200 protein-coding genes and 1 tRNA gene (2 of these 201 running past the window's edge) are annotated in these 225,299 nt (G+C 66.6%); 84 read left to right on the top strand and 117 right to left on the bottom strand.

Annotated features, from left to right (window positions below; all coding sequences use genetic code 11):
- The 4 genes in view from ACJ7Z0_RS28845 to mltG are tightly spaced (each overlapping or abutting the next) and all read right to left on the bottom strand, a layout consistent with a single transcriptional unit that may run on beyond the window.
- Nucleotides 1-202: the 5' portion of a PilZ domain-containing protein gene (locus tag ACJ7Z0_RS28845; protein ID WP_093019562.1), read on the bottom strand. It extends 176 nt beyond the left edge of the window; only the first 202 of its 378 coding nucleotides appear in the window; its start codon is at nt 200-202; its stop codon lies off the left edge, out of view.
- Nucleotides 199-1,221, bottom strand: coding sequence for a DNA polymerase III delta subunit-related protein (locus tag ACJ7Z0_RS28840; protein ID WP_434792595.1), 1,023 nt, complete (start codon nt 1,219-1,221; stop codon nt 199-201). Before ACJ7Z0_RS28840 ends, ACJ7Z0_RS28845 begins: the two co-directional genes overlap by 4 nt.
- Nucleotides 1,218-1,886, bottom strand: a complete 669-nt coding sequence (tmk, locus tag ACJ7Z0_RS28835) for a dTMP kinase (RefSeq protein WP_434792594.1) — start codon at nt 1,884-1,886, stop codon at nt 1,218-1,220. The genes ACJ7Z0_RS28840 and tmk overlap by 4 nt, the downstream gene beginning before the upstream one ends.
- Nucleotides 1,883-2,917 carry an endolytic transglycosylase MltG gene (gene mltG, locus ACJ7Z0_RS28830; protein ID WP_434792593.1) on the bottom strand — a complete coding sequence of 345 codons (1,035 nt, stop codon included), beginning with the start codon at nt 2,915-2,917 and terminating at the stop codon, nt 1,883-1,885. Before mltG ends, tmk begins: the two co-directional genes overlap by 4 nt.
- A 121-nt stretch (nt 2,918-3,038) precedes the next feature.
- Between mltG and ygfZ the strand changes: the two genes are divergently transcribed.
- Together ygfZ and ACJ7Z0_RS28820 are read left to right on the top strand one after the other, a co-directional pair.
- Nucleotides 3,039-3,965 carry a CAF17-like 4Fe-4S cluster assembly/insertion protein YgfZ gene (gene ygfZ, locus ACJ7Z0_RS28825; RefSeq protein WP_434792592.1) on the top strand — a complete coding sequence of 309 codons (927 nt, stop codon included), beginning with the start codon at nt 3,039-3,041 and terminating at the stop codon, nt 3,963-3,965.
- Between the two features lie 151 nt (nt 3,966-4,116).
- Entirely contained in the window at nt 4,117-5,058 is a 942-nt protein-coding gene (locus tag ACJ7Z0_RS28820) for a hypothetical protein (RefSeq protein ID WP_434792591.1), read from the top strand.
- Here ACJ7Z0_RS28820 and ACJ7Z0_RS28815 read toward each other — a convergent pair.
- Both ACJ7Z0_RS28815 and ACJ7Z0_RS28810 read right to left on the bottom strand, forming a co-directional pair.
- Nucleotides 5,052-5,933: a YbgC/FadM family acyl-CoA thioesterase gene (locus tag ACJ7Z0_RS28815; RefSeq protein WP_434792590.1), complete on the bottom strand. Its 882-nt coding sequence runs from the start codon at nt 5,931-5,933 to the stop codon at nt 5,052-5,054. The two genes, ACJ7Z0_RS28820 and ACJ7Z0_RS28815, sit on opposite strands and share 7 nt — an antisense overlap.
- A complete protein-coding gene (locus ACJ7Z0_RS28810) occupies nt 5,930-6,895 on the bottom strand; it encodes an alpha/beta hydrolase (protein WP_434792589.1) in 966 nt (321 codons plus the stop codon). Before ACJ7Z0_RS28810 ends, ACJ7Z0_RS28815 begins: the two co-directional genes overlap by 4 nt.
- 68 nt (nt 6,896-6,963) lie before the next feature.
- On the opposite strand from ACJ7Z0_RS28810, the gene gbd reads away from it, so the two are divergent.
- From gbd to ACJ7Z0_RS28775, 7 genes are all read left to right on the top strand, one after another.
- Nucleotides 6,964-8,100, top strand: a complete 1,137-nt coding sequence (gene gbd, locus ACJ7Z0_RS28805) for a 4-hydroxybutyrate dehydrogenase (protein WP_434792588.1) — start codon at nt 6,964-6,966, stop codon at nt 8,098-8,100.
- A 151-nt stretch (nt 8,101-8,251) separates the two neighbouring features.
- A complete protein-coding gene (locus tag ACJ7Z0_RS28800) occupies nt 8,252-10,594 on the top strand; it encodes a type VI secretion system Vgr family protein (protein WP_434792587.1) in 2,343 nt (780 codons plus the stop codon).
- A gap of 55 nt (nt 10,595-10,649) precedes the next feature.
- Nucleotides 10,650-11,042, top strand: a complete 393-nt coding sequence (locus ACJ7Z0_RS28795; RefSeq protein WP_434792586.1) for a hypothetical protein — start codon at nt 10,650-10,652, stop codon at nt 11,040-11,042.
- A gap of 27 nt (nt 11,043-11,069) precedes the next feature.
- The gene (locus ACJ7Z0_RS28790) at nt 11,070-13,706 is read left to right on the top strand and encodes a DUF2169 family type VI secretion system accessory protein (RefSeq protein ID WP_434792585.1); all 2,637 of its coding nucleotides are present in this window, start codon (nt 11,070-11,072) and stop codon (nt 13,704-13,706) included.
- Nucleotides 13,703-14,839 carry a pentapeptide repeat-containing protein gene (locus ACJ7Z0_RS28785; protein ID WP_434792584.1) on the top strand — a complete coding sequence of 379 codons (1,137 nt, stop codon included), beginning with the start codon at nt 13,703-13,705 and terminating at the stop codon, nt 14,837-14,839. Before ACJ7Z0_RS28790 ends, ACJ7Z0_RS28785 begins: the two co-directional genes overlap by 4 nt.
- 137 nt (nt 14,840-14,976) lie before the next feature.
- A complete protein-coding gene (locus tag ACJ7Z0_RS28780; protein WP_434792583.1) occupies nt 14,977-15,591 on the top strand; it encodes a DUF3540 domain-containing protein in 615 nt (204 codons plus the stop codon).
- 17 nt (nt 15,592-15,608) lie between these two features.
- A complete protein-coding gene (locus ACJ7Z0_RS28775) occupies nt 15,609-15,995 on the top strand; it encodes a DUF4150 domain-containing protein (protein ID WP_307658431.1) in 387 nt (128 codons plus the stop codon).
- A 9-nt stretch (nt 15,996-16,004) separates the two neighbouring features.
- On the opposite strand, the gene ACJ7Z0_RS28770 is transcribed toward ACJ7Z0_RS28775, so the two are convergent.
- The 5 genes from ACJ7Z0_RS28770 to ACJ7Z0_RS28750 form a co-directional block, all read right to left on the bottom strand.
- Nucleotides 16,005-16,991 (bottom strand): tripartite tricarboxylate transporter substrate binding protein, encoded by a 987-nt coding sequence (locus ACJ7Z0_RS28770; protein ID WP_434792582.1) that lies wholly within the window; start codon nt 16,989-16,991, stop codon nt 16,005-16,007.
- A 91-nt stretch (nt 16,992-17,082) separates the two neighbouring features.
- Entirely contained in the window at nt 17,083-18,156 is a 1,074-nt protein-coding gene (locus ACJ7Z0_RS28765) for a patatin-like phospholipase family protein (RefSeq protein ID WP_434792581.1), read from the bottom strand.
- A gap of 4 nt (nt 18,157-18,160) precedes the next feature.
- Nucleotides 18,161-18,574 carry a type II toxin-antitoxin system VapC family toxin gene (locus ACJ7Z0_RS28760; protein WP_093019528.1) on the bottom strand — a complete coding sequence of 138 codons (414 nt, stop codon included), beginning with the start codon at nt 18,572-18,574 and terminating at the stop codon, nt 18,161-18,163.
- A gap of 12 nt (nt 18,575-18,586) precedes the next feature.
- Entirely contained in the window at nt 18,587-18,844 is a 258-nt protein-coding gene (locus ACJ7Z0_RS28755; RefSeq protein ID WP_434792580.1) for a type II toxin-antitoxin system Phd/YefM family antitoxin, read from the bottom strand.
- 65 nt (nt 18,845-18,909) lie between these two features.
- Nucleotides 18,910-21,288, bottom strand: coding sequence for a Tex family protein (locus tag ACJ7Z0_RS28750; RefSeq protein WP_434792579.1), 2,379 nt, complete (start codon nt 21,286-21,288; stop codon nt 18,910-18,912).
- 282 nt (nt 21,289-21,570) lie between these two features.
- Between ACJ7Z0_RS28750 and ACJ7Z0_RS28745 the strand changes: the two genes are divergently transcribed.
- From ACJ7Z0_RS28745 to ACJ7Z0_RS28730, 4 genes are read left to right on the top strand one after another with little or no spacing between them, the layout of a single operon-like run.
- A complete protein-coding gene (locus ACJ7Z0_RS28745; protein ID WP_434792578.1) occupies nt 21,571-21,927 on the top strand; it encodes a GIY-YIG nuclease family protein in 357 nt (118 codons plus the stop codon).
- On the top strand, nt 21,924-22,376 hold the full coding sequence (locus ACJ7Z0_RS28740) for a MarR family winged helix-turn-helix transcriptional regulator (protein WP_434792577.1): 453 nt from the start codon (nt 21,924-21,926) through the stop codon (nt 22,374-22,376). The genes ACJ7Z0_RS28745 and ACJ7Z0_RS28740 overlap by 4 nt, the downstream gene beginning before the upstream one ends.
- 45 nt (nt 22,377-22,421) lie before the next feature.
- Entirely contained in the window at nt 22,422-22,997 is a 576-nt protein-coding gene (locus ACJ7Z0_RS28735; RefSeq protein WP_434792576.1) for a DUF2239 family protein, read from the top strand.
- Nucleotides 22,994-24,409 carry an MATE family efflux transporter gene (locus ACJ7Z0_RS28730; RefSeq protein ID WP_434792575.1) on the top strand — a complete coding sequence of 472 codons (1,416 nt, stop codon included), beginning with the start codon at nt 22,994-22,996 and terminating at the stop codon, nt 24,407-24,409. The genes ACJ7Z0_RS28735 and ACJ7Z0_RS28730 overlap by 4 nt, the downstream gene beginning before the upstream one ends.
- Before the next feature lie 16 nt (nt 24,410-24,425).
- Here ACJ7Z0_RS28730 and ACJ7Z0_RS28725 read toward each other — a convergent pair whose 3' ends face one another.
- Nucleotides 24,426-24,902 carry a VOC family protein gene (locus tag ACJ7Z0_RS28725; RefSeq protein ID WP_434792574.1) on the bottom strand — a complete coding sequence of 159 codons (477 nt, stop codon included), beginning with the start codon at nt 24,900-24,902 and terminating at the stop codon, nt 24,426-24,428.
- Nucleotides 24,903-25,085: 183 nt separating this feature from the next.
- Here ACJ7Z0_RS28725 and ACJ7Z0_RS28720 point away from each other — a divergent pair, with 183 nt between their 5' ends.
- Nucleotides 25,086-27,152, top strand: coding sequence for a S9 family peptidase (locus ACJ7Z0_RS28720; protein WP_434792573.1), 2,067 nt, complete (start codon nt 25,086-25,088; stop codon nt 27,150-27,152).
- A 15-nt stretch (nt 27,153-27,167) separates the two neighbouring features.
- On the opposite strand, the gene ACJ7Z0_RS28715 is transcribed toward ACJ7Z0_RS28720, so the two are convergent.
- Nucleotides 27,168-27,506 carry an antibiotic biosynthesis monooxygenase gene (locus ACJ7Z0_RS28715; RefSeq protein ID WP_434792572.1) on the bottom strand — a complete coding sequence of 113 codons (339 nt, stop codon included), beginning with the start codon at nt 27,504-27,506 and terminating at the stop codon, nt 27,168-27,170.
- A gap of 84 nt (nt 27,507-27,590) precedes the next feature.
- Between ACJ7Z0_RS28715 and soxR the strand changes: the two genes are divergently transcribed.
- The gene (soxR, locus tag ACJ7Z0_RS28710) at nt 27,591-28,085 is read left to right on the top strand and encodes a redox-sensitive transcriptional activator SoxR (protein WP_434792571.1); all 495 of its coding nucleotides are present in this window, start codon (nt 27,591-27,593) and stop codon (nt 28,083-28,085) included.
- 34 nt (nt 28,086-28,119) lie between these two features.
- On the opposite strand, the gene ACJ7Z0_RS28705 is transcribed toward soxR, so the two are convergent.
- From ACJ7Z0_RS28705 to ACJ7Z0_RS28680, 6 genes are all read right to left on the bottom strand, one after another.
- A complete protein-coding gene (locus ACJ7Z0_RS28705) occupies nt 28,120-29,721 on the bottom strand; it encodes an MFS transporter (RefSeq protein ID WP_434792570.1) in 1,602 nt (533 codons plus the stop codon).
- Between the two features lie 150 nt (nt 29,722-29,871).
- On the bottom strand, nt 29,872-30,510 hold the full coding sequence (locus ACJ7Z0_RS28700; RefSeq protein WP_434792569.1) for a PqiC family protein: 639 nt from the start codon (nt 30,508-30,510) through the stop codon (nt 29,872-29,874).
- On the bottom strand, nt 30,507-32,150 hold the full coding sequence (locus ACJ7Z0_RS28695; protein ID WP_434792568.1) for a PqiB family protein: 1,644 nt from the start codon (nt 32,148-32,150) through the stop codon (nt 30,507-30,509). Before ACJ7Z0_RS28695 ends, ACJ7Z0_RS28700 begins: the two co-directional genes overlap by 4 nt.
- The gene (locus tag ACJ7Z0_RS28690) at nt 32,147-32,863 is read right to left on the bottom strand and encodes a paraquat-inducible protein A (protein WP_434792742.1); all 717 of its coding nucleotides are present in this window, start codon (nt 32,861-32,863) and stop codon (nt 32,147-32,149) included. The genes ACJ7Z0_RS28695 and ACJ7Z0_RS28690 overlap by 4 nt, the downstream gene beginning before the upstream one ends.
- A complete protein-coding gene (locus ACJ7Z0_RS28685) occupies nt 32,863-33,495 on the bottom strand; it encodes a paraquat-inducible protein A (protein WP_434792567.1) in 633 nt (210 codons plus the stop codon). The genes ACJ7Z0_RS28690 and ACJ7Z0_RS28685 overlap by 1 nt, the downstream gene beginning before the upstream one ends.
- Before the next feature lie 20 nt (nt 33,496-33,515).
- Nucleotides 33,516-34,904 (bottom strand): MFS transporter, encoded by a 1,389-nt coding sequence (locus tag ACJ7Z0_RS28680; RefSeq protein WP_434792741.1) that lies wholly within the window; start codon nt 34,902-34,904, stop codon nt 33,516-33,518.
- A 290-nt stretch (nt 34,905-35,194) separates the two neighbouring features.
- Between ACJ7Z0_RS28680 and ACJ7Z0_RS28675 the strand changes: the two genes are divergently transcribed.
- Nucleotides 35,195-37,063: a M48 family metallopeptidase gene (locus ACJ7Z0_RS28675; RefSeq protein WP_434792566.1), complete on the top strand. Its 1,869-nt coding sequence runs from the start codon at nt 35,195-35,197 to the stop codon at nt 37,061-37,063.
- The gene (locus ACJ7Z0_RS28670) at nt 37,060-37,533 is read left to right on the top strand and encodes a group II truncated hemoglobin (protein WP_434792565.1); all 474 of its coding nucleotides are present in this window, start codon (nt 37,060-37,062) and stop codon (nt 37,531-37,533) included. Before ACJ7Z0_RS28675 ends, ACJ7Z0_RS28670 begins: the two co-directional genes overlap by 4 nt.
- A 44-nt stretch (nt 37,534-37,577) precedes the next feature.
- Here ACJ7Z0_RS28670 and ACJ7Z0_RS28665 read toward each other — a convergent pair whose 3' ends face one another.
- From ACJ7Z0_RS28665 to ACJ7Z0_RS28655, 3 genes are read right to left on the bottom strand one after another with little or no spacing between them, the layout of a single operon-like run.
- On the bottom strand, nt 37,578-38,135 hold the full coding sequence (locus ACJ7Z0_RS28665) for a methylated-DNA--[protein]-cysteine S-methyltransferase (protein WP_434792564.1): 558 nt from the start codon (nt 38,133-38,135) through the stop codon (nt 37,578-37,580).
- A 21-nt stretch (nt 38,136-38,156) separates the two neighbouring features.
- Entirely contained in the window at nt 38,157-41,234 is a 3,078-nt protein-coding gene (locus ACJ7Z0_RS28660; protein WP_434792563.1) for an FAD-binding and (Fe-S)-binding domain-containing protein, read from the bottom strand.
- Between the two features lie 11 nt (nt 41,235-41,245).
- Nucleotides 41,246-41,941, bottom strand: a complete 696-nt coding sequence (locus ACJ7Z0_RS28655; RefSeq protein ID WP_434792562.1) for a GntR family transcriptional regulator — start codon at nt 41,939-41,941, stop codon at nt 41,246-41,248.
- Between the two features lie 123 nt (nt 41,942-42,064).
- Here ACJ7Z0_RS28655 and ACJ7Z0_RS28650 point away from each other — a divergent pair, with 123 nt between their 5' ends.
- The 3 genes from ACJ7Z0_RS28650 to ACJ7Z0_RS28640 all read left to right on the top strand — a co-directional run bounded on the left by ACJ7Z0_RS28650 (nt 42,065) and on the right by ACJ7Z0_RS28640 (nt 45,481).
- Entirely contained in the window at nt 42,065-43,306 is a 1,242-nt protein-coding gene (locus tag ACJ7Z0_RS28650; RefSeq protein ID WP_434792561.1) for a pyridoxal-phosphate-dependent aminotransferase family protein, read from the top strand.
- A gap of 117 nt (nt 43,307-43,423) precedes the next feature.
- Nucleotides 43,424-44,401 (top strand): Bug family tripartite tricarboxylate transporter substrate binding protein, encoded by a 978-nt coding sequence (locus tag ACJ7Z0_RS28645; RefSeq protein ID WP_434792740.1) that lies wholly within the window; start codon nt 43,424-43,426, stop codon nt 44,399-44,401.
- Between the two features lie 309 nt (nt 44,402-44,710).
- Nucleotides 44,711-45,481, top strand: coding sequence for a 2-keto-4-pentenoate hydratase (locus tag ACJ7Z0_RS28640; RefSeq protein WP_434792560.1), 771 nt, complete (start codon nt 44,711-44,713; stop codon nt 45,479-45,481).
- Here ACJ7Z0_RS28640 and ACJ7Z0_RS28635 read toward each other — a convergent pair.
- Complete coding sequence (locus ACJ7Z0_RS28635) at nt 45,430-46,392, bottom strand: LysR family transcriptional regulator (protein ID WP_434792559.1); 963 nt, start codon at nt 46,390-46,392, stop codon at nt 45,430-45,432. The two genes, ACJ7Z0_RS28640 and ACJ7Z0_RS28635, sit on opposite strands and share 52 nt — an antisense overlap.
- 99 nt (nt 46,393-46,491) lie before the next feature.
- On the opposite strand from ACJ7Z0_RS28635, the gene ACJ7Z0_RS28630 reads away from it, so the two are divergent.
- Both ACJ7Z0_RS28630 and ACJ7Z0_RS28625 read left to right on the top strand, forming a co-directional pair.
- On the top strand, nt 46,492-47,682 hold the full coding sequence (locus ACJ7Z0_RS28630) for an MFS transporter (RefSeq protein WP_434792558.1): 1,191 nt from the start codon (nt 46,492-46,494) through the stop codon (nt 47,680-47,682).
- Nucleotides 47,683-47,718: 36 nt separating this feature from the next.
- Nucleotides 47,719-48,756: an aldo/keto reductase gene (locus tag ACJ7Z0_RS28625; protein WP_434792557.1), complete on the top strand. Its 1,038-nt coding sequence runs from the start codon at nt 47,719-47,721 to the stop codon at nt 48,754-48,756.
- Here the strand turns inward: ACJ7Z0_RS28625 and ACJ7Z0_RS28620 are convergent.
- Both ACJ7Z0_RS28620 and ACJ7Z0_RS28615 read right to left on the bottom strand, forming a co-directional pair.
- A complete protein-coding gene (locus ACJ7Z0_RS28620) occupies nt 48,753-49,703 on the bottom strand; it encodes a helix-turn-helix transcriptional regulator (protein WP_434792556.1) in 951 nt (316 codons plus the stop codon). The genes ACJ7Z0_RS28625 and ACJ7Z0_RS28620 overlap by 4 nt on opposite strands.
- A gap of 75 nt (nt 49,704-49,778) precedes the next feature.
- Complete coding sequence (locus ACJ7Z0_RS28615) at nt 49,779-50,051, bottom strand: hypothetical protein (protein ID WP_434792555.1); 273 nt, start codon at nt 50,049-50,051, stop codon at nt 49,779-49,781.
- Between ACJ7Z0_RS28615 and ACJ7Z0_RS28610 the strand changes: the two genes are divergently transcribed.
- Nucleotides 50,040-50,855, top strand: coding sequence for a helix-turn-helix domain-containing protein (locus ACJ7Z0_RS28610; RefSeq protein ID WP_434792554.1), 816 nt, complete (start codon nt 50,040-50,042; stop codon nt 50,853-50,855). The genes ACJ7Z0_RS28615 and ACJ7Z0_RS28610 overlap by 12 nt on opposite strands.
- A 27-nt stretch (nt 50,856-50,882) precedes the next feature.
- Here the strand turns inward: ACJ7Z0_RS28610 and ACJ7Z0_RS28605 are convergent, their stop codons facing one another.
- Both ACJ7Z0_RS28605 and ACJ7Z0_RS28600 read right to left on the bottom strand, forming a co-directional pair.
- Nucleotides 50,883-51,752 (bottom strand): N-formylglutamate amidohydrolase, encoded by an 870-nt coding sequence (locus ACJ7Z0_RS28605; protein ID WP_434792739.1) that lies wholly within the window; start codon nt 51,750-51,752, stop codon nt 50,883-50,885.
- An 11-nt stretch (nt 51,753-51,763) separates the two neighbouring features.
- Nucleotides 51,764-52,744 (bottom strand): Bug family tripartite tricarboxylate transporter substrate binding protein, encoded by a 981-nt coding sequence (locus ACJ7Z0_RS28600; protein WP_434792553.1) that lies wholly within the window; start codon nt 52,742-52,744, stop codon nt 51,764-51,766.
- 150 nt (nt 52,745-52,894) lie between these two features.
- Here ACJ7Z0_RS28600 and ACJ7Z0_RS28595 point away from each other — a divergent pair, with 150 nt between their 5' ends.
- A complete protein-coding gene (locus ACJ7Z0_RS28595; protein ID WP_434792552.1) occupies nt 52,895-53,818 on the top strand; it encodes a LysR substrate-binding domain-containing protein in 924 nt (307 codons plus the stop codon).
- Here ACJ7Z0_RS28595 and ACJ7Z0_RS28590 read toward each other — a convergent pair.
- From ACJ7Z0_RS28590 to sctV, 14 genes are all read right to left on the bottom strand, one after another.
- Nucleotides 53,815-67,302: a hypothetical protein gene (locus ACJ7Z0_RS28590; RefSeq protein WP_434792551.1), complete on the bottom strand. Its 13,488-nt coding sequence runs from the start codon at nt 67,300-67,302 to the stop codon at nt 53,815-53,817. The genes ACJ7Z0_RS28595 and ACJ7Z0_RS28590 overlap by 4 nt on opposite strands.
- A gap of 34 nt (nt 67,303-67,336) precedes the next feature.
- Nucleotides 67,337-68,368: an EscU/YscU/HrcU family type III secretion system export apparatus switch protein gene (locus ACJ7Z0_RS28585; RefSeq protein ID WP_434792550.1), complete on the bottom strand. Its 1,032-nt coding sequence runs from the start codon at nt 68,366-68,368 to the stop codon at nt 67,337-67,339.
- A 9-nt stretch (nt 68,369-68,377) separates the two neighbouring features.
- The gene (gene sctT, locus ACJ7Z0_RS28580; protein ID WP_369656155.1) at nt 68,378-69,157 is read right to left on the bottom strand and encodes a type III secretion system export apparatus subunit SctT; all 780 of its coding nucleotides are present in this window, start codon (nt 69,155-69,157) and stop codon (nt 68,378-68,380) included.
- A 14-nt stretch (nt 69,158-69,171) separates the two neighbouring features.
- On the bottom strand, nt 69,172-69,657 hold the full coding sequence (locus ACJ7Z0_RS28575; protein ID WP_434792549.1) for a serine kinase: 486 nt from the start codon (nt 69,655-69,657) through the stop codon (nt 69,172-69,174).
- Nucleotides 69,654-71,006 (bottom strand): FliI/YscN family ATPase, encoded by a 1,353-nt coding sequence (locus ACJ7Z0_RS28570; protein WP_431131305.1) that lies wholly within the window; start codon nt 71,004-71,006, stop codon nt 69,654-69,656. The genes ACJ7Z0_RS28575 and ACJ7Z0_RS28570 overlap by 4 nt, the downstream gene beginning before the upstream one ends.
- A 2-nt stretch (nt 71,007-71,008) precedes the next feature.
- On the bottom strand, nt 71,009-71,647 hold the full coding sequence (gene sctL / locus ACJ7Z0_RS28565) for a type III secretion system stator protein SctL (RefSeq protein ID WP_434792548.1): 639 nt from the start codon (nt 71,645-71,647) through the stop codon (nt 71,009-71,011).
- Entirely contained in the window at nt 71,629-72,342 is a 714-nt protein-coding gene (locus tag ACJ7Z0_RS28560) for a type III secretion system protein (RefSeq protein WP_434792547.1), read from the bottom strand. The genes sctL and ACJ7Z0_RS28560 overlap by 19 nt, the downstream gene beginning before the upstream one ends.
- A gap of 10 nt (nt 72,343-72,352) precedes the next feature.
- The gene (gene sctJ / locus ACJ7Z0_RS28555; protein ID WP_431131299.1) at nt 72,353-73,132 is read right to left on the bottom strand and encodes a type III secretion system inner membrane ring lipoprotein SctJ; all 780 of its coding nucleotides are present in this window, start codon (nt 73,130-73,132) and stop codon (nt 72,353-72,355) included.
- Nucleotides 73,129-73,551: a hypothetical protein gene (locus tag ACJ7Z0_RS28550; protein WP_434792546.1), complete on the bottom strand. Its 423-nt coding sequence runs from the start codon at nt 73,549-73,551 to the stop codon at nt 73,129-73,131. Before ACJ7Z0_RS28550 ends, sctJ begins: the two co-directional genes overlap by 4 nt.
- Nucleotides 73,552-73,617: 66 nt before the next feature.
- On the bottom strand, nt 73,618-73,821 hold the full coding sequence (locus ACJ7Z0_RS28545; protein ID WP_434792545.1) for a hypothetical protein: 204 nt from the start codon (nt 73,819-73,821) through the stop codon (nt 73,618-73,620).
- Nucleotides 73,822-73,963: 142 nt separating this feature from the next.
- Nucleotides 73,964-75,133 carry an FHA domain-containing protein gene (locus ACJ7Z0_RS28540; protein ID WP_434792544.1) on the bottom strand — a complete coding sequence of 390 codons (1,170 nt, stop codon included), beginning with the start codon at nt 75,131-75,133 and terminating at the stop codon, nt 73,964-73,966.
- 2 nt (nt 75,134-75,135) lie between these two features.
- Nucleotides 75,136-76,914: a type III secretion system outer membrane ring subunit SctC gene (sctC, locus tag ACJ7Z0_RS28535; protein ID WP_434792543.1), complete on the bottom strand. Its 1,779-nt coding sequence runs from the start codon at nt 76,912-76,914 to the stop codon at nt 75,136-75,138.
- Nucleotides 76,911-77,177, bottom strand: a complete 267-nt coding sequence (gene sctS, locus ACJ7Z0_RS28530; RefSeq protein WP_093019443.1) for a type III secretion system export apparatus subunit SctS — start codon at nt 77,175-77,177, stop codon at nt 76,911-76,913. The genes sctC and sctS overlap by 4 nt, the downstream gene beginning before the upstream one ends.
- A gap of 45 nt (nt 77,178-77,222) precedes the next feature.
- On the bottom strand, nt 77,223-79,295 hold the full coding sequence (sctV, locus tag ACJ7Z0_RS28525) for a type III secretion system export apparatus subunit SctV (RefSeq protein WP_434792542.1): 2,073 nt from the start codon (nt 79,293-79,295) through the stop codon (nt 77,223-77,225).
- Nucleotides 79,296-79,594: 299 nt separating this feature from the next.
- On the opposite strand from sctV, the gene sctQ reads away from it, so the two are divergent.
- Nucleotides 79,595-80,740, top strand: a complete 1,146-nt coding sequence (gene sctQ / locus ACJ7Z0_RS28520) for a type III secretion system cytoplasmic ring protein SctQ (protein WP_434792541.1) — start codon at nt 79,595-79,597, stop codon at nt 80,738-80,740.
- 11 nt (nt 80,741-80,751) lie between these two features.
- Entirely contained in the window at nt 80,752-81,411 is a 660-nt protein-coding gene (sctR, locus tag ACJ7Z0_RS28515; protein ID WP_434792540.1) for a type III secretion system export apparatus subunit SctR, read from the top strand.
- Here the strand turns inward: sctR and ACJ7Z0_RS28510 are convergent.
- Nucleotides 81,338-82,072: an FMN-dependent NADH-azoreductase gene (locus tag ACJ7Z0_RS28510; protein ID WP_434792738.1), complete on the bottom strand. Its 735-nt coding sequence runs from the start codon at nt 82,070-82,072 to the stop codon at nt 81,338-81,340. The two genes, sctR and ACJ7Z0_RS28510, sit on opposite strands and share 74 nt — an antisense overlap.
- A gap of 109 nt (nt 82,073-82,181) precedes the next feature.
- On the opposite strand from ACJ7Z0_RS28510, the gene ACJ7Z0_RS28505 reads away from it, so the two are divergent.
- On the top strand, nt 82,182-83,105 hold the full coding sequence (locus tag ACJ7Z0_RS28505; protein ID WP_434792539.1) for a LysR substrate-binding domain-containing protein: 924 nt from the start codon (nt 82,182-82,184) through the stop codon (nt 83,103-83,105).
- 15 nt (nt 83,106-83,120) lie between these two features.
- Here ACJ7Z0_RS28505 and ACJ7Z0_RS28500 read toward each other — a convergent pair whose 3' ends face one another.
- A complete protein-coding gene (locus tag ACJ7Z0_RS28500; protein WP_434792538.1) occupies nt 83,121-83,774 on the bottom strand; it encodes a TetR/AcrR family transcriptional regulator in 654 nt (217 codons plus the stop codon).
- Between the two features lie 87 nt (nt 83,775-83,861).
- Between ACJ7Z0_RS28500 and ACJ7Z0_RS28495 the strand changes: the two genes are divergently transcribed.
- Nucleotides 83,862-84,710: an NAD(P)H-binding protein gene (locus ACJ7Z0_RS28495; RefSeq protein WP_434792537.1), complete on the top strand. Its 849-nt coding sequence runs from the start codon at nt 83,862-83,864 to the stop codon at nt 84,708-84,710.
- 18 nt (nt 84,711-84,728) lie between these two features.
- Here ACJ7Z0_RS28495 and ACJ7Z0_RS28490 read toward each other — a convergent pair whose 3' ends face one another.
- The 20 genes from ACJ7Z0_RS28490 to ACJ7Z0_RS28395 form a co-directional block, all read right to left on the bottom strand.
- Nucleotides 84,729-85,634 (bottom strand): SDR family oxidoreductase, encoded by a 906-nt coding sequence (locus ACJ7Z0_RS28490; RefSeq protein WP_434792536.1) that lies wholly within the window; start codon nt 85,632-85,634, stop codon nt 84,729-84,731.
- 106 nt (nt 85,635-85,740) lie between these two features.
- Complete coding sequence (locus ACJ7Z0_RS28485) at nt 85,741-86,679, bottom strand: glutathione S-transferase family protein (RefSeq protein ID WP_434792535.1); 939 nt, start codon at nt 86,677-86,679, stop codon at nt 85,741-85,743.
- A 37-nt stretch (nt 86,680-86,716) separates the two neighbouring features.
- Entirely contained in the window at nt 86,717-88,357 is a 1,641-nt protein-coding gene (locus tag ACJ7Z0_RS28480) for an isovaleryl-CoA dehydrogenase (RefSeq protein ID WP_434792534.1), read from the bottom strand.
- Nucleotides 88,358-88,447: 90 nt separating this feature from the next.
- Nucleotides 88,448-89,464 carry an NADP-dependent oxidoreductase gene (locus ACJ7Z0_RS28475; protein WP_434792533.1) on the bottom strand — a complete coding sequence of 339 codons (1,017 nt, stop codon included), beginning with the start codon at nt 89,462-89,464 and terminating at the stop codon, nt 88,448-88,450.
- Nucleotides 89,465-89,486: 22 nt separating this feature from the next.
- The gene (locus ACJ7Z0_RS28470; protein ID WP_434792532.1) at nt 89,487-89,951 is read right to left on the bottom strand and encodes a PaaI family thioesterase; all 465 of its coding nucleotides are present in this window, start codon (nt 89,949-89,951) and stop codon (nt 89,487-89,489) included.
- Nucleotide 89,952: 1 nt separating this feature from the next.
- A complete protein-coding gene (locus ACJ7Z0_RS28465) occupies nt 89,953-90,747 on the bottom strand; it encodes an SDR family oxidoreductase (protein ID WP_434792531.1) in 795 nt (264 codons plus the stop codon).
- A 53-nt stretch (nt 90,748-90,800) separates the two neighbouring features.
- Nucleotides 90,801-92,180 (bottom strand): DUF2252 domain-containing protein, encoded by a 1,380-nt coding sequence (locus ACJ7Z0_RS28460; RefSeq protein WP_434792530.1) that lies wholly within the window; start codon nt 92,178-92,180, stop codon nt 90,801-90,803.
- An 83-nt stretch (nt 92,181-92,263) separates the two neighbouring features.
- Entirely contained in the window at nt 92,264-92,500 is a 237-nt protein-coding gene (locus ACJ7Z0_RS28455) for a hypothetical protein (RefSeq protein ID WP_431131265.1), read from the bottom strand.
- Between the two features lie 2 nt (nt 92,501-92,502).
- Nucleotides 92,503-94,410: an acyl-CoA dehydrogenase gene (locus ACJ7Z0_RS28450; RefSeq protein WP_434792529.1), complete on the bottom strand. Its 1,908-nt coding sequence runs from the start codon at nt 94,408-94,410 to the stop codon at nt 92,503-92,505.
- A gap of 138 nt (nt 94,411-94,548) precedes the next feature.
- Nucleotides 94,549-95,724 carry an acetyl-CoA C-acyltransferase gene (locus ACJ7Z0_RS28445; protein WP_434792528.1) on the bottom strand — a complete coding sequence of 392 codons (1,176 nt, stop codon included), beginning with the start codon at nt 95,722-95,724 and terminating at the stop codon, nt 94,549-94,551.
- Between the two features lie 43 nt (nt 95,725-95,767).
- Nucleotides 95,768-97,243: a M20 family peptidase gene (locus ACJ7Z0_RS28440; RefSeq protein ID WP_434792527.1), complete on the bottom strand. Its 1,476-nt coding sequence runs from the start codon at nt 97,241-97,243 to the stop codon at nt 95,768-95,770.
- 26 nt (nt 97,244-97,269) lie between these two features.
- The gene (locus ACJ7Z0_RS28435; RefSeq protein ID WP_434792526.1) at nt 97,270-99,375 is read right to left on the bottom strand and encodes a 3-hydroxyacyl-CoA dehydrogenase NAD-binding domain-containing protein; all 2,106 of its coding nucleotides are present in this window, start codon (nt 99,373-99,375) and stop codon (nt 97,270-97,272) included.
- Nucleotides 99,376-99,604: 229 nt separating this feature from the next.
- Entirely contained in the window at nt 99,605-100,300 is a 696-nt protein-coding gene (locus ACJ7Z0_RS28430; RefSeq protein ID WP_055806516.1) for an ABC transporter ATP-binding protein, read from the bottom strand.
- 1 nt (nt 100,301) lies between these two features.
- The gene (locus ACJ7Z0_RS28425; RefSeq protein WP_431131254.1) at nt 100,302-101,084 is read right to left on the bottom strand and encodes an ABC transporter ATP-binding protein; all 783 of its coding nucleotides are present in this window, start codon (nt 101,082-101,084) and stop codon (nt 100,302-100,304) included.
- A complete protein-coding gene (locus ACJ7Z0_RS28420) occupies nt 101,084-102,400 on the bottom strand; it encodes a branched-chain amino acid ABC transporter permease (protein WP_434792525.1) in 1,317 nt (438 codons plus the stop codon). The genes ACJ7Z0_RS28425 and ACJ7Z0_RS28420 overlap by 1 nt, the downstream gene beginning before the upstream one ends.
- A 90-nt stretch (nt 102,401-102,490) precedes the next feature.
- Nucleotides 102,491-103,444, bottom strand: coding sequence for a branched-chain amino acid ABC transporter permease (locus ACJ7Z0_RS28415; RefSeq protein WP_055806507.1), 954 nt, complete (start codon nt 103,442-103,444; stop codon nt 102,491-102,493).
- A gap of 80 nt (nt 103,445-103,524) precedes the next feature.
- Nucleotides 103,525-104,766 (bottom strand): branched-chain amino acid ABC transporter substrate-binding protein, encoded by a 1,242-nt coding sequence (locus ACJ7Z0_RS28410; RefSeq protein ID WP_434792524.1) that lies wholly within the window; start codon nt 104,764-104,766, stop codon nt 103,525-103,527.
- Nucleotides 104,767-104,965: 199 nt separating this feature from the next.
- Nucleotides 104,966-106,195 (bottom strand): branched-chain amino acid ABC transporter substrate-binding protein, encoded by a 1,230-nt coding sequence (locus tag ACJ7Z0_RS28405; RefSeq protein WP_434792523.1) that lies wholly within the window; start codon nt 106,193-106,195, stop codon nt 104,966-104,968.
- A gap of 124 nt (nt 106,196-106,319) precedes the next feature.
- Nucleotides 106,320-107,963, bottom strand: a complete 1,644-nt coding sequence (locus tag ACJ7Z0_RS28400; protein ID WP_434792522.1) for a 3-(methylthio)propionyl-CoA ligase — start codon at nt 107,961-107,963, stop codon at nt 106,320-106,322.
- A gap of 120 nt (nt 107,964-108,083) precedes the next feature.
- Nucleotides 108,084-109,922: a carboxylesterase/lipase family protein gene (locus ACJ7Z0_RS28395; RefSeq protein ID WP_434792521.1), complete on the bottom strand. Its 1,839-nt coding sequence runs from the start codon at nt 109,920-109,922 to the stop codon at nt 108,084-108,086.
- Between the two features lie 150 nt (nt 109,923-110,072).
- Between ACJ7Z0_RS28395 and ACJ7Z0_RS28390 the strand changes: the two genes are divergently transcribed.
- The 7 genes from ACJ7Z0_RS28390 (at nt 110,073) to ACJ7Z0_RS28360 (ending at nt 116,038) form a co-directional block, all read left to right on the top strand.
- Nucleotides 110,073-111,149: an AraC family transcriptional regulator gene (locus tag ACJ7Z0_RS28390; RefSeq protein WP_434792520.1), complete on the top strand. Its 1,077-nt coding sequence runs from the start codon at nt 110,073-110,075 to the stop codon at nt 111,147-111,149.
- A gap of 63 nt (nt 111,150-111,212) precedes the next feature.
- On the top strand, nt 111,213-112,694 hold the full coding sequence (locus ACJ7Z0_RS28385; RefSeq protein ID WP_434792519.1) for a protein adenylyltransferase SelO: 1,482 nt from the start codon (nt 111,213-111,215) through the stop codon (nt 112,692-112,694).
- Entirely contained in the window at nt 112,691-113,101 is a 411-nt protein-coding gene (msrB, locus tag ACJ7Z0_RS28380) for a peptide-methionine (R)-S-oxide reductase MsrB (protein WP_431131236.1), read from the top strand. The genes ACJ7Z0_RS28385 and msrB overlap by 4 nt, the downstream gene beginning before the upstream one ends.
- 21 nt (nt 113,102-113,122) lie before the next feature.
- Nucleotides 113,123-113,665, top strand: a complete 543-nt coding sequence (locus ACJ7Z0_RS28375) for a septation protein A (protein WP_431131234.1) — start codon at nt 113,123-113,125, stop codon at nt 113,663-113,665.
- Nucleotides 113,662-113,937, top strand: coding sequence for a BolA family protein (locus ACJ7Z0_RS28370; RefSeq protein WP_434792518.1), 276 nt, complete (start codon nt 113,662-113,664; stop codon nt 113,935-113,937). Before ACJ7Z0_RS28375 ends, ACJ7Z0_RS28370 begins: the two co-directional genes overlap by 4 nt.
- Before the next feature lie 143 nt (nt 113,938-114,080).
- Nucleotides 114,081-114,866 (top strand): peptidylprolyl isomerase, encoded by a 786-nt coding sequence (locus tag ACJ7Z0_RS28365; protein WP_431131230.1) that lies wholly within the window; start codon nt 114,081-114,083, stop codon nt 114,864-114,866.
- A gap of 284 nt (nt 114,867-115,150) precedes the next feature.
- Nucleotides 115,151-116,038, top strand: a complete 888-nt coding sequence (locus tag ACJ7Z0_RS28360) for a proline dehydrogenase family protein (protein WP_434792517.1) — start codon at nt 115,151-115,153, stop codon at nt 116,036-116,038.
- Nucleotides 116,039-116,196: 158 nt separating this feature from the next.
- On the opposite strand, the gene purL is transcribed toward ACJ7Z0_RS28360, so the two are convergent.
- Nucleotides 116,197-120,192: a phosphoribosylformylglycinamidine synthase gene (gene purL / locus ACJ7Z0_RS28355; RefSeq protein WP_434792737.1), complete on the bottom strand. Its 3,996-nt coding sequence runs from the start codon at nt 120,190-120,192 to the stop codon at nt 116,197-116,199.
- Nucleotides 120,193-120,429: 237 nt separating this feature from the next.
- Here purL and map point away from each other — a divergent pair, with 237 nt between their 5' ends.
- The 3 genes from map to pgm all read left to right on the top strand — a co-directional run bounded on the left by map (nt 120,430) and on the right by pgm (nt 125,653).
- Nucleotides 120,430-121,254, top strand: coding sequence for a type I methionyl aminopeptidase (gene map / locus ACJ7Z0_RS28350; protein ID WP_431131226.1), 825 nt, complete (start codon nt 120,430-120,432; stop codon nt 121,252-121,254).
- A 37-nt stretch (nt 121,255-121,291) separates the two neighbouring features.
- Complete coding sequence (locus tag ACJ7Z0_RS28345) at nt 121,292-123,898, top strand: [protein-PII] uridylyltransferase (RefSeq protein ID WP_434792516.1); 2,607 nt, start codon at nt 121,292-121,294, stop codon at nt 123,896-123,898.
- A gap of 99 nt (nt 123,899-123,997) precedes the next feature.
- Nucleotides 123,998-125,653: a phosphoglucomutase (alpha-D-glucose-1,6-bisphosphate-dependent) gene (pgm, locus tag ACJ7Z0_RS28340; protein ID WP_434792515.1), complete on the top strand. Its 1,656-nt coding sequence runs from the start codon at nt 123,998-124,000 to the stop codon at nt 125,651-125,653.
- 22 nt (nt 125,654-125,675) lie between these two features.
- On the opposite strand, the gene ACJ7Z0_RS28335 is transcribed toward pgm, so the two are convergent.
- From ACJ7Z0_RS28335 to ACJ7Z0_RS28325, 3 genes are read right to left on the bottom strand one after another with little or no spacing between them, the layout of a single operon-like run.
- The gene (locus ACJ7Z0_RS28335; protein WP_434792514.1) at nt 125,676-126,734 is read right to left on the bottom strand and encodes an amino acid ABC transporter permease; all 1,059 of its coding nucleotides are present in this window, start codon (nt 126,732-126,734) and stop codon (nt 125,676-125,678) included.
- On the bottom strand, nt 126,731-127,729 hold the full coding sequence (locus ACJ7Z0_RS28330) for an amino acid ABC transporter permease (protein ID WP_434792513.1): 999 nt from the start codon (nt 127,727-127,729) through the stop codon (nt 126,731-126,733). The genes ACJ7Z0_RS28335 and ACJ7Z0_RS28330 overlap by 4 nt, the downstream gene beginning before the upstream one ends.
- The gene (locus tag ACJ7Z0_RS28325; protein WP_434792512.1) at nt 127,726-128,760 is read right to left on the bottom strand and encodes an amino acid ABC transporter substrate-binding protein; all 1,035 of its coding nucleotides are present in this window, start codon (nt 128,758-128,760) and stop codon (nt 127,726-127,728) included. The genes ACJ7Z0_RS28330 and ACJ7Z0_RS28325 overlap by 4 nt, the downstream gene beginning before the upstream one ends.
- 173 nt (nt 128,761-128,933) lie before the next feature.
- Between ACJ7Z0_RS28325 and ACJ7Z0_RS28320 the strand changes: the two genes are divergently transcribed.
- Nucleotides 128,934-129,332: a DoxX family protein gene (locus ACJ7Z0_RS28320; protein ID WP_434792511.1), complete on the top strand. Its 399-nt coding sequence runs from the start codon at nt 128,934-128,936 to the stop codon at nt 129,330-129,332.
- 35 nt (nt 129,333-129,367) lie between these two features.
- Here the strand turns inward: ACJ7Z0_RS28320 and def are convergent, their stop codons facing one another.
- The 5 genes from def to smc form a co-directional block, all read right to left on the bottom strand.
- Complete coding sequence (gene def, locus ACJ7Z0_RS28315) at nt 129,368-129,907, bottom strand: peptide deformylase (RefSeq protein WP_319432483.1); 540 nt, start codon at nt 129,905-129,907, stop codon at nt 129,368-129,370.
- Nucleotides 129,908-129,958: 51 nt separating this feature from the next.
- Entirely contained in the window at nt 129,959-130,405 is a 447-nt protein-coding gene (locus ACJ7Z0_RS28310) for a hypothetical protein (protein WP_434792510.1), read from the bottom strand.
- Nucleotides 130,406-130,519: 114 nt separating this feature from the next.
- Complete coding sequence (gene ligA, locus ACJ7Z0_RS28305; protein ID WP_434792509.1) at nt 130,520-132,604, bottom strand: NAD-dependent DNA ligase LigA; 2,085 nt, start codon at nt 132,602-132,604, stop codon at nt 130,520-130,522.
- Between the two features lie 22 nt (nt 132,605-132,626).
- Nucleotides 132,627-133,727, bottom strand: coding sequence for a cell division protein ZipA C-terminal FtsZ-binding domain-containing protein (locus ACJ7Z0_RS28300; protein ID WP_434792508.1), 1,101 nt, complete (start codon nt 133,725-133,727; stop codon nt 132,627-132,629).
- Nucleotides 133,728-133,741: 14 nt separating this feature from the next.
- A complete protein-coding gene (smc, locus tag ACJ7Z0_RS28295) occupies nt 133,742-137,257 on the bottom strand; it encodes a chromosome segregation protein SMC (protein ID WP_434792507.1) in 3,516 nt (1,171 codons plus the stop codon).
- Between the two features lie 113 nt (nt 137,258-137,370).
- Between smc and ACJ7Z0_RS28290 the strand changes: the two genes are divergently transcribed.
- The 4 genes from ACJ7Z0_RS28290 to ACJ7Z0_RS28275 all read left to right on the top strand — a co-directional run bounded on the left by ACJ7Z0_RS28290 (nt 137,371) and on the right by ACJ7Z0_RS28275 (nt 140,566).
- Nucleotides 137,371-138,132, top strand: coding sequence for a hypothetical protein (locus tag ACJ7Z0_RS28290; protein ID WP_434792506.1), 762 nt, complete (start codon nt 137,371-137,373; stop codon nt 138,130-138,132).
- A gap of 58 nt (nt 138,133-138,190) precedes the next feature.
- A complete protein-coding gene (locus ACJ7Z0_RS28285; RefSeq protein WP_431131200.1) occupies nt 138,191-138,505 on the top strand; it encodes a helix-turn-helix domain-containing protein in 315 nt (104 codons plus the stop codon).
- Entirely contained in the window at nt 138,502-139,800 is a 1,299-nt protein-coding gene (locus ACJ7Z0_RS28280) for a type II toxin-antitoxin system HipA family toxin (RefSeq protein WP_434792505.1), read from the top strand. The genes ACJ7Z0_RS28285 and ACJ7Z0_RS28280 overlap by 4 nt, the downstream gene beginning before the upstream one ends.
- 73 nt (nt 139,801-139,873) lie before the next feature.
- Complete coding sequence (locus tag ACJ7Z0_RS28275; RefSeq protein ID WP_434792504.1) at nt 139,874-140,566, top strand: P-loop NTPase family protein; 693 nt, start codon at nt 139,874-139,876, stop codon at nt 140,564-140,566.
- Nucleotides 140,567-140,617: 51 nt separating this feature from the next.
- Here the strand turns inward: ACJ7Z0_RS28275 and ACJ7Z0_RS28270 are convergent, their stop codons facing one another.
- The 8 genes from ACJ7Z0_RS28270 to ACJ7Z0_RS28235 all read right to left on the bottom strand — a co-directional run bounded on the left by ACJ7Z0_RS28270 (nt 140,618) and on the right by ACJ7Z0_RS28235 (nt 147,382).
- Entirely contained in the window at nt 140,618-141,121 is a 504-nt protein-coding gene (locus ACJ7Z0_RS28270; RefSeq protein ID WP_431131194.1) for a disulfide bond formation protein B, read from the bottom strand.
- Nucleotides 141,118-142,215: a sulfate/molybdate ABC transporter ATP-binding protein gene (locus ACJ7Z0_RS28265; protein ID WP_055806422.1), complete on the bottom strand. Its 1,098-nt coding sequence runs from the start codon at nt 142,213-142,215 to the stop codon at nt 141,118-141,120. The genes ACJ7Z0_RS28270 and ACJ7Z0_RS28265 overlap by 4 nt, the downstream gene beginning before the upstream one ends.
- 89 nt (nt 142,216-142,304) lie before the next feature.
- Nucleotides 142,305-143,198, bottom strand: a complete 894-nt coding sequence (gene cysW / locus ACJ7Z0_RS28260) for a sulfate ABC transporter permease subunit CysW (RefSeq protein ID WP_434792503.1) — start codon at nt 143,196-143,198, stop codon at nt 142,305-142,307.
- A 1-nt stretch (nt 143,199) separates the two neighbouring features.
- Nucleotides 143,200-144,090: a sulfate ABC transporter permease subunit CysT gene (gene cysT / locus ACJ7Z0_RS28255; protein WP_434792502.1), complete on the bottom strand. Its 891-nt coding sequence runs from the start codon at nt 144,088-144,090 to the stop codon at nt 143,200-143,202.
- On the bottom strand, nt 144,091-145,107 hold the full coding sequence (locus ACJ7Z0_RS28250; RefSeq protein ID WP_431131187.1) for a sulfate ABC transporter substrate-binding protein: 1,017 nt from the start codon (nt 145,105-145,107) through the stop codon (nt 144,091-144,093).
- Nucleotides 145,104-145,679, bottom strand: coding sequence for an RBBP9/YdeN family alpha/beta hydrolase (locus ACJ7Z0_RS28245; protein ID WP_431131185.1), 576 nt, complete (start codon nt 145,677-145,679; stop codon nt 145,104-145,106). Before ACJ7Z0_RS28245 ends, ACJ7Z0_RS28250 begins: the two co-directional genes overlap by 4 nt.
- A 20-nt stretch (nt 145,680-145,699) precedes the next feature.
- The gene (locus ACJ7Z0_RS28240; protein ID WP_431131183.1) at nt 145,700-146,341 is read right to left on the bottom strand and encodes a peroxiredoxin; all 642 of its coding nucleotides are present in this window, start codon (nt 146,339-146,341) and stop codon (nt 145,700-145,702) included.
- 126 nt (nt 146,342-146,467) lie between these two features.
- A complete protein-coding gene (locus ACJ7Z0_RS28235; RefSeq protein ID WP_434792501.1) occupies nt 146,468-147,382 on the bottom strand; it encodes a LysR family transcriptional regulator in 915 nt (304 codons plus the stop codon).
- A 130-nt stretch (nt 147,383-147,512) separates the two neighbouring features.
- On the opposite strand from ACJ7Z0_RS28235, the gene ACJ7Z0_RS28230 reads away from it, so the two are divergent.
- Entirely contained in the window at nt 147,513-148,160 is a 648-nt protein-coding gene (locus ACJ7Z0_RS28230) for an FMN-dependent NADH-azoreductase (protein ID WP_434792500.1), read from the top strand.
- Between the two features lie 75 nt (nt 148,161-148,235).
- Here ACJ7Z0_RS28230 and ACJ7Z0_RS28225 read toward each other — a convergent pair whose 3' ends face one another.
- On the bottom strand, nt 148,236-148,793 hold the full coding sequence (locus tag ACJ7Z0_RS28225; RefSeq protein WP_434792499.1) for an NADPH-dependent FMN reductase: 558 nt from the start codon (nt 148,791-148,793) through the stop codon (nt 148,236-148,238).
- Between the two features lie 179 nt (nt 148,794-148,972).
- Here ACJ7Z0_RS28225 and panE point away from each other — a divergent pair, with 179 nt between their 5' ends.
- Nucleotides 148,973-149,920, top strand: a complete 948-nt coding sequence (panE, locus tag ACJ7Z0_RS28220; protein WP_434792498.1) for a 2-dehydropantoate 2-reductase — start codon at nt 148,973-148,975, stop codon at nt 149,918-149,920.
- Here panE and ACJ7Z0_RS28215 read toward each other — a convergent pair.
- The 13 genes from ACJ7Z0_RS28215 to ACJ7Z0_RS28155 form a co-directional block, all read right to left on the bottom strand.
- Nucleotides 149,907-151,277, bottom strand: a complete 1,371-nt coding sequence (locus ACJ7Z0_RS28215) for an NAD(P)/FAD-dependent oxidoreductase (protein WP_434792497.1) — start codon at nt 151,275-151,277, stop codon at nt 149,907-149,909. The two genes, panE and ACJ7Z0_RS28215, sit on opposite strands and share 14 nt — an antisense overlap.
- Before the next feature lie 74 nt (nt 151,278-151,351).
- Complete coding sequence (gene epsC, locus ACJ7Z0_RS28210; protein WP_434792496.1) at nt 151,352-152,269, bottom strand: serine O-acetyltransferase EpsC; 918 nt, start codon at nt 152,267-152,269, stop codon at nt 151,352-151,354.
- 136 nt (nt 152,270-152,405) lie between these two features.
- Nucleotides 152,406-152,621 carry a TOBE domain-containing protein gene (locus tag ACJ7Z0_RS28205; protein WP_007829250.1) on the bottom strand — a complete coding sequence of 72 codons (216 nt, stop codon included), beginning with the start codon at nt 152,619-152,621 and terminating at the stop codon, nt 152,406-152,408.
- Between the two features lie 66 nt (nt 152,622-152,687).
- The gene (locus ACJ7Z0_RS28200; protein WP_434792495.1) at nt 152,688-153,977 is read right to left on the bottom strand and encodes an O-acetylhomoserine aminocarboxypropyltransferase/cysteine synthase family protein; all 1,290 of its coding nucleotides are present in this window, start codon (nt 153,975-153,977) and stop codon (nt 152,688-152,690) included.
- Nucleotides 153,978-154,011: 34 nt separating this feature from the next.
- Entirely contained in the window at nt 154,012-154,842 is an 831-nt protein-coding gene (locus tag ACJ7Z0_RS28195; protein ID WP_434792494.1) for an ATP-binding cassette domain-containing protein, read from the bottom strand.
- Nucleotides 154,839-155,816 (bottom strand): aliphatic sulfonate ABC transporter substrate-binding protein, encoded by a 978-nt coding sequence (locus ACJ7Z0_RS28190; RefSeq protein ID WP_434792493.1) that lies wholly within the window; start codon nt 155,814-155,816, stop codon nt 154,839-154,841. Before ACJ7Z0_RS28190 ends, ACJ7Z0_RS28195 begins: the two co-directional genes overlap by 4 nt.
- A gap of 11 nt (nt 155,817-155,827) precedes the next feature.
- Nucleotides 155,828-156,676, bottom strand: coding sequence for an aliphatic sulfonate ABC transporter permease SsuC (gene ssuC / locus ACJ7Z0_RS28185; protein WP_434792492.1), 849 nt, complete (start codon nt 156,674-156,676; stop codon nt 155,828-155,830).
- An 8-nt stretch (nt 156,677-156,684) separates the two neighbouring features.
- Nucleotides 156,685-157,854 carry an FMNH2-dependent alkanesulfonate monooxygenase gene (gene ssuD, locus ACJ7Z0_RS28180; protein WP_434792491.1) on the bottom strand — a complete coding sequence of 390 codons (1,170 nt, stop codon included), beginning with the start codon at nt 157,852-157,854 and terminating at the stop codon, nt 156,685-156,687.
- A 33-nt stretch (nt 157,855-157,887) separates the two neighbouring features.
- Complete coding sequence (locus ACJ7Z0_RS28175; RefSeq protein WP_434792490.1) at nt 157,888-158,040, bottom strand: hypothetical protein; 153 nt, start codon at nt 158,038-158,040, stop codon at nt 157,888-157,890.
- Nucleotides 158,037-158,993: a sulfonate ABC transporter substrate-binding protein gene (locus ACJ7Z0_RS28170; RefSeq protein ID WP_434792489.1), complete on the bottom strand. Its 957-nt coding sequence runs from the start codon at nt 158,991-158,993 to the stop codon at nt 158,037-158,039. The genes ACJ7Z0_RS28175 and ACJ7Z0_RS28170 overlap by 4 nt, the downstream gene beginning before the upstream one ends.
- 14 nt (nt 158,994-159,007) lie before the next feature.
- Nucleotides 159,008-159,142 carry a hypothetical protein gene (locus ACJ7Z0_RS28165; RefSeq protein WP_434792488.1) on the bottom strand — a complete coding sequence of 45 codons (135 nt, stop codon included), beginning with the start codon at nt 159,140-159,142 and terminating at the stop codon, nt 159,008-159,010.
- Nucleotides 159,143-159,246: 104 nt separating this feature from the next.
- Entirely contained in the window at nt 159,247-159,831 is a 585-nt protein-coding gene (gene ssuE / locus ACJ7Z0_RS28160; protein WP_434792487.1) for an NADPH-dependent FMN reductase, read from the bottom strand.
- Between the two features lie 132 nt (nt 159,832-159,963).
- Complete coding sequence (locus ACJ7Z0_RS28155) at nt 159,964-160,992, bottom strand: sulfate ABC transporter substrate-binding protein (RefSeq protein WP_434792486.1); 1,029 nt, start codon at nt 160,990-160,992, stop codon at nt 159,964-159,966.
- A gap of 137 nt (nt 160,993-161,129) precedes the next feature.
- Here ACJ7Z0_RS28155 and ACJ7Z0_RS28150 point away from each other — a divergent pair, with 137 nt between their 5' ends.
- The 5 genes from ACJ7Z0_RS28150 to msrA all read left to right on the top strand — a co-directional run bounded on the left by ACJ7Z0_RS28150 (nt 161,130) and on the right by msrA (nt 166,776).
- Entirely contained in the window at nt 161,130-161,402 is a 273-nt protein-coding gene (locus ACJ7Z0_RS28150; RefSeq protein WP_012748083.1) for an oxidative damage protection protein, read from the top strand.
- Between the two features lie 7 nt (nt 161,403-161,409).
- Nucleotides 161,410-163,251 carry a bifunctional tRNA (5-methylaminomethyl-2-thiouridine)(34)-methyltransferase MnmC2/FAD-dependent 5-carboxymethylaminomethyl-2-thiouridine(34) oxidoreductase MnmC1 gene (mnmC, locus tag ACJ7Z0_RS28145; protein ID WP_434792485.1) on the top strand — a complete coding sequence of 614 codons (1,842 nt, stop codon included), beginning with the start codon at nt 161,410-161,412 and terminating at the stop codon, nt 163,249-163,251.
- 79 nt (nt 163,252-163,330) lie between these two features.
- Nucleotides 163,331-164,233: a transglutaminase family protein gene (locus ACJ7Z0_RS28140; RefSeq protein WP_235505173.1), complete on the top strand. Its 903-nt coding sequence runs from the start codon at nt 163,331-163,333 to the stop codon at nt 164,231-164,233.
- A gap of 195 nt (nt 164,234-164,428) precedes the next feature.
- Nucleotides 164,429-165,934, top strand: coding sequence for an alpha/beta hydrolase family protein (locus ACJ7Z0_RS28135; RefSeq protein ID WP_434792484.1), 1,506 nt, complete (start codon nt 164,429-164,431; stop codon nt 165,932-165,934).
- 137 nt (nt 165,935-166,071) lie between these two features.
- A complete protein-coding gene (gene msrA / locus ACJ7Z0_RS28130) occupies nt 166,072-166,776 on the top strand; it encodes a peptide-methionine (S)-S-oxide reductase MsrA (protein WP_434792483.1) in 705 nt (234 codons plus the stop codon).
- A gap of 3 nt (nt 166,777-166,779) precedes the next feature.
- On the opposite strand, the gene ACJ7Z0_RS28125 is transcribed toward msrA, so the two are convergent.
- The gene (locus ACJ7Z0_RS28125) at nt 166,780-167,811 is read right to left on the bottom strand and encodes a class I fructose-bisphosphate aldolase (RefSeq protein ID WP_434792482.1); all 1,032 of its coding nucleotides are present in this window, start codon (nt 167,809-167,811) and stop codon (nt 166,780-166,782) included.
- 51 nt (nt 167,812-167,862) lie between these two features.
- Nucleotides 167,863-169,035: an NAD(P)/FAD-dependent oxidoreductase gene (locus ACJ7Z0_RS28120; RefSeq protein WP_434792481.1), complete on the bottom strand. Its 1,173-nt coding sequence runs from the start codon at nt 169,033-169,035 to the stop codon at nt 167,863-167,865.
- An 84-nt stretch (nt 169,036-169,119) separates the two neighbouring features.
- Between ACJ7Z0_RS28120 and ACJ7Z0_RS28115 the strand changes: the two genes are divergently transcribed.
- The 16 genes from ACJ7Z0_RS28115 to ACJ7Z0_RS28040 all read left to right on the top strand — a co-directional run bounded on the left by ACJ7Z0_RS28115 (nt 169,120) and on the right by ACJ7Z0_RS28040 (nt 186,418).
- The gene (locus tag ACJ7Z0_RS28115; RefSeq protein ID WP_431131142.1) at nt 169,120-170,013 is read left to right on the top strand and encodes a LysR substrate-binding domain-containing protein; all 894 of its coding nucleotides are present in this window, start codon (nt 169,120-169,122) and stop codon (nt 170,011-170,013) included.
- 146 nt (nt 170,014-170,159) lie between these two features.
- Nucleotides 170,160-171,125, top strand: coding sequence for a MurR/RpiR family transcriptional regulator (locus tag ACJ7Z0_RS28110; protein WP_434792480.1), 966 nt, complete (start codon nt 170,160-170,162; stop codon nt 171,123-171,125).
- A complete protein-coding gene (locus tag ACJ7Z0_RS28105; RefSeq protein WP_434792479.1) occupies nt 171,122-172,081 on the top strand; it encodes an isoaspartyl peptidase/L-asparaginase family protein in 960 nt (319 codons plus the stop codon). The genes ACJ7Z0_RS28110 and ACJ7Z0_RS28105 overlap by 4 nt, the downstream gene beginning before the upstream one ends.
- Nucleotides 172,082-172,104: 23 nt before the next feature.
- Nucleotides 172,105-173,982, top strand: coding sequence for a dipeptide ABC transporter ATP-binding protein (locus ACJ7Z0_RS28100; RefSeq protein ID WP_431131136.1), 1,878 nt, complete (start codon nt 172,105-172,107; stop codon nt 173,980-173,982).
- 67 nt (nt 173,983-174,049) lie between these two features.
- A complete protein-coding gene (gene gsiB / locus ACJ7Z0_RS28095; protein ID WP_434792478.1) occupies nt 174,050-175,600 on the top strand; it encodes a glutathione ABC transporter substrate-binding protein GsiB in 1,551 nt (516 codons plus the stop codon).
- Nucleotides 175,601-175,735: 135 nt separating this feature from the next.
- Nucleotides 175,736-176,656 carry a glutathione ABC transporter permease GsiC gene (gene gsiC / locus ACJ7Z0_RS28090; protein ID WP_434792477.1) on the top strand — a complete coding sequence of 307 codons (921 nt, stop codon included), beginning with the start codon at nt 175,736-175,738 and terminating at the stop codon, nt 176,654-176,656.
- Between the two features lie 10 nt (nt 176,657-176,666).
- Nucleotides 176,667-177,587, top strand: coding sequence for a glutathione ABC transporter permease GsiD (gene gsiD / locus ACJ7Z0_RS28085; protein ID WP_434792476.1), 921 nt, complete (start codon nt 176,667-176,669; stop codon nt 177,585-177,587).
- Nucleotides 177,588-177,605: 18 nt separating this feature from the next.
- Nucleotides 177,606-178,685: a P1 family peptidase gene (locus ACJ7Z0_RS28080; protein WP_434792475.1), complete on the top strand. Its 1,080-nt coding sequence runs from the start codon at nt 177,606-177,608 to the stop codon at nt 178,683-178,685.
- Nucleotides 178,682-179,500, top strand: a complete 819-nt coding sequence (locus tag ACJ7Z0_RS28075; protein WP_434792474.1) for a M55 family metallopeptidase — start codon at nt 178,682-178,684, stop codon at nt 179,498-179,500. The genes ACJ7Z0_RS28080 and ACJ7Z0_RS28075 overlap by 4 nt, the downstream gene beginning before the upstream one ends.
- A gap of 328 nt (nt 179,501-179,828) precedes the next feature.
- Entirely contained in the window at nt 179,829-181,634 is a 1,806-nt protein-coding gene (locus tag ACJ7Z0_RS28070) for a nitrite/sulfite reductase (RefSeq protein ID WP_055806316.1), read from the top strand.
- Nucleotides 181,631-182,026 (top strand): DUF934 domain-containing protein, encoded by a 396-nt coding sequence (locus ACJ7Z0_RS28065; RefSeq protein WP_434792473.1) that lies wholly within the window; start codon nt 181,631-181,633, stop codon nt 182,024-182,026. Before ACJ7Z0_RS28070 ends, ACJ7Z0_RS28065 begins: the two co-directional genes overlap by 4 nt.
- Before the next feature lie 21 nt (nt 182,027-182,047).
- The gene (locus tag ACJ7Z0_RS28060) at nt 182,048-182,680 is read left to right on the top strand and encodes a phosphoadenosine phosphosulfate reductase domain-containing protein (protein WP_434792472.1); all 633 of its coding nucleotides are present in this window, start codon (nt 182,048-182,050) and stop codon (nt 182,678-182,680) included.
- A gap of 46 nt (nt 182,681-182,726) precedes the next feature.
- Nucleotides 182,727-183,680, top strand: a complete 954-nt coding sequence (cysD, locus tag ACJ7Z0_RS28055) for a sulfate adenylyltransferase subunit CysD (protein ID WP_307579267.1) — start codon at nt 182,727-182,729, stop codon at nt 183,678-183,680.
- Nucleotides 183,680-185,017 carry a sulfate adenylyltransferase subunit 1 gene (locus tag ACJ7Z0_RS28050; RefSeq protein ID WP_434792471.1) on the top strand — a complete coding sequence of 446 codons (1,338 nt, stop codon included), beginning with the start codon at nt 183,680-183,682 and terminating at the stop codon, nt 185,015-185,017. Before cysD ends, ACJ7Z0_RS28050 begins: the two co-directional genes overlap by 1 nt.
- 43 nt (nt 185,018-185,060) lie before the next feature.
- Complete coding sequence (gene fdxA / locus ACJ7Z0_RS28045) at nt 185,061-185,390, top strand: ferredoxin FdxA (protein WP_055806301.1); 330 nt, start codon at nt 185,061-185,063, stop codon at nt 185,388-185,390.
- Nucleotides 185,348-186,418 carry an NAD(P)/FAD-dependent oxidoreductase gene (locus tag ACJ7Z0_RS28040; protein WP_434792470.1) on the top strand — a complete coding sequence of 357 codons (1,071 nt, stop codon included), beginning with the start codon at nt 185,348-185,350 and terminating at the stop codon, nt 186,416-186,418. Before fdxA ends, ACJ7Z0_RS28040 begins: the two co-directional genes overlap by 43 nt.
- Here the strand turns inward: ACJ7Z0_RS28040 and ACJ7Z0_RS28035 are convergent.
- Nucleotides 186,405-187,706, bottom strand: coding sequence for an aspartate aminotransferase family protein (locus ACJ7Z0_RS28035; protein ID WP_434792469.1), 1,302 nt, complete (start codon nt 187,704-187,706; stop codon nt 186,405-186,407). The genes ACJ7Z0_RS28040 and ACJ7Z0_RS28035 overlap by 14 nt on opposite strands.
- A 112-nt stretch (nt 187,707-187,818) precedes the next feature.
- Here ACJ7Z0_RS28035 and ACJ7Z0_RS28030 point away from each other — a divergent pair, with 112 nt between their 5' ends.
- Complete coding sequence (locus tag ACJ7Z0_RS28030) at nt 187,819-188,556, top strand: TetR/AcrR family transcriptional regulator (protein ID WP_434792468.1); 738 nt, start codon at nt 187,819-187,821, stop codon at nt 188,554-188,556.
- Nucleotides 188,557-188,627: 71 nt separating this feature from the next.
- Here ACJ7Z0_RS28030 and ACJ7Z0_RS28025 read toward each other — a convergent pair whose 3' ends face one another.
- Nucleotides 188,628-189,230 (bottom strand): DUF1326 domain-containing protein, encoded by a 603-nt coding sequence (locus tag ACJ7Z0_RS28025; protein WP_434792467.1) that lies wholly within the window; start codon nt 189,228-189,230, stop codon nt 188,628-188,630.
- 102 nt (nt 189,231-189,332) lie between these two features.
- A complete protein-coding gene (locus ACJ7Z0_RS28020; RefSeq protein ID WP_434792466.1) occupies nt 189,333-190,130 on the bottom strand; it encodes a DUF2182 domain-containing protein in 798 nt (265 codons plus the stop codon).
- A 425-nt stretch (nt 190,131-190,555) separates the two neighbouring features.
- Here ACJ7Z0_RS28020 and ACJ7Z0_RS28015 point away from each other — a divergent pair, with 425 nt between their 5' ends.
- Complete coding sequence (locus ACJ7Z0_RS28015; protein ID WP_434792465.1) at nt 190,556-191,902, top strand: purine-cytosine permease family protein; 1,347 nt, start codon at nt 190,556-190,558, stop codon at nt 191,900-191,902.
- Here the strand turns inward: ACJ7Z0_RS28015 and thiD are convergent.
- Nucleotides 191,856-192,716 carry a bifunctional hydroxymethylpyrimidine kinase/phosphomethylpyrimidine kinase gene (gene thiD / locus ACJ7Z0_RS28010; RefSeq protein WP_434792464.1) on the bottom strand — a complete coding sequence of 287 codons (861 nt, stop codon included), beginning with the start codon at nt 192,714-192,716 and terminating at the stop codon, nt 191,856-191,858. The genes ACJ7Z0_RS28015 and thiD overlap by 47 nt on opposite strands.
- 140 nt (nt 192,717-192,856) lie before the next feature.
- Here thiD and ACJ7Z0_RS28005 point away from each other — a divergent pair, with 140 nt between their 5' ends.
- The 6 genes from ACJ7Z0_RS28005 (at nt 192,857) to ACJ7Z0_RS27980 (ending at nt 198,274) form a co-directional block, all read left to right on the top strand.
- Nucleotides 192,857-193,948 (top strand): FAD-dependent oxidoreductase, encoded by a 1,092-nt coding sequence (locus tag ACJ7Z0_RS28005; RefSeq protein WP_434792463.1) that lies wholly within the window; start codon nt 192,857-192,859, stop codon nt 193,946-193,948.
- The gene (gene thiS / locus ACJ7Z0_RS28000) at nt 193,945-194,148 is read left to right on the top strand and encodes a sulfur carrier protein ThiS (RefSeq protein ID WP_434792462.1); all 204 of its coding nucleotides are present in this window, start codon (nt 193,945-193,947) and stop codon (nt 194,146-194,148) included. Before ACJ7Z0_RS28005 ends, thiS begins: the two co-directional genes overlap by 4 nt.
- 36 nt (nt 194,149-194,184) lie before the next feature.
- Nucleotides 194,185-195,006, top strand: a complete 822-nt coding sequence (locus ACJ7Z0_RS27995; protein WP_434792461.1) for a thiazole synthase — start codon at nt 194,185-194,187, stop codon at nt 195,004-195,006.
- Entirely contained in the window at nt 195,003-195,935 is a 933-nt protein-coding gene (gene thiE, locus ACJ7Z0_RS27990; protein WP_434792460.1) for a thiamine phosphate synthase, read from the top strand. The genes ACJ7Z0_RS27995 and thiE overlap by 4 nt, the downstream gene beginning before the upstream one ends.
- Before the next feature lie 10 nt (nt 195,936-195,945).
- Nucleotides 195,946-198,108 (top strand): TonB-dependent siderophore receptor, encoded by a 2,163-nt coding sequence (locus tag ACJ7Z0_RS27985; RefSeq protein ID WP_434792459.1) that lies wholly within the window; start codon nt 195,946-195,948, stop codon nt 198,106-198,108.
- Nucleotides 198,109-198,198: 90 nt separating this feature from the next.
- Nucleotides 198,199-198,274: transfer RNA gene (locus ACJ7Z0_RS27980), tRNA-Asn, on the top strand.
- 73 nt (nt 198,275-198,347) lie between these two features.
- Here ACJ7Z0_RS27980 and ACJ7Z0_RS27975 read toward each other — a convergent pair.
- A complete protein-coding gene (locus tag ACJ7Z0_RS27975; RefSeq protein ID WP_434792458.1) occupies nt 198,348-198,584 on the bottom strand; it encodes a hypothetical protein in 237 nt (78 codons plus the stop codon).
- 573 nt (nt 198,585-199,157) lie between these two features.
- Here ACJ7Z0_RS27975 and ACJ7Z0_RS27970 point away from each other — a divergent pair.
- A complete protein-coding gene (locus ACJ7Z0_RS27970) occupies nt 199,158-199,373 on the top strand; it encodes a hypothetical protein (protein ID WP_434792457.1) in 216 nt (71 codons plus the stop codon).
- 86 nt (nt 199,374-199,459) lie between these two features.
- Here ACJ7Z0_RS27970 and ACJ7Z0_RS27965 read toward each other — a convergent pair whose 3' ends face one another.
- Nucleotides 199,460-199,864 (bottom strand): GFA family protein, encoded by a 405-nt coding sequence (locus ACJ7Z0_RS27965; RefSeq protein WP_434792456.1) that lies wholly within the window; start codon nt 199,862-199,864, stop codon nt 199,460-199,462.
- 88 nt (nt 199,865-199,952) lie between these two features.
- Here ACJ7Z0_RS27965 and ACJ7Z0_RS27960 point away from each other — a divergent pair, with 88 nt between their 5' ends.
- The gene (locus ACJ7Z0_RS27960) at nt 199,953-200,909 is read left to right on the top strand and encodes a helix-turn-helix transcriptional regulator (protein ID WP_434792455.1); all 957 of its coding nucleotides are present in this window, start codon (nt 199,953-199,955) and stop codon (nt 200,907-200,909) included.
- A 2-nt stretch (nt 200,910-200,911) separates the two neighbouring features.
- Here ACJ7Z0_RS27960 and ACJ7Z0_RS27955 read toward each other — a convergent pair whose 3' ends face one another.
- The 5 genes from ACJ7Z0_RS27955 to ACJ7Z0_RS27935 form a co-directional block, all read right to left on the bottom strand.
- Complete coding sequence (locus tag ACJ7Z0_RS27955; RefSeq protein WP_369656274.1) at nt 200,912-201,214, bottom strand: hypothetical protein; 303 nt, start codon at nt 201,212-201,214, stop codon at nt 200,912-200,914.
- 31 nt (nt 201,215-201,245) lie between these two features.
- Nucleotides 201,246-202,718: a DegQ family serine endoprotease gene (locus tag ACJ7Z0_RS27950; protein ID WP_434792454.1), complete on the bottom strand. Its 1,473-nt coding sequence runs from the start codon at nt 202,716-202,718 to the stop codon at nt 201,246-201,248.
- Nucleotides 202,719-202,820: 102 nt separating this feature from the next.
- Nucleotides 202,821-204,152 (bottom strand): ATP-binding protein, encoded by a 1,332-nt coding sequence (locus tag ACJ7Z0_RS27945; RefSeq protein WP_434792453.1) that lies wholly within the window; start codon nt 204,150-204,152, stop codon nt 202,821-202,823.
- Nucleotides 204,149-204,808, bottom strand: coding sequence for a response regulator (locus ACJ7Z0_RS27940; protein ID WP_431131077.1), 660 nt, complete (start codon nt 204,806-204,808; stop codon nt 204,149-204,151). The genes ACJ7Z0_RS27945 and ACJ7Z0_RS27940 overlap by 4 nt, the downstream gene beginning before the upstream one ends.
- A gap of 53 nt (nt 204,809-204,861) precedes the next feature.
- Nucleotides 204,862-205,632: an IclR family transcriptional regulator domain-containing protein gene (locus ACJ7Z0_RS27935; protein ID WP_369656277.1), complete on the bottom strand. Its 771-nt coding sequence runs from the start codon at nt 205,630-205,632 to the stop codon at nt 204,862-204,864.
- 130 nt (nt 205,633-205,762) lie between these two features.
- On the opposite strand from ACJ7Z0_RS27935, the gene pobA reads away from it, so the two are divergent.
- Nucleotides 205,763-206,944 carry a 4-hydroxybenzoate 3-monooxygenase gene (gene pobA, locus ACJ7Z0_RS27930; RefSeq protein ID WP_434792452.1) on the top strand — a complete coding sequence of 394 codons (1,182 nt, stop codon included), beginning with the start codon at nt 205,763-205,765 and terminating at the stop codon, nt 206,942-206,944.
- On the opposite strand, the gene ACJ7Z0_RS27925 is transcribed toward pobA, so the two are convergent.
- The 3 genes from ACJ7Z0_RS27925 to ACJ7Z0_RS27915 all read right to left on the bottom strand — a co-directional run bounded on the left by ACJ7Z0_RS27925 (nt 206,941) and on the right by ACJ7Z0_RS27915 (nt 210,707).
- Nucleotides 206,941-207,360: an SRPBCC family protein gene (locus ACJ7Z0_RS27925; protein WP_434792451.1), complete on the bottom strand. Its 420-nt coding sequence runs from the start codon at nt 207,358-207,360 to the stop codon at nt 206,941-206,943. The two genes, pobA and ACJ7Z0_RS27925, sit on opposite strands and share 4 nt — an antisense overlap.
- Before the next feature lie 73 nt (nt 207,361-207,433).
- Nucleotides 207,434-208,345 (bottom strand): helix-turn-helix domain-containing protein, encoded by a 912-nt coding sequence (locus ACJ7Z0_RS27920; protein ID WP_434792450.1) that lies wholly within the window; start codon nt 208,343-208,345, stop codon nt 207,434-207,436.
- Between the two features lie 31 nt (nt 208,346-208,376).
- Nucleotides 208,377-210,707, bottom strand: a complete 2,331-nt coding sequence (locus ACJ7Z0_RS27915) for a xanthine dehydrogenase family protein molybdopterin-binding subunit (protein WP_434792449.1) — start codon at nt 210,705-210,707, stop codon at nt 208,377-208,379.
- 222 nt (nt 210,708-210,929) lie between these two features.
- On the opposite strand from ACJ7Z0_RS27915, the gene aat reads away from it, so the two are divergent.
- From aat to ACJ7Z0_RS27900, 3 genes are read left to right on the top strand one after another with little or no spacing between them, the layout of a single operon-like run.
- The gene (gene aat / locus ACJ7Z0_RS27910) at nt 210,930-211,685 is read left to right on the top strand and encodes a leucyl/phenylalanyl-tRNA--protein transferase (RefSeq protein WP_434792448.1); all 756 of its coding nucleotides are present in this window, start codon (nt 210,930-210,932) and stop codon (nt 211,683-211,685) included.
- Nucleotides 211,682-212,431, top strand: coding sequence for an arginyltransferase (locus tag ACJ7Z0_RS27905; RefSeq protein WP_434792447.1), 750 nt, complete (start codon nt 211,682-211,684; stop codon nt 212,429-212,431). The genes aat and ACJ7Z0_RS27905 overlap by 4 nt, the downstream gene beginning before the upstream one ends.
- Before the next feature lie 30 nt (nt 212,432-212,461).
- Entirely contained in the window at nt 212,462-213,304 is an 843-nt protein-coding gene (locus ACJ7Z0_RS27900) for an IclR family transcriptional regulator (RefSeq protein ID WP_434792446.1), read from the top strand.
- Between the two features lie 85 nt (nt 213,305-213,389).
- On the opposite strand, the gene ACJ7Z0_RS27895 is transcribed toward ACJ7Z0_RS27900, so the two are convergent.
- The 7 genes from ACJ7Z0_RS27895 to ACJ7Z0_RS27865 all read right to left on the bottom strand — a co-directional run bounded on the left by ACJ7Z0_RS27895 (nt 213,390) and on the right by ACJ7Z0_RS27865 (nt 222,603).
- A complete protein-coding gene (locus ACJ7Z0_RS27895) occupies nt 213,390-214,559 on the bottom strand; it encodes a serine hydrolase (RefSeq protein ID WP_431131059.1) in 1,170 nt (389 codons plus the stop codon).
- A 108-nt stretch (nt 214,560-214,667) separates the two neighbouring features.
- Nucleotides 214,668-216,206 carry a 2-isopropylmalate synthase gene (locus ACJ7Z0_RS27890; RefSeq protein WP_431131057.1) on the bottom strand — a complete coding sequence of 513 codons (1,539 nt, stop codon included), beginning with the start codon at nt 216,204-216,206 and terminating at the stop codon, nt 214,668-214,670.
- Between the two features lie 59 nt (nt 216,207-216,265).
- Nucleotides 216,266-217,969, bottom strand: a complete 1,704-nt coding sequence (gene leuA, locus ACJ7Z0_RS27885; protein ID WP_434792445.1) for a 2-isopropylmalate synthase — start codon at nt 217,967-217,969, stop codon at nt 216,266-216,268.
- Nucleotides 217,970-218,153: 184 nt separating this feature from the next.
- Nucleotides 218,154-218,978: a CDP-diacylglycerol--serine O-phosphatidyltransferase gene (gene pssA, locus ACJ7Z0_RS27880; RefSeq protein WP_093019125.1), complete on the bottom strand. Its 825-nt coding sequence runs from the start codon at nt 218,976-218,978 to the stop codon at nt 218,154-218,156.
- Between the two features lie 180 nt (nt 218,979-219,158).
- The gene (gene ilvC, locus ACJ7Z0_RS27875; protein ID WP_434792444.1) at nt 219,159-220,175 is read right to left on the bottom strand and encodes a ketol-acid reductoisomerase; all 1,017 of its coding nucleotides are present in this window, start codon (nt 220,173-220,175) and stop codon (nt 219,159-219,161) included.
- A 47-nt stretch (nt 220,176-220,222) separates the two neighbouring features.
- Complete coding sequence (gene ilvN, locus ACJ7Z0_RS27870; RefSeq protein WP_055800077.1) at nt 220,223-220,714, bottom strand: acetolactate synthase small subunit; 492 nt, start codon at nt 220,712-220,714, stop codon at nt 220,223-220,225.
- Nucleotides 220,715-220,818: 104 nt separating this feature from the next.
- A complete protein-coding gene (locus tag ACJ7Z0_RS27865; RefSeq protein ID WP_434792443.1) occupies nt 220,819-222,603 on the bottom strand; it encodes an acetolactate synthase 3 catalytic subunit in 1,785 nt (594 codons plus the stop codon).
- A 283-nt stretch (nt 222,604-222,886) separates the two neighbouring features.
- Between ACJ7Z0_RS27865 and ACJ7Z0_RS27860 the strand changes: the two genes are divergently transcribed.
- The 4 genes in view from ACJ7Z0_RS27860 to ACJ7Z0_RS27845 are tightly spaced (at most 15 nt apart) and all read left to right on the top strand, a layout consistent with a single transcriptional unit that may run on beyond the window.
- Nucleotides 222,887-223,453 (top strand): RNA polymerase sigma factor, encoded by a 567-nt coding sequence (locus ACJ7Z0_RS27860; RefSeq protein ID WP_055800071.1) that lies wholly within the window; start codon nt 222,887-222,889, stop codon nt 223,451-223,453.
- Nucleotides 223,450-223,878, top strand: coding sequence for a DUF3619 family protein (locus ACJ7Z0_RS27855; protein ID WP_434792442.1), 429 nt, complete (start codon nt 223,450-223,452; stop codon nt 223,876-223,878). The genes ACJ7Z0_RS27860 and ACJ7Z0_RS27855 overlap by 4 nt, the downstream gene beginning before the upstream one ends.
- A gap of 15 nt (nt 223,879-223,893) precedes the next feature.
- The gene (locus ACJ7Z0_RS27850; protein WP_434792441.1) at nt 223,894-224,754 is read left to right on the top strand and encodes a DUF3106 domain-containing protein; all 861 of its coding nucleotides are present in this window, start codon (nt 223,894-223,896) and stop codon (nt 224,752-224,754) included.
- A 14-nt stretch (nt 224,755-224,768) separates the two neighbouring features.
- A protein-coding gene (locus ACJ7Z0_RS27845) for an RDD family protein (RefSeq protein ID WP_434792440.1) crosses the window boundary here: on the top strand, nt 224,769-225,299 show its 5' portion. Its footprint extends 36 nt past the window's final position; 531 of the gene's 567 nt are visible here — the first part of the coding sequence; its start codon is at nt 224,769-224,771; its stop codon lies off the right edge, out of view.

Raw genomic sequence — 225,299 nt, 5'->3', positions numbered from 1 at the left:
GCTGTGGGTCTTCGGGCAGCGTCAGCAGCACGTAGACGTCGTCGCCCAGGCGGTATTCGCGCGAGGTCGGAATGAAGATGCCGCCCTCCGCAAAAAGCGGAATGTAGGCGGCATAGAGCGCGCCCTTTTCCTTGATGGCGAGCTGGATCACGCTCGGCCGTTGAGGCGTTGCGGCGGCGGCGGGGGCGACTGGTTGGTTCATGGGCGGCGAGGAGCTGAGTTTAGGGTGGTTCGCGCCTCGCTCACAAGCGCTTCCAGCATGAGGCCCGCATTGAAGGGGTGTTCGGCGGTTCTGGCCGCGTTGGCGAGCGACTTCGACCAGCGCGCCAGCGCCAGGTGCGAAGGCACGGCGGCCGGCAGGTCGGCCGGCTCGAAAAAGCGCGGCTCGGCGCCGCTGCCGACGGCCATCAGGTCGTGGCAGAGCTTTTGCAGCGCACTGATGGCCTGCGAGGGCGCCTGGTCCGCCAGCGCCGCGACGTCGCCACGCGAAATGGCCTTGGGCAGCAGCGACCAGGCCTTGGGCGACTGGCCGGAGCGCGCCAGCCGCAGCGCGTCGCTCGGCCGGCCGCCGGCAGTCCGCAGCAAGGCCGCCGCGTCCGCAGCAGGTACGTCGTGCGCCACCAGCCAGGCTTCGGCGTCGGCCGTGGCGGGCCATGGCAGCGTGAAGCCCAGGCAGCGGCTGCGGATGGTCGGCAGCAGCTGCCATGCGGCCTCGCTCGCCAGCACAAAGCGCACATCGCCGACCGGCTCCTCGAGCGTCTTGAGCAGCGCATTGGCGGTGATGGTGTTCATGCGCTCGGCCGGATACACCAGCACCACCTTGCCGCGGCCGCGCGCGCTGGTGCGCTGGGCAAAGCCGACCGCGTCGCGCATGGCTTCAACCCGGATCTCGCGGCTCGGCTTGCGCTTCTTGTCGTCGATGTCGGCCTGCGCCTTTTCGTCCAGCGGCCAGCCCAACTCCTGCATGGCCACCTCGGGCATCAGCACGCAAAGGTCGGCGTGGGTTCGAACCTCGATGGAATGGCAGCTCGGGCAATGGCCGCAGGCGGCACCGCCCTCTTCCGCCTTCGGCTGTTCGCACAGCCAGGCGGCGGCAAGCGCCAGCGCGAGTTCGTATTGGCCCAGGCCCGAAGGGCCCTGCAGCAGCCAGGCATGGCCGCGCTGGCGCAACAGCTCCGCGAGCGGCCGATGCAGCCAGGGCGAAAGCGCTTGCGTGCTCATGGTGCCGCCCCGCTTGCGGGTGCCAAGGCGCCGCGCGCGACAAGCGCGGTCTCGACCTGCTGCCAGACCTGGTCGCGCGTCTGGCTGGCGTCGATGCGTACGAAGCGCTCCGCATCGGCGGCCGCGCGGGCCGCGTAGCCCGCCGCAACGCGCCGGAAGAATTCAACCGGCTGCGACTCGAACTTGTCGGGCAAGCGAGCGCCGGCCAGCCGCTGGGCAGCGATCTCTGGCGCCAGGTCGAACCACAGCGTGATGTGAGGCTGCAGCAGCCGCGCCGCATCGGCGGGCCCTGCCCTGCCCTGCACCCATTGCTCCAGCGTCGACAGCACCTCTGTGTCGAAGTCGCGGCCCGCGCCCTGGTAGGCGAAGGTGGCGTCGGTGAAGCGGTCGCACAGCACCACGTCGCCGCGTGCCAGCGCCGGCTCGATCACCCGCGTGACGTGGTCGCGACGCGCGGCGAACACCAGGAGCGATTCGGTCAGCGGATCCATCGGCTGCTCGAGGATGAGGCCGCGCAAGGTTTCGGCCAGCGGCGTGCCGCCGGGCTCGCGCGTGCGCACCACCGTGCGGCCCTGTCCCCTGAAAAGCGCCTCCATCGCATCGAGATGGCTCGACTTGCCCGCACCGTCGATGCCCTCGAGCGTCAGAAACAGGCCTTCATTCATTGCGGAACCTTCGGTTTGGGTTCGCCACTGCTGCTTCCGCCACCGCGCTGGTAGCGGTTGACGGCGCGGTTGTGGTCGTCGAGCGAACTGCTGAACTGGCTGGTGCCGTCGCCGCGCGAAACGAAGTACAGCGACTTGCTTTGCGCCGGCTGCACCGCCGCCAGCAGCGCCGCCTTGCCCGGCATGGCAATGGGCGTGGGCGGCAGGCCGCCGCGCGTGTAGGTGTTCCAGGGCGTGTCGGCCAGCAGGTCTTTCTTGCGCAGGTTGCCGTCGAAGGCAGTGCCCAGGCCGTAGATCACGGTCGGGTCGGTCTGCAGCGGCATGCCGGTGCGCAGCCGGTTGGCGAACACGGCGGCAATCTCGGCGCGGTCCTTGGCTTTTCCTGTCTCCTTTTCGACAATGCTGGCCAAAATAAGCGCCTCATCCGCCGATTTGATCGGCAAATCGGCGGCGCGGGCCGCCCAGGCGGCCTCCAGCTTCTTGTCCATGGCCCGCATGGCCCGCTGCAGCAGCGCGATGTCGGTGGAGCCCTTCGAATAGGTGTACGTGTCCGGGAAAAAGCGGCCCTCCGGGTGCACGCCGGGCCGGCCCAGCTTGGCCATCAGCGCGTCGTCGGGCATGCCGATGGTTTCGGGCTTGAGTTGCTCGGCCTTGGCCAGGGCCGCACGCACCTGCCGGAAGTTCCAGCCCTCGACCAGCACCAGGCTGCGGGTGGCTTCTTCGCCGCGCACCAGCACGTTGAGCAGCATCTTGGGCGTGATGCCGCGCTCCAGCTCGTAGCTGCCGGCGCGAATCTGGCGGTCTTGCCCCGAGATACGGAACCAGAAATACAGCAACTGCGGCGGCACGTCGGCGCCGGCATCGGCCACGGCCTGCGCAACGCCGCGCGGCGTGGTGCCGGGCTCCACGGAAAGATCGAGACTGGGTGCGGGCAGCTTGAGCGGCTGGTGCACCCACCAGAGTCCGGCGGCGCCGAGGCCGAGCGCAGCCAGGGCGGCCAGCAGAAAAAGCGTGAGGAAGAAGCGGCGCACGGGTCCGATGAATGAGCGGAGAAAAGAAAAACGAATCGGGCGAAAAGTCGGTGGCCTTGCGGGAACCGGGGCGGATTCCCTGCGGACCGGACGGAACGGCTGCGACCATGATAATTCAGCGATGACTACTGTCGTTCTCAATGGTGTTACCGCTCTTTCCCACCTTGGCGTGATCCGCGCCGAGGGACCCGATGCCGCGAGCTTCCTGCACGGCCAGCTCACCCAGGATTTCGCGCTGCTCGGCGCCGCCGAAGCCCGCTTGGCCGCGCTTTGCACGGCCAAGGGCCGCGTGATCGCGAGTTTTGTCGGCATCCGGCCGCAGCCCGACCTGGTGCTGCTGGTCTGCAGCCGCGACATCCTGGCGGCCACGCTCAAACGCCTGTCGATGTACGTGCTGCGCGCCAAGGCCAAGCTCACCGACGCCACGGAGCAATTCGCGCTGTACGGCCTTGCCGGTACCGCGCTGGCCGCCAACGGCCTCGATGCCGCGGCGCTGCCCGGCCAGCGCACGGCCATCGGCGAAGACATCAGCGCGGTGTCGCTCTATCCAGCCGACGGCGTGCCGCGCGCCATGTGGATCGCGCCTGCCGGCAGTCCGGTGCCCGCCGGCTCGCCGCTCGACGCCGAACTCTGGCAGTGGAGCGAGGTTCGCAGCGGCATCGTGACCTTGACCACGCCGGTGGTCGAGGCCTTCGTGCCGCAGATGATCAACTACGAATCCGTGGGCGGCGTGAACTTCAAGAAGGGCTGCTACCCCGGCCAGGAGATCGTGGCGCGCAGCCAGTTCCGCGGCACGTTGAAGCGCCGCACCTACCTCGTGCAGGCCAATGCGCCGGTGAGCGCGGGGCAGGAAGTGTTTGCCGCCGCCGACGCCGAGCAGCCCGTGGGCACGGTGGCGCAGGCCGCGCCGGCACCCGGTGGCGGCTGGGCCGCGCTGATCTCGATCCAGATCTCGGCCCTGGAAACCGGTGGCCTGCATGCCGGCGGCGCCGACGGGCCGGCGCTCACCGTCGAGCCGCTGCCCTACCCGTTGCTCGAAGACATCTAGTCTTTTTTTCGAATCCCCCAGCGTCCGAAGACACGGACGCCTGGCGCCGCCCCGAAAGAGGCTGCGCCATTTTTTTGCGCGCGTTTAACCCTGCCGCTGGTGCTGCCCCGTAGAAGCCGTACCGATCCACTCCTGGCAAGGAAGAACCATCATGAAGCGCAGACTCCTCATCTCGACCGCCCTCGCCTGGGCCGCCCTCTCGGCCTGCGCCGAAAGCCCGGTGCGGCCGCCCCCGCCGCCTTCTGCATACGACCGCATCGGCTCGCTGATGCAGGTCAGCGTGGTCGATCGCACGACCGGCCGCGAACTGTCCATCTACCGCCACCGCGGCGAATACTGGGTCGCCGGCCGGCCCGGCGCGCGCTACGCCATCCGCGCGCGCAATGCGATGGGCGAACGCATCATGGCCGTGATGTCGGTGGACGGCGTCAACGTCGTCACCGGGGAAACCGCGGGCGTGCTGCAGAACGGCTATGTTTTTTCGGGTGGCGAGCGCAGCGACATCACGGGTTGGCGCAAGAGCGACTCGCAGATCGCGGCCTTCGAGTTCACGTCGATTGCCAATTCGTACGCGAGCCGCACCGGCCGTCCGGACGACGTGGGCGTGATCGGCGTCGCCATGTTCCGCGAGCGGGTGCCTGTGCCGCCTCCGCCGCCCATCGCGCTGCCGCGCCGCGACGGCAGCAGCAGTTCCAGCCGCGAGATGGAGCGCCGCAGCGAGGCGCCCTCGGCCGTGGCGGAGGCCGCGCCGGCCGCACCCGCGGCACAGGCCCGTTCCGCCGACAGCGCCTTGGGCGCCGAATCCTCCGCGTCGGCGAAAGGAGGATTGGCCCGGCCATCACCGCCGGCCCCGAGCCTCGGCACAGCGCACGGCCGGCGCGAGACCTCGCACGTCGGGCACACCACCTTCGAGCGCGCGCAGTCCACGCCCGACGAAGTGGTCCGCATCCGCTACGACAGCCGCGAGAACCTCATTGCCGCGGGCGTGATCCCGGTGCCGCCGCCCCCGCCGCGCTGGCCGCGCCCCGAGGGCCCATCGGCCTTCCCGGGTTCGGAGATGGGCTACGTGCCCGACCCGCCGGCGCGCTACTGACCCAGCGCGCGCCGCATCTCGATGTGCGGGATGCCGGCTTCCTCGAAAGGCTCGCCGTGCACCGTGTAGCCCAGCCGCGCATAGAAGCGCTCCGCGCTGCGCTGCGCATGCAGCCCGATCTCGCGGTCGCCGCGCGCCTTGGCGGCGGCCTCGAGCGCCTGCATCACCGCGGCGCCGTGCCCGCCGCTGCGCAGCACACGGTGCACGGCCATGCGGCCGAGCATCGCCGTGCCGTCCACGGCGTTCAGCAGCCGGCCGGTCGCAATCACCTGTCCGAGCCGGTTGCGGGCCACCGCATGCAGCACCACTTCATCGTGCTCGTCCCATTCCAGTTCCTTGGGAATGTTCTGCTCCTCTATGAAGACCGCGCGGCGCAATGCGCTCGCACCTTCGCCCATGGTTTTCCAGTCGCCCGTCTCCACCGTGCGCATCGGCTCGCCGGCTTCGAAGCCCGTGAGAATTTCGCGCAAGGCAGGCGGCACCGGCTTGGAGGTCTGCGTGGTGGGGTCGGCAAACACATAGACGAGTTCGCATCCCACCAGGTACTGGTCCTGCCGGAAAAGCGCGCCGTCGAAGACGATGGACGAGTTGCCGATGCGCGCGCACTTCATGGCCACGTCGATCACGTCGTCCACGCGTGCGGAAGCCCGAAAATCCACGGTCGCCTTGCGCACGTAGAGATCGCCGCCCAGGGAATGCATGGCCTCCTCGTACGGCAGCGCGAGCGCGCGCCAATAGTCGGAAATGGCCGTGTCGAAATACATCAGGTAGTGCGCGTTGAACACGATCTTCTGCATGTCGACTTCGGCCCAGCGCACGCGCAGGCGGTGAAAGAAGCGGAAGTCTTTTCTCTGGGGTACGGTTTCTTCGGTCATGGTTTCAGTGCCTCTTTGAGTGCGCGCGCCGCATCGTCCTGCGCTTGCAGCGCCTCGGGAATCGCGCGGCCCATTTTCAGGAATTCGTGGATCACGCCGCGGTAGATCTCGATATCGACCGCCACGCCCGCGGCGCGCAGCTTGTCGGCATAGGCAATGCCTTCGTCCACCACGGGGTCGCATTCGGCCAGGCCGATCCAGGCCGGCGCCAAGCCGTCGACGTCGTCGGCCAGCAGCGGCGCAAAGCGCCAGTCGTCGCGGTCGGCCGGCGTGCGCACGTACTGGCCGAAGAAATAGTCGATCAGCGCCTTGGTGAGCAAGGGGCCATCGGCGTAGCGTTGGTGCGAGGCAGTGTCCTGGTGCGCCGTGGTGCCGGGATAGATCAGCATCTGCAGCGCGAGCGGCAGGCCCGCATCGCGCGCAAGAATGGCGCACACCGCGGCCAGGGTGCCGCCGGCGCTGTCGCCGCCCACGGCAAGCCGGCTCGTGTCGAGGCCCAGGCGCGCGCCTTCGTTCGCAATGAAGGCGAACGCATCCCAGGCGTCGTTCGAAGCGGTCGGAAACTTGTGCGCGGGCGCCAGCCGGTAGTCGACCGACACCACCGCGCAGCCGCTCTTCATGCTCAGCACGCGGCACAGCGTGTCGTGGGTGCGGATGTTGCCCACCGTGAAGCCGCCGCCATGAAAGTACACCAGCGCGGGCAGCTTCTCGCGCGATGGCGCATAGAGCCGCATCGGCAGCTCGAAGCCGTCGCGCACGCGAACGCCGATGTCTTCGACGCGCGCGAGCTCGGGCTTGGGCACCTCGAGCACGCCGGCGCCTTTTTCGTACGAGGCCTTGGCCTCCTCCGGGGTGAGTTGGTCCAGGCTCGGATGGCCCGCCCGGGCCATGCGTTCGACCACGCTGGCCATCCTGGCGGTCAGCAATGTGCCCGACGCGACAGCGCCAAGGGTTTTATTCATGTGCAAGACTGTTTGCTCTTGTTAGATTCGAATGGTCGGCAATCGTACTGCCCCACGCATTCACGCCCATGGCCCTCATCCAATACCTCACCCAGATCCAGTTCGAGTTCGGCGCCATCAAGCTGCTGTCCAGCGAGTGCGCGCGCATCGGCATCAACCGCCCGCTGATCGTCACAGACGCGGGCGTCCGTGCGGCCGGGGTGCTGCAGAAGGCGCTCGATGCCATTGCCGATCTGGAAGTGGCGGTGTTCGACCAGACGCCCTCCAACCCCACCGAGGCCGCCGTGCGCGCGGCCGTCGAGCTGTACCGCAGCGCACGCTGCGACGGGCTCATCGCCGTGGGCGGCGGCTCCGCCATCGACTGCGCCAAGGGCGTGGCGATTGCCGCCACGCACGAAGGCCCGCTCAAGACCTACGCCACCATCGAAGGCGGCTCGCCGAAGATCACCGATCGCGTGGTGCCGCTCATTGCGGTGCCCACCACCAGCGGCACCGGCAGCGAAGTGGCGCGCGGCGCCATCGTCATCGTCGACGACCACCGCAAGCTCGGTTTCCACAGCTGGTTTTTGATGCCCAAGGCTGCCATCTGCGACCCCGAGCTCACGCTCGGCCTGCCGCCCAAGCTCACGGCCGCCACCGGCATGGACGCGATTGCGCACTGCATGGAAACCTTCATGTCGGCCGCCTTCAATCCACCGGCCGACGGCATCGGGCTCGACGGCCTGGAGCGCGCCTGGCTGCACATCGAACGCGCCACCAAGGACGGCAGTGACCGGGAAGCGCGCCTCAACCTCATGAGCGCCTCCATGCAGGGCGCCATGGCCTTCCAGAAGGGCCTGGGCTGCGTGCACTCGCTGAGCCACAGCCTGGGCGGCGTCGACCCGCGGCTGCATCACGGCACGCTCAACGCCCTCTTCCTGCCCGCGGTGATCCACTTCAATGCCGGTGCCGAGTCGGTGCAGAAGGAGCAGCGGCTGCAGCGCATGGCGCAGGCCATGCACCTCGATTCGGCTGGCGATCTCGGCGATGCGATCCGCGACATGAACGCGCGCCTGGGCCTGCCCAAGGGCCTGGCCGAAGTGGGCGTGACGCCCGGCATGTTCGAGCAGATCATCGACGGTGCCATGGCCGACCACTGCCACAAGACCAATCCTCGGCTGGCTTCGCGGGGCGACTACAAGGCCATGCTCGAAGCCTCGATGTAGCGGCTCGATGGAGGCCCTGTAAGGGCTTTGTTTGCGCTGCGTCTACAGAGGGCAGAGCCTCCGCGCGTCATGTATATGACATAAGGAATTTCTAGACTGGCATTCGAAGGCTTCGCATCCGCAGAAGCCCCAAGGGTCAGGGAAATTCCGAATGATGCGTACCGTCCAGGTTCACACCGTACTCAGCGCCGAGCAGCTCAAGTTTCGCGCCATGCGGGGGCACGAAGGACTGTCGCAGTTGTTCGAGTTCGAGGTCGACATGGTCAGCACCAGCTTCAATCTCGACCTGAAGAAGCTGCTGGGCACTTCGCTCACGCTCGAACTCACGGACGGCGGCGCGCCGCGCTTTCTCAACGGCACGGTGGTGCGCTTCGAACTCGTGGGCCGCGCCAACGAAACCGGCCGCCACTACGTGTACCGTGCCCTGGTTCAGCCCTGGCTCTGGTTTCTCACGCGCACCACCGACTGCCGCATCTTCCAGAACAAGAGCGTGCCCGAGGTGCTCGACGAAGTGCTGGGCAAATACGGCTTCGAATTTGAAAAGCGCCTGACGGGCAGCTACCGCCCCTGGGAATACTGCGTGCAATACCAGGAGAGCGACTTCGCTTTCGTGAGCCGCCTCATGGAGCACGAAGGCATCGCCTACCACTTCGAGCACACGAACAATTCGCACCTGCTGGTGCTGGCCGACGACACCGGCGGCTACGGCAAGCTGCCGGGCTTTGCCACCATTGCCTATCGCCCGCGCGACCGGGTGCTCCATGCCATGGAGCCCTGCATCGACCAATGGCGCATCTCGGAGCAGATCACCTCGGGCCGCGTGATGCTCGACGACTTCGACTTCAAGAAGTCCCGCGCCTCGCTGCAAAGCGTGCGGCAAGACCCCAAGGGCCACGATCATTCGAGCTACGAAGTCTACGAATGGCTGGGCGGCTACAGCGAGCACCAGCAAGGCGACACCTACGCGAAGATCCGGCTGCAGGAGCTGCAGTGCGCGCACGAACTTGCCGCGGGCCACACCAACGTGGTGGGCATGGCGCCGGGCTATCTGTTCGAGATGACGCATTGCCCGCGCGAGTCGGACAACCGCGAGTACCTGGTCACCGAAACCCGCTACGACCTGCAGGAGCCCGAATACTCCACCGGCGGCAGCACGGAATCGGTCTGCCAGTTCGACTTCACGGTGCTGCCTTCGAACGTGCCCTACCGGCCCGCCCGCAAGACGCCCAAGCCGCGCACCAATGGCCCGCAAACCGCCACCGTGGTCGGCCCGGAAGAAATCTGGACCGACCGCTTCGGCCGCGTCAAGCTGCAGTTCCGCTGGGACCGCTATGGCCAGTCGGACGAGAACAGCTCGTGCTGGGTGCGCGTGTCCAGCAACTGGGCCGGCGCCAACTACGGCACCATGCACATGCCGCGCGTGGGCCAGGAAGTGATCGTCGATTTCATCGGCGGTGAGCCCGACCGCCCGATCATCACGGGCCGCGTCTACAACAACGACCAGATGCCGCCCTGGGAGCTGCCCGCCAATGCCACGGCCAGCGGCATCCTCACGCGTTCGAGCACGGGCGGCGCGGCCAACCAGGCCAACATGCTGCGCTTCGAGGACCGCACGGGCGCCGAGCAGATCCTGCTGCATGCCGAGCGCAACCTCGACGTCGAGGTGGAAGCCGACGAAACGCACACCACCGACGGCACCCGCACCACGGTCATCGGCGGGCATGAATCGTCGACCTACAAGAGCGGCGAAACGCGCGACATCACCGCGGGCGCGAAAGAAACCATTACCGGCGGCGACACGCGCGACGTGACCGGTGGCTTCAGCGAAACCGTGACGGGCGGCGTCACGCAGACCATTTCGGGCGGCAAGAAGCGCACGCTCAGCGGCGGGCTGAACGACACGATCACGGGTGGCGTGAAGCTCGCGATCACCGGCGGCTTCCACGGCACCATCGACGGCCAGGAGATCCGCTTCGTGAGCGGCGGGCGCAACGACACCATCAACACCTCGAACACCGTGCTGGTCGACGGACCGTCGAGCACCACCGTGACGGGCCCGACGGTCCACACCTCGCCGGACGTGACCTTCAACACGACGAACCACATCCACAACACCACGCAGCACGTCATCAACACGAACGTCTACGCCACCACATCGAACGTCTACAACAACTTGGCGATCAGCTACACGAACAACTCGCAGACCTACACCAACAACTACGCCAAGAGCAGCGACTGGCGCCTGTCGCGCTCGGGTGGTGCGGGGTTCCGCTTCGGTGCCGTGGGCATGTCGCTCGACTTCTGGGGTGCTCGCCAGCAGTTCTACGGCATCAACTCGCAGTACTCCGTGCTCAAGGTCGACCTGCTGACTTTCAAGATTGCCAACAAGGGCATCGACATCACCAACGAAGCGGTGCAGGTCGGCAAGGCAGCCGTGCGCTTTTTCGTGGACGGCATGGCGGCCTATGCGCAGGCCATGCATCTTGTCATGTGACACTTGCGCCATGCTTGAATGGGAGACGCTTCTCTGGATTTTCTTCGGCATAGTGATGACTGCGGTCGTCGTTGGGGGCGTCGGCGCCATCGGCTACATGCGCAAGGAAAACCGCCACTATTCCGCAGAGGCAAAACTCTGGCCTGCGCTGGCGCAGGACGGGCAGCCCGCCGACGGCGTAGTCCGCAATGTGCGAATGCATCCCAACAACATGACGCGCGGCGGCTCCAGCGGGCAAACCGTCCGGGCCGTGGTGCTCGAGGTCGACTACACCGACAGTGCCGGCGTGGCTCGTGCCGCATCGATTCCCACCTTTGTCGAAGACGCGCTGGTGCCGCAATTCCTCGAACCGCAGAAGGCCATCCACCTGCGCTACGACGCGGACAATCCGGCACTGGTGGCCATTGACCGCGAACGCACGCCGCTGGAGCTTCCTCGTGCGCGCTGAGCGCAGGGGTCCGCGGATGCCGCACCCATGAAAACCGTCAAACCGCTTCGGCTGAGCGTAACAACCCGTCCGTTCCTGCGCCAGGGCGATCAGCGCCTTGCGGTGACGACGCTGTGCATGGTGTCGATGAGCGGAAAGCCCGTGCTGACGCCGGAGCCCGAGTTCTGGAAGACGCTGTCCGAAGAGCTGGGTCCGACGACTGCCATCGACCTGGGTATTCCCAAGGTGCGCGCCGAGATACTCGCCACGGGTTTCGCCTACACCGCGCACCAGGACGAAAAGACGCTCTGCGCCGCAAGGCTGCAGGTCGCCGGGTTGTCGAAGGACCTGACCGTCTTCGGCGACCGCTTCTGGGTGGGCGGCCGCCCCACCCCGCCGCAGCCGTTCGACGCAATGCGAATCGATTGGACGCGTGCCTATGGCGGTCCGGACTTTGCGGACAACCCGCTGGGCCGCGGCCACGCGCTGGAGATGGTCGATGACCTCGAAGTGCAGCGCCTGCCCAACATCGAAGATCCGGCGCATCGCCTGCATCATCCGCACGACCAGCCGGAGCCCGCCGGCTTTGGCCCCATCGACATCGCTTCGCCGCGGCGCATGCGCCTCATGGGCAGGCAGTATGACGCGCACTGGCGCGCCCATCTCTTTCCGGGCTTTGCCAGCGACATGGACTGGCAGCTCTTCAACGCCGCGCCGGCCGGTCAGCGGTTTCCTCAGATGGAGATTCCGCCAGGAGCGCCCTACGCGATCTGGAACATGCACCCCCAAGTGCCGCTCCAGCAAGGCCGCCTGCCCGGCTGGCGCGCCCTCGCCGTGATCGCGCGGCACCGCCTGCCCGGGCATGTCGAGGAAGTCGCCCAGCGCTTGACCACGGCCTGGTTCTTTCCGCATCTCGACCGCGTCGCGCTCGTCTTCCACGGCGAGACGCGCATCGAGGAAGACGATGCCTCAGACATTTCCCATGTGATGCCGGCGATCGAGATGCGCGATGCCCCGCGCGGCCTGGCGCACTACGCCGCCGTGCTGCGGCAGCGATGCGATCCGGAAAAAGGCGCGCTCTACATGTTCCGCGACAACGAGCTCGTGCCCGAAGAAGCGATCGGTCCGTGGCCTGATGAAGTCGGCAACCCGGAATCGGCGCTGGTGCGCAACATGCGCGAGCGCGGCGCACAGGGTCGCGAAGAGTTGAAGCAGAAGGCGATCGCGGCGGGGCACAAGGCACGCCACTTCAACGACCGCCGGCTTCCAGACCCCTTTACCCGAATGCCCACCCTGCGCGAACTACCCGAGTTCGTGGAACAGGCCGAGCGCTATGCCAGCACGCAGCGCGAGCAGGGAGCCGTCGAACGCGAGCGGCTCCAGCGCGAAGCTGATGCCAACGCCAGCGAGTCGAGGAAAGTCGGCTTCGACACCGGCAAGCTGGTGCGCGAGCACGACCGCACGCAATTGAAAGGTCCGCCCCGCGTCGACGGCGCGGCCATGGTGCGTGGGTTCGAAGGCATCCCCGCGGCAACCGGCACCGCGCCATTGCCCGCGAGCCAGATCGACGCCATGCGCAAGCTGGCGGAAAACGGCGAACGCGGATTGCTGGCTCTGTACCGCAGTTCCGCGCAGCACCAGGCACCCGTGGACGCCCTGCCCGCCGATCGCATGGCGGCGCTTGGCGCGCAGGTCGCCGCGGTTCTTGCCGGCAGCCGCGACTTCACCGACATGGACCTGACCGGCGCCGACCTGTCCGGCCTCGACCTGCGTGGCGCGTGCTTTCGGCGTGCGCTGCTCGAAGGAGCCGACTTGGCCCGCGCCAGGTGCGACGACGCCGACTTCAGCGACGCGGTGCTGGTACGGGCCCGGCTCTCCGGCGCAGGCTTTGGCCGCGCTGTCTTCCGCAATGCCAACCTGGCAGCAGTCGACTGCAGCCAAGCCGATTTCTCGCATGCGATCTTCGAAAGGACGACGCTGGAGAAGCTCAAGTTCGAGCAATGCAATTTCTCCTCGGCCCGCATGCATCATCTGCACATCATCGGATCGCAGCTGTTGCGCTGCAGCTTCGACGGAATGGACGCAGCCTACATCGGCTTCCTTTCGGACACGGTCATCGAAGACTGCAGCTTTCGGAACGCGAGCCTGGAAAAGGCCGGATTCATGGCGTGCCGGGTCGCCGGCCTGGACTTCTCGGGCGCCGAACTCGAAGCCTGCATGTGGACCCACACCAACGGCGACGACCGCATCGGATTCCAGCGTGCCCTGCTGCGCACCTCCTGCTTCGTGGGCAGCAGCAGCCTGCGCAACGTGAACTTCGAAGAAGCCACGCTGGTGCAATGCAGCTTTCGCGAAATACCCATGGAGGGCGCACGCCTCGCACGCGCCACGCTCGACACCTGCGACTTTTCTTCCTGCGACCTGACAGGCGCCGACCTGAGCGCCGTACAGGCCCCCGAGAGCCTGTTCATCCGCAGCAACCTGACGCGCGCCTCTCTGCGTACCGCCAATCTCATGACCACCAACTTCAACAAGGCCCGCCTGCTGTCCGCAGACCTTCGCGAGACCAATCTCTTTCGCGCCGACATGTCCCAGATCCAGATCGACACCATCACCGAGACGCACGGTGCCTACCTCGAGCAGACCAAGACCGTGCCGGCTCCGCGGGCGACACCCGTCGAATGAGCCCGCAGGAGCTGGTGTCCAAGGTCCGCAACGGAGTGCAATTGCAGGGAGAAGACTTCACCGGCATGCAGCTGAACGACCTGGACCTGTCAGGCGGCCTGTTCAGCGAATGCAGATTCACGCAGGCCGGGCTCGAGCGCGCGCGCTTGAACGATTCGGTGTTCGAGCGCTGCCGTTTCGACGGCGCGGCGCTGGCCGGCATTCAGCTGGACGGTGCGTCGCTCCTGCGCTGCAGCCTGCAAGACATGCAGGCGCCGGCCAGCCGATGGATCGGCACCGTTGTGGCTGAATCGGACTTGCGCGGCACGCGCGCAGAAGGCGCCGAGCTGAAGGAAGCGGCCTTCCAGGATTGCGAATTCCAGGGGGCGAGCTTCGAGCGGGCCAGGGTCACGAAGACGATCTTCAACGAGAGCCGCCTGGGCAACGCCGACTTTGCAGGCGCCGAACTCGCGACTGCCGTGTTCTTTCGATCAGACCTGCGCGAGGCGGGCTTTCGCGGCGCCGGCTTCCACAATGCCATCTTCTCGGAGGCCGACCTGCGCGGGCAGTCGTTCGCCGGCCAGTCGTTCACGCTCTGCCAGTTCGTGGATGCGCGCATGTCGAACTGCGTGTTCGACGAGGCGCGGCTCGTCCAGTGCAACTTCAAGGGCGCCGCCCTCGACGACGTGCGCATGCACCGCGTGCATGCACCGCAGTCTCTGTTCCCGCAAGCCAGCATGCGCAACGCAGACTGCCGCGCGGGAGTGTTCGACCAGTCGCTGTGGATCGATGCGCTGCTGTGCGATGCCGATTTTTCGGATGCGAGCCTCGAGCAGTGCGTGTTCCATCGCGCCCGGTGCGAGCGCGCCTCGTTCGCGGGGAGCCGTCTGACCTATGCAGATTTCTCGTATGCGGACCTGCGCAACGCCGGCTTCGAGAAAGCCCGATGCCACCGCACCCAGCTGCACCGCGCCCACCAGGACGGCTCCCGATGGAGCGACCGCGCCGGCGTACTCGATTCCGACCCCGATCTGTTCGAAGCCGAGAGGTTGGCCTGGCAACGTTCACCGCGCGCGGTCCGGCTCGACCGGGATGCCCGGGGCCTCATGCGGCTTGGCGACTATCCACCACCTGACGCAAAGGACACTGCATGACGATGGCGGCCCGGCCTCCTTCCCCCGCTGCACCTGCAGCACCGCCAGTATCCCGACCCGCAAGCGAGCTCGAACCGCTGCTGCGAAAGACCTCGCCGGCAAAGCGCCAACCGGCGTCGGCGGTGGCCGGCATATCGATGGCCACCGTCGTCGCGTGCGACCCCGACGGCGATTTCTGCGACCTGATGCTTGCCGACGGGCACCACCCCTTGCGCTGCCAGCGCGCCGCCAGCTGCCTGCTTGTGCCCGCACCCGGCGATACGGTCATGGTTGCGGGCCCGAACGACGAGGCGCTGTACGTGATTGCCGTCGTGGCCCAGGCCGACAAGCGCCAGGCAACGCTCGCGGTGGACGGCGATCTGCATTTGCAGTCGAAGCGAGGCGGCATCGCGATCCGCAGCGCGGGCGTGCTCGAACTCCAGTCGGACACGTCCATGGCCACGAGCGCGCCTCAATGGAAGCTCACGGCGGAGCGCGGCCAGTGCAATGTCTCGGAACTCGATTACCAGGGCGCGGAGCTGCGTTTCAGCGTGCTGGTCACCCGCTTCCTGGGGCGCGCCTGCGAAGTCGTGCTCGACCGGCTTCACCTGTTCACGCGCTCGAGTTTCCGCATTACCGAGGAGGCCGAGCACGTGCGCGCCGGGCACATCGACATCCAGGCCTCGCAGACGCTTCGGCTTCATGCGAAGAACACCCTGGTGACCAGCAAGGAGCTGGTCAAGGTCGATGCCGAACAGATCCACATGGGTTGATTGAAGGAGCCTTACGCATGTTTGCCAACGCACAGATGATGGGAATGGACCTCGCATTTCCAGATGTCTGCAAGACACCGCCCGCGATTCCCGTTCCGTATCCCAACTTCGCACTCGGCCCAACGGCCATTCCCAACGCCTGGAACATCCTCTACGGCGGCACGCCGGCCCACAACCTTGCAACCACCACGCCCATCACCAACGGCGACAACGCGGGCGTTCTGATGGGCGTGGTGTCTCAGACGGTGATGGGCCCTTCGCGCCACATCACCGGCGCATTCACGGTGCTGCTGAAAGGTTCACCCTGCACGCGCATGACCAGCCTCTCGGTGCAGAACCGCTCCAACATCGTCGGCATGCGGATCGTGCCCAGCCAGTTCAAGGTGCTGGTGCTCGCGGCCTGAGCTCTTCTCCTATTCCGCCTTCACGCCCGCCGTGCGGATCACCTTCGCCCACTTGGCGGTTTCGGCGGCAATGAAGGCATCGAACTCCTCCGGCGTGCTGCCCGCCGGGAACGTGCCCATGGCGTCGAGCTTGGCGCGCGTCTCGTCGCTCTTGATGATGCGCGCCACCTCTTCGGACATGCGCTTGACGATGTCGCGCGGCGTGCCGGCCGGCGCCAGCATGCCGGCCCAGGTGCTGCCGGTGAAGCCCGCGAAGCCCTGTTCGATGAAGGTAGGCACATCCGGAACGGCGGACAGGCGCTTGTCGCCCGCCACGCCGATGAGCCGCACCTTGCCGGCCTTGGCCTGGTTGATGAGGCCGGTGGGCGCGTCGAAGAACAGCTGGATCTGCCCGCCCATCAAGTCGGTCAGCGCGGGCACCGCGCCACGGTACGGAATGTGGATCATGTAGGTCTGCGTGAGCGACTTCCACAGCTCGGTCGTCAGGTGTGCGGCCGAACCGTTGCCCGATGAGCCGAAGCTCACCTTGCCGGGGTTGGCGCGTGCGTAGTCGATGAGTTCGCGCGCGGTCTTGAACGGCGCATCGACATTCACCGCGGCCAGCAGCGGCGACACGCCCATCAGCGACACGCCCGTCAAGTCCTTGCGTGGGTCGTAGGGCAGCTTGGGATACAGCGTGGTGTTGGCCGCGTAGGCCGCAATGACGACGCCGAAGGTCGTGCCGTCGGGCGCGGCCTTGGCAATGGCGTCGACGCCGATCAGGCTGTTGGCACCGGGCTTGTTGTCGATGAGCACCGGTTGGCCGAGCCGCGCCTGCAGCCCGACCTGCACCAGCCGCGCCATCTGGTCGGTGAACCCGCCCGGCGTGTAGGGCACGATGATGCGGATCGGCTTGTTGGGCCAGGCGCTTTGCGCCAGCGTGGGCATCGGCAAGGTCGCGGCCGCCGCTGCGGCGGCAAGGGTGAATCGGCGGCGTGAAATTCGGGCCTGCTGCATGAGTGGCGGCTTTCTCTGGACAAGAGTGAGCTGGCCATTCTCGAAGGCGCTGCGCGTGCGCACCCTTGGGGTTTGCCCCGGCGGGGCCTGTTCAGAGTGGCAGGATGTCCCGCGTGCGACCGGTTGCGAGCCAGCCCTCGAACTCCTCCGAAAGCCGCTCTGCCTCGCGCACGGCCTTGCTCCACGCGCCGATGCGGGCCTGCGGATCGTTCGCGAAATGGATGAAGTCCTTGCGGTCGGGCAGCTTGCCGTTGGGCAGCGAGCGCACCCAGTCGGCATCGGGCGCGAGCACCACCATGCGGTCGAGAAAGCCGGTGGACTTGTGGCGCCAGCGCAGGCCCTTGTCGAGCCAACCCGGCACCACGGCCCGCTGAAAATGCGGGTACAGCACGATGCCCTCGTCGGTCGGCTGGTAGTCGAGGTGCAGGTGGTAGTCGGTAATGCCGCCATCCCAATACGCACCGCGCGGCGCGCCCGGAATGTCGTGCACCGCGGCAAGCAGGAACGGTATCGAGCACGATGCCTGCAGCACCAGGTTGAAGTTCTCTTGGCTCAGCGCATGCTGGCGCGTGCGGAAATCCTTGGTGCCGAACGGCAGCGCCGCGCCGGGTGTGGAAAACACGCAGCGTTCGAGCCATGCGCCCAGGCCCTTGCGGTACAGGCTGTTGGTGGCAAAGGCGCCCAGGTAGCCGAAGGGCGTGCGCGCCCTGCCCTCGCGACCGAGGATGTGGCGCCCGCGCGAAGTCACCACATGCAGCCGGTAGCGCGAATGGTTCAGCACCTCGCCGATGCGCCCACCGTAGAAGTCGATAAGGCTCTCGGCAAAGCGCGCGCTCAGCTGGTTCGGGCTGAGCCGCTTCTGTCCCGGAGGCACGTCGAAGCGCTGGCGCACGTAGTCATATTCAAAGCGCTCAAAGGCCTTCTGCGGATCGGACAGGCAGGCGGTCGAAAGCCGCCACGCACCGATCGATGCGCCCACCAGGTGCACCGGCTGGCTCGACTGCGTGAGCCAGCGCCCGAAGATGAAACGGTCGAGCGGCCCGAGGACGAGGCCCTTCGGCCCGCCCGCCGCGCCGGGAATGGTGCGCACGTCCTGCGGGCGCAAGCCGTGCGCTTCGATGTGCTTGCGGGCAGCGGGGCCGGCGTAGATGCGCAGGGCTTTCATTTATTCATGCCGCGCTTGACTCGAACGGGTTGAAGACGTCGATACCGAAACCGGCGAAGTCGCTGACGTTGCGGGTCACGACGGTCAATGCATGCTGCTTTGCCGTGGCGGCAATCATTGCGTCTTCATATAGCGTGTTGGAACTGCGGTGCATCAGTCTGGCCCACAGCCTGAACGTTTCTGCGTCCATGGGCAGTACGTTGTACGAGGCGGCGACCAGGGCTGCCCATTGCTCGATCTCATCGGCCTTGGCGGCATCCTGCTCGCGCGTGATTTCGATGCCAGCCTGGATTTCGCCGATCGTCACCGCGGAAAGATGCAGGTTGCTGTCGGCGATGGGCGCGAGCCATGCGACGACCGCGCCGTGCGGTCGAGGCCGACGCAGTTCCGAGATGACGTTCGTGTCCAGCAGGTACATACCGCCCGCCCCTCAGCGGATTGGCGTGATGCGCCGCCGGCGTGCCGCGCCGCGCTGCGGAACGAGAAACTCGGTGCGTGCCTCGGCCGAGAGCAGCAACTCCTTGAGGGACGGCTTGGCCGTGGCATGCAATCGCCGCCACTCTGCCGCCGGTACCAGCACGGCGGCCTCGGCCCCCCGTTTGGTGACCATTTGCGGCCCGTCGGCGAGACAGGCCTCGAGAAACTCGCTGAAACGCGCCTTGGCGTCTTGCACGGGCCAGGATTTCATTTAGAGCCACCTTGTCAGACTAGTGTTCTGACTAGTTTAACAGGCGGCTGCAAACTTGCCTCGCCCTACTTTCGCAACCCCTGCAGCTTGGCAAACGCGCTCGCCATCTGCCCCGCAGGCTGCGGCGCGTTGTCGCGGCGCGCACCCTGCTGCTGCTGGCCGCGTCCCGCACCTTCGAAGCGGTTGTCGCGCGGGCCGTCGCGTCGCGCGGGCGCGGCATCCAGCTTCATCGACAGGCCGATGCGCTTGCGCGCCACGTCCACTTCCATCACCTTGACCTTGACGATGTCGCCGGTCTTGACGACCTCGCGCGCGTCGTTCACGAACTTGTGGCTCAGCTGGCTCACGTGCACCAGACCGTCCTGGTGCACGCCCAGGTCGATGAAGGCGCCGAACTGCGCCACGTTGCTCACGGTGCCCTCGAGGATCATGCCCTCGACCAGGTCCTTGATGTCGTCCACGCCGTCGTTGAAGCGCGCCACCTTGAAGTCGGGGCGCGGATCGCGGCCGGGCTTTTCGAGTTCGCCGAGGATGTCCTTCACCGTGATGACGCCGAACTTCTCGTTGGCAAACAGCTCGGGCTTCAGCGTCTTGAGCATCTCGGCGCGGCCCATCAGCTCGGCGATCGGCTTGCCGGTCTTGACGATGATCTGCTCGACCAGCGGATAGGTTTCGGGGTGCACGCCGGTGATGTCCAGCGGGTCGGCGCCGCCCCTGATGCGCAGGAAGCCCGCGCTCTGCTCGAAAGCCTTGGGGCCGAAGCCGGTCACGTCGAGCAGCTGCTTGCGGGTTGCGAACGCGCCGTTCGATTCGCGCCAGCGCACCACCGCCTTGGCCACGCTGGCCGACAGGCCAGACACACGCGACAGCAAAGGCACGCTCGCGGTGTTGAGGTCCACGCCCACCGAGTTCACGCAGTCTTCGACCACGGCCTGCAGCGTGCGGGCGAGTTCGCTCTGGTTCACGTCGTGCTGGTACTGGCCCACGCCGATGCTCTTGGGGTCGATCTTCACCAGCTCGGCCAGCGGGTCTTGAAGGCGGCGCGCAATGCTGGCGGCACCGCGCAGGCTCACGTCCACGTCGGGCATTTCCTGCGAGGCGAATTCGCTGGCGGAGTAGACCGAAGCACCCGCCTCGCTGACCACCACCTTGTCGACCTTCATCTCGGGCGCGCCGGCCTGTGCGGCCATCTTGGCGAGCAGCTTGATGAGGTCGGCCGCCAGCTTGTCGGTCTCGCGGCTCGCGGTGCCGTTGCCGATGGCGATCAGGTTCACGCCGTGCTTGGCGCAGAGCTTGCCGAGCGTGTGCAGCGAGCCTTCCCAGTCCTTGCGCGGTTCGTGCGGGAACACGGTGGCGGTTTCGACCAGCTTGCCGGTGGCATCGACCACGGCCACCTTCACGCCGGTGCGGATGCCGGGGTCCAGGCCCATCACGACGCGCGGGCCGGCGGGCGCGGCCAGCAGCAGGTCGCGCAAGTTGTCGGCAAACACCTTGATTGCGACCTTCTCTGCGTCTTCGCGCAGGCGGGTGAACAGGTCGCGCTCGGTGGAGAGCGCCAGCTTCACGCGCCAGGTCCAGGCCACGCATTTGCGGATCAGGTCGTCGGCCGGGCGGCCCGCATGGCTCCAGCCCAGGTGCAGCGCGATCTTGCCTTCGGCGATGCTGGGCTTGCCCGGTTCGGGCTCGACCGGCAGCACCAGCTTGGCATCCAGGATTTCGAGCGTGCGCCCGCGGAACACCGCCAGTGCGCGGTGCGACGGCACGCGGCCGATCGGCTCGTCGTAGTCGAAGTAGTCGCGAAACTTGGCGACGTCGGCGTTGTTTTCGTCCTTGCCGGTCATCAGCGTCGACTTGAGCAGGCCTTCGGCCCACAGCCATTCGCGCAGGCGCTGCACCAGGGCAGCGTCCTCGGCCCAGCGCTCGGAAAGAATGTCGCGCACGCCGTCGAGCACGGCCGGCACGGTGGAGAAATCGGGGCCCGGCTTGCCGTCGTCCAGCGTCGTGGCGGGCTGCAGGAAGGCCTTGGCTTCCACGGCGGGGTCGAGCGTCGGGTCGGCCAGCAGCTTGTCGGCCAGCGGCTCGATGCCGAACTCGCGCGCAATCTGGCCCTTGGTGCGGCGCTTCTGCTTGAACGGCAGGTAAAGGTCTTCGAGCTCCTGCTTGGTCGGCGCGAATTCGATCGCGGCGCGCAATTGCGGCGTGAGCTTGCCCTGCTCGTCGATGTTCTTGAGCACTGCGGCACGGCGGTCCTCGAGTTCGCGCAGGTAGGAAAGACGTGCTTCCAGTTCACGCAGCTGGATGTCGTCGAGGCCATCGGTGACCTCCTTGCGGTAGCGGGCAATGAACGGAACCGTGGCACCGCCATCGAGCAGTTCGATGGCCGCCTTCACCTGGTGCTCGCCGACCTTGATCTCGGCGGCGAGCTGGCGAATGATTTTTTGCATGTCTGAATGACGTCCCTGTCATGCACGCCCGGCCGGACCGGCGTGCTTGGCGAATAAAGCGTGGAAGTTTGCCATAGGGCCGAAGGAAAGCCCCCGCCGGCAACCCGCGCAATGGGTGCGGTGCTCACCCCTCCTCCGCCATCCCCTTCACCCTCCTCGCCGCCGCCCGACCGAACCGTCGGCTCGCAAGGGATGGCGGCGATTGCGCGAGGGGTAATTGCCTATTTTTACCCGGGTGTATTGTGCTTTTAATTTTACCCGGATAATATATGGAACATGAACATGCCCCAGGAGACGAGGCGCGCCCTCGCCAGGAAATACAAGGAAACGGTCCGCCCCGCGGGCGTCTTCGTCATCCGCAATACGCTCAGCGGCCGCCTCTACGTGGCCGCCAGTCTCGATGTGGAGGGAGCGATGAACCGCGCCCGCTTCGAACTCGGCCTGCGCTCGCACCGCAACAAGGCGCTGGTGCGCGACTGGGCCACGCACGGTGCGGCGAACTTCAGCTTCGAGGTGATCGACCGCGTCAAGGAGCGCGACGACCCCGCCTTCGACCGCGCCGCGGAACTTGAAAAACTTCTTGTGCTCTGGCGCGAGGAGCTTCAGTGCCACGGCGACCGGGGCTACGACGCGCCATGAGCATCGATCCGCTGGACTTGTGCCTCAACATCGGCCGCGCCCACGCCAGCTTGAACCTGAAGCTCCAGGAGCATCTGGGCGCCTTCCATGGCCTGAACTACGAAGATTTCACGCTGCTTCATCGGCTCCTGTGCGCCGAAGGCGGCTGCATGCCGGCGGCCGACCTTGCGCGATCCCTGGGGTTGCCGATCTCGGCGTTGGTTCGCAAAATGGTCCTGCTCGAAAAATCGGGGCTGGCCGAACGCACGGCCGGTGCGAATGGAGGCGGCCGCCACGCAACCATTTGCACCGGCGGCAGAAAACTGATGCAAGCTGCCGTCACGACCGCCCAAGCAATCTGCGCCGATACGGTGAAATCGCTGGCTGCTGAAAGCCTGTCGAAAATCAACGTTGCGCTCCTTGCGCTTTGCCACGACGGCACGCCGTCGACTGAGCCGTTCAACGGGTAGATTACGCACCCTTTCGACCGGCCCCGAAGAATAAAGAAATCCAACATGCCATCCGACACGCCACCCGGCAACCTGATTGTCTTCGCCTCCTTCAAGCGCATCGCCCAGGGAAGCACCGCCGACGTGCTCGCACAATTGCGTGACCGCAAGGACGACACGCCCTATCTCGTGTTCAACGAACAGACCGGTGAACTCCTCGACTTCGACGTACACAACCGGGCCGGCGTCGTGGCGCATGCGGCCAGCGCCGAAGCCCCTGAAGAAACCCCGCGCGGCGTAGGCCGCCCGAGGCTCGGCGTGGTCGCGCGCGAAGTCACCCTGCTGCCGCGCCACTGGGACTGGCTCAATCGTCAGCCCGGCGGCGCCTCGGTCGCACTGCGACGGCTGGTCCAGGAGGCGAGCCGCGTCAACGCCGACCGCGACGCCGTGCGCGCATCACGCGAAGCCACCTACCGCTTCATGACCGCGATCGCTGGCGCCCTGCCCGGCTTCGAGGAAGCCACCCGCGCGCTGTTCGCGGGCGAACGCGAGCGCTTCGAGGCGCTGATCGACTCTTGGCCCCCGGACCTGCGCATCCACCTTCAAAAATTGTCCGCCGCCGGCTGGAGCACCACCGCATGAGAGCAAGCTCCGAGAGCGCAGCCACCGGCCAGAGCGGCCTGCGCGGGACCCCGGTCGCACCTGTCGGTGCGCCGCGCGCGCTGTGGAAGACCTTCCTGTTCTTTCTTGCGCCGATGCTGCTCAGCAACATCCTGCAGTCGCTCTCCGGCACCATCAACAACATCTACATCGGGCAGATGATCGGCGTCGGCGCGCTGGCGGCGGTGTCGAGCTTCTTTCCGGTGATGTTCTTTTTCATTGCCTTCGTCATCGGACTGGGCGCTGGTGCGTCGGTGCTGATTGGCCAGGCCTGGGGCGCGCGCGATGTCGCCAAGGCCAAGGCCATCGCCGGCACCACGCTGTCGGTCGGCATGCTGCTGGGGCTGGCGGTGGCCGTGTTCGGCGGCGCCTTCACCACGCCGCTGCTCGCCTTCCTGGGCACGCCGCCCGACGTGTTGGCCGACTCCACGCGCTATGCCCGCATCATGCTGATCGCGATGCCCGGGCTATTCGTGTTCCTGCTGTCGACCGCCATGTTGCGCGGCGTTGGCGACACGGTCACGCCGCTGCTCACGCTGCTCTTTTCCACGGCGGCCGGCCTCATCGTCACGCCGGCACTCATTCGCGGATGGGGCGGCCTGCCGCAGCTCGGCGTTGCGAGCGCCGCCTGGGCCACGGTGGTGGGTTTCGTGGCCTCGACGCTGTGGCTGGGATGGCGCCTGCGCCGCCGCGGCAGTCCGCTTGCGCCCGATGCGGAATTCATCCGCCACCTGCGCATCGATCCCACGTTGCTGAAGGCGGTGCTCAAGGTGGGCGTGCCCACGGGGGTGCAGATGATCGTCGTCGCGCTGGCCGAGGTGGCGTTGCTCTCGCTGGTCAACAGCTACGGCTCCAGCGCCACCGCGGCATATGGCGCGGTGAACCAGGTGGTGGCCTACGTGCAGTTTCCGGCCATCTCGATTGCCATCACGGCGTCGATCCTCGGGGCGCAGGCCATCGGCGCGGGCCGTGCGGACCGGCTGGGCGCCATCGCCAAGACCGCGCTGCTGATGAACCTGGTGCTGACCGGCGGACTGGTGCTGCTGGGCTACCTGTTCTCGCGGCACCTGATGGGGTTTTTCATCACCAGCGCGCCGGTGATCGAGATTGCGCAGACGCTGCTGCACATCATGCTGTGGAGCCTCGTCATCTTTGGCATGGCCTCGGCCATCTCGGGGATCATGCGGGCCAGCGGGTCGGTGCTGGTGCCCACGGCCATCTCGATCCTCTGCCTGATCGGCATCGAGGTGCCCGTGGCCTGGTTCATGAGCCACCGCATCGGGCTCAACGGCATCTGGTATGCCTACCCCGTGACCTTCGGGGCGATGCTGCTGCTGCAGACCGCCTACTACCGCCTGGTGTGGCGCAAGAAGGCGATCCGGCGGATGGTGTAGCGGCCGCGGCGGCGGATCACTCGCCGTCGAAGGCTTTCTTCACCTCGGCGATGTCGAGCTTGACCATCTTCATCATCGCCTGCATGGCGCGGGCGGCCTTGGCCGGGTCCTTGTCCTGGAACATGCGAAGGATAGGCGTCGGCGCGACCTGCCACGACACGCCATAGCGGTCGGTGAGCCAGCCGCACTGCACCGGCTGGCCGCCGCCTTCGAGCAGCTTGTCCCAATAGCTGTCGACTTCGGCCTGCGTCTCGCATCTGACGAGCATCGAGATGGCCGGCGTGAACTTGTACTGCGGGCCGCCGTTGAGCACCATGAATTCCTGCCCGTCCAGCTCGAACATCGCGGTCAGCAGCGACCCCTTCAAGCTGGGGTTCTCATCGCCCCAGAGCTGCTTTTCGGTCATGCGTGAGTTCGGAAAGATGCCGGTGTAGAACTTCACCGCGTCTTCGCCGTTGCCGTCGAACCAGAGGCAGGGAACGATCTTCTGCATGGGAATCTCCTGAGTCTTGAATGATGAACCTGAAGGTTCAGTATCCAGGCAGCATGAGGTGCTTGTCAATCCCTCGGGACCACCGGCAGGACGACGCGGAAAGCCACACCCTTGTTCGTGCCACCGGCAGAATCCATGCGCGGACAAGACCGCGCATCAAGACATCCAAGAGGGACGAGGAACATGAGATACAGCAGAACCCCCAGCCGCTGGCGCATCGCCCTGGCTGCCGCCTGCGGCACGCTGGCGCTTCTTTCCGGCTGCGCCACCGGGCCCACGCACCCGGCGCTGGTTGCCGCGCGGCAGGACAACACGCTGCCGCCGCTCGTTCCCATGCGCCGCTTCGTCGCCAACATCGATGCGGTCAACGGCCATGTGCTCTCGCCCGACGGGCAGCAGCTCGTATGGTTTCAGGCGGTCGGCACCGACGTGGGCCTCGGCGTGCGCAAGACGGCCGACGCCGCCACGGTCAATAGCGCCAGCACCCGCACCTTTGCGACCGGCACGCTGGCGCGGCCCTTCGTGTCCGGGCCAACCTACTCGTGGCTGCCCGACAGCCGCCATCTGGCCTACCTCAAGGACTTCACGGGCGACGAGAACACGCAGATCTTCGTGCTCGACACCGAGGCGCCAGGCGCCAAGCCCTGGGCCGTGACGCCCTGGCCCGGCGTGCGCTCGGCCATGCTGGGATGGGGCGCGCCCGGCAGCGCCACCTTCTACTTCGCGAACAACCAGCGCGACCGCTCCAGCATGGACCTTTTCGAAGGCGATGCCCGCACGCGCACCGTGCGCGAAATTGCGCGCAGCGAACCCGACAGCCGCGTGATCTCGTGGTTCATCGACACCCGGCGCGAGCTCGCGGGCCGCATGCGGCAGCTTGGCAGCGCCGACGGCTCCGACCGGCTGCTGGAACTGCGCCAGCCCGACGGCGGCTGGCGCGCCTTCAAAACGGTGAAGGCTTTCGATTCCTTCTGGCCCCAGCGCATCGACCTCGGCGCCGGGCGGCTCTGGACGATGACGAATGTCGGCCGCGACAAGCTCGCCCTGGTCGAAGTCGACCTGGCCACGGGCGCGGAGCGGCTGCTGGCGGAAGATGCGGCGGTCGACCTCGACTACGGCGTGTTCCCGCCTCAGCAGGGAGCGCCGCTCGCGTACATATCTGAACCTGGCCGCCCCCGCATCGCCTATCTCGATGCCGCGCTGGGCAACGAAGTGGCCGCTGCCGTGAAGACGGCCCGGGAGCGCGGCTGGCTGAACGCCGAGCCCGTCATCACGCGCCCCGCGGGCATGGCCAACGACCAGCGCCGCATGGTGCTGCGTTCGACCACCGAGAACGGAACCGTGGAGCTGCTGCTCGACCGCGCGAGCGGGCAACTCACGCGGCTTACGCCGCCGCGCGAGCCGACCACCGATCTCTTCTCGCCCATGGAGCCCTTCTCGTTCAAGGCGTCCGACGGTCTCGTGATCCACGGCTACCTCGTGCGTCCGCGCGGCGTGCAGGGGCCCGCGCCGCTCGTGGTCAACATTCACGGCGGCCCGTGGACCCGCGACTCGTGGCAATCCGCGAGCTTGACGCCCACGCAGATGCTGGCGAACCGGGGCTATGCGGTCCTCTACGTGAACTACCGCGGCTCCGCCGGCTACGGGCGCGCCTTCATGATGGCCGGCGCCCACGAAACCAGCGGCCGGCTTCAGCGCGACATTGCCGAAGCCGTGCAATGGGCCATCGACCAGGGCGTGGCCGACCCGAAGCGCATGGCCGTGCTCGGCGGGAGCTTCGGCGGCTTTTCGGTGCTCACGCAGCTCATCCAGAAGCCGCACGACTACCGCTGCGGCATCGACGTGGTGGGCGTTGCCAACTGGCCCCGCGTGATCGAGAACTGGCCGCCGTTCTGGCGCAACCGCCACTACTTCGCGGCGTTCTTCGGCGACGTCGGCAAGCCGGAGGAGCGCGAGCGCATGCTGCGGGATTCGCCCATCTCGCAGATCGACCGCATCACGGCGCCGCTGCTCGTGATCCACGGCGCCAACGACGTGCGCGTGCTGCGGCAGGATTCGGACGAGGTGGTGGCCACGCTCCAGAAGCTCGGCCGGCCGGTCGAATACATGAGCTTTCCCGATGAGGGCCACAGCGTGCGCAAATGGCGCAACCGGCTCGCGCAATGGCGCAAGATCGAAGACACCCTGGCGGTGTGCCTCGGCGGCCGCAGCAACGGATTCGACTTCTATGAGCTGATGCCGCGGCAGTGAGCCGGGGCCAATCCCTCACTCGGCGCGGTAGAACCCCAAGTCAGCGCGCACGCCATTGCGCCGCACGAAGTCGGCCGGATCGAACCCCTCCTCTGCGAACTTCTTCTGCACGAAGCTCGTGGCCGTGGCCACGGCCTGCTCACTGGCCCACTCGACCACGGTCAACACGTTGAACTCGCCCGGCCCGCCGGTCTGGGTGAGCACCTGGTTGCGCACGCATCCCGGCAAGCTGCGCAAGGTTTGCTGAATGCGCTGCATCTGCGCGACGAAAGCGGGCAGCACCTCGGCCGGAACGATGAACTTGTCGACGCGAAAAACGGGTGTCGGAACGTTGGGGGTTTGATCGTTGGTCATGCTTTTTCCTTGAGATCGCGGGCACGAACTGCCCGCCGGAAAGCATTCTCAAACCTCAAGTAAAGTTGAGGTCAAGAGGTATTCATGAACAACGCTCTGGAACAAGCTGGCATCGCTCCCGTGCTGAGCGTCGGCGAAGTCGCGCGCCGCAGCGGCGTGACGGTATCGACGCTTCACTTCTATGAGTCGCAGGGGCTCATCGCCAGCACGCGGACAGCGGGCAACCAGCGGCGCTACGCGCGAGAGACGCTGCGCCGCGTGGCCTTCATCCGGGTTTCCCAGCGGGTGGGCATTGCGCTCGCCGACATTGCCGCGGCGCTCTCCAACTTGCCCGCCCACGCGGCGCCCAGCCGTGCCGACTGGGCACGGCTTTCCGCCAACTGGCGCGCCGACCTCGACGACCGCATGGCGCAGCTCAAGAAGCTGCGCGACACGCTGGACGACTGCATCGGCTGCGGCTGCCTGTCAATCGACCGATGCCGTCTGCGCAATCCGCTCGACAAGCTCGGTGCCGAGGGACAAGGCCCGCAGCGCCTGCTGGTGAAACGGAAGACCGGCAACGATGCAGACGTGAACTGAGAATGGGCGCCTTCCCCGAGAAGGCGCCATCCTTTCAGCCGCCGTTCCTGCGCTCCTTGGCAGGCCCGCCGCCGATCATCAGCCAGGCACTCAGCGCACTGAGCACAGCCAGCCCGGCGCTCAGCAGCATCACCCAGCGAAAGCCCGCCACGAAGGATTCGGCCACGGCGCGCTTCAGGGCCGCGGCGGTGGCCGCATCCACGCCCGGCGGCAGGGCGGCGCCGGCCAGCTTGCTGCGCTCGCCTTCGAGAAACGACGACACCTGCGCCGAGGCGCCCATGCCGCGCAGGCTCTCGGACAAGGCGCCGTCGAAGGCCCAGGCCATCACCGCGCCGAACACCGCAATGGCCAGCACCGCAGCCGCGCGCGACACTGCGTTGTTGACGCCTGACGCCACGCCGGCCTGCTCGGGTCCCACCGCATTCATCACGGTGGTCGTGAGCGGCGCCACGGTCACGGTCATGCCGAGGCCCAGCACCACCACGGCGGGAAAGAAGCCGCTCCAGTAGCTCGCGCCGACACCGGGCACCGCGAACAGCGCAAAACCCACGGCGGCAATCGCGGGGCCGATCACCAGCGGCAGCCGCGGGCCGAAGCGGTCGACCAGCTGGCCGGCCCAGCGCGAGAGCGCGAACATGATGAGGATGAACGGCAGCAGCGCGGCGCCCGCCACCGTGGCCGAGTAGCCCTGCACCTGGATCAGGTTGAGCGGGAAGAAGTACAACCCGCCACCCAGCGCCGCGTAGAGCAGCAAGGTCAGCAGGTTGGCACCGCTGAAGTTGCCGATGCGCAGCAGCGCCAGCGGCAGCATCGGCGTGCGTGCCTTGCGCTCCGCGGCAATGAAGCCCGCGCTGCCGGCAATGCCGATGGCCAGCGCCGCCAGCACCGCGGGTGAGTTCCAGTGCTGCGTGGGCGCCTCGATGAACGCGTAGACGATGCCGCCGAGGCCGGCGGTGGCCAGCAGCGCGCCGAAAAAGTCGAGCCCGCCGCTGGCCGACGAGCCATGGCTTTCGGGCACGTGGCGCCACACGATCCACATCACGAGCAGCGCCATCGGCACGTTGATGAGAAAGGCCCACGCCCACGAGAAATGATCGACCAGGAAGCCGCCGAGCACCGGCCCCGCGGCCGCCGTGATACCGCTGAAGCCCGACCAGGTGCCGATGGCCTTGCCGCGTTCCTTCTCGGGAAATGCGGCGCTGATGAGCGCAAGGCTGCCGGGCACCAGCAAGGCCCCGCCGATGCCCTGCGCCGCGCGCGCGGCAATCAGCTGCTGCACGTTGCTCGAGAGACCGCAGGCCACCGAGGCGATGGCGAAGATCCCCACGCCGATCGCGAATATGCGGCGCCGGCCGAAATTGTCGCCGAGTGCGCCGCCCACCAGCAGCAGCGCCGCGAGCAGCAAGGCATAACTCTCGACCACCCATTGCGCCTGGAACGCCGTGGCGCGCAGGTCGGCCTGAATGGCCGGCAGCGCCACGTTGACGACCGTGCCGTCGATGAAGGCCATGCTCGACCCCACGATGGCCGCGGCCAGCACCCAAGGCTTGGAGGCATCCGGGCAGGCGCCCTCCTGTGCCTTCGCGCCATGCAGGATCAGCGTTTCGTCGCAGGGCGCCTTTCCGATCTGTGCCATGGTGATCTCCGATCCATGCGATTCCTGTTTTGCTCCTTCCCCCTCTGGGGGAAGGTTGGGATGGGGGCAGCCTTCAACTGGGCGCCATGCTTGTGTGACCGCCGCCGTGCCCCCACCCCTGCCCTCGCCCAGAGGGGGAGGGAGAAAGAATCAGGGCGTGCATGCGGTCGCTGCCGCGTTCGCTCGCGCCGCAGCCACGCTGCGCGCGATGGCCGCCGCCGCTGCCGCGGTCACGCGCTGCGCGCCTTGCGCCACCGCATCGATGCCGCTTGCAACCGGCTCGCCCACGTTCAGCTGGCACGCCATCGTGCGGGTCTCGTCGGAGCGCCGCAGCGTCCAGTTGAAGCCCGCGTCCACGCGGCCGCCATCGACCGCATCGAACTGGCGCACCTGCACCGCGATGCGCCACACGGGCTGCGCCGTTTGCCTGCCGCCCTTGGTGACGTCGAGCGCACCAAGGCGCGCCGCGATGCCGCTGGCAAGCGCGTCCTGCAATTCGTTCTCGAACGACGCGGCCCAGCGGTGCTGCTCGAGCACGTCGACCTGTACGCCGCCATTCGGTCGGCCCACCACCATCTGCGGCCTTGCAAGCCGCTCGGGCACGGCCACCGGTGCCAGCTCGATGTACAGGGGCGCCGCGCTGCCGATGGTCGAAGGTGCCGCCTCCGCAGCCGGCACCGTGCTTGCCAGCGTGTAGTAGTTGTCGGGCTTGCTCGCGCAGCCTGCCAGAACGATCAGCGCTGCTGCAGCGGCAGCTGCAGCGAGCAGGAACGGTTTTCTCTTCTTCATTTCTTGTCGTCCGGTTTGCCGCGCAGCAGCGACTCGGGATGGCGTTCGAGATAGTCCGTCAGCACGCGCACCGAACCCGCGGCACGGGTGAGTTCCCGCAGCGTCTGGCGCATGTCCTGCTGTAGCGGCGAATCGTCGGCCAGCGTGCGTTCGGCGTTGTTGACGGTCTTGCGCACGTCCTTCATGGCGGCGGTGAGCTCGGGCGTCACGTCGGTGTTGATGCGGGTCACCGCCTGCTCCGTGCTGGCCAGCGTCTTGTTGAGCGCGGCGAGCGTGGTGCGCAGGTCGCCCGCAATCTGCTCGTAAGGCACCTTGTTGAGCTTGCTCGCAATTTCCTGCACCTGCGACTGGATCTCGTCGAGGCTGTTGGCAACGGTGGGCAGCTCGATCGGGTTCCTGTCCATGTTGATCTTCGCCGGCGGCGCCTTCGGGAAGAAGTCGAGCGCAACATAGACGGAGCCGGTGAGCAGATTGCCGTTGCGCAGCTGGGCGCGCAGCCCCTTCTCGGTCAGGAACCGCAGGCGCTCCTGCTGCGTGGCACGCGACTCTTCTCCGGATTCGCCCGCGCGGCGGCGCAGCCGGTCGGGGTACACCTGCACCAGCACCGGCATGCGGAACTCGCGCTCGGCGCGGTCGAACTCCACGCCGATCGATTTGACCTCGCCGATCACCACGCCGCGGAAGTCGACCGGCGCACCCGGCGAGAGGCCGCGCAGCGACTGGTTGAAGTACATCAGCAGCGTTTGCGGCGGACCATCGGGCTCCTTCATGGCCGTGGTCTCGTCTTCGGCCAGCGTGAAGGCCGTGTTCTCCTTGGCGAGCGGCCCCATGGCATCGTCCGGCGCCTTGAAGGCAATGCCGCCGAGCAGGATGGTGGCCAGCGATTGCGTGCGCAGCGTGAAGCCGCTGGCGCTCAACTGCGCATCGATGCCGCTGGCCTGCCAGAAGCGCGTGTTGACGCCCACGAACTTGTCGTACGGCGCGTTGACGAAGACGCGCAGCGTCACGCCGCGGCCGTCGCCGTCGAGCTGGTAGGCCGCCACCTGGCCGACCTTGATGCGCCGGAAATACACCGGCGACCCGACGTCGAGCGAGCCGATGTCGGTGGCGCGCAGCAAGAACTGCTGGCCCGAGGCATCGCGCGTGACGATGGGCGGCACCTCCAGCCCCTTGAACTCGCCCGCGGTTTCCTTCGACACACCGGCATCGGCGCCAATGTAGGCGCCCGACAGCAGGGTGCCCAGGCCGGAAATGCCGGAGGTGTCGAGCCGGGGCCGCACCACCCAGAAGCGCGAGTCTTCGGCGGTGAAGCCCTCGGCTTCCTTGTTGAGCTGCACCTGCACGCGCACGTGCGAGCGGTCGCGCGCAAGCCGCAGGCTCTGCACCGTGCCGATCTGCACGTCCTTGTACTTGACGGCCGTCTTGTTGGCCTCCAGCCCCTCCGCGGTCTCGAAGGTGAGCACGATCTCGGGCCCGCGCTCCATCAAAATCCTGACGATCAGCATCACGCCGACCAGCGCGGCCACGATGGGAATCAGCCAGATCAGCGAGGGCAGCCATTCGCGCCGCCGTACCACGCGCGGCGGAGGAAGGCCCGTCGGGGCCGGTTTGTCGTCGGGTCTGGCTTCTTCGTCACTCATGCTGGCTTTTCTTCCCTGTTGTCGAGCAGCGGCTGCTCGCGTTCACGTTCATGTTCGGCTTGCTGCTGCTGCCTGCTGTCCCACGAGAGCCGCGGATCGAAACTCAGCGAGGCCAGCATGGTCAGCACCACCACCGAGCCGAATGCCGCAATGCCCACGCCCGCGTTGATGACCGCAAAACCCTGGATCTGCACCAGCCCGGCGAGGAGCGACACCACGAACACGTCGAGCATCGACCAGCGGCCGATGATCTCGATGATGTGATAGAGCTTGGCCCGCTCGGGCCGCCGCCAGCCGCTGCCGCGCTGCGCCAGCAAGGCAAGCAGGATCAAGACCGTGAGCTTGAACAGGGGCACCAGGAAGCTCGCGATGAAGATGATGGCCGCGAGCCCGTAGGCGCCCGACACCCAGAAATAGATCACGCCGCTCAGGATGGTGTCGTACTGCGCGCCGAACAGCGTGCGCGTGATCATCACCGGCAGCAGGTTGGCCGGTATGTACATGATGCAGGCCGCGATGAGAAAGGCCCAGGTGCGGTTCAGGCTGTAGGGCTTGCGCGTGTACAGGCGCGTGCCGCAGCGGCCGCAGGCTTCGCCCTCCTGCGCGTCGCGCCAGACGGCATCGCAATGCGGACAGGCCAGGAGGCCGAGCGAGGCGGCCGTTGCAACCGGCGCTTCGTCTTGGTCATCTTCAACCGGGCGGAAGGGGCCGATCACCCCGTCTCCTCCTCGGGCTCGCCGGGCGGGCGGAAGGTCATTTCCCAGAAGGCATTGGGATTGAACGAGAGCACGGCGGTGAGCATGACCGTCAAGGCCATGAAGGCCCAGAGCGCCGGCCCGGCCACCACCGTGGCCATGCTCGACAGCTTCACGATGGCCACCAGCACGCCGAGCAGGAACACCTCGATCATTCCCCAGGGCCGCAGCATCTGCATGGCGCGCACCAGAATGGCAAAGCCTGCCGGCCGGTGCTCGCGCTGGAGCGGAACCAGCAGGTAGGCCAGGATGCACAGCTGCAGCAGCGGAAAAAGAAGCGTCGTCGCCAGCACCAGCAACGCCACGATCGACATGCCCTCCGTGCTCAGAACCACCACGGCGCCGGCCAGCGTGGTCTGGCTGCGCAGGCCCTGGAGCTCGATCTCGACGATCGGAAACAGGTTGGCAATGGCGAACATGATCAGGCACGCCACGGTGAGCGGCAGGATGCGGCGGTGCTGGTCGCCCGGATGGCGGTAGAGCTCGGTGCCGCAGCGGGCGCAGCGCGACACCTCGCGCGGCTGCAGGGGCGCACGGCTGAAGACCGCATCGCAGCCAGGGCAAACCACGGTTTCAGGTACTTCCGTCATGGGGCCGTACCCTAACCTATTCAGCCGTGGGGCCCCGCCGTTTTCAGCCGCAGGCTGCTGAAAACCGCCGCCACGCCCGCGCAACAGGCCGCCAGCACCAGTGCCACCACCGGCCCGTGGCCGCCGTGCGGGCTCCAGACGCTGAAAACGCCCGCCAGCACCACCGCTCCCAGCGTTTGCCCCGTGAGCCGCGCGGTGCCGAGCATGCCGCTGGCCGCGCCGCTGCGGTGCGCCGGCGGCGAGGTCACGATGGTGTGGTTGTTGGGCGACTGGAACAGCCCGAATCCGAGGCCGCACAGCGCCATGCGCCAGGCGATGTCGGCATTGCCCGGTTGCGCCGGCAGCGCGGCCAGCAACCCCAGGCCGACAGCGAGCAGGCCCAGCCCGATGCCGCCGAGCAGCCCGTCGGGGTAGCGCCCGATCAGCCGTCCCGCAATGGGCGCCATGGCCACGATGGCCAGTGGCCAGGCGGTGATGAGCAGCCCGGCCTCGATGTGGCTGCGGCCATACACCTCGAGCAGCAGAAAAGGCAGCGCGATATAGGCCAGCATCTGCGCGCAGAACGCGGCCACCGACGTGCCCATCGACAGTGCGAACACCGGAATGCGCAGCAGGTCGATCGGAAAGAGCGGCACCGCCAGCCTGCGTTGCCGCTGCAGGTAGACGAAGCCCACGGCCACGCCGGCCAGCAGGATCGCCCAGGCGGACGACGATGGCGCGCCGCCCTCGCGCACGCCGAGCCGGTCGACGCCGAGAAACACCAGCGAGAACATCAGCACGTTCAGCGCCACGTCGACCGGTGAGAAGCGCAGCCCCGCCGCGGGCGGCAAGCGGTTGAACGGCAGCGCCTTCATGCCCAGCGTGAAGACGAGCAACCCGAGCGGCACGTTGATCGCGAAGAGCCACGGCCACGAAGCCACCGAGAGGATGGCTGCCGCCACCGACGGCCCCGCCACCGACGACGTGGCCACCACCATCGAGTTGATGGCCATGCCGCGTCCCAGCAGCGCCGAGGGAAAGGTCAGCCGCACCAGCGCCGCATTCACGCTCATGATGCCGGCCGCGCCCAGGCCCTGGAAGGTGCGCGCGACGATCAGGGTGCCGAGCGAATCGGCAAAGGTGGCGCCGACCGACGACACGGTGAACACCGCCATGCCCACCAGGTAGACGCGCCGGTAACCCACCAGGTCGCCCAGCGACGCCAGCGGCAGCAGCATGACCAATGTGGCGATCTGGTAGGCGTTGACCACCCAGATCGCATGCGACGGGCTGGCCTGCAGCTCGCGCGCGATGCCCGGCAGCGCCAGGTTCACGATGGTGCCATCGAGCACGGCCACCATGATGCCGAGGATGATGACCAGCATCGCTCGGCGGCGCGCAGTGGGCTCGAGCCCGTCGACCGGCTGCATGGCGGCGGTGTCTTCGGATGCCGAGGCCTCGGCGCCCGGCAACAGGGCCCCCTTGAAGAACGGAGAAGAACGCATTGGACCGATTGTCGCGAAGGCCGGCATCCGGTGCTGGCGTGGGGTCGCCGGGCGGCCGTTGCTAATTCTGCACAAAGAGTACGACCTTGGTATTCACGCCTTTCGCATGGACGCCATCGGAGATTCGCAAGCATGCAAACGGTCGCTACGCTATCGCCTGTCCCGGACTGTCCGACACAACGAATCACAACAACCGCTTCCAGGAGCAGCACCCCATGGCCCTCGCCCGAACGATCCATGCCGACCTTTTACGCGTGTTTCTGTTGACCCTGGTGTCGCTCTTCGCCATTCCGGCGGCGACGCTGGTTTTTACGGAATACGTGCTGCGCACGGAAGACGCGGAGTTCCTGCAGGCAATCGAGAAACGCATCGCTTCCGACACCCGCCTGTCGGCCGAAGAGAAGGCGCAAACCAGCGAGTTCTACCGCAGCCATCCGCTCTCCAAGGCCTGCGAAGCCACCGCCGAGGAAGACAGGGAGTTCCACGACAAGGTGTGCAGTCCCAATTCGATGTACTGGCACTTCCACTGGGCCGACCGCGCCGCCCTCTGGACACTGGCGCTCGGGGCGGCGCTGCTCGCGGCGGCCCTGGTGCTGGGCGCCCTGGCCTTCGCCAACCGCGGCTTGCGCTACGCCAGCTTTGTCGCCGGCTGGCGGCTCATGACGGTGTCGAGCGCGGTCGAGGTCGTGCTGCAGAGCGCGATGCTGGTGTGGCTGTCGTTCTGGCTCACGGCGTACTTCTGGCAGAGCTACTACGTCAAGCTTATTGCCATTGCGGGCATCGCGGCCGCCGCAGCGGTGTTCTATGCGATCTACACGCTGTTCAAGAAGCTGCCCTCGGGCAACGAGATCGAAGGCGAAGTGGTCGCCGAGGCCGATGCGCCGCGCCTGTGGGAGCGCATCCGCCAGCTCGCCACCCGCGTGAAGACCGCGCCGCCCGACCAGATCGTTGCCGGCATCGATACCAACTTCTTCGTCACCGAAGCGCCCTGTCAGGTGGGCGGACGCACGCTGGACGGCCGCACGTTGTTCGTCAGCATTCCATTGCTGCGCGTGCTCGACCAGTCCGAAGCCGACGCGGTGCTGGCGCACGAGCTGGCCCACCTGGGTGGCGGCGACACCCGCAGCAGCGCCGCGCTCGGCCCCAAGCTGCAGCAGTTCGACCAGTACACCTGGAAGATGCGCAGCGGCGGCCTGACCATCGTCGCGCACTACCTGCTGCGCCTGTACCGAATGATCTTCGCCTTTGCCCTGGCGCGCGACAGCCGCGAGCGCGAATACAAGGCCGACCGCGTTTCCGCGAGCCTCACCGCGCCCGGCGCCATCGTTCAGTCGCTCATCAAGATCTCGGCCTACGCAAGCTACCGCAACGACGTCGAGAGAAAACTCTTTGCGCAGAACCAGGAGCACGACGGTGCGCTGGGCATCGCCGGCTTCGTGGCGGCCGGCCTGCCGCCCTATGCCAACTCGGAGGCCTTCATCGAAACCATGAAGACCGCCGACGTGCCGCATCCCTACGACACCCATCCGCCGCTGCTCGAACGCATGCGCAACGTGGGCCACCACGTGCCCGAAAGCGCCTATGGCGCCATCGTCGCGACCGCGCCGGAGGCTTCGTGGGCCGACGACATCGAGACCGCCGCCGCCATCGAGCAGCGGCTGTGGAGCGACTACGAACAGCGCTTCGTCCAGAACCACGAACTGAGCCTTGCCTACCGCTACGAGCCGGCCACCGAAGAAGAGCGCGCCGTGGTGCTGCGCCACTTTCCGCCGGTGGCGTTTGCGCTGAAGAACGACGAGAGCGTCGAAGTGAGCTACACGGGCCTGCATCAGAGCGTCGATGGCGGCTCGACGATCGGATGGGACGAAGTCAAGAACCTGACGTACCAGGACAATGCCTTCAGTGACATGCTGGTCGTCACGCACCATGACAAGGGCATGCTGGGTTCGCGCACCACCAAGGTGAAGGTGGGCGGCATCGGCAAGCAGAAAGAAAACTTCAAGGCTGCGGTCGGCCGCTATTGGCAGCGGCACCAGATCATGCGCGCGCAGCAGCAACAGGAACAAGCGTCGTCACAGCCATGACCGATTCCCAAAGCGTTCCCACTCTGTACCAATGGCTCGGCGGCAGCGAGGCGCTGCTTCGCCTGACGACGCGCTTCTATGAAAACGTCAAGGGCGATGCATTGCTGGCACCGGTCTTCGCCCACATGGACGCCGATCACCCGGCCCATGTTGCCGCCTTCCTGGCCGAAGTGCTGGGCGGCCCGGCCGACTATTCGAAGCATCACGGTGGGCATCCGCACATGATCCGGCAGCACCTGAACCGCCACCTGCAGCAGGAACAGCGGCGCCGCTGGGTCGGGCTGCTGCTGGAAACGGCGGACGAACTCGCGATGCCGGACGATCCCGAGTTTCGTTCGGCGCTGGTCGGCTATCTCGAGTGGGGATCGCGGCTCGCGGTCATCAACTCGCAGCCTGGCGCGGCCGTGGACGCGGAGGCACCCATGCCGCGATGGGGCTGGGGCGAAGTCAAGGGGCCGTATTCAGGCTGAGGGGGCCGAGCGCGCTCACCTCGCGCTGCGATTCCGCAGGCAGCCTAGAAAAGCGAAGCCATCCCGTTCGGCCGGGCGCCTTCGATGTCGAGCATGCGCAGTTTCGTCAGCGCGCCGCCGCCGGCTGAAAAGCCGCCGGGCTTGTTGCCCGCGGCCAGCACGCGGTGGCATGGCACCACGGGCGCGAAGGGGTTGTGGCCCATGGCTTGGCCCACCGCACGCGACAAGCCTTTGTCGCCGAGCTCGGCCGCGATGTCGCCATAGGTGCGCGTCTGGCCGGGCGGAATGCGCCGCGCAATCGCATAGATGCGCTGGTGAAATTCCGACACGCGGCTCATGTCGAGCACGATGTGGTGGAGGTCGTCGGACGCGCCGTTCAGCAGGCCCTGGATGGCCGCGATCGCCTGACGTGCGCTCTCGGGCGGGGCCGACTCGGACAGGTCTGCGAAGCGGCGGCGCATGCGGGCGCGCGTGGCGGCTTCGCCGTTGTCCTCGGGCAGTTGCACGCCGATGAGCCCGCGCGGACCCCAGGCCAAGGCGCAGGTGCCTATGGCGGTGTCGAACAGCGCGAAGCCGGATTCCTCCGTGGTTGCTGCATTCATCGCGCCATTGTGTGCCAGCCGCTAAATCTCCTCGGTCGGCGGGGTCTGCGGCGCAAGATGGCGTTCGAGCAGCACGGCCACGTGCACCGCCTCGCGCTGCGCGCCGTCGCCGATCTGGTGGCGGCAGCTGGTGCCGTCGGCCACCACGATGGCATTGGGCCTGGCGCGGATCGCCGGCAGCAGGCTGGCCTCGGCCATCTGCATCGAGACGTCGATGTGGCGCGCCTCGTAGCCGAAGCTGCCCGCCATGCCGCAGCAGGAGCTTTCGATCAGCTCGGGCTCGGCACCGGGAATGAGCCGCAGCACGTCCAGCACCGGGCTGACGGCGCCAAAGGCTTTCTGGTGGCAGTGGCCATGCAGCAGGATCGGCGCCGTGGCCGGCGTGAGCGCGAGCTTGAAGCGGCCGGCTTTCAGCTCGCGCGCAATGAACTCCTCGAACAGCAGGGCCTGCCTGGCCACGGACTCGGCCTTCTTGCCGAAGCCCATCACCAGGGTCTCGTCGCGCAGCGTGAGCAGGCACGAGGGCTCGAGCCCGACGATGGGAACGCCGGCCTCGGCCAGGGGCCGGAGCGCATCGATCAGCGCCTCGGCGCGGCGCTTGGCCTCGTCCACCATGCCGCTGGCCAGGAAGGTGCGGCCACAGCAATGGTGGCCGCCGCTTTTCTCGACCGTGTGCAGCGTGTAGCCCGCGGCCTTGAGCACGCGGGCCGCCGCCAGCGCGTTCTCGCTTTCGAAGGTGCCGTTGAAGGTGTCGACGAAAAGCACCGCGGCCTTGCCGCCGCTGGCCTGCACCGAAAGCACCCCCTCGCGGCTTGCGAACATGCCATGCATGTCGGCCTTGGCACGCCAGAAGGTGTCCGAGCGCCATTCGGGCAGAGACCGCCGTGCGGAAAACCCCAGCAGCTTTTCGCCCAGCCATGCCGCGCCGGGCAAGGTGTTGCGCAGGTTCATGAGCCACGACACGCGGCTCGCCCTGTGCGCATAGTCGGGCATGTAGGCCACCAGCTTGTCCTTGAGCGTGTGGCCATGGCGCTTCTTGTAGTGGTCGAGAAACTCGATCTTCATCTTCGCCATGTCGACGCCGGTCGGGCAGTCGCGCTTGCAGCCCTTGCAGCCGACGCACAGGTCCATGGTCTCGTGCATTTCTTCGCCGGTGAAGGCATCGGCTCCGAGCTGGCCGGAGAGCGCGAGCCGCAGCGTGTTGGCACGCCCGCGCGTCAAGTGCTGCTCATCGCGCGTCACGCGGTAGCTCGGGCACATGGTGCCGGCGTCGAACTTGCGGCAGTGGCCATTGTTGTTGCACATCTCCACGGCCTTGGCGAGGCCGCCGGTGCTGTCGCCGCCGGTGCCCGGGGCGGTGGTCTGCTCCGTGACGGGGTCGGCGTTGACGTTCCAGGCGGACCAGTCGAGCACGGGCTTGAGTTCGATGCGCCGGTAGGGCCTGGGTGCCGTGGGCGGCGCAAAACGGAACAGCGAGGCGTCGTCCATGCGCGGCGTATCGACGATCTTGCCGGGGTTGAACAGGTTGGCCGGATCGAGCTTCTGCTTGATGGCGCGAAACGCCTTGTTGATGGCCGGGCCGAACTGCCATTCGATCCATTCGCCGCGGCACAGGCCGTCGCCGTGCTCGCCGCTGAAGGCGCCCTTGTACTTGCGCACCAGTGCCGAGGCTTCTTCCGCGATGGCGCGCATCTTGGCGCCGCCGTCCGCGCGCATGTCGAGAATCGGCCGCACATGCAGCGTGCCGACCGAGGCATGCGCATACCAGGTGCCGCGGCTGCCGTATCGGGCGAACACCTCGGTCAGCGCATCGGTGTATTCGGCCAGGTGCTCGAGCGGCACGGCGCAATCTTCGATGAAGCTCACCGGCTTGCCGTCGCCCTTCAGGCTCATCATGATGTTGAGGCCGGCCTTGCGCACCTCCCACAGGTTCTTCTGGCGCCCGTCGTCGGGCATTTCGACCACGCTGCCGGGCAGGCCGAGATCGCCCATCAGCTCGACCAGTTGCTTCAGCTGCGGCAGCAGTGCGGCCTTGTCGGCGCCGGCAAACTCGACCAGCAGGATGGCTGCCGGCTTGCCGATCAGCGCAGTTTCCACGGTCGGCTTGAAGGCCGGGTTGGCAAGGCTCAGCTCGATCATCGTGCGGTCGACCAGTTCCACCGCCGTGGGGCCGAGCTTCACGATGTGCTGCGCCGCGTCCATGGCCGAATGGAAGGTCGGAAAGTTCACGATGCCCAGCACCTTGGCGCGCGGCAGCGGCGCGAGCTTGAGCGTGAGGCTCCGGGTGTAGGCCAGCGTGCCTTCGGCCCCGACCAGGAGGTGCGCGAGGTTCACGCTGCCGTCGGCGGTGTACGGCTTCTCGCTCTGGTTGTCGAAGATGTCGAGGTTGTAGCCGGCCACGCGGCGCAGCACCTTGGGCCAGTTGGCATGGATCTGCTCGCGATGCGCCAGCGCGAGCCCGTGCACGAACTTCGCGATGCCGGCCGCACGCGCGTCCAGCGTGGCCTGCGGACCGAACGCCACCAGCTCTCCGCTCGAGAGCCAGGCACTCGCACCCAGCACGTTGTGCACCATGTTGCCGTAGGCAATGGAGCGCGAGCCGCAAGAGTTGTTGCCCGCCATGCCGCCCAGCGTGGCCTGCGCGCTGGTCGACACGTCGACCGGAAACCAGAGGCCGTGCGGCTTGAGTTGCGCGTTCAGGTGGTCGAGCACCAGGCCGGGCTCGACGGTGGCGGTGCCCTCCTCCAGATTCACGTCGAGCACGCGGCGGAAATGCTTGCTGTTGTCGATCACCAGCGCGGCGCCCGTGGTCTGGCCGCACTGGCTGGTGCCGCCGCCGCGCGCGAGCACCGGCACCTTCAGGTCGCGCGCAATGTCGATGGCGGTGGCAATGTCGCCATCGTTGGTGGGCACGAAAGCGCCCACCGGCGTGATCTGGTAGATCGATGCATCGGTGGCGTAGCGCCCGCGCGAGCCGTCGTCGAACAGCACCTCGCCTTGCGTTTCCGCGCGCAGCCGCCGCGCCAGCGCCTCGCAGGTGTCGTTGGGCGGAAGAACAGTTCCGGCGGGCTGGATGTGGCTGGCGGGATCGACGCGCATGGTGTGTGGGCTCAGCTCGCCTTGTGGGCTTGGGGATAGATTTCGCCGGCCTGAAGCAGTGCCAGCACGGTGTCCCGCTTGCGTATCAGGTGCGCGACCAGCACCTTGCGCATGGCCGGCGCGTCGCGCGCGGCCAGCGCCTGGATCATCTGCTCGTGCTCTTCGACCGCGTGCTTCCACTTGGCCTCGTCCTGGTTGGTGCGAAAGCGCAGCGACTGCACGCGCGCATTGATCGAGCGGTAGGTGCTGGACAGCACCGGATTGCCCGCGGCCTCGTTGATGGCGGTGTGAATGCGCGCGTTGAGGCGGTAGTAGCCCGAGAGATCGCGCCGCGTGAAGCAGGCCATCATTTCGTAGTGCAGCGCGCGCACCTCGGCCAGTTCTTCGTCGGTGATGCGCTTGGCCGCCAGTTCGCCCGACATGCCTTCGAGCATGGCCAGCACCTCGAAGGTGTCGACCACGTCGGCCTCGGTGAGCTTCACCGCCACCGCGCCGCGGTTGGGCAGCAGGTCGACCAGCCCTTCGGCCGCGAGCAGCTTGATGGCCTCGCGCAGCGGCGTGCGCGACACGCGCAGCTGAAGGCACAACTCCCGTTCGTTGAGCTTGGCGCCCGGGGCAATGTGCCCTTCGACCAGCATCGTGCGCAGGCGCGCGGCCACTTGGTCATGCAGCGCAAGGCGCGAGATTTCGATGATTTCTGCAGTCATGTCTCTGTTTCCCTTGAATGCATTTTGAATGCAAAAACCTGCATCAACAATCCCCGAATACCAGGGTAAACCATCATGCTCATTTCATTTTTGAATGCAAAACTGAAAGCGAAAGGACAGTCCATGCTTCAACTCGACATCCATCCCACCGGCCGCCACTTCCTGCAGATTCCCGGCCCGAGCCCGGTGCCCGACCGCATCCTGCGGGCCATGAGCCTGCCGACCATCGACCACCGCGGGCCGGAGTTCGGCACGCTGGGGCTCAAGGTGCTCGGCGGCATCAAGCAGATCTTCAAGACCCGTCATCCGGTTGCGATCTATCCCGCTTCCGGCACGGGCGCATGGGAGGCTGCGCTCGCCAACACGCTCAGCCCAGGCGACCACGTGCTGATGTACGAGACCGGCCACTTCGCATCGCTGTGGCAGAAGATGGCCACGCGCCTCGGCCTCACCACCGAATTCCTCGCCTGGTCCGGCAAGGACGAGCAGCTGCCCGCCGCGCCCAGCTGGCGCCGCGGCGTGCAGGCCGACCTCATCGAGGCGCGCCTGCGCAAAGACACCGAAAAGAAGATCCAGGCCGTGTGCGTGGTGCACAACGAAACCTCCACCGGCGTCACCTCGGACATCGCCTCGGTGCGCCGCGCCATCGATGCGGCGGGCCACCCCGCGCTGCTGATGGTCGACAGCATCTCGGGCCTCGCGAGCGCCGATTTCCGGCACGACGAATGGGGCGTGGACGTCACCATCAGCGGCTCGCAGAAGGGCCTGATGCTGCCGCCGGGCATCAGCTTCAACGCGCTCTCGCCGCGCGCGCTCGAAGCCTCCAAGAGCGCGACGCTGCCGCGTGCGTTCTGGGCCTGGGACGAGATCGTGGAGATGAACAAGGACGGCTACTGGCCGTACACGCCCAACACCAACCTGCTCTACGGCCTGTCGGAGTCGCTCGACATGTTGCTCGGCGAGGGCCTGGACAACGTCTTTGCGCGCCACCTGCGCTGGGCCGCCGGCGTGCGCGCCGCGGTCAATGCCTGGGGCCTGCCGATCCAGTGCGCCGACCCGGCCGTGTACTCGCCCGTGCTCACCGGCGTGATCACGCCTGAAGGCGTCGATGCCGATGCGCTGCGCCGCCTCATCCACCAGCGCTTCGACCTCTCGCTGGGCACCGGCCTCGGCAAGCTCAAGGGCCGCATGTTCCGCATGGGGCACCTGGGCGACAGCAACGACCTGACGCTGGTGGCCATGGTGGCGGGTGTGGAAATGGGCATGAAGCTCTCCGGCATCAAGCTGGCAGGCAGCGGCGTGCACGCGGCCATGGACCATTTCGCAAGCCACGCCGCATCCGCGGCACTGCAGAAGGCCGCGTAGCACACGGACCTACTCGACACCGGCCGCAGCGCGTCGCTCGAACGGCGCGGCGGCCGTCACCTTGCCGGACTTGTCGGTCCGGCACGCATCGGATCCACCACACTGGAGACAAAGATGATGCAGAGACGTTCGCTGATTCAAGCCGCAGGCGCCGCAGCCGCCACGCTGGGCGTGCCCCGGCTCTTCGCGCAGGAGTGGCCTTCGGGGCCGGTGCGCATCGTGGTGGGCTTTCCACCCGGCGGGGGCACCGATGCGCTGGCGCGTGTGGTGGCCCAGAAGCTCACGACGATGTGGAACCAGCAGGTCATCGTCGAGAACAAGGGCGGCGTGGCGGGCGTGCTGGCGGCCGAGTATGTGTCGCAGCAGCCCAGCGACGGCAGCACGCTGCTCATGGCGCACATCAACAGCCACGCGCTCGCACCCAGCCTGCAGCCCAAGCTGCGCTACAGCGTGGAGCGCGACTTCGTGCCGATCGTGCTGGTGGGCGTCACGCCCAACCTCCTGATCGCCAGCCCGGCGCAAAAGGCGGTCACGGTGAAAGACATCGTGGCGGCCTGCAAGGCTTCGCCCGGCACGGTGAGCTTCGGCTCCGCGGGCGCGGGCTCGGCGCAGCACCTGGCGCTGGAAATGTTCAAGCTGCAAGCCGGCGTCGATGCAATGCATGTACCGTACAAGGGCAGTGGCCCGCTCTTGGCCGACCTGATGGGTGGCCAGATCCAGTACAGCTTCGAGACCATGACCGCGGCCACGCCGCACGTGAAGAGCGGCCGCGTGCTGGCCGTGGCGCAAACGCGCACCAAGCGCGCCAAGGGCCACCCCAACGTACCCACGATGCAGGAGCAGGGCTTTGCGGGCTTCGAGGCCACCACCTGGTACGGCCTTGCAGGGCCGGGCAAGCTGCCCGCGGGCATTGCCGAGAAGGTGAATCGCGACGTCAACGCGGTGCTTGCGATGCCCGATGTGCAGGAGCGTCTCGATACCTACGGCGCCGAGGACGGTGGTGGTTCGCAGGACAAGTTCAGGCAGTTCATCTCGACTGAAATTGCCAAGTGGGCGAAGGTGGTGAAGGACGGCAAGGTGCACGTTGAAACTTGACGCCGCGCCTTTGCTGGTCAGTGTTGTTCAGGGCGGCGCTCCCGCCGACGGGGTGCCTTGCTCCGCGGATGTCCCCCGGCCTGCGGCCTCCTCCTTTATTTCGCTGCGCAAGGCACCCCATCGACGGGATCGTTATTCAGAGCGGTTGTTGATCGGCGGTACACCAGCAGCGTGCCCTGGTGCACAGGGCGCCGGGTGCTCCCCGCAGCGAAATAAAGGAGGAGCCGAAGGCGGGGGACATTCGCGGAGGGGAGTACCCGGTGTCCTTTGCACGCACCCCGAAAAACGGCAACTGACAAAATCCCAAAAATGACCCCCTCCATCACAGCCCTAGCCGACGCGCTGATCGCAGCGCGCCGCAGCAATCGCACCCTCGACGCCGCGCTCTGGACCGACGCGCTGCAGGACGCAACTCAGGCCTACGAAGTGCAGGACGCCGTGGCGACCGCGCTCGGCTGGTTTCAAGGCGGCACTGTCCCGGGCTGCTGGAAATCCGGCGGCGGCTCCCGAGACGTGACGCTCACGCATGCGCCGTTGCCCCCGGCTGGCGTTCGCCAGAGCTCGGCCAATTTCGACGACCTGGCGTTTCACGCGCCCGGCATCGAGGCCGAAATTGCGCTGCGGCTCGGCAAGGACGTGACACCCGCCACGGCCGCGAAGCTTGACCACAACGATGCGGCTTCGCTGATCGACGCGATGGCGGTCTCGGTAGAGATCGTCGATTCGCGCTGGCAAGACCTGGCTGCCACGCCCGCATTGCTTCGGCTGGCCGACTCGCAGGTGCACGGCGCGCTGGTTCTTGGCGAATGGCAGCCCTATGCGGCCGTCGACTGGGCTTCGCAGCGCTGCGAAACGAAGGTCGGCAATGCGGAAACCGTGGTGCGCGAAGGCACCCATCCGCTGGCCGATCCGGCGTGGCTGCTGCCCATCTGGCTGCGCCACGTCACACGCCACGGCCAGACCGCGCCGGCCGGCACGGTCGTGACCACCGGCTCGTGGGTCGGCGTGCTGCCCTGCCGCCGCGGCGATCAGGTGACCGCGGAATTTGCCGGCATCGGCGCCGTGCGCTTGATCGTGTAGCGCCCTCCTCCCACGCCCGAGCACGCCACCAGAAAGTCGAGCACCGCGCGCACGCGCGCCGGCAAGGTACCGGCCTTGCCGATGTACACGGCGTGAATCGGCTCCACCTCGCCGGGGTTGAATTCTTCGAGCAGCGGCACGAGCCGCCCCGCATCGATGTCGTGCTGGATGTGATACAGCGACAGCCGCGCCACACCCGCACCCGCAATGGCCAGCTGCCGCAGGGTTTCGCCGTCGGCCGCGCGCACCGGCCCGGCCACGGGCAGAGAGATCATTCGCCCCTCCACGCGCAACGGCCAGTCGGGCGCGCTGCGCCGGTAGCTCCAGCCCAGGCGGTTGTGCGCCTCCAGTTCCTGCGGCGTATGCGGCGTGCCGTACTTGGCAAGGTAGTCGGGCGAGGCCACGATGGCCTGGCTGGTTTCGCCCAGGCGCCGCGCCACCAGGTCGGACGAAGGCAGCTGGCCCCATCGGATGGCGATGTCGGCGCGCTCGTCCATCAAATCGACGACGCGGTCGGTCAGCGCAATGTCGAGCGTGATCTGTGGGTGCAGCTCCAGGAGGCGCGGCACCAGCGGCACCAGCTTGTGATGCCCGAAGGACACGCTCGCATTGATGCTCACGCGCCCCCGCGGCGCAGCACCCGCGGCGGCGCAGCGCTCCGCCTCATCCATGTCGGCCAGCACGCGCGTGCTGCGTTCGTAGAAGTGCAGGCCCTCTGGCGTGAGCTGCAGCTTGCGCGTGGAGCGGTGCACCAGCTGGATGCCCAGCCGCAGCTCGAGGCGCGCGACCAGCTTGCTGACCGCCGAAGGCGTCATGTCCAGCAGGCGCGCCGCAGCGGAAAAGCCGCCGGACTCGACCACCTGCACAAAGGCTTCCATTTCGCCGGAGCGGTTGACGTCGATGCGTGGCATGTCGGTTCCTTGTGCCTTTTATTGTGAATTCAACTCACAAGTCCATATCCATGCGGCATTCTAGTCATCATTGAAAATAACCCGCACAGTAGAGCCATCATGCCAATCGCTCTACTCGCCCTCACCGCCGGTGCCTTCGGAATAGGCACCACCGAATTCGTCATCATGGGCCTGCTGATGCAGGTCTCGATGGATCTCAAGGTCTCCATCACGGCGGCCGGCCTGCTGATCTCGGGCTATGCGCTCGGGGTCGCGGTCGGGGCGCCGCTGCTCACCATCGCCACCCGCAAGCTGCCGCGCAAGACCGTGCTGCTCGCGCTGATGGCGATCTTCACGCTCGGCAACCTGGCCTGCGCGCTCGCGCCCAACTACGAGCTGCTGATGGCCGCGCGCGTGATCACCTCGCTCGCGCACGGCACCTTCTTCGGCGTGGGTTCGGTCGTGGCCACGGGCCTCGTGGCACCGGAACGCCGCGCGTCGGCCATCGCGATCATGTTCACCGGGCTCACCGCTGCCACGCTGCTGGGCGTGCCGGCCGGCGCCTGGCTCGGGCTGCAGTACGGCTGGCGCGCCACCTTCTGGGCGGTGACGCTGATCGGCGTGCTGGCTTTTGCGGTGCTCGCACTGTTCGTGCCGCGCGTCCGGGCCGAGGCCAAGGCCGCGCCGCTGCGCGACGAGCTCGCGGTGCTCGCACGGCCGCAGGTGCTGCTCGGCTTGGCGATGACGGTGCTCGGCTTTGCAGGCGTGTTCGTGGTGTTCACCTACATCCAGCCCCTGCTGACGCAGGTCACCGGCTTGCCGGAGTCGGCCGTGTCGCCGATCCTGCTGGTGTTCGGCGGCGGCCTGGCCGTGGGCAACATTCTTGGCGGCAGGCTGGCCGACAAGTCGACCATGCCCGCGGTGCTCGGCACGCTGGTGGCGCTCGCCGCCGTGCTCGGCGCGATGCAGTTCACCATCGGAACGCCGTTCACCGCCGTGGTGTTCGTCGGCCTGCTCGGCATCGCGTCTTTCGCGACCGTGGCACCGATGCAGCTGCGCGTGCTGGAGAAGGCTTCCGGCGCGGGCCAGAACCTGGCGTCGAGCCTCAACATCGCGGCCTTCAACCTCGGCAATGCGCTCGGCGCGTGGGCGGGCGGCGTGGTCATCGACCATGGCCCGGGCCTGCGCGCACTCGGCTGGGTGGCGGCGCTGCTCACGCTCGCGGGGCTGGCCATCGCACTCTGGAGCCGTTCGCTCGACCGGCGCGAAGGGCGCGCCTCCCCGGCCGATTGCGCCTCAGTGCAAGCCTGAGCCTCCACCTCTTTCATTGACGACAAGGACAACATCATGGAACAACGCTTTCTCGGCCGCTCCGGCTTCAAGGTCCCCGCCCTCGGCTTCGGCGCCGGCACCTTCGGCGGGCAGGGCCCGCTCTTCAGCGCCTGGGGCAACACCGACGTCGAAGGCGCACGCAGCATCGTCGACCTGGCGCTGAATGCCGGCGTGACCCTGTTCGATACGGCCGACGTGTATTCGAACGGCGCTTCGGAATCGATCCTTGGTGCGGCGCTCAAGGGCCGGCGCGACAAGGCCATCATCTCGACCAAGCTGGCGCTGCGCGCCGGCGACGGGCCGAACGACGTCGGCGCCTCCCGCCACCACCTGATCGCCGCGACCGACGCCGCGCTGAAGCGCCTGGGCACCGACTACATCGACATCCTGCAGCTGCATGCCTTCGATGCGATGACCCCGGTCGAGATGGTGCTCGACACGCTCGATGACCTGGTGCGCGCCGGTAAGGTGCGGCTCATCGGCGCGTCCAACTTCTCGGGCTGGCAGCTGATGAAGTCGCTCGCGGCCTCCGACCGGCTCGGGCTGCAGCGCTTCGTGGCCAACCAGACCTACTACTCGCTGATCGGCCGTGACTACGAATTCGAACTGATGCCACTGGGCATGGACCAAGGCGTGGGCGCCATCGTATGGAGCCCGCTGGGCTGGGGCCGCCTGACCGGCAAGGTGCGCCGCGGCCAGCCGCTGCCCGCCGGAAGCCGGCTGCACGAAACCGCCGGCTTCGCGCCGCCCGTGGATGACGAGCGCCTGTACCGCGTGATCGATGCCATGGACCAGGTGGCCGAGGAAACCGGCAAGACGCTGCCGCAGATCGCGCTCAACTGGCTGCTGCAGCGGCCCACCGTGTCGAGCGTGCTGATCGGCGCGCGCAACGAAGAGCAACTGAAGCAGAACCTCGGCGCGCTCGGCTGGCAACTCAGCGCAGATCAGGTCAAGCGGCTCGATGCCGCCAGCGCCGTGACCCCGCCCTACCCCTACTACCCGTACTGGAACGGGCAGTTCGCCGAGCGCAGCCCGGTGGCCGTGCTGCCTTAGCTCTCGTTGTGCACACCAAAGTCGCTGTCGCCCTGCTGCACCGCGTTGACCAGCTGCACGCGGTTGCGCGCGGCAAAGCGGCGGCGCAACTGGCGCATGTGGTAGTCCACGGTGTGGGCCGACATGTCGAGGCGGTTGGCGATCTCCTTGTCGCTGCGCCCCTGCAGCAGGTGCTGGAGGATGTACTGCTGCGTGGGCGAGATCTCGATGCGCGCCGCCGCGCTCGCTTCGCTCGGCATGCGCGAATGGCGCAGCAGGTACTCGTGAACGCTCAAGCCCAGCGTCAGGGCCTGGCCGACGACCTCGTCGGTGATCCAGCGGCGGCCCGGCTCGCTCGACTGCAGGCTGATGACGGTGTACTGGTTCACCTGCGTCGGCAGCGCGAGGCGGAACATCAACCCGCTGCGAATGCCGCTGGCGCGCAGGTCGTCGATAAAGCGCTGCCGCCGTCCCTCCGCGTCCTCGGTCACGGATGTAGCTGCGGACAATGGCGAGGCCTCGATCTGCTCGATGTCCCACACCAGCGGGAGACTGGAAGCCGGTACGCCCGGCTGCCGCAAATCAGTTTCGTAGAGGCGATGCGAAAAGTAGCGCTGCGTCCACTCGGGGTTTGCGTGCGCGGTGAAGAAGCTCAAGGGCCACCAGCGGCCGCGCAGGAAAGTGATCGTGCCGTAGCCAAGCCAATCGAAGCCCAGCGCATTCAACATCGCCTGGACAAGATCACGGCACTCCTTGCTGCCTGAAGCATTCAGCAGATCGCCGACGATGCCGGGCACGCCGTCCGCACGCCGGTCCGCCGATTGCGGCAGGTAGAGCTGGTCTTCCGAATAGAGCTGTGGAAACGGCCCTTCGAGCGGTGGCTCGGCGCCGTTTCCATATGCATTCGACGGCGGCGGTGAATCGAATTCGCGCGGATCCGGCAGCGCTATCGCTCCGGCGTGTTGCAAGAAAGTACCAACAATCATGAGAGGCCTGATGGAAGTGCCGCATGCATCGGTGGACGCTGCGGGGTTGGAGCCAAACTACCAAAGCGCGGCAATGCCGCCTTGTAAATTCTTAGCCTCGAGCACATTCGCCGGCGCCGGCGGGCGATGGCATCTCGCGCTGGCGCGCAACTGAATACCTTCGGGTGAATGCCCGCGGAGGCAGGCCGAGGGCTGGCATGCCGATTGCTCTTTTTCAACAAAACCAAGACGTTCAGGGAGCCCTGCTTTTCGATGGAACTCCTGGCTTCCCGCTACTGGCGAGATGCTGATCTCACAGGTCTTCAACTGACCGCCAACATGCTGCTGCATCACGAGATCCGGCCGCACAGGCACGTCGGATTCACGCTCTCGGTGTCCAACACCGAACTGCACGTGCGTACCTGCAACCGCGTGACGGTGGTACCGCCGGGCGCCCTGCTGCGTATCGCGCCGCAGGTCTGGCACTCGGTGCGAGCATGCGGCGTTCCGTGGCGCGAGGACGCGATGTACTGCAGCTCCGCCGTCGCCCGCTGCATCAGCGCGGCGCACGAGAGCACACGGTTGGCCCGCGTGGAAGACGATGCAGGCGTCTCGGTTTTTCTCGACGCATCCGAGGCCTTCGATTTTATCGAGTGCCATCGGCTCCTGTATGAACCCACGAGCACGGGCCTGGGCAATGAAGAAGACAACGCCGTGGGCCGCGCCCTGCTGCGCCAACGCCTGGCCCGGTGGATTCCGTTGCGCGCGCCGCCCGCGCGCGTTGTCGACAGCGGCGACGACCGGATGAACAGGCTGTATGAACTGATCGCGTCCGGCTTTCATCAGCGCATGACGCTGGACAGCCTGGCCGATGCGGCGGGCCTGCATCCGGTACACGTGCAGCGGCGCTTCAAGGGCGCGATGGGATTCACACCGCACGAAATGGTGGTGGGCCACCGCATCGAATACGCACGCGACCTCATTGCCGGCGGCGCGCGCGTCACCTACGCGGCGCATGCCGCCGGCTTCACCGACCAGAGCCATCTGCACAAGACCTTTCTTGGCACCTATGCGGTGTTGCCCGGCGACTACCGCAGGCTTTCGGCATTCGACGCCCTGCAGCCGCCCTCGGCCAGGAACGGCATTGCCGGGTAGAAGGTATCGGCGCTGCGGCATTGCCGGCTACTCCCTCCTCAACTGCAACTGCACGTGCGCCGCCACCGCGCCGATGGTGGCTTCGATGCAGCGCTGCAGCGCAGCGAATCCATCGTTCGGTTCGCGCGTTGCTTCGTTCATGTACAGCGGCCGGCGGATTTCGATCTGCAGGCTGTGGCGCTTCCTGGCGGGGTTGCCGATTTCGGCGATCAGTGCCACGCCCTTGTACGGATCGTTGCGCGCCACCGTATAGCCGTGGGCTCGCACGGTGGCTTCCACCACCTCCAGCAGCTCGGGGCCGCAGGTGGTCCCTTCGCGGTCGCCAAGCACGAAGTCCGCAAGCGGACGGGTCGATTGGATGCGCAGCTTCTCGTAGGCGTTGCCGGGCATCGAGTGCAGGTTGAGGTGCCACAGGGCGCCGAAGTCGGTTACCGCGCGCTTGACCGCGGCGAACAGCGCCACGTGATAGGGCTTCCAGTATTTCTCGATGCGCGACTGCACCGCGGCGGTCTGCAGCGGCCGGTCGTACAAGGGCTCGTCGGCCGCGATGCGGCTCCAGACCAGGCCGTAGCCCAGGCGAGATTTCTCGCCCGGGTTCAGCGGCAGCGGCCATGGTCCATCGAGCAGTTCGGGGTCCAGGTCGTCGATGGCCCGGTTGGGGTCGATGTAGGCGCGCGGAAACTGTGCGGCCAGCAACGTGGCGCCGTGTCTCGGCGCGGCGGCCCAGAGCGTGTCGACGTGGGTGTCCTCGGCCTGGCGCAGCTGCGCGAACGGAACGCGGGTGACAAAGTCCGCCGGGTACCGCGTGCCGCTGTGCGGCGAATCGCACACCAGCGGCAGCCGGGCCACGCCGGGCGGCGGATCGGCGACAACGACGGCCGGATCGCTGCTCTCCATGCTGCGCGCGCTCACAGCTTGATGTTCGCCACCTTGGCGATGCGCGCGTATTTGTCCATCATTTCGCGGATCTGCTGCGCGAACTGTGCCGGTGTATTGGCCATCGGCACGCCCGAGATGTCGACCGTGCGCTGCTTGAAAGCGGGGTCCTGCATGGCCTGGTGCGCGCTGGCCATCAGCTTCTCGACCACGGCAGGCGGCGTACCGGCAGGCGCGACCAGGCCGAACCAGCCACCCTCGCTCATGGCTTCGAAGCCGAGCTCGCGGTAGGTCGGCACATCGGGCAGCAGTGGCGAGCGTTGCGGCGACAGCACCGCCAGTGCGCGCAGCTTGCCCGACTTGATGTGCGGCAGCGACGACGGCAGGTTGTCGGTCATGGCGTCGACCGTGCCGGCCAGCGCATCGGCCGCCGCCTGGCCCGCGCCCTTGTACGGCACGTGCGTGAGCCGGATGCCCGCAAGGTCCATGAACTGCTCGACGTTCACATGTCCGAGCGAGCCGTTGCCGGGCGACGCGAAGGTGATCTTGCCGGGCTCGGACTTGGCCAGTGCGATGAACTCCTTCATGCTTTTAGCCGGCAGCTTGGGGTTGACCACGAACACGCTGGGCACCGACATCACGTTGGTGATCGGCTGAAAGTCCTTCACCGGGTCGTAGCTCAGCTTGGTGTAGACGGCCGGGTTGGCGCCATGCGTGCTCACGGTGGCCATGCCGATCGTGTAGCCGTCCGGCTCGGCCCGCGCCACCGCCGAAATGCCGATGGTGCCACCCGCTCCCGCGCGGTTGTCGACCACCACCTGCTGCCCGAGGATGACAGACATCTTCTCGGCCAGGAGCCGCGCGACGAGGTCGGTCGAACCGCCGGGCGAAAACGGCACGATCAGCTTGACCGGCTTGTCCGGATAGGTCGAAGCGCGGGCATCGGCAGCAGCGAGCGGTAGCCCGAAAGCAACGGCGCTGATGGCCAGCAGGAGTTCGCGGCGGTTGTTCATTGCGATTAAGTCGAAAGAAATAACAGGGAGACAACACACGGGCAAGGTGCCCTGGAGTGCGGCGATTATGTGAATCGTCCCCGCATGTTTGGGGTGACAATTGCGCCGCTTGCTATGACTCCCGCTCATAGCGGGCCACCCACTCCACCCATGCGCATCCGTTCACCGTCTCTGCACGAGTTGCACGCTTTTGCCAGCACCGCGCGTCTGGGCAGCTTCTCCAAAGCAGCCGACGAACTGTGCGTCACGCAGGGCGCGGTGAGCCGCGCGGTGGCGCGGCTCGAAGAAGAGTTGGGTGTGCGCCTGCTGGATCGGCATGGCCGGCTCAGCACATTGACCGACGCGGGCCGCGCCTACCTGGACAACGTGGGACCTGCGCTGCGGCAACTCGAGGCCGCCGCCGAAGCCGCCGGTGCGCCACACGGACCGCACACGCTGCGCCTCTCGGTACCGCCAACGCTGGCCACCAAGTGGCTGATTCCGCGGCTGCCCGATTTTCGCAAGCGCCATCCCGAGGTGGCCATTTCGTTCGCGCCCTATCGCCGCGACGATGCACTGGACAAGCCTGACATCGACGGCTGGATCCGCGTGCGCACCGGCAGCGCGCCGTGGCATTCGGCCGACATCCAGTCCGACTATCTCGTGGGCCGCGAGATCGTGCCGATCTGCCGGCCCGAAGACCTGCGCGGCCCGCTCGCATTGCGCCAGCCGCAAGACCTGTTGCAGCGCCCACTGCTGTTTCACGCCAACTACCCCGACAACTGGCGCCTGTGGTTCGACACGCAAGGCGTACCCGACGCAAACCCACGCCCCGCCGCCGACTTCGACCAGGTCGTGATGCTGGTGCAGGGCGTGATCTCGGGCCTCGGCCTCGCTGTGGTGCAGCGCTGCCTGATCGAGGACGAGCTCGCCGCGGGGCGCATCGCGATCCCGATCGACCAGGCCGCGCTGACGCCGCGCGGCTACTACGTCTGCGCGCCGAAGGGACGGCGCGAGACGCGGGGCATGCGGGTGTTCAGGGACTGGGTGCTGGCGCAGGCGGCGGCGCCGGACTCCTCCGTCACCTCGGCCTAGGTGCTCGCGCCCCGGTCCGGGCCGTCCTTTCTCTGCCCGAGCTTGCTCAGATCGATGAGCCCTTCGGGGATCTGCCTGCCGACGGTGCCGCCGGTGGCACGGAAACGCACGGTCTGATCGGGAACGAAGCGGCCGAACGCGTCCACTTGGCGCCCCGAAAGAATGGCTTCCAGGGGAATCGCATGCATCCCATCCGCGGCAACCTGCACGCTGTCACGGTCGGTGGTGTAGACGTAGGCGGCTTCCTCGCTTCCGTCGCGATCAAATGGGGCCGGCATGGGTTCGATCGCGGCCCACTTGGCGCCGGCCACCGTGGTGTGCACGCCATCGGGGGCCGGTATCTCCAGCCCGCCTGCTGCGATCACGCGTTCGGGCGACGACCCGACCACGAACTGCACCTTGCCGGCATTCGGCGTCTCTGGCGCCGGGCGTTGCGCGGCGTTGTGGCGCCCCGTGCGAGCCAGCTTCAGCGCCTGGCCCTCGTGATAGTTCTGCGCCAGCTCCCCACTGGAAACCTCCAGCGGATCGAAGCCGGTCACCGAACCGTCTTGCTCGACCAGGTGCTGTGGGTCGCCAGGGAACTTGTCCGCAGCATTCAGCCGATCAGTAAGGACGCCTGCGGTGCGCGCGGTGCGTTCGTTGAGCAGCTCGCTGCCCTCGCCGGAATAGGTCCGCATCTCCAGGTCCAGTTCCAGCCTCTTGCCCGCGAACGGGTGCCGCGGCATGACCAGGGCCAGGCGGTCGCCCACCAGGAAAGGCCCCTTGACGTCGACGAACCCCGACCCACCAGCCGCTTCGCGAAGCTCCCGCACCGCGGCCACTTCTCCTACCGCCGCGGCCATGCGGGGATGAAGCGTTGCGCCGTCGGGCAAGTCCACCAGCAGATGTGATTGGTCCGGATCGGGCGCGCGAGTTTGGCGGAAGATCTTGATCACCTGCCCTTCGCCGAACGGGTACACATCGGCGGAGCTGCCGCGGCCGAGCATGTCTTGCCCCGTCATGGCGACCACCTCGGCCCCCGTCATCGGTCGCCGAGTCCCATCCGCTTCGCGGACCATCAAGCGACGCACGGGCAACTCGGCGCCGGTGTCCGCGTCCCTCATCGTGACGGGCCGGCCTTCCCAGTCGATATCGATCGGCGCTCCCGGACGCATGTCCGTCGACGCCGCGAACCTGCCGAACCTGTCGATCGTGCGCGCGGCAATCAGCGCGTCGCCGGGAATGGCGCGCGTGCCGTCCGGCGCCGGGCGCGCCGCCAGCGCATCGCGCGCCATGCCCGCATCCACGGTGTAGATGTGCGGCACCGGCTTCGCCGGGCTGCCATCGGGCGGCGGCACATCGCGCATAGCCGCCCACTTGGCCGCCGCCACCGTGGGGTACAGGCCGCCCGGTGTTTCGCCGGAACCGGCGGGCAACTTCAACCCGCCCATCCGGCCCACTTCGTCGGGCGCCGGCCCCAGCGCGAACAACGCCTTGTCCGCAGTTTCGGGTGCGGCGCGAAGCGCGGCGTTTTGCCGGCCGGTGCGCGCCATCCGCGTGACCACGTTGTTGAATAAATCGGAGGGAGTCAACCCTTCATGGACCCCGGCAGGGTCATGCAGAACCGGCCGCCCCGTCGAGTCGACCATGAACTGCGGATCCCAAGGGTCCTTCCCGGCACGATGAAGACCCTCCGAGATCGCCGCAACCCCCGTCGCGGTGCGTTCGTTGAGAAGATCGGTGCCCGGTCCCGTAAGCGTGCGGGTGGCGGTGGCCCTCATCGCCGTGCTCGACTCTTCGTAGCGGGGCATCACCGTGACGAGGCGGTTGCCCACCAGGTAAGGCCCCTTGACGTCGATCACGTTCTCCGCGCCCGCGGCATCGGCCAGTTTCCGCAAGGCCGCCACCTCCTCGACCGCCCGCTTCATGCTGCTGTGGATCGTCGCGCCGTCCGGCAGATCGACTTGCAACTCGTCCAGAGCCATGCTGAAGCGACCGTCACGGATATCGCTGTCGGTGCGCAGGATCTTGATCGCCTGGCCAGTGCCGAACTCGTACACAGTGCCGTTCCCGCCCACGCCGATCTGCGGCCCCATCATGGCGACCACCTCGGCCCCGGTCATCGGCCGCCGCGTGCCGTCGGACTCGATCATCGTCAACCGGTGGGCCGAGATTTGGTCTCCGTCACTCGTCCTCAGCGCCACGGGCTGCCCATCCTCGAAATCGATCCTGGGATGCCGCGCCGCATTCTTGCTCGCATCCACGCCCATGTCCGCCTCGGTGAAGATGCGGTCCAGCGTTCGGCCGGGCATGGCCTCGGCATAGCCCATGTGCATGCCGACGCCTTTCTCGCCCTTGCGCTTGGGGTGCGGAATGTCGGCCAGCCCCTGCTCTTGCGCATAGCGCGCAATGCGCTGGTCGGCCGCACCGAGCGCGGCACGCAGCCCCGCTTCGTCGATCTGGCCCACGACTGCAGCAGACAGTTCGTCGCCGCCGGTTCGCAGCGGAACGACGGTGGCGCCGGTGGCCGCCAGTTCATCCGCGAACAGCGTGGCCATGGCCTTGAAATGAACGTTGGCGTGTTCGGCCACGTTGCCCATCGCGTGGTTGAGGCCGCCAAGATTCGCGATGTCAGCCGATACGTAGAAGCCGTTGTCGTCCGAACTGGCCACCAGGTCCTGCAGCCGGAGCACGGTATCGGCCTTCACGCCGGATTGACGCGCGTCATAGAAGCCCGTCACGCTGTCCTTGGCAGCATTCGCGTAGTGCAGCAGGCCTGTGAACTGCCGCGTGTCGAGGCCGGCGGCGCGGGCCGCATCGGAAAACTCCTGCAGCCTGACCGCGTCCGGATCGATCCTCGCGTGATCGTGCGAGCCCGTTGCGAAGCGTGTCGGATGGGCCGGCGTCAGGACTTCGGGTTGGCCTGATTCCGGCGCGCCGCGCGCTGGGCCTCCAGCGCGGTCTTCGCGCGCTGGCGCTCCTCGTCCACTTCCTGCTGCAGTTGCTGCAGGCGTTGCTTTCGTTGCTCCGGGCTCAGGCCGGTCAGTCCCAGCCGTTCGTCCCTTGTCTGTTGTGACATGCTGCTTGCTCCTGTCGACGCCTTGGTCGGCCTCGGTAAAGATGTGGTCCAGGGTCTTGTCGGGCGATACCGATGTATACCCGATGTGCAGGCCGACGCCGGCCTGGTCTTCGTGCTTGGGATGCGGAATGTCGGCCAGGCCGTGGTCTTCCGCGTAGCGTGAAACCTGCCGCTGCGTCGCCTCGACGGCATTTGCGAGCGTGGGTTCGTCGATGCCCACGACCACCACGCCGAGTTCGTCGCCGCCGGTGCGCATCGGCACCACCGTGGCATCGGTCGCGCCCAGACGCGTGGAGAGGATCTCGGCAAGTCCGCGGAAGTGAACGTTGGCGGCCTCCGCCACATTGTTCATCGCCGCATTCAGCCCGCCCAGGTTGCCGATGTCCGCCGACACGTAGTGCGCCTCGTCGCCGCTCTGCGCGACGTGCGCTTGCGCGCGCGCGACGGTGTCGGCCTTCAGGCTGGACAGCCGGGCATCGTAGAACCCGGTCACCGCATCGCGATGCGCCACGGTCCAGCCGCGCATGGCGTCGGCCTGCGTGGCGGTCAGGCCCAACTCGTTCGCCAGGGCGTCATAGGTCTGGCGGGCGACGCTGTCCGGATCGATTGCCGATGCGCCCCGCCCCGGGGTCACGTTCGCGGTCGCATCTCGGCTCGCGGCGTTGCTCGCTGCCGGGCCGGACGCTCCGGTGTCCTGGGCCGCACCGAGCCACGAGGCCGGATCCGGATGGCTGTCGATCAGGTTCTGGATATCGGCGGTCCACTTCTTCCTGCCGGCGCCGTCCGGCAGGTACAACCCGCGATCCGTCTCGAAGATCAGCACGTAGCGGTCGGCACCGCCGGTCACTGGCGAGCCCTGCTCCAGGCCCACGGCAATGGGGCCTCGGCGTGCCATCGACTCCTGGCCGAACAAACTTGTGTTGGCGTTGACGTGCGGCTCCATCAGCACGAGCGGGCCACCGCCGTGCACGCGTGCGTAGAAGGCCAGGACCTCTTCCCCTCGCCGCTTGCCCTCGGCGGCGGCCTCCTCGATGGTCAGCATCTTGCCGGCCTTGTTGGTGCCCGGCACCTGCTTCGCATCGGCGTTGAGATAGGTCGAAAACTGCCAGACATCGCCGCGCGCAACCAGCTCTTCGCGCGACACCTCGCCCGCGGGAAACTTGCCGTCGCGGTAGTAAGACGCGGGCAGCGTCTTCACATACTTGCCGTCGACCAGCGCCTCGCGATGCACCGCGATAATGCCGAGCGGCTTCTGGCCCAGCGGCGAGCCTTCGGCCGGATAGACGACATAGGCCATCCGGGTCCCGTCCTCCATTTCCTGCTGCCACTTGCGCGCCATGCCTTCCGGCCCGAGATTCTTGAAGTCGGGACTGACGGCCAGCTGCTTTTTCAGCGACGGCAGCACCGTGGACGCATTGCGGTCGCTGAACTGCTCCAGCCGCACCACCCTGTCCTCGATGCCCAGCACGAACGGGTCGATCCAGTTGTCGCCGACCCGCGCGCCCATGTTGCGCACATCGGCGCCAAGCGGCGCGTCGACGCGTTCGCCCCGGCCGTTGGGTGCGAGCCAGTAGCGCTTCTGCGCGTCGAAGTTCTCGTTGGCGTGGGGGCGGCCGGTCGAGACGTCCATCAGCGGCAGCTTCGGCTGGGCGCTGACGAAGTCGCCTTCGCCGAGTTCTATCTTCTCGCCCAGCTTGATGGTGCCTTCCACGGCATGCACGCGTGCGCCCAGCTTGTCGCCGAGCTGCAATGCGAGAGACTCGGGTACCGGCGCGGCCGGGTTCGCCATCTCGCCGGCGCGGCAGATGTAGAGCGCCACCTCCTGCCCGTCGGCATAGCCGGCCGCGCGCATGTCGGCGGCCATGCGCGCGGGGCTCGGCACATTCGCCTCGTCGGCCATCACGAGGAAAGCTTTCTCCGGCACCGCCACCTCGACGTCGCGCACCGGCACCGGGCGGCCGTTCACCGTGGCATTGCCCTCCAGGTAGTTGAGGTCGGCCGGGCGATGCACCAGCGGCTGGCCTTGCCACTCCTGTGGCCCGAGCCATCGGTGCGAGCGCGGGTCATTGCCGATCTGGGTATCGATCAGCGAGCGGTATGCCGCCGTGCCGGGACCGTCTTCGGCATAGCGGCTCACCGGCGTTTCGAAGATGGCGACATAGCGCGTCGGCGCTGTTTCACCCGGTGCGTGCGGGCCCTTCTCGTGCACCACGGCCAGCGGTCCGCCGCCGGCCATGCGCTCCTGGCTGACGAGGCTCTTGGCGTTGACGGTCTCCGGCCAGCCGAGTGCGGGCACGGCCTCGGGCGCGCCGGCATGCACGCGCGCATAGAAGGCGTCGATAGGTTCGCCCCGGCGTGTCAGCTCCGCCACCGCCAGATCCATCACCTGCTTCTTCGCGGCCGAGTTGACCACCCCGCCGGGGAACGGCGACTTGCGGTTCCGGGATGAAGCACGGTCGGCGCTGAGGTAGGTGGAGAACTGCCACACTTCGCCACGGTCGAGCAGCTCCTGCCTCCCCAGCCGGCCCGCCGGCGCCTCGCCCTTGTAGTCGGCGGAATCGCGCGTGCCAATGTAGTTGTCGCCGATCAGCGGTTCCTTGTGCACGGCAATGATGCCGAGCGGCCGGCGCTGCGCCGCGGAGCCGGGCGCGGGATAGATCACGAAGGCCATGCGCGTGCCGGCCTCGATTTCTGCGACCCATTTTTCCGTCATGCCGTCGGCCTTGAGCCGCATGTAGTCGGGGCTGTACTTCAACTCCTTCGCCAGGTAAGGCAGCACGTCGCGCGCATGCTGCGCATCGAAGGGCACCAGCTCGACCGCACGCTCTTCGATGCCCAGGTGCAGCGGATCGATGGTCTTGTCGCCCACCCACGCGCCCTTGTCGAGCACGTTCTGCGCGAACGGCGCCTCAGCCTCCTGCGTGCGGCCGCCCGGCTCGAGCCAGAAGCGCTTCTGCGCGTCGAGGTTCGCATCGGCCGTGCGGTGCGGCGCGTTCTGCGACACATCGGTCAGCGGCAGGTTCGGCCGCTGCGTGACGGCGCTGCCGCCGAGTGCGACTTGCTCGCCCAGCACCACGTCGCCATCCACCGCATGCACGCGCGCGCCGAGCTTGTTGCTCACGTCCCGTGCCAGCGATGCGGGCACCGGCGCATCGGGCCGCGCCGGCGTTCCTGCGTCGCAGAGGAAGATCACCACGTCCTTGCCTTCGGGGTGTCCCGCGGCGCGCACGTCCGCCGCGATGCGCTCGGCACTCGGCGGGTTGGCCCTGTTCGCGATGATCAGGATGCTGTCCGCCGGCACGGCGAGCTCGATGTCGCTGGCCTGCACCGGCCGCCCCTTGACTGTGACCTCGCCGTCGACGTAGTTCAGGTCCGCGCGGCGCAGCCCCGAGGGACGCGTCGCGGCCGCGGACCTCGCGGGCACCGCCTCGTCGGGCCGCTGCCCCGCCACCAGCGCCTGGGGTTTGCGTCCATTGCCGGGCTGCAGGCCCGTCAGCACGTCCACGATGTCCTGCGCCACGTCGGCGCGCAGGAACTTCGCATCGCCGATCGTCGGCTTGTCGCCGCCCGTGTGCTTTTCGCGCAGCGCGGCCACGGTGGCACGCTGCTCGGGGCCGAGAACCGTTTGCAGATCGTCGAAGAACTTGCCCAGCTGCTTCGTGCCGCCCGTCGGCACGAGCGGCGTCGAGCCGGTGAGCGACTGTTCGAGCAGGCGCGGGAACCAGTTCGGCACATCCACCGCGGCCGTGCCGTCCGGCGAGACCCTGACGCTGCTCGTGCCCCCCTTTGCCACCGACCTGGAGACGCCCGGCGCGTCCACGCCCATCTGCAGGCGGAACTCGGTGCTGCCCGCGAGCAGGCCCGCATGGAAGACCCTGGGCACCGGAAACACGGCGGTGAGCCGCAGCGATCCGTTGGAGTCGGGCCGGCCCCGGCCACCCGTCATTCCGTCGATCAGGTTGCCGCGGCCCGCCACGTGGTGCGGCGAAGGCTGCGAGCGCTGCGCCGATTCGGGCAGCATGTTGTAGGCGAAGCTCTTGACCCGGTACATCCCGCGCTCGAAGCCGCGCTCCAGCTTGTTGTCGGCAAAGATCACCCAGACGTTGCTGGTCGATTCGTGCGGCACCCGCCGCAGCTTGCCGGTCAGGTCGACGAGCTCGTTCTGCACCGGTTTGCCCGGCACCGCGGTGCGGTGATGGTTGCCGCCGCGCTCGGGAACGAAGACCAGCGCCTTCGCGGGGTCCACATGGCCTTTGGCGACCAGGTCCTTGAGGGCCCGCACGTTCGGCCCGGCGACGAAGTCGCGCACATCGATCGCCGTCGCGTCGTACAGTTTCGCGGCGTCCGCGTGCGGCACCACGACCTGCATCTTGTACTTCGCATCGGCGAAAGTCTTCTGGAACTGCTCGAAGAAGCGCGCGGGCACGATGTCGTCCTTGCCGATCACGTCCTTCAGCAGCATCTGCCAGCGCCGCTCCACCGACGCCGAGAACACGCCGTTGTAGCCCGTGATCTTCTTCAGCGCGGGAATGAACGGTGCGAACCGGCGATCCTCGATCACGCGGTCGAACAGCAGGCTGCTCGACACCTTCACATGGTCGCCCGGCGTGTTGCCGGCCTTGCCGCCCAGGAAGTCCTTCTGGCCTTCGGCCAGCGTGACGTGCTCGCCGTCGAGCTTGACGCTGAGCGTCACCTCCACCACCTGGCCCGAGCCGTCGGCAGCCGGCCCGACGACCTTGGCCGAGCGCATGTTCACGCCATAGCCTGGTGTTCCCTCGCCGAACATCTCCTTCTTCGCGATGCCGATCAGGTCTTTCGCGAACACGGTGAAGATGGTGTCGCGCGAAAACGGCAGCACACCCCATTGCAGCATGCTGGTGCGCCGGTATTCGTCGGGCCGCACCGCGACCGACAGCTCCTTGCCCAGCGCGTTCTTCAACGGCGCCGTGGAGCGCAGCTGGAAGCTGTCGTAGGCGCCCCGGGCGATCTCGCGAAAGTTGGTGCGCGTGCCGATGCCGGTGCTCACCGATTGCATCGTGGGCGAAGCGAGCCAGGGCTGGGCTTCGTTCACGTTCAGGCGGTTGCGCACCGTCAGGCCGACGCGCATGTCGCGCCGGGCGGCGCGCGCCTCGTTGCGCGCAGCCTCGAGCGCGACGGGGTCGGGCCGCGTGCCCGCGCCGTAGATGCCCACCATTTCGTCACCGCGCAGGTAGGACATGCGCTGGTCGTAGCCGTCGTAGGCGGGCTTCGCGAAGACGCTCTCGGGCGCGCGGGCCATCGCCGGCCTGCTTGCCTGCACGACGATCTCGGGCCGGCCCGCGCCGGGATTCGCGTTGCGTGTGATCCTGACGTTCTCCAGGCCCACGCCGCGCAGCCGCACGCGAATGGCGTTGTCCTGCGCTGCCTGGTGCTCCTTCTGCTGTTGCGCCTCGTCGCCCTTGCGCGTCACGCCGCCTTCGTCGGCGCCGTCCTTGCCGGCCTTGACCTTGCCGCCGCTGCCCGGCGCCTTCGGGTCCGCGGCCGAGGCGACGACCTTCTGCGTGTCCAGCGCCACGCGGAACTCGACCACGCCGCCCGGCGCGAGCGCCTCGGCGGCACGGGTGTGTGTGCCGAGCCCTGTCGCAAGATCCCGGGAGCTCGCGTTCACCACCACGAGGTGGTCGACGTCACGGCCTGCAAGACCCGGGAGATGATCCGTCTTGACGTTGATCGGGCGCGGCGCAACGCCAGTGCCGCCGCCAGGGTTTTGCGGCGCATGCACCTGCGGCACATGCGCCTGCGGGTCACCGGCCACCGGGACCGCAGGACTGCCCGCGTCCCCCACGTTGGCAGCATTCGCTGCAGCGACCACATTCGCAGGATTGCCTGCGTTCTGCTGCTGTTGTTGCTTCTGCTCCGCCGCCGCCGCCGCTGCTGCTGCCATCTTGCGCGCCATGTGCGGATGCAGCGCGATGTTGTTCACCGTACCCGGGAACGCCTGGATCCACGCCGCGGTGGTTTCGGCGTCGTTCATCAAGCGGCCGTTGTTGGTCAGCGAAATCAGATGGCCGGTGCCCCAGCTGCCGGCGGCGTCGTTCGCAAACTGCGCGGTTACCGCGCCACCGAACTTCGCCTTTGCGGCCATGCCTTTCATGGCGTTCGGCAACGGCGCAGCACCCGAGATCCCCCCGGTGATCGGCGCGGTCAGCAAACCTGCGGCCGAGCTGACGATGGCCGCCCCGATGCGCCTGTTACCCTCCTCCGAGGCGAGCTGGCCGTCGAGGCCGACATGCAGGGTGTCCACGCCCACGCGGCCGACCCCGTCGACGACCTGCGATTTCAAACCGGCGCGCGTGCCGATAGCCACCCGGTTGGTGAACTTGAGCGTGGTGTTGGCGCCGAGCTGCACGCCCTCCTTGGCCGCGAACTTCGCGGTCAGGGCCGCGCTGGTGCGCATGCCTGCGCCCACGCCGGTCGGCGTGACGGCGGCCGAGGCGAGGTCGACCACTTCGTCCTTGAACATGAACTTGGCGTCGTCCCAGGTGACGTCCCCCGTGGCCGCCTTGTAGCCGAACGTGAACAAGGAAGTGTGGCCGTCGGCCTGGATGTTGCGGCCCTGGGCCGCGGCCACCACGTCGCCCGTCGTGTCCCAGAGCTCGCTGACGGCGAAGCCGACGGCGATGCCCGCCGCCACGTTGCCGCCCGAGAGGATGGTGGCGCCGATGCCCGCGAGCGTCGAGGTGCCTATGCGCGCGGCTTCGTCCACCACGCTCCAGTATTCGTCGTTCTCCCTGGCCTCGCGGGTAAGGTCGACGGCCTTGAGCCCATAGGCGTCCATGAGCTCGTCTTCCTGATCCACGTACTCCGTGAGCGAGATCTCTCCCGAGGCCAGCTTGTCCTTGAGCCGCTTCACCGCATCGAGCTGGTCCTTCGTGTAGTCGAGCGACTCGTCGGCGGAATCGTCGAAGATGTCGCGCAGCCAGGTGTGGCCTTCTTGCGCTTTCTTGGACGTGTCGTAGTCATTCTGCACCCGCTCTTCGTCGTCCCAGCTGAGCTGGGTCAGTTCATTCTCGGCCCTGATCTTGATGCTTTTCGCCTTCTGCAGCTGCTGCCCCTGCTCGGACGACGCGAGAAGGTCTTCCTTCTCCTGCATGCGGGCCTCGGCGGCGCGCACGCTGCCGGGGATGGGACGCGCGTCGAAGGCTTCGATCTGCCTTTGCAGTTCGGGGTTTCGCGCCGCCCACTGTGCGATGAAGGCCTCCGCAGACTTCGCCTGCTGGCCCGTGCGCCCCAGCTTCAGATCCTGGATCTGCTGGCTGATCTTTTCTGCAGATTCCTCGTTGTCGTTGTTGTACTGCTGCTGCAGCTTCTTGAGCCCTTCCGGGTCCTCGCGTTCGGACACGGGCGACTTCGCAAGGAACTCGGTGTACTTCTTGTGCCCGTCGTCCAGCAGGACGCCGATCTTGCTCTTGGCAAGCCTGTCGGTGGCGTTGTCGAGCTTGTCCTGCTGTGCAAAGCTCTCCTTGAACGAGTTCGGGTTGGCATCGACCCACAGATCCTTTTTGTACTGCAACCGGTCGACCTCGCCTTTGGCCACGTGGCCATTGGCCGTGGCGCTCGCGATCGAGGCCTTGTCGTAGCGGATGCCGGAATCCAGCGCCGCGTCGCTGGCCTTGTTGCGGTTCAGCCAGGCGTCGCGCGCGGGCCGCCCCGCATCGGTGAGGTATTTGTCGCCATGCTCGTCCATCATTTCCTGCTGCTGGACGAAGGCCTTCCACGCCGCCTTGTTTTCCTCCTCGTCGTTGCGGTACGAGTGCCCGACGGGCGTTGCGCCCTCGGCCTCGCGCTTCTGGATCTCCTTCTCGTCGAGGCCGTTCCAGAGCCAGGTGCGCTTCCATTTCTGGAACTCCGTCTGCAGGTCGGCGTCGGCCTGCGCCTTGTCGTCCTGCTTCTGGGCCTTGTCGAGATCGGCCTTGGCCAGGTCCACCTCCTTGTCGGCCGCATCGACGAGCCGGTCGATGTGGTCCAGCCGCTCGAGCTGGTCGTCCAGCACCTTGGCTGCCTTCGACTGGTCCTTGCTGCCGGGCCGCGCATAGGCCAGGTTCTGGTAGGCCACGCGCGCGTCTTCGTCGACCAACACCTGCTGGCGCCTGGTGAAGGCCGCGGTGGCCTTGCTTTCGGCGATCTTGGCTTCGCCCTGTGCGTCCTTCTGCTGTGACACCAGCTGTTTGCGCTGCTCGACCAGGTCGGTCACCGGCTCGCCCATGCGCTTGTAGAGTCGGATGTCCTTGTCCAGGTCGCTGATCTCGCGGCCATAGCCATCGGCCTGGGCCGCCTTGTTCTCGGCCTCGTTCTGCAGGTAGCCGACGCCCCCTTCGACCTCGACCTTCTCGGACTTTTCGGTCTTGGGGTCCTTCTGCGTGACGGTGAACTTCGCCTTCTCGCCGATATCCTTGCGGCTCACGTCGCCGTGCTGCCAGTCCGTCGTCTCGACCACCACGCGGTTGGTGCCCGGGTCGTACAGCGTGCGTATCTCGACGTCGCCGTTGTCGGTGGTGGGCTCTCTCACGTCGACCGTGCCCTCGGGCAGGGCCGCGAGCACTTCGGCTTCGGTCATGCCGAGTTTCTTCGCGGTATCCGCCACGGATTTCTTGTCGTCGAAGATCGACTTGCGCGCCGCTTCGCCCGGGCCGTTCCTGGCATCGGGCTCACCCATCAGCACCGTGCGCCGGCCGTCCGCGCTCGTGGCCACCACCTGCAGCGTGCCGTCGCTCGCGGTGGTCTTCTCGAGTGCCGAGCCATCCTTGCCGAAGGTCTTCACGGTCGTGGGCACGCCCGTCACGACCATCTCCTGGCCGGGCTTGAGCGGCTTGCCGTAGTCCACGTCGGGGTTCAGTGCCAGCAGCTGCTCGAGCGTCAGGTCGGCGGCCTTGGCGACCTCCCGGTAGCCCTCGTAGTCGCCCACCGGGCGCGTGACCTCTGCGCCGGTCAGCGACGTGGTGGTGTCGGTGCGCAGGCCGTTCTCGTCGACCACGCTCACGGTGCGCGTGCCGGCGCTGCTGTCGAGGGTTGTGGTGGTCGTGTCGCCGGTCTTGGCGTCCTTCGTCGTCTGGCTGTAGCGCCCGCTGCCGTCTTCCTTCGCGTCGATGGCCTTCTGACCGCCGGGTGCCTTCGGGTCGGTGATGCTGCCCTTGACCGAAAGGGTGTCCTGCTTCGCGTCGCGGCTGTAGGTCAGCGAGGCGTCGCCGCGCTGGATGGTGGTGGCCTGCACGCCGTCCTTCGGCGCGGCCGTGGTGATCTTGACGCCCGCCGCGTTGGCCTCGGACATCACCTGGTCGACGCGCATCTTGCGGTCGCTCGCGATCTGCTCCACGCTCTTTCCGTCCGCAATGTCCGTCAGCGTCTTCTTCACCTGCGGCGTGACGACCGGCTCTGGCGACTTGAGGAAGGTGTTGAATGGCGACGTCGCGTTCGTGCCGGTGCCGGACGACAAGGTGGACGGCGGCACGAGCAGGCTGCCGCTGGTGGTTCCCGTGTTGCCAACGGTCAGCGTCGGGGTGAACAGCAGTCCGTTGCTGGCGGCCGGGTTGGTGGTGGCCTTCGGCGAGACCTGCAGCAGTTGCGTGAGCGGCGTTTGCAGCGGATCGTCGGCGGCCGGCGCGGGCGGCCCCTCGGTGCCTGTCGGCGCGGGCGGATTGCCCCAGAACTCGGTGTTCGCCTCTTCGCCGATCTCGCTGCCGAACTTCTTCGTCGCGGCGTCCGCCTCGCCGCGCAGTGTCTTGGCCTTTTCCTCGGCCTTGTCGAGCGCCGTGCGCTCCTTGTCGGTGATGGTGGCCGACGGGCGACCCGGCGTGGGCGTCAACTCGACGACCTTGGCCTCGGCGTCCTGCGCCTTGCTCTCCTTCTCCTGCGCGTCGAGAGAGAGCTTCGAAAGTTCGTTGGTCTTCTGTGCACCGTCGCGGTCGGTCTGGGCGCTCTTCACTTTCTCGTCGGTGTCCGCGGAGGCCTTGGCTTCGGGGCTTTTCTGCTGTTCCTTCTTCTGGTCGATCTTGGCCTTGAGCAGCGTCAGGTCCTTGTCGTTCAGGTTGGCTTCCGCGCTCGCGGCCTTGGCGCGTGCGTCTTCGAGCCCGGCGTCCTGCTGCGCCTTCCTGGCCTTGTTGGCGTCGGCCAGGTCCTTGGATTTTTGCGCCTGCACCTCCATGGCCAGGGCATGGTCCTTGGCCTCCTGGGCCTTGCGCTGCGCCTTGATGGCGCGCTCGCGGGCCTCTTCGGCCTGCCGCTGTGCCTCCTGGATCTTTGCGAGCAGCTCTTCCAGCTGGCGCTGCAACTCCCGTGCGCGGGCCGCGGCGTCCGACTCGGCCGAACTCGCAGGCTGCTGCGCCGTGTTCACGGGGTTGGGTACGTTCACCGGCACGCGTACGCTGCCTCCACCATCGGCAATCAACATGGCTGGTTCCTTTCGATCGTCGGTTTCTCGAGATTCATTCGCTGCCCTGCGCCCAGCGCAGCAGCTTGGCCACCGGCGCATACAGCGCGCGCGGGATCGGCTGGTCTTCGGGCACTTCGTCGTAGATGCGCTCGGCCAGCGCGGGCTCGAATTCGGTCGGTATCAATCCTTCGCTCGCGAAGCGCCGGATCTGTGCGGCGACCTCGCCCTCGCCGCGCGCGATCACGCGCGGCAGGTCGGTCTCGCCGAGGTATTGCAGGGCGACGGCCACGCGCGGCGAATGGATCACCGCCGACGCCGCGCGCACCCGGTCGTTGAGGCTCGCGTACACCGCCTCGAAATGGGCCGAGCGGCGGCGCGAGCGATTGATGGGGTCGCCCTCCATCTCTTTGTGTTCCTGGCGGATCTCCTCGATGGACATCCGGTGCTGCTTCATGAACTCGTGGTGCTCGTGCGCGTAGTCGACCATGGCCATCACGACGTAGATCACCACCGCCCAGCCGAAGGCAACCAGCACCATGTGCGCCGCGGCCGTCATGATCCCCTCGGGCCGCGCATAGCCCAGCTTGAGCGCCGTGTCGACGAAGCCGCGCACCACCACGAACATCAGCACGGCAAGCAACGCGGTCTTGGTGCACATCTTCAGAAGGTTGATGAGGCTGCGCGTCGAGAAGATGCGCGCCAGGCCCTCGGCCGGGTTCATGCGGTTCACGTCGGGCTTCAGGCGCTCCCAGGCCGCGACGCCCCCCACCTGGAACAGCGAGCCCACGATGCCCGCCGCGGCGGCAATGGCCATGATCGGCAGCGTGCCCCACACCAGCGTCTCGCCGGTGTGCAGCAGCAGTTCGGCAAAACGGTCGTCGGGCGCCGTCAGCAAGGTGGTGCTGGTCGCATGCAGCCACAGTTCGCGCAGCAGGTTGTAGATGAGTTGCCCGCCCAGCCACAGGGACACCACGACCACCACGAACACCACGGTCGAGGCCACGTCGGTGCTGAACACCACCTCGCCGCGCTTGCGCGCATCGCGCAGGCGCTTGGCGGTGGGGTCCTGGTCTTTCTCTGCCATGCTTCGCCGCTACAGGGTGGACCGCAGGAAATCGAGCACGCCGTTCTCGGGCCGCAGGAAATCCTGCAGCGACTCGTACACGAAGAACAGGAACAGCAGCATCATCAAATGCGCCAGCAGGCTCTTGAGGGGCTGCGCAAACACGAACACGTTGAGCTGCGGCGCCACCCGGCCCACCAGGCCCACGCCCAGTTCCACCAGCAGCAGCACCACGATGACGGGCGAGGCCAGCTTCACGATCCAGAGAAACAGCGTGTCGCCCTGGCGGATCGCGAACTGCTCGAGCACCAGGCCCAGGTTGGGAAAGAAGGAGCCGACCGGCCAGATGCGGTAGGAGTCGACGATCACGCCGAGCATCGCGAGCAGGCCGCCGGCCGACACGAAGAGCGTGATGACCATCCAGCCCAGGAATTCGCTGGTCGCGCCGTTCTCGTGCCCCGCCACCGGGTCGAAGAAAGAGGCGTTGCTGGAACCGGTCTGGAAGTCGATCAGGTCGCCCACGCTCTGGATGGCCCAGATGAAGATGCCGAAGCCCAGGCCGAGCAACACGCCGATCAGCGCCTCCTTGCCGGCAATGAACACCCAGGTGGCCATCGATGCGGCCGGCACCTCGCCCGCCACCGGCGACATGAAGATCGCGAGCATCAGCAGGATGCCGTTGCGCACGGTACCGGTGATCATGCCGCCCGACAGGAAAGGCACCACCGCGAAGATCGCGAACAGCCTCGGCAGCGTGAGCACCACCGCCGAGAAAAACTGCTCCATGTGACCGAGTTCGAAGCTTTCCATCGAATGCTCCACACTTAGGCCGGCCGGCGCATGGCCCAGGCCTGCGCGGTGCTCTCTTCATTCGTGTCTTCGATCCGCAGCTCCTGCAGGTGCAGGTGCTCGGCGCGCGCGCGCTGCTGCATCTGGCGGGCCTTCTCGACCTCGCCGTGGGCGGCGCGCAGCTGGCGCCGGCTTTGCTCCAGCACCTGTTCGCGCTCGGTGTGTGCCCGCCCGGCCTGCGCCGCGGCCTCGCCGGCCTCTGCGATCTGCGCATCGAGCGCACCGCTCCATGCGCCCGCATGCCGGAACTCCGCCACGCTGAACCGGCCGCCCGACAGCGCACCCCGGGTGGCCTCCCAGTGCTGCAGCTTGTTCTGCACTTGCTGCTGCCGCAAGGCCTCGGCCTGCCTCAGTCGGGCCTGGCTCTCCTCGGCGGCCGCGCGGTCGCGCGCAACCACGCCCATGGCGACGGTCTTCTGCCGCTCGCGCACGTCGGCCAGGAGCTTCCAGTCGCTGCTCATCCGGCGTGCTCCGTTCGCGGTGCGCCGCGCAGCAACGCTGCCAGCGATTGCTCGAAAGGCAGGCTGGTCTTCGGCGGCTGCGACAGGAAGTCGAGCATCGCGGGCCGCGCCCGTATCGCCTCGTCGGCCAGCGCATCGGTGCCCGGCCTGTATTCGCCGATCTGCACCAGCAGCTCCATCTCCTGGTACTTGGCCAGCAGGCTGCGAAAGTGCGCGGCCGCCGCGCAGTGCTCGCGCGAAGCCACCAGCGGCATCACGCGGCTGATGCTGGCCAGCACGTCGATGGCCGGGTAGCGGTTGGCTGCCGCGATCTTGCGCGACAGCACGATGTGCCCGTCGAGAATGGAGCGCACTTCTTCGGCGATCGGGTCGTTCTCTTCGTCGCCTTCGGTGAGCACCGAGTACACCGCGGTGATGGAGCCGGTCTTGCCCTGCCCCGCCCGCTCCAGCAGCTGCGGCAGCATCGAGAAGATCGACGGCGGATAGCTGCGCCGCGTCGGCGGCTCGCCGCTCGCGAGGCCGATCTCGCGCTGCGCGCGCGCAAAGCGCGTGAGCGAATCGACCAGCAGCAGCACCTTCTTGCCTTGATCGCGAAAGTGCTCGGCGATGGTGGTTGCCGCATAGGCCGACTTGATGCGCTCCATCGGCGGCCGGTCGGAGGTGGAGACCACCATCACGGTCCTGGCCAGTCCCTCTGGGCCGAGGTTGTGCTCGATGAACTCCTTCACCTCGCGTCCGCGCTCGCCGATCAGCGCGATCACGTTCACCTCGGCCGTCGAGCCGCGCGCCAGCATGCCGAGCAAGGTGCTCTTGCCCACGCCGGGCGGCGCGAACACGCCGATGCGCTGGCCTTCGCCCAGTGTCAGCAGCGTGTCGACGGCGCGGATGCCGGTGGCCAGCGGCGCGTCGATCATGCGCCGCGCCAATGGGCTCACCGGCTCGCGGTGCACCGGCAGGCGCGTGTGCGTGGCAAGCGGGCCGAGATCGTCGATGGGCTGGCCCAGTGCGTCGAGCACGCGGCCCAGCAGGTTTGCACCGACCGGGCATGCGTGGCCGCGGCCGGTGGGCACCACCTCGGTCAGCGCCGAGATGCCGGTGATCGGGCCCATCGGCGTGAGGATGGCCGTGTTGCCGCGAAAGCCCACCACTTCGGCCAGCAGCGGCGGCTCGCCGGGCGTGACCAGCTCGCACAGCTCGCCCACGTGGGCCTGGATGCCGGTGGCGTCGATCAGCATGCCGACCGCCTTGCTCACGCGCCCGCGCATGCCCACCGGCATCACGCGGCCGAAGACTTGCTCCAGGTCGGCGACGATGCCCAGCGCCGCATCGGGGGTGATGGATCCGGGCATGCTCACCGCCTTGCCTCCGCGCCGTCGGCCGTGCCGCCGCGTTCGACCGCACGCCGGAAGGCTTCGAGTTGCGCATCGACGCCGAGCTCGAGCGTGCCCGAAGCGGTCTGCACCACGCAGGCGCCGACAGGCAGCGCCGGGTCGGCGACGACGCTGACCGTCATGTTCCACTGCGCTTCGTCGCGCAGCCGGGAGAGCACCTCGCGCATGGCAGCTTCCTGCGCGGGCGCCACGCGCACGCTGATGAAGGGTTCGCTGCGGATCAGCGTATCGACGCGCAGCAATGCGGCTTCGAACAACGCTTCGGGCCGGGCGTTGGCAATGAACTTTCCCACGGCCTTGACCACGATCTGCGCCATTGCGCTGCGCAGCGAATGCAGTTGCCGCTCGGCGGCAATGGTCTCGGACACCAGTTGCCGCGCGTACTCGGCCTTGGCGCGCTCCAGTCCCTCTTCATAGCCCTGGCGGCGGCTGGCTTCGGCATCCTGAAGTGCCTGCCGGGTGATGCGGTGCGCCTCCCGGCGTGCGGTGTCCACCACCGCCGCCGCATCGAGCAGCGCCGCGTATTCGTTCTCCTTCAGTACCTTGCGCTCGCTCAGCAGCTGCAGGTTGTCGGTGGTGATCAGAAAAGCCAGTCCCATTGCGGCAGTCTTTCGGGAACGATGCAGGAGAGCATCAGTTCATTGAGTTGCGAGGCCTGGCGCGGCTCCAAGGCCGGCACGCTCAGGGCGGAGATGCGGCGCGGCAGCTTGTGCTTCAGGCGACCCTGCACGAGCGCCCCTTCGGACGCGGCGGCGCCCAGCAGCAGGCGGTAGCCGCGGTCGAGCACCACGCGGCCCGTGGCCAGGGGGCGCTGCTGGAGCACGGTGCCGTCCATGCGCAGTTCGGTGAGCTGGGGCACGCGGTCGAGCACGAAGTCGACGGCGTCGCGGTCGAAACGGCGCGCCTGGCGGCGGATCTCCAGGCCGGCACCGCCGCGCAGCCTGAAAAGCGGCAGGTGCGCGCAGAAGCCCAAGTACGCCGAGAGACGGCGCAGCGAGGCGGCGTCGAGCAGCGCGAGGCGCTTGAGCCGCGAGTCGAAGTTGTAGTCGGCCACGGTGCGCGATTGCACGGGTTCCGGGGCCTGCCGCCGGCGCAGCAGCTCGGCCAGCACGGCGCGGCCGGCGGGCCCCATGCGCGCCACCGACCGGTGCCGCGCCGGCCAATCCGGCGGCAGCCAGCTCGGATGCAGGTCGGCTTCGGGATGCAGGTTGAAGCGCATCACCAGGCGCACCAGGTCCATCGGGCCGGGCATGGCTGGAACAACGGGTTGCGGCGCTGCGGTCGATCCGGGCATGGGCGTGCGCTCAGCGCTTGTTGAGCACCTGGCGCCGCATCCAGGTGCGCCAGTCCTGGCCTTGGCGCCGCAGCAGCGTGGGCAGCACCATGAGGCAGACGGCGGCCAGCAACAGCAGGCCCAGCAGCACCATGGCGGTCTGCGTCGACAGAATGCCCAGCACCATGGGCGCGCCGGCCGCATGGCCCGCGGCCGCGGCGCCGGTGGTGCGGCGCGCCTCGAACAGCGACAGCGAGACCTGGTCGTGCGTGAGGCCTTCGATGCTGTGCGCCACCATGTCTTTCACGGCCGGTGCCAGCAGGCGCAGGTCCACATCGGGACGGTGCTTGATGAACACCGCCGCGGACGAAGGCCGGATCTTCTCGCTGAGCGGATCGTTGGCCGGGATGACCACGTGCACCCGTGCGGACACCACGCCGTCGACGTTGCGCAAGGTCTGCGACAACTCCTGCGACATGGCATAGATGTAGCGCATGCGTTCCTCCGAAGGCGTGGACACCAGGCCCTGCTTCTGGAACACCTCGCCCATGCTGACGTAGCGCTCGGCCGGCAGGCCCTGCACCCGCAGCACGTCCAGCGCCTGGCTCAGCCGGTCTTCCTCGACCTCGACCTGCCAGTTGCTGCCTTCGAGCTTGGTCTTGGCCGCGCCGATGCCTTCAGCCGACAGGGCCGCGACGATCTCGTTGGCCTCCTGCTCCTTGAGGTTGGAATAAAGCGCGACCTTGCAACCGGCCAATGCCAGCAACAGCACGAGCGCGGCCAGCCAGCGCGGGCGTGGGAGTGTCTTCATTGCTGGTTCTTCAGCAGGCTGCCGAACAGGCTGGTCGCGGCGCTGGCCAGCCCGGTGGAAATATGCATTCGCGCAAACATCATGTTGGCTTCCATGGCGTGGTCGGTCATCACGAACATGGTCTTGATGGGGTCTGCGAAATCGATGGACTCGAGCATGCTCTTGCGCATGTCCTCGATGGAGCGCACGTTGCCCGACAACTGCGCGGCCAGCGACTTGGCGGCGTCGCCTATCGCGCTGGGCGCGGCCGTTCCGCCCGGTGCCTGCACGCCCTGCATCATGTTGGCGAACATGTGCGTCTCGCCCGGCTCGAAGCGCGACGGGCTGGCGGTGGACTGCTGCGCAGCCTGTGATGAGGCGGAGGCCGCGGCTTCCGGTGGCGGTGCGCCAACGGCAGCCGACGCAATGGGATCGGTCATGTTTCACTCTCCTCGGAAAAGAAAAAGGGCCGCGCGAAGCCTCGCGGCTCCGCGCGGGCCTCACCGTCAGTTCTGCTTGGCGGACTGGCGGATGTCGTTGCCGGTGGACTTCGCCACTTCGGTGCCGGCGGCGTTGGCGCCGTTCACCGTCTGCGTCGTGGCGGCTGCGCCCGAGATGGTGGCGCCCGCAGCCATGCTGACGCTCATCAGGCGAGCCTGGTCGGCCGCGGCTTGCTGCATTTGCTGGATCGAGGTGTCGACTGCGCTCATGGTGAAACTCCTGTCAAAGGTTGAGGTTTTTTTCCGTTGCGGATGAAGGCGCTCCGCCATTCGGCGAAGCCATTCCATGCGGCGCACCGCGGTGCATCTGCGCATGAAATCGGGGGGCGCGGGATGAAGGAAAACATGTCCTTCACCTCGCGGGTTTCTTGTTGGGCACGCCGCCGCTCAGGACCAGCCCGTCGGCGTCGATGCGCTTCAGTTCGGCGCCGGAGCGCAGCACCGAACCCTCGTAGTAGCGGTTGCCGTTCGAGAGCTGGATGTGGCGCAGGCCCTCGCCGTCTTCGGTGATGCTCACCATGCGGGCCGGCAGCACGCTCTGCCAGCTGTCCCACTGGGCGCGCATGTCGTCGTCCTTGGTCTCGGCCTTGGGTTTCTCGCGGTACTGCACCTTGTCGGAAACCAGCACCGAGGGATGCAGGTCTTCGCTGAGGCGGCGGATCTTCTGCCGCACGGCCGCGTCTTCCACCGTGCCGGTCAGCGCCAGCCGGCCCTGCCCGGTGTAGGTCACGGCCACGCCGGGATCGTCGACATAGCGGCGCGCCTGCTCGACCATGTCCTCGGCCGAATGCACGTTGACGCTGACCTTGCTGCCGAAGCGCGCCATGGCGTCTTCCAGCGTCTTGCGGCGCTGCTTCGATTCCACGTACCCCTTGACGCCGAACTGTCCGCCCGGCGCCGCGATCACCTCGACCTCGGGGAATGGCACGAGCGCCTTTTCCACTTCTGCCAGGTTCACGCTGCCGCCGTTCATCGCGGCGCCGCCATCGCCGACCAGCGCCATGGCCGCGAGCCCGAGCACGGCCAGGAGCGCCACCACGCCGCCCACCCACAGGCCCAGCCGCTGCGCCCCCGCGCCCGGCTGCTGCGCCAGCGCCTCGCCTTCGGACAGTGCGCCGTGCACCGGCGCGAACATGCGGTCTTCCTGCGCACTGGCGGGATAGGTGCGGTCGAGCTGAAAGTCGATCTGGCCGACGCTCACGATGTCGCCGGCCACCACGCTCTTGCGCGGCTGCTGCATCTCCTCGCCGTTGAGGCGCGCCGAGGCGGTGCCCAGGCGCTGCATCGACACCACCAGCTCGCCGACGGTGAACGCGAGGTGGCGCGGCAGCACATCGCCGCCCGGCAGCATCACCTCGCATTCGCCGCCCGAGCCCAGCACGTTGATGCCGGGCTTGAGCACGATGGTGCGGCCCTTCACCGCGCCGCTCAGGAAGCGCAGGCACCAGCCTGTGGCCTGCGCGCCTTGCGGGGCCGCCGGCTCGGCACGGGCGTCGTCGTCGAACGGAACTTCGCCATTCATCGTCAACCTCCGGGCTCGGGCAGGGGCAGCATCGGCACCGAGGCCGTGGAGCCTGGCGTCACGAGGCGCGGCGTCAGCAGATAGAAGCGCTCCATGTTGGCCTGCTTCTTGTCGGTGTACCTGAAGAGTCCGCCCACGCCGGGAATGTCCTTCAGCAGCGGAACGCCGGTGATCGCATTGCTCTTCTCTTCCGACGAGTAGCCGGCGATCAGCAGGCTCGCGCCCTCGTCGACCAGCGCCTGCGTGTTGACCGTGCGGCGGCGCACGATCGGAATCTTGTCGACGGATTGCGGGCTCAGGTCGCCATCGACGATGTCGATCGACATCATCACGCCGCGCCCGGCCTTCTCTTCGATGATAAGCGGCGTCACGCGCACCGCGGTACCGGCGGTGATGCTGAACAGGCCCGCGTCCTGGAAGCCGTCCACGCGCACGTAGAACTCGCTCAGGTTCTCCAGCACCGCCTCGGTGTTGTCCAGCGTCATGACCTTGGGGCGGGCCACGAAGTTGGCGCTGCCGTTGGTGGCCAGCGCCGTCACGCGGGCGAGCAGGTAGTTGCGCGCGCTGTTGCCGATGGCCGCGGTGAACATGCCGCCCAGCGGGGTGAGCGGATTGCCCGTGGTGTCGAAGCTCCCGATCTGGCCGGCTTCGCTGCCGGTGCCGCCCCAGGTCAGCGGCCCGCGGTCGCCGCGGCCGGTCTGGAAGTCGGCGTGCCGCCCGTGCAGGCGCCAGTCGACGCCCAGGCTGCTGAGCGTGTCGGAGCTGATGTCCATGATGGTCACCTCGATCTCCACCAGCCGCGGGCGCGTGTCCATCGATTCGATCAGCCGCGCGTATTGCGCCATCTTGTCGGGCATGTCGCGCACCAGCACGGCGTTCATGCGCGTGTCGGCCTGGAACTGCGGCAGCTCGTTGCCGACGATGCTCGACATGCCGCCCAGCGTGGCCGCATCGCCGCCCAAGCCCGCGCCGGCAATGTCGATCTTGGGTGCGTTGATGGTCTCGCCGCTGCGCAGCTTGATCTGCCGGTTCGGCCCCACCGAGAGGGGCCCGCCGGTTCCGCGCCCGCCCCCACCGCCGCTGGAGGACTGGCTGCCGTTGCGGCCGTACAGGCTGCGCAGCACGTTGGCCACGCCCGGGATCACCGTCTCCTTGCCCGACCGGTTGATGCGGAAGTCGGAGGCCCAGGCGTACTTGAGCGGGAACAGGCGGATTTCGGCACCCTCGGCCATCGCCGTCTTCTGGTCCGCGAGCTTCACCGCCTGGCGCACCATCTCCACATAGCGACGCGGGCCGGTCACGTAGACGCTGGCGTCGCGCTCGCTGATGCTGAGCGGATAGCGCTCGTCGGAGATGTGCAGCCGCACCAGCGTCTCGGCAATGCGCCCGGCGTTCTCCGCCGCGATCGGCAGCACCTCGCTCTTCGCATCGGCGGCCAGGTCTATGAACAGAAAGGCACCGTCGAAATACCAGGTGAGCCCGTTGACCGCGCACACGCTGTTCAGGATGTTCTTCGCGGGCCCGTCGAACTTGCCGCTGATGACGCCGTTGACCTTGGGATCGATCACCGCCGTGATGCCCTGCGAGGAGGCCAGTTCGCGCAGGAAGTCGCCAAGCGGCTTCTCGTTGGCGACGATCTGGAAAGGCCTGTTCTGCCAGCGGAACTCCGCAGCCAGACTGTGCTGCACAAGCAGCAGCATGAGCACTGCGCCGCCAAGCATCATGAAGGCCTGCCGGCGGACGAGAACAAGGCGCGCAACGATCCGCATCGCGGCAGTCATGAGAGCGTTGTCAGCGACAGGAAGGCGCGCTCCGCGAAGCGCATCACGTCGCGCCCCAGCCAGCCGGCCGTGACGATGATCGCCACCATCACCGCGATGAGCCGCACCGACTGGCCGATGCTCTGGTCCTGCACCTGCGTCACGGCCTGCAGCACCGCCACGATGAGCGACGACAGCGTGGCCACCACCACCACCGGCAGCGAGATCCACAGCACGAGCAGCAGGCCCTCGCGCGTGATGTCCAGAATGTTCTGCGGTGTCATGGTGGGCTTCGGCTCCCTCGGGAAACAGGTCGTTGTTGTCGTTCATCAATGCGCTTGGGGATTGGTGATCCAGCCCACGGGTTGCAGGGCCACGTCGTCGTCTATTTCCTGGTAGGACAGCACCGCCATGTGCGGTGCCACCGGTTCGATCAGGTTCTTGATGTAGCGGCGCACGTCCGACGACGCGATGGCCACCACGCGGTTGGCCGTGGATCCCAGAATGCGGCGCAGCTGCTCGCGGATGTCCTGCGTGACGGCCGGGCTCAAGAGCAGCAGGTTGCCGCGCGGCGAACGCTCAATGGCGTTCTGCACGCGGTCGAGCAGGCTGGACTCGAACAGGATCGCCTCGAGCTGGCGGTTCGCGCCGACATAGCGGCTCGTGATGTAGCGCCCGAGATGGATGCGCACCAGCTCGGTCAGCGCAATGCCGTCCTGCTCCTTGGCGGCCCACATGGTCAGGCTCTCGAAGATGGCGTGCAGGTTGCGAATCGGAATGCCTTCCTGCAGAAGCCGGCGCAGCACCTCGGCAATGCGCTGCGCCGAGGCCACGCGCAGCACCTCGGCAGCAAGCTCGGGCGCATCGCGCTGCACCGAATGCAAGAGGCGCTGCACTTCCTGCAGGCCGATCAGGTCCTTCACGTGGCGGCGCACGGTGTGGTCGACATGCAGGCTCACCACTTGCGCACCGGTCCACGCCGTCATGCCGGGCTCCGGGTCCGGCACCCAGACAACCCGCGCGAAGGGGCCGAAAGGCTCGGCGACTTCCGCGCCCGGCGGGGTCGAGACCGCCTGCGCCGGGTCGAGCAGCAGCCACCCGGGTTTGAGCATGCCGCGGGCCACCGCCACGTCGTGCACCAGCACCTGGTACTCGTTGTCGGCCATGCCCTCTGCGTAGTTCAGCTGCAGCCGCGGAAAGATCGGCCCGAGGTCGGATTCGACCGAGTTCTTGACCAGCGACAGGTGCTGATCGAGCACGAAGCGGTCGACCGAACTGCGCAGGCCCGAAGACAGGCGCACCGCCAGCGGCGCGGCAATGGCGTGGTCGGTGTCGGTCTCTTCGGACGCCACGCCGTCGCCGTGGGAGATCCAGCCCGGCGTGTTGCGTTGCCGGCGCAGCATGCGCATTGCAAGGCCCAGTCCGATCAGGAGGGCAGCCAGCAGGCCGAACACCCATTTCGGAAAACCGGGAACGATGAGGAAGCTGGCCACCGCGAGGCCCGCGATGATGAGCGCGCGCGGATGCGCCATCATCTGCTCGCCGATCTGCTGCGCGAGCTGCGAATCGCGGCGGTCGCCGGTGCTCACGCGCGTGATGACGATGCCCGCCGCAATCGACACCAGCAGCGACGGGATCTGCGACACCATGCCGTCGCCCACCGTGAGGATGGCGTAGCGCTGCAGCGCACCGCCCAGGGTCATGTCGTGCATCAGCGTGCCGATGGCCATGCCCGCAAGAATGTTGACCAGCGCGATCACGATGCTGGCAATGGCATCGCCTTTCACGAACTTCATCGCGCCGTCCATCGCACCGTGCAGCTGGCACTCCTGCTCCAGCAAGCGGCGCTGCTTCTGCGCCTTGGCGGAAGAAAGCACGCCGGCGCGCACGTCGGCATCGATGCTCATCTGCTTGCCGGGCATGGCATCGAGCGCGAAGCGCGCCGCCACCTCGGCCACGCGCTCCGAGCCCTTGGCAATCACAATGAACTGCACGATGGCGATGATGAGAAACACCACGCCGCCCACCACCACGTTGTTGCCGACGATCAGCTTGCCGAAGGTCTCGATGATGTGGCCGGCATTGGCTTGCAGCAGGATCAGCTTGGTCGACGCGATGTTGAGCGCAAGCCGGAACAAGGTGGTGAACAGAAGCAGCGACGGAAAGGTCGACAGCGACAGCGCCGAAGGCACGTACATCGCGACGATCAACAGCACCAGGCTGATGGCCAGGTTGCTCGCAATCAGAAGGTCGAGCAGCGGCGTGGGCAGCGGCAGCACGAACAACGCCACCACCACCACGAGCAGGCCCGCGAGCAGCAGATCGTTGTAGCGGCCGGCATTGCCCAGCAGGTCGCGAAAGCTGCCGCGGTACGGTTGGAATGATCGCGAGGGACTCGCCATTGCGTCCTTGCTCTATTGAAACTCTTGGAGTTTTTGTTGGATGCGCATCGCATCGCGACGCACATCGAGCGTGAAGAACCTCACGTCGCGGTGGACTCTAAGCGCCGCCCTCCGTCCACGGCAACCACGAGTTCTCGTAAGTACGAAGGACCTGTGGCGTGCGCGGCACTACGCTTTTGCGTACTACCTGCGCCCTGCCCCTTTCGCTAAGCTGCGCCGACCCGATGCGAAGGTGTTCGCGTTGCTTGAAAGTACGTAGATAGTGACAAGACGCAGAAGTTGTTCGAACGAAAGCATGCATGCGGACCGGGCCTGCTGAAGCGGTGACCGAGCTCGGCGAGGCTCGCACCTTGCCTCGCGCCGATGCAGCGAATGTGCGTGCGCTCAACCGCCTCCATGCGGCGGCGCCTTGGCACGGCGTGGCGGCCAAGGGCGTGAGCTACCGGCTCGCGTGGCAGCACGACGAAGCCTTTGCCCACACCACCCGCGAGAGCTACAGCTTCAAGCTTGGCGCGCACATCGGCCATCTCGCCATGGATGCGCCGAGCATGCAGGCGCTGCTCGGCGAGCGCCGCATCGACCTGCTGCCGCGCGACCTGCGCTACATCCTCCTGGCCGACGCGCTTCACCCGGTGATCGACGCGCTCGAGAAAGCGCTGCGCCTGCATTTCGAATGGCAACCTTCGGCGGCCGAGGCGCGCTCCGCGCGTGATGGCCACGACACCCGCGACACCCGCGAGTGGCGCGAACAGCGCGAACAGCCGCTCATGCATTGCGACCCCGAGCGCGCGGCCTTCTTCGTTGCCACGCCATCGGACGGTGGCGCGATGCTGCGCGGCTGCGTGCAGTTCGACGATGCCGCCACGCTCGACGCCCTCGTGCCCGCGGCCACCGGACCTCGCCATGCCGTGCGAACGAGCGAGGCCTTCCACGCATTGCGCATGCCGGTGAGCTTCCGGCTCGGCAGCACGCCGATCCAGCTTCGCGAGATCAGCAGCATCCGCCCCGGCGACATCGTCGGCATCGAGCAATGGAGTTCTTCGGGTGCCGCGATCGTCGTTACCGCCGAGTTGGGAGGCCCCAGTGGGATACATCTCTCGGCCGTTGCCGAGGGCTCGCGCATCACCGTTCAGCAATCGAGAGACAGTGCCATGAAGCCAGATACGCCCGCCGATCCTGCGCCCGCCGCAGACAACGTCAACCTGCCGATCGACCGGCTCGATGCGCTGGAGGTGACGCTGCGCTTCGAGGTGGGCGAGCTGTCGCTGTCGCTCGGCGAGCTGAAGAGCATCCGTGCCGGCCACGTGTTCGACCTGGCCGAACCGCTCAACCGCAGCCCGGTGCGCATCCTGGCGCACGGCAACGTGCTGGGCAAGGGCTACCTGGTCGCCGTGGGCGACCGCCTGGGCGTGCGCGTGTCGGAGTTCGCTCCCGGCGAAGTCTGAGCGGGCTCCCCATGCAAGGCGGAATACCGGAGCCTCTCACACTCGTCGCGGTGATGGTCGCGTTCGGCTTCGCGACCTTCGCGGCGCTGATGGTGACGAGCTACACCAAGCTGGTCATCGTGTTCGGCCTGCTGCGCACCGCGCTGGGCCTGCAGCAGACGCCGCCGAACATGGTGCTGAACGGCATCGCGATCATCCTGACGGTCTACATCATGGCGCCGGTCGGCATGGACATTGGCGACACCCTGCGCAACCGCAACTTCGGCATCAAGGGCGAAAGCATGGGCGACATCATGGCGGTGATCGACGCCGCCAAGGTGCCCGTGAAGGAGTTCCTGCAGAAGCACACGCACGAACGCGAGCGCCAGTTCTTCCTGAAGTCGGCCTCCAACATCTGGCCGAAGGCGCGCGCCGAACAATTGCGGGACGACGACTTCATGGTGCTGGTGCCCAGCTTCACGCTCAGCGAGCTGACGCGTGCCTTCCAGATCGGCTTCATCATCTACCTGGTGTTCGTGGTGGTGGACCTGATCGTCGCCACGGCGCTGCTGGCGCTCGGCATGTCGATGATCGCGCCCACCACCATTTCACTGCCCTTCAAGCTGCTGCTGTTCGTGATGCTGGACGGCTGGACGCGGCTGGTGCACGGGCTGGTGCTGTCGTACCGATGAGCTGATCCACCAGGCGATCGACGGCCTCCTCGGCGCGCCGCAGCGACTGCGCCAGCTGCTCGCCGCCGAACTCGTCGCACTCCACCGCCGCCTCGACCACCTCGGTGATGCCGATGTAGCCGAACACCGAGCGCACGCTGCTCTCGGTGTGGTTCAGGTGCGCAATGCGGCCGCCGGGGTCGTAGCCGTGGTCGCCGCGCGCGCCGAGCAGCACCATGCGCTTGCCCGCGTCCGCGAGCATCGGCCAATACGGCACCGCGCCGCGCGCACGGTCGAAGCCGAAGGTACGGCCCACGCGCACGATGTTGTCGATGTAGGCCTTGAACTGCGCGGGCACGCTGAAGTTGTACATCGGCAGGCCCACCACGATCACGTCGGCGGCAACCAGCTGGTCGACGAGCCGGTCGCTTTCGGCCAGTACGTCCGCCATCCAGGGTTCGCGTTCGGCGGGCGGAGTGAAGGCGGCGTGGATCCAGCGTCCGTTGACGTGTGCGGGCGGATGCTGGCCCACGTCGAGATGGTCGATGCGGTCGTTCGGCCGGACCTTGCGCCAGCGCTCGACAAAGCGCGCAGAGAGCCTGCGCGTGTGCGAGCCGTGGGCGTCGATGTCCGACCGGCCCGGACGGGCGCTGGCGTCGATATGAAGAAGGTTCAGGTTCATGGTCTTCATGGATGAGTTGATCTATTCTGTCTTGCGCTGCCAGAATGGCTGCACGGGTCTTTAATCTAGAGATGAACCCATTCAGCGACAAACGATCATTTCTCCATCGATGAACGAAACTGGCTCATCCATCCGCCGGCCTCGCCGCCTGCCGCCGCTGCTCTCGCTGCGCGCCTTCGAAGCGGCTGCCGCGCACCTGAGCTTTCAGCGCGCCGCGCTCGAACTCTCGGTCACGCCCTCTGCCATCAGCCACCAGGTGCGCGCGCTCGAAGACACGCTCGGCCGGCCGCTGTTTCGCCGGCTCACGCGGCAGCTTGCGTTGACGCCCGCGGGTGAACGGCTCTTCGACGATCTGCGCGCCGGCTTCGATGCGCTCGAGGCTGGCGTGGAAAGGCTGCGTCAACCCGTCGCATCGCAGGCCGTCACGCTCACCACCAACACCGCCTTTGCCGCACGCTGGGTGCTGCCGCGCATGGCGGCTTTTCGCAAGGCCTGCCCCGGCATCGAACTGCGGCTGCATGCCAGCGACACGCTGGTCGACCTGGCGCGCGGCGACGCCGACATTGCGGTGCGCTCCGGCAGCGGCAACTGGCCGGGCCTGGTGGTGCGCGAGTTGATGTCCGAGCGCTACGCGCCGCTGTGCAGCCCGATGCTGGGCCTCAAGCGCGCGGGCGACCTGCCGAAGCACCAGCTGATCCATTCCGACTGGCAGCCTGGCGCGGTGGCGTCCGCGCCGTGGTCGAGCTGGTTCCGCGAAGCGGGCGTTGCGCCGCCCAGGGGCCGGTCGATGAAGGCCGCCGGCCTGTCGTTCTCGGACGAAACCCACGCCATCCTGGCCGCGCTCGCGGGCCATGGCGTGGCGTTGCTGAGCCTCACGCTCGCGGCGGAAGAACTGCGCAGCGGCGCGCTCGTGCAGCCCTTCGGGCCTGCGCTCGATACCGGGAGCTACTTTCTCGCGGTGGCGAATGGGCGGGAAGACGAAGCCGCGATTCGCGCCGTGTGGGAGTGGATCGCGTCGCAGGCCGCGGCGTGACCCGGCCGCCGAAACTCACGCCAGAGGGGTTGTGATTTCCCGCAGCGCCATGCGCTTGAACGCCTCCACCAGGGCAGCGCCTTCCGCGGGATCGACCGCGATGGCCAGGCGGATGGTGGCCTCGCCCATTTCCCAGATCAGAAAGGCGGCCTGCCCGATCCGCTTCGCGTTGGCGCGGCCGTGCACCTTGTGCATGGCGTCGGCCAGCATCTGTCCGCAGACGCGGCTCTCGGCAATCTGCAGCGTCAGCAATTGCCTGTCGGCCTGCATGCCGCTCCAGATGTCGCGCATGACGGGCCGCTCGTTGACGATCGCGTAGTACACGTCCACCAGCCCGGCGAACGACGACTGCAGGCTGGCGAGGTCGGTCACGTCCTTCAGGCCGTCCCGGATGCACTCCCGGCTGCGTGCGTTGATGCGCTCCGCCAGCATGCGGATCAGCGCGGATTTTTCAGGAAAGTACTGATAGAGCGATCCGATCGAAATACCGGCCGAGGTGGCGACCTCGCTCATCTTCAACTGGTCGCTTCCGCCTCGCACGATCAGCTCGGCAGCCGCTTCGAGGATGCGCTCCACGCGCGCCTTGCTCCGCTCCTGGATGGGGCTCTTTCTTGCCGTGGGCGGTTCCGCGGCTGCTACCCGAGAGCGCGGCGATGCGGTGCGGCTCATGGCTGCACCCTGGGGTTGACATTCAAAATGTGAGTAACTATCATTTTTTATATGAGCATTTCTCACATTATCTCAAGGAGTTCGAAAATGGCAATCAGCAGCACCCGGGATGATGCGCATCCCATTCTGGTACTCGGCGCCAACGGCAAGACCGGAGGCCGCGTTCTGGCGCGCCTCCGCGCCGCCGGGCACGCGGTGCGCGTCGGCTCGCGCTCCGCAGAGCCGCGCTTCGATTGGGAGGAGCCCGCAACCTGGAAATCCGCCCTGCAGGACGTCCGCGCCGTCTACGTGGCCTACCAGCCGGACCTGTGCGTGCCGGGCGCCGTCGAGACGGTGACCGCGTTCTTCGATGCGGCCGCCGAGGCCGGCGTCGAGAAGATCGTGCTCCTCTCGGGCCGGGGCGAACCGGAGGCCCTGGATGCCGAGAAAGCACTGCAAGCCACCTCGCTCGACTGGACCATCGTGCGCGCCAGCTGGTTCTTCCAGAACTTCAGCGAGAACTACTTTCTCGACGAGATCGTCGCGGGCGCCATCACCCTGCCCGAAGGGCTGGCACCGGAGCCCTTCGTCGATGCCGACGACATTGCCGACATCGCCGCCGAAGCGCTGGTCGATGGCCGCCACAGCCGCAAGCTCTATGAAGTGACGGGCCCGCAGGCGCTCAGCTTTGCCGACGCCATCGCGCAGATCGGCCAGGCCACGGACCGCGAGATCGCCTGCCAGATCATCTCGAAGGAAGCCTATGCCCAGGCACTGGCCGAAGCCGGCCTGCCGCCCGATGTTGCCGGGCTCGTGGTCTACCTGTTCAACACCGTTCTGGACGGCCGCAACACGCCCGTCGCCCACGGCGTGGAGCAGGCCCTCGGCCGCCCGCCGCGCAGCTTTGCCGCCTACGTTGCACGCACGGCCCCGACGGGTGTCTGGGGAGCGAAGTGATGTGCGGCTGCGGGCCGTTCAGGCCGCCCGCAACTGCTCCCGCAGCTTCTGCCCGATCTCGGGCCGCTCGAGGAACGGGTCTGCCGGGTTCTTGACCGCGACGATGTTCTCCATGCGGCTCTGCACATTGCCCAGCGCCTTGGGGTGGCTGAAAACGTAGAACTGGTTGTCGCTGATGGCTTCGAACACCTTGGCCGCGACTTCGGCCGCGGTGATCTTGCCGCTGCTCACGGCCTTGTTGCTCATGGCCTGGCCGATGAGCTGGCTCTTGGTGAGTTCGGCCTCCTTGGGCGCGTTGGGACGGTTGCGCTCGCTGCTGGTGATGCCGGTGGGCACGAAGTACGGGCACAAGAGGCTCGCGCCGATCTGGTCGGTGACCAGGTTCAGGTCCTGGTACAAGGTTTCGGTCAGGCTCACCACCGCGGCCTTGGCGGCGTTGTAGATGCCCATGTTGGGCGGCGTGAGCAGCCCGGCCATGCTGGCGGTGTTGGTGATGTGGCCACGGTAGGCGGGGTCTTTGGCGGCGGCTTCGAGCATCATGGGCGTGAACAGGCGCACGCCGTGGATCACGCCCCACAGGTCGACGCCGAGCACCCACTCCCAGTCGGCCACGGTGTTCTCCCAGACCAGGCCGCCGGCACCCACGCCGGCGTTGTTGAACACGAAGTGCGGCGCGCCGAAGTGCTCCTTCACGGCAAGGGCCAGGGCCTCCATCTGCGCGGCGTCCGACACATCGACCTTGCGCGCGAGCACTTGCGCGCCGGCGGCTTCCATCTCGGCCTGGGCCTTGTCGAGCGCATCCTGCTGCACGTCGACGAGCACGAGGTTCATGCCGCGCGCCGCTCCGATGCGCGCGCATTCGAGGCCGAAGCCCGAACCCGCGCCGGTGAGTACGGCCGTCTTGCCCTTGAAGTCCTGAATCATTTGCCGGTGTCCTTCTGCGTTGAATGTCTGTCTCTGACGTTGGAGCCGCTATTGAAATACGGAACGCGCGCCCGCGCAGTCACGAAGGTTCCCCGCTTGAAGGCCGTCAGGCCTCCGCTTTCTTGAGCACGTAGCCGATGCGCGGAAAGTGCACATGCACCGTGCCGATGCGCTCGCTGCTGCGCTCCAGCGTGTAGTGCGTGCGCGTGGCGGCCACCAGCGTGCCGGGGGTTTCCTCGAGGCCGAAGCTCTCGGCGCGCACGGTGACGGCGCTCCCGAGCGGAATGCCGTGGTCGTCCTGGAAGGTGCTGTCGGTCAGCAGCGTGTGCGGGGTGGCGGCCTTGGCGACGGCAATGGCTTCTTCCGGACTGAATTTCTCGATCGTGCCATGGCCGATGGCGGCCATGCGGTCCATCCAGTCGGTGACCGCGGGCGTGAGGTCGAGGATGCCCCGCACCGAGTCGATGCGGCGTGTGTACCAGAGCGGGTGGTAGGCGGAGAAATCGGCGATGCACGGCACCTCGCCCAGCAGGTAGGGCTTGTCGTCGAGCATGTCCGACAGCCGGCGCAGGTATGACTTGTAGGCGCTGGTGGCGTCCGCCGGGCGCAGCCGCGTCATGTTGGCCGCGCTCATCTTGCCGCGGTCTTCGCCGAAGGCCTTGGCCATTTCGGGCGGCGCCTTGGCGAACACCTCGGCTGCGCCCCTGGGCTGCAGGTTCCACGCCATGGCAGCCCAGAACAACGTGGTGTCGGCCCACTGCGCGAGGATGCGGGACATGCCCTTTTCGGGCTCGGGATAGAGCGTGGACTCGGGCTGCAGGTGCTCGAGCACGTCGGCGATGAGCGCGCTGTCGCAGTACATGTCGGCGCCGATCTGCAGGAACGGCGTCTTGCGGTAGCCGCCGGTGAGCACCTCCACCTCGGGCTTGGGCATGATGGGCGGAATGAGGACCGACTTCCAGGGCAGCTTCTTGGCGCCGAGGATGAGGCGCACTTTTTCCGAGAACGGCGAGGTGTTGTAGTGATGCAGGATGAGGTCGGCCATGTTGTTGTTCCCGTGGAGTGCTTGGATATTGCTGCGTTCAGAGCGGCTGCGCGCGCTCGATGATCGGATCGAAATGGGTGCCCGCGCCCAGTGTGCCGAAGGCGTTGCCCCAGTCGCCGCCAAGGCGCGATGCGCAGAAGGCGTCGGCAACGGCCGCCGGTGCGGTCTGCGCGAGCAGCGAAGCCTGCACCGCCAGGGCCACGTCCTGCGCCAGGCGGCGAGCCTCGGCTTCGGAGGCCATGGCCTCGATGCGGGCCGGCAGGGCGTCGGCCAGCCGGTCGAGCGCCGCATGCTGGCCGCGCGCCGGCGCCAGTTCTTCGGCGAGCGCGGCCACCGCATCGCCCTTGCGCAGGCCGCGCAGCAGGTCGAGCGCCATGATGTTGCCGGCTCCTTCCCAGATCGAATTGAGCGGCATCTCGCGGTAGATGCGCGCCATGATGCCTTCGCCGCCCTCTTCCACATAGCCGTTGCCGCCGAGGCATTCCATGGCTTCCTGGGCAAAGTGGCTGCCGCGCTTGCAGATCCAGAACTTGGCGACCGGCGTGAGCAGGCGGGCGATCAGCCGTTCGTGCTCGTCGTCCTGGTGGTCGAAGGCACGGGCCAGGCGAATGGCCAGCGCCGTCGAGGCTTCGCTTTCGAGGGCGAGGTCGGCCAGCACGTTCTTCATGAGCGGCTGGTCGATCAACGGCTTGCCGAAGGCATTGCGCTGGCTGGCGTGGTTGAGCGCAATGCTCAAAGCCTGCCGCATCAGGCCGCTGGTGCCCAGCGCGCAGTCGAGCCGGGTCATGGTGCCCATCTCGAGAATCTGCGGAATGCCGCGCCCCTCTTCGCCCACCAGCCATGCGCTGGCGCCGTGGAACTCGACCTCGGAACTGGCATTGGCCTTGTTGCCCAGCTTGTCCTTCAGGCGCTGGATGTGGAGGGCGTTGCGGGTGCCGTCGGGCAATACGCGGGGCAGGAAGAAGCAGCTCAGGCCGGCCGGCGCCTGGGCCAGCACCAGGAAGGCATCGCACATGGGCGCCGAGAAGAACCACTTGTGGCCGGTGATCGCATAGCGCTCGCCCCAGTCGTCGCTGCCGTCGCGCACGGCCTTGGTGGTGTTGGCCCGTACGTCGGAGCCGCCCTGCTTCTCGGTCATGCCCATGCCCATGGTCACGCCGGGCTTCTCCTTGACGAAGGCAAGCGCCGGGTCGTACCAGAGGCTGCCGAGCTTCGGACCCCAGTCAGCGTAGACGGCGGCATTGCCGCGCAGGGCTGGCGTGGCCGCATAGGTCATCGAGACGGGGCAAAGGACCGACGGCTCCAGCTCGGTGAAGAGCATGAAGCCGGCGGCACGCTGTACGTGCGGCGATTCCGAGATGCCGGTCCACGGGGTGCCATGCAGGCCCGCGCCGACCGCGGCCGCCATGAGCAGGTGATAGCTCGGATGAAACTCCACCTCGTCGATGCGCCGCCCGAAGCGGTCGTGCGTGTGCAACTCTGGCGTGTGGGTGTTGGCGAGCCGCGCATGCGCCTGCATCTCGGCCGAGCCGAGGGTGACCCCGAGCTCTTGCAACTGCGCCACATGCAACTGCGGCGCGTTGAACTTCAGCGCATCGCGAAGGGGCCGGTTGGTTTCGAAGAGGTTGTAGTCCACCAGCGGTTCGGGCTGGTTGAAGACCTCGTGCGTCGAATTCATTCGAATACCTCCGTGCTTCGCACTGCGGTGCACACCTGCTTGGACCGGCCCGGCGCGCATGACCGGACTTTCTGCCGTGCGTTCAGTTCATCAGATCAGCTTGACCAGTTGCTTGCCGAAATTCTTGCCCTTGAGCAAACCCAGGAAGGCCTCAGGGGCGGATTCGATGCCTTGTGCCACCGATTCTCGCGGCTTGAGCTTGCCGGTGCCCACCAGGGTGCCGAGCTCCGTCAGCGCCTCGGGCCACACTTCCATGTGCTCGCTGACGATGAAGCCTTCGATCTTCATGCGGTTGATGAGGATCAGCGCCGGGTTCGCAAGCGGCAGCGGCTGGCCGTCGTAGCCCGCGATCATCCCGCACAGCGCCACGCGCGAGAAGGCGTTGGCGCGCAGCAGCACGGCGTCGAAGATGTAGCCGCCCACGTTCTCGAAGTAGCCATCGATGCCGTTCGGGCAGGCTTCCTTGAGCGCGGCGCTCATGCTCTTCACGTCGGGATGCTGGCGGTAGTCGATGCAGGCGTCGAAGCCCAGCTCGTCGGTCACGTACTTGCACTTGTCCGGGCCGCCCGCGATGCCCACCACGCGGCAGCCGCGCGCCTTGGCCAGCGCGCCGAAGGCGCTGCCGACCGCGCCGCTGGCGGCCGTGACGACCATCGTCTCGCCGGCCTTGGGCGCAATGATCTTCACCAGGCCGTACCAGGCGGTGACGCCCGGCATGCCCACCGCGCCCAGGTAGTGCGACAGCGGCACGTGCGTGGTGTCGACCTTCTTCAGTGCGCCGGGCTGCGAGGCATCGACCACGCTGTATTCCTGCCAGCCGCCGAAGCCCACCACCTTGTCACCGGCGGCGAACCTGGGGTGCCTGCTTTCGACCACTTCGCCGGCCGTGCCGCCCTGCATCACCTGGCCGAGCGGCTGCGGCTGCGCATAGCTCTTCGAATCGTTCATGCGGCCGCGCATGTACGGGTCGAGGCTCATGAAGTGGTGGCGCACCAGCACCTGGTTGTCGGCCAGCGCGGGCGTCTCGGCGGTTACCAGCTTGAAGTTGCCGGCAACGGCCTCGCCATCGGGGCGGTTGTCGAGGTGGATCTGTTTGTTCGTAGGCATGAGTGTCTCCGGGGGAATGCAATTAATCGGTGGAAGGCGGGCGCATCGCGTTGGCGCTCGCGGGGCCGGTGGGCAGGCGGCGCTTCACGTACTTGAAGGTGCCGGTGGCATGCGCGCACACGCGCTCCAGCTCGTCGTAGATTTTGGCTTCCGTGAAGGCCAGCGTTGCGGTGCGGTGGATGAGCGTGCCGCGTGCGTGCAGCGGACCGACCGAAGGCTGCATGAAGCTGGTCTTCATCTCGATGGTGACCACGCCCATCTCGGGTGCCACGCTGCGTGCGGCGGCCGCCATGGTGATGTCGAGCAGCGTCATACAGGCGCCGCCGTGCGTCACGTCGAAGGTGTTCAGGTGCTCGGGCTTGGCCGTGTAGATGATCTCGGACTCGCCGCCCTCGAACTTGGTGAGCTCGAAACCCAGGTGGCGCGCAAACGGGATCTGGCTCGTGTACGAGCGGATGTTGATGTCGGTGGAATCTTTTTCGGCCATTTCAAGCACCGAGCACCACGCTGACGCCACCATCGACCGCCAGCCACTGGCCGGTGATGTGCTTGCCGGCATCGCTGGCGTACAGCAGCGCGATGCCCTTCAGGTCTTCCTCGTCGCCCAGGCGGCCGAGCGGCGCATGCGAGGCCATTTTTTCCTCGCCGAGCGACTTGATCAGGCCGGCGGCCATCTTCGTCATGAAGAAGCCCGGGCAGATCGCGTTCACGTTGATGTTGTAGCGGCCCCATTCGGCCGCGAGCGTGCGCGTGAAGCCGATCACCGCGGTTTTGGAGGTGTTGTAGGCCAGCGTCTGCATCTCGGGCGGATTGCCGTTGAGGCCGGCAATCGAGGCGATGTTGATGATGCGGCCGGTCTTCCTGGGAATCATGTAGCCGTTGGCGACGTGCTGCGACAGGATGAAGTAGCCGCGCACGTTGAGGTTCATCACCTTGTCCCAGGCCTCGACCGGATGGCTCTCGGCCGGCGCGCCCCAGCTGGCGCCCGCGTTGTTGACGAGGATGTCGATCGCGCCCATGCGCTGCAGCGTTTCGTCGGCCAGACGGCGCGTGTCTTCTTCCTTCGAGCAGTCGGCGGCGATCCAGCGCGCGTCGATGCCGGCCGACTGCAGCTCGGCTGCGGCCTGTTCCAGGTCGTCGGCCTTGCGTGAACTCAGCATGATCTTCGCGCCGGCTTCTCCCAGCGAATGCGCCATCTGGAGGCCCAGGCCGCGCGAGCCGCCAGTGATGAGGGCCGTCTTGCCGGTGAGGTCGAAGAGTTGCTTGGTGGTGCGGGGTGTCATGTCTGTTGTCTCCGGAACATGTGAAAGAAGGATTCGTGGCTTGCCTGCCGCCGCTACGAAGCGTCGCCGACGGCCTTGACGGCGGCGAGCTTGCCCGACGCCACTGCTTTTTTCAGCTGGCGCCAGTCGGCCTGGTTGACGTCGGCATAGGCCTCGGCAAAGTCTGCGAGCGCGGTGTTGAACGTCTTGGAGCGCCCGAGGTAACCGGCAATGGCCCAGGCGTCGCCGCCCTTGGCATGCGCGCGCGCCAGGCTGTAGCCGCAGGCCTCGGCAAACTCGACGAGATCGACCGGCTTGAAGTCTTCGAGCTTGTAGGACGCCTTCATGTCGCGCAGCTGGCGCACATAGAAGCCGCGTCCGCCGGACGCCTCGGCCCAGCCGAGGAAAACGTCGCTGGCGGCCTGCGCCAACCGCTGCCCCTGCACCACGCGCTGGCCGGGAGAGTTCGATCCCGGCGCCGGGCCCAGATGGGCCTCCAGCACCGATTCGCCGGCTTCCTTGCACTGCAGGAACAGAGGATGGGCCTGGTCGGCCACCATCAGCAGCAGGAAACAGCGCCGGCCCACCGAGCCGACGCCAGGCGTCAGCACCGCAACGTCGTGCAGCTCATAGCGATCGAACAGCCGCTGGCGTTCGGGCGGAAGGCTGGCGCGGTACTGCGCCAGGAACGCCGGCAATCCGGAGCGAAAGCGGCCGATCTCGCGCGCGGTGGCCTTGGCGTCGTGATAGACGAACGGCGGCCGGTCGCGCACCATGAGGCGGCCCTCCACCATCTCGGTCGCCTCTTCGGCAAACACGCGCGAGGTGCTGCGCCGGGCCTTCTTGATGACCGCAAGCTCGGTCGCATCCTCGGCACCGAGTTTCAGCAGCGTTTGGGACGTGAGGCGCGCGTACCAGGCCTCCAGCGTGTCCATTCGCGCGAAGCGGCGCATGCGGTCACGGTACGCCTCGGCCAGTTGCCGGACCGCGTCGCGCCCGGTGCGCGGCTTGAAGCCCAGATCGCGCGCGGCCACGACAAACGAGGTGGCGAGCCGGCGCACATCCCAGTCGAAGGGCCCCTGCAGGGTTTCGTCGAAGTCGTTGATGTCGAAGACCAGCGAGCGCTCGGGGCTGGCGAAGAAGCCGAAGTTCGCAAGGTGCGCATCGCCGCACAGTTGCGTCGCAATGCCGCTGTGCGGCAACCTGGCCAGGTCGTTCGCCATCAGGCTGGCGGCACCGCGGTAGAAGGTGAACGGCGTGGCCAGCATGCGGCCATGGCGGACCGGCACCAGTTCGGGCACCCGGCCGCGGTTGGACGCCTTCAGCCAGCCGAGCGGGCTGCGGCCTGCCGCATCGGGCTTGGGCGCCTGTGCCCACTGTTCGAGCGGAAAGTGCGCGCGCTGTGCGCGACCGTACGCCCGCCGATCCGCCGAAGTGGCCTTTGCGTCGGGCACACGGGGTTCAGGTTTCATAGTCCAAGCATTGCCGCGCTTCGCGACTGCGCCGATGTTCCGGATTCAGCATGGTCACGCCTTCCTTATTTGTCATTGAGGCGAGAGCGCACGTAGATGAGCGCAAAGCCCACCAGGGCGATCACCCCGCCTGGCACGGCCATCGACCAGCCGATGGCGGGCTCGGTGCGGCCCGTGGCAATGCCGAGGATCACGAGAAACAGGCCGCCGTAGATCAGGATCCAGATCCACTTCTCGAGCCGGGCGTGCGGCTTCGGGGGCTTGACGGGGTTCGGGGTGTTGTTGGGAGCGGCGTTGGCCATTATCAGAAAGCGTCCTCGGGCAATGCTGTACAGGTGGGGTCGCGGCTCTCGACCACATTGAGCCAGGCGCCGATTTTCGGCAGCTCGTAGTGGAAGAAATAGTCCGTGGCGCCAATCTTGCCAGCTGTTACGGCCCTGGCCTTCTCTGCGTCGATTTCCAGCGCTCGCCGCGCCACGTCCAGCCAGATCCAGGCCAGCACGGTATGGCCGAATGCCTGCATGTAGGGCACGGCGTTGGCCAGTGCGTCGGCCGGGTCGCCGGTGGACCAGGCGGCCTCGGTGGCAGTACCGATGCGCTGCAGGGCGGCGCCCAGCGCCTGGGCATGCCCCGCGAGCGCGGGCACCGTGGCCGCGCGGCCGATGGTGTCGGTGATGCGGCCGGCCAGCAATTGCAGGCCGCGGCCCTTTTCCATCAGCACCTTGCGGCCCAGCAGGTCGGCGGCCTGGATGCCGTGGGTGCCCTCGTGGATCATGTTCAGGCGGTTGTCGCGCCAATACTGCTCCACCGGAAAGTCGCGCGTGTAGCCATAGCCGCCATGCACCTGGATGGCCAGCGAATTGGCTTCCAGGCACCACTCGCTGGGCCAGCTCTTGGCGATGGGCGTGAGCACCTCCAGCAGCAGGCGCGCGTCGTCCGCGGCCTGCGCACCGCCGGTTTTTTGCTCGTCGACCAGCCGGGCGCAGTACAGCTCCAGCGCCAGCGCACCTTCGCAGTACGCCTTCTGCGCGAGCAGCATGCGCCGCACGTCGGCGTGTTCGATGATGCGCACCTGCGGGCTGGCCGAGTCCTTCACGACCTGGCTGCCGGCGCCCGTCTCGGGTTTCTTCAGGAGCCGGCCCTGCGGCCGCGCCTTTGCATAGTCGAGCGAGGCGTAGTAGCCGGCCATGCCCAGCATGGTGGCGGCCGTGCCGACGCCGATGCGCGCCTCGTTCATCATGTGGAACATGCAGTGCAGGCCCTTGCCGGGCTCGCCGACGAGGTAGCCCACCGCGCCCGCCTTGCCATCGACCGGGTACTTGCCTTCACCGAAGTTCAGGAGCGTGTTGGTGGTGCCGCGCCAGCCCAGCTTGTGGTTGAGGCCCGCGAGGGCCACGTCGTTCCTGCTGCCCAGCGTGACCTTCACGCTGCCGTCCCCCTCTCCCGCTTGCGGGAGAGGGCCGGGGTGAGGGTTCTCCACGTTCACCAGCCACTTCGGCACGATGAACAGCGAGATGCCGCGCGTGCCCGGCACCAGCTTGCCGCTGGCGTCGGGAATCTTGGCGAGCACGATGTGCACGATGTTCTCGGTCAGCTCGTGGTCGCCGGCCGAGATCCACATCTTGTTGCCCGTGAGCCGATAGCGCGGCCCGAGCGGATCGTTCTGATGGTCCGCGCCGTCGGGTACGGCGCGCGTGGCCACGTCGCTCAGCGACGATCCGGCCTGCGGCTCGGAGAGACACATGGTGCCGGCCCAGCGGCCCGAAAATTCGTTCTTGGCGAACACCTCCTTCTGCATCTCGGTGCCATGCACCATCAGCAGGTTGGCGTTGCCGCTGGTGAGCATGTTCGAGCCGATGCTCACCGAGGCCATCGCGAAGAAGCCGTTGGCCGCGGCCTGCAGCGTGTAGGGCAGCTGCATGCCGCCGATGTCGTAGTCCTGCGCCGCGCTCATCATTCCGGATTCGACGAAGGCCTTGTGCGCATCGTGCGTGGCCTGCGGCAATACGACCTTCTCGCCGTCGAAGTGCGGCTCCTGCGTATCGACGATGCGATTGGCCGGCGCATACTTTTCGCGTGCGATGCGTTCGCAGGTGTCGAGCACCGCGTCGAAAGTCTCGCGGGAGTGGTCGGCAAAACGCTCGCGCTGGCTCAGCGATTCCGCGTCGAGCCAGTCGTAGAGCAGGAAGTCGAGGGTGGGACGCAGGCTCATGATCGATCTCGGTGTGAATGGATGCGCGGGTCCTGTGCCTGGAACACCGCGGAAGCGGCTCAGCCGGCCCGCTGGTGTCCCCCCTGAACGGGGTTGGCGAAGGCGGCGGCGCGCTATGCGCCGCCGGCTGGGCGAGAGTTAAAGAACTTCAAACACGCCTGCGGCACCCATACCGCCGCCGATGCACATCGTGACCAGCACCTTCTTCGCGCCGCGGCGCTTGCCTTCGATGAGCGCGTGGCCCGTGAGGCGCTGGCCGCTCACGCCGTAGGGGTGGCCCACGGCGATGGCGCCGCCGTCCACGTTCAGGCGGTCAGCCGGGATGCCGAGCTTGTCGCGGCAGTAGATCACCTGCACCGCGAAGGCTTCGTTCAGTTCCCACAGGTCGATGTCGTTGACCGTGAGGCCCAGGCGCTTGAGCACCTTCGGAATCGCGAAGACGGGGCCGATGCCCATTTCGTCGGGCTCGCAGCCGGCCACGGCAAAGCCGAGGAAGCGGCCGAGCGGCTTCAGGCCCTTTTGCTCTGCGTACTTCTCGTCGACCACCACGCAGGCGCCGCCGCCGTCGGAGAACTGGCTGGCATTGCCGGCCGAGATCAGGCCGCCGGGCAGCGCCGGTCGGATGCCGCTGATGCCTTCCTTGGTGGTGCCGGCGCGGATGCCTTCGTCGTTCTCGATCGTGACTTCCTTGGTGCGCAGGCCCATCACGGGGTCGGCCACGCCGGCCAGCACGGTGATGGGTGCGATCTCGTCCTTGAAGCGGCCGGCTTCGAGCGCGGCGGTGGCCTTCTGCTGGCTGGCGGCGCCGTATTCGTCCATGGCGTCGCGACCGATGTTGTAGCGCTTGGCGACCTGCTCGGCCGTCTGCAGCATGTTCCAGTAGATCTCGGGCTTGTGCTTTACCAGCCAGGGGTCGGCCAGCATGTGCTTGTTGGCTTCGTTCTGCACGCACGAGATGCTCTCGACGCCGCCGGCCACGTACACCTCGCCTTCGCCCGCGATGATGCGCTGCGCGGCGGTGGCGATGGTCTGCAGGCCCGAGGAGCAGAAACGGTTGATCGTCATGCCCGAGGTGGTGACGGGGCAGCCGGCGCGCAGTGCGACCTGGCGCGCGATGTTGGAGCCGGTGGCGCCCTCGGGCGTGGCGCAACCCATGATCACGTCATCGACTTCGGCGGCTTCGATACCGGCGCGCGCGATGGCGTGCTGCACCGCGTGGCCGCCGAGCGTGGCGCCGTGCGTCATGTTGAAGGCACCCTTCCAGCTCTTCGCGAGCGGCGTGCGGGCGGTGGAAACAATGACGGCGCTGGTCATGGTGAGGTCCTTTGAAGATGGAAGGGAAAGAGGTTTGTTGTCGTCATTGCGCCGGCGCAGCGTTGGTGTTGCGCAGGAGCTGGTGATAGAAGCCGATCATCTCGCCGTAGTTGGAGATGGCCAGGCGTTCGTTGTTGCCATGGAAACGGGCCAGGTCTTCGCTCTTCATGCGGAACGGCGAAAAGCGGTAGACGGCATCGCTCACCAGACTGAAGTGGCGCGAGTCGGTGGCGGCGGTCATGAGGCCGGGGGCCACCACCACATCCGGAAACGACTGGCGCACCGCCTGTTGAATGGCGCGATAGCCAGTGCTGTCCGTCGGTGACACGGGCGAAGGCTCGGAGTTGCCGGGGTAGCGCTTGATCTTGATCTCGTCGTTGCCGAGCGCCTTGCGCAGGTGCGCCTCCACGCTGTCGATGGTGTCGCCCGGCAGGATGCGGAAGTTGACGGCAGCCTCGGCGCGGCCGGGCAGCACGTTGTCCTTGTTGCCGGCGCGCACGATGGTCAATGCGGTGGTCGTGCGAAGCATGGCGTTGCTGCTCGGGCTCTTCTGGAGTTGGCTGCGCACCAGTGGTTCGGTGAGCCACAGGTTGGAGAGCATCACGCGATTCATGCTGCTCATCTCCGGCGCGAGGGCACCGAACATCTGGGCCGCCACGCCTTTGATACCGCCGGGCATCTGGTTGGCTTCAAGCCGTGCAAGCGCGGCGCTCATGCTGCCGATGGCGCTGCGCTGCGGCGGCATCGACGAGTGGCCGGGGGCGGTGTCGAGCGAAAGAAAGAAGGTGCCATAGCCCTTCTCGGCCAGGCCGATGAGCGCAGCCGGCTTCGAAAGGCCGGGCAGCACGCCGTCGAGAATCAGCAGGCCTTCGTCGAGCACCCAGTCGAGGCGCACGTTGCGCGACTTCAGCAGCTCGGCAATGGGCCGCGCACCGCGCAGGCCGCCCACCTCTTCGTCGTCGCCCATCACGAGATACACGGTCTGCTTGGGCTTGAAGCCGCTGCCGATCAGCAGATCGATGGCCTCCATCTGCGCAAACAGGTTGCCCTTGTTGTCGAGCGTGCCGCGGCCCCAGACGTAGCCGTCCTTGATTTCGCCCGCGAAGGGGTCGACCGTCCACGCCTTCTCGGTGCCGGGCGCAATGGGCACCATGTCCTGGTGCGCCATGAGCGCGATCGGCTTGGCCGAGGCGTCGGTACCGATCCATGTGTAGAGCAGCGCCCGCTGGCCCACCACTTCCTTCTTGAGGGTGGCGTGGACCTTGGGGAACTGCTGTTCGAGGTAAGCGTGCAGCTTGTCGAACTCGGCCAGATTGGTGGCCGGATCGTCGAGGCTGGACACCGTGCGGATCGGAATCGCGCCGGCCAGTCGCTTGGCGGCGGCCTGCAGGTCCATCTCGAGTTTGGGTGCCGGCGCCACCGCCAGCTGCTGCGACGGCGTGGTCCAGGTCTTGACCGCCACGGCCGCCACCAGTGCCACAAGCACCAGCAGCAGCCCGAGAAAGATGCGTTTCAACATAGGCGGTCAGGGCTCCGGGTCTGCTGTCAGCTGAACTGCTTGCCTTCGGCCACCAGCTTCTGGATCAGCGGCGCGGGCTGCCAGAACTCGGCGTCGTCGCGCGGGTTCTTGGCAAAGCGCTTCATGGTTTCGGCCACGTTGTACAGGCCGACCTGCGATGCGTAGTGCATCGGGCCGCCGCGCCAGATCGGGAAGCCGTAGCCGGTGAGGTACACCATGTCGATGTCGCCCGACTTCGAGGCAATGCCGTCCTCGAGGATGTGCGCGCCTTCGTTCACCAGCGCATACACCAGGCGCTGCACGATCTCTTCATCGGAAATCTTGCGCGGCGTGATCCCAAGCTCCTTGCGGTGGTCCTCGATCATCTTGTTGACGAGGTCCGACGGAATCGCGTCGCGCTTGCCGGCCTGGTAGTCGTACCACCCTGCCCCGGTCTTCTGGCCGAAGCGGCCCAGCTCGCACAGCTTGTCGGCCGTGCGGCTGTACTTCATGTCGGGATACTCGACGGCGCGGCGCTTGCGAATCGCCCAGCCGATGTCGTTGCCGGCCAGGTCGCCCATGCGGAATGGGCCCATGGCAAAGCCGAACTTCTCGATGGCCTTGTCGACCTGCTGCGGCGTGGCGCCCTCGTCCAGCAGGAAGCCCGCCTGGCGCGAGTACTGCTCGATCATGCGGTTGCCGATGAAGCCGTCGCAAACGCCCGAGACCACGGCCGTCTTCTTGATCTTCTTGCCGATGTCCATGACGGTGGCGAGCACGTCCTTGGCCGTTTCCTTGCCGCGCACCACTTCGAGCAGCTTCATCACGTTGGCCGGGCTGAAGAAGTGCATGCCGACCACGTCCTGCGGACGTTCGGTGAACGAGGCGATCTTGTCGACGTCGAGCGTCGAGGTGTTGGAAGCCAGGATCGCGCCCTTCTTGGCGACGCGATCGAGTTCCTTGAACACCTTCTCCTTGACGCCGAGTTCCTCGAACACGGCTTCGATGATCAGGTCGGCGTCCTTCAGGTCGTCGTAGCTCAGCGTGGTGCTCAACAGCGCCATGCGCTGCTCGTACTTGTCCTGCTTGAGCTTGCCCTTCTTGACCTGCGATTCGTAGTTCTTCCTGATGGTGGCAATGCCGCGGTCGAGCGCTTCCTGCTTCATCTCGAGAATCTTGACGGGGATGCCCGCGTTCAGGAAGTTCATCGAAATGCCGCCGCCCATGGTGCCGGCGCCGATCACGCCGATCGACTTGATCTCGCGCTTGGACGTGTCGTCCGCCACGTCGGGAATCTTGGAGGCCGCACGTTCGGCCATGAACAGGTGGCGCAGCGCCAGCGATTCGGGCGTGAACATCAGCGATGTGAAGATGCGGCGCTCCTCGGCCATGCCGGCGTCGAACTTCATCTTCGTTGCGGCTTGTACGGCCTCCACGCACTGCAGCGGCGCGGGGTAGTTCTTCGACATGCCGCCGACCATGTTCTTGGCGAACTGGAAGTAGGCATCGCCCTGCGGGTGCTTGCACGGCAGGTTGCGCACCAGCGGCAATGCGTCGCCGCTCTTGCCGGCCACGCTCTTGGCGAAGGCCACGGCTTCCTCGAACACCGATTCGGGCGAGACGGTGAGCTTGTCGAAAAGCTTCTGGCCCGGCAGGCTGGCCAGCAGTTCGCTCTTGACGGGCTCGCCGCTCACGATCATGTTGAGTGCGGTTTCCACGCCAAGCACGCGCGGCAGGCGCTGCGTGCCGCCGGCGCCGGGGATGAGGCCCAGCTTGACCTCGGGCAGCGCGATGCTGGTGCCGGGAGCGGCCACGCGGTAGTGGCAGCCCAGGGCCAGCTCGAGGCCGCCGCCCATGCACACCGAGTGAATGGCCGCGACGATGGGCTTCGGCGAAGCTTCGAGCGCGAGGATGACGCTCAGCAGGTTGGGTTCCTGCAGCGCCTTGGGCGTGCCGAATTCCTTGATGTCCGCACCGCCCGAGAAGGCCTTGCCGGCGCCCGTGATGACGATGGCCTTGACGGCGTCGTCGGCATTGGCCTTCGACAACCCATCGGTGATGCCGATGCGGGTCGAAAAACCGAGACCGTTGACCGGCGGGTTGGTCAGTGTGATCACGGCGACATCGCCGAGCACTTTGTATTCAGCCGTCATGCTGCATTCCTTGGTGTGTGAAGAAAAAGAAGAAAAAGCACGAGTGTTCTTTTTCGAGGGATTCTAGGCGTTTCGCGTGGCCTCACAATGGCACGCAGTCGCTGCCGAGACAAGACTCATTAAAGGTTACAGCCCGTTCCAGGAACACCGCGGAACCGGCTCTGCCGGACCGCTGGTGCTGCCCCCGCAAGGGGGTGGAAAAAGCGTGCGCGAAGCCTGGGGGCGAGCCCTAGACTTCGAGCCACTCCTTGCGAGTGGTCGCATCGGCACGCAGGCTGTCGGGTGTGCCGTCGAACACGATGCTGCCGTGCCCCATTACCAGCGCACGGTCGGAGATCTGCATCGCAATGGTCAGCTTCTGCTCGATCAGCAGCACCGAAATACCCTTGTTCTTGAGCGTCTTCAGGTACTGCCCCACCAGCTCGACGATCTTGGGCGCGAGGCCCTCGGTCGGCTCGTCGATGATGATCAGGTCAGGGTCGCCCATGAGCGTGCGGCACAGCGTGAGCATCTGCTGCTCGCCGCCAGAGAGCACGCCGGCCTCGGTGTGCTGGCGCTCCTTCAGGCGCGGGAACATGCCGTACATGTCGTCGAACGACCAGCGGCTGCCCTTGCCCGAGCCCTTCTGCCCCAGCAGCAGGTTCTGGTGTACCGTGAGCTTGGGAAAGATGTCGCGGTTCTCGGGCACGTAGCCGATGCCCAGGTGGGCGATCTCGTAGGCTTTCCTGCGCAGGATGTCCTGGTCTTTCCAGCGCAGCGTGCCCTCGGCATGCACCAGGCCCATGATGGCCTTGGCGGTGGTCGAGCGGCCGGAGCCATTGCGGCCCAGCAGCGCGACGATCTCGCCCGCCCCGACGTTGAAGGAAACGCCATGCAGCACATGGCTCTTGCCGTAGTAGGCGTGGATGTCGTGAAGCTTCAGCATGTCAGTGTCCCTGGCCCTGGCTTTGTGCATCAGCGACCGAAGAGCCCAGGTAGGCCTCCTGCACCCGCGCATTGGCGCGAACAGCCGCCGGCGTGTCGAAGGCGATGACTTCGCCATACACCACCACCGCGATCTTGTCGGCCAGCCCGAAGACCACGCCCATGTCGTGCTCGACCGTGAGCAGCGTCTTGCCGACCGTGACGTGCTTGATGAGCGAGATGAAGTGCGAGGTCTCGGTCTTGCTCATGCCGGCCGTGGGCTCGTCCAGGAGAATGACGCCGGCGCCGCCCGCGATGGTCACGCCAATTTCGAGTGCGCGCTGCTCGGCGTAGGTGAGGTTCACCGCGTGCACGTCGCGCTTGCGCTCCAGGCCGATCTGCTTGATGAGCTCCTCGGTGCGCGCATTGGCGTCGTCCAGGTTCGAGAGAAAGCGCAAGAAGGTGTAGCGGTAGCCCAGGCTCCACAGCACCCCGCAGCGCAGGTTCTCGAACACGCTGAGCTTGGGGAAGATGTTGGTGATCTGGAAGCTGCGCGACAGGCCCAGCCGGTTGATCTCGAAGGGCTTCTTGCCGTCGATGCGCTCGCCGTTCAGCAGCACTTCGCCGCTGGTGGGCGCCAGACGTCCGCTGATGAGATTGAACAGCGTCGACTTGCCCGCCCCGTTCGGGCCGATGATGGCCACGCGTTCCCCGGCGTTCACCGCCAGGTCCACGCCGCGGATGATTTCGGTCTTGCCGAAATTCTTGCGCAGCGCCTTCAGTTCCAGTGCGTGTTGCGCGCTCATTACGCCGCCTCCCGACGTTTGATTTCTGCTTCGATTTCTTCCTGTGCCCGGCCCCAGACACGCACGAAGCGGCGGCGCGCCACCTCGAGTGCGCCGAGGCCGACCGCCAGGATGGCCGCCGCGACCAGCCAGCTTGCCATGCCCGACGTATCCAGCGTCACGCCGAAGAAGTTCAGGTTCGGGCCCATCGCCGCGTTGAGCTGGATGTGATAGATCATCTCGATGAGCGCAGCGGCGCCGACGACGACCGGCACCAGTGCCACCGCGAGTGCGATGTACAGCAGCCAGAAGCGGTTGAACTTGCCGAACTTGGCGACCCGCAGGTTCATCATCACCAGGCTGGCGATGCCGCCGGGCGCGAACATCACCATGAACACGAACACCAGGCCGAAGTAGAGCTGCCAGGCCTTGGAAAGCTCCGACAGCAGGATCGACGCGAACACCAGCAGCACCGCGCCGATGATCGGGCCGAAGAAGAACACCGCGCCACCCAGGAAGGTGAACAGCAGGTAGCCGCCCGAGCGGATGGCGCTCAGGCTGTCGGCCGCGTTCACGATCTCGAAGTTGATCGACGCCAGCCCGCCACCGATGCCGGCGAAGAAGCCGGCGATGATGAATGCGAAGTAGCGCACGCGCTGCGTGTTGTAGCCGATGAACTCCACGCGCTCCGGGTTGTCGCGCACAGCGTTGAGCATGCGGCCGAGCGGCGTGCCGGTGAAGGCAAACATGAGCGCGGTGCACACGAAACAATATGCGGCGATCAGGTAGTACACCTGGATCTGCGAGCCGAAGTTGAAGCCGAAGAAGGTTGGGCCGTAGACCCGGTCGGTGGTGATGCCGCCCTCGCCGCCGAAGAAGCTCGGGAACATCAGCGCCATGGAGGCCACCAGTTCGCCTATGCCCATGGTGATCATCGCGAAGGTGGTGCCCGACTTCTTGGTGGTGACGAAGCCCAGCAGGATGGCAAAGAACATGCCGGCCAGGCCGCCTACCAGCGGAATGGCCACGAGCGGAATCTGCAGTCCGCCCTTGCTGCCCATGTTCATCGCATGAATGGCAAGGAAGGAGCCAAGACCAACGTACACCGCATGGCCGAAGCTCAGCATGCCGCCCTGCCCCAGCAGGATGTTGTAGCTCAGGCAGATGATGATGAGATAGCCCATCTGCGAGAGCATGGTGAGGGCGAGGCTGCTCTTGAACACCAGCGGCGAGATGATCAGCACGACTGCGAACAGCGACCAGATCAGGAAGCGCCCGATGTTCCAGGGCTTGAAGCGGTAGTACTGCGTGGTCGGGGCTGCGGTCGTCGATGTCATTTCGGTTCCACCCTTTCTTGTGCCCTCTGCTGTCGCAAGAGGGTTGGCGCGAGGGTCGGCGGCGATGGTGGGGGACTGTGCTTGTGTCATTCAATCCTCCCGAGTGCCCAACAAGCCCTTGGGCCTGAAGATGAGGATCAGCACCAGGAACAGGTACGGCAGGATCGGCGCGACCTGCGAGATCGTGAGCTTGAGCAGCTCGTAGCCGAAGGTCTGGTCTGTCACGGCAACGCCCAGCATCTGCAGGCCGCCGGCAAACGACTGGTCCATGGCCACCGCGAAGGTCTGGATGATGCCGATCAGGAGCGACGCGAGGAACGCGCCGGCCAGCGAACCCATGCCGCCGACCACCACCACCACGAAGATGATCGAGCCCACCGACGCGGCCATGGCCGGTTCGGTGACGTAGGTGTTGCCGCCCACCACGCCGGCGAGGCCCGCGAGCGCGGCACCGCCGCCGAACACCAGCATGAAGACGCGCGGCACGTTGTGGCCCAGCGCCTCGACCATGTCGGGGTGCTTGAGCGCCGCCTGGATCACCAGGCCGATGCGCGTGCGCGTGAGCAGCAGCCACACCGAGATGAGCATCAGCACCGCCACCAGCATGATGAACGAGCGCGACTTGGGAAACTGCGTGCCGTAAAGCGAGAACAGCGGCCCCTGCAGCTGCGGCGGCAGGCCGTAAGGCACCGTCGAGCGGCCCCAGGCAAGCTGCACCAGCTCGAGAATCAGGTACGAAAGGCCGAAGGTCACCAGGAGCTCGGGCACGTGGCCGAACTTGTGGACCCGGCGCAGGCTGTAGCGCTCGAAGGCAGCGCCCAAGAGGCCCACCAGGAGCGGCGCGATGAAGAGCGCCGGCCAGAAGCCGATGATGCCCGACAGTGTGTACGCAATGTACGCACCGAGCATGTAGAAGCTGGCATGCGCAAAATTGAGCACACCCATCATGCTGAAGATCAGCGTAAGGCCAGAGCTCAGCATGAACAGCAACAGCCCGTAGCTGACGCCGTTGAGCAGCGAGATGACGAAGAATTCGACGTTCATCGGTCTTTCGTGTCGGTTGAAAAAGAAAAAGGCCCGAGTGGTGAAGTCGGGCCTCGACCGGTCAGCGCGCGATCAGGCAATCAGGAATTGTTGGGTCGCTTCATCTGGCACGAGGTGGGCGTGCTCGCGACGTATGGCTCGTAGTACTTCACGGGGACGAAGGTGTGACCCGTTCCTTCCGCGTCGATCGGGAATTTGCCTCCCGCCTTCTCCCACTTGGCGATGTACAGGCCCTGCTGCAACTGGTGATCGGCCTTGCGCATTTCGACTTCGCCGTTGAAGCTCTTGAACTTCATGCCTTCCAGCGCGGCAGCCACCTTGACGGGATCGGTCGATTTCACCTTGGCGAAGGCCTCGCTCAGCATCAGCAGTGCCGTATAGGCTGACGAGGTGTACAGGTCTTCCTTGAACTTCTTGTTGAACTCGACCGCCAGGCGCTGGATGTCGCCACCCATGTTGTAGTGGCCGTAGCTCACTTGGTACACCTTGCCGGCTGACGCTGTGCCCATCGCGGTCGGCGTGCCGCTCACGCTCCCGTAGTAGGTGTAGAAATTGACGTTGTTCAGGCCCGCATCGTTGGCCGACTTGATCAGCAAGGCGAGGTCGGAACCCCAGTTGCCGGTGATGACGGTGTCGGCACCCGACGCCTTGATCTTGGCGATGTAGGGAGCGAAGTCGCGCACCTGGGCCAGCGGGTGGAGATCCTCGCCGACGATCTGCACGTCGGGCCGCTTCCGTGCGAGGTTTTCCTTGGCGAACTTGGCCACCTGAACGCCATGCGCATAGTTCTGGTTGAGCAGGTAGACCTTCTTGACGTCCGGCTGGTCCTTCATGAAGGTGGTCAGCGCTTCCATCTTCATGGAGGTATCGGCATCGAGGCGGAAGTGCCAATAGCTGCATTTGCTGTTGGTCAGGTCGGGGTCGACTGCGGCGTAGTTGATGTAGAGCAGTTCCTTGCCGGGGTTGCGGGCATTGTTCTTCTCGACCGCATCGATGATGGCCAGCGCCGCGCCTGAACCGTTGCCCTGGAGCACGTAGCGGGCGCCCTGGTCCTGCGCCGAGCGCAGCGCGCTGGTGGTCTCTTGCGGACTCAGCTTGTTGTCGATGCCGATGATCTCGAACTTGACCCCGGCGGCGTTCTTCTTGTTGAACTCCTCGGCCAGGAACTGGTAAGTCTTGAGCTGGTTGGTGCCGACCGCCGCCATCAGGCCGGACAGCGGGTCGAGCCAGGCAATCTTCACGGTTTCACCCTTCTGCGCCAGCGCGCCGGTGGCGGCTGCGGAAAGGATGGCTGCTGTAGCGATTTTCAGAGCGAACTTCACGATCTATATCTCCTGGTCAAACCGTTCAAAAGGCCGCACGAGAGTACAAGCGTTTGCAGCCCCTCCCCTCAGGGAATGCCCGTAAGAGGGCGGCTGCAAAGGCCGTTTCTATCGCGCAGGCGACACTGCATTTCTCCAAGGTGCTACCGGCGGCTGAACCGGTGCTACCCAAGGGTAGAAAATCCGTTTGCAAAATGCCCTACGGGCGCTTCATCTGGCAGGTGGTGGGCGTGCTGGCCACATACGATTCGTAATACTTCACCGGCGCCATCGTGTAGCCCGTGTTCTCGGCGTCATAGGGGAACTTGCCACCCGCCTTTTGCCACTTGGTGATCCACAGGCCCTGCTGCAGCTGGTGGTCGGCCTTGCGCATTTCGATTTCGCCATTGAAGCTCTTGAACTTCATGCCTTCCATGGTGGCCGCCACCTTCACGGGATCGGTGGAGCGGGCCCTGACGAAGGCGGTGTCGAGCATCGCGAAGGCGTGATAGATCGACGTCTGCACCATGTCGTCGTTCATCTTCTTCTTGTATTCGCCCATGATCCGCTGGATGTCGCCGCCCATGTTGTAGTGGCCGTAGCCCACCACGAACACACGCCCGTCGGCGCCGGAACCCATGGCGGTTGGCGCCCCGGTGCCGTAGGCGTAGTAGGTATAGAACTTGACGTTCAGGCCCGAGTCGTTGGCCGACTTGATGAGCAGCGCGAGGTCGGAACCCCAGTTGCCGGTAATGACCGAATCGGCGCCGGAGGCCTTGATCTTGGCGATGTAGGGCGCGAAGTCGCGCACCTGCGCCAGGGGATGCAGGTCGTCGCCGACGATCTCGATGTCGGGGCGCTTGTCTTTCAGGTTCTGCTTGGCGAACTTGGAGACCTGCTGGCCGTGCGCGTAGTTCTGGTTGAGCAGGTAGACCTTCTTGACTTCAGGTAGGTCCTTCATGAAGGTGGTCAGCGCCTCCATCTTCATGGAGGTGTCAGCATCGAGGCGGAAGTGCCAGTAGCTGCACTTGCTGTTGGTGAGATCGGGGTCGACCGCGGCATAGTTGATGTAAACGAGTTCCTTGCCCGGGTTGCGCGCGTTGTGCTTTTCGAGCGCATCGATGATGGCCAAGGCGGGCCCGGAGCCGTTGCCCTGCATCACGTAGCGCGCACCCTGGTCCATGGCGGAGCGCAAGGCGCTGGTGGTTTCCTGCGGGCTCAGCTTGTTGTCGATGGCGATGAGTTCGAACTTCACCCCGGAGGTGTTCTTCTTGTTGAACTCCTCGACCATGAACTGCGTGGTCTTGAGCTGGTTGGTCCCCACCGCCGCCATCAGGCCGGACAGCGGGTCGAGCCAGGCGACCTTGACGGTCTCGCCCTTCTGGGCGAAAGAGGCTGTGGCGCTGAGCAGCATTGCGCAGAAAGCTACTGACTTGATAGCACGGGACATGAGGAGTCTCCAGGGATGATGGGCCGAGATCGCAGCGTACAAGCGCCCTTTTTTTCGCCGCACAGGGAATGCCCGCAAGCAGGGCCGCCAAGGCGGCCTGGCTATCGCGTGCGCGACAGTGCGGCTACGCGGTGGGCAACTTGTAGTCCTTCAACAGTTCGCGCAACTTTGTCTTGAGAATCTTCCCGGTGGCGCCGAGCGGAATCGCCTCGACGAAGACCACGTCATCGGGAATCTGCCACTTGGCTGTCTTGCCTTCGTAGAACTTGAGCAGCTCTTCGCGCGTGACCTCGGCACTGGGCTTCTTCACCACCACGACGATGGGCCGCTCGTCCCACTTGGGATGCGCCACGCCGATGCAGGCTGCCATGGCCACGGCCGGATGCGAGACGGCGATGTTTTCGATCTCGATCGAGCTGATCCATTCGCCGCCGGACTTGATCACGTCCTTGCTGCGGTCGGTGATCTGCAGATAGCCGTCGGGGTCGATGGTGGCAACGTCGCCGGTGGGAAACCAGCCGCGCCCCTGCTCGTCGGGAACGAGCGGATCGCCGCCTTCGCCCTTGAAGTATTCCTTCACGACCCACGGCCCCTTGACCAGCAGGTCGCCGTAGGCCTTGCCGTCCCAGGGCAGCGCCTTGCCGTCGCCGTCGACGATCTTCATGTCGACGCCGAAGATCGCGCGGCCCTGCTTCAGGCGGATCGCGAGTTGGGCATCGGCCGGCATGGCGAGATGCTTGTTCTTGAGCGTGCACAGCGTGCCCAGCGGGCTCATCTCGGTCATGCCCCAGGCGTGCAGCACCTCGACCTTGTAGATGTCCTGGAACGCGCGGATCATGGCCGGCGGGCAGGCCGAGCCGCCAATGACGGTGCGGTTGAGCGTGGAGAACTTCAGCTCGTTGGCCTGCATGTGGCCCAGCATCATCTGCCACACGGTGGGCACGCCGGCCGCGAAGGTCACGCCTTCGGACTCGATGAGCTCGAACACCGACTTGCCATCGAGCGCCGGGCCCGGGAACACGATCTTCGCGCCCACCAGTGCGGCCGAATACGGGATGCCCCAGGCGTTGACGTGGAACATCGGCACCACCGGCAGCACCGAATCGCGCGCCGAGATGCACATCACGTCGGGCAGCGCCGCAGCGTAGGCGTGCAGCAGCGTCGAGCGGTGGCTGTAGAGCGCCGCCTTGGGGTTGCCGGTAGTGCCGCTCGTGTAGCACATGCTCGAAGCGGAGTTCTCGTCGAAAGTGGGCCAGTCGTAGTCCGTCGATTGCCCGCTCATCCAGGCCTCGTAGCTCACGAGGTTGGGAATGCCGCTGTCGGCAGGCAGCTTGTCGGCATCGCACAAGGCGATCCACTTTCTGATGGTGCTGCACCTGGCATGCACCGCCTGCACCAGCGGCAGAAAGCTCAGGTCGAAGCACAGGATCTGGTCTTCGGCGTGGTTGGCGATCCATGCGATCTGGTCGGGGTGCAGGCGCGGATTGATGGTGTGGAGCACGCGGCCCGTGCCGCTCACGCCGTAGTACAGCTCCAGGTGGCGGTAGCCGTTCCAGGCCAGGGTGGCGATGCGGTCGCTGAACAGCAGTTGCTCGCCGTCCAGCGCATTGGCCACCTGCCGGGAGCGCGATGCGATCTTGCCCCAGGTGCTTCGGTGGATATCGCCCTCGACGCGGCGCGAGACGATCTCGGCGTCGCCGTGGTGGCGCTCGGCGAACTCGATCAGCGATGAGATCAAAAGCGGTTGGTCTTGCATCAAACCCAGCATCTAGAGACTCCTGTCATTTGTGAAATGGCTGCTAAAACTTTGCGGACAACGGATTCACTCAATCTTCGGCCATTCGCACAATGACAGAAACCCGCACGTGGAACTCGAGGGACACGGCGCCTACTGCACGCTGATCTTCGCCGCCATCGGCGTGGCGTCGAGCAGCAGGCTCGAAGGCCAGGGCGTCCAGTTTGTGCCGAGTTCGGCGGCGTTCGGATCGCCCTTTCGCATGAACGCGCCGACGCTGGCCATGACGGCGTTGGACAAGGCGAGCCGGCCCGGCTGGTTGGCCTTGGCGGCCATCACGCCGCTGAGCAGCGAGGGGCCGAAGTTGCCGAATACGAACGGCAGGTCGAAGGCGTGCGAGGCGCCATAGACGTCGTTCCACGGTGACGGTTCCTGCGCCCAATCGAGGCGGTAGTGCCAGATGTTGGACTGGCGCGTCTTCATCGTATTGAGGAGGTTGTCGCGATTGGCCTCGAAAAGATGCTTCGTGATGAGCCCCGTCGCCGCGTTGTAGCCCGTGACGGGGGTGTCTACCGGCAGGTAGAACGGATCGATGATGTCGGCCACCGTGAGCGAGGGCGCCGCGTCGGGGTCGAAGTTGAACATCATCGAAAAGCGCTGGGCGTCGTTGACGATCCAGCCGGACTTCGGAAAACCGATGGCCGGCAGCAGCGACGCGAAGAGCTTGCCCTCGTCGCGCGTGTTGCCCGCGAGCAAGGGCACCTTCACGTACTGGTCGGCCGCGATGGCGCCGATCGGGTCGGTGGGGATCACCGTGCCGTCGGGAATGGGCCCGACGGCCCCCAGGCCGGCGGCGACCACCGTGGCCAGCATGGCGCCGCCTTCCTGTGCGCGCAGGTAGTCGGCAATCTGTGCCGGGGTGCGCGTGCCGATGTAGGCCTTGGCGGCCGCCGCGTCGGCGACGGTGCCGTCGGCCACGAGCAGTTTCTCCAGGATGGCCTGGCCCTGCGCGAGCGAAACCGCGGCCGGCTGGAGCGAAGGCAGCGTGCCGGGCGGCAGGTTGCTTGCAAGCGAAATGCCGCCACTCATCTCGAAGGCCTTGTGGAACAGGCCCTTGGCCATCGGCGAAGTCATCACCGCCAGCAGGTTGGTGGCGCCGGCCGATTCGCCCGACAGCGTGACGTTGTTCGGATCGCCGCCGAAGCCCGCGACGTTGTTCCTGATGAAGCGCAGCGCCGCCATGTTGTCGAGCAGCGCGAAGTTGCCCGAGTCGTCGCCCGCGGTGCCGCCCGGCCGCAATTGCGGCAGGTTCAGGAAGCCCAGGATGCCCAGGCGGTAGCTGGCGGTGATGACCACCGCGTTGGCGTTCTTCGCCAGCGCGGCGCCGTCATACAGCGGGTCGGCCGTGTAGCCCGATATGTTGCTTCCGCCATGGACGAACAGCAGCACCGGCAGGTTCGCGTCGGTGGTGGCCGGGCGCCAGATGTTGACGAACAGGCAGTCTTCGCTGCCGACCGGCTTGCCCAGGTTGGTGCCGATGGTGGCGTCGTAGGTGTTGTTGGTGCCGGGACTGAAAAGCCGGCCGATCTGCAGGCAGGCGTTGCCGAACTTCGTGGCCGGGCGAATGCCGCTCCAGGCCGCGGGCTCGGCCGGTGCACGCCAGCGCAGCGCGCCGACCGGCGGTTGCGCGAACGGAACACCCTTCCAGAACCAGGTGCCCGTCCTGGCGCTGTCGTCCACGCCCTCGATCTTGCCGGCGGTGGTCTGGCGCACCATGGGGCCGTCGGCGGCCGGGGGCGGCGCAGCGGGCGGTGGAGGCGCGGGTGGCGCGACAGGAAGGAACGCAAACGACGAGCCCGAAGAACCGCCTCCCCCGCAGGCCGTCAAAGCCAGACACGCCGTCATGGCGATGGCCCGTGCAACCGCCACCGTCGTTCCTGCCGCCCGCTGGTCTTCTGGCCGTGCCTGTACTGCTGTCAGTGCCGTATCCATTTTTTGTCTCCACACCGGGTTAATCGGAATTCCTGCATCGGTGCCCGGTGGCCATACTCCGGCCGGCCGAACCCGCCAGAAAATTCTAGGAACGGACCGCGTTTCCCCCGCTATCGCAAGCGAGCCAATTCAATGACTTCAGGAACCTCCATGCCACACGCCCAGCGCAGGCCCCAACGCCGACCGGGCTGCGCGCAGCAGCCCGAGCTGCGGACCAGCTCGGCCGCGTGGCTCGAAGGCGTGCTCTCGATGTTCGAGGCCGAAGGGCTCGACGTGCCTTCGCTGCTGCGGGACGCTGGGTTCGATCCCGATTCGCTGCGCCGCCAGAACGCGCGCATTCCGGTCGACGAAATCACCATGCTCTGGCAACTGGCCGTGGCGCGCGCCGGCAAGCCTTCGCTGGGCCTGCATCGCGACCTGGCCGCCACGCACAGCAAGCTGGGCACGGTCGGCCACGCCATGGCCTGCAGCCCCGATCTCGGCTCGGCCCTCGCGCGGCTGGCGCGCTACATGGCCGTGATCTCGGACGCGACGGCTTTCTCGCTGCAACCCGACCCACGCGGTTGCTGGATGGTGATGGAGCACAACGGCGGCAGCTTGCCGATACCCCGCCAGCGCGTCGAATACGCCCTCCTGACCACGCTCATGCAATGCCAATGGCTCACGCGGCGCGAACTGCAGCCGCTGGCCATGGAGTTCGTCTACCCCGCGCCGGCCAGCGACCGGCTGCACCGCGAGGCCTTCGGCTGCGACGTGCGCTTCAACGCCGCCGCGAACCGCATGCTGCTGTCGAACACCGACCTGGCCATGCCGCTGCCCACGCATCACCCCGCCCTCGGCGAAATGCAGGAGCACCTGCTGGACGACCAACTGGGCCTCCTGGGCCAGACCACGACCAGCAGCCTGGTGTGCGCCGAGATCGCGCGCCGGCTGCCGCGGGGCGAGCCGCGCCGGCAGGACGTGGCCGCCGGCCTCGGGCTGGCGGAGCGCACGCTGCAGCGGCGGCTGCAGGAAGAGTCGGTGTCGTTCCAGTCGCTGCTCGACCGCACCCGCCGCGAACTCGCGCAGCAGTACCTGGCCGAAGACCGCCACACGCTCACCGACGTGGCGGACATGCTCGGCTTCGTCGACAGCAGCAATTTCTTCCGGGCCTGCAAGCGGTGGTTCGGCCTGCCGCCCGCGCAATACCGGGCGCGGATCTGGGCGGCCCCGGCACTCGCCCACTGACCGCGCCGGGCCCTCGATGGCCCGCGCAGCAAGGGGTTACGCGCTCTGCCGGACAATCCGGGCATGAGCTTGCTTGCCGAAGACACGGTCGCCGCCGACCTGGGACTGCAATGGAAACCCGGATTCCTGGCGTTGGGGCCCGCGTTTCTCACCGAATTGCGGCCGACGCCGCTACCCGATCCCTACTGGGTGGGCCATAGCGAAGCGATGGCGCGCGAGCTTGGCTTGCCGGCCGGCTGGCGGCAATCGGACAGCACGCTGGCAGCCCTGACCGGCAACCTGTTGGTGGCGGGAACCCGGCCCTTTGCCACGGTCTACAGCGGCCACCAGTTCGGCGTCTGGGCCGGCCAGCTCGGCGACGGCCGCGCGATCATGCTGGGCGAAACGGCGGGCGGCCTCGAAGTGCAGCTCAAGGGCGCGGGCCGCACGCCCTATTCGCGCGGCGGCGACGGCCGCGCCGTGCTGCGTTCCAGCATTCGCGAATTCCTCTGCAGCGAGGCCATGCACGGCCTTGGCATACCCACCACCCGCGCGCTCTGCGTCACCGGCTCGGACGCCCCCGTGTACCGCGAAGAACCGGAAAGCGCGGCCGTGGTGACCCGCGTGGCGCCCAGCTTCATTCGCTTCGGCCACTTCGAGCACTTTGCGGCGAACCAGCGCGACGCCGAACTGCGTGCATTGGCCGACTACGTGATCGACCGCCATTACCCGACCTGCCGCACCACGGAGCGCTTCAACGGCAACGCCTATGCGGCCTTCCTGGAAACCGTGAGCGAGCGCACCGCCGCCCTGCTCGCCCAATGGCAGGCCGTGGGCTTTTGCCACGGCGTGATGAACACCGACAACATGAGCATCCTCGGGCTCACCATCGACTACGGGCCGTTCCAGTTCCTGGACGGTTTCGATCCGCGCCACATCTGCAATCACAGCGACACCAGCGGCCGCTACGCCTTCAACCAGCAGCCCAACGTGGCCTACTGGAACCTGTTCTGCCTGGCGCAGGCACTGCTGCCGCTGATCGGCGACCAGGAAATCGCGGTGGCGGCGCTGGAGTCCTACAAGACGGTGTTTCCGCGCGAGTTCGAGGGGCGCATGCGGGCCAAGCTCGGACTCACCGATTCGGCCGAGGGCGACCGCACGCTCATCGAGGGCGTGCTGAAGCTCCTGGCCGCGGAAAAGGTCGACTACACGATCTTCTGGCGCCGCCTCTCGCAGCACATGGCCGGCGGCAACGCCGAGCCGGTGCGCGACCTGTTCCTGGATCGTGCCGGTTTCGACGCCTGGCTGCTATTATTTTCGGAGCGCCACGCGCAGTCGTCGCACCCGGAAGCCGCGGATTTGATGCTCAAATCCAATCCGAAGTACGTGTTGAGGAACCACCTGGGGCAGCAAGCCATCGAAGCGGCAGGCCAAAAGGACTTCTCGGGTGTGGCAACCTTGCTGACACTGCTCCAAACCCCATCTGAAGAACATCCCGGTGCCGATGCCTATGCCGGGTTCCCGCCCGACTGGGCCTCCACGATCGCAATCAGCTGCTCATCATGACCACTCCCGCACAGAAAACCGACGCCGAATGGAAAGCCCTGCTCGCTGAAAAAGGCGCCGAGCCCGCGGCCTTCGAGGTCACGCGCCATGCCGCCACCGAGCGCCCCTTCACCGGCAAGTACGAGGCCCACTGGGAAGACGGCACCTACCATTGCATCTGCTGCGGCGCCAAGCTGTTCGAGGCCTCGGCCAAGTTCGACGCGGGTTGCGGCTGGCCCAGCTTCTCGGAAGAAGCCGTGCCGGGTGCCATCAAGAACATCGTCGACCGCTCGCACGGCATGGTGCGCACCGAAAACGTCTGCGCGAACTGCGGCGCCCACTTGGGCCACGTGTTCCCCGACGGCCCCACCGAAACCGGCCTTCGCTATTGCATGAATTCCGCCTCGCTGGACTTCCAGAAGAAATAACCAACCAGCCCTCCCCAGCGCATGAAACTGATCCTCGACTTCTTTCCGATCCTGCTGTTCTTCGGCGCCTACAAGCTGGCCGACATCTACACCGCCACCGGCGTGCTCATGGCCGCCACCGTGGTGCAGATGGGCATCATCTACGCCATGGAGCGCAAGCTGCAGGCCATGCAGAAGGCCACGCTGGTGCTGATCCTCTTGTTCGGCACGCTCACGCTGGTGCTGCACGACGACCGCTTCATCAAGTGGAAGCCCACGGTGCTCTATGGCGCCATGGCCATCGCCCTGGCGGTTGCGCTCTGGGCGCTGAAAAAGAACTTCCTCAAGATGCTGCTGGGTTCGCAACTGCAGCTGCCCGACCGCGTGTGGGGCCGCCTCAACGTGGCCTGGATCGGCTACTGCCTCTTCATGGCGATCATCAACGGCTACGTGGCGGCGTACTTCACCACCGAGGCCTGGGTCAACTTCAAGCTCTGGGGCTATGTGTTTCCGGTCGTCTTCCTGGTGGCACAGGGGCTTTACATTTCGCCGCACCTCAAGGGCGACGACAAGCCTGCCGCATGAACGTGAACCACCCCTTGCCGACGGCGCGCGACCTCGAAGCGGCGCTGCGTCAGGCGCTCCAGCCCACCGTGCTGGAAGTGATCGACGAGAGCAGCGCCCATGCGGGCCATGCCGGCGCCAACGCGGAGGGGCGCGGCACGCATTTCCGGGTTCGCGTTGCTTCCCCACTGTTCGAAGGGAAGCCCCGCGTGGCGCGCCATCGCCTTGTGTATGATGCCCTCCAAGTTTTTATCGCGCAGGGTCTGCACGCCATCGCCATCGAGGTGCTCTGAGTCGTTCGATCAGTTGCATGCCGCCATCCGTCCACATGGCCGCGGCGGCCCGCCCTCCCTTCTTCTTCGATCCGTCGTCTCATCCGCTTTCTTCCACGCGCTTTTTCCCATACGCGCATTTCCCCCAGCCTGATATTCATTCCATGAAAAAACAAATCTTGCAGGCCGTTGCGGCCGCAGCGCTGCTCGGTGCGATTCCTATGGCGGCCATGGCGCAGAACGCAGCCATCGTCAACGGCAAGCCCGTGCCCAAGGCGCGCATGGACGTGCTGGCCCAGCAGCTGGCGGCAGCCGGCCGGCCGGTTACGCCGGAAATGCAGGGCCAGCTGCGCGAGGAAGTCGTTGCGCGCGAAGTGTTCATGCAGGAAGCGCAGAAACAGGGCCTCGACGCCACCGACGACTACAAGAACCAGCTCGAACTTGCCCGCCAGGCGATCCTGATCCGCGCGCTGTTCGAGAACTACCGCAAGACCAGCCCGGTCTCGGACGCCGACGTGAAGGCCGAGTACGACAAGTTCGTGGCAGCCAACGGCGGCAAGGAATACAAGGCCCGCCACATCCTGGTCGAAACCGAAGACCAGGCCAAGAAGATCATGGCCGACCTGAAGAAGGGCGCCAAGTTCGAGGACATCGCCAAGAAGCAGAGCAAGGACCCGGGATCGGGCGCCAACGGCGGCGACCTCGACTGGGCCAACCCGGCGAGCTTCGTGCCCGAATTCTCGGAAGCGATGATCAAGCTCAAGAAGGGTGAAACCACCCCTGCCCCGATCAAGACGCAGTTCGGCTTTCACATCATCCGCGTCGACGACATCCGCCAGGCCCAGCTTCCGAAGCTGGAAGAAGTGAAGCCGCAGATCACGCAGCAGCTGCAGCAGCAGCGCCTGCAGAAGTACCAAGAGGAACTGCGCGCCAAGGCCAAGGTCGAGTAAGTCGACACGGCAAAAAGAATAGCGACCTTCGGGTCGCTTTTCTTTTGGGCAATGGCGACCGCGCCATCTGCGACACTCGCGACCTCCACGCACATCCAGCTCCAAGCCCACACGAATGCAAGCCGCAGCCTGGCCTCCCTCCGCAAAGAACTGAACGCCCCTCCGGCGCCGCGCTCCCTCATGGGATGCACGGCCCTCGGGCGTCGCCCTGCCCCGCCGCAACCGGCGGGGCCGTCGTCGTTCTTTCGTTTTGGGAAATTCCTGTGCTCACATTCAATGCACTGATGGCGCACGCCATCCCCCTGGTTCCGCGCGTCCTCGTTCAAAAGGCATCCCGTCGCTACATCGCCGGCAGCACTGTCGGCGAGGCCGTCGCACGCATTCGCAAACTCAATGCACTGGGATGCGCCGCGACCGTCGACGTACTCGGCGAAGTCGTGGCAGACATGCGCGAGGCCGAGCGCACTGCCGATGAATACATCGAGGTGCTCGACGCTGTTCATGCCCATGGACTCGACGCCAACGTGTCGGTCAAACCCTCCGCACTGGGGCTTTTGCTCGACGAAGCGCATTGCGAACACTACCTCCTGCGCATCGTCGATGCGGCGGCGCGCCACGGCAACTTCGTTCGCATCGACATGGAAGACGCAAGCTGCACGCAAAAAGAGATCGATCTGCTCGGCCGCCTGAGGCCACGACATACGAACGTCGGTCTTGTGCTTCAAGCGTACCTCAAGCGCACCTATCGCGATATCGAGCCGCTGCTCGGCCAGGGCCGAAATCTGCGGCTGTGCAAAGGCATCTATGTCGAAGACCGGCAGCATCTGGTGGACGACGCATGGCGAGACAGAAGCGCCATCAACGCACACTTCCTGCACCACGTGGGCCGTTGCTTCGATACCGGCACCTTCGTCGGTGTCGCCACGCACGACGCGGAGTTGATCGATGGCGTGACGAGGCTGGCACGCAGCCGAGATATCGATCGCTCGCGCTTTGAATTCCAGATGCTGCTCGGCGTTTGCGAGCCGTTGCGGGACCAGCTGCTGCTGGCTGGCTACGGGGTACGTATCTACGTGCCCTATGGCAAGGACTGGTACGGCTACAGCACAAGGCGCATCAAGGAGAACCCGCAAATCGCGGGCTATCTGATGCGGGCAATGCTGACGCGTTGATTGCCACGCGCCTCGGTTTCAGGCCGCCCAGGTGCCGAAGCGAAGCGGCGGCCGCATCCTCGCGCCATGCGAGCAACTGTCGGCGGATCGCGTCCTCGATCCGCGCGGCTTCCAGCACATGCCGGCTTCGCGGGTGATCGAGGTCGAGCATGCGCCGGTCAGCCCACCCAGCGGCGCGCGTTGCGCCAGATCTGCATCCACGGGCTCAGTTCGCTGCGGTCACCCGGCGTCCAGCTCATCTGGATGTTGCGGAACACACGCTCCGGGTGCGGCATCACGGCGGTGAAACGACCGTCCGGCGTGGTCACCGAAGTCAGGCCGCCTGCACTGCCGTTCGGGTTGAACGGGTACTGCTCGGTGGCCTTGCCGTGGTTGTCCACGAAGCGCATGGCCGCGATGGCCTTGGCTTGGTCGCCGCGGTGCTTGAAGTTGGCATAGCCCTCGCCGTGCGCCACCGCGATCGGCAGCCGGCTGCCGGCCATGCCTGCAAAGAAGAGGCTCGGCGATTCGAGCACTTCGACCATCGACAGGCGCGCCTCGAAGCGTTCGCTCTGGTTGGTGGTGAAGCGCGGCCAGGCTTCGGCGCCCGGGATGATGTCGGCCAGTTCGGCGAACATCTGGCAGCCGTTGCACACGCCCAGGCCGAAGGTGTCTTCGCGGCCGAAGAAGGCCTTGAACTGTTCGGCGAGCTTCGGGTTGAAGGTGATGCTGCGCGCCCAGCCGATGCCGGCGCCCAGCGTGTCGCCATAGCTGAAGCCGCCGCAGGCGACCACGCCCTTGAAGTTGGCGAGGTCCGCCCTGCCCGTCTGCAGGTCGGTCATGTGCACGTCGTAGGCCTCGAAGCCGGCTTCGGTGAAGGCGTAGGCCATCTCGACGTGCGAGTTGACGCCCTGCTCGCGCAGGATCGCGACCTTGGGGCGGGATTGGAGGATGGCGGGAGCGTTGAGGCCGTTGCCCTCACCCCTGCCCTCTCCCTGAGGGAGAGGGAGAAATACATGCATGCCGGGGTCCGAAGGCTCGCCGGCGGCGGCGTGCTCGGCGTCGGCGCAGGCCGGGTTGTCGCGCTCGCGGGCGATCTTCCAGCTGACCGAATCCCACACCTGGTGCAGGTCGTGCAGCGTGGCGCTGAACACCGACTTGGCATCGCGCCAGACTTCGAGCTTGCCCTTGCCCGCGTCCATCGTCGAGCTGGCCGGCCGGGTCTTGCCGACGAAATGGCTGTGGGCGCTGAGGCCGTGGGCGCGCAGCACCTGCATCACGTCGTTGCGCTCTGCCGTGCGCACCTGCAACACCATGCCGAGTTCTTCGTTGAACAGCGCCTTGAGCGTGAGCTCTTCGCGCCGCGCGCTGACCTGCTGCGCCCAGTTCTTGGCGTCGCCGGTTTCCATGCGGCTGTCGGAGATGCCGTCGCCTTCGGTGACCAGCATGTCGACGTTGAGGGCCACGCCCACATGGCCCGCAAAGGCCATTTCGCAGGCGGTGGCGAACAGGCCGCCGTCGCTGCGGTCGTGCATGGCCAGGATCTTGCCGTCGGCGCGCAGCGCGTTCACGGCATCGACCAGCGCCACGAGCTGCGCGGGGTCGTCGAGGTCGGGCACCACATCGCCGCTCTGGCCGAGCGTCTGCGCCAGGATGCTGCCGGCCATGCGGTGCTGGCCCCGGCCCAGGTCGATGAGCACGAGGGTGGTGTCGGCCTCTTCGGCGTCGAGCTGCGGGGTGAGCGTGCCGCGCACGTCGGCGAGCGTCGCGAATGCGGTGACGATCAGGCTGACGGGCGAGGTGACCTTCTTCGCCTCGCCGCCGTCCTTCCACTGCGTGCGCATCGACAGCGAATCCTTGCCGACCGGGATCGACACCCCCAGCGCCGGGCACAGCTCCAGGCCCACGGCCTTGACGGTTTCGTACAGCGCGGCGTCTTCGCCGGGCTCGCCGCAGGCGGCCATCCAGTTGGCCGAGAGCTTCACGCGCGAAAGCTCGATCGGCGCGGCCAGCAGGTTGGTGATGGCCTCGGCCACGGCCATACGGCCCGAAGCCGGCGCGTCGAGCGCGGCCAGCGGCGTGCGTTCGCCCATGCTCATCGCCTCGCCCGCAAAGCCCTTGTAGTCGGCCATCGTCACGGCGCAATCGGCCACGGGCACCTGCCACGGGCCGACCATCTGGTCCCGGTGGCTCAGGCCGCCCACGGTGCGGTCGCCGATGGTGATCAGGAAGCGCTTGGAGGCCACGGTCGGGTGCGAGAGCACGTCGATGGCGGCCTTTTGCAGATCGACGCCGGTGAGGTCGAGCGGCTTGAAACTGCGGGCGACGGTCTTCACGTCGCGGTGCATCTTGGGCGGCTTGCCCAGAAGCACGTCCATGGGCATGTCAACAGGCTGCACGGCGGCCCCTTCATCAGCCACCAGCAGCTGGCGCTCCTCGGTCGCCACGCCCACCACCGAGAACGGGCAGCGCTCGCGCTCGCAGAAGGCCTTGAACTGTTCGAGCGATTCCGGCGCAATGGCCAGCACGTAGCGCTCCTGGCTCTCGTTGCACCAGATTTCCTTGGGTGCCATGCCCGATTCTTCGAGGGGCACGGCGCGCAGGTCGAAGCGCGCGCCGCGGCCGGCGTCGTTGGTCAGCTCGGGGAAAGCATTGCTCAGGCCGCCCGCGCCCACGTCGTGGATCGCCAGGATCGGGTTGGTCGCGCCCTGCTGCCAGCAATGGTTGATGACCTCTTGCGCGCGGCGCTCGATTTCGGGGTTGCCGCGCTGCACCGAGTCGAAGTCGAGCTCGGCCGCGTTGGCGCCGGTCGCCATCGAGCTGGCGGCGCTGCCGCCCATGCCGATGCGCATGCCGGGGCCGCCGAGCTGGATCAGCAGCGAGCCGGCCGGGAACTGGATCTTCTTCGTCTGGGTGGCGTCGATGCTGCCGAGGCCGCCCGCGATCATGATGGGCTTGTGATAGCCGCGCTGCACGGTGTCGAGGTCGCTGGCCACCGTCTGCTCGTATTCGCGGAAGTAGCCCAGCAGGTTGGGCCGGCCGAATTCGTTGTTGAACGCGGCGCCGCCCAGCGGGCCCTCGGTCATGATCTGCAGCGGGCTCGCAATGTGTTCGGGCTTGCCGTAGTGGCCCTCTTCCGGCCAGAGCCTGGACACGGTGAAGCCGGTCAGGCCGGCCTTGGGCTTGGAGCCGCGGCCGGTGGCGCCTTCGTCGCGGATCTCGCCGCCCGCACCGGTCGAGGCGCCCGGAAACGGAGAGATGGCGGTCGGGTGGTTGTGCGTCTCCACCTTCATGAGCACATGGCTCAGGGCGCTATCTTTTTGATAGCCCTGCGAATCCGAGCGGGCGACAAAGCGCTCGATCGTCGAGCCCTCCATCACCGAGGCGTTGTCCGCATAGGCAATGACCGTGTGCTGCGGGTTCTGTTTCTCGGTGTGGCGGATCATCGAGAACAGGCTCTGCGGCTGGGCCACGCCGTCGATGGTGAAGGCGGCATTGAAGATCTTGTGGCGGCAGTGCTCGCTGTTGGCCTGCGCGAACATCATCAGTTCGACGTCGCTCGGGTTGCGCCCGAGCCGGGTAAAGGCCTCGACCAAGTAGTCGATCTCGTCCTCGGCCAGTGCCAGGCCGAAACCCGTGTTGGCCGCCACCAGCGCGGCGCGGCCGCCGCCCTGCACGTCGACCAGCGCCATCGGCTGGGCCGGCAACTCGCTGAAGAGGCTCGCGGCCTGCTCCGCCGTGGCCAGCACCGATTCGGTCATGCGGTCGTGCAGCGGCCCGGCCACGGCGGCGAGCAGGTCGCCTTCGAGCACGGGCGCCTTGCCGATCAGCGGCGCCTTGAGCCTCAGGTGGTATTGCGTGACCCGCTCGACGCGGCGCAGCGCAAGCCCGCAGTTGTGGGCAATGTCGGTGGCCTTGGAAGCCCAGGGCGACACGGTGCCCAGGCGGGGGGTGACGACCACGGAGGTACCGGCCTTGGCCAGTGCCTCGAAGGGCTCGCCATAGGTCAGGAGCGCAGCGAAGCGGTCGCGGTCGGCTGCGTCCAGGGCGGCATCGGTGACCACCAGGTGCACGAAGCGGGCGGCAATGCCTTCGATGCGGGGCTCGATGGCCTGCAGCTTGGGCAGCAGCTGCCGTGCGCGGAAATCGCTGAGTGCGCTGCCGCCCTCGAACATGGTTACGACAGGAAGGGCTTGAGGTGCGGGCTGCGTCACGGTCGATGGGGCCTCGGGGGCCGCGTTGGGAATCAAGAAAATCGAGGCGGACGGCCGCTGACTGGGGCCATCCGCGTTAACCCGGGATTTTAGGCCAACGCCGGGCCGTCCCGAGTCGGCCGCCCCCTTGGGGGCAGCGGGGACACGAAGTGCCCCGCGTTGGGGGCAGGCTCATTCTTCCAATGGGATAATTCCGGGATGAGCATTACCTACAAAGACGCTGCGGGCATCGAAGCCATGCGCGTCGCCTGCCGCCTGGCTTCCGAGGTGCTGGACTACCTCACGCCCCTCATCAAGCCCGGCATCACCACGAACGACGTCGACCGGCTGGCGGCCGAATACATGGTCAAGCAGGGCACCACCTCGGCCACCGTGGGCTACATGGGCGCCAGCAGCGTCCCGTTCCCGAAGTCGCTCTGCACCTCGGTCAACCACGTGGTGTGCCACGGCATTCCGAATGACAAGCCCTTGAAGAAGGGCGACATCATGAACGTCGACGTGACCGTCATCAAGGACGGCTGGTTCGGCGACAACAGCCGCATGTACATCATCGGCGACGCTTCCATTGCCGCCAAGCGCCTGTGCCACATCACTTTCGAAGCCATGTGGCACGGCATCATGCAGGTGCGCCCGGGCGCGCATTTGGGCGACGTGGGCTACGCCATCCAGAAGTTCGCCGAAGGCCAGGGCTATTCGGTGGTGCGCGAGTTTTGCGGCCACGGCGTGGGCCAGCGCTTCCATGAAGAGCCGCAGGTGCTGCACTACGGCCGCCCGGGCACGCTCGAAGAACTCAAGCCCGGCATGATCTTCACCATCGAGCCGATGATCAATGCCGGCAAGCGCGAGGTGAAGGAAGACTTCAGGGGCGGCCAGTACGACGGCTGGACCATCGTCACACGCGACCATTCGCTGTCGGCGCAATGGGAACACACGGTGCTGGTCACCGAAACGGGCTACGAGGTGCTCACGCTGTCCGAAGGCAGCCCACCCCTGCCCTCGTTCGTCACTTCCACGAAAACGTGAGCCGCGCGAGCGGCGCACGGCCCCGGACAAAGCCGTCGTGATCGAACCAGCCAAGATCGACGTCGCCGCGCTTCGCGAAGCCTATCGCGCGAAGAAGCTGGCGCTGTTCGATACCCTGCGCTTTGCGCGCGCGCCCACGCGCAGCGTGCACACCGTGCTGCGCCAGCTGTCGGCGCTGGCCGACCAGACACTGTGCGCGCTCTGGCGGGACGCCGACTTCGGCGACTCGCTCACGCTGGCGGCCGTGGGCGGCTTCGGCCGCGGCGAGCTGTTTCCGTATTCCGACGTCGACGTGCTGCTGCTGCTGCCGCCCGAGGGCCACGCCAGCGAAATCGATCCAGCGCGCATCGAGGCCTTCATCGGCCAATGCTGGGACGCCGGGCTTGAAATCGGCTCCAGCGTGCGCACGGTCGAAGAGTGCCTGGCTGAAGCCGAGAAGGACGTCACGGTCCAGACCTCGCTGCTCGAATCGCGCTTCGTCGCGGGCAACAAGAAGCTGTTCGTGGCGTTCCGCAGGCGCTTTGCGCGGGCCATCGATCCTCAGGCTTTCTTTGTCGCCAAGTCGCAGGAAATGCGGCATCGCCACCAGAAGTACGACAGCACACCTTACGCGCTGGAGCCCAACTGCAAGGAATCGCCGGGCGGCCTGCGCGACCTGCAGACCATTCTCTGGATGACCAAGGCCGCGGGCTTCGGCAACCGCTGGGACGACTTGGCCAAGAACGGCCTGGCAACCTCCTTCGAGGCGCAGCAGATCAAGCGCAACGAAGCCCTGCTCTCGCTGATCCGCGCGCGCCTGCACGTGATTGCCAAGCGGCGCGAAGACCGCCTGGTGTTCGACCTGCAGACGGCCGTGGCCGCGAGCTTCGGCTATGAAGGCGAATCGCAGCGCAAGTCGAGCGAGGCGCTGATGCGGCGCTACTACTGGGCGGCCAAGGCGGTGTCGCAGCTCAACCAGATCCTGCTGCTCAACATCGCGGAGCGGCTGCAGCCGGTGGACGAGCAGCACACGCCCATCAACGAGCGCTTCTTCGAGCGCGCCGGCCTGATCGAGATTGCGAGCGACGATCTCTACGAGCGCGAGCCGCACGCCATTCTCGAGACCTTTCTTCTCTACCAGAAGACCATCGGCGTGCAGGGCCTGTCGGCCCGCACGCTGCGCGCGCTCTACAACGCGCGCCACGTGATGGACAGCAAGTTCCGCAACGATCCGGTCAACCATCAGACCTTCATGCGCATCCTGCTGCAGCCCTACGGCATCACGCATGCGTTCAGGCTCATGAATCAGACCTCGGTGCTGGGGCGCTACCTGCGAGTGTTCCGCAGCATCGTGGGACAGATGCAGCACGACCTGTTCCACGTCTACACGGTGGACCAGCACATCCTGATGGTGCTGCGCAACGTACGGCGCTTCTTCATTGCCGAGCACGCGCACGAATACCCGTTCTGCTCGCAGCTCGCGGCCGGCTGGGACAAGCCGTGGATCCTCTACGTGGCCGCGCTCTTCCACGACATTGCCAAGGGCCGCGGCGGCGACCATTCCACGCTCGGCGCGCGCGACGTGCAGCGCTTCTGCAAGCAGCACGGCATTGCGCGCGAAGACGCGAAGCTGATCGAATTCCTCGTCGCCGAACACCTGGTGATGAGCCAGGTGGCGCAGAAGCAGGACCTGAGCGACCCCGAGGTGATCGGTGCCTTCGCCAAGCGCGTGGGCAACGAGCGTTACCTCACAGCGCTCTACCTGCTGACGGTGGCCGACATCCGGGGCACATCGCCGCGCGTGTGGAATGCCTGGAAGGGCAAGCTGCTCGAAGACCTGTACCGCTACACCCTGCGCGCACTGGGCGGGCGCATGCCCGACCCCGACGCCGAGGTGGAATTGCGCAAGCGCGAAGCACTGGTGCAGCTGGCGCTGCATGCCCAGCGCTTCGAGGCCCACAAGGCGCTGTGGGACACGCTCGACGTGGGCTACTTCATGCGCCACGACGCCACCGAGATCGCCTGGCACGCCAAGCAGCTCTCGCGCTTCGTGCCGCCGCCCAACGTGCCCGTCGATCCCAAGGCGGCGCCAGTAGTGCGGGCTCATCTTTCACCGGTGGGCGAAGGCCTGCAAGTGGTGGTCTACACGCCCGACCAGCCCGACCTGTTCGCGCGCATCTGCGGTTATTTCGACCAGTCGTCGTTCAACATTCTTGACGCGAAAGTACACACCACGAGCAACGGCTACGCGCTCGACACCTTCCAGGTGGTGACCACTTTCCAGCCCGACCATTACCGCGACCTCATCAGCATGGTCGAGTCGGGCCTTGCGCACACGCTGACCGAAGCCGGCCCCCTGCCCTCGCCGAGCGTGGGACGCGTGTCGCGCCGCGTGCGCAGTTTCCCGATCAAGCCGCGCATCAGCCTGCTGCCCGACGACAAGGCGCAGCGCTGGCTGCTCAACATCTCGGCCAGCGACCGCGCGGGGCTTTTGTATTCGGTGGCGCGCGTGCTCGCACGGCACCACCTGAACCTGCAGCTCGCCAAGATCACGACCCTGGGCGAGCGCGTGGAAGACACCTTCCTGATCAGCGGGCCCGAACTGCAGGGCCAGAAGACGCAGCTGGCGATCGAGACCGAGCTGATGGAAGCGCTGGCGTCTTAGGGCTGTTAGCGCCAGGCCGCTTTCCGCTTGTTTCATTCGCAGGCGCATCCTGCGGCATGATGTTGTCGACTTGATTCAACTCGAACGGCAACACCCGACATGAGCCAGAAAACCAATCCCCTCGCAGGCCAGCCCGCACCGCTGGACCTGCTGGTCAATGTTCCGCGCCTTATCTCCGCCTATTACACGGGCCGGCCCGATCCCTCGGTCGCCGCGCAGCGCGTGGCCTTCGGAACCTCGGGGCATCGCGGCTCCTCCTTCGACAACGCATTCAACGAATGGCATGTGCTGGCGATGAGCCAGGCCATTGCCGACCATCGGCGCCAGAAAGGAATCGACGGCCCGTTGTTCCTCGGCATCGACACGCATGCGCTCTCCACGCCGGCATTCAACAGCGCGGTGGAAGTGCTCGCGGCCAACGGCGTCGAGCTGATGCTGTCGAAGGACGACGAGTACACGCCCACGCCGGCCATCTCGCATGCCATCCTGGTCTACAACCGCGGGCGCACGACCGGGCTGGCAGACGGCATCGTGATCACGCCTTCGCACAATCCACCCGAAAGCGGCGGCTTCAAGTACAACCCGCCCAACGGCGGACCGGCGGGCACCGACATTACCTCCGCGGTCGAGGCCGCGGCCAATGGCTTTCTTGCAGGCGGGCTGCAGGGTGTGAAGCGCATGCCGCTCGCGCAGGCGCTGCGCGCTTCGACCACGCACCGGCACGACTACGTCAACACCTATGTCGAAGACCTGGCGCAGGTGCTCGACATGGACGCCATCCGTGGCGTGGAGATCGACCTGGGCGTGGATCCCCTGGGCGGCGCCGGCGTGCACTACTGGCCCGCCATCGCCGAGCGCTACAAGCTCGAGCGTCTTGAAGTTCTCAGCCAGGAGGTCGACCCCACCTTCCGCTTCATGTCGCTCGACTGGGACGGCCGCATCCGCATGGACCCGTCCTCGCCCGACGCGATGCACAAGCTGATCGCGCTGAAAGACCGCTTCGGCATCGCCTTTGCCTGCGACACCGACCACGACCGCCACGGCGTGGTCGCGCGCAGCGCGGGCCTGATGCAGCCGAACAGCTATCTCGCGGTGATGATCGACTACCTCTTCACGCACCGTCCGCAGTGGCCGGCGCAAGCGGCCGTCGGCAAGACGGTGGTGAGCAGCCAGATGATCGACCGCGTCACGGCCCGGCTCGGCCGCAAGCTCCACGAGGTGCCGGTGGGCTTCAAGTGGTTCGTCGACGGGCTGGTGGACGGCTCGCTGGGCTTCGGCGGCGAGGAAAGCGCGGGGGCAACCTTCCTGCGTTTCGACGGCTCGGCATGGACCACCGACAAGGACGGCATCGTGCCCGCGTTGCTCTCGGCCGAGATTGCCGCACGCACCGGGCGCGACCCGGGCGAACGCTACGCCGAGTTGACGCAGGCGCTGGGCCAGCCGGTGTCCGACCGCGTCGATGCGGCGGCCACCGTCGAACAGAAAAAGAAGCTGTCGAATCTGTCGCCGCAGCAGGTCAGCTCGACTGAACTCGCGGGCGACAAGATCGAGGCCGTGCTGAGCCATGCGCCGGGCAACGGCGCGGCCATCGGCGGCGTGAAGGTCGTCACCGGCAACGGCTGGTTCGCCGCGCGGCCCTCCGGCACCGAGAACATCTACAAGATCTACGGCGAAAGCTTCAAGGGTGCGGAGCACCTGGGCCGCATCCTCGAGGAAGCGCAGCAACTGGTGGACAAGGCGCTGTCGGCGGGCTGACAACCCGAAGAAGGGCAACCGGTCAGCGGGTGCCCTCTCCCAGCCGCCGCTCCAGCCACACGCTGTAGCGCGAGAGCCCGAAGCACAGCACCCAGTACACCGCCGCAATGAAGAGGTAGCCCTCGAGGTAGAACGGCCGCCAGGTCGGGTCGCCGCCGAGCGCCAGGCCCAGCGCGCCGGTGAGTTCGAACAGGCCGACCACCGTGACCAGCGAAGTGTCTTTCAGCGTGCCGACCACGTTGTTGGTCAGCGCAGGCACCACGAGCCGCAACGCCTGCGGCAGCACGATGTCCCGCTGCACGGGCCAGCGTCCGAAGCCCAGCGCCATCGCCACCTCGGTCTGCCCGCGCGGCACGGCCTGCAGGCCGCCGCGGATGATCTCGGCCAGGTAGGCCGCCACGAACAGCGCCAAGCCCGCGAGCACGCGCACCAGCACGTCGGGTTGCCAGCCGGCGGGCCACAGCAGCGGCAGCAGGAACGAGGCCATGAACAGCACCGAGATCAACGGCACGCCGCGCACCAGCTCGATGTAGCTCGCGCTCAGCGTGCGGACCACCGGCCAGCCCGAGCGGCGCCCGAGCGCCAGCAGCAGTGCCAGCGGAAAGGCCAGCGCCAGGCCCACCACCGCGAGGCCGATGGTGAGCGGCAGTCCGCCCCAGCGGCTCGTCGGCACGGCGTGGAGGCCGAGCGCGCCGCCGCGCATCAGCAGCACGAAGAGCAGCAGCGCCACCGCCCAGAGCGGCAGCAGCCACCAGCGCCAGCTGCGCGGCCAGGCGCTCAGCACCGTGACGGCCGACAGCACGACCACTGCGACGGCCGGGCGCCATTGCTCTTCATAGGGGAAGCGGCCGAACAGCATCGGCCGCCATTTCTCAGCCACGACGCCCCAGCAAGCGCCGTGCTGCAGCGCGCGGCAGGCTTCGGCATCGGGCCGGAACACCGCGTGCACCACGCCCCATTCGACGGCATGGAAGCCGCCCCATGCGAGCAGCGCGAGCAGCACCACGGTGGCCAGTGCGCGCAGCGGCGAACCCCAGAGTTCACTGCGCCAGGCGATGGGCCCTTGCGCGACGTTTCTCATCGCCAGCCTCGCAGCGCAACGCGCGCGTTGTAGCGGTTCATGCCGAAGGAGATGACGAGCGACAGCAGCAGGTAGACCGCCATGATGATCGCGATGCACTCGAAGGCACGGCCGTTCGAGCCGATGGTGGTGTTGGCTACCGACACCAGTTCCGGGTAGCCCACGGCCACCGCAAGCGACGAATTCTTGGTGAGGCTCAGCAGCTGGTTGGTGAGCGAAGGCACGATCACCCGCAGCGCCTGCGGCAGGATCACGATGCGAAGCTGCTGCACCGACGTCAGGCCCAACGCCTGCCCGGCCAGCACCTGCCCTTGCGATACGGAGAGGATGCCGGCGCGCACGATCTCGGCCACGAAAGCCGCGGAGTAGAAGGAAAGCCCCGCAACGATGGTCACGTATTCCGGGCTCAGTGCCGCGCCGCCGCTCACGCCGAAGTCGCCCTTCTCGGGCCATTCGAAGTGCGTGGGCCACCAGCCGCCTTCGCCCGACGCGGGCCAAGGCACGCTGAGCCCGCCCTTGCTGAGCCACACGCCGGGGAGCAGGCGCACGGGCTCGGTCGGGTCGGGCAGCAGGTTGGCCATGGCAAAAGCCAGCATCAGCAACTGCACCAGCAGCGGCACGTTGCGCAGCAGTTCGACGTACGCGGTGCAGATGCCGCGCAACAGCACGTGCGGCGCCAGCCGGCCGATGCCGATCAAGGTGCCGAGCACAACCGAAAAAATGGCGGCGGGCACCGAGGCGCGCACCGTGTTGATCAGGCCCGCGACAAAGGCGCGCCAGAACGGCTGGCTGGCGTCGAAATCGAGCCAGCCTTCGCTGATCGAGAAGCCCGCGGGCTCCGTCAAGAAGTCGAATCCGGAACGAACGCCGCGCGAGCGCAGCACTTCGAGCGCATGGTGCACCACCCAGAAGGCGCCGGCCACGACGGCCAGCACCAGCAGCGCCTGGACGATCCAGGCCAGCCAGGCGCCGCGGCGCGAGGCCCCGCCGCTCATCGAACCGGGGGTGCGTAGATCAGGCCGCCCTTGTTCCAGAGGTTGTTGGAGCCGCGCGGCAGCTTGAGCACCGACTTCGGCCCGACGTTGCGTTCGAACATTTCGCCGTAGTTGCCCACGGCCTTGATGGCGCGGAACGACCAGTCCTTGTCGAGGCCCAGCAGCTTGCCCAGGTCTTCACCGGAGCCGACCAGGCGCTGCTGCCCCGGGTCCTTGCTGTTGGCCTTGAGCTCGTCGGCATTGGCCTGCGTGACGCCGAACTCTTCGGCCTCGATGAGCGCATTGGGCACCCACTTGGCAATGGCAAACCATTCGTCGTCGCCGCGGCGCACCAGCGGCGCGAGCGGCTCCTTCGAAATCAGCTCGGGCAGGATGACGTAGTCGTCGGGGTTCGGCGCTTCCTTGTTGCGCAGGCCCGCCAGCGCCGAGGCGTCGGTGGTGAAAGCCTGGCAGCGGCCGGAGAAGAAGGCCTTGAACGAAGCCTCGAAGCTTTCGAAGACGACGGTCTTGACCGGGATGTTCTGTGCACGAAAGTAGTCGGACACGTTCTTCTCGTTGGTGGTGCCCGACTGCGTGCAGATGGTGGCATTCTTGAGCTGCTTGGCGCTCGTCACCTTGAGCTTCTTCGGCACCAGGAAGCCCTGGCCGTCGTAGTAGGTGATGGTGGTGAAGTTGAAGCCCAGCGACGCGTCGCGCGTGAGCGTCCAGGTGGTGTTGCGCGCGAGGATGTCGATCTCGCCGGCCTGCAGGGCCGAGAAGCGCTGCTGCGAATTGAGCGGCACGAAGTCGACCTTCTTCGGGTCGCCCAGCACGGCCGCCGCAATCGCACGGCAGGTATCGACGTCCAGGCCGGACCAGTTGCCCTGTGTGTCGGGCGCGGAAAAACCGGCCACGCCATTGGTCACGCCGCACTTGACGGTACCGCGCTGCTTGACGGCATCGAGGGTCTTGCCGGCAAAGGCGGGAGCGGCCGCGGCAAGCGCCACGACGGATGCGGCCGCGGCCAGCGCGGGACGGAATCGGCTTTTCATTGGTGTGTTCTCCTCAACAGTAGGCAAAAGGCAGTGTACGGGGCTGCGCGCCACTCTGCCAAAGAACGGACGGTTGGATGCATATGCCCCACGTCGCTCGCGGCAGGCTTTTCTCGGTCGCTGCATTCACTAACATATGGCCCTTCAATCACTCTCTCACCAGGAAACTGTTCATGACCAAATCCGACGACACCGGCAAGCTCGTTCTGCGCGTTGCACTCGGCATCCTCATCCTGTTGCATGGCATTGCGAAGGTCGGCGGCAAGGGCGTCGACGGCATTGGCGGCATGCTGGCGTCCCATGGGCTGCCGGCGGCCTTGGCATACCTCACCTATGTCGGAGAAATCGTCGCGCCGGTGTTGCTCATCGTGGGGCTGTTCACGCGGCCGGCGGCGTTGATCGTCGCGATCAACATGGTGGTGGCGATCTGGCTGGTGCACCAGAAGGACCTGGGCGCGCTGAACGGCCAGGGCGGCTGGGCGCTGGAGCTGCAGGGCATGTACCTGTTCTCCGCTATTGCCATCAGCCTGTTCGGCGGCGGCCGCTTCGGCCTGGGCGGCAGGTACAACTAAGCTCATGAGCCGGCCCGCGCGCCGGCTTTTTCTTTTCAGTCGTCGTCGTTGGCGTCGAGTCCTGGAAACAGGACGTCGGTGTAGCCGAAGCGTGAGAAATCGCGCACCCTCATCGGGTAGAGCTTGCCCAGCAGGTGATCGACCTCGTGCTGAACCACGCGCGCATGAAAACCGCTGGCGACGCGGTCGATGGGATCGCCATAGGGGTCGAAGCCGGTGTAGCGGATGTTCGCAAAGCGCGGCACCACGCCGCGAAGGCCCGGCACCGACAGGCACCCTTCCCAGCCCTCTTCTTCCTCTTCGCCGATCGGGGTGATGACCGGGTTCAGAAGCACGGTGCGAGGCACCGGGGGGGCGTCGGGGTAGCGGGGATTGACGACATCGGTGCCGAAGATCACGAGCTGCTGGTCGACGCCGATCTGCGGCGCGGCCAACCCAGCGCCGTTGACCGCAAGCATCGTCTCGAACATGTCGCGCACCAGCAGGTGCAGTTCGTCGGTATCGAAGGCGGCCACCGGCTGCGCAATGCGCAGCAGCCGGGGATCGCCCATTTTCAGGATTTCGCGGATGGCCATGGCGGGATTATCGCGACCGCCAGGGCCGCTCACCGGCCCACCTTTCGAGAATCAGGGTGGGGTTTGACCCTTGGAGTCGGGCGACGTATACAGCTTCTGATCGCCGCGCGGCGGCTGCGACCGGTACTGCGGCAACGGCGAACCGCCCGACGGCGCCACGGCCGCACCACCGGAATGGCGGCCACCGCCGCCCCAACCCGGACGCGACGGCACGGGCACCGGCACAGGCACTGGCCGCGCGACAGGATAGCCCGGCCTGCCGTAGTAAGGCCGCCCGCCGTCGTAGTATGGCCGCCCGCCGTAGTAAGGACGGCGGCCTTCGTAGTAGCCGCCGCCTTCGATGTAGACGGGCGCCGGCTGAACGACCACCGGATTGTCGTAATACGGCTGCGAGTAGCCCCCGCTGTAATAGGGTTCGGCAGGAACGCCCACGCAGCCGCCGAGCAGCGCAAAGCCGCCGATGGCGACGCAAGTACCGAGAACACGAATCTTTTGCATAAGGGACTCCTTGTCAGCCTTCTGTTTTATCAACGCCAGCTTGTAGACCCTGTTGACTGCGCCGGTGTGAAGTCACGTAACGAGCGGTAAGAACACCGCGCCGGCGCCCTCTTTTCAACCCGGGACGCCATTGGCGAGTATGTCCAGCATCCCCGCCTCGTCGATCACATTGACGCCAATCTCACGAGCCTTGTCGAGCTTGCTGCCTGCCTCCTCCCCGGCCACCAGGTAGCTTGTCTTCTTGCTGACCGAGCCTGCCACCTTGGCACCGGCGGCTTCCAATTTATCCTTCGCCTCGTCCCTGCTGAGCGTAGGAAGGGTGCCGGTGATCACGAAGGTCAAGCCCGCCAGCGGCTTGGGAGCGCGCGCAGCGGGTTCGCCCTCTTCCCACGTCAGCCCGCAGGCCCGCAGCTGCTCGACCACTTCGCGGTTGTGCGGCTGGTCGAAGAAGGTTCGCAGGCTCTGCGCGACCACCGGGCCGACGTCGTTGACCTCGAGCAACTGCTCCTCGGTCGCGTCCATGATCGCGTCGAGCTTGCCGAAATGCTTGGCCAGGTCTTTTGCGGTGCTCTCGCCCACATGCCGGATGCCAAGGCCGAACAGGAAGCGCGGCAGGGTGGTCTTCTTGGAGGCCTCGAGCGCATCGACGATGTTCCTGGCCGACTTTTCGGCCATGCGGTCCAGGCCCGCCAGCGTCGTGAAGCCGAGCCTGTAGAGGTCGGGCAAGGTGCGGATCAGGTTGGCATCGACCAGTTGCTCGACCAGCTTGTCGCCGAGCCCGTCGATGTCGACCGCGCGGCGGGCCGCAAAGTGCAGGATGGCTTCCTTGCGCTGGGCCCCGCAGAACAGGCCACCGGTGCAGCGGTAGTCGACCTCCCCTTCTTCGCGCAGCGCCTCCGAGCCGCACACCGGGCACTGGTGCGGCATGGTGAACAGCGGACCGCGCTCGGTGTCGGGCCTGGCCAGGCTCTCCGGCACCACGCCGACCACTTCGGGAATCACGTCGCCGGCGCGGCGCACGATGACCTTGTCGCCCACGCGCACATCCTTGCGGCGCGCTTCGTCTTCGTTGTGCAGCGTGGCGTTGGTCACGGTCACGCCACCGACGAAGACCGGCGCGAGCTTGGCCACCGGTGTGAGCTTGCCGGTGCGGCCAACCTGCACCTCGATGCCGAGCACGTCGGTGATCTGCTCCTGCGCCGGGTACTTGTGCGCCACGGCCCAGCGCGGCTCGCGCGAGACGAAGCCCAGCCGACGCTGCAACTCGAGGCTGTCGACCTTGTAGACCACGCCGTCGATGTCGTAGGGCAAGGCGTCGCGCTGGCGCCCGATGTTCTCGTGGAACGCTATCAACTCAATAGCACCTCTTGCCCGCGCAGTCTGCTTCGCCACCGGGAATCCCCACGCGTCGAACTGCTGCAGCCAATCGAACTGGGTCGAGAATTCCGGCCCGCCTTCGCTGGCGGGCGTGACTTCGCCCAGGCCATAGGCAAAAAAGCTCAGCGGGCGCGCCGCCGCAATGGCCGGATCGAGCTGGCGCACCGCGCCGGCCGCTGCGTTGCGCGGGTTGACGAACACTTTCTCGTTCTTCTGCCCGGCCGCGATCTTTTCGCGCTGGCGCTCGTTGAGTGATTCGAAGTCGGCGCGCTTCATGTAGATCTCGCCGCGTACTTCGACCACGGGCGGTGCCTTGCCTTCGAGCCGCAGCGGAATCTCGCGCACCGTGCGGATGTTCTGCGTGACCTCTTCGCCGACTTCGCCGTCACCGCGCGTGGCGGCCTGCACCAGCACGCCGTGCTCGTAACGCAGGTTCATGGCCAGGCCGTCGAACTTGAGCTCGCAGACGTACTCGACCTGCGGTCCGTCTTCGGCCAGGCCGAGCTCCTTGCGCACGCGGGCGTCGAAGGCGCTGGCGCCACCAGGCGTGATGTCGGTCTCGGTGCGAATCGACAGCATGGGCACCCTGTGGCGCACCTTGGTGAAGCCGTCGAGCACCTTGCCGCCCACGCGCTGCGTCGGCGAATCGGGGGTGCGCAAATCGGGAAATTCTGCCTCGAGGGCCTGCAGCCGCTGGAACAGCCTGTCGTACTCCGCGTCGGGCAGTTCGGGCGCGTCGAGCACGTAATAGAGGTGAGCGTGGCGGTGAAGCTGTTCGCTCAGTGCGGCGGCTTCGCGTGCCGCTTCGTCGCGCGTTGTCATGGGTGTCTCCCGAACGATCGGATCAGCTGAAGAGGCGGCGCGCCAGTGGCGAGCCGGCGGCCAGGTCGCGCGACTCGAGTGTGTCGTAGAGCTGCTCGAGGTCGGCGCCGATGGCATCCATGGTCTCGTCGCGCAGCAGCTGCCCGTCGCTGTCGGTCACCACGCCGTCCATCTCGCGCGCCAGCGTGGCGGCGGCCTCGCGCATGCGGCGGAACGGCTGCTCGGCGCGATCGACCTGCGGCACGTCCAGGCTGAGGCTGAGTTCGCGGATGGCCGATTGCGCGGGATCGTCGGCCAGTGCGGCCTGGGTGTCGAACGACAGCCCGAGGATCGGCGGCAGCCCGGCTTCGCTGGTCGGCAGCACCATGCGGCCGGGGATGATGCCCGCCACGAACCCCAGCCGGGCCGCGTTCTGCTGCACGTAGCCGGGGCTCCAGGCGGCATGCAGCGCGCGCAGCACGAAGCCCAGTTGGGCATCGTGCGCGCTGGCGAACTGGTCGAGCTCGCGGGCGCGGGCCACTTCGTCGAGCATCTCGGGAAACTCGAGCGCGCCGTTCACGGCATCCGCAAAGGCCTGTGCCTTGACGACGAATTCGGAGTATTCGATCTCGTTGAGCGCACCGGTGCGATTGGCCAGCTGCACGCCTACCTGGAACGCGCTGTAGCGCTGGCCCGGCACGGGCGGCTCCCACTGGCCGGTGTGCTCGTTCAGGCCTTCGATGGCCACGGGCTTGCTGCCCGCACGGCGCGTGGAGGGCATGGCCGCAATCGCGGCGTCGCCCGAGGCAAGCCCGTCGAGCGAGACCGGCGCAATCACGTCGATCAGCGGATCGAGTCCACCGCGCCGCTCGGCGGTCGGGACCGGGCTGGCGCCCGGCGCGGGCAGATCGGGATCGAACAGGGGCTCGTGGCGCTCCTGGCCCGGCACCTGGTGCGGATCGACGTGCAGCATCGGCTCCACGCCGCCGGACGATGCGGAGGGCCGCTCGGCGTCGGACAGATCAAGGTCCCGTGCGTCGGGCTGCCGCGGCGCATTGCGGCGCGAGGTGACTGTGTTGAAGGCAACGACAGCCGCGAGAACGAGGCCGCCGAGGATGGCCAGGGCGAGAGTGAGATTGCTCATGGATGCTGCTCGGCTTAAGCAGCTTCGACCATCGTGACGGCCGCTTCCATGTCGACCGCGACGATGCGCGAGACGCCCTGCTCCTGCATGGTGACGCCGATCAGCTGCTCGGCCATTTCCATGGCGATCTTGTTGTGGCTGATGAAGAGGAACTGGGTTTCGCGGCTCATGGCGGTCACGAGTTTGGCATAGCGTTCGGTGTTCGCGTCGTCCAGCGGCGCGTCCACTTCGTCGAGCAGGCAGAAAGGCGCCGGGTTGAGCTGGAAGATCGCGAACACCAGCGCGATGGCCGTGAGCGCTTTTTCCCCGCCCGACAGCAGGTGGATGGTCTGGTTCTTCTTGCCGGGCGGCTGTGCCAGCACCTGCACGCCGGCATCCAGGATTTCGTCGCCCGTCATCACCAACCGCGCATTGCCGCCGCCGAACAGCTCGGGGAACATGCGGCTGAAGTGCTCGTTCACGATCTTGAAGGTGCCGCCGAGAAGCTCGCGCGTTTCGCCATCGATCTTGCGGATGGCGTCTTCGAGCGTGCCGATGGCTTCGTTCAGGTCGGCGGACTGCGCATCGAGGAAAGTCTTGCGCTCGCTGGCCACGGCAAGCTCGTCGAGCGCCGCCAGGTTCACCGCACCCAATGCCACCACTTCGCGGTTCAGGCGGTCGATCTCGCCTTGCAGGCCCGCGAGGCGAACCTTGTCGGTTTCGATCGACAGCGCAACGGCTTCGAGGTCGGCGCCGGCATCGTCAAGCAACTGCTGGTACTGCTCGACACCGAGGCGGGCGGCCTGCTCCTTGAGCTGGAATTCGGTGATGCGCTGGCGCAGCGGATCGAGTTCGCGCTCGAGCTGCAGCCGGCGTTCGTCGCTGGCACGCAGCTTCATCGTGAGGTCGTCGTACTGGCTGCGCGCGGCACCCAGGGCTGCTTCGCGCTCGAGCTTGAGCGCCAACGCATCCTGCAGGCCGGCCTGGGCCGCCGCATCGGACAGGCGGCCCAACTCGGCCCTGGCGCGCTCGTCTTCGTCAGTGAGGGCCACCACCTGCTGCGATGCGGTTTCGATTGCGCGGTTCAGTTCGCCGCGGCGCGCTTCCAGCGTGCGCTGCGAGAAGGTGGCTTCCTGCGCCTGCCGTTCGAGGCTGCGGTGCTGCTCGCGGCTCGCGGTCAATGCGCGGCCGGCTTCGATCACGCGTTCGTCGAGTTCCGCATGGCGTTCCTGGCTGTCGGCGAGCTGCATGTCGAGCTCTTCGAAGCGGCCTTCGGCGGCCATGCGCTTTTCTTGCAGCTCTTCCAGTTGCGCGTCGACTTCGGCCAGGTCGGTGGCCAGTTGCTCGCTGCGCGCACGCGTCTGTTCGGCCAGCTGCGTCATGCGCAGCGTTTCCACCTGCAGTTCATGCGCGCGGGATTGCGTTTCCGCCGCTTCACGGCGCGCCGTCACCAGGCGCTGTGCGGCCTCGGCATAGGCGGCTTCGGCACGGACCAGGGCCGCGCGCGCCTCTTCGTTGATGAGCGTCTGCGCGCGCAGCTGGCGCTCGAGGTTTTCCATTTCCTGCTGGCGCGCCAGCAGGCCGGCCTGTTCGGAATCGGGGGCGTAGAAGTTCACGCTGTGCGAGAACACGGCGTGGCCGCTCTGCACGTAGATGACTTCGCCCGGCTTCAGCGTGGCGCGCTGCGCAAGCGCCTCTTCGAAGCTCTGCGCCGTGTAGCAGCCATGGAGCCAGTCGGTCATCAGGGCCTGCAGGCCCGCGTCGTTCAGCCGCAGCAGGCTCGACAGGCGGGGCAGCGTGCCGCCGTCCTGCGATACGCCGGCGGCCGGGGGGCTGTAGAACGCCAGCTTGGCGGGCGGCGCGTCGTTGCCGAAGGCGCGCACCATGTCGAGCCGGCTGACTTCGAGCGCGCCCAGGCGCTCGCGCAACGCCGCTTCGAGCGCGTTTTCCCAGCCTTGCTCGATGTGGATGCGGCTCCACAGGCCCTGCATGCCTTCGAGCCCGTGCTTGGCGAGCCAGGGCGTGAGCTTGCCGTCGGTCTTGACCTTTTCCTGCAGCGCACGCAGCGCCTCGAGCCGTGCCGAAAGTTCGGCATGGCGCGCGCCTTCGGTGTTGACGGCCTGCTGCTTCGAGCGGCGATCGTCGTCGAGCTGCGGCACCGATTCCTGCAGTTCGTGCAGGCGGGCGTCGGCTTCGCTCGCAGCTTCCTGTGCGGCCGCATGCTCCTCCTGCATGGACTGCAGGCGGGCTTCGTCGGGCGCGGCCAGCGCGTTCTGGTCGGCACGCAGGCGTTCGCTGCGCTGCGTGAGCTGCCGGCTCTGGTCTTCGATGTTGCGCTGGTCAGCGGCCAGCACCTGGATCTGCTGCTGGACCTGGCCGACAGCGGCGCGCTGCGTGTTGGCTTCGTTCTGGGCCCGCTGCACGGCTTCCTCGAGCTCGGGCATGCGCGCGTCGTGCTCTTCGAGTTGTGCGGCTAGCAGCACGGCCTGCTCTTCGGCATCGACGCCCTGGCCGGCCAGGGTTTCGATCTCTGCCTCGGCCTCTTCACGGCGGCGGCCCCACTGGCCCATCTGCTCGCGCAACTGAACGAGCCGCTGCTCAACGCGCTGGCGGCCTTCGACCACGAAGCGGATCTCGCCTTCGAGGCGGCCGACTTCGGCGCTGGCCTCGTAGAGCTTGCCCTGGGCCTGGTTGACCTGGTCGCCGGCGGCGTAGTGAGCCTGGCGCACGGTTTCGAGTTCGGCCTCGATGCGGCGCAGGTCGGCGGTACGCGATTCGAGGTCGTTGATCGCCTTTTCGGAATCGGCCTTGATCTTGGCCTGGTCGGCGTCGCTTTCACTGCGCTTCAGGAACCACAGCTGGTGCTGCTTTTTCGTGGCATCGCCCTGCAGCATGTTGTAGCGCGCGGCCACCTCGGCCTGCTTCTCGAGCTTTTCGAGATTGGCGTTCAGTTCGCGAAGAATGTCTTCGACGCGCGTAAGGTTCTCGCGCGTGTCGCCCAGGCGGTTCTCGGTTTCGCGCCGGCGCTCCTTGTACTTGGAGACACCCGCCGCCTCTTCGAGGAACAGGCGCAGTTCCTCGGGTTTGGATTCGATGATCCGGCTGATCGTGCCCTGGCCGATGATGGCGTAGGCGCGCGGGCCGAGGCCCGTGCCCAGGAACACGTCCTGCACGTCGCGGCGGCGCACCGGCTGGTTGTTGATGTAGTAGCTGCTGGTGCCGTCGCGCGTGAGCACGCGCCGCACCGCAATTTCACCGAACTGGTTCCATTGGCCGCCCGCGCGATGGTCGGCGTTGTCGAACACCAGTTCCACGCTCGAACGGCTGGCCTGCTTGCGCGTGGTCGTGCCGTTGAAGATCACGTCCTGCATCGACTCGCCGCGCAGTTCCGACGCGCGCGACTCGCCCAGCACCCAGCGCACCGCATCCATGATGTTCGACTTGCCGCAACCGTTGGGCCCGACAACGCCGACCAATTGGCCTGGCAGCAGGAAGTTGGTGGGTTCGGCGAACGACTTGAAGCCCGAAAGCTTGATGGAATTAAGACGCACGACTTGTCGGCCTGCCTTGGCGTAGCGCCAAGGTATTGATTTGTAAGGAAAATTGCACGGGCCTGCCGCTCCAGGCAGGCCGCCGCCCCAGCCGTGGATGATAACGTCAGGGCATGAGCGATTCCCTGCTTTCATCACCCTTCGCCGCGCGCCGCGGCTGCCTGCTGGCTGGCGCTGCCGCCTTGCTGGGTCTTGGCGGCTGCGCGGCCGTGCGTTCCACCGAGCGCGCCGAACCCTATGCCAATCAGGAATGGCTGCAATCCAGCGCCAACCGCATTGCCAACCTGTCCTTGCGCGACAACCTGCAATCGATCCGGCGCGTGCAGACCACGCTGTACCGGCGCAACCCGCGCGAATGGCGCAAATCCGCGGCCAGTGTCGAGGCGGCCGCCCAACGCGCCTGGGACGCGGTGCTCACAGGCCCCGCCCTGCCCGAACTGCGCGGCGCCACCGGCATCGACGCGATCCGCCTCGCATTCGACACCGGGCCGCAGGGTTACCAGGGAGACCGGGTCGCGGCGCTGGTGGTCGGCTGGGCCACCATGCTCAAGCAGGCCAACGGCGACACCTGGGACCAGACCTTGCTCGACGGTGTCAATGCCGAGAACAGCTACCGTGCGGCGCGCAACTTCGAAATATCGCTCTGGCTGATCTCGTCCAAGACCGGCCCCGACGGCCAGCCCCTGCTGCTGGCCACCGAGATCAGCGAGCGCGGCCGCAACCTCGTGGCCGACCGCGAGCTGTCCAAGGTGGTGGCGCGGCTCGACCTGCTGGCCGCGCAGGCGGACGAGAAATACCGACGGGCCGCGCTCGACTTCGGGCAGAACTGGGTCATGGGCGTGGTCATGCCCTTCTTCACGCTGTTGCCAAGATAGAAGCATTAGTACCAAGGAAATATATTTCCGAAAGCGAGCTTTGCGGTAATATCTTTCCGTGACCAAGCAGGAACTCATCACCGCCCTCGCAGCCCGGCGTGATGCCACGGGCATCACCCATGCTGAAATTGCGCAGCGCTCCGGCCTGACCGAGCGCTCGGTGCGCAATGCGCTGAGCCTGAAGGGCAACCCGCAGCTGTCTTCGCTGCTCGCGCTGGTCGATGCGCTCGGACTTGAACTGCAGCTGGCGCCCAAGGGCTTCGGCCAGAGCGCGGCCACCGATCCCGACTACCGCCCCGTCGCCACCCGCGTGGGCCATGCCGTGGCGCAGGCTCCGCCTCCGCCGTACGTCAACAAGCGCCGACCGCCATGAACGTCAAGATCCTCGAGATCTCGCTCGGCACGCGGCGCTTCGGCAAGCTCTTCCAGTACGCCGACCTGTGCCGCTTCGTGGCCGAGCGGGAGCTGGTCGCCGCACCACCGGCGGAGGTGCTTTCGCTGTCGATGGTGGCCAGCGATGCCGCCACGCAGTCCGCGCTCTGGGCCGACGTGAAAAACCCGTTGTTCAATGCGCAAGGCGGCCAGCTGCCGCGCTTTTTCCAGAATCTTCTGCCCGAAGGCGTGTTGCGCAGCCATATCGCGCAGCTGCGCGGCTGCCGCGAAAACGACCATTTCGAGCTCCTCGCGGCCTGCGGCGGCGACCTGCCCGGCGCAGTGAGCGCCAAGCCGGTCGCGGTGGACCGCCAGACGCTGCAGCGGCTCATCACGCAGGACCAGGACGCGCTCGAGATGTCGGTGGTCGAACTGCCCATGCCGCAAGGCATCTCGGTGTCGGGCGTGCAACCCAAGCTCGGCCTGCGCCGCCAGGGCGGCCGCTACGTGGCGCGCACCCGGGCCGGCGCGAGCACGCGCGTGATCGCCAAGCTGCCCGTGGCCGGACGCCCCCACATGCCGCAGCTGGAAATGCTGTCGCTTCAATTGGCGGGTGCGGCCGGTGTTGAGGTCTGCCATGCCGAGCTGGCACCGCTCTCGGCCATTGCGGCCGAACACAGCTACGCATTGCCCGACGAGCCCGACTTTCTGGCCGTCACGCGTTTCGACCGCGAAGGTGCGCGCCGCATTCATTTCGAGGATTTTGCGCAGGTGCTCGCAGTCGACCCGATGCACAAGTACAGCGCGAGCTATCTGGACATGGCGCTTGCGATGCAGGCCTTCCCGTCGCTGGGCGAAGAAGCCGTGCTCGAACTGATGCGGCGCCTTGCGGTGAACGACTTGCTCGGCAACCCCGACGCGCATTTGAAGAACTTTGGCGTGCTCTATCCGGACGGCATCGCACCGCGGCTGGCGCCGGCCTACGACATCGTGGCGTATGCCGCGCTCCAGGGCGTCGACGGCCACGCTCTCCCTCTTCTGCCCGCAGCGCCCGCCGGTGCCGCCACCAAACGCACGGTCCTGTTCACGCCCGCCAACGTGCGCGCCTTCTGCTTCTCGGCCGGGCTGCACGAGCCACTGGTCCGGCGCGTCATTGCCGACACGGCGCGGCTGGCGCGCAGCCAATGGCCGCCGATGATCGAGGCATCGACGCTGCCCGCCGCATGGAAAAAACGGCTGCAGCAGCGCTTGCAGGCACATCCCTTGCTGCAAGGCTTGGCGAGGCGCGGCAAATAGAAGAGAAAGAAAACGCGCCCCCTAGAATGAATCAGCCCTTCACTCCTCAACCCATTCGAGGCAGCAGCAACTCATGAGCTCCATCAATTTCATCGGCGGCGAAAAAGGCGGGGTCGGCAAGTCGGTCACCGCGCGCGTGCTGGCGCAGTACTTCATCGACTACAGCAAGCCTTTCATCGGCTTCGACACCGACCGTTCGCACAGCTCGTTCACGCGCTTCTACGAAGGCTTTGCGTCGCCCATCGTGGTCGACAGCTTCGAGGGGCTCGACACCGTGGTGAACGGCTTCGAAACCAATCCGCAGCAAAGCGTCATCGTCGACCTTGCCGCCCAGACGCTGGCACCGCTGTCGCGCTGGATCAAGGAATCCGATCTGTTCGACGTGTTCGACGAACTGGGCGTGGCCGTCAATTTCTGGCATGTGCTGGACGACGGCAAGGACTCCACCGACCTGCTCGGCGCGCTGATCGACACCTTCGGCAACCGGCCCAACTACATCGTGGTGCAGAACTACGGCCGCGGCAGCGACTTCGGCATGCTGCTGGCGTCGCAGTCGCTCTCCAAGGCAACGGCGAACGGCGCCCGCGTGATCACCCTGCCGCGTCTGCACGAGGCCAGCATGCGCAAGATCGATGCGCAGAACACGAGTTTCTGGAAGGCCGTGAACGACCGCGAAGGGCCCCATGCGCTCGGCTTGCTGGAGCGCCAGCGCGTGAAGTCCTGGCTGGCGACCGGCTACGCGGCTTTCGACACCCTGCCGCTGTAGCCGCAGTTCGCGCGCTCCTCCTAATGGGTGGAGCGCGGACTCAGCACTTGCTCAGCGCGCCGCGCGCCCGCGGAAAAGCAGCACCAGCAGCAGGATCGCGAGAACGACGAAGGCGACAAACGACCAGTTCGCCAGCGTCAGCCCGAACAGCGACCAGTCGACCTTCGAACAATCGCCACCGCCGCGGAAGATCATCGGCAGCGCCCGCTTGAGCGGAAAGGTCTCGATCATTCCGTACAGATCGCGTCCGCACGAGACGACCTCGGGCGGATTCCACTGGAGCCAACTCTGCGATGCGGCCGTGTAGGCGCCGCCAATGGCCGACAGCAGCGCCAGCACACCGCCCGTGGCCTGCAGGCCGCGGCTGCGGAACACGCCCGCCAGGCCGGTGAAGAGTGCCACCAGCACCAGCGCATACCGCTGCACGATGCACATGGGGCAAGGCTCCAGGCCCACTACATGCTGCAGATAGAGCCCGAAGGCCAGCATCAGGACGCAGGCAAGGCAGATCAGCCCATAGGCGCGGCGCGGCGCGCCGAAATACCAATCGATCAAGGGGAAACCCAATCTTCTTCTACGAACACCCTGGCCTTGCGCGGCGTGGCGACGACGGTGTCGCCCTCTTGCAAGCCCAGTTCCCGGAACTGTTGCGCAGGGAGTTGCGCTTCGATGATGGTTCCGGAGCCCGGATTATCTGGATTCGTTTCGGTGGGCTCAAGTTCCAGCCGAGCGATGGGGCCGACCACGATGGCCCGCGACAAGGTGGCGACGATGCCGGTCGCGCCGGCGGTGTAGCGCTCCACGGTGAGGTCGTGCGGACGCACATAGGCCATGGCCTTGGCGTCGCGCGCACCGCTGTGTTCCGGCGAGTCGAGGCGCATGCCGTCCAGTTGCACCGCGCCGTTGTCGGCCCGGCCATGGAACAGGTTCACGTCACCCAAAAAGCCGTAGACGAACGGGCTGGCGGGCTGGTCCCACACTTCTTGCGGGGAACCCACCTGTTCGATGCGGCCCTTGTTGATGACCACCACGCGGTCGGCCACCTCGAGCGCCTCTTCCTGGTCGTGCGTGACGAAGATGGAGGTGACGTGCAGTTCGTCGTGCAGCCGACGCAGCCAGCGGCGCAACTCCTTGCGCACCTTGGCGTCGAGCGCGCCGAAGGGCTCGTCGAGCAGCAGCACCTTGGGCTCCACCGCCAGCGCACGCGCCAGCGCGATGCGCTGCCGCTGGCCGCCGGAGAGCTGCGACGGGTAGCGGTCGGCCAGCCAGTCGAGCTGCACCAGCTTGAGCAGGTCGGTCACCTTCTGCTTGATCTGCGCATCGCTCGGGCGCTCCTTGCGCGGCTTGACGCGCAGGCCGAAGGCCACGTTCTCGAACACCGTCATGTGGCGGAACAGCGCGTAGTGCTGAAACACGAAGCCGACCTGGCGTTCGCGCACGTGGACGTCGGTAGTGTCTTCGCCCGAAAAAAGGATGCTGCCGGTGTCGGCCGTTTCCAGCCCCGCGATGATGCGCAGCAGCGTGGTCTTGCCGCAGCCCGAGGGGCCGAGCAGCGCGACGAGCTCGCCCGACTCGACGTCGAGGTTCACGTTGTTCAACGCCCGGAAGTCGCCGAACTGCTTGCTGATGTTGCGGATTTCGATACTCATGGAATCTCTTCCTCTGCCTTCTTCTGATTACTCCCTCTCCCCTTGGGGAGAGGGTCGGGGTGAGGGATCTCCCCTCACCGCGGGACTGTTCAAGCCGCCGTCGGCCGCTCGGGCGGCAGATCGGCAATCGCCTTCATCTCGCGTTCGTGGCGCCACTCGATGACCGACTTGATCACCAGCGTGACCAGCGCCAGGATGGCCAGCAGCGATGCCACGGCAAACGCCGCCACCGACTGGTATTCGTTGTAGAGCACTTCCACGTGCAGCGGCATGGTGTTGGTCTGGCCGCGGATGTGGCCCGACACCACCGACACCGCGCCGAACTCGCCCATGGCACGCGCGTTGCAAAGAATCACGCCGTACAGCAGACCCCACTTGATGTTGGGCAGCGTCACCCGCCAGAAGGTCTGCCACCCGGTCGCGCCCAGCACGATGGCGGCCTGCTCCTCGTCGGTGCCCTGCGCCTGCATCAGCGGAATGAGCTCGCGCGCGATGAACGGGAAGGTGACGAACACGGTCGCGAGCACGATGCCCGGCACGGCGAAGATGATCTTGATGTCGTGCTCGGCAAGCCAGGGGCCGAACCAGCCCTGCGCACCGAACACCAGCACGTAGATCAGGCCCGCCACCACCGGCGACACCGCAAACGGCAGGTCGACCAGCGTGGTCAGAAAGGCCTTGCCGCGGAACTCGAACTTGGCGATGGCCCAGGCCGCGGCAACGCCGAACACCAGGTTCAGCGGCACCGCGATGGCGGCAGTGATCAGCGTGAGGCGGATCGCGCTCCAGGCGTCGGGCTCCTTCAGCGCTTCGAGGTAGGCGCCGACGCCTTTGCGCAAGGCCTCGGTCGCCACGGCCGCCAGCGGCAGCACCAGGAACAGGAACATGAACGCGAGCGCAAGGCCGATCAGCAGCCAGCGCACCCAGGGCGACTCGGTGGTGCCGGCCTGCGCGCGGCGAATGATTTTGGAAGGGGCACTCATGTCATGCTCCCGCGCGGCGGCGCTGCCAGGCTTGCAGGCCGTTGATGACGAGCAGCAGGATGAACGAAATCACCAGCATCACGAGCGCGACCGCCGTGGCACCGGCAAAGTCGTATTGCTCCAGCTTGCCGATGATGATGAGCGGCGTGATCTCCGAGATCATCGGCATGTTGCCGGCGATGAAGATCACCGAGCCGTACTCGCCGATGGCCCGCGCGAAAGCCATCGCAAAGCCTGTGAGCAGTGCGGGTGCGATCGACGGGAAGATCACTTTCGTGAAAGTCTGCAGGCGCGTTGCACCGAGCGAGGTGGCGGCTTCTTCAAGCTCTTTTTCGGCGTCTTCGAGCACCGGCTGCACCGTGCGCACCACGAAGGGCAGCCCGATGAAGATCAGTGCAATCACGATGCCGGCCGGCGTGAACGCCAGCTTGATGCCATGCGGCTCGAGCAGCTGTCCGATCCAGCCGTTGCCCGCGAGCAGTGCGGTCAGCGAGATGCCGGCCACCGCCGTGGGCAGCGCGAACGGCAGGTCGACCAGCGCATCGACGATGCGCTTGCCCGGAAACTTGTAGCGCACCAGCACCCAGGCCACGAGCAGGCCGAATACGGCATTCACCAGCGCCGCGATCAGCGAGGCGCCGAAGGTCAGCCGGTACGAGGCCATCACGCGCGGTGAGGTCACGGCCACCCAGAACTGCTCCCAGCTCAGCGCGAAGGTCTTGAAAACCAGCGCCGACAGCGGGATCAGCACGATCAGGCAGAGATAGAAAATCGAAAAACCGAGCGTGATGTGAAAGCCCGGCAGCACCCGCCTGGCGCCCCCCGCCCGATTATTCACACGCGAAAGCGGCGCTCCCGCTGACGGGAGCGCCGAAGAAACAGCGCCGCTCATTTACTTGCCGCCGGGCGTGTAGAGCTTGTCGAACTGGCCGCCGTCGTTGAAGTGCACCTTTTGTGCATCGCCGAGGCTGCCGAAGAGTTCCTGCACCGTGAAGAGCTGCAGCGGCTTGAACGTAGCGGCGTACTTCTTCAGCACGGCCGCCGAGCGCGGACGCAGCGCATGCTTGGCCGCGATTTCCTGGGCTTCTTCGGAGTAGAGCCAGTCGAGATAAGCCTTGGCCAGCTCGCCGGTGCCCTTCTTCTTGGTCGTGCGCTCGACCACGGCCACCGGGTTCTCGGCCACGATGCTGATCGACGGGTAAACGGAATCCACCTTGCCCGAGCCGAACTCGCGGTCGATCGACACCACTTCGGATTCGAAGGTGATCAGCGCATCGCCGATGTTGCGTTGCAGGAAGGCGGTGGTCGCGTCGCGGCCGCCGCGCGCCAGCACCGGCACGTTCTTGAACAGCTTGCCGACGAACTCGGCCGCTTGCGCGTCGGTGCCGCCCTTCTTCTTCACGTAGCCCCAGGCCGCAAGGTAGGCGTAGCGCCCGTTGCCGCCGGTCTTGGGGTTGACGATCACCACCTGCACGCCGGGCTTGACCAGGTCTTCCCAGTCCTTGATGCCCTTGGGATTGCCGTTGCGCACCAGGAACAGCATGGTCGAAGTGGTCGGCGATGCGTTCTCGGGGAACTGCTTGTTCCAGTCCTTCGCGACCACGCCGGTATTGGCCAGAAAGTCGATGTCGGTCGAGGTGTTCATGGTCACCACGTCGGCATCGAGGCCGTCGGCCACGGCGCGCGCCTGGGCGCTGGAGCCGCCATGCGACTGGTCGATCTTCACGTCCTTGCCGGTGGTCTTCTTGTAGTGGGCCACGAACGCCGCGTTGTAGTCCTTGTAGAACTCGCGCGCCACGTCGTACGAGGCGTTCAGCAGCGTGCTGCCCTGTGCGAAGGCGCTGCTGCCTGCGAATGCGGAAGATGCCAACGCGAGCACGGCGACGAAGGTCTTGAGTCTGGAAGTCATGAGGTTGCCAAGGTTTCTGAAAATTCACGGCCCGCCGGCCAGGCGGCGGGCTCGTCGGTCAACGACTGGAGCAAGGCGAGGCCGAGCGGCCAGTCTCCATGTCCCGAATCGATGTTGATATGGCCCGCATTCTGCATGCGGACAAACTCACTGCCCCAGGCGCGGGAATATGCGCCGGCCAGGCGGATTGGGCAATACGGGTCGTTGCTGCTCGCCACCACGATGCTGCGATAGGGCAAGGCCGCATACGGCACGGGCGCAAAGTCGGACAGCACGGCGCGGCGCTCGGGGTCGGCCGGTGCCACCAGAAGCGCCCCGCGGATGCGCGCGGCAGCCTCTGCCGGCAGGTGTGCCGTGGCGATGCAGCCCAGGCTGTGCGCGGCAATCACCACCGGGCCGGGGCTCTCGAGCACCAGCCGGGCCAGCGTGGACACCCAGGCCTCGCGCTTGGGCGAAGCCCAGTCGTCCTGCACCACCCGCGCCGCGCCCGGAATGCGCTCTTCCCACAGGCTCTGCCAATGGCCGGGCCCGGAGTCGCGCCAGCCGGGCACGATGATCACGGAAGTCTGCATGGCGACGCTGCCCTGCCCGCTTACTTGTTGGGCTGCGGCGTGATGCGCAGATAAGGCTTCACGGCCTTGAAACCCTTGGGAAAGCGCTCGGCGAGTTCGGCCGGGTCCTGGATGCTCGGGATGATGACCACGTCGTCGCCGTCCTTCCAGTTCACCGGCGTCGCCACCTTGTGGCTGTCGGTGAGCTGCAGCGAATCGATCACGCGCAGGATTTCGTCGAAATTGCGGCCAGTGGATGCCGGGTAGGTGATGGTCGTGCGGATCACCTTCTTCGGATCGATGATGAACACGCTGCGCACCGTGGCCGTGGCCGAGGCGTTCGGGTGGATCAGGTCGTACAGGTCGGCCACCTTGCGGTCGTGGTCCGCAATGATCGGGAAGTTCACGGTGGTGTTCTGCGTCTCGTTGATGTCGCCGATCCACTCCTTGTGCTTGGTGGCCGGATCGACGCTCAGCGCGATGGGCTTCACGCCGCGCTTGGCGAATTCGCCCGACAGCGCCGCGGTCTTGCCGAGTTCAGTGGTGCACACGGGCGTGAAATCGGCCGGGTGCGAGAAGAACACGATCCACGAATCGCCGCCCCACTGGTAGAAGTCGAGCGAGCCTTCGCTCGAATCCTGGGTGAAATTGGGGGCTGTATCGCCGAGTCGCAGGGTCGCCATGGTCGCTCCTTGGATGGATGGGACCTGGGATTGTGCGAAGGGCTGCTTCAATGCCAAACGAATATCTACTTGTTTGGTTATGGCGTTTTTCGCATAAGGAGCATCACCCCGGCTTATTTAGCGAGGTTAGTACATGCCGGTTTCGCTTCCGTGCAGGTGCTCGGCCAGGAAATCGATCAATCGCCGGACCGCCGGGACCAGTGCCCGCCGCGCCGGAAATACCATGTGCGCGACGACCGGCGCCGGGCCCCAGTCGGGCAGCACCCTTGCGAGCCGGCCCGCCTCCACGTCGTCGCGGCACATGTAGCCGGGCAGCAGGGTCGCGCCCACGCCCTCGAGGGCGGCCAGCTGCAGCGTTGCAAGATCGTCCGCCACGTAGCGCGGCGTATGAACGTGCACGTGAATCTCGCCCTTGGGGCCTTCGAGCCGCCATTCGCTGCGCCCCTCGCTGTTGGCCGACATGGCCGCGGTCTGGAGCCGTGCGAGATCGGCCGGCTTGTTCACCGGGCCCTGGCGCTCCAGCAAGTCCGGCCTGGCCACCAGCACCGCGCGGCTCGTTCCAAGCACCTTGGCCACGAGCGTCGTGCTGTCCTCGATGGCCGGACGCACACGCAAGGCGACGTCGATGCCCTCTTCGATCAGGTCGACCGGCCTGTTCATCACCCGCAGGTCGACCCGCACGGCCGGGTATAGCGCCACGAACCGGGGCAGCAATTGCCCCAGACCACTGTGGGCAATGGAGATCGGACAGCTCAAGCGCACCGTGCCGCTGGGTTCCGTCTGCACCTGCGCCACCGCTTCGGCCGCGGCCTGGGCTGCATCGCGCATGGCGGCCGAGTGGCGCAGATAGATCTCGCCCGCCGGCGTGAGCGACAGCCGCCGCGTGCTGCGCTGCATCAGCTGTACGCCGAGCCGATCCTCGAGGTCCGCTACGCGCCGCGACAAGCGCGACTTGGGAATGCCGAGCGCGCGGCTGGCCGCGGCAAAGCCGCCGCGCTCTGCCACTTCGGCGAAGAAAACCATGTCGTTGAGGTCCTGCATGGGTTTATTGTCCCGCCAGCAGAACAATGAAGTCAAATTTTGACTACTTATCAATCACTCGCATCAAAAATAGAATTCTTCCAACGCCGGCCACTCTTGAGCGCCGACCACCACACGAAAGTGATTGACCATGAAGCTGCTCCACATCGACTCCAGCATCCTGAGTGCCCATTCGACCTCCCGCCTTCTCACGGCGGAGATCGTGGCGGCATGGAAAACCGCGCACACCGACACCGCGGTCGAGTACCTCGACCTTGCCGCTGACGCCCCGTCGCACTTCGGCCCCGACGCCCTCGGCATCAAGACCGGCGTGCAGGCCCAGCCCACCGAAGCCCAACAGCGCGAAAACGCCCTCTCGGAAAAGCTCGTGAACCAGTTCCTCGCCTCCGACGTCATCGTGGTTGGTGCGCCGCTGTACAACTTTTCGGTTCCGACCCAGCTCAAGGCCTGGATCGACCGCCTCGCGCAAGCCGGCCGCACCTTCAAGTACACCGAGAAGGGCCCCGTGGGCCTGGCCGGCGGCAAGACCGTGATCGTCGCGTCCACCCGCGGCGGCATCTACTCGACCACCGAAGGCGGCCAGGCCGCGGAACACCAGGAGAGCTACCTGAAGGTGGTCTTCGGCTTCTTCGGCATCACCGACGTGCGCTTCGTGCGCGCCGAAGGCCTCTCGATGGGTGACGCACCCAAGGCCGCCGCGGTGGCCGGGGCGCGTGCCGAGATCCTGGTGGCAACGGCCGAAGCCGCCAACCAGAAGAACGTGGCCCAGGCCGCCTGAGCCCGGCCTGCGCGCGAAGGAAAGCCGCCCTCGGGGCGGCTTTTTCACGTTAGATGGTGCCGATGGCAGGTTCCATCAGACTGCTGAGTGGCGTTTGATCCACGCGACGTACTTGTCCATCCATCCCAGCAGGAACTTCTTCGTGCCATCGTTGCCGATGTGGCCGCGATCGTCGAAAAAGCCATCCTTGAATTGCAGGAAGATTTCGGGCGAGCCCATCGTCGCAACGTCGAGGTAGGCCAGCACGTTGCGCAGATGCTGCTGCGCCATCGCGGTGCCGGTGGCGCCCACCGAAATGCCCACGACCGCCGCGGGCTTGCCCGCCCAGGCGCTTTGCCCATAAGGGCGCGAAGCATGGTCGATGGCGTTCTTCATCAGGCCGGGAATCGAGCGGTTGTATTCGGGCGTGACGAACAACAAACCCTGGGCCGCTGCGATTTCGGTCTTGAGCCGCTTCACCGAGGGTGCCTGGTTGCCGTCGTCGTCCTGGTTGTACAGCGGCAGATCGTCGATGCGCACATGTTCGAACGTGAAGTCCGAGGGCGCAAGGTGTGCCAGCGCGAGGGCCAGCTTCTGGTTGTATGAATCCTTGCGAAGGCTGCCAACGATCACGGCAATTCGGGTCTGGCTCATGAATGAAGCTCCTTGAGTGATTGAGTGAAAGACGGGATGGCGAAAACCATTATGCGAAGCACCCATGACCTTTTCCAGAAAAGCTCTTCGCTTTGGATCCGCCTTTTCGGCACGCGATGCAGGCTTGCGAAATCGCGGGCATCATCGCTCGGGTTCTTTCGACTCAGGAGCGAATCGCAATGAGATTTCTCGTGGTGGGTGCCGGCGCACTCGGTGGTTATTTCGGTGGCCGACTGCTCGAGGCGGGACGCGACGTGACCTTTCTGCTGCGCCCGCGGCGCGCGGCACAGATCGCGAAAAGCGGGCTGGAGGTCCAAAGCCCCTTCGGCAACTTGAATTTGCCCTCGCCGCCCTACGTGGTGGCCGAAAACATCGAGGCGCCTTTCGACGTGATCCTCGTCGGAAGCAAGGCCTACGACCTCGACTCGACCATGGATTCGTTCGCGTCGGCGGTCGGGCCGGAGACGGTCATTCTTCCGCTGCTGAACGGCATGAAGCACATCGATCGGCTGATCGAGCGATTCGGCGACGAGCGCGTGCTGGGCGGCCTTTGCATGATCTCCGCCACCTTGGACGACGAAGGCCGCGTGCTGCACCTCAACGACATGCACGGCTTGAGTTTCGGCGAGCGCGCGGGCGGCCGATCAGCGCGTATCGATGCCATCGAGGCGCAGTTCGCCGGAGCGAAGTTCGACGCTACAGCGAGCGAAACCATCTCGCAGGACATGTGGGAGAAATGGATCTTCATCGCCTCGGCGGCAGGCCTCACGAGCCTGATGCGCGCATCCATCGGCGATGTCGTGGCGGCAGGCGGCCAGGACGTAGCGCTCGCGATCTTCGACGAATGCTGCGCCATTGCCGCGCACAACGGCTTCGCCCCGCGGCCGGCGGCCATCGAGCGCGGCCGCAAGATGATGACCGCGCCGGGCTCGCCGATGACGGCGTCCATGTACAAGGACATCGTGCGCGGCGCGCCGGTCGAGGCCGACCACATCATCGGCGACCTGTTGAACCGCGCAGCGCGCGCCGAATCGCCGGCGCCTTCAGTGCTGCGCACGGCCTACGTGCATCTCAAGGCCTACGAGGCGCGGGCCGCACTGGCCAGCCGCGACGCTACTCCGACTTGAGAATCGTCTCGCCCTTCAACGCGCCCATGTCGCGGATGTTGAAGCGATGGCGCTTCCACCCCTCCCACGTGCGGCGCATGTGGGTGATCGAGATGAAGTAGTAAAGAAACTTGAACATGCCGAGCGCCCGCCACATCGGCGTGCCGCGGTAGATGTCGCCGGCCAGCAGCGACATCAGCCCCTCCTTCACGCGGAATGGATTGCCGGGATGCATGAACATGTCGCGGATCGTCGGGTTGGTCACGCGGTAGATGAACCATGAATATTCGCGCGGTCCCTTGCGCATCATGGCCTCGAAATCCTTGCGCGCGGGCGCCAACTCGGCGGGCTTGTCGAGCGCCGTGGCCACCAGCTGGGCGCCGTCGAAGGCACTGTGCATGGCAAGGTACACGCCCGACGAGAACATCGGGTCGATGAAGGTGAAGGCGTCGCCCAGCATCAGGTAGCGGTCGCCCGTGGCATGGGTGCTCGAATACGAGAAGTTGCCGGTGGCGTGCACGGCATCGTCGACAAGCGTGGCGTTCTTGAGCCGCTCCACGAGCACTGGGCACAGCCCGATGGTGTCGTAGAAAAAGTCTTTCAGCGGCTTGTCGCGCGTCTTCAGGTAATAGGGCCAGCAGACCGCGCCCACGCTGGTGGTGCCATCGGCCAGCGGAATGAACCAGAACCAGCCGTGCGGAAACCAGCAGATGCTGATGTTGCCTTCCTTCTTGCCTTCGAGCCGCTCGGCATTGGTGAAGTGGCCGAACAGCGCGGTGCTGTTGTGGTCGGGGTTCTTTTCCTTGCAGCGGAATTTGTTGGCCAGCAGCGTGTCGCGCCCCGTGGCATCGACCACGAAGCGGGCGCGCCAGCTGCGCTTGGCACCGTCGTCCATTTCAGCCTGCACCGTGGCACCATCGGCATCGAAGGCGACGTCGCGCACCTTGCAGCCTTCGAGCGTCTGCGCGCCGCGCGTGGCGGCGTTGCGGAACAGCAGTTCGTCGAGTTCCGAGCGGCGCACCTGCCAGGCAGAGTCGAGCGACTTGTCCCAGCCCTCGGCAAAGTCCACATAGCTGCGGTGCTCATGCTCCGGCGAGACGAACTCGATGCCGAACTTGGGCATACCGATTTTCTCGACCTGGTCGCGCACGCCGAGCTTGTCGAAAAGCTCCACGTTCGCCGGCAGCAGCGATTCGCCGATGTGAAAACGGGGGTGATGCGCTTTTTCGAGCAGCACCACCTTGCGGCCCTGCTGCGCGAGCAGCGCCGAAATCGTGGCCCCCGCGGGACCGCCGCCGATCACGAGCACATCGCAGGACTCGTCGGCGGCCGGGGGCATGGAAGAAGAAGCGGAGGAAGTGGCTTGAGGCAAGGACATGCGGATGCAAGCAACATTGTTAACAATGGCGAAGCATAGCGTGGCCGACGACGCCCGGACCTTCGGCTCACCCCTTATGGCGCGTGGCCCTTCGGTGCGTTCTGCAGGCTGGCCTGCGTTACGCTTGCACCCGGCTTCACGTCCTCGGTGATCCACACGTTGCCGCCGATGACCGCGCCCTTCCCCAGCGTCACGCGGCCAAGGATGGTTGCGCCTGCGTAGATCACCACGTCGTCCTCCACCACCGGATGCCGCGGCAGGCCTTTCTGCAAGTAGCCCTCGGCGTCGGTCGGAAAGCGCTTGGCGCCCAGCGTCACGGCCTGGTACAGGCGCACGCGCTTGCCGATGACCGCCGTCTCGCCGATCACGACGCCCGTGCCGTGGTCCATGAAAAAGCCCGCGTCGATCTGCGCGCCGGGATGGATGTCGATGCCGGTCTGCGCGTGCGCCAGTTCGGCCACGATGCGTGCCAAGAGCGGCAGGCCGAGTTCGTAGAGCCGGTGCGCAAAGCGGTGGTGGATCATCGCGAGCACGCCGGGGTAGCACAGCAGCACCTCGTCGACGCTGCGCGCCGCCGGGTCCCCCTGGTACGCCGCGAGCACGTCGCTGTCGAGCAGCCGGCGCAGGCCCGGCAGCGCACTCGCGAACTGGCGAACGGCGTCGGTCGCTGCCTGGTCGATCTCGCTCGCGGGACGCGGCTGGTGGCGCGCATTGAAGTTCAGCTCCAGCCGCGCCTGCACCCGCAGCGACTCCAGGGCGGTGTTCAGTGTATGGCCGACGTAGAAATCTTCACTGTCGTGGCGCAGCTCGGGGGGTCCGAGCCGCATCGGAAAGAGCGCGCCCTTGAGCAGCTCCACGATCTGCGCTAGCGCCTCCCGCGAGGGAAATTCGCGCGTCGCGCCGGGTTCACGCGAGCGGCGCTGCGAATCGCGCCACTCGTTACGCGCATCGTGCAGTGCGCGGACGATGTCGCTCACTTCGAAGTTGACCATGGTGTTCTCTCCGGGCGTTGTAACCGACACTGTAGAAGCCCGCGATCCATGTGCCAAGAACGGAAAACCCGACTGCGAAATCGAAAAAAACCCGGCACCAAGGCGGTGCCGGGTTGTTCGCGAGCTCGAGGGTCCGTCAGAGCTTGGCGATCGAAACCTCCGTCGACTTGACGAGCGCGACCACGTCGGAGCCCACCTTGAGCTGCAGTTCGTCGACCGAGCGCGTGGTGATGACCGAGGTCACGATGCCCCAGGCGGTTTCGACATCGACTTCGGAGACGACGTCGCCGCGGATGATTTCGCGGACCTTGCCCTTGAACTGGTTGCGGACGTTGATGGCTTGAATGGACATGATGTTTCTCTTTTCGGGTTGAAGAATGGTTCGAATGGGAGTGAAGGGAAATGGAAGCGATGCGGATCAGCCGGCTGCCGCGGCCAGCGCCTGGTCGAGGTCGGCAATCAGGTCGTCGATGTGCTCGATGCCGACCGACAGCCGAACGGTGTCTTCCGTCACGCCGGCCTTCGCCAGCTCTTGCGGCGAGAGCTGGCGGTGCGTGGTCGAGGCCGGGTGCGTGGCCAGCGAGCGCACGTCGCCGATGTTCACGAGCCGCGTGAAGAGCTTCAGCGCATCGAGGAACTTCGCGCCACCCTCGCGGCCGCTGCCGATGCCGAAAGTCAGCACGCCGCTGGACTTGCCGCCGAAGTACTTCTTCGCGAGCGCATGGTCGGGGTGGTCTTCGAGCGCCGCATAGTTGACCCACTTCACGGCCTTGTGCGTCTTCAGGTGCTGCGCCACCGACAGCGCGTTGCTGCTGATGCGGTCCATGCGCAGCGCCAGCGTCTCGATGCCCTGCAGGATCAGGAAGGCGTTGAACGGCGAGATGGCCGCACCCGTGTTGCGCAGCGGCACCACCCGCGCGCGGCCGATGTAGGCGGCCGGGCCCAGCGCCTCGGTGTAGACCACCCCGTGGTAGCTCACATCGGGTTCGTTCAGGCGCTTGAAGCGCTCCTTGTGCTGGGCCCATGGGAACTTGCCCGAATCGACGATGGCGCCGCCGATGCTGGTGCCATGGCCACCCAGGTACTTGGTGAGCGAGTGCACCACGATGTCGGCGCCATGCTCGATGGGCCGGCTCAGGTAGGGAGAAGGCACGGTGTTGTCCACAATCAGCGGCACGCCGTGGCGGTGCGCAATCTCGGCAATGGCCGCGATGTCGGTCACGTTGCCCGCCGGGTTGCCAAGCGATTCGACGAACACCGCCTTGGTCTTCTCGTCGAAGAGCTTCTCGAAGCTTCCGAGATCGCGATGGTCCGCAAAGCGCGTGGTGATGCCGAACTGCGGCAGCGTGTGCGCAAACAGGTTATAGGTGCCGCCATAGAGCGCGGTGCTGCTGACGATGTTGTCGCCCGCCTCCGCAATGGTCTGGATCGCATAGGTCACGGCCGCCTGGCCCGAAGCCAGCGCCAGCGCCGCGATGCCGCCCTCCAGCGCGGCCACGCGCTGCTCGAGCACGTCTTGTGTCGGGTTGTTGATGCGGGTGTAGATGTTGCCCGGCACCTTCAGGTCGAACAGGTCGGCACCGTGCTGGGCGCTGTCGAAGGCATAGGCCACCGTTTGATAGATGGGCGGCGCCACGGCGCGCGTGGTCGGTTCGGGCGAGTAGCCGGCGTGTACCGACAGGGTTTCGAATTTCCAGTTCTGCGACATTCAACTGCCTTTCTGTTTTTGTGGATGAACGAGTTCAGATCGCCCAGCGCAGCGTGTGCGCCGAGGGCTGAAGCCAGCTTGCGTCCGTCTCGGCGGGCTCTGCCTCTCCGGCCTTCTGCAGCACGCGGTCGAGAATGCGTTTCTCAATGGCCGCAAAAGCCGGATCGCCCTGCGACCGCGGCCTGGCGAGCGCGATGTTCTCGTCGAGCGCAATGCGGCCGTCCTCGATCAGGATCACGCGGTCCGCCAGCGCCACGGCCTCCTGCACGTCGTGCGTCACCAGCAGCGCGGTGAAGCGGTGGCGCAGCCAGAGGTTTTCGATGAGGCGGTGCATCTCGATGCGGGTCAAGGCGTCGAGTGCACCCAGGGGCTCGTCGAGCAGCAGCAGGCGCGGGTGATGCACCAATGCGCGTGCGAGCGACACCCGCTGGCGCTGCCCGCCCGACAGGCGCGCCGGCCATTCGTTCTCGCGGTCGGCCAGGCCCACCTGCGCGAGCACTTCCTTGCCGCGTGCCTTGGCGTCGCCGGGCAAGCCGAGCGTCACGTTGTCGAGCACGCGTCGCCATGGCAAGAGGCGCGCTTCCTGAAACATGATCCGGGTGTCGTCGTGCAGGCCGTCGATCGCCTTGCCGTCGGTGTAGAGACCGCCGGAGCTGGCCTCCTCGAGTCCGGCGATGAGCCGCAGCAGCGTGCTCTTACCGCAGCCGCTGCGCCCGACGATGGCAATGAACTGCCCCGGCTCGATGCCGAGCTGCGTGTTGCGCAGCACCTCGCGGTCGCCATAGCGCTTGTGCAGCCCGCGCGCCTCGAGGCGAACACCGCCGGCGATGGCCGGTTGCTGGATGTCTTTCAGAACGGCACTCATGATTTCAGCCTCGGTTGGAAGAGCACCACGTCGAGCGCGTTGATCTTTCTGGGAAGCAGCTTCTCCGCGAAGAAGGCATCGGCGATGCGCTGCTGTTCGGTCAGCGCCTCGGCCACGACGGGGCGCACCGCGTAGCTTCGGCGTGCATTGGCCTGCTCGATCGTCGCCGCATCGAGGCCCCACACAGGCGACAGCAGCGCCGCCGCTTCCTTCGGGTTCTGTTTGACCCACTGGCCGGTTCTCTCAAGCTCGGCGTACACCACGCGAAGTACGTCCGGGCGAGCCTTTGCGAACGGGGTCCCGGCAAGATAGTAGCGCTGGTACGAGGCGATGCCGGTGCCGTCGGCGAGCACGCGCACCCTGGCCTGGCGCTGGGCCGCGGCAAGGAACGGGTCCCACACCACCCAGGCGTCGATGGCACCGCGCTCGAAGGCGGCGCGGCCGTCGGCCGGTGTCAGGTAGGCGGGCTCGATGTCCTTGAAGGACAGGCCGGATTTCTCCAGCGCCGCGATCAGCAGATAGTGTGCGCCGGCCGCCTTGGCGAAACCGACCTTCTTTCCCTTCAGGTCGGCGACCGACTTGAGCGGCGAGTCTTCGCGCACGAGGATGGCCTGCGCGGCGGGCGAAGGTGCCTCCTGTGCGACAAAGGTCAGGTCGGCACCGGCGGCCTGTGCGAACACCGGCACGGTGTCGGCCACGTCGGCGCTGATGTCGAGATTGCCGAGGTTCAGCGCCTCGAGTAGCGGCAGCCCACTGGTGAACTCGTGCCAGCTCAGCGTGACATTGAGTGGGGCCAACTGCTTCTCGAGCGTACCCTGCGCCTTGAGCACCGCGGTCAGTGTCGAAGACTTCTGGTAGCCGAGCCGCACCGTGGCAGGCCGCGCCGTTGCGCCCTGGGCCAGCACCGCACCGGCACCCAGTGCGCCCAGCGTTGCGATGGCCGTGCGGCGCGAAATTGTGGAAGAGGTCGTCATGCGCCCTGCCCTCACTTCGGCTTCTTCTGGTAGCCGGGATGCCAGCGCAGCCACCATTGCTCCAGCCCGCGCGCGAACAGGTCGGCCAGCTTGCCGAGCAGCGCATACAGCAGGATGCCAACCAGCACGATGTCGGTCTGCAGGAACTCGCGGGCGTTCATCGTGAGGTAGCCGATGCCGGCCTGCGCCGAGATGGTTTCGGCCACGATCAGGATCACCCACATCAGCCCGAGCGAAAAGCGCAGGCCCACCAGGATGGACGACAGCGCGCCCGGCAAGATCACCTCGCGGTACAGCTGCCAGCGCGAGAGGCCATAGGTTCGGCCCATCTCGATCAGTTGCGGATCGACGTTCCGAATGCCGTGAAAGGTGTTGAGGTAGATCGGAAAGAACACCGACACCGAGATCAGAAACAGCTTGGCCGACTCGTCGATGCCGAACCACAGGATCACGAGCGGGATGAGCGCCAGCGCGGGAATGTTGCGCACCATCTGGATGGTCGAGTCGAGCAGCGTCTCGAAGAACTTCACCGATCCTGTCAAAAGGCCCAGCACCAGCCCGGTTCCGCCGCCGATGGCGAGGCCCGCGAGCGCACGGCCCGCGCTCACCTTGACGTGCGTCCAGAGCTCGCCCGACACCGCCAGCCCCCACGCCGCCTTGACCACGTCAACCGGCGCCGGCAGCACCCGCGTGGAGAGCCAGCCCAGCGATGAAGCAATCTGCCAGAAGACGATCAGCCCCACCGGCACGAGCCACGGCACCAGCCGGCCCGCCACGTTGGCACCGAAGGCCCGGAGTGCCCGGCCGGCGTTTTCTTCTGAAGGCGCGACCGCCGGCAGTTCTTGCACTTGTTCCGTCATGGGGGTCCTCAGCTTTGGGAAGCGAGACGCGAAGGCGCGTCGAGATTGGCGACCACTTCGCCGAACGGCCCGCTGAGCGAGCCGCCCGCAAGCCGTGTCTGCGCCTTGCGCGAGAGCAGCGGAAACACAAGCTCGGCGAAGCGGTAGGCCTCTTCGAGATGCGGGTAGCCCGAGAGAATGAATTTGTCGAGGCCTAGCGCGGCGTATTCCTCGATGCGCGCCGCCACGGTCTTGGGGTCGCCCACCAGCGCGGTGCCCGCGCCGCCGCGCACCAGCCCCACGCCGGCCCAGAGGTTGGGCGAAATCTCGAGTTCGGCGCGCGAGCGCCTGGCGCCGCCCGCATGCAGCGCCGCCATGCGGCGCTGGCCTTCGGAATCCATGCGCGCGAAGGCGGCCTGGGCACGGATCACGGTCTCGTCGTCGACACGGCTGATCAGTTCTTCGGCGGCTTTCCATGCGGCGTCTTCGGTTTCGCGCACGATCACGTGCAGCCGGATGCCGAACTCGACCTTGCGGCCCTTGCGCGCCGCGCGGTTGCGCACGTCGGCAATCTTCTTGGCCACCTCGGCGGGCGGCTCGCCCCACGTGAGGTAGGCATCGACCTGCTCGGCCGCGAGCTCGTGCGCGGCGACCGACGAGCCGCCGAACCACACCGGCGGATAGGGGGTCTGCACCGGCGGATAGAGCAGCTTGGCGCCCTTGACGCTCAGGTGGCGGCCCTCGTAGTCGAAGCCCAGGCCGTCATGGCTGCGCGCAAGAATCTCGCGCCAGATGCGGATGAACTCGGCCGACTGCTCGTAGCGCGCCGCATGGTCCAGGTACACGCCGTCGCCTTCGAGCTCGGCCTGGTCACCGCCGGTCACCAGGTTCACCAGCAGGCGGCCGCCCGAGAGCCGATCGAAGGTCGCGGCCATGCGCGCAGCGAGGCTGGGCTGGTGCAGCCCGGGCCGCACCGCAACCAGGAACTTGAGCTTCTTCGTCGCGCCGATCAGGCTCGAGGCGATCACCCAGGGGTCTTCGCACGAGCGACCGGTGGGAATGAGCACGCCTTCGTAGCCGAGGTTGTCGGCGGCCCCTGCGATCTGCTGCAGGTAAGCCAGATCGACGGGCCGCGCGCCCTCGCTCGTGCCGAGGTAGCGGCTGTCGCCGTGGGTGGGGAGAAACCAGAATATCTGCATGTCGTCTTCCGTCGGTTCGGGCCAGGCGGCCCCTCAGATGGCGAAGAAAAAGCCGCGCACGCGGGGCAGTGCGAAGCGCAGGCGCGGAAAGCCGGCACGTGTGCGCCGTTGCTGTCCGGCAATGCCCCAGGCGCGCGTGGTGGTGGCCACCACGCGTGCGGCGCGGTCCTGCAACGGCTGCGTCACAACGTGCCCGCCGCGGCGGCCTCGAGCACGCTGATCTTTCGGGGGATCAGCTTCAGGTCGAAGAAGGTGTCGGCGATCTTCTGCTGCTCGGCGAGCACGGCCTTGCTGATGGGGGTGGTGCCATAGGCCGCGCGCGCCACGGTCAGTTCGGCCACCGGTTGGGGCAGCCCCCACAGCGCGGCGAACTCGGCTGCCAGCTCGTTCTTGTGGGCGGCGCCCCAGACGTCGACCTTGTTGATCTCCTCGATCGCAATGGCCAGCACGTCGGCGTTCTTCGCCACATAGCCAAGCGACGAGAAGTAATAGCCGCGGTTGCCCACCACGCCGGTCGCATCAGCCAGGATGCGGGCCTCCAGCAACTTCTCGGCGGCGGCAAGGAACGGATCCCAGATCACCCATGCATCGACCGAGCCCTTCTCGAATGCGGCACGCGCGTCGGCCGGCGGCAGGTAGACGAGGTTCAGGTCGCTGTACGCGAGGCCGTGCTTCTCGGCCAGCTTGACGATGAAGTAGTGGACGTTCGAGCCCTTGTTGAGAGCGATCTTCTTTCCCTTCAGGTCGGCCACGGTCCTGATGGCGGAGCCCTTGGGCACCAGCACGGCTTCCGACTGGGGCCGCGGAAGCGTGGTTGCCACGTAGGCCAACGGCGCCCCCGCGGCCTGCGCGAAGATCGGCGGCGCTTCGCCCACGTCGCCGAAGTCGATGGAACCGACGTTCAGTGCTTCGAGCTGCACCGGACCGGCCGTGAACTCGGTCCACTTCACCGACACGCCGAGCGGCGCCAAGCGCTTCTCGAGCGTGCCGCGGCCCTTGAGGATGCTGAGGGCCCCCTTCTGGTGGCCGATACGAAGCTGGCGCCCCTGCGCCTGGGCCAGCGCCGCGAACGAAGGCAGCGCAAGCGCGGCGGCCGTGCCCTGCAGCAGGCGTCGGCGCGGAATGGAGATCGAAGTCATGAAGGCGTGTCCTTTCAGGCCGAGATGAAACCGACGATGAGCGCAACGGCGGTCACCACGATCGTGCTGATGGCAAGGTCTCGCAGCGCGCGCCAGATGGAGCGAGGCGGCGTTTCGAGCGCGGAGTCTTCGGTGGCTACGGGGTTCATGGGTGGATTCCTTTGGGCAAAGCTGTCCCCTCGCCGCGTACGGGCGACTTCAAAATGGGGAACGAAAATGAGATTGGCTGAGCGAGGGTTCGACGAAGAACCCGTCAGACGCTACATCGCACGCGGGAAAATGGGACCGGCTCGAAGCCGTGTGTCGCGGGCAGCTTCAGCCCTTCGGTCGCGAGCACCTCGACGGCCTCGTTGAGCCGCTCGGCCAGATCGGCATGCACCTGGTAGGCGTTCTCGGGCGTCAGCGTGATCTGCGAATCGGTCGCGTACACGCCCGGCAGGATGTGGCGCGCCGAGAGCGCGTGCAGCACCGGCCGCAATGCATAGTCGAGCGCGAGCATGTGGTGTGGGCTGCCGCCGGTGGCCAGCGGCAGCACCGTCTTGCCCTTGAGCGCGTTCTGCGCCAGCAAATCGAGGAAGACCTTCAGCACGCCGCTGTAAGCCGCCTTGTAGACCGGCGTGGCCACGACCACCACACGCGCACGCGCCACCTGCGCGATGGCGCGCTCGATGGCCGGATGGTTCCAGTCGGCCAAGAGCAGCGCCGCTGCCGGCAGATCACGGATCGCGAGCCGCTCGATCTGCGCATTGCGGCCGGCCAGCCGCTCGGCCACGGCCTCGAGCAAGGCGGTGGAGCGCGACGGTGCCGAAGGGCTGCCAGCAATCAGGAGAACGGACACAGATGGCTTTCGTTGGTTAGGGCGCAATCGACAGCCGGGAGGCTTCGATGCGGGAAGCGGTCTCCCCGCCCCCCCTCAGGAGAGGGGCGAAGCGACAGCCACAGGGGTGCAGCCCGGAGCGGGCTGTGAGCCCTACTTCGTGTAGATCTGGTCGAACGAGCCGCCGTCCGCGAAGTGCGCCTTGTCGGCCTTCGCCCAGCCGCCGAAGGCCTGGTCGATGGTCACCAGCGTCAGCTTGGGAAACTGCTTGTCGTACTTGGCCTTGGCCTTCTCCGAGGTCGGGCGGTAGAAGTTGCGGCCCGCAATGTCCTGGCCTTCGTCGGAATACAGGTACTTGAGGTATTCCTCGGCCACGGCGCGGGTGCCCTTCTTGTCGACCACCTTGTCGACCACCGCCACCGTGGGCTCGGCCAGGATGGAAATGGAAGGCACCACGATCTCGAACTTCTCAGTGCCGAATTCCTTCAGCGCCAGGAAGGCTTCGTTCTCCCAGGCCAGCAGCACGTCGCCCACGCCGCGTTGCACGAAGGTGATGGTGGAACCGCGCGCGCCGGTGTCCAGCACGGGCACGTTCTTGAACAGGCTGCCGATGTATTCCTTGGCCTTGGCGTCGCTGCCGTACTTGCGCTTGGCGAACTCCCAGGCGGCCAGGTAGTTCCAGCGGGCGCCGCCCGAGGTCTTGGGGTTGGGCGTGATCACCTGCACGCCCGGCTTGACGAGGTCGTCCCAGTCCTTCAGGCCCTTGGGGTTGCCCTTCTTCACCAGGAACACGATGGTCGAGGTGTAGGGGGCCGAGTTCTGCGGCAGGCGCTTCTGCCAGTCGGCCTTGACCACGCCGCCGTGCGTGACCAGCGCGTCGATGTCGCCGCCCAGCGCCAGCGTGGCCACGTCGGCATCGATGCCGTCGATGATCGACCGGGCCTGCTTGCCCGAGCCGCCGTGCGACTGCTTGATGCTGACGTCCTGGCCGGTCTTGGCCTTCCAGTATTTCGCGAACGCGCGGTTGTAGTCGACGTAAAGCTCGCGCGTCGGGTCATAGGACACGTTGAGCAGCGTCACGGGGGCGGCGCCCTGCGCAAACGACGGCAACGCCGTCAGGGCCATGGCACCGGCCACGCCGGCCCCCAGGGAAAGCTTGATAAAGTCGCGGCGAAGGCTCATGGTGTCTGGCTCAAAAAGGCATATCGATGAAGCCACGTATTCTGAATACGACATATAGAAACTGGAACGACCGAGTTCTCAGTTCTAAATAGCAAAATCAACTAAGCAACCGCTTTCCCCACCAGAGGCATCAAAAAATGGCACGCATGGTTCAGTGCATCAAGCTCGGCAAAGAGGCCGAAGGGCTCGACTTCCCGCCCTATCCCGGGGAACTGGGCAAGCGCCTGTGGGAGAACGTCAGCAAGGAAGCCTGGGCCGCCTGGCTCAAGCAGCAAACCATGCTGGTGAATGAAAACCGGCTGAATCTGGCCGATCTGCGCGCCCGCCAGTACCTGGCCCGTCAGATGGAAAAGCACTTCTTCGGCGAAGGCGCCGACGTTGCCCAGGGCTACGTTCCCCCCTCGAACTGAGCCCGTCTTGGCCGCCGAGCCCGTCGCCTGGCGCGCCGACGGCGTGCCGTACAGCGAGCGCTTCGACGACATCTACCACACCGAAACCGGAGCCCTGGCGCAGTCGCGCCATGTGTTCCTGGGCGGTTGCGGCCTGCCCGAAGCCTGGCACGGACGGCCGCAATGGCGGATTCTCGAAACCGGATTCGGCCTGGGCCTCAATTTTCTGACAACCTGGCAGGCCTGGCGCGAGGACGCCAACCGGCCAAGGCTGCTGCATTTCGTCTCGGTCGAAGCGCATCCCGTGGGTGCCGAAGACCTGCTGCGCGCTGCCGAGGCGTATCCCGAGCTGGCCTCGTTGGCCAAGGAACTGGCCGCCCAGTGGCAGGGGCTGCTGCCGGGATTTCACCGGTTGGCCTTCGACCAGGGCCGGGTCTTGCTCACGCTGTGCATCGGCGACGTGCAGGCCATGCTGCGCGCGCAGCGTTTCGAGGCCGACAGCATCTTTCTCGACGGCTTCAGCCCGCAGCAGAACCCCGCAATGTGGTCGCCCGACACGCTGAAAGCCGTGTCACGCTTTGCCCGCCAGGGCACCGGCCTTGCCACCTGGACCTATGCCCGCGCGGTGCGGGACGTGCTCTCTCAGAACGGCTTTCAGCTTGAAAGACGCGAGGGCCTGCCACCCAAGCGCGACTGCCTTGCCGGCGTGTTCGCGCCTGCGTGGACGGTGCGCCGCCGCGGCCCTGCACCCGAACACGTCGAGGCCCCCGGGCGCTGCGCAGTCATCGGTGCCGGGCTGGCGGGGGCGGCCGTGGCGGCGAGCCTGGCACGGCGCGGATGGCAGGTGACGGTGCTCGATGCGGCCGATCGCCCGGCCGCCGGCGCTTCGGGCCTGCCGGTCGGCGTGATGGCGCCGCATGTCTCGCCCGACGACGCCCTGCTGTCGCGGCTCACGCGCGCCGGCATTCGAGGCACGTGGCTCGAGCTGGAACGCCTGCTGGAAGAAGGCCGCGACTGGCGTGCTGGCGGCGTGCTGGAGCGCCGACCCGAGGGCGACGCGCGGGTGCCCGCCGGATGGAGCGACAGCGGCCCCAATGAGTCGTGGCCCGCAAGCACGGCGCAATTGGCAGAGACGGGGCTGCCTGCCGATGCGCCCGCGCTCTGGCACGCACGTGCGGGCTGGGTGCGCCCTTCGCGTTTGATCGAGGCGTGGCTGCGCGAGCCGGGCGTCGAGTTTCGCGGCAATGCGGCGGTTGCGCGCGTTTCACACAGCGCGGCGGGGTGGCAGCTGTTCGGCGACGACGGCCGGTTGCTGGCCGAAGCCGACCGCATCGTCGTTGCGGCAGGCTACCAATCGGGCCGCTTCGCTCCCCAGCTTCCACTGCAGCCGGTGCGCGGGCAGGTCGCGTGGGGCCGCGTGACGGACGAACTCGCGCTGCCCGCCACGCCGCTCAACGGCGACGGCCACCTGATCGCCCACGTGCCCGAAGGCGAAGGCGCCCTGCTCTGGCTCGCCGGCGCCACCTTCGACCGGGACAGCACCGAGCTCGCGCCGAACGACGCCGATGCCGAAGCAAACCGCGAGCGCCTGAAGCGGCTGCACCCCGCCGCCGCCGCGGGGTTGGCCGCCAGCTTCGATCGCGGCGAGGCCAACGCCTGGGTCGGCGTGCGCTGCGCATCGGGCGACCGCCGCCCGCTGGTCGGCCCGCTGGACGAGGACGGCCTGTGGGCATGCACCGCACTGGGCTCGCGCGGGCTCAGCTTCGCGGCCCTGTGCGCGGAGCTGCTGGCCGCGCAATGGCATGGGGAACCGCTGCCATTGCCGGCCAACCTGGCGAAGGCGCTGGGCACGCAGCGCACGCAGGCTTAGGCCCACATTTCCTGGCAATCGGCGGCATCTGACCGCCCGCAGCCACCACGGCGCACGCCAACACGTGAGAATGCTCCGCATGGCCATCCAATACGACATCACGCACACCACCGTCTACCGCTACAAGAAACCGGTGACCTTCGGGCTGCACCGCGTCATGTTCCGGCCACGCGACAGCCACGACCTGCGGGTGCTGGCCACCGACCTGCAGGTGAGCCCGCAGTCGTTCACGCGGCTGATCCAGGACCCGCATTCGAATTCGGTTGCGCTGGTGCAGCCCATGGGCGAGGCCACGGAGCTGCGCATCGTGTGCTCCTTCACCATCGAGCACGTGCCGGCGCAGCAAGACCAGCTCGCGCTCGATCCGGCGGCCGAGTTCCTGCCCTTTGCCTATACGGTGCAGGAGCGCCTCGACCTGGAGCATTACCTGCGGCCGCACCACGACGACGATGCGGGTGGAACCCTGATCCGCTGGGCCCACCAGTTCCTGCACACCGACCAGCCCAACAGCACGCGCGAAGTGCTCGCGCGCATGAACGCGCACATCGGCCAGAGCCTCGAATACAAGGCGCGCGATGAGGAAGGCACGCAGACGCCGCTGCAGACGCTGGCGCTCGGCAGCGGCAGCTGCCGCGACTACGCGCTCCTGATGATGGAGGCCGCGCGGCGCCTGGGCATCGCCACCCGGTTCGTCTCAGGCTATCTCTATGACGCCGCGCTCGACCGCGCGGCCCAGGCGCCCGGCGAATCGATGACCGGCGCCGGCACCACGCATGCCTGGCTGCAAGCCTACCTGCCGGGCATCGGCTGGCTCGCCTTCGATCCCACCAACAACCTCATGGGCAGCGGGCAACTTATTCGCGTCGGCGTCACGCGCGATCCGGCGCAGGCCGCGCCGATCTCCGGCAGCTGGTATGGCGATGCCGAGGCCTACGACGGCCTCGATGCCACCGTGGTGGTGACGCGGCGCAAGGAAGGCTGAAGCCCTCCGCGCGCAGGTGTCTCGCGGTGTCGCGCAGGAGATAGCAGCTACGGGAAAGCCCGGACCGACGCGCCCGGCAACGCCCCTACGCTGCCCCGCCGGTTCAGCGAAATAGCACGGTCGTTCTCTACGGTCGGTTGAGGCTCCGCTGCGCCGGGCTTCTTCCCAACACCAAGAAAACGGAGAGAGACACCCATGCATTCAGCGCGCCTGACATTTCTTGCCCTCGCAGCCAGCCTTGCCGTCGCATCCTGCGGCGGGGGCGGCGGCGGCAACGGTTTTGCCTTCACGCCACTGCCTCCGGCTCCGGCTCCCGCGCCACCGGCGCCGCCCCCTCCCCCGCCTCCACCCGAAGAAACGCGCCTGCAGGACAGCCGCAATTCCTTCGCGCCCGCCGATCCCGCCGCCACCACTTTTGCGGCGCTCGCGGCCGATGCCGGCGACACCATCGACAACGCCACCACCAGCCGTTGGGCCGGCATGCTGGGCGGCGCGCAATACCGCGTCGAAGTGCCCGCCAACTGGAACGGCAAGCTCGTGATGTACGCGCACGGCTATGCCGGCGACGTCAACCTGCTGAAGGTGAACGACCCGTCCATCCGCCGCTACCTGATCCAGAACGGCTACGCCTGGGCCGCCTCGAGCTACAGCAAGAACTTCTACGACGTGCGCGCGGGCGTTGAAGACACCAATGCGCTGGCCCTGCAGTTCAACGCCATCGCCAAGGCCAACGGCCGCGAGCTCGCGGCACCGTCGAGGCTCTACATCACGGGCCACTCGATGGGCGGCCACATCACCGCGGCGGCCATCGAGGACGAGGCCTACGCCACGGCCAACCACAAGGTGAAGTACAACGGCGCAGTGCCGATGTGCGGCGTGCTCGGCGACACCGAGCTGTTCGACTATTTCTCGGGCGCGCAGGTCGCCGCGCAGGCGCTGGCCGGGTTGCCCAAGTACCCCACCGTCAACTGGTTGGACATCAAGGCGCAAGTCACTGGCACGCTGTACACCGCCTTCCCGGGCACGCCGACGGCCACCGGATTGAAGTTCGCCTCAGTAGTGAAGAACCTCACCGGGGGCGAACGGCCGATGTTCGACCTCGGCTTTACGCAGGGCGGCTCGTTCGCGGCGGTGTGGGGTGTGTTCGGCAGCGACGGCACGGTCAACGGCATCCTGAACAGGAGCACCCTCGACACCAACCGCTTCACCTACACCATCGACGGCGACGTGCCGGGGACCACGGCCCTGAACGCCTCGGTGCTCAAGCTGACGGCGGCGGCCGACGCCAACCGCCTCCGTACCGACGGCCTGCGCTGGATCCCCAAGGCCAACGGCGAATTCAAGATTCCCGTGGTCACGCTGCACACGCTGGGCGACCTCTACGTGCCCTTCAGCATGGAGCAGATCTACCAGCAGCGCGCGGCGGCCAAGGGCAACGGCGGCTGGCTGGTGCAGCGCGCGGTTCGGGGCATCTCGCACTGCGACTTCACGCTCGCCGAACAGGTCGAAGCCTTCGACGCCATGGTCAAGTGGGAGCGCGACGGCGTGAAGCCGGCGGGCGACGACGTGGTCACCGCGGCCACGGTGGCGGACCCGGCCTATGGCTGCACGTTCACGCGCCCGCTGGGCACGGTGGACGAAGGCGCCACCAGCAAGGCAACCCGGCCGGGCGCAGCCGCCGCTCGCCCCTGCCCGCCCTGATCGGCGTGTGACCGGCATGTGACCGGCGGGCCGAGTCTCGCGCGGCAAGAGGCGGGGAAGCGACATTGACGCCCGTTGCAAACGGCGGCAATGTCGCACCATCGGCTTGGCACCGAAGATGCCTTGAAGGACGACGCATGAGACTCCTCGCACTTGCCGCCGGCACGCTGGTGGCCGCAGCCCTGGCCTGGCACGCAGCGCCCTCGTTCGCCGCCGAGCCGGCCCGGCGCGTGCCGCCGCCCAGGTTCGACTTGATGACCCCGCCCACCGCGAAATACGAGACCGCCGTGTTCGCCGGCGGCTGCTTCTGGGGCGTGCAAGGCATATTCCAGCGCGTCAAGGGTGTGAACAACGCCGTGTCGGGCTATGCCGGCGGCGACGCGAAGACCGCACGCTATGACAAGGTGGGTTCCGGCCGAACCGGCCACGCCGAAACGGTGCGCATCAACTACGACCCGCAGCAGGTCAGCTACGGCAAGCTGCTGCAGATCTTTTTTTCGGTGGTGCACGACCCGACCGAGCTGAACCGGCAGGGGCCGGACACGGGCCCTCAATACCGCTCCACCGTGTTTGCCGAGAACATCGAGCAGGCCCGCGTGGCGAGGGACTACATCGCGCAGCTGAACCAGGCCAAGACCTTCGGCAAGCCATTGGCCACCACGATCGAAATGTCGAAGCCCTTCTATGCGGCCGAGGCCTACCACCAGGACTTTCTCACGCGCAATCCGAGATACGGCTACGTCGTGATTTACGACATGCCGAAGCTCGATAACCTCAAGAAGCTGTTTCCCGAGAGCTACCGGGCGACGCCTGTGCTGGTGAACCCGGCAAAGGGCGGCTGAACTTCAACCCGCTTCCGGTGCATCCGCCAGCGCGTCGTAGCCGCCGCGGCGTGCCGCCTGGTTGCAGCGTGCGCGACGCACGAGCGCCTTCTGCGCCACCTCCATATTGGCGGAGTCGCCTTTCCAGGCATCCAGCGCCGGTTGCTGGACGGCGCGCGAGTATGAAAATGCCAATGCCCAGGGCAGCCGCGACTTGAATCGCTGGTTCATTGCATTCAGCCGCGCGGAAGCGAGCTGCGCCGATTGGCCGCCCGAGAGAAAAGCGATCCCCGGCACTGCGGCAGGCACGGTGCGCAGCAGGCACGCCACCGTAGCATCGGCAACTTCTTCCACGCTCTCTTGCTGCGGACAGGCCTGCCCGGGCAGCACCATGTTCGGCTTCAGGAGCATGCCTTCGAGCAACACGCCCTGCAGATGCAGCTGGGCGAAGACCGTGTGCAGCGTGTCTTCCGTGATTTCCGCGCAGCGAGCCAGGGAATGGTCGCCTTCCATCAGCACTTCGGGCTCGACGACGGGAACGAGTCCCGCCTCCTGGCACAGGGCCGCGTAGCGGGCCAGCGCGTGGGCATTGACCTCGATGCATGCGCGGCTGGGCAAGCCGGGCCCCGGCGTGATGACGCCGCGCCATTTGGCAAAACGCGCGCCCATGCCAGCGTACTCGGCCAGCCGCTCGCGCAGGCCGTCCAGGCCTTCGGTGACCGTTTCGCCCGGATGGCCCGCCAGCGGCTTCGCGCCGGTGTCGACCTTGATGCCGGGAATGATGCCCACGGCGCCCAGCGCCGAGACGAAGGACACGCCCGCGCTGGTTCGCTGCCGGATGGTTTCGTCGAAAAGAATCGCGCCGCTGATGCATGCGCCCAGGCCCGGTGCGGTGACGATCAGCTCGCGCCAGTCGCGCCGCGCGTCTTCGGTCTGGGGAATGTTCAGTTTGGCGAAGCGCTTGTGGCAGGTGGCGTTGCTCTCGTCCATGGCGAGCAGCCCCTTGTCTCCTGCGACCAGTGCCTGTGCGGTATCGATCAATGCCTGTGAAGTCATGATGATGTGACCCTCGCTTGCAACGATCGTACGCCTGTGCCTGGCCTCCGGCTAGATCACGTTCTTTTCGAGCAGCGGCCGGTCCTCCAGGATCCGCGCAAACGAAACCGGCGACAGATCGAGGCTGCGGTACTCGCCGTAGCGGATGAGTTCGGCGATTCCGCGCCCCGTTGCCGGGCAGTGCTGAAGCCCGTGCCCCGAGAAGCCATTCGCAAAGTACAGGTTCTCGCAGTCCGGATGCAGGCCCAGGATCGGGTTGTGATCGAACAGGTTCATCTCGTAGTAGCCGGCCCATGCGCCGGTCATGCGGATGGCCTCGAAGACGGGCACGCGCTTGGCCAGCGCGGGCCAGATGAAATCGTCGAACACCCGGTAGTCGACTTCGAGCGGCGCATCGTCGCGGTCCCGATCCTGGGGCGGCGCAAAACCGCAGATGAAGCGGCGGCCCTCGGGGCGAAACCAGATGCCCGACGTGTCGATCACCAACGGACAGCCCGGCAGGGTGTCGGGGCACGAGAAGCTGAACACCATGCGGCGCCGGCCGCGCACCGGCAGGTCGATGCCGGCCATGCCCGCCACCTTGGCGGCCCAGGCACCGGCGGCATTGACCACGACGTCGGCCTGGAGCACGTTGCCGATATCGAGTTCGACGCCCTTCACCCGATGGCCGTCGCGCTGCAACCCGGTCGCCTTGGCCTGCACATACAGCGCGCCTTGCGAAACCGCCTTCTTGCGAAAGGCCTGCAACAGGCTGTAGCCGTCATACCAGCCCTCGCCCGAAAGGCCCAGCGACGCGAGCGCGATGTCCTCTTTCGACATCCAGGGGAAGCGCGCCTCCAGCTGATCCGGCGTCATCAAGATCACGTCGACATCATGCGTCTTCTGCAGCGCGTGGTTCTCGCGCAGCACTTCGACGCCGTCCGTGGGCGCCAGGTACAGATAGCCGGGCTCGACCAGGCCGATGTCGGGCACGTTGTCGCCCACGCGCAGGGTTTCGCCAAGGGCGCGAAAGAACTCGATGCCGTAGAGCGACATCTCGATGTTGACGGCGGTGGAGAACTGCTGCCGGATCGAACTGGCCGACAGGGCCGACGACGCCTGCGTGTACGAAAAATCGCGCTCGACCACGGTCACCTCGAACGGTTCCTCCTCTGGATCCCGGTTCAAGAAATAAGCGATGGCGGAGCCGATCGCGCCGCCGCCGATGATCACCACACGACGCATGAAATACCTTTCTTGCTGCTCGCCGACATGCCATTGTCCCAAGCGCCGCGAAAAACCGCGAGCCCCGCCCGCAGAATAGCAACGATGAGAAAAGACATTCCCAACCTGGGTGCGCTGCAAGCCTTCGAGGCCTCGGCGCGGCTGGGGAGTTTCACCCGTGCGGCGGCCGAGCTGGCACTGACGCAGAGCGCCGTCGGCCGGCAGGTGGCCGCGCTCGAGCAGCGGCTGGGGGTGCCGCTTTTCTCGCGCGTGCGCCGGCGCCTCACCCTCACCGATACGGGGCGCGAATACGCGGCACGCATCCGCCGCCACCTCGACCAGATCCGCCGCGACACGCTGGAGATCAGCGCCGGCCACGACATGGGTTTTGTGCTCGAAGTGGCCGTGGTGCCCACATTCGCCACGCAATGGCTGATTCCGCGCCTGCCCGATTTCAGCCGTCGGCATCCGAACATCACCGTCAATCTCTCGGCGCGGTCGCAGCCCTTCTCGTTCCAGGAGAACGCCTACGACGCCGCCATTTACTTCGGCGACCAGTTCTGGCCCAACACCCAGGGCGGGCTGATCTTTTCCGAGGGCGAAATGGTGCCGGTCTGCAGCCCCGCGTTTCGCGATGCCAACGGGCCGTGGGACGAATCGGCCTTCGAACGCTGCCGCCACGTTCACCTGGGCACGCGCGCGCACGCCTGGCGCGACTGGTATGCGCAGCAAGGCTGGGACTACACCGTGCACGCCTCGCGCGGGCCGCGCTACGAACTCTTCACCATGGTGACGGCCGCTGCGGCCGCCGGCATGGGCGTGGGCCTTGCGCCGCGCATCCTGATCGAGCGCGAACTGCGAACCGGCGAACTCGTGATCCCGATCGACCGCCACCTGGACGTGCGCCAGGGCTACTACTTCGCCCATCCCGAAGGCCGCCCGGCTTCCGGGGCGCTGGAGCACTTCAAGCGCTGGGTGCTTGGGCTCACGCCCGGCTGACAGGATCGTCGAAGCGCTCGACTGCGGCCCATTGCTGGCCTGCAATTTGCTCCTTCGATCAAAAATGACAGAAAATTTTCTTTTTTGTCTTATATTTGTAAACTCGTTTTCATCGGATGCCCCGTTTCGGGTGCACGAACCCACGCATGAGCACCAACGTCGACAACACTGGCACCACCGTGGCCCAGCGCATTGCGCAGGCCCTGCCGCGGCTGACGCGTTCGCACCGCCAGGTGGCCGACTTCGTGCTGGAGCATCCGCTGCAGGTTGCGACCTTGCCGATCGACGAGCTTGCAGCCGCCGTCGGCGTGTCCGTCGCCACGGCCAACCGCTTTGCCCGGGCACTCGATTTCGACGGCTACGCCACCTTTCGCGCCGAACTCGTTCGCGGGTTCGAATCGCTGGTGGCGCCGGTGGAGCGCCTGCGCGGCAACCTCGAGCATCCGACCACCGTGGCCGAAGTGTTCGCCACCGCGCTCGACGAAAGCCGCCGCAACATCGAAGCCACGCGCCAGTCGCTCGACTACGCCGCCTGCGAAGCCGCGGTGCAGCGCATCGGCAAGGCGCGCTCTGTCTACATTGCCGGCTTCGGCGCCAGCGCGTGGCTGGCGGGGCTGCTGCAGCACGGCCTGGACGGCAGCTGCAATGACGTGCGGATGCTCTCCAGCGTCAGCGGCGTGACGCATGCGGCACGCTCGCTGATGCACGCCGGGCCGCAGGACCTGTTCATCGGCCTGACCTTTCCGCGCTACCTCACGGACACGGTGGCGCTGGCCCAGATTGCCAAGGGCCAGGGCTGCGCCGTGCTGGCGCTGACCGACCGCCCGAGTTCGCCGCTGGCGCCGCTGGCCGACGTGGTGCTCTATTGCCAGACCGAAACCAGCTACCGGCCGAACTGCGAGACCAGCGTGCTGGCGTTGATCGAGGCGCTGACCAGCGCGGTGGCGCTGCGGGCGCCGCGCGCGGTCCAGTCCGCGAGCCGCATCCTGCAGGCCGTGCGGCCCTGGCTGCATGGCGCCCAAGGCCTGCCGCGAGCCGATGCCGCCACACAACTCGCCGGCGCCGCCGCCACGGCCGACGCCCGCAAGAAAAAGAAGAAAGTTTCCCGATGAACAACGTCATGCCCGTCATCGCCATTCATGGCGGTGCCGGCACCATCAGCGCCGCCACGACCGATGCAGCCCAGGCAGAGGCCTATCACGATGCCTTGCGAAGCTTCGTGCTGGCCGCTCAGGCACTGCTCCGGAAGGGCGCCTCCGCGCTCGATGCCACCTGCCTCGCGGTCGAGCTGCTCGAAGACTGCCCGCTCTTCAACGCAGGCCATGGCTCGGTTTTCACGCACGACGAAACGCACGAGCTCGATGCCGCCGTGATGGACGGCGCCACCCTGGCCGCCGGTGCGATTGCCGGCGTGTGCCATATCCGCCGCCCGGTGCGCGCCGCGCGCGCCGTGCTCGAAGACGGCGCCCACGTGCTGCTCGCCGGCCCCGGCGCCGAAGCCTTCGCGCGCGAACACGGGCTGGAGATGGTCGAGCCCTCCTTCTTCTCCACCGACGCGCGCCGCCAGCAGCTCTACCGCGTGCGCGGCACCGGCCGCGTGGTGACGGACCATGAAGGCGCGGCCATGACGACGCCGCCGCTCGACGAAGACAAGAAGCTCGGCACCGTGGGTGCCGTCGCGCTCGACATGCACGGCCACCTCGCCGCAGCCACCTCGACCGGCGGCATGACCAACAAGCGCGTCGGCCGCATCGGCGATTCGCCCCTGATCGGTGCCGGCACCTATGCCGACGACCGCACCGCCGCCGTCTCTTGCACCGGCAGCGGCGAGATGTTCATCCGCGTCGCGGCGGCCTACGACGTTTGCGCCCGCATGGCCTACGGCGGCGCCACGCTCGAAGCAGCCACGCATGCCGTCGTGCAGCAGTCGCTGCCGGCCATTGGCGGCACCGGCGGGCTGATTGCCGTCGACCGCCACGGCAACCTGAGCCTCGCCTTCAACACCGAAGGCATGTACCGCGGCCATGCCCGCGGCGATGAAACGCCGGTCACGGCCATCTTCGCCTGACGCCCTCCTTCCTTCGCACTCCCATGTCCACCCCTCCCCTCGCCCTGCCGGACGGCCGCGTCCTCGCCGTCGACGATCTCACCGTGCGCTTCTCGACTTCCGAGCGCACCGTCGACGCCGTCAAGAATCTCTCGTTCCACGTCGACCATGGCGAAACGCTCGCGGTGGTGGGTGAATCGGGTTCGGGCAAGTCAGTCACTTCGCTTGCACTGATGCGTCTGGTCGAGCATGGCGGCGGCCGCATCCTCGGCGGGCGCATGGCGTTTCGCCGCCGCAATGGCGAGGTGCTCGACCTGGCGCAGGCACGCGACACCACGATGCGCGGCATTCGCGGCGCTGACATCGCGATGATCTTCCAGGAGCCGATGACGTCTCTCAACCCGGTGTTCACCGCCGGCGACCAGATTGCCGAGGCCATTCGCATCCACCAGGGCAAGAACAATGCGGCCGCGCGCGCCGAGGCATTGCGCATGCTGGAGCTGGTGCGCATTCCCGAAGCGCGCAACGTGCTCGACCGCTTTCCGCACCAGCTCTCGGGCGGCATGCGCCAGCGCGTGATGATCGCGATGGCGCTGTCGTGCAAGCCGCAGCTGCTGATCGCCGACGAGCCCACCACCGCGCTCGACGTGACGATCCAGGCGCAGATCCTCCAGCTCATCCGCGAGCTGCAGAAAGAGATGCGCATGGGCGTGCTCTTCATCACGCACGACATGGGCGTGGTGGCCGAGATTGCCGACCGCGTGCTCGTGATGTACCGCGGCGACAAGGTGGAAGCCGGCACGTCCGACACCGTGTTTGCCGCGCCGCAGCACCCCTACACCAAGGCGCTGCTGTCGGCCGTGCCCAAGCTGGGCGCGATGCAGGGCACCGACCTGCCGGCCAAGTTCGAGCTGCTGCGCGCCGAGGGCAGCCCGGACACCGTGCCGTGCACCAACACCACGCCGCAAACCACCGTGCGTGAAGACGCAGGTCCCATCCTGCGGGTGCGCGACCTGGTGACGCGCTTCGACGTGCGCAGCGGTCTTTTCGGCCGCGTGAAGCGCCGCGTGCACGCGGTCGAGAAGATCAGCTTCGACCTGTACCCCGGCGAAACGCTGGCGCTGGTGGGCGAATCGGGCTGCGGCAAGTCGACCACCGGCCGCTCGCTGCTGCGGCTGGTCGAAAGCCAGAGCGGCGCCATCGAGTTCGGCGGAAAAAACATCCGCGAGCTGCCCACGCGCGAGTTGCAGGCTCTGCGCCGCAACATCCAGTTCATCTTCCAGGACCCGTTCGCCTCGCTCGATCCGCGCGTGACGGTCGGGTTCTCGATCATGGAGCCGCTCTTGATCCACGGCATTGCCAAGGGCGCCGAAGCACAGCAGCGCGTCGACTGGCTGCTGCAGAAGGTGGGCCTTCCGCCCGAGGTGGCGCAGCGCTATCCGCACGAGTTCTCGGGCGGCCAGCGCCAGCGCATCGCGATTGCGCGCGCGCTCGCACTCAATCCCAAGGTGGTGGTGGCCGACGAATCGGTATCGGCGCTGGACGTGTCCATTCAGGCGCAGATCGTCAACCTGATGCTCGACCTGCAGCGCGAACTGGGCGTGGCCTTTCTCTTCATCTCGCACGACATGGCGGTGGTCGAGCGCATCAGCCACCGCGTGGCCGTGATGTACCTCGGCCAGATCGTCGAGATCGGCCCGCGCCGCGCCGTCTTCGAGGCGCCGCAGCACGCCTATACCCGCAAGCTGATGGCCGCGGTGCCGGTGGCCGACCCGTCGCGCCGCCACAAGCCGCGCGCGCTGCTCGAAGGCGAGATTCCGAGCCCGATCCGCGCCGTGGGCGACGAGCCCGACGTGCCGCCGCTGGTGCAGGTGGCGCCCGGGCACTTTGTCGCGCGGCACGCCATTGGCGGCGCCTTCTGATTGATCGACCGATTTTTTCAACCCGCAGGCCCTCCTGCTTTTTTCTCGAACCACCGGAGTTCTTTCCATGAAGCAATCTTCTTCCTCCCTGCGATGGGCATCGGCACTGCTGGGCCTGGCCGCTCTGGCGATGACCGGCACGGCAATGGCCGCGAAAGACGCCGTGCTGTCGATCGGCTACCAGCCCGAAACACTCGACCCGTACAACACCAACACGACCATCACCACGGCCGTGACCAAGACCTTCTATGAAGGCCTGTTCCAGTTCGACAAGGACCTGAAGGTCCAGAACGTTCTGGCCGAAGGCTACGAGGTGTCGAAGGACGGTCTGGTCTACACCATCAAGCTGCGCCAGGGCGTCAAGTTCCATGACGGCACCGACTTCAACGCCGAAGCCGTCAAGTTCACGCTCGACCGTGTGCTGAATCAGGAAAACAAGCTGCTGCGCTACAACCAGTTCAACCGCGTGGGCAAGGTCGAGGCACTCAACCCCACCACCGTGCGCATCACGCTGAAGGAGCCCTTCGGCCCCTTCATCAACTCGCTGGCCCACGCCTCGGCCGCAATGATTTCGCCCACCGCGCTGAAGAAGTGGGGCAACAAGGACATCGCCTTCCACCCCGTGGGCACCGGCCCCTTCGAGTTCGTCGAGTGGAAGCAGACCGAAGCGGTCAAGGCCAAGAAGTTCGACGGCTACTGGAAGAAGGGCTATCCGAAGATCGACAACCTCCAGTGGAAGCCGGTGCTCGAGAACAACACGCGCGCCGCCATGCTGCAGACCGGCGAAGCCGATTTCGCGTTCCCGATTCCCTACGAACAAGCCGAGCTGCTGAAGAAGAGCGACAAGCTCGAAGTGGTGGCCATTCCTTCGATCATCACGCGCTTCCTGGCTTTCAACATGCTGCAGAAGCCCTATGACAACCCGAAGGTGCGCGAAGCCATCGGCTATGCCATCAACAAGGAGGCACTGGCCAAGGTCGCGTTCGGCGGCTATGCCTTCCCCGCGCAGGGCGTGCTGCCGCAGGGCGTGAAGTACGCCGAGAAGATGGCGCCGATTCCCTATGACGTGAAGAAGGCCAAGGAACTGCTGGCGGAAGCCGGCTACCCGAACGGCTTCGAGTCGGTGCTGTGGAGCGCCTACAACAACACGACCAGCCAGAAGACCATCCAGTTCGTGCAGCAGCAGCTCGCGCAAGTGGGCATCAAGCTGCAGGTGCAGGCGCTCGAAGTGGGCCAGCGCACCGAGCAGGTCGATGCATGGCCCGATCCGAAGACGGCCAAGGTCCGCATGTACTACACGGGCTGGTCGTCGTCGACCGGCGAGGCCGACTGGGGCCTGCGCCCGCTGTTCGCCTCCGAAGCCTGGTCGCCGAAGCTGAACAACATGTCGTTCTACAAGAGCGAAGTGGTGGACAACGCGCTGGCCAAGGCTCTGATTACCGTGGACGACAAGGAAAAGGCCGCGCTCTACAAGACCGCGCAGGAAGAGATCCGCAAGGACCTGCCGCGCGTGCCGCTGATTACCGAGCAGAACCTGTCGGCGCATTCCAAGCGCCTGTCGGGTGTGTTCGTGATGCCTGACGGCAACATCAACATCGACGCGATTTCAATTAATTGACCCACCCCCGAAGCGGCTCACTTCGTGTAGCCGCCTCCCCCTCAAGGGGGCGACACCTGCGGCCCGGCGGAGCCGGTTCCGCGGTGTCTCCCGATTGGCCCCGAGGCCTTGACGAGGGTTGATTGTCTGTATGCCATGCTGAATTACTTTCTCAAACGACTGTTGGGCCTGATCCCGACACTGCTCATCGTGGCGGTGCTGGTGTTCCTGTTCGTGCACATGCTGCCCGGCGATCCGGCGCGCCTTGCCGCCGGCCAGGACGCCGACGAGCAGACCGTGGCCATGGTGCGCCAGGAGCTGGGCCTGGACAAGCCGATGCCGCAGCAGTTCGTGAGCTTCTTCACCCACATGCTGCAAGGCGACTTCGGCACATCGATCCGCACCCGGCGGCCGGTGTCGACGGAGATCGGCGAGCGCTTTTTCCCCACGGTGATGCTGACCATCACCAGCATGGTGTGGGCCGTGTTCTTCGGCATGGGCATCGGCATCGTCTCCGCGGTGTTCCGCAACCAATGGCCCGACCGGCTCGGCATGACGCTGGCGGTATCGGGCATCTCCTTTCCCGCATTTGCACTCGGCATGCTGCTGATGCAGATCTTTTCGGTCCAGCTCGGCTGGCTGCCCACCGTGGGCGCCGCCACCTGGAAGCACTACATCCTGCCCTCGATCACGCTGGGCGCCGCCGTGGCGGCCGTGATGGCGCGCTTCACGCGCGCGTCTTTCGTCGAGGTGATCCAGGAAGACTTTGTTCGCACCGCGCGCGCCAAGGGCGTGCGGGAGCGCACCGTCATCATCAAGCACTGCCTGCGCAACGCGCTGATCCCGGTCGTCACGATGATGGGCCTGCAGTTCGGCTTTTTGCTGGGCGGCTCGATCCTGGTCGAGGCGGTCTTCAACTGGCCCGGCCTCGGCCGCCTCTTGGTCGATGCTGTGCAGATGCGCGACTACCCAGTGATCCAGACGCTGGTGCTGCTGTTCTCGCTCGAATTCATCCTGATCAATCTGGTGGTCGATGTGCTGTATGGCTTCATCAACCCCACCATCCGCTACAAGTGAGCAAGCAGCCATGACGCAAGCTACCGGCCTGTCTGCCGAAATCATCGTCCCGCCCGTAGTGGCGGTTCAAACCGCGGGCAAGGTCCGCACGCCGTGGGGCGAATGCTGGCGCCGCTTCAAGAAACAGCCGGTGGGCATCGTGGCCGCGCTCTTCGTGCTGCTGCTGGTGTTCGTCGCGGTGTTCGCGCCGTGGATCGTGCCCTTCGACGCGGAGAACTTCTTCGACTACGACATGCTGAACACCGGGCCTTCGGCCACGCACTGGTTCGGTGTCGACCCGCTGGGCCGGGACATCTTCAGCCGCATCTTGATGGGTGCGCGCATCTCGCTGATGGCCGGCTTTCTTTCGGTGCTGGTGGGTGGCTTCATCGGCACGGCCTTCGGCCTGCTCGCGGGCTACTACGAAGGCTGGTGGGACCGCATCGTGATGCGAATCTCCGACGTGCTGTTCGCCTTCCCCGGCATCCTGCTGGCGCTGGGCGTGGTCGCCATCCTCGGCAGCAGCATGACCAACGTGGTGGTGGCGGTGTCGGTGTTCAGCGTGCCGGCCTTCGCGCGCCTGGTGCGCGGCAACACGCTGGTGCTCAAGCAGCAGACCTACATCGAGGCCGAGCGCAGCATCGGCGCATCGGACTGGACCATCATCGTGCGGCACATCCTGCCAGGCACGATCTCGTCGATCGTCGTGTACTTTTCGATGCGCGTCGGCACTTCGATCATCACGGCGGCCAGCCTTTCGTTCCTGGGCATGGGCGCGCAGCCGCCAACGCCCGAATGGGGCGCAATGCTCAGCGAAGCCCGCGCCGACATGGTGACCTCGCCGCACGTGGCGCTGTTCCCCAGCCTGGCCATCTTCTTCACTGTGCTGGCCTTCAACCTGCTGGGCGATGCGCTGCGCGACGCGCTCGACCCGAAGATCGACCGCGAGTAGCCTGCCCTCCTTTCTTCAATGACATCGAATCCTCCCCGCATCGGCAACCTGCTCCAGGGTCCGCGCAACGCGATCACCGACGTGGAAGGCGTGACGGTGGGCCACCGGACGCTCGATGACGGCCCTGTGCAAACCGGTGTGACGGTGATCCGGCCCCATGCCGGCGACCCGTTCCGCGACAAGGTGCCGGCCGCTGCCGTGGTGCTCAACGGCTTCGGCAAGAGCGTGGGGCTGGTGCAGATGGCCGAGCTCGGCGTGCTCGAGACGCCGATCGCGCTCACCAACACCTACTCGGTGGGCACGGTGGCCACCGCGCAGATCCGCCACTGCGTGGCCGCCAACCCCGAGAGCGGCCGGTCGCTGCCCACGGTCAATCCGCTGGTGTTCGAGTGCAACGACGGTTTTCTCAACGACATTCAGCGCCTGGCCGTGAGCGAGGCCGACTACCTGCGTGCGCTTGAAGACGCCGGCAGCGACTTCGCGCAAGGCTCCGTGGGGGCCGGGCGCGGCATGTCGTGCTTCCAGCTCAAGGGCGGCATCGGCAGCGCCTCGCGCCGGGTGTCCGCGCAGGATGGCGGCGTGCACACGGTCGGCACGCTGGTGCTGGCCAACTACGGCCGCCCATCGCAATTGGTGCTGGCCGGCCAGGCAATCGGCGAGCAACTGGTGTCCAGGCTGGCCGCAGAAGGCAGCCGGACATCGAGGGAGCCCGAAAAAGGCTCGATCATCATCGTGGTGGCCACTGACGCGCCGCTGGACGCGCGCCAACTGCGCCGGCTGGCCTTGCGCGCGGGCGCCGGCCTGGCACGCACCGGCTCGGTCTTCGGCCATGGCAGCGGTGACATCGTGCTGGCCTTCTCGACCGCCTGCACGCTGCCCGACCGCGCCGAACGCCCGATGCCGGCCATCGCGATGGTGCACGAGAGCCTGCTCGACGGCCTGTTCGAGGCCGCGGCCGACAGCACCGAGCAGGCCATTCTTCATGCGCTGTGGCACGCCACGGCCGTGACCGGGCGCGACGGCAACCACCGGCCGACGCTGGCCGAGCTGCTGCCCTCCTCCGTTTCTTCTTCTCTTGCACCGCCACACGCCCCATGAAAGTTCTGATCTCCACCGACATCGAAGGCGTTGCCGGCGTTTACCACTCGGAGCAGGTGCGCTCCGGCAACCCCGAATTCGAGCGCGCCCGCCTGCTGATGGCAGAGGAGGCCAACGCGGCCATTGCGGGCGCCTTCGATGCCGGCGCCGCCGAAGTGCTGGTCAACGACTCGCACGGCGGCTTTCGCAACATGCCGCCCGACGTGCTCGATGCGCGCGCGCGCGTGGTGCAGGGCAAGCCGCGCTACCTCAGCATGGTGGCCGGCGTCGAGGAAGGCGTGGACGCGGTCTGCATGGTCGGCTACCACTCGCGCGCGCAGGGGCGCGGCATCCTGGCGCACACGATCAACAGCTTTGCCTTTGCAGGCATCTGGCTCGGCGACCAGGAGCTGGGCGAGGCCGGGCTCTATGGGGCGCTGGCCGGCGAATACGGCGCGCCGGTGGTCATGGCCAGCGGCGACGACGTGTTCATCGACGAGAACCGGCCGCTCTTTCCGCATGCGACCTTCGTCCAGACCAAACGCGCCACGGGGTTCAACAGCGGCGTGTCGCTGTCGCCCGAGCAGTCGCGCGAGGCGATCCGGGCCGGCGTGGCGGAGGCGCTGGCCGGGCGCGCCAACGCAAGTCCGCTGGTGTTGAAGGGCCCGCAGGTGGTCACGCTGCGCACCCAGTCGCCGGGCATGGCCGATCTGTTCTGCCAGTGGCCAGCCTTCGAGCGCGTCGACGGCGTGACCCTGCGCTTCACCGCCGAAACCGTGGAAGCTGCGGTGCGCATGCTGAACTGCTGTTCGGCGATGTCGTCGATGCTGCGCTGAAAGTATTACTCCCTCTCCCTCCGGGAGAGGGCTGGGGTGAGGGCCGGCAACGGTGACCTTGCCCAACTGCTCTCTCCCCAGCGAGAGAGTGGACAAACGCGGATCTCCCGCGGGCGTTATCCTTGCCTGGTGAGAGCACTCTCGCCTTATCCAGAATAAGCATTCAACCGCCCGGAAACCCGCATGGGCGCTGGAGAATAAGCTTATCCGCATAAAGCGCGAACCAAAAAATAGTTTGCTTCCATAAGGCCAGCTTTCAGAATCTCGGCTTCTTGCTGGGGCGCCCCGTTGTACGTGCGGCACCGCACTTCTTCAAGACACACGCACGATGTACCAATACACAGAATTCGATCGCCAGTTCGTTCATCAACGGGCTGCCCAGTTCCGGGACCAGCTCGAGCGCTGGCAAAAAGGCCGTCTCCACGAAGACGAGTTTCGCCCCCTGCGCCTGCAAAACGGCTGGTACGTGCAGCGCTACGCACCGATGCTGCGCGTGGCCGTGCCCTATGGCGAGCTTTCGAGCCGCCAACTGCGCGTGCTGGCCCGCATTGCCCGCGAGTACGACGAGCCCGAGGCCGAGGTCTACAAGAAGGCGCTGGAAACCCAGGGCCTGCTCGGCACGCACAAGCTGCCCACGCACTACGCCCACTTCTCGACGCGCCAGAACGTTCAGTACAACTGGATTCCGCTTTCAAAGTCGGCCGACGTGATGGACCTCCTGGCTTCGGTCGACATGCACGGCATCCAGACCAGCGGCAATTGCATTCGCAACATCACGAGCGACGAGCGCGCCGGCATCGCGATCGACGAGATCGCCGATCCGCGCCCGTTCGCGGAAATCATGCGCCAGTGGAGCACGCTGCATCCTGAGTTCGCCTTTTTGCCGCGCAAGTTCAAGATCGCCATCACCGGCGCCACCGAAGACCGCGCCGCCACCGGCTGGCACGACGTGGGCCTGCACGTGGTGAAACACGAGGCTGGCGATGCATCACAAAACATCGCCCCTGGCGATGTGGGCTTCCGCGTGCAGGTGGGCGGCGGCATGGGCCGCACGCCCATCATCGGCACCGTGCTGCGCGAGTTCCTGCCCTGGCAGCAGATCATGAATTACCTCGAAGCGGTGATCCGGGTCTACAACCGCTATGGCCGCCGCGACAACATCTACAAGGCGCGCATCAAGATCCTGGTGAAGGCCGAAGGCCAGCGCTACATCGACGACGTCGAGGCCGAGTACAAGCAGATCCTCGAGCACGACGGCGCACCGCACACCATCACGCAGGAAGAGTACGACCGCGTGGCCGCCTCCTTCGTGCCGCCGACGCTCGCCACCCGCGTGCTGCAAAGCGCCGAGAAGACCGACGCCGAGCTGCGCGCCCACGCCGCGGACGACGTGCAGTTCGCCCGCTGGCTGGCCCGCAACGTGGCCCCGCACAAGAACCCCGCGCTGCGCGCTGTCACGTTGTCGTTCAAGCGCCTGAAGCAGGCGCCCGGCGATGCCTCGGCCGACCAGCTCGACACGCTCGCCGTGCTGGCCGACCGCTTCTCGGCCGGCGAAGCCCGCGTCACGCACGACCAGAACATCGTGCTGCCCTGGGTGCATGCCGAAGACCTGCATGCACTGTGGCTTGCCGCCCGCGCCGCCGGCTTTGCCAGCGCCAACGTGCACCTCTTGACCGACATGATCGCCTGCCCCGGCGGCGATTTCTGCTCGCTGGCGAACGCACGTTCCATTCCAATTGCCGAAGCGATCACCGAGCGCTATCAAGACCTCGACGAGCTCGACGACCTGGGCGAGATCGACCTGCACATCAGCGGCTGCATCAATTCGTGCGGCCACCACCACAGCGGCCACATCGGCATCCTGGGCGTCGACAAGGACGGGAAGGAGTGGTACCAGGTGTCGCTGGGCGGCTCCGACGGCTCCGCACTCAGCGGCACCCCGCAGGCGGGCAAGGCGGTCGGCCCCTCTTTCTCGGCGGCCGAAGTACCGGGCGTGATCGAGGCCGTGCTCACCACGTACCGCGACACCCGCGAGGGCGGCGAAACCTTCATCGACACCTTGCGCCGCGTCGGCCACGACCCGTTCAAGGCCGCCGCCAACGGCGCGCGGTTCAAGGTGGAGGAAGCAGCATGAACAGGCATCTCAACATCCTGGCCGCCGAAGAGCATATCGACGACGGCGATCCGAAGGTCCTGCAACTGCCGAACGATGCCGACCCGCTCGCCATCGAGGTGTGCCTGGAAGACATCGAGCGCATCGACCTGAGCTTTCCGAAGTTCACCGATGGCCGCGCCTACAGCCAGGCATTTTTGCTGCGCCGCCGCCTCGGCTTCAAGGGCGACATCCGCGCCACCGGCGACGTGCTGATCGACCAGCTGGTGCAGATGGAACGCACCGGCTTCTCCAGCGCCGTGCTCAAGGAAGGCGTGGATGCCACCGACGCGCAGCGCCAGTTCGATCGTTTTTCCGCCTTCTACCAGGGCGATGCGGTGAAGACCGCGCCGCACTTTGCGGCTGGCACCTGAGCCCGATTGGAAACCTTAGACATGAGCATCGCCACGGACATCGACTTCGCACGCATCAACGCCGAACTCGGCCGCAACTCGGAGGGCCTGGTGGACTGGGCGATCGGCCTCGGCCAGCCTTCGATCATCACCACCAATTTCCGCCCTTTCGAGGCCGTGATCCTGCACATGGTCACGCGCGCAAAGCGGGATGTTCCCGTGGTCTGGATGGACAACGGCTACAACACCGAAGCCACCTACCGCTTTGCCGACGAGGTGACGAAACTGCTGGGCCTTCATCTACACATCTACCTGCCGCGCCGCTCGCGTGCGCATCGTGAAGCGGTGGAGGGCCCGACCCCGGCGCTCGACGATCCGCGCCATGCCGCTTTCACGGAAGAGGTGAAGCTGGAGCCCTTTGCACGCGCGCTGCGCGAGACGGCGCCGAAGGTCTGGTTCACCGCACTGCGCGCCACCGACACCGCCGTGCGTGCGCAGATGGACCCGGTCAGCGTCAATCCGGACGGCCTGATCAAGGTTGCGCCGCTGCTGCACTGGTCGTCCAAGGAGCTGTACGCCTACTGCGAGGCGCATGGCCTGCCCAACAACTTCGACTACGTGGACCCGACCAAGGGCGAAGACAACCGCGAGTGCGGATTGCATCTTGCGCATTGAGCGCCAACGCCGCCGCACCGAATCTTCGTATTCAGCACCCCATCCGATGAACGCCCGTACCGAAACCGAACTGCTGGTGCCGCCCATGCACTCTCCCGCGCACCTGTCCAACACCCACCTCGACGCGCTCGAGGAAGAAACCATTTTCATCCTGCGCGAAGTGGCAGCCGCCTTCGAGCGCCCCACCCTGTTGTTCTCGGGCGGCAAGGATTCGCTGGTGCTCCTGAAGTGCGCAGAAAAGGCTTTCGGCGCGGGCCGCATTCCGTATCCGCTGCTGATGATCGACACGGGCCACAACTTCCCCGAAGTGACGGCCTATCGCGACCAGCGCGCCACGGAACTGGGCGCCGAACTCATCGTGCGCAGCGTCGAGGATTCGATGGCGCGCGGTACCGTGCGCCTGGCGCATCCTGGCGAATCGCGCAACGCGCACCAGTCGGTCACGCTGCTCGAAGCCATCGAAGAATTCCGCTTCGACGCGCTGATCGGCGGCGCCCGCCGCGACGAAGAAAAGGCGCGTGCCAAGGAGCGCATCTTTTCGCACCGCGACAGCTTCGGCCAATGGCAGCCCAAGGACCAGCGCCCCGAGCTCTGGACGCTGTTCAACACGCGCCTGGCACCGGGCGAGCACTTTCGCGTGTTCCCGATCTCGAACTGGACCGAACTCGACGTTTGGCAATACATCGAGCGCGAGCACGTCGGCCTGCCGTCGATCTACTACACGCACAAGCGCGAAGTGGTCGAGCGACGCGGCCTGCTGGTCCCGGTGACCGAACTCACCCCGGCGCGCGATGGCGAAACCGTGCAGGTGCGCGACGTGCGCTTTCGCACCGTGGGCGACATCACGACCACCTGCCCGGTCGAAAGCCTCGCGGCCGATGCCGGCGACGTGGTGCTGGAGACGCTGTCGGTCGACGTGAGCGAACGCGGCGCGACACGCATGGATGACATGACTTCGGAAGCTTCGATGGAGAAGCGCAAGAAAGACGGGTATTTCTGATGAGCACGACGACGGCAACCCTCGACAACACCGCCCTCCACGGTGACACCGGCACCGCCCTGCGCTTCATCACCTGCGGCTCGGTGGACGACGGCAAGAGCACGCTCATCGGCCGCCTGCTGGTCGACAGCAAGACCGTGCTGCAAGACCAGCTTGCCGGCGTGCAGCGCGGCGGCGAAACCGATCTGGCGCTGTTGACCGACGGCCTCTCGGCCGAGCGCGAACAGGGCATCACGATCGACGTGGCCTACCGCTACTTCTCGACCGCCAAGCGCAAGTTCATCATCGGCGACGCGCCGGGCCATGAGCAGTACACCCGCAACATGGTCACCGCCGCCTCGGCCGCCGATGCCGCCGTGGTGCTGGTCGATGCCACCAAGCTGGCCTGGGCCGCCGAAGTGGAAGACGGCACCGTCGTCAAGCGCGAGCTGCTGCCGCAGACGCGCCGCCACACGCTGCTGGCCCATCTGCTGCGCGTGCAGTCGATCGTGTTCGCGATCAACAAGCTCGACGCCATCGACGATGCCGCCCTGGCCTTCGAGCGCATCTCGACCGCGCTGAACGCTTTTGCCGAAGCGGCGGGCGTCGAAGTTGCCGGCATCGTGCCCATCTCGGCCCTCAAGGGCTGGAACGTGGCCACGCGACATGCCGACTGGGTCGGCTACGAGGGCCCGAGCCTGCTCGAGCTGCTCGAGGAGCTGCCGGTCACCGCGCAGGACGAGGCTGTGCCCTTCGCCTTTCCGGTGCAGTGGGTCGAGAAGTTCTCTTCCTCGGCCGACACCTCGCAGGGCCGCCGCGTGTTCTGGGGCCGCGTGGCTGCCGGCCATGTGGAACCCGGCCAGCGCGTGACGGTGCTGCCGAGCAACCAGACCGCCACGGTTGCGCAGGTGCTGAGCCACACGCGGCAACCGAAGGTGGTGCATGCGGGCCACAGTGCCGGCATCGTGCTCGACCGCGAACTCGACGTGTCGCGCGGCGACTGGCTGCTGGCGCCCGGCGCCTTCGAGCCGGTGCGCGAAATCACCGCCACCGTGGCCTGGCTCGACGACGAACCGCTGGTCGCGGGCCGCGTGTATTGGGCGCTGCAGGGCCACCGCTGGGTCAAGGCCAAGGTGGCGCGCATCGTCGATCGCGTGAACATCACGACGCTCGAATCGGAGCCCGCAACGCAGCTGGAAGCCAATTCCATCGGCGACGTGGTGCTGGCGCTGCAGCAGCCGCTGGCCGTGCTGCCCTTCACGCAATCGCGTGCATTGGGCTCCCTGGTGCTGGTCGATACGGCCTCCCACAAGACCGCTGCGGCCGTGCTCGTGCAGCCTGCCGCCGCAAAGGCCTAAAATCTGGGGTTTTCCCCGACCTCACACTGACGTTAGAAGACAAATGACCCACGTCGTCTCCGAAGCCTGCATCCGTTGCAAATACACCGACTGCGTGGACGTATGCCCCGTGGATTGCTTCCGCGAAGGCCCCAACATGCTGGTGATCGACCCGGACGAATGCATCGACTGCGCGGTCTGCATCCCCGAGTGCCCGGTCAATGCAATCTACGCCGAGGAAGACCTCCCGGCCAACCAGATCGCCTTCATCAAGCTCAACGCGGAGCTCGCGCTGGCCGACGGCTGGAAGAGCATCACCAAGCGCAAGCCGGCTCTCCCCGACGCCGAAGAGTGGAAAGACAAGACCGACAAGATCGGGGAGCTGGTGCGCTGAGCGCCTCGGCAGTCCCCACTGAAACCGACGCGCTGATCGTCGGTGCCGGCCCTGTCGGCCTGTTCCAGGCCTTTCAGCTGGGCCTGCTCGAGATCTCCTGCCACATCGTCGATGCGCTGCCCGCCGTGGGCGGCCAGTGCGTGGCGCTCTACGGCGACAAGCCGATCTACGACATTCCCGGCACGCCGGTCACCAGCGGACGCGGCCTCGCGCAATCGCTGCTGGAGCAGGTGGCGCCGTTCAAGCCGCAGTTCCATTTCGATGAACAGGTCGCCACGCTCGCCCGCCAGGCCGATGAGCGCCTGTTGCTCACGACTTCGGCAGGCACGGCCTTCCTGGCCAAGACCGTGTTCATCGCGGCCGGCGTCGGCGCCTTCGTGCCCAAGCGCATTGCAATCGAAGGCATTGCGCAGTTCGAAGGCAGCTCGCTTTTCTATCACCCCGAATCGCTAGATCGCTTTGTGGGTCAGGCGGTGGTGGTGAACGGGGGCGATGATGTCGCACTCGAAACCGCGGTTGCGCTCACGAGCATCGCGAAGCAGGTCACGCTGGTCCACCGGCGCGATGGTTTCCAGGCCGATGAGGCGAATATCGCCGCGATGCGCGCCCTCGTGGCCGCGGGCAAGCTGGCCTTCAAGGTCGGCCAGCCCGCCGCTTTCGACGGCAAGCAACTGCAGATCACCACGCCCGACGCAACCACCATCGACCTGCCGCTCGACGCGCTGGTCGCCTGCCTGGGCATCTCGCCGCGCCTCGGCCCCATCGCCGACTGGGGCCTCGAGCTTGAGCGCAAGCAGGTGCCGGTCGACACCGAGAAATACGAAACCCGCGAACGCGGCGTGTTCGCGGTGGGCGACATCAACACCTACCCGGGCAAGAAGAAACTCATCGTCTGCGGCTTCCACGAAGCCACGCTGGCGGCCTGGGGCGCCACCGCCATCGTGTTCCCGGGCAAGGCGGTGCCGCTGCAGTACACGACCACCAGCACGCGGCTGCACGAACTGCTGGGCGTGGCTACTTCGCGCTAGGCAACAGCGTCCGGTACTCGCCGATGAAGCTGCCGATGGCGGCGACGAAGCGGGCGATGTCCGCCTCCGTCAGCGGCAGCGACAGCACGACGAAGCCGCGCGGCGACGCGTAGATGCCCTGGCCCAGCAGGTGGAAGAACAGCAGCTGGCGCAAGCGCCCGTCGACCACAGCCAGATCGTCCACGCGACGCACCTCACCTCTCAGGAAGTGCGCATTCATCAGCGACCCCACGCCGGTGAACTGCATGGCCACGCCCTCCTTCGCACACAGCGCATTGAGCCGCGCCCGCATCGCCTCGCCGCGCTCGGCCAAGGCTCCCGCCGCCTCGGGCGTGAACAGCTTCGTGAGGCCCGCGTACCCGGCGGCCATGGTCATGACGTTGTTGTTGAAGGTGCCCGAATGCGCAAGCGAACCGGTGCGCGGATCGAACTGCGCCATCACGTCCGCCCGCCCGCCGAAGGCGCCGAAGGACATGCCACCACCGATGTACTTGCCCAGCGTGGTGAGGTCGGACCGGATGCCCAGCTTGTTGGCAAGGCCCTGCGGCGCAAGGCGCGAGGTCATGACCTCGTCGAAGACCAGCAGCGCGCCGGTCTGCGTGGCGCCATCGCGAAGCGCCTGCAGGAAGTCGAGTCGCCCCGGAATGCAGCCACTCGCGCCCTGCATCGGTTCGACCAGGATGGCCGCGATTTCCGGCCCGTGCTTCGCGATCTGTTCGCTCGCAAGCTGAACGTCGTTGTAGGGCAGCACCAGGAAGTCGAAGGGCACGGTCGTCGGCAAGGGGCCGGCACCGAAGCCGAGCACGCCGCCGTGATAGCCACCCGAGAACACCACGATCTTTCGCCTCCCCGTGAAGTGCAGCGCGGCCGTGAGCGCCATCAGGTTGGCCTCGGTGCCCGAGTTGGTGAAGCGCAATTGCTCGATCTGCGGAAAGCGCTCGCAGATGGTCTTTGCCAACCGTCCTTCGAGCAGGTTGTGACCCGTGAGGTTGATGCCGCTCTTCATCGCCTCGATCACCGCGTCGCGGATCTCGGGCGCCGAGTGGCCGTAGACGCCAGCCGTGTACTCGGCGATGAAGTCGGCGTAGCGGTGGCCGTCGGCATCCCAGAGCGCTGCTCCCTCGCCCTTGGCAATGGTGAGCGGAAACGGCGCATAGAACAGCACCGAGCGCGTGTTGGCGCCGGGCATGTAGCGCACCTGCTCCTCGAACTGGCGCCGGCTCGCGGGGTTGCCGTCGGTGAAGCGTTGATGCGCCTCTGCGAGGGCGAGGTCGATGGCGTCGGTCATAGGGTGTCCTCGAAAGAGCCGATGGGGCTTTCAGTTTCAATCAATTAATTGATCATCGCTCAATTAATATTATTTATACAATCAATTTCCCCACCGCACAATGGCAGCATCCATGAAGAAAACCGCCGCCGAGCCCAAACCCAAGACCGCCGGCCGGCCCGCCGGCGGCGGCGCGCTGTCGAAGCGGCGCATCGCCGAGGCCGCCCTGGCGCACATCGACGAGTTCGGCCTTGGCGCTTTCAGCATGCGGGAGATCGCGGCGCGGCTCGGCGTCTATCCGGCCACGGTGCACTGGCACGTGAGCACGCGCGAAGCGCTGCTCGCCGAAGTGGCCGCCATGGTGATGGCCGACGTCACGCCGCCGCCCGGCAAAGAGGGCTGGCAGGAATGGATCGCGCAACTGTTCCGCCGCTGCCGCGCCGCGGTGCGCCGCCACCCGAACGTGGCGCAGCTGCTGGGCGCGCAACTGGTGTCGAACGGCAGCCTGCCCACCGAGCTGGTGGAAGGCGTGCTCGCGGCCCTGGTCGAGGCCGGATTCGAGGGACTGCCGCTGCTGGAGGCCTACAACTGCGTGATCGCGGCCATGCTGGGCTTCGTGACGATGGAGTTTTCCCCCTTGCCCTCGGACAACACCCAGGCCTGGGCCGAGGAACTGCGCGAGCGCGTCCACACCATCCGCCCGCTCGACCACCCGGTGCTCACGCGCAACCTGCCGCTGCTTGCCAACCAGGCCTTCATCGTGCGCTGGGACAACGGCAGCACCGTGCCGCTGGACAGCAGCTTCGAGCGCCATATCCAGATCGTCATCGATGGTTTGGAAGCTTTTGCGCGCAGGCTCGCAAAGACGTAAGACGCGGACAGGTCCGCCCCCGGGGCTGTGTTGCAATTTTCGGCACGTCGAGCGACAACGCGCCGCGCCGTTCAGCCGGCCCAGTGGACCTTGTGCAGCGTGCCGGAGTCGCCCTCCCAGTCGCGCACATCGGGCTCGGTCCAGCGCGTACCCTTCGCACTCGCAATCTCCATCGAGGTGCTCTGGAAGGCCCCCTGCGCCGCCGTGCCCTGCACCGTTGCGGTCTTGCCCGCGCCGTCCTTGTAGCGGGTGAGCGTGCCTTTGGCGACGTCGCCCACCGAGAAAGACGGCACGTCGCCGCCTTGAATGTCGATCGGCACGCTCTTCGCGGGCAGCCACTTCGTGACCGCTGGCCCGAGCACGGCACCGAACATGCCGCCCTTCTTGCCCGAAAACACAGCTTCGAGCGCGCTGCGCTGCGCGTCGCTGGCGCTGCTGTCCAGGTACAAGCGGGCCGTGCCGTTGCCAGCAAAGAAATTACCGGGCCACCAGGCCGCGAGCGCGGCGCGGCAGCCACCCACGTCCTGGCCATCGATCGCGCCCTTCTCGATGTCGATCAGCAACGCGCCGGCGCACCAACCCTGGTCCGGGACGGTATCCGGGCCGAGCCAGCACGGGCACATCGCCTTGCAGTTGCACATCTCGAGCATCGTCGCATCCATCTGCCAAGTCATCGTCGTCTCCTTCGGCCGCCTGAAACAGCCAACGCCCACGCAACCCAGCCTCACACAAAGTATAGGCAACGGCGAGTCGAATTTCCAGGCACGAGCCTGGCCTCAGCCCAGCACCAAGATCCCCAGGCCCGCCGCGACCATCAACGCGCCGACAACGCGCGCGGCCTGACGCCCGAAGGGGAGCGCCTTCTCCACCAGCACAGCGGCAGACAGCAGCGCGATCCACAGCAGGTTCATCACACCCGCGACGAAAAGCAGCGCCATCAGCAGCCAGCAGCAGCCGACACAGAAAGCGCCGTGCCGCAGGCCCATCCTCACCGCGCCGGTCCACCCGTCGCGCCACTCGGTGAGCAGAAAGCCGAGGGGAAGCCGGCACTTCGACAGGCAGACGTTCTTGATGGGAAGAAATTGGTAGACGCCCGCCACGATCAACAGCAGCGCGTTCAACGAGGCGCTGGAACTGCGCATCGTGGGTCCGAGCAGCTCGGTTGCGTGCAGCGCCCATTGCGCGGCGGTCGCAATCACGCTGAAGCCGCCCCACACCAGCAGGTAGCCGAGCAGGAAAGCAGCCGTCGCTGCGATTGGCGAAAGTCCTGCAGGCCGCGAGCGGCTCACGTTCAGATACGCGAACAGCATCGGCGCCGCACTCGGCACCATCATGCCGACCATCATCACCGTCCACATGGCCAAGCCGAGCGCGAACTCCCGCGCGCCCCACTCTCCCATCGGCATCAGCCACATCGCGCGCGAGCTGTGCAGTGGGCTGTCCATCGCTGCCGTCGCTTCGGCCAAGATTGCCAGATACAGCCACGCAAGAGCAACGAGCAGCACCAGGCACGCCCCCACCAGCCGGCGATCGCGCCGTGCACGAGCGAGCTGCGCGTCGGCAAAGGCATTCAACACTGCCGCTCCCGCTGATTACAGGGACGAACATTTTAGGCCCGCGCACAGGCGCAGCCTAGTTCCAGGGCCCGCCCGATGCCGACGAACCAGGGGCGGCAAAGGGGGGTGTCTCAGGCGACCGCTTCAGCGAGCGGCGGTTAACGGGTGAATCCGCCGCCAAATTCTGTCGTGTGCCGCAACTTTTCGAGCCGCTCGCGGCGTGGGAGCCTAAAATACTCGTTCGCTAGGGGTGCTAGGGCGGCTTGCCGTCCCTGCTGAGAAAGTCCCTTTGAACCTGATTGCATCTCCTTTGTTTACTTAGGAGGTCCGAGGTAATCCTCGCGCAGGGAAGCTGGTCCGGCGGCCTGTCGCGTTGTCTCGCGCGATGGCTCCGCTGCCGGAGCCTCGCCCACCTGCCAAACCTTTTGCATTGGAGCAACTGGATGGCACACGACGACTTTTCTTCCGCCAACGAGGCGCTGACGCCGCTGCCCGCGTCGCAGCGCGTGTTCGGCTGGCACGACCACGCCTCGCTCTGGTTCAGCCTGGGCGTAGGGCTGCTGGTGATGCAGATCGGCGCCTACCTGGTGCCGGCCGTCGGCACGCGCGACGCGGCCATCGCCATCGTGCTGGGCTCCCTGCTGGGCGCCGGCCTGCTGGCCTGGACCGCGCGGCTGGGCTGCGAAAGCGGCCTGGCAAGCGCCGGGCTGATGCACGCCACCTACGGCAGCGCCTTTGCGCGGCTGCCGGTGCTGCTCAACATCGTGCAGCTGGTGGGCTGGACCACCTTCGAGCTCGTCATCATGCGCGAGGGCACGCAGGCCATCGGCCAGCAGGCGTTCGATTTGACGCTCACCGGACCACTGGGCGACGCCCTCACCACGCTGCTCTGGGGCGCGGTGCTGCTGGCGCTGCTCGCGGGTTCCATGGTCAAGCTGGTGCGGCGTTTCGTCAGCCGCTTCGGCCTGCCGCTGGTGGTGCTGTCTCTGCTGTGGCTCACCTGGCAGTTCGCGACGCGGCTTCAGGCCAAGGGGCTGGACGCCTTCTGGGCGCGGCCGGGAGCCGGCGGCATGGGCATGTTCAGCGCGCTCGACCTGGTGATTGCGATGCCGGTGTCGTGGCTGCCACTGGTGGCCGACTATGCGCGTCACGGCAAACGCAACGCCAGCGGGCAACGCGGCCTCGGCAGCGCATTCACCGGCACCTGGCTCGGCTACGCGCTGGCCAACATCTGGTGCTATTCGCTCGGCGTGATGGTCGTGAGCGTGGCGGAGCCGGGCACCGGTCTGGTCACCGCCCTGCTGCTCGCCCAAGGCGGCCTGGTGGCGCTCGGCCTGATCCTCATCGACGAACTCGACAACGCCTATGGCGACGTGTACTCGGGCTCGGTATCGACCCACAGCCTGCTGCCGCGCTGGAGCGTGCGGCGCTGGGGCCTGCTGCTGGCGGCGCTGTGCACCGCGCTGGCGCTGGTGCTGCCGATGCACACGCTCGAGCCGTTCTTGCTGATGCTGAGTTCGGTGTTCGTGCCGCTCTACGGCGTGATCCTGGGGCGGCTGGGCACGGGCCAAGCCATTTCATCGAGCGGCACACGCCGGGTTGACCTGGGCGCGGCGCTGATCTGGATTGCGGGCATCGCGGCCTATCACGCCTGCGCCAAGTGGGCGCCGCAGTTCGGCTCGGCGCTGCCGACGCTGGCGGCCACATTCCTCCTGGCCTGGATCAGCCGGCCCAAGCCCACGTCTACGACGGCAGGCGGTGCGTCGGCACTGGCGCAAAGCCGTGGTTGAGCGGACCATGGCCTGCGCCGACATGCACATCCGCCCCGGCCGCCATGGCGCCGATGACGTAAGCACGCGCGCGTTCGACGGCCTCGGGCAACCCGAAGCCCAGCGCCAGATGCGCCGCAACGGCGGACGACAGCGTGCAGCCCGTGCCGTGCAGGTTGCGGCTTGCGATGCGCTGCGAGGCCAGGCGCTTGCGCGTGCCGCCTGCCTGCAGCAGCACGTCGACCACGTCATCGCCAGGCAGGTGCCCGCCCTTGAGCAGCACGGCCTTCGCACCGAGCGCCAGCAATTCGTCGGCCGCACCGTCGAGCGCATCAATGCCGTCGATGGCATGGCCGATGAGCAAGGCGGCTTCGTCGAGATTGGGCGTCACGACCACGGCGCGCGGGAACAATTCGCGCACCAGGACCTGCACGGTTTCCGAAGCGATCAGGCGGTCGCCGCTGGTGGCGACCATCACCGGGTCGAGCACCACGTTGGGCAGCCGGTAGTGATCGATGGCCCAGGCCACCACCTCGACCACCTCGGGCGCATGCAGCATGCCGAGCTTGACCGCATCGACGCCGATGTCCTCGACCACGGCCTGGATCTGCGCCTTGAGAAAAGCCGCCGGCACGCTGTGAATGCCCGACACGCCGAGCGTGTTCTGGGCAGTGAGCGCGGTGATGGCCGTCATGCCGTAGCAGCCCAGCGCCGCGAAGGTCTTCAGGTCAGCCTGGATACCGGCGCCGCCGCCGCTGTCGGAGCCGGCGATCGAGAGCACGCGCACATAGCGCAGGGGCGCTTGCGCCGCGTCGTCGGAAAGTGCTTGGGTCATGCCGAAAATTATCGGCGACTGGCGTTGTCTTGCTCCCTCCCCTCCCGGGGGAGGGTTGGGGTGGGGGCAAGCGGCGTATCCGTTGTGCGCTCTGGCTACCCCCATCCCGGCCTTCCCCCAGAGGGGGAAGGAGCAATGCCATGAGCCTGCCATTTCAATCCGCCGCCATCCTCGGCGCGGGCCTCATGGGCCGGCTGCTTGCGGTCAAGCTCGCACAGGCCGGCTGCAAGGTCGAGCTGTTCGAAGCCGGCAGCCCGGAAGCCGAAGGCGCGGCCGCACGCGTGGCGGCTGCCATGCTCGCGCCGCTGGCCGAATCGGCCGTGGCTCCGGTGCCTGTCGTGCGCATGGGGCAGTACGGGCTGTTGCGTTGGCCCGAACTGCTGGCGCCCTTGGCACAGCCGGTGTTCTTTCAACGCGAAGGAACGCTGGTGCTGTGGCACCGGCAGGACGCCGCCGAAGCCGCGCGGCTCGCGCGCGTGCTGGCCCGCACCGGTGCAGAGGTGCCCGAACTCGCCGCCATGCAAACGCTCGATGGTGCCGGCGTTGCCGCGCTGGAGCCTTCGCTCGGCCAGCGCTTCGCACAAGGCTTGTTTCTTCCGGGTGAAGGCCAGCTCGACAATCGCGCCCTGCTCTCGTCATTGCTCGCGACGCTGCGGGCCAATCCCGAGGTCACGCTGCACTGGAAGTCGCCACGGGAACCGGGCGATTTTTCTCCGGGCACGCCGGGCCAGCCCGACTGGGTGATCGACTGCCGCGGCCTTGGCGCCCGCCCGCAGTGGAATGCACTGCGCGGCGTGCGCGGCGAAGTCGTTCGCGTGCATGCGCCCGAGGTGACGTTGCAGCGGCCCACGCGGCTGGTGCATCCACGCTATCCGCTCTACATCGCACCCAAGCCCGGCGGCGTGTTCGTGATCGGCGCGACCGAGATCGAGTCGGACGACATGTCGCCCGCCAGCGTGCGCTCCACGCTCGAACTGCTGAGCGCGGCCTACGCGGTGCACAGCGGCTTCGCGGAGGCTCGCATCCTCGAGATTGCAACGCAGTGCCGACCCACGCTGCCCGACAACCTGCCCGCCATTCGCCAGCCGCACCCGCGCGTGCTGCAGATCAACGGCCTGTACCGCCACGGTTTCATGATCGCGCCCGCCGTGCTCGACGCCGCCATGGAGCTGCTCGTGCACGGCCGCTCGGCGCTTGCGCAGACCCTTGGCCTGGAGACATCCCAAGCATGACGATGAACGTCCTGATCAACAACAAGCCATTCACGCTGCCGGACGGCGCCACGGTGGCCGACGCGCTCGCCGCACTGGATGCCGTGCCGCCGTTCGCGGTGGCCGTGAACCGGGAGTTCGTGCCGCGCTCGGCCCATGCGGGCCGCGCGCTGCAGCCCGAAGACCGCATCGAAGTGATCCGCCCCGTGACTGGTGGCTGATCCAGACGACCCACAGAGATGGAGACAACACACACCATGACAACCACATCTTCCGTGCCGGACAACGATCCGCTGGTTCTCTACGGCCAGACCTTCCAGAGCCGCCTGCTGCTGGGCACCGCGCGCTACCCCTCGCCGGACCTGCTCGAAGCCGCAGTGAAGCGCGCCAGGCCCGCCATGCTCACGGCCTCGCTGCGCCGCCAGGCCGCGAGCCCGGGTGCGAGCGACAGCGGCAACGGTTTCTGGGAACTGCTGCGCCGCCTCGCCGTGCCCGTGCTTCCCAACACCGCCGGCTGCCACAGCGTGCAGGAAGTGATCGCCACGGCGCAGATGGCACGCGAGCTCTTCGACACGCCGTGGATCAAGCTCGAACTGATCGGCGACGACTACACGCTGCAGCCCGACACGCTGAACCTCGTCGACGCCGCGTCGCAGCTGATTCGCGACGGGTTCCAGGTGCTGCCCTACTGCACCGAAGACCTCGTGCTGTGCCAGCGGCTGGTCGATGTGGGCTGCCAGGCCGTCATGCCATGGGCCGCACCCATCGGCACCGGCCGCGGCCCGGTCAATCCCTACGCGCTGCAGTTGCTGCGCGAGCGGCTGAGCGTGCCGATGCTGGTCGATGCGGGACTGGGACTGCCCTCGCATGCCTGCCAGGTCATGGAATGGGGCTACGACGGCGTGTTGCTCAACACGGCCGTCGCGCTCGCGCAAGACCCAGTGGCGATGGCCGGCGCCTTCGCAGATGCCGTTCAGGCCGGCCGCTCCGCTCATCGTGCCGGCGCCATGGCCGCGCAAGACTCCGCTCAACCGAGCACGCCGGTGCTCGGCACGCCCTTCTGGCATCACGCACCATGATCGCTTCAAACGACGCCCGCGCCGTGGCACATGCAATCGTTGCGGCCCACGGGCTGCGCTTCGGCGCCATCACGGCCGCGGCTATCTCGGCCGGCAGCTTTTCGTCCGACGACCCCGTGTATCGCGGCGCGAAGCAGGCCTGCATCGCGCTGGGCTTCATCGAGATCGATGCCGAATGCCTGGCACGAGCGTGGCAGGCGCAGACAGCGCGAACCGGCGCGTTCGATGCGAACCAGTGGCCCGAGACTCCGGCCGATTTCGGCATGCGCGCGTTTCCACCCACGGCGCGCGACGACGCCTTTGCGCCCTGCCCCCAACGGCTCGGCCTCTACGCGGTGCTGCCCGATGCGCAATGGGTCGGCCGCATGGCACGCGCGGGCGTTCCCACGGTGCAGCTGCGCTTCAAGTCTGACGACGCGGCGGCCGTCGAGCGCGAAGTGCATGCGGCAGTCGATGCCGTCCGTGGCACAGGTGCCCTGCTGTTCATCAACGACCACTGGCAGACGGCGATCGCCGCCGGCGCCTACGGCGTTCACCTGGGCCAGGAAGACCTCGATGCGCTCGCGACCGAGCAGGTTCGGCAGATCCGCGATGCGGGCCTCCGGCTCGGCGTCAGCACCCATGGCTATGCCGAGATGGTGCGCGCCGATGCGGTGAGCCCGAGCTACATCGCCATGGGCGCGGTCTATCCGACCACCCTCAAGAAGATGGCCACGGCCCCGCAGGGCGTTGCGCGGCTCGCCGCCTATGCGCGCCTGTTGCGCGGCTATCCGCAGGTGGGCATCGGCGGCATCGACGCGGTGCGACTGCCCGAGGTGCTTGCCACGGGCGTGGGCTCGGTGGCCGTGGTGCGCGCGCTGGTCACCGCAGAAGATCCCGAGGCCACGGCCGCGCAATGGATGACCGCCATGGGCGCGGCCTCCGCATGAACAAGACAAGATGACAAAAAAACAAATCCCCTTTCCCGCACGGCCGCTGTCGCCCATCTCGCACGCAGTGGCTGCCGCCCTCCTTCTGGCCGCCTGCGGCGCGCAGGCCCAACAGCCCACCGAATTGCCCGCCGTCACGGTGAACGAAAGCAATGCGGCACCGCAAGCCGAGGTGAGCGGCTTCGGCGACGTGCCGCTGCGCGAACTGCCGCTGTCGGCCACGGTGATCGACAGCACGCAGCTTCGCGCGAGCGGCGCGCGCCGGCTTGCGGACCTCACGCAATTCGATTCTTCGGTGACCGATGCCTACAACTCGGCCGGCTATTGGGACTACCTGACGGTGCGCGGCTTCGTGCTGGACAACCGCTTCAACTACCGGCGCGAGGGATTGCCGATCAGCGCCGAGACATCGATCCCGCTCGACAACAAGGAGCGCATCGAGATCCTGCGCGGCACCAGCGGCATCCAGGCCGGCACCAGCGCGCCGGGCGGGCTGGTCAACTACGTCGTGAAGCGGCCGACCGAGCAGGACCTGCGCACGCTGCGCCTCGAAACCACCAGCCGCGGCAGCGTGCTCGGCGCGATCGACCTGGGTGGCCGCTTCGGCGCCAACCGCGAATTCGGCTATCGCCTCAACGTGGCGAACGAAAACCTCAAGCCGCTGACGCACAACCTCGACGGCAACCGCAACATGTTCTCGCTTGCGGGCGACTGGCGCATCACGCGCGATTCGGTGCTCGAGTTCGAGATCGAGCGCAGCCACAAGACGCAGCCGAGCCAGAACGGCTTCAGCCTGCTGGGCAACACGCTGCCCCCGCCGGTCGATCCAAAAATCAACATCAACAACCAGCCGTGGTCGCAGCCCTCGGAGTTCAATGCACTGACCGGCAGCGTGCGCTTCAGCCAGGCACTCAATGCCGACTGGCGCTGGAGCGCGCAGATCGGGCAGCAAAGGCTCAAGTCCGATGACCGCCTGGCCTACGCCTTCGGCTGCGGCGCCGAAGGCAACTTCGACCGCTATTGCTCCGACGGCACCTTCGACTTCTACGACTTTCGCAGCGAGAACGAGCGGCGCACGCAAACTGCAGGCAGCCTCAACCTCAAGGGCAACGTGATGACCGGCAGCGTGAAGCACGAGCTGGGCTTCGGCCTTCTCGCGAGCCGCGTGCGCAACCGCTTCCAGAACCAGGCCTACAACTACGTCGGCACCGGCAACGTCTGGGCCACGGCCGTGGTGCCGCCAAACTCCGACGCCATCACACCGCAGACCAACCGCGACGAGCGTTCGACAGAACTGTCGGTGCAGGATGCGATCCGCTGGAACGACCGCTTCACCACCTGGCTCGGCGTGCGTCATACGCGGCTCGACCGAAGCAGCATCAGCAACGACGGCTCCAACCCCACCGGCTACAAGCAAGGCGTGACCACGCCATGGGTCGCCGCCAGCTATGCGATCCGGCCCGGATTGCTCGCCTACGCGAGCTGGGGCAAGGGCGTCGAATCGCAGGTCGTGCCGAACAGGGGCGACCAGTACAGCAACGCGGGCCAGGCGTTGCCCGCGCTGACGTCGCGCCAATGGGAACTGGGACTCAAGGGCGGCGGCGATGCATTCAACTGGCAGCTCGCGTGGTTCGACATCAAGCGGCCGATGACCAATCTCGACGCCTGCAACCGGCTCTTCATCACGCCCTGCGATGGCCGCTACGATGGCAGCGCGGTGCACCGCGGACTCGAGGCGGGCGCGCAATGGAACACGGGGCCTTGGCGTCTAGGCGGCAGCGTCACGCTGATCGATGCCAAGCGCCGCGGTAGCACCGCCGAGCCTGCCATCAATGGCCAGTCGCCCACCAACGTGCCCAAGCAAGTGCTGCGCGCGCAGGCCGGCTATCGCGTGGCCTCGGTGCCCGGTCTCGAACTGCTGGGACAGCTGTCGCATGAGGGCCGGCGCAACGTGTTGGCCGATGGTTCGATCACGCTGCCCTCATGGACGCGCGTCGATGCCGTGCTGCGCTACGACACCAAGTTGCGCGGCGTTCAGACAAGCTGGAGCCTCGCCATCGACAACCTGTTCGACCGCCGCTACTGGAAAGAATCGCCCTACCAGTTCGGCCATGTCTACCTCTTTCCCGGCGCACCGCGCACGCTGCGCCTCGGGTTGAGCGTGTCGCTCTGAACACGCGCTCAAAAATTTTTCGGAAATTTATTGCGGCCGTATGGGTGCACTCGAAAGGCTCAAAAAATCACGCTATAATCTGAGGCTTGTTCCTCGATAGCTCAGTTGGTAGAGCGCCGGACTGTTAATCCGTAGGTCCCTGGTTCGAGCCCAGGTCGAGGAGCCACTACAAGCCGCAAGGCCTCTGGATGCCCCGTCACTCAAAAGGTGACGGGGCATTTCCTTTTGGGGCACATCGTCTACATGGGCTGCGCCAACCTGGAGTTCCATTCCTCCACGAAACGAGCGGCGCGAAACTTCATGCATTCGAGTGCGGCTTCACGGGTCGGCTGCTGGGTCACCACCAGCACGCAGCACTGCGTGAATTCGTGCCGAAGTTCGGCCCGTCCAGCATAGACGCCCTCAGGCGTGAGCTCGAGTTCCACCGCGCAGCTCCAGCCCTCCGGCAGATCGAAATCCATCAGGGATGCGGTCATGGTCGCGAAAGCATAGGCCGCAGTCCGCGCGGAAGAAATCCCTCATGAGTACCCTCTTTGAGCCTTCTGCGGCGGGCATCGGCCTGGCCGAGGCCTATGCCGGACGTGGAATCGATAGGACGCATCGACCAGGGTATCTTCCGGACCGGATGGGTGAACGGGTTACAGGCTCGCACCGATCCAGGTCGAAGCCCGGGCGACGGCGTGTCGCCCAATTTCCCCTTGACTCGGGAGATGCAACTTGGCGTATGCGCTTTTCACCCAGATCCTGGCATCGCGGTTGCCAGTGCAGTTCTCCAGTCCGTCCGAAATAGACCGGCTCAAGGATCTGCGAGACGCCGGGTACATCAAGGTCGCGTTCTCACCGCCACACAGCCCCATGCCTCTCTGCGCAACGGTGAGTGAAATCACCAACCTGGGCCGCGTCGCCGCCCGCTACTTTGGATCCGCCTAGTGCATCGCGTGTAGTGGACATCACGAAAACCCGAAAAGAGGGTATGTCCCAGACCCAAAGTCAGGCATGGAGCAGCCAACGCCGCGTACATTACCGCCAACGTCCTATCAGCGCGGTGCATGCACTTGAACTCTTTACTCTTGGTTGCGCTTCTGCTTCTTGCGAGCGGTTTGTTTTGGTGGTGGATCTTGGGGAGCGGCTTTTTCGCCGTGATCTTCGTCGTCGTGCTTGGCCTGGGTGCCGTGTTGTATCTGGCCATCCGCGGAGACAGGACGATCAAGGACGAACTCGATGCGCAGGTTCCTGACAACGACGCCGGCAGCAAGGAGCTGTAGGCGCAGCCGGCCTCCCCTCTCGAACCCAACCCGCGTCGCATGCGGGCGCCGCCATCGGCAGGCCCGCACGCCGATTCGGTTGCCGCCTAGAAATACCTCGTCTCGGCTGGCGCCTCAAACCAGTTGTTGTTGCGCCCGTCCATGTAGCGAACCGGCGCGCTAGCCAGTTCATCGGCTGTGGCGTCATCCAGGCAAGCGACGTTCACGCTGACGTAGGCACCACCGATCTCCGGCACATTGCCGCGGCCGAACGGCCGGATGCCGCAATGCCGGCAGAACAAATGCTCGGTGCTGTGCGTGTTGAACTGATAGACCGAAAGCTCCCGCTCGCCTGACACGAGCCGAAAGGCCTCGGGCTTGACGATGGCGCCCCACGCCCTGGCCTTGGTGCAGATGGAACAGTTGCACTTGCCGGTGCCTTCGCCCAGGTCGATGTCCGCCTGAAACCGGACTTTGCCGCAGTGGCAGCTTCCGCTGTATATCTTCTTCATGGGTCGTGTCCCGTGTGAGTGGAGAAGATCCGAGGCTAAGCCCCATTGCGGACAGATTCTGTCCTCGATCAGAGGCATCATTCAACCCATGTTGTCTGCCTCCGCACGCCTGATCCGGCTCCTGTCGCTGTTCCAGGCCCAACGTTCATGGACCGGCGCCGAATTGGCCACCCGGCTCGAGATCACCGAGCGCACGCTGCGCCGCGACGTCGACCGGCTGCGCAGCCTGGGCTACACGGTCGACTCGACCTCCGGCGTCGCCGGCGGCTACCGCCTGGGTGCCGGCACGTCGCTACCGCCGCTGCTGCTCGAAGACGAAGAGGCCATTGCAGTGGCGCTGGGACTGGGCGGCACGGCCGGCGGGGCGTTGGGCGACATCGAAACCGCGTCGATGCGCGCGCTGGCCAAGCTGGAGCAACTGATGCCGCCGCGGCTTCGGCGGCGGCTGGAAAGCGTGCGCGCATCGGTGGTGCCCGTGATGCGCGGCAAGCCGGCTGTCCGGCTGAAGGCCGTGTCGCTCCTGGCCGAGGCCTGCACCGAAAGGCTGGAGCTGCGCTTCGACTACCGCGACCATCACGACGCCGCCAGCGCCCGCACGGTGGAGCCGCATCGCGTGGTGCAGACGGGGCAGCGCTGGTACCTGCTGGCCTGGGACACGGCGCGCCAGGACTGGCGCACTTTCCGCCTCGACCGCATCGTCGACCCCGCCCCTACGGGTGCCCGATTCACGGCCCGAAGGCTGCCCCATGGCGACGTCGAGGCCTACATGCAGCATGCGCTCGCGGTGTCGCCCTTTCTGCACCATGCGCGCGTGGTGGTGCACGCGCCCATCGAGGCGCTGGAGGCGCACATGGCCTGGGTCGGCGGAATGCCAAAGGCCGTGGACGACAGCCGCACACGCATCGAGACCGGCGCCAATTCGCTCGACGCGCTGGCCGTGTGGCTGGCCTGCCTGGGACACGATTTCGAGATCGAGTCGCCCAGAGAACTGGTCGGGCATCTCGCGCTGGTGGCGGCGCGGCTCGACAAGGCCGCGCGGCGTTAGCCTCAGCGCAAGGCAAACGCCAGCGTGACGGCGCCCAGCGCCAGCAGTGCGAGCCCGGCGATGAAGACCATCTCGCCCCAGGCCTCCAGCCGAACACCCGATCTGCGCGACCGCATCGAGATGAAGGACAAGAGCGCGCTGGCCAGGAAGACCAGTGCATCGATGGCCAGCATGCGGTCGATGAGCAGCCGCAGATCGTCGCGCGGGCCCAGGTGGCCGATCGACATCACCGTCATGCACACGCCGATCATGGTGGCCGACGTGGGCAGGATGTGCGCCGAAAGGCCGCCGGTCGATGAGCTCACGTTTCTTCGTCCTGGCGCCTGGGACGGGGCGTCATCCAATTCGCACCGGCACGAAGATCTTGTCTTCGCCGCGCTGGATCAGGAGCGCCACGGACTTGTCGGCCTTGGCCACCACCTCGCGCACCTGCTCCAGGGTCTTGGCGGGCGTGCCGTTGATGGCCAGCAGCACGTCGCCCGCCTGCACCCCGGCCAGGGCCGACGGTCCCGCAACGTCTTCGATCAGCAGGCCGTTCTCGATCGCGGCTTCGCGCTTTTCCTGCGGCTGCAGGGGCCGTAGCGCGAGGCCGAGCTTGCCCTGGCCCGCCGCACTGTCGTTCTTCGCGACCTGCGCGGGCTTGTCGCTCGCATCGCCCAGCCTGGCGGAAATCTCCTGGCGCTCGCCCTGGCGCCACACTTCGAGCGTCACCTTCTTGCCCGGCGCCTGCTGGCCGATCACCGCGGGCAGATCGCCCGACGAGACGATGGGCTCGCTGTCGACCTTGCGGATCACGTCGCCCGCCTTCAGGCCGGCCTTGTCGCCAGGGCCGCCCTTCTCGATGTTCGAGACCAGCGCGCCCTCGGGCTTGTCGAGCTTGAAGGAGTCGGCAAAGGCCTGGTTCACCTCCTGCACCGCCACGCCAAGGCGCGCGTGCGTGGCCTTGCCGGTCGCGACGATCTGGTCCTTCACCTGCACCGCCACGTCGATCGGAATGGCGAACGACACGCCCTGGTAGCCGCCGCTGCGGCTGTAGATCTGCGAGTTGATGCCGACCACCTCGCCGCGCGTGTTGAGCAGCGGCCCGCCGGAGTTGCCGGGGTTCACCGCTACGTCGGTCTGGATGAACGGCACGTAGCTGTCGTCGGGCAGCGAACGACCCTTGGCGCTCACCACGCCGGCGGTGACCGTGCTCTCGAATCCGAACGGGGAGCCGATGGCCAGCACCCATTCGCCGACCTTCAGGTCCTTGGTGTTGCCGAGCGCCAGGGTGGGCAGGTTCTTGGCATCGATCTTGAGCACCGCGATGTCGGTCTTGGCGTCGGCGCCGAGCACCTTGGCGCGGAATTCGCGCCGGTCGGTCAGCTTGACCGTGACCTCCTTGGCGTCTTTGACCACGTGCGCGTTGGTCATGATGATGCCGTCGGGGCTCACGATGAAACCCGAACCCTGCGAACGCACCGGCACTTCGCGCTGCTGGGCGCGCGGGCCCATCTGGCCCTGGAAGCGGCGGAAGAACTGGAGCATCGGATCGTCCGGGTCGATGCCCTGCATCTCGGCCGCGGCTTCGGCGTCGGACGCCTTCGCGGTGCCGGTCACGCTGATGTTGACCACCGCGGGGCCATCGCGCGAAGTGATGGTCGAGAAGTCGGGCAGCGTCACCATCGCGGCCGGCGCCACGCTCGCGGTGTTGGTCGGCGCATTCACCGCGCGGGCACTGGTGTAGGCGCCGGCACCGACGGCACCGATCACCCCGGCGGTCGCCAAGGCGATGACCAGGGCATGGGGAGAAGTGAGGCGGGTGTTCATTTCTGGTTTTCCTTTCAATGCGTCTGTGCGCAACACGATGAAAGGAATGTCGGTGCACTGGCTTAAGCGCGGCTTAAACCGCGGCCCGGTGCTCGAAGGCCTTCAGGCCTTGGAGGGAAAGCGCACCAGCACCCGCAACCCGCCCAGGCTCGGCGAGGCAGCGAGCACCACCGTGGCGCCGTGCAGGTCGGCAATCGACTTGACGATCGCGAGGCCGAGCCCGCTTCCGGGCGCCTGCGGCTCGCCCGAGCGATAGAAGCGGTCGAGCACGCGCGCGCGCTCTTCCTCGGGGAGGCCCGGCCCGCTGTCGTCCACGCTGAGGTCCACCGCCGCACCGTTCATCGCAATAGCGACGTCGACGCGCCCTTGTTCCGGCGTGTACTTGACGGCGTTGTCGATCAGGTTGCGCAGCAGCATGCGCAGCGCCTCGGGCTGGCCGTTCACCACGGCGCCGGCGTCGGCATGCGAAACCCCGACGTCGATGCCCCGGGCCTGCGCGGCTGCGACCGCATCCGAGATGGCCAGGCGCGCCACTTCGGCAAGGTCGACCGGCTGGGACTTGGCACCGGCGGCCATGCTGGCCTCGTGCCGGGCCAGCGCCAGCATCTGTTCGACCAGCCGCGTGGCGCGGTCGATGCCCGCGACCAGCCGGCTCACGGCCAGATCGCGCGCTGCGGCATCGGGCGCGCGCTGCAAGCCCTGCACCTGGAGTTTCAGCGCGGCGAGCGGGGAGCGTAGCTCGTGCGCCGCATCGGCCACGAAGTGCTTCTGCGCATCGAAGGCGTGGCGCACCCGGTCGAACAACAGGTTGAGCTCCTGCACCAGCGGGCGCACCTCATCGGGCAGGTCTTCCTCGCTCACGGCAGAAAGATCGTCGGCCTGCCGGGAGGCAACCTGCTTGCGCACGCGTGCCACGGGCGCAAGAGACCGGCTCACCACCCACCAGACGACCAGCATGAGCAGCGGCGCCATCAACGCCACCGGCGCAATGGTTCGCAGGGCCAGCGCCCCGGCCATGTTGCGCCGCGCCGCCATGTCCTGCGCCACTTGAATGACCAGCCCGCTCGTCTGCATCGAGAACACGCGGTAGGTGGTGCCGCGCGCACGCACGTCGGCAAAGCCCAGCACCGCCAGTTGCGGCAACGCCGCCTGCTCGGCGGATTCGAAGATGCGCACGCCGTCGGCGGTCCACACCTGCACCACGAAATCGAAGTTCTGCTCCCCGCTGCCGATGCCGCCGACCGCCGCGCTCGGCGGCAGGCCGGCGCGCAGCGAGAGCGCCATCTGCTGCATGTGATAGTCGAAGATGTCGTCGGCCTCTTTCAACACCGTGCGGTAGGCCACCAGCGCCTGCGCGCCGGCAGCAAGCACGATGGCCGCAAGCAGGAACCACAGCAAGCGCGCGCGCAGCGACCCGGTCAGCGCGCGCATCATGCCTTCGGCACCATGTAGCCCACGCCGCGCACGTTGCGGATCAGTTCGGCCCCGAGCTTCTTGCGCAGGCCGTGCACGTAGACCTCGACGGCGTTGCTGCTGATTTCGTCCTTCCAGCTGTAGAGCTTTTCCTCGAGCTGGGCACGCGACAGCACCATGCCGGGCCGCGCGATCAGCGGCTCGAGCACGGCCCATTCGCGCGCCGACAGCACCACCGGCTGACCGCCCACCATGACCTCGCGGGTGGCGGGGTTGATGCTCACGCCCATGTGCTCGTACACCGGCTCGGCGCGCCCCGCGGCGCGGCGCAACAAGGCGCGGATGCGGGCCAGCAGTTCGTCCAGGTCGTAGGGCTTGAGCACGTAATCGTCGGCGCCCGCATCGAGCCCTTCGATGCGCTGCTGCACCGAGTCGCGCGCGGTGGCAATCAGCACGGGCATGCGCTGCTTGCGGGCACGCAGGCTGCGCAGCACCTCGAGGCCGTCGCGGCGCGGCACGCCCAGGTCGAGCAGCACCAGGTCGTACTGCTGGGTGCGCAAGGCGGACTCGGCCGCATCGCCGTCTTTCACCCAGTCCACGGCGTATTGCTCGGCGCGCAGCAGGTCGAGCACGGCTTCGCCGATCATCACGTCGTCTTCGAGAAGCAGGAGTCGCATGGTTGTGGTGTGCGTTTTCGGGATTCGAGGCAGCGGCAGCGCGGAAGTTCAGATCACAGCAGCGACCTGACCTCGCGCGCCGCCTCGAAGAGCAGCGGCAGCATCTCGCGCTGCAGCGTCTCTTCCTGGTAGCGCGTGCCCGAAAGCACCACGTTCAGCGCGGCCACCGTGTGGCCCTGCATGTCGCGCAGCGGCACCGCGAGCGCCTGCACGCCGAGCTCGTGCTCTTCGCTGGCAAAGCAGTAGTCGTTCTTGCGCACACGGGAAACCAGCTGGCGCAGGCTGCGCGCCTGGGTGGTGGTGTTGGGCGTGAGCCGCGCGAGGTGGCGCCCCTTGAGCCACTGCGTGAGCTGGGCCGGCGCCATGGCCGCGAGCAGCACCCGCCCGGTCGACGTGGCGTGCGCCGGCAGGCGGGCGCCAAGGTGCAGGCCGTACGCCAGCACGCGGGTCGGCGTGCCGTAGCTGCCGCTGCGCGCAATGATGACCACCTCTTCGCCGTCGAGCACCACGGCCGAGAAAGACTCCCCGGTTTGTGCCGCGAGCCGGTTGAGCGTGGGCTGCAGCGCACGCGGCAGGCGTGACGACGCCAGGTAGCTGCCCGAGAAGCGCAGCACCTTGGGCGCCATCCAGAAATAGCTGCCATCGGTCTCCAGGTAGCCCAGGTGGGCCAGCGTGAGCAGGTGCCGGCGGGCGGCGGCGCGCGTGAGTCCGGCGCGCTCGGCCGCCAGGGTGGCGTTGAGGCGCTGGCGCTCGGTGTCGAAGCTTTCGAGCACGGCCATTCCCTTGGCAATGCCCTCGATGAAGTCGGCTTTGGCGATGGTCATCCGGTCAAGGTACGAAGTGTTGCGCGATCATCGCGCAGCCACTCGCATGATCGCACAGTGCCTCGCAAAGCGCCGCGCCAGGCTGCCCCGAACGACCTACGCTTGCGAAAACCTCAACGGAGACATGAACATGCGAACACAGGTCGCGATCATCGGCGCGGGCCCGGCCGGCCTGCTTCTCGGGCAGCTGCTTTTCAAGGCGGGCATCGACAACATCATCGTGGAGCGCCAGAGCGGCGACTACGTGCTGGGGCGCATCCGCGCGGGCGTGCTCGAGCAAGTCACCATGGATCTGCTGGCGCGTGCCGGCGTCGATGCGCGCGCCAAGGCCGAAGGGCTGCCGCACGAAGGCATCGAGCTGCTGTTCAAGGGAGCGCGGCACCGCATCGACCTGCATGGCCTCACGGGCGGGAAGCAGGTCACCGTGTATGGCCAGACCGAGGTGACGCGCGACCTGATGGAGGCGCGCTCGGCCGAAGGCCTCACGACCATCTACAGCGCGGCCAACGTCAGCCTTCACGGCTTCGACTCGGCGCGCCCTCGCGTGCGCTACGAAAAAGACGGCCAGACGCACGAGATCGAGTGCGACTTCATCGCCGGCTGCGACGGCTACCACGGCGTGAGCCGCGCCAGCGTGCCCGAAGGCGCCATCCAGACCTACGAGAAAATCTACCCCTTCGGCTGGCTGGGCGTGCTCGCCGACGTGCCGCCGGTGTCGCACGAACTCATCTACGCCAACACCGAGCGCGGCTTTGCGCTGTGCAGCATGCGCAGCGCCACGCGCAGCCGCTACTACGTGCAGGTGCCGACCGAAGAACGGGTGGAAAACTGGAGCGACGAGGCGTTCTGGAACGAACTGCGCGCGCGGCTCGACCCCGAGGCACGCGAGCGGCTCGTGACCGGCCCTTCGCTCGAAAAAAGCATTGCACCGCTGCGCAGCTTCGTCGCCGAGCCGATGCGTTTCGGTTCGCTGTTCCTGGCTGGCGACGCGGCGCACATCGTGCCGCCGACCGGCGCCAAGGGGCTCAACCTCGCAACGGCCGACGTGGGCTACCTGTCGCGCGCGTTCGAGATCTTCTATGGCGAAAAATCGCCCTCCGCACTCGATCGGTACTCAGACCTCTGCCTGCGCCGGGTCTGGAAGGCCGAGCGCTTCTCGTGGTGGTTTACCTCACTGATGCACCGCTTCCCGGAGACCGGCGCGTTCGGCCAGAAGATCCAGGAAGCCGAACTCGACTACCTCGTGCATTCGCAGGCCGCCTCCACCTCGCTGGCGGAGAACTACGTGGGCCTGCCGCTCGAGGATTTCTAGCCGGCCGGCGGCGCCGGGCTTTTTTGCTCGAGCGTCTTCTTCATCGCGACGCCGCCCTCGTCCATCATCGATCCGATGTAGGCGGCGAACTTGTCGGGCAGCACATCGGTGATCCAGACGAAGCGCGAACGCCCTTCGCCGTGGGCGAACACCTGGGCTGAGGCATGGTGGTGGCTGGCCTGGCCGTCGGTGACGGTGTAGGCCAGGCGGCGGTTGGCCTCATCGATGCCCACGAGCAGCTCGCGCGCCACCAGGCCGTTGGCAAAACTCACGATGCGGGCGCCCTGCCCGTCCAGCTTGCAGTCGGTCAGAAAACCGGGCGCGAGGCGCGTGCGAACGGCGCCGAAATCGCGCAGCGCATCCCAGACTGCGTCGGCATCGGCTTCGACGATGAATTCTTTGTAGATCGTTGCCATGGCCGTGCGCCTCAGGGGAGCTGCGCCAGCGCGGCTTCGTGGAAGCGCCGGCTCGCGGCGAGGTCTTTGACTTTCAGTCCGATGTGGTCGTACATGGCGATGACTTTCTGCTCGATGAATGAATCAGGCGGTCATCATTGAGCAGGGCTGCCAATCGGTCTTGGAAAATCTTGCGATCGCCCCTGGCGGCCTGGCGAAAGCTGCGCGGCGACACGCCTGCCGCGCGGTGAAAGGTGCGAACGAAGTTGCTCAGGTCGGCAAAGCCCACGTCGAAGGCCACGTCGGTCACGGGGCGGTCGTCGTCCGCCAGCAGGCGCGCCGCGTGGCGCAGCCGGGAGCGAACCAGGTACTGGTGCGGCGTGACGCCGAGCACCTGCGAGAACAGGCGCAGGAAGTGGAAGGCGCTCAGGCCGGCCTCGGACGCTGCGCCTTCAAGACCGATGTCGTCGTGCGAGTGCGCATCGATCCATAGGGCGGCATCCACCGCGCGGCGCCTGTCGCGCGGCGCGGCCGGCTGCGGTGCCGGCTTGCCGCGTCCGCTCGCCACTTGGACGAAACGGCCGGCAAACCACATGCCGAGCTCGTCCAGGCCGATGTCGGCCTGGCCCTCGGTCGCAACCTGCGCGAGCTCGCCGAGCACCATGAGTTCGGGCAGCGGCGGCAGCCCCGCGGTGCGCCAGGTCCGCTGGTCGCCGCCTATCAGGTCGACGAAGCCGGGCGACAGGTGGAACGCCAGGCATTCGTCGCCGCAGACATGGTGGTCGTGGGTGCAGATGTATTCGTCGCCGGGGCAGCCCACCAGTACCGAACCGGCCACCAATTCATAGGCGTTGCCACGCGTGCGCAAGCCGAAGCTCCCCTTTCGCACGTACGACACGGAGTAGTCGACGTGCATCTCGGTGAACGGCTGCGCATCGGGACCCGCGTCGCAGCGGTAGCTCGACACGCGGATAGGTTCGGTCTGCAGTTCGGTGGTGACGAGCATTCGAATTCACCCGCGACGAGCGCCCCAAGCCTCAGTCCACAGTGTGCATGGCCTGCCATACCCGAGACGGGCTCAGCGGCATGTGCAGGCGCGGCGTGCCGTTCGCAAGGCCGTTGCGCGCGAAGGCATCGGCCACCGCGTTGACGATGGTCGGCGTGGCTCCGATGGTGCCCAGTTCGCCCACGCCCTTCACGCCCAGCGGATTGTTGGTGCACGGCGTCGACTCGTCCATCTCCATGTGGAACATGGTCTCGACGATGTCCGCGCGCGGCGCGGCGTAGTCCATCAGGCTGCCGGTGAGGGGCTGGCCTGTTTCGTTGTCGTACACCACCTGCTCGTACAGCGCCTGCCCGATGCCCTGCACCGCGCCGCCTTCGAGCTGGCCGCGCACGATCATCGGGTTGACCACGCGGCCCACGTCGTTGACCGAGCTGTAGGCCACCACGCTGATCTCGCCCGTCGGCGGATCGAGTTCGATCTCGCAGATGTGGCAGCCGTTGGGCCAGGTCGGGCCCGCCACGGTGCTGGTGGAGTCGACGAAGATTTCACGCTCGGGCTGCTTGCCCGCCAGGTCGAACAGGTCGAGCTCGAGGTCGGTGCCGGCCACGGAGAACACGCCGCGGCTGTAGGTCACGTCGTCGGGGGCCGCCTCGAACTCCTCGGCCGCGAGTTCGCGTGCCTTGTCGATGGTGCGTTCGGCGCCGATGCGAACCGCCGAGCCGCCGGTGAACAGCGAGCGGGAACCGGCGCTGCCGAAGCCGTCGCCGCGGTCCGTGTCGCCGAGCACCACGCGCACCTTCTCGATCGGCACGCCGAAGGCATCGACCGCCAGCTGGGCGAGCGAGGTGGCAATGCCCTGCCCCATTGCGTTGACGGCGGAGAACACCTCGATGACGCCGTCCGCCTGCACCGAGACCGTGACACGCTCCTCGAACACATTGCCGCCGGTCCACTCGAGAAAGGTGGCAATGCCCAGGCCACGGTGCTTGCCCTGCCGGGCGGACTCGGCCGCGCGGCCCTCGAAGCCGTTCCAGTCGGCCAGCGCCAGTGCCTGGTCCATCACCGACTCGAACTTGCCCGTGTCGTAGGTCTGCGCCATCGGGTTGGTGTAGGGCATCTGTTCGGGGCGGATGAAGTTGCGGCGGCGCAGCGCGACGCGGTCGATACCGGTCTGGCGCGCGGCCTCGTCCATCAGCCGCTCGATGGTGAAAATCGCCTCGGGCCGGCCCGCGCCGCGGTAGGCACCCGTAGGCGCGGTGTTGGTGAGCACCGCCTTGAAATGAAAGTCGATGGTCTGGATGTCGTAGACGCTGGTCTGCACCCAGGGGCCGATCAGGAGCTGGATCGCGACGCCGGTGCCGGTGGCATAGGCGCCCACGTTGGCGAGCGTCTTGATGCGCAGCGCAAGAATCTTTCCGTCGGCATCGAGCGCGAGCTCGGCCTTGGCCTCGATGTCCCGGCCATGTGCGCTCGAAAGAAACTCCTCGCTGCGGTCGGCGACCCATTTCACAGGACGCTTCACTTGCAGTGCGGCATAGGCCACGGCAATGTCTTCGGGATAGGCACCGGTCTTCATACCGAATCCGCCGCCCACGTCGCCCACCAACACGCGCACCTTTTCCTTTGCGAGGCCGATGGCGGCGCAGATCGAGTCGCGCACGCCCGAGGGCATCTGGGTGCTCATGCGGATGGTGAGGCGATCGGACCCGTCCTCATGCGCGGCGAGCACCGAGCGCGGCTCGATGGTGAGCGCCACGACGCGCTGGTTGATCACGTCGAGCGCCACCACGTGTTTGGCCTTGGCAAAGGCGGCCGTTGCGGCGTCGCTGCTGCCATGGCGCATTTCGGCAGCGATGTTGCCCGTGGCCTCGTCGCACAGCAGCGGCGCGCCGTCGGCGGTGGCGCTTGCAAGATCGACCACCATGGGAAGTTCTTCGTAGTCGATCACCACGGCTTCGGCGGCATCGCGGGCCTGCTGGACCGTTTCGGCCACTACCGCGGCCACCGCTTCGCCCACGAAGCGGGTTCTTTCGTGCGCCATGGCAAGCCGCGGGGGGCTCGCGGCATCGCTGCCGTCGGCCCGCCTGAAGCCCGCGGCGCCCGGCATCGGCTTGACGCCGGCCTCGGCCATTTCGGCGCCGGTGACCACGCGCAGCACGCCAGGCATGGCTGCCGCGGCAGAGACGTCGATCGAGACGATGCGCGCGTGCGGGTAGGGAGACCGGAGGAACACCAGATGTGTCTGGCCGGCAAGCGTGACGTCGTCCGTGTAGCGGCCTCGGCCGGCAAGCAGGCTCTCGTCCTCGAGGCGGCGCACTGCATGGCCGCTGCCGAAACGCGTGGGATTGGATTCAGTAGTCAACGTGGTCCTCTTGGGCTGGCCATCCGCAAGGCAACGCTCGCCTTGCGGGTCCGATGGAGAGCAAATGGAAGCAGCACTATATGGGCTCTTGGGTATTCCTGTGTGTTTCGCAGGCGGAGCCGATGGCGTGCAGCCGCGTCAGTCGCTTGCCGTCCCGCTGGAGAACGGCCATTTTGTGCAACGTGGATGAAGCGCACCGCGAAGCCGTGTATACCTACGGCCATGCAACAACTGCCTTGGCTCGAACCCGGCGACGCGCTGCCCGACCCCGCATCCGCCTGGGGCGACGCCGACCCCGTACCCGGCCTCCTTGCCGCCGGCGGGGCCCTCGATGTGGACACCCTGGTGCAGGCCTACAGCCACTGCGTGTTCCCGTGGTTCAGCGAAGACCAGCCGATCCTCTGGTGGAGCCCGGACCCGCGCATGGTGCTCCAGGTGGCCGAATTCAAGCTCCACAGGTCGCTGCGCAAGACCCTCGCCCGCTTCGCGCAGACCCCCGGCTGCGAAGTGCGCATCGACCGCGATTTTTCGGCGGTCATCAAGGCCTGCTCCCAATCGCCGCGCACCGGCCAGTCGGGCACCTGGATCGTCCCGGACATGGTGAACGCCTACATGGCGCTGCATCGGGCCGGCCACGCGCACAGCGTGGAAACCTGGATCGACGGCAAGCTTGCGGGCGGTCTCTACTGCGTCGGGCTCGGCCGTGCGGTGTTTGGCGAATCGATGTTCACGCGCCGTCCGGACGCCTCGAAGATCGCGCTGGCGGCCCTGGTCTGCCTGTGCCGGCGCTTTCAGGTGCGGATGATCGACTGCCAGCAGAACACCTCCCACCTGGCGAGCCTGGGAGCCCGGGAGATGTCGCGCGCAAGCTTTGTGGCGCATGTGGCCAAGGCACGCGAACAGCAGGGCCCACAGTGGCATTTCGAGCCCGTATACTGGACAGAACTCCTTTCCACGCGGCCTTCTGAATCGACGTGACGCACCTCAAGGATCTCCCGCTTCACACGCTGCAGTTCTACGCGACGGCGCCCTACCCCTGCAGCTACCTGCCCGATCGCCAGGCCCGGTCGCAGGTGGCCACGCCCAGCCACCTGATTCACAACGACGCGTATTCCGACCTCGTGCTCAGCGGGTTCCGGCGCAGCGGAATGTTCACCTACAGGCCCTACTGCGACGGGTGCCGCGCCTGCATCCCGCTGCGCGTGCTGGTCAACGGCTTCCGGCCCAGCCGCAGCCAGCGCCGCGCCGTGAAGCAGCACAAGGAACTGCAGGCACGCGTGCTCAAGCTGTGCTTCGTACCCGAGCACTACCAGCTCTATCTGCGCTACCAGAACGGCCGCCACGCCGGCGGCGGCATGGACCACGACAGCATCGACCAATACACCCAGTTCCTGCTGCAGAGCCGGGTCAACTCCAGGCTGGTCGAGTTCCGCGAGACACTGCCCGACGGCAGCGCCGGTGCGCTGCGGATGGTGTCGATACTCGACGTGCTGAACGATGGCATTTCGGCGGTCTACACCTTCTACGAGCCCGAGAGCGGCGCTGGCTATGGCACCTACAGCGTGCTCTGGCAGATCGAACAAGCCCGCAAGCTGGGCTTGCCGCACGTCTATCTGGGCTACTGGATCGAAGGCAGCGCCAAGATGAACTACAAGGCGCGCTTCAGCCCCCATGAACTGCTGATCGACGGACGCTGGCAAGCACCGGCTGATTTCACAAGGTAAAATGGCGCCCGGTCCACACCGCATCGCGCCATGAGAAAAACCCAATCCGACGTTCCTGCCGTTCCAGTCATCCAGGTGATCGAGCGCATGTTCGCGCTGATCGACGTGCTCGCCTCGCGCGAGGAAGCCATTTCGCTGAAGGAAATCAGCGAGAAGACCGGCCTGCACCCCTCCACCACGCACCGTATCCTCAACGACCTGGCGGTCGGCCGCTTTGTCGACCGGCCCGAAGCCGGCAGCTACCGGCTCGGCATGCGGCTGCTGGAGCTCGGCAACCTCGTCAAGGGGCGGCTCAACGTGCGCGACGCCGCGCTGGGGCCCATGCGAGAGCTGCACAAGCTCACGCAGCAGCCGGTCAACCTCAGCATGCGGCAGGGTGACGAAATCGTCTATATCGAGCGCTCGTACAGCGAGCGTTCGGGCATGCAGGTGGTGCGCGCCATCGGCGGCCGCGCAGCACTGCACCTGACCTCCACCGGCAAGCTCTTCCTGGCGGCGGACGATCCGCAGCGCGTGCGCAGCTATGCCACCCGAACCGGCTTGGCGGGACACACGCGCAACAGCATCACGCAGCTGCCGGCGCTGGAGCGCGAATTGTCGAAGGCACGCCAGTACGGCATTGCGCGCGACAACGAAGAACTGGAGCTGGGGGTGCGCTGCATGGCCGCCGGCATCTACGACGACCAGGGCAAGCTGGTGGCGGGATTGTCGATTTCCGCGCCCGCCGACCGGCTGGACGAAGGATGGCTGCCCAAGCTGCAGGCCACGGCCAACGAAATCTCGGGAGCGCTCGGCTACAAGGACGCCGCCGCGGCGGCGTCCAGAGCATCTGCGGCGGACGGCGGCGGATCTTCTTCGTCAGCCACGGCCTGACCCAAGGCCTGCGCCGCGTGCGGTCTGCCAGCCCTTTTCAGGGCCGGCGTCAGATCAGACCAGCCCTTTCAGGGCTGGTGTCAGATCAGCCAGCGACTTGGTAGCTGGGCGCGCGCGACGCGGCGGCCGGCGAGCCCGTCGAGGCGTGCGTGGCCTCGACCCAGCGGCGCACGCGCTCCGCATCGGCGATACGGCTGAACTTGCCGGCCGAATCCAGGAACACCATGATCAGCTTGCGCCCCGCCACCTTGGCCTGCATCACGAGGCACTGGCCGGCTTCGGAGATGTAGCCCGTCTTCTGCACGCCGATTTCCCAATCCGGGCTCTTCACGAGACGGTTGGTGGTGTTGAACTGCAGCACGCGGTTGCCTACCTCGACCTGGTATTCAGGCGAAGTCGAAAGCGAGCGCACCGTGGCGTCGGCGTAGGCGGCGTTGACGAGCAGCGCCAGGTCTTGCGCGCTCGACTGGTTGCGGCTCGACAGGCCCGTGGGCTCCACGTAGCGCGTGTCCTTCATGCCGAGCATCTTGGCCTTGGCGTTCATGATGCTCACGAAGGTTGCAAGGCCACCGGGATAGGTGCGGCCCAGGGCGTGCGCCGCGCGGTTTTCGCTCGACATCAACGCAAGATGCAAGAGCTCGCCGCGGGGCAGCGTGGTACCAACCGTCAGGCGCGAGCGGCTGCCCTTCTCGGTGTCGACGTCGTCCTGGGTGATGGTGATCAGCTCGTCGTTCGGAAGACGCGCTTCGCTGATCAAGAGGCCGGTCATGAGCTTGGTGAGCGATGCAATCGGGAGCACCGCATGGTCGTTCTTGCTGAACAGCACTTCGTGCGTGTCCTGGTCGATGACCAGTGCAACGCTCGACTTCAGGTCGAGCACGTCGTCGGTTCCGTGCAGGCCGGCCAACTGGCCGAAGGACTGGCGCGCGGGCGTTTCGACGCGAACCACCGAACGGCGTTGCACGGCGACCACGGTCCGGCCGTTTTTTTGGCGGATGGAAGCCACGACATTGCGGCCACCGCGAACGACTTTCTCGCTGCGGTCGGCCTTGGCAGTACGCCGTTTGACTTCCACCGGCACAGGACCCGCGGCCTTCTTGGCCAGCGAGGTCTTGGCGACGCTTGGTTTTTGTTCCTTCTTGGCGGCCTGGGCTCCGGACAGCAAAAACGCCGTGGCGCAGAACGCGACGGCGACAAATTTGACTGCGGGCAGGAACCGCTGGCTGGAAACTCGGCGGAGACGGGCTTCAGGCATTTATAAATCTCCAGCGGCGAAAATGAGAACCGCAGTGTATCCAAATCAAAAAAGGCACGCAATATCAGTTACTTGCATCCCTTTCTTAACTTAGGATGGTCAGTAAACCTAACCCTGTGCCGCCACTCTCTCAGCTTGGCTCTGGAGCTTGTTGAGCGCACTCAAATAAGCCTTGGCCGACGCGACCACGATGTCCGGGTCCGCACCTACTCCATTCACCACCCGCCCTGCATTTTGTAACCGAACTGTAACTTCTCCTTGGCTTTCTGTCGAGCCACTGATCGCATTGACCGAGTAAAGAACCATTTCGGCGCCGCTCTTGACGAGCGACTCGATCGCCTTCAGGGAAGCATCAACCGGGCCATTGCCGTCGGACTCGCCAGTGACTTCCTTGCCCTGGACGGTGAAAACAATCTTTGCGTGGGGGCGTTCGCCGGTTTCGCTGTGCTGTGAAAGAGAAACAAAAGCAAACTGTTCGTTAACGTGCGAATGCTCTTCCGCGCTGACGAGCGCAAGGATGTCTTCGTCGAAAATTTCGGACTTGCGATCGGCCAGTTCCTTGAAGCGCAGGAAGGCGGCGTTGACGTCGCCCTCGCTCTCCATCGTCACGCCCAATTCCTGCAGGCGCTGCTTGAAGGCGTTGCGGCCGCTGAGCTTGCCCAGCACGATCTTGTTGGCGCTCCAGCCCACGTCTTCGGCCCGCATGATCTCGTAGGTGTCGCGCGCCTTGAGCACGCCGTCCTGGTGAATGCCGGATGCGTGCGCGAAGGCGTTGGCGCCCACCACGGCCTTGTTGGGCTGCACCACGAAGCCCGTGGTCTGGCTCACCATGCGGCTCGCGGCCACGATGTGCTGGGTGTCGATGTTGAGGTCGAGGCCGAAGTAGTCCCTGCGGGTCTTCACGGCCATCACGACCTCCTCGAGCGAACAATTGCCCGCACGCTCGCCCAGGCCGTTGATCGTGCACTCGACCTGGCGCGCGCCGCCGATCTTCACGCCGGCGAGCGAGTTGGCCACCGCCATGCCAAGGTCGTTGTGGCAATGCACCGACCAGATCGCCTTGTCGCTGTTGGGCACGCGCTCGCGCAGCATCTTGATGAAGTTGCCGTAGAGCTCCGGAATGGCATAGCCCACGGTGTCGGGAACGTTGATGGTGGTCGCGCCCTCGTTGATCACGGTCTCGAGCACCCGGCAGAGAAAATCGGGGTCGCTGCGGTAGCCGTCTTCTGGGCTGAACTCGACGTCGGCCACGAGGTTGCGCGCAAAGCGCACGGCGAGCCTCGCCTGCTCATGCACCTCGTCCGGCGACATGCGCAGCTTCTTTTCCATGTGCAGCGGCGAGGTGGCAATGAATGTGTGGATGCGGCCGCGCGCCGCGCCCTTGAGGGCCTCGGCCGCTCGCGAAATATCGCGGTCGTTCGCGCGCGACAGGCCGCACACGGTCGAATCCTTGATGGCATCGGCAATGGCCCTGACGGCCTCGAAGTCGCCGTTCGAGCTGGCTGGAAAACCGGCCTCGATGACGTCGACCTTGAGCCGTTCGAGCTGCTTGGCGATGCGCATCTTTTCGTCTCGCGTCATCGAAGCACCGGGCGATTGCTCGCCGTCGCGCAAGGTTGTGTCGAAAATAATGAGTTGGTCGGTCATCGTGGACTCCTTTGTTCCTTTAATCGTTTCGCACCTTGCGCGGACGGCGGCGGACTGCGTCAGGCGAGCTCAACCACCGATTGTGCGCTGTGCGCGCCGCGGGTCCGCGCACGCTGCACGCCCGAGACAATGGCCTTGAGCGACGCCGAGATCACGTCCGCGTCGATGCCGACGCCGAACAATGTCTGGGCCTCGTCCACGCGCAGTTCGAGGTACGCGACCGACCTGGCATCGGCGCCCGCGCCGATGGCGTGCTGGTGATAGTCCATCACGCGCACCGTGTGGCCGGTGGCTTGGCTCAGCGCCTGCGTGAAGGCGTCGATCGGGCCGTTGCCGCGGCCCTCGATGGCGCGAATTTCGCCGTCCCAGGGCAGGTCGCCGCGCAGCACCACGGAAGCATTGGCGCCCTCGCCTTCTTCCTGGAGCACGCGGTGCTGCAACGCGTGCGCGGCTTCGAGGCCGTATTCGCGCACGAACAGCTGCCAGAGGTCGGCGGCGGTGAGTTCCTTGCCGGCCACGTCCATCACGCGCTGCACGGTCTGCATGAACTCCATTTGCAGGCGGCGCGGCATTTCGATGCCGTATTCGCTCTCGAGCAGGTAGGCCATGCCGCCCTTGCCCGACTGGCTGTTGACGCGAATCACGGCTTCATAGCTGCGGCCCACGTCCTTCGGATCGATGGGCAGGTACGGCATGTCCCAGATATCGCCGTCCTTGCGGGCTGCAAAGGCCTTCTTGATCGCGTCCTGGTGCGAGCCGGAGAACGAGGTGTAGACCAGGTCTCCGACATACGGGTGGCGCGGATGCACCGGGATCTGGTTGCAGTGCTCGACCGTCGCGCGGATCTCGTCGATGTTCGAGAAGTCGAGTTCCGGCGAGACGCCCTGCGTGTAGAGATTGAGCGCGACGTTCACGAGGTCGAGGTTGCCGGTGCGCTCGCCGTTGCCGAAGAGGCAGCCTTCGATACGCTCGGCGCCGGCCATCAAGGCCAGTTCGCCGGCGGCCGTGCCGGTGCCGCGGTCGTTGTGCGGATGCACGCACAGCACGATGGAATCGCGGCGCGCGAGGTTGCGGTGCATCCACTCGATCATGTCGGCAAAGATGTTCGGCGTGGAATGCTCGACCGTGGTGGGCAGGTTGACGATGCACTTGCGCTCCGGCGTCGGCGCCCAGACTTCGGTGACCGCATCGACCACGCGCTTGGAGAACACGACGTCGGTGCCCGAGAACATTTCGGGCGAGTACTGGAAGGTCCACTGCGTGGCCGGCTGCTTGGCGGCAAAGTCGTTGAACATGCGCGCATGGCTGCTGGCAAGCTCGACGATCTGGTCTTCGTCCATGCCGAGCACCACGCGGCGCATCACCGGGGCCACGGCGTTGTAGAGGTGAACGATGGCGCGCGGCGCGCCCTGCAGCGATTCGAAGGTACGGGCAATGAGGTGGTCGCGCGCCTGCGTCAGCACCTGGATCGTCACGTCGTCGGGAATGCGGTCTTCCTCGATCAGCTTGCGCACGAAATCGAATTCGATTTGCGAAGCGGAGGGAAAGCCGACTTCGATCTCCTTGAAGCCGATGGCCACGAGCGTCTCGAACATCCGCATCTTGCGGGCGATGTCCATCGGCTCGACCAGCGCCTGGTTGCCATCACGCAGGTCGGTCGACAGCCAGATCGGGGCCTTGGTCAGCACGGCATCGGGCCAGGTACGGTCCTTGAGGCCGATCGGGGCGAATGCGCGGTATTTGGCTTGAGGTTGCTTGAGCATGTCGATTTCTCTGGATGGTTGGTAATCAACCAGCAACCCCAAAAACAAACGGCCCGTTGCTGGTGCGAACGGGCCGTGGTGAGGGATTTGCGCGTGCGCTACCGTCTCCGCCCGTGAGGGAGGGCTAGTAGGGCCAGCAGCGAAATCTTGGTCATGAGGATTGCGAATGTAGCACAAGCCGCGTTCAGTTATGCAAGCCGCGCTCGTCCGGCTCCTCGGTCGAGGTGCTGATCACACTGGCCTGCTGCCCCTTGGCCTTGCGCCACGCATACACCACGTACCCGCTCAGGCCGTAGGCCACGAAGAGGCCGAACAGCACCGTGGGCGGATGGATGTTGATGACCGCGATGCCCAGCGCGATCAGCACGATCACCACGAAAGGCACGCTCTTTTTCATCTGCACGTCCTTGAAGCTGTAGAACGGCGCATTGGTGACCATCGAAAGACCGGCATAGAGCGTGAACCCGAAGGTGATCCACGTGATCTGGGTCCACGAGAGATACAGCACCTCGCCGCCCCGCTTGCCCCACTCGGTCATGAGCCAGATGAAGCCAGCCACCAGCGCGGCCGCGGCCGGCGACGGAAGGCCCTGGAACCAGCGCTTGTCGACCACGCCGGTATTGACGTTGAAGCGCGCGAGCCGCAGTGCCGCGCAGGCGCAGTACACGAACGCCGCAATCCAGCCCCAGCGGCCCAGGCCCTTGAGCGACCACTCGTACGCGATGAGTGCCGGCGCGGCGCCGAACGACACCATGTCGGACAGCGAATCCATCTGCTCGCCGAACGCGCTTTGCGTGTTGGTCATGCGGGCCACGCGGCCGTCGAGGCTGTCGAGAATCATGGCGGCAAAGACGCCGAGCGCCGCGAGATCGAAGCGCGCATTCATGGCCATCACGACCGAATAGAAGCCGCCGAACAGCGCAGCGAGCGTGAACAGGTTCGGCAGTATGTAGATGCCCTTGCGGCGCTTGCGGGGCGGCACCTCGTCGGGAACCGTGTCGTCATGCATTGAGTTTGCCTCCGTCCCTCGTGGACACTGCGCGAACGGCTATCCGTTCGATAGCGTCTTGATCTGTAAATCGCATGGGTTCGCAGTGTAGTTCAGGGGTGGTTCGTCCCCATCATGAAAAAGGCCACCCCAGCGGGTGGCCCTCGTGAAACGGGCGCCGCGGCGCCCCTTCGTGGTGGATCAGTTGCGGGTCTGGTCGACCAGCTTGTTCTTCTTGATCCAGGGCATCATCGCGCGCAGCTTTTCGCCGACCACTTCGATCTGGTGCTCGGAGTTCAGGCGGCGGCGGCTGATCAGCGTCGGTGCGCCGGCAGCGTTCTCGAGCACGAAGCTCTTGGCGTATTCGCCGGTCTGGATGTCCTTGAGCACTTGCTTCATGACCTTCTTGGTCTCTTCGGTCACGACGCGCGGGCCGGTGACGTACTCGCCGTATTCGGCGTTGTTCGAGATCGAGTAGTTCATGTTGGCGATGCCGCCTTCATAGATCAGGTCGACGATCAGCTTGAGCTCGTGCAGGCATTCGAAGTACGCCATTTCGGGCGCGTAGCCGGCTTCCACCAGCGTTTCGAAACCGGCCTTGATCAGCTCGACCGTGCCGCCGCACAGAACCGCTTGTTCGCCGAACAGGTCGGTCTCGGTTTCTTCGCGGAAGTTGGTCTCGATGATGCCGGCCTTGCCGCCGCCGTTGGCGGTGGCGTAGCTCAGCGCGAGGTCACGCGCCTTGCCGGTCTTGTCCTGGTGCACGGCCACGAGGTGGGGCACGCCGCCGCCTTGCGTGTAGGTGCTGCGCACGGTGTGGCCCGGGGCCTTGGGAGCCACCATCCAGACGTCGAGGTCGGCGCGGGGCTGCACGAAGCCGTAGTGCACGTTGAAGCCGTGCGCGAAGACGAGCGAAGCGCCTTCCTTGATGTTCGGAGCCACGTCGTTCTTGTAGACGTTGGCGATCTGCTCGTCGGGCAGCAGGATCATGACCACGTCGGCGGCCTTCACTGCGTCGGCCACTTCGGCGACCTGGAGGCCGGCCTTCTCGACCTTGGGCCACGAAGCGCCGCCCTTGCGCAGGCCGACCACGACCTTGACGCCGCTGTCGTTCAGGTTCTGCGCGTGTGCGTGACCTTGCGACCCATAACCGATGATTGCGACCGTCTTGCCCTTGATCAGGCTCAGATCCGCGTCCTTGTCGTAATAAACCTTCATGTCGATGCTCCTTCGTTGATTCGGGGGGTGGTGATTGCTGAAAAAAACTAGACGCGCAGAATGCGCTCGCCGCGGCCGATGCCGCTGGCGCCGGTGCGTACTGTCTCGAGAATTGCGCTGCGCTCGATGGCCTCGAGAAACGCGTCGTTCTTTCCGTGGTCGCCGGTCAGTTCGATGGTGTAGCTCTTGTCCGTGACGTCGATGATGCGGCCGCGGAAGATCTCCGCCATGCGCATCATTTCTTCGCGCTCCTTGCCGACCGCGCGCACCTTCACCATCATGAGTTCGCGCTCGGTGTAGGCGCCTTCGGTCAGGTCGACGACCTTGACCACTTCGATCAGACGGTTGAGGTGCTTGGTGATCTGTTCGATCACGTCGTCCGAGCCGGCGGTGACGATGGTCATGCGCGAGAGGCTCGGGTCCTCGGTCGGCGCGACGGTCAGCGATTCGATGTTGTAGCCGCGGGCCGAAAAAAGGCCCACCACGCGGGAAAGAGCACCCGGCTCGTTTTCCAGCAGCACTGCAATGATGTGTTTCATGTTTGCGTGACTCCTCTTTTCGCCGCCCTCCCCCGTGCACGGTAATGCGCGGGCTTGGCGGTCAATAGATTCGTCAGTAAAGAGTTAAGCGAATGCGCCGCGGATCAGAGATCTTCGGCACCCAACAGCATCTCGGTGATGCCCATGCCGGCCTTGACCATCGGGAACACGTTCTCGGTGGGATCGGTACGGAAATCCATGAACACCGTGCGGTCCTTGAGCTTGCGTGCTTCGCGCAGCGCCGGCTCCACGTCTTGTGGACGCTCGATCAGCATGCCCACGTGGCCATAGGCCTCGGCGAGCTTCACGAAATTGGGGAGCGCATCCATGTAGCTGTGGCTGTAGCGGCCGGAGTATTCGATCTCCTGCCACTGGCGCACCATGCCCAGGTAGCGGTTGTTGAGCGAGCAGATCTTGATCGGCGTGTTGTACTGCAGGCAGGTGGAGAGTTCCTGGATGCACATCTGCACCGAACCTTCGCCCGTGATGGTGAACACTTCCGAATCGGGCTTCGCGAGCTTGATGCCCATGGCGTAGGGAATGCCCACGCCCATGGTGCCCAGGCCGCCCGAGTTGATCCAGCGGCGCGGCTCGTCGAAGCGGTAGTACTGCGCGGCCCACATCTGGTGCTGGCCCACGTCCGACGTGATGTACACGTCGGCGTCCTTGGTCATGTTCCAGAGGGTCTCGACCACGTACTGCGGCTTGATCACGTCCTTGTTGCCGCGGTCGTACTTGAGGCAGTCGCGCGAGCGCCAGGCCTCGATGGTCTTCCACCAGTCGGCCAGCGCGCCGGCATCGGGCTTGGTGGTGCTCTCGCGGATCATCGAGATCAGCTCGGTCAGCACGTCCTTCACGTCGCCGACGATCGGAATGTCGACCTTCACGCGCTTGGAAATGCTCGACGGGTCGATGTCGACGTGGATGATCTTGCGGTCGTTCAGCGCGAAGTGCTTCGGGTTGCCGATCACGCGGTCGTCGAAGCGCGCGCCCACGGCCAGCAGCACGTCGCAGTTCTGCATCGCGTTGTTGGCCTCGATGGTGCCGTGCATGCCCAGCATGCCCAGGAACTTGCGGTCGCTCGCCGGATAGGCGCCCAGGCCCATCAGCGTGTTGGTGACCGGGTAGCCTAGCATGTCGACCAGCGTGCGCAGTTCGTTGCAGGCGTTGCCGAGCAGCACGCCGCCGCCCGTGTAGATGTAAGGACGCTTGGCGTTGAGCAACAGTTGCAACGCCTTGCGGATCTGCCCGCCATGGCCTTTGCGCACCGGGTTGTACGAACGCATCTCGACCTTGTCGGGATAGCCGGCGTACGGCGTCTTCTTGAAGGAGACGTCCTTGGGCACGTCCACCACCACCGGGCCCGGCCGGCCGCTGCGTGCGATGTGGAAGGCCTTTTTCATCGTCATGGCCAGATCCTTGGGATCCTTGACGAGGAAGTTGTGCTTCACGATGGGGCGCGTGATGCCCACGGTGTCGCATTCCTGGAAGGCATCAAGGCCGATCGCCGCAGTGGGTACCTGGCCCGAGATGATCACCATCGGGATCGAGTCCATGTACGCCGTGGCGATGCCGGTGACCGCATTGGTCAGGCCAGGTCCGGACGTGACCAGCGCCACGCCGACGTCGCCGGTGGCGCGCGCATAGCCGTCGGCCGCGTGGACGGCCGCCTGCTCGTGGCGCACCAGCACGTGCTGGATGGTGTCCTGCTTGTAGAACGCGTCGTAGATGTACAGAACCGCGCCGCCAGGGTAGCCCCAGACGTACTGGACGCCTTCGGCCTGCAGTGCCTTGACCAGCACTTCAGCGCCCATGAGTTCTTGCGTTGGGTTGCCGGCGCCAGAGGACGCGGCTGCTGCGGAAGCGAGTTCCGCCTTAGAGATTTCCATGATCAACCTTTGGAGTTTTTTCGGGAACGAAAAACCTTGGGTGCCCCTTGCCAGCCCTTGTGGGGCCGCGCCAGGACTTGAGGCCAAAGCCATGAGCGGACTGATGTTCCGCCGGACCGTGACCCGTTTGCCTTTTGACTTGCAGCGCGAATTATGACATTGATGCGGCGGCCGCCGCGCCGAAATCCCCGCGAAAAGGCACCGGGGCATAATCCGCGGCAGAAAAACACAAGCGCTACCCAGACACCATTTCCCACGCGGCGCCTGTGGCGCCCCCTCTCGCTTGGCCACTGAACAAGAACTTTCCGACTTTCTGAAGAGCGTCGAACGGCGCGCTTTCAAGCGCTCGGTCTATCACGTGCGGGACGAGGAAGCGGCACTCGACATCGTGCAGGACAGCATGATGAAACTGGCGCAGCACTACGGCGACAAACCGCCGGAAGAGCTGCCGATGCTGTTCCAGCGCATTCTTTCGAATTGCACGCTCGACTGGTTCCGCCGGCAGAAAACCCGCCGCGCCCTGTTCTCGAACCTTGGCGACTTCGAGGCCGCTGGCGACGAAGGCGATTTCGATCTTCTGGAGAACTTCGTCTCGCCAACCGACTCTAGGGAAACGGAGAGCGCGGAAGACACGACCCGACGCGCCCAGGTGTTCCACGAGATCGAAGAACAGATCGCCGCTTTGCCGGGACGTCAACGCGAGGCTTTCCTGATGCGTTATTGGGAAGAAATGGATGTGGCGGAGACGGCCGCTGCAATGGGCTGCTCCGAAGGCAGCGTCAAAACCCATTGTTCGCGGGCCGTACACGCCCTGAGCAAGGCGCTCAAAGCCAAGGGAATTTCGCTATGAACACTAAGGTTCCAACCTCTTCTTTCGCCGTCGAAGATCAATTCGGCCAGCGGGTGGCTGCGCGGCTTTCCGCCGGCACCCAGGAGCTGCCGCACGACATCGGCGAGCGGCTGCGCGTGGCGCGGGCGCAAGCCGTCGCCATGCGCAAGCAAGCCCCTCAGTTGCGGGCGGCCACGGTCATCATGCAGTCCGGGCATGTGGCCACCATGGGCGGCGGCTGGTGGACGCGCATCGGCTCGGTGGTGCCTCTGATCGCGCTGGTCGCGGGCCTCATCACCATCAGCGTGATGCAGGACGAAGACCGTGCCAGCGAGTTGGCGGAAGTCGACTCGGCCCTTCTGACGGACGACCTCCCGCCCGCCGCCTACACGGACCCGGGGTTCGCGCAGTTCCTCAAGGTTAAGGCTGACGGCGCCTCCGACTGAAATCCCGCCGAACGCATGCGACGCACTTCCGTTTCCCGCACCGACGCGTCCCGCCTGCTGCGCCCGCAAACGTCGGGCGCAGTCATTTGGGCGTTCGCGCTCGCTGCTGCGGCGTTCGGCCTGACGCTGGCCAGCGCCCAGACCCAATCCTTGTCAGCCAAGCCGGCCGAGACTGCCCAGCCTGCGCCGGTGGCCGCCTCCAACCCCTCCGTGCCAAAGGCAACCAAACCCTACTGGAGCGAGCTCACCGCGGAGCAGCAGCAGGCGCTGCACCCGCTCGCATCGCATTGGCACACCCTGAATGCGGGCCACAAGCGCAAATGGCTGGCACTGTCACGCAACTACGCGAACATGTCGGCCGATGACCGAACCACTTTGCACAGCCGCATGATCGAATGGGCCGCCCTCAGCAACCAGCAGCGCGCCCAGGCTCGCCTCAACTTTGCCGAGGTCAAGCGCGTTCCTGCCGACGAGCGCAAGGCCAAGTGGGAGCAATACCAGGCATTGAGCGAGGAAGAAAAGCGCCGTCTCGCAGAGCGCGCGCCCGCCAAGCCGCGCGGGGCCGCCATTCCGGTGCGCCCCATTCCCTCCCAGAAGCTCGTGACGGTGCCGGCCGTGACGCCTGCGGGGCAGCACACGCCCCGCATCATGCTGGCCCCGCCCCCTTCGGCTGTGCCCGCAACGGCGCCTGCGGCCGCCGTCATGGTGGCGTCGCCGCCGGAGCGGGTTCCGGCCATTGTGTCGGCACCTGCCGCCTCCAGCGTGGCGCCGCAGCCGGCTCCCCCGGCCGAGGCTCAGGTGCTGGTACCACCGTCTGCCGCCGGCCCATCGCCTTCCAATCCTGCAGGCCGCGCCGAGCAGCCTTCGCCCCCCTGATTCCCAAGGTTTCGATGGTTTCAAATGCTTCCGAGAGTTCGGAATCGAATCCTCCTTCTTCGTCCGCAGAATCTTCAGGCGACGCTCCTCTTTCGATAGTGCCCGGCCTGTGGCGCCGAATGGCGTGCTGGCTGTATGAAGGCATGCTGCTGTTCGCCGTGGTGTTTGTCGCGGGCTGGCTGTTCAGCACGCTTGGGCAGATGCGCGATGCCATGGACTCCCGCCGGCACCTGCTCCAGGCGTTTCTCTTCGTGGTTTTCGGCGTCTACTTCGTCTGGTTCTGGACCCGGGGACAGACGCTGGCCATGAAGACCTGGAACATCCGCATCGTCGACCTGCACGGACGCCCGCTCACCCAGCGCCGCGCCCTGGCGCGCTACCTGCTGAGCTGGATCTGGTTCCTGCCGCCCTTGGCGGCCATCGCACCTTTCAAGCTGTCGGGAGGAGAATCGGCGGTGCTGATCTTCGGATGGGTCGCCATCTGGGCATTGCTGGCGCGCTTCCACCCCGAGCGCCAGTTCTGGCACGACGCCTGGGCCGGTACG

This window comes from Variovorax palleresanus (assembly GCF_051144945.1).
GTDB lineage: Bacteria > Pseudomonadota > Gammaproteobacteria > Burkholderiales > Burkholderiaceae_C > Variovorax > Variovorax paradoxus_S.
Note: the sequence above shows the minus strand (reverse complement) of the source record. Positions and strands in the feature narration are given on the sequence as shown.

Coding starts and splice junctions, on each gene's coding strand:
- ACJ7Z0_RS28840 (WP_434792595.1), bottom strand. CDS start 1,221: ATGAGCACGCAAGCGCTTTCGCCCTGGCTGCATCGGCCGCTCGCGGAG.
- tmk (WP_434792594.1), bottom strand. CDS start 1,886: ATGAATGAAGGCCTGTTTCTGACGCTCGAGGGCATCGACGGTGCGGGC.
- ygfZ (WP_434792592.1), top strand. CDS start 3,039: ATGACTACTGTCGTTCTCAATGGTGTTACCGCTCTTTCCCACCTTGGC.
- ACJ7Z0_RS28820 (WP_434792591.1), top strand. CDS start 4,117: ATGAAGCGCAGACTCCTCATCTCGACCGCCCTCGCCTGGGCCGCCCTC.
- ACJ7Z0_RS28815 (WP_434792590.1), bottom strand. CDS start 5,933: ATGACCGAAGAAACCGTACCCCAGAGAAAAGACTTCCGCTTCTTTCAC.
- ACJ7Z0_RS28810 (WP_434792589.1), bottom strand. CDS start 6,895: ATGAATAAAACCCTTGGCGCTGTCGCGTCGGGCACATTGCTGACCGCC.
- gbd (WP_434792588.1), top strand. CDS start 6,964: ATGGCCCTCATCCAATACCTCACCCAGATCCAGTTCGAGTTCGGCGCC.
- ACJ7Z0_RS28800 (WP_434792587.1), top strand. CDS start 8,252: ATGATGCGTACCGTCCAGGTTCACACCGTACTCAGCGCCGAGCAGCTC.
- ACJ7Z0_RS28795 (WP_434792586.1), top strand. CDS start 10,650: ATGACTGCGGTCGTCGTTGGGGGCGTCGGCGCCATCGGCTACATGCGC.
- ACJ7Z0_RS28790 (WP_434792585.1), top strand. CDS start 11,070: ATGAAAACCGTCAAACCGCTTCGGCTGAGCGTAACAACCCGTCCGTTC.
- ACJ7Z0_RS28785 (WP_434792584.1), top strand. CDS start 13,703: ATGAGCCCGCAGGAGCTGGTGTCCAAGGTCCGCAACGGAGTGCAATTG.
- ACJ7Z0_RS28780 (WP_434792583.1), top strand. CDS start 14,977: ATGGCCACCGTCGTCGCGTGCGACCCCGACGGCGATTTCTGCGACCTG.
- ACJ7Z0_RS28775 (WP_307658431.1), top strand. CDS start 15,609: ATGTTTGCCAACGCACAGATGATGGGAATGGACCTCGCATTTCCAGAT.
- ACJ7Z0_RS28770 (WP_434792582.1), bottom strand. CDS start 16,991: ATGCAGCAGGCCCGAATTTCACGCCGCCGATTCACCCTTGCCGCCGCA.
- ACJ7Z0_RS28765 (WP_434792581.1), bottom strand. CDS start 18,156: ATGAAAGCCCTGCGCATCTACGCCGGCCCCGCTGCCCGCAAGCACATC.
- ACJ7Z0_RS28760 (WP_093019528.1), bottom strand. CDS start 18,574: ATGTACCTGCTGGACACGAACGTCATCTCGGAACTGCGTCGGCCTCGA.
- ACJ7Z0_RS28755 (WP_434792580.1), bottom strand. CDS start 18,844: ATGAAATCCTGGCCCGTGCAAGACGCCAAGGCGCGTTTCAGCGAGTTT.
- ACJ7Z0_RS28750 (WP_434792579.1), bottom strand. CDS start 21,288: ATGCAAAAAATCATTCGCCAGCTCGCCGCCGAGATCAAGGTCGGCGAG.
- ACJ7Z0_RS28745 (WP_434792578.1), top strand. CDS start 21,571: ATGCCCCAGGAGACGAGGCGCGCCCTCGCCAGGAAATACAAGGAAACG.
- ACJ7Z0_RS28740 (WP_434792577.1), top strand. CDS start 21,924: ATGAGCATCGATCCGCTGGACTTGTGCCTCAACATCGGCCGCGCCCAC.
- ACJ7Z0_RS28735 (WP_434792576.1), top strand. CDS start 22,422: ATGCCATCCGACACGCCACCCGGCAACCTGATTGTCTTCGCCTCCTTC.
- ACJ7Z0_RS28730 (WP_434792575.1), top strand. CDS start 22,994: ATGAGAGCAAGCTCCGAGAGCGCAGCCACCGGCCAGAGCGGCCTGCGC.
- ACJ7Z0_RS28725 (WP_434792574.1), bottom strand. CDS start 24,902: ATGCAGAAGATCGTTCCCTGCCTCTGGTTCGACGGCAACGGCGAAGAC.
- ACJ7Z0_RS28720 (WP_434792573.1), top strand. CDS start 25,086: ATGAGATACAGCAGAACCCCCAGCCGCTGGCGCATCGCCCTGGCTGCC.
- ACJ7Z0_RS28715 (WP_434792572.1), bottom strand. CDS start 27,506: ATGACCAACGATCAAACCCCCAACGTTCCGACACCCGTTTTTCGCGTC.
- soxR (WP_434792571.1), top strand. CDS start 27,591: ATGAACAACGCTCTGGAACAAGCTGGCATCGCTCCCGTGCTGAGCGTC.
- ACJ7Z0_RS28705 (WP_434792570.1), bottom strand. CDS start 29,721: ATGGCACAGATCGGAAAGGCGCCCTGCGACGAAACGCTGATCCTGCAT.
- ACJ7Z0_RS28700 (WP_434792569.1), bottom strand. CDS start 30,510: ATGAAGAAGAGAAAACCGTTCCTGCTCGCTGCAGCTGCCGCTGCAGCA.
- ACJ7Z0_RS28695 (WP_434792568.1), bottom strand. CDS start 32,150: ATGAGTGACGAAGAAGCCAGACCCGACGACAAACCGGCCCCGACGGGC.
- ACJ7Z0_RS28685 (WP_434792567.1), bottom strand. CDS start 33,495: ATGACGGAAGTACCTGAAACCGTGGTTTGCCCTGGCTGCGATGCGGTC.
- ACJ7Z0_RS28680 (WP_434792741.1), bottom strand. CDS start 34,904: ATGCAGCCGGTCGACGGGCTCGAGCCCACTGCGCGCCGCCGAGCGATG.
- ACJ7Z0_RS28675 (WP_434792566.1), top strand. CDS start 35,195: ATGGCCCTCGCCCGAACGATCCATGCCGACCTTTTACGCGTGTTTCTG.
- ACJ7Z0_RS28670 (WP_434792565.1), top strand. CDS start 37,060: ATGACCGATTCCCAAAGCGTTCCCACTCTGTACCAATGGCTCGGCGGC.
- ACJ7Z0_RS28665 (WP_434792564.1), bottom strand. CDS start 38,135: ATGAATGCAGCAACCACGGAGGAATCCGGCTTCGCGCTGTTCGACACC.
- ACJ7Z0_RS28660 (WP_434792563.1), bottom strand. CDS start 41,234: ATGCGCGTCGATCCCGCCAGCCACATCCAGCCCGCCGGAACTGTTCTT.
- ACJ7Z0_RS28655 (WP_434792562.1), bottom strand. CDS start 41,941: ATGACTGCAGAAATCATCGAAATCTCGCGCCTTGCGCTGCATGACCAA.
- ACJ7Z0_RS28650 (WP_434792561.1), top strand. CDS start 42,065: ATGCTTCAACTCGACATCCATCCCACCGGCCGCCACTTCCTGCAGATT.
- ACJ7Z0_RS28645 (WP_434792740.1), top strand. CDS start 43,424: ATGCAGAGACGTTCGCTGATTCAAGCCGCAGGCGCCGCAGCCGCCACG.
- ACJ7Z0_RS28640 (WP_434792560.1), top strand. CDS start 44,711: ATGACCCCCTCCATCACAGCCCTAGCCGACGCGCTGATCGCAGCGCGC.
- ACJ7Z0_RS28635 (WP_434792559.1), bottom strand. CDS start 46,392: ATGCCACGCATCGACGTCAACCGCTCCGGCGAAATGGAAGCCTTTGTG.
- ACJ7Z0_RS28630 (WP_434792558.1), top strand. CDS start 46,492: ATGCCAATCGCTCTACTCGCCCTCACCGCCGGTGCCTTCGGAATAGGC.
- ACJ7Z0_RS28625 (WP_434792557.1), top strand. CDS start 47,719: ATGGAACAACGCTTTCTCGGCCGCTCCGGCTTCAAGGTCCCCGCCCTC.
- ACJ7Z0_RS28610 (WP_434792554.1), top strand. CDS start 50,040: ATGCTGCTGCATCACGAGATCCGGCCGCACAGGCACGTCGGATTCACG.
- ACJ7Z0_RS28615 (WP_434792555.1), bottom strand. CDS start 50,051: ATGCAGCAGCATGTTGGCGGTCAGTTGAAGACCTGTGAGATCAGCATC.
- ACJ7Z0_RS28605 (WP_434792739.1), bottom strand. CDS start 51,752: ATGGAGAGCAGCGATCCGGCCGTCGTTGTCGCCGATCCGCCGCCCGGC.
- ACJ7Z0_RS28600 (WP_434792553.1), bottom strand. CDS start 52,744: ATGAACAACCGCCGCGAACTCCTGCTGGCCATCAGCGCCGTTGCTTTC.
- ACJ7Z0_RS28595 (WP_434792552.1), top strand. CDS start 52,895: ATGCGCATCCGTTCACCGTCTCTGCACGAGTTGCACGCTTTTGCCAGC.
- ACJ7Z0_RS28590 (WP_434792551.1), bottom strand. CDS start 67,302: ATGTTGATTGCCGATGGTGGAGGCAGCGTACGCGTGCCGGTGAACGTA.
- ACJ7Z0_RS28585 (WP_434792550.1), bottom strand. CDS start 68,368: ATGGCAGAGAAAGACCAGGACCCCACCGCCAAGCGCCTGCGCGATGCG.
- sctT (WP_369656155.1), bottom strand. CDS start 69,157: ATGGAAAGCTTCGAACTCGGTCACATGGAGCAGTTTTTCTCGGCGGTG.
- ACJ7Z0_RS28575 (WP_434792549.1), bottom strand. CDS start 69,657: ATGAGCAGCGACTGGAAGCTCCTGGCCGACGTGCGCGAGCGGCAGAAG.
- ACJ7Z0_RS28570 (WP_431131305.1), bottom strand. CDS start 71,006: ATGCCCGGATCCATCACCCCCGATGCGGCGCTGGGCATCGTCGCCGAC.
- sctL (WP_434792548.1), bottom strand. CDS start 71,647: ATGGGACTGGCTTTTCTGATCACCACCGACAACCTGCAGCTGCTGAGC.
- ACJ7Z0_RS28560 (WP_434792547.1), bottom strand. CDS start 72,342: ATGCCCGGATCGACCGCAGCGCCGCAACCCGTTGTTCCAGCCATGCCC.
- sctJ (WP_431131299.1), bottom strand. CDS start 73,132: ATGAAGACACTCCCACGCCCGCGCTGGCTGGCCGCGCTCGTGCTGTTG.
- ACJ7Z0_RS28550 (WP_434792546.1), bottom strand. CDS start 73,551: ATGACCGATCCCATTGCGTCGGCTGCCGTTGGCGCACCGCCACCGGAA.
- ACJ7Z0_RS28545 (WP_434792545.1), bottom strand. CDS start 73,821: ATGAGCGCAGTCGACACCTCGATCCAGCAAATGCAGCAAGCCGCGGCC.
- ACJ7Z0_RS28540 (WP_434792544.1), bottom strand. CDS start 75,133: ATGAATGGCGAAGTTCCGTTCGACGACGACGCCCGTGCCGAGCCGGCG.
- sctC (WP_434792543.1), bottom strand. CDS start 76,914: ATGACTGCCGCGATGCGGATCGTTGCGCGCCTTGTTCTCGTCCGCCGG.
- sctS (WP_093019443.1), bottom strand. CDS start 77,177: ATGACACCGCAGAACATTCTGGACATCACGCGCGAGGGCCTGCTGCTC.
- sctV (WP_434792542.1), bottom strand. CDS start 79,295: ATGGCGAGTCCCTCGCGATCATTCCAACCGTACCGCGGCAGCTTTCGC.
- sctQ (WP_434792541.1), top strand. CDS start 79,595: ATGCGGACCGGGCCTGCTGAAGCGGTGACCGAGCTCGGCGAGGCTCGC.
- sctR (WP_434792540.1), top strand. CDS start 80,752: ATGCAAGGCGGAATACCGGAGCCTCTCACACTCGTCGCGGTGATGGTC.
- ACJ7Z0_RS28510 (WP_434792738.1), bottom strand. CDS start 82,072: ATGAACCTGAACCTTCTTCATATCGACGCCAGCGCCCGTCCGGGCCGG.
- ACJ7Z0_RS28505 (WP_434792539.1), top strand. CDS start 82,182: ATGAACGAAACTGGCTCATCCATCCGCCGGCCTCGCCGCCTGCCGCCG.
- ACJ7Z0_RS28500 (WP_434792538.1), bottom strand. CDS start 83,774: ATGAGCCGCACCGCATCGCCGCGCTCTCGGGTAGCAGCCGCGGAACCG.
- ACJ7Z0_RS28495 (WP_434792537.1), top strand. CDS start 83,862: ATGGCAATCAGCAGCACCCGGGATGATGCGCATCCCATTCTGGTACTC.
- ACJ7Z0_RS28490 (WP_434792536.1), bottom strand. CDS start 85,634: ATGATTCAGGACTTCAAGGGCAAGACGGCCGTACTCACCGGCGCGGGT.
- ACJ7Z0_RS28485 (WP_434792535.1), bottom strand. CDS start 86,679: ATGGCCGACCTCATCCTGCATCACTACAACACCTCGCCGTTCTCGGAA.
- ACJ7Z0_RS28480 (WP_434792534.1), bottom strand. CDS start 88,357: ATGAATTCGACGCACGAGGTCTTCAACCAGCCCGAACCGCTGGTGGAC.
- ACJ7Z0_RS28475 (WP_434792533.1), bottom strand. CDS start 89,464: ATGCCTACGAACAAACAGATCCACCTCGACAACCGCCCCGATGGCGAG.
- ACJ7Z0_RS28470 (WP_434792532.1), bottom strand. CDS start 89,951: ATGGCCGAAAAAGATTCCACCGACATCAACATCCGCTCGTACACGAGC.
- ACJ7Z0_RS28465 (WP_434792531.1), bottom strand. CDS start 90,747: ATGACACCCCGCACCACCAAGCAACTCTTCGACCTCACCGGCAAGACG.
- ACJ7Z0_RS28455 (WP_431131265.1), bottom strand. CDS start 92,500: ATGGCCAACGCCGCTCCCAACAACACCCCGAACCCCGTCAAGCCCCCG.
- ACJ7Z0_RS28450 (WP_434792529.1), bottom strand. CDS start 94,410: ATGAGCCTGCGTCCCACCCTCGACTTCCTGCTCTACGACTGGCTCGAC.
- ACJ7Z0_RS28445 (WP_434792528.1), bottom strand. CDS start 95,724: ATGACCAGCGCCGTCATTGTTTCCACCGCCCGCACGCCGCTCGCGAAG.
- ACJ7Z0_RS28440 (WP_434792527.1), bottom strand. CDS start 97,243: ATGTTGAAACGCATCTTTCTCGGGCTGCTGCTGGTGCTTGTGGCACTG.
- ACJ7Z0_RS28435 (WP_434792526.1), bottom strand. CDS start 99,375: ATGACGGCTGAATACAAAGTGCTCGGCGATGTCGCCGTGATCACACTG.
- ACJ7Z0_RS28430 (WP_055806516.1), bottom strand. CDS start 100,300: ATGCTGAAGCTTCACGACATCCACGCCTACTACGGCAAGAGCCATGTG.
- ACJ7Z0_RS28425 (WP_431131254.1), bottom strand. CDS start 101,084: ATGAGCGCGCAACACGCACTGGAACTGAAGGCGCTGCGCAAGAATTTC.
- ACJ7Z0_RS28420 (WP_434792525.1), bottom strand. CDS start 102,400: ATGACATCGACGACCGCAGCCCCGACCACGCAGTACTACCGCTTCAAG.
- ACJ7Z0_RS28415 (WP_055806507.1), bottom strand. CDS start 103,444: ATGAACGTCGAATTCTTCGTCATCTCGCTGCTCAACGGCGTCAGCTAC.
- ACJ7Z0_RS28405 (WP_434792523.1), bottom strand. CDS start 106,195: ATGTCCCGTGCTATCAAGTCAGTAGCTTTCTGCGCAATGCTGCTCAGC.
- ACJ7Z0_RS28400 (WP_434792522.1), bottom strand. CDS start 107,963: ATGCTGGGTTTGATGCAAGACCAACCGCTTTTGATCTCATCGCTGATC.
- ACJ7Z0_RS28395 (WP_434792521.1), bottom strand. CDS start 109,922: ATGGATACGGCACTGACAGCAGTACAGGCACGGCCAGAAGACCAGCGG.
- ACJ7Z0_RS28390 (WP_434792520.1), top strand. CDS start 110,073: ATGCCACACGCCCAGCGCAGGCCCCAACGCCGACCGGGCTGCGCGCAG.
- ACJ7Z0_RS28385 (WP_434792519.1), top strand. CDS start 111,213: ATGAGCTTGCTTGCCGAAGACACGGTCGCCGCCGACCTGGGACTGCAA.
- msrB (WP_431131236.1), top strand. CDS start 112,691: ATGACCACTCCCGCACAGAAAACCGACGCCGAATGGAAAGCCCTGCTC.
- ACJ7Z0_RS28375 (WP_431131234.1), top strand. CDS start 113,123: ATGAAACTGATCCTCGACTTCTTTCCGATCCTGCTGTTCTTCGGCGCC.
- ACJ7Z0_RS28370 (WP_434792518.1), top strand. CDS start 113,662: ATGAACGTGAACCACCCCTTGCCGACGGCGCGCGACCTCGAAGCGGCG.
- ACJ7Z0_RS28365 (WP_431131230.1), top strand. CDS start 114,081: ATGAAAAAACAAATCTTGCAGGCCGTTGCGGCCGCAGCGCTGCTCGGT.
- ACJ7Z0_RS28360 (WP_434792517.1), top strand. CDS start 115,151: ATGGCGCACGCCATCCCCCTGGTTCCGCGCGTCCTCGTTCAAAAGGCA.
- purL (WP_434792737.1), bottom strand. CDS start 120,192: ATGTTCGAGGGCGGCAGCGCACTCAGCGATTTCCGCGCACGGCAGCTG.
- map (WP_431131226.1), top strand. CDS start 120,430: ATGAGCATTACCTACAAAGACGCTGCGGGCATCGAAGCCATGCGCGTC.
- pgm (WP_434792515.1), top strand. CDS start 123,998: ATGAGCCAGAAAACCAATCCCCTCGCAGGCCAGCCCGCACCGCTGGAC.
- ACJ7Z0_RS28335 (WP_434792514.1), bottom strand. CDS start 126,734: ATGAGAAACGTCGCGCAAGGGCCCATCGCCTGGCGCAGTGAACTCTGG.
- ACJ7Z0_RS28330 (WP_434792513.1), bottom strand. CDS start 127,729: ATGAGCGGCGGGGCCTCGCGCCGCGGCGCCTGGCTGGCCTGGATCGTC.
- ACJ7Z0_RS28325 (WP_434792512.1), bottom strand. CDS start 128,760: ATGAAAAGCCGATTCCGTCCCGCGCTGGCCGCGGCCGCATCCGTCGTG.
- ACJ7Z0_RS28320 (WP_434792511.1), top strand. CDS start 128,934: ATGACCAAATCCGACGACACCGGCAAGCTCGTTCTGCGCGTTGCACTC.
- def (WP_319432483.1), bottom strand. CDS start 129,907: ATGGCCATCCGCGAAATCCTGAAAATGGGCGATCCCCGGCTGCTGCGC.
- ACJ7Z0_RS28310 (WP_434792510.1), bottom strand. CDS start 130,405: ATGCAAAAGATTCGTGTTCTCGGTACTTGCGTCGCCATCGGCGGCTTT.
- ligA (WP_434792509.1), bottom strand. CDS start 132,604: ATGACAACGCGCGACGAAGCGGCACGCGAAGCCGCCGCACTGAGCGAA.
- ACJ7Z0_RS28300 (WP_434792508.1), bottom strand. CDS start 133,727: ATGAGCAATCTCACTCTCGCCCTGGCCATCCTCGGCGGCCTCGTTCTC.
- ACJ7Z0_RS28290 (WP_434792506.1), top strand. CDS start 137,371: ATGAGCGATTCCCTGCTTTCATCACCCTTCGCCGCGCGCCGCGGCTGC.
- ACJ7Z0_RS28280 (WP_434792505.1), top strand. CDS start 138,502: ATGAACGTCAAGATCCTCGAGATCTCGCTCGGCACGCGGCGCTTCGGC.
- ACJ7Z0_RS28275 (WP_434792504.1), top strand. CDS start 139,874: ATGAGCTCCATCAATTTCATCGGCGGCGAAAAAGGCGGGGTCGGCAAG.
- ACJ7Z0_RS28265 (WP_055806422.1), bottom strand. CDS start 142,215: ATGAGTATCGAAATCCGCAACATCAGCAAGCAGTTCGGCGACTTCCGG.
- cysW (WP_434792503.1), bottom strand. CDS start 143,198: ATGAGTGCCCCTTCCAAAATCATTCGCCGCGCGCAGGCCGGCACCACC.
- cysT (WP_434792502.1), bottom strand. CDS start 144,090: ATGAGCGGCGCTGTTTCTTCGGCGCTCCCGTCAGCGGGAGCGCCGCTT.
- ACJ7Z0_RS28250 (WP_431131187.1), bottom strand. CDS start 145,107: ATGACTTCCAGACTCAAGACCTTCGTCGCCGTGCTCGCGTTGGCATCT.
- ACJ7Z0_RS28245 (WP_431131185.1), bottom strand. CDS start 145,679: ATGCAGACTTCCGTGATCATCGTGCCCGGCTGGCGCGACTCCGGGCCC.
- ACJ7Z0_RS28240 (WP_431131183.1), bottom strand. CDS start 146,341: ATGGCGACCCTGCGACTCGGCGATACAGCCCCCAATTTCACCCAGGAT.
- ACJ7Z0_RS28235 (WP_434792501.1), bottom strand. CDS start 147,382: ATGCAGGACCTCAACGACATGGTTTTCTTCGCCGAAGTGGCAGAGCGC.
- ACJ7Z0_RS28230 (WP_434792500.1), top strand. CDS start 147,513: ATGAAGCTGCTCCACATCGACTCCAGCATCCTGAGTGCCCATTCGACC.
- ACJ7Z0_RS28225 (WP_434792499.1), bottom strand. CDS start 148,793: ATGAGCCAGACCCGAATTGCCGTGATCGTTGGCAGCCTTCGCAAGGAT.
- panE (WP_434792498.1), top strand. CDS start 148,973: ATGAGATTTCTCGTGGTGGGTGCCGGCGCACTCGGTGGTTATTTCGGT.
- ACJ7Z0_RS28215 (WP_434792497.1), bottom strand. CDS start 151,277: ATGTCCTTGCCTCAAGCCACTTCCTCCGCTTCTTCTTCCATGCCCCCG.
- epsC (WP_434792496.1), bottom strand. CDS start 152,269: ATGGTCAACTTCGAAGTGAGCGACATCGTCCGCGCACTGCACGATGCG.
- ACJ7Z0_RS28205 (WP_007829250.1), bottom strand. CDS start 152,621: ATGTCCATTCAAGCCATCAACGTCCGCAACCAGTTCAAGGGCAAGGTC.
- ACJ7Z0_RS28200 (WP_434792495.1), bottom strand. CDS start 153,977: ATGTCGCAGAACTGGAAATTCGAAACCCTGTCGGTACACGCCGGCTAC.
- ACJ7Z0_RS28195 (WP_434792494.1), bottom strand. CDS start 154,842: ATGAGTGCCGTTCTGAAAGACATCCAGCAACCGGCCATCGCCGGCGGT.
- ACJ7Z0_RS28190 (WP_434792493.1), bottom strand. CDS start 155,816: ATGACGACCTCTTCCACAATTTCGCGCCGCACGGCCATCGCAACGCTG.
- ssuC (WP_434792492.1), bottom strand. CDS start 156,676: ATGACGGAACAAGTGCAAGAACTGCCGGCGGTCGCGCCTTCAGAAGAA.
- ssuD (WP_434792491.1), bottom strand. CDS start 157,854: ATGCAGATATTCTGGTTTCTCCCCACCCACGGCGACAGCCGCTACCTC.
- ACJ7Z0_RS28170 (WP_434792489.1), bottom strand. CDS start 158,993: ATGACTTCGATCTCCATTCCGCGCCGACGCCTGCTGCAGGGCACGGCC.
- ACJ7Z0_RS28165 (WP_434792488.1), bottom strand. CDS start 159,142: ATGAACCCCGTAGCCACCGAAGACTCCGCGCTCGAAACGCCGCCTCGC.
- ACJ7Z0_RS28155 (WP_434792486.1), bottom strand. CDS start 160,992: ATGAGCCTTCGCCGCGACTTTATCAAGCTTTCCCTGGGGGCCGGCGTG.
- ACJ7Z0_RS28150 (WP_012748083.1), top strand. CDS start 161,130: ATGGCACGCATGGTTCAGTGCATCAAGCTCGGCAAAGAGGCCGAAGGG.
- ACJ7Z0_RS28140 (WP_235505173.1), top strand. CDS start 163,331: ATGGCCATCCAATACGACATCACGCACACCACCGTCTACCGCTACAAG.
- ACJ7Z0_RS28135 (WP_434792484.1), top strand. CDS start 164,429: ATGCATTCAGCGCGCCTGACATTTCTTGCCCTCGCAGCCAGCCTTGCC.
- msrA (WP_434792483.1), top strand. CDS start 166,072: ATGAGACTCCTCGCACTTGCCGCCGGCACGCTGGTGGCCGCAGCCCTG.
- ACJ7Z0_RS28125 (WP_434792482.1), bottom strand. CDS start 167,811: ATGACTTCACAGGCATTGATCGATACCGCACAGGCACTGGTCGCAGGA.
- ACJ7Z0_RS28120 (WP_434792481.1), bottom strand. CDS start 169,035: ATGCGTCGTGTGGTGATCATCGGCGGCGGCGCGATCGGCTCCGCCATC.
- ACJ7Z0_RS28115 (WP_431131142.1), top strand. CDS start 169,120: ATGAGAAAAGACATTCCCAACCTGGGTGCGCTGCAAGCCTTCGAGGCC.
- ACJ7Z0_RS28110 (WP_434792480.1), top strand. CDS start 170,160: ATGAGCACCAACGTCGACAACACTGGCACCACCGTGGCCCAGCGCATT.
- ACJ7Z0_RS28105 (WP_434792479.1), top strand. CDS start 171,122: ATGAACAACGTCATGCCCGTCATCGCCATTCATGGCGGTGCCGGCACC.
- ACJ7Z0_RS28100 (WP_431131136.1), top strand. CDS start 172,105: ATGTCCACCCCTCCCCTCGCCCTGCCGGACGGCCGCGTCCTCGCCGTC.
- gsiB (WP_434792478.1), top strand. CDS start 174,050: ATGAAGCAATCTTCTTCCTCCCTGCGATGGGCATCGGCACTGCTGGGC.
- gsiC (WP_434792477.1), top strand. CDS start 175,736: ATGCTGAATTACTTTCTCAAACGACTGTTGGGCCTGATCCCGACACTG.
- gsiD (WP_434792476.1), top strand. CDS start 176,667: ATGACGCAAGCTACCGGCCTGTCTGCCGAAATCATCGTCCCGCCCGTA.
- ACJ7Z0_RS28080 (WP_434792475.1), top strand. CDS start 177,606: ATGACATCGAATCCTCCCCGCATCGGCAACCTGCTCCAGGGTCCGCGC.
- ACJ7Z0_RS28075 (WP_434792474.1), top strand. CDS start 178,682: ATGAAAGTTCTGATCTCCACCGACATCGAAGGCGTTGCCGGCGTTTAC.
- ACJ7Z0_RS28070 (WP_055806316.1), top strand. CDS start 179,829: ATGTACCAATACACAGAATTCGATCGCCAGTTCGTTCATCAACGGGCT.
- ACJ7Z0_RS28065 (WP_434792473.1), top strand. CDS start 181,631: ATGAACAGGCATCTCAACATCCTGGCCGCCGAAGAGCATATCGACGAC.
- ACJ7Z0_RS28060 (WP_434792472.1), top strand. CDS start 182,048: ATGAGCATCGCCACGGACATCGACTTCGCACGCATCAACGCCGAACTC.
- cysD (WP_307579267.1), top strand. CDS start 182,727: ATGAACGCCCGTACCGAAACCGAACTGCTGGTGCCGCCCATGCACTCT.
- ACJ7Z0_RS28050 (WP_434792471.1), top strand. CDS start 183,680: ATGAGCACGACGACGGCAACCCTCGACAACACCGCCCTCCACGGTGAC.
- fdxA (WP_055806301.1), top strand. CDS start 185,061: ATGACCCACGTCGTCTCCGAAGCCTGCATCCGTTGCAAATACACCGAC.
- ACJ7Z0_RS28035 (WP_434792469.1), bottom strand. CDS start 187,706: ATGACCGACGCCATCGACCTCGCCCTCGCAGAGGCGCATCAACGCTTC.
- ACJ7Z0_RS28030 (WP_434792468.1), top strand. CDS start 187,819: ATGAAGAAAACCGCCGCCGAGCCCAAACCCAAGACCGCCGGCCGGCCC.
- ACJ7Z0_RS28025 (WP_434792467.1), bottom strand. CDS start 189,230: ATGACTTGGCAGATGGATGCGACGATGCTCGAGATGTGCAACTGCAAG.
- ACJ7Z0_RS28015 (WP_434792465.1), top strand. CDS start 190,556: ATGGCACACGACGACTTTTCTTCCGCCAACGAGGCGCTGACGCCGCTG.
- thiD (WP_434792464.1), bottom strand. CDS start 192,716: ATGACCCAAGCACTTTCCGACGACGCGGCGCAAGCGCCCCTGCGCTAT.
- ACJ7Z0_RS28005 (WP_434792463.1), top strand. CDS start 192,857: ATGAGCCTGCCATTTCAATCCGCCGCCATCCTCGGCGCGGGCCTCATG.
- thiS (WP_434792462.1), top strand. CDS start 193,945: ATGACGATGAACGTCCTGATCAACAACAAGCCATTCACGCTGCCGGAC.
- ACJ7Z0_RS27995 (WP_434792461.1), top strand. CDS start 194,185: ATGACAACCACATCTTCCGTGCCGGACAACGATCCGCTGGTTCTCTAC.
- thiE (WP_434792460.1), top strand. CDS start 195,003: ATGATCGCTTCAAACGACGCCCGCGCCGTGGCACATGCAATCGTTGCG.
- ACJ7Z0_RS27985 (WP_434792459.1), top strand. CDS start 195,946: ATGACAAAAAAACAAATCCCCTTTCCCGCACGGCCGCTGTCGCCCATC.
- ACJ7Z0_RS27975 (WP_434792458.1), bottom strand. CDS start 198,584: ATGACCGCATCCCTGATGGATTTCGATCTGCCGGAGGGCTGGAGCTGC.
- ACJ7Z0_RS27970 (WP_434792457.1), top strand. CDS start 199,158: ATGCACTTGAACTCTTTACTCTTGGTTGCGCTTCTGCTTCTTGCGAGC.
- ACJ7Z0_RS27965 (WP_434792456.1), bottom strand. CDS start 199,864: ATGAAGAAGATATACAGCGGAAGCTGCCACTGCGGCAAAGTCCGGTTT.
- ACJ7Z0_RS27960 (WP_434792455.1), top strand. CDS start 199,953: ATGTTGTCTGCCTCCGCACGCCTGATCCGGCTCCTGTCGCTGTTCCAG.
- ACJ7Z0_RS27950 (WP_434792454.1), bottom strand. CDS start 202,718: ATGAACACCCGCCTCACTTCTCCCCATGCCCTGGTCATCGCCTTGGCG.
- ACJ7Z0_RS27945 (WP_434792453.1), bottom strand. CDS start 204,152: ATGATGCGCGCGCTGACCGGGTCGCTGCGCGCGCGCTTGCTGTGGTTC.
- ACJ7Z0_RS27940 (WP_431131077.1), bottom strand. CDS start 204,808: ATGCGACTCCTGCTTCTCGAAGACGACGTGATGATCGGCGAAGCCGTG.
- ACJ7Z0_RS27935 (WP_369656277.1), bottom strand. CDS start 205,632: ATGACCATCGCCAAAGCCGACTTCATCGAGGGCATTGCCAAGGGAATG.
- pobA (WP_434792452.1), top strand. CDS start 205,763: ATGCGAACACAGGTCGCGATCATCGGCGCGGGCCCGGCCGGCCTGCTT.
- ACJ7Z0_RS27925 (WP_434792451.1), bottom strand. CDS start 207,360: ATGGCAACGATCTACAAAGAATTCATCGTCGAAGCCGATGCCGACGCA.
- ACJ7Z0_RS27920 (WP_434792450.1), bottom strand. CDS start 208,345: ATGCTCGTCACCACCGAACTGCAGACCGAACCTATCCGCGTGTCGAGC.
- aat (WP_434792448.1), top strand. CDS start 210,930: ATGCAACAACTGCCTTGGCTCGAACCCGGCGACGCGCTGCCCGACCCC.
- ACJ7Z0_RS27900 (WP_434792446.1), top strand. CDS start 212,462: ATGAGAAAAACCCAATCCGACGTTCCTGCCGTTCCAGTCATCCAGGTG.
- ACJ7Z0_RS27895 (WP_431131059.1), bottom strand. CDS start 214,559: ATGCCTGAAGCCCGTCTCCGCCGAGTTTCCAGCCAGCGGTTCCTGCCC.
- ACJ7Z0_RS27890 (WP_431131057.1), bottom strand. CDS start 216,206: ATGACCGACCAACTCATTATTTTCGACACAACCTTGCGCGACGGCGAG.
- leuA (WP_434792445.1), bottom strand. CDS start 217,969: ATGCTCAAGCAACCTCAAGCCAAATACCGCGCATTCGCCCCGATCGGC.
- pssA (WP_093019125.1), bottom strand. CDS start 218,978: ATGCATGACGACACGGTTCCCGACGAGGTGCCGCCCCGCAAGCGCCGC.
- ilvC (WP_434792444.1), bottom strand. CDS start 220,175: ATGAAGGTTTATTACGACAAGGACGCGGATCTGAGCCTGATCAAGGGC.
- ilvN (WP_055800077.1), bottom strand. CDS start 220,714: ATGAAACACATCATTGCAGTGCTGCTGGAAAACGAGCCGGGTGCTCTT.
- ACJ7Z0_RS27865 (WP_434792443.1), bottom strand. CDS start 222,603: ATGGAAATCTCTAAGGCGGAACTCGCTTCCGCAGCAGCCGCGTCCTCT.
- ACJ7Z0_RS27855 (WP_434792442.1), top strand. CDS start 223,450: ATGAACACTAAGGTTCCAACCTCTTCTTTCGCCGTCGAAGATCAATTC.
- ACJ7Z0_RS27850 (WP_434792441.1), top strand. CDS start 223,894: ATGCGACGCACTTCCGTTTCCCGCACCGACGCGTCCCGCCTGCTGCGC.